The organism is Yoonia sp. 72 (assembly GCF_034652275.1).
Lineage (GTDB): Bacteria > Pseudomonadota > Alphaproteobacteria > Rhodobacterales > Rhodobacteraceae > Yoonia.
Window position 1 is genome coordinate 346,030 of record NZ_JAXIWG010000002.1, and the last position, 228,659, is coordinate 574,688.

Annotated in this window: 217 protein-coding genes and 2 tRNA genes (2 of these 219 only partly in view); 123 read left to right on the forward strand and 96 right to left on the reverse strand. The window is 61.3% G+C overall.

Translation table 11 applies throughout. From position 1 onward, the window contains the following. Both addA and trxA read left to right on the forward strand, forming a co-directional pair. Positions 1–1,590, forward strand: the end of a protein-coding gene (gene addA, locus VCK47_RS10220; RefSeq protein WP_322890989.1) for a double-strand break repair helicase AddA. 1,752 nt of this gene lie to the left of the window's left edge; only the last 1,590 of its 3,342 coding nucleotides appear in the window; its start codon lies off the left edge, out of view; its stop codon occupies positions 1,588–1,590. 59 nt (positions 1,591–1,649) lie between these two features. Next, the gene (gene trxA / locus VCK47_RS10225) at positions 1,650–1,970 is read left to right on the forward strand and encodes a thioredoxin (protein ID WP_322890990.1); all 321 of its coding nucleotides are present in this window, start codon (positions 1,650–1,652) and stop codon (positions 1,968–1,970) included. A 3-nt stretch (positions 1,971–1,973) separates the two neighbouring features. On the opposite strand, the gene VCK47_RS10230 is transcribed toward trxA, so the two are convergent. Next, the gene (locus tag VCK47_RS10230) at positions 1,974–2,891 is read right to left on the reverse strand and encodes a hypothetical protein (protein ID WP_322890991.1); all 918 of its coding nucleotides are present in this window, start codon (positions 2,889–2,891) and stop codon (positions 1,974–1,976) included. A 102-nt stretch (positions 2,892–2,993) separates the two neighbouring features. Between VCK47_RS10230 and hslV the strand changes: the two genes are divergently transcribed. From hslV to VCK47_RS10255, 5 genes are all read left to right on the forward strand, one after another. Next, on the forward strand, positions 2,994–3,548 hold the full coding sequence (gene hslV, locus VCK47_RS10235) for an ATP-dependent protease subunit HslV (protein ID WP_322890992.1): 555 nt from the start codon (positions 2,994–2,996) through the stop codon (positions 3,546–3,548). Next, a complete protein-coding gene (locus tag VCK47_RS10240) occupies positions 3,545–4,612 on the forward strand; it encodes a hypothetical protein (protein WP_322890993.1) in 1,068 nt (355 codons plus the stop codon). The genes hslV and VCK47_RS10240 overlap by 4 nt, the downstream gene beginning before the upstream one ends. An 8-nt stretch (positions 4,613–4,620) precedes the next feature. Further along, positions 4,621–5,919 carry an ATP-dependent protease ATPase subunit HslU gene (hslU, locus tag VCK47_RS10245; protein WP_322890994.1) on the forward strand — a complete coding sequence of 433 codons (1,299 nt, stop codon included), beginning with the start codon at positions 4,621–4,623 and terminating at the stop codon, positions 5,917–5,919. 353 nt (positions 5,920–6,272) lie between these two features. Then, complete coding sequence (locus VCK47_RS10250; RefSeq protein ID WP_322890995.1) at positions 6,273–7,049, forward strand: SDH family Clp fold serine proteinase; 777 nt, start codon at positions 6,273–6,275, stop codon at positions 7,047–7,049. 59 nt (positions 7,050–7,108) lie between these two features. Continuing rightward, positions 7,109–8,344, forward strand: coding sequence for an MFS transporter (locus VCK47_RS10255; RefSeq protein WP_322890996.1), 1,236 nt, complete (start codon positions 7,109–7,111; stop codon positions 8,342–8,344). On the opposite strand, the gene VCK47_RS10260 is transcribed toward VCK47_RS10255, so the two are convergent. Genes VCK47_RS10260 through VCK47_RS10270 form a run of 3 tightly spaced genes read right to left on the reverse strand, consistent with a single transcriptional unit; the run spans position 8,327 to position 10,572 of the window. Next, a complete protein-coding gene (locus VCK47_RS10260) occupies positions 8,327–8,911 on the reverse strand; it encodes a Smr/MutS family protein (RefSeq protein WP_322890997.1) in 585 nt (194 codons plus the stop codon). The genes VCK47_RS10255 and VCK47_RS10260 overlap by 18 nt on opposite strands. After that, positions 8,911–9,870 carry a murein transglycosylase A gene (locus VCK47_RS10265; RefSeq protein WP_322890998.1) on the reverse strand — a complete coding sequence of 320 codons (960 nt, stop codon included), beginning with the start codon at positions 9,868–9,870 and terminating at the stop codon, positions 8,911–8,913. Before VCK47_RS10265 ends, VCK47_RS10260 begins: the two co-directional genes overlap by 1 nt. Before the next feature lie 42 nt (positions 9,871–9,912). After that, positions 9,913–10,572, reverse strand: a complete 660-nt coding sequence (locus VCK47_RS10270) for a Tim44/TimA family putative adaptor protein (protein WP_322890999.1) — start codon at positions 10,570–10,572, stop codon at positions 9,913–9,915. A gap of 111 nt (positions 10,573–10,683) precedes the next feature. On the opposite strand from VCK47_RS10270, the gene VCK47_RS10275 reads away from it, so the two are divergent. Together VCK47_RS10275 and secB are read left to right on the forward strand one after the other, a co-directional pair. Beyond that, positions 10,684–11,163, forward strand: a complete 480-nt coding sequence (locus tag VCK47_RS10275) for an FxsA family protein (RefSeq protein WP_322891000.1) — start codon at positions 10,684–10,686, stop codon at positions 11,161–11,163. 58 nt (positions 11,164–11,221) lie between these two features. Further along, complete coding sequence (secB, locus tag VCK47_RS10280; RefSeq protein WP_322891001.1) at positions 11,222–11,737, forward strand: protein-export chaperone SecB; 516 nt, start codon at positions 11,222–11,224, stop codon at positions 11,735–11,737. Here secB and dnaQ read toward each other — a convergent pair. From dnaQ to VCK47_RS10300, 4 genes are read right to left on the reverse strand one after another with little or no spacing between them, the layout of a single operon-like run. Then, positions 11,734–12,420: a DNA polymerase III subunit epsilon gene (dnaQ, locus tag VCK47_RS10285; RefSeq protein WP_322891002.1), complete on the reverse strand. Its 687-nt coding sequence runs from the start codon at positions 12,418–12,420 to the stop codon at positions 11,734–11,736. The two genes, secB and dnaQ, sit on opposite strands and share 4 nt — an antisense overlap. 3 nt (positions 12,421–12,423) lie before the next feature. Further along, complete coding sequence (gene coaE, locus VCK47_RS10290) at positions 12,424–13,002, reverse strand: dephospho-CoA kinase (protein WP_322891003.1); 579 nt, start codon at positions 13,000–13,002, stop codon at positions 12,424–12,426. Further along, positions 12,999–13,826, reverse strand: a complete 828-nt coding sequence (locus tag VCK47_RS10295; protein ID WP_322891004.1) for a shikimate dehydrogenase — start codon at positions 13,824–13,826, stop codon at positions 12,999–13,001. Before VCK47_RS10295 ends, coaE begins: the two co-directional genes overlap by 4 nt. After that, positions 13,823–14,422, reverse strand: a complete 600-nt coding sequence (locus VCK47_RS10300) for a Maf family protein (RefSeq protein ID WP_322891005.1) — start codon at positions 14,420–14,422, stop codon at positions 13,823–13,825. Before VCK47_RS10300 ends, VCK47_RS10295 begins: the two co-directional genes overlap by 4 nt. Positions 14,423–14,828: 406 nt before the next feature. On the opposite strand from VCK47_RS10300, the gene hemJ reads away from it, so the two are divergent. The 7 genes from hemJ (at position 14,829) to VCK47_RS10335 (ending at position 22,159) form a co-directional block, all read left to right on the forward strand. Next, complete coding sequence (hemJ, locus tag VCK47_RS10305; protein ID WP_322891006.1) at positions 14,829–15,278, forward strand: protoporphyrinogen oxidase HemJ; 450 nt, start codon at positions 14,829–14,831, stop codon at positions 15,276–15,278. Positions 15,279–15,394: 116 nt separating this feature from the next. Continuing rightward, entirely contained in the window at positions 15,395–16,666 is a 1,272-nt protein-coding gene (gene rho, locus VCK47_RS10310) for a transcription termination factor Rho (RefSeq protein WP_322891007.1), read from the forward strand. Between the two features lie 30 nt (positions 16,667–16,696). Next, complete coding sequence (gene mnmE / locus VCK47_RS10315; RefSeq protein ID WP_322891008.1) at positions 16,697–17,977, forward strand: tRNA uridine-5-carboxymethylaminomethyl(34) synthesis GTPase MnmE; 1,281 nt, start codon at positions 16,697–16,699, stop codon at positions 17,975–17,977. 12 nt (positions 17,978–17,989) lie between these two features. Beyond that, complete coding sequence (mnmG, locus tag VCK47_RS10320) at positions 17,990–19,861, forward strand: tRNA uridine-5-carboxymethylaminomethyl(34) synthesis enzyme MnmG (protein WP_322891009.1); 1,872 nt, start codon at positions 17,990–17,992, stop codon at positions 19,859–19,861. A 4-nt stretch (positions 19,862–19,865) separates the two neighbouring features. Further along, positions 19,866–20,480, forward strand: coding sequence for a 16S rRNA (guanine(527)-N(7))-methyltransferase RsmG (gene rsmG, locus VCK47_RS10325; RefSeq protein ID WP_322891010.1), 615 nt, complete (start codon positions 19,866–19,868; stop codon positions 20,478–20,480). Next, entirely contained in the window at positions 20,470–21,267 is a 798-nt protein-coding gene (locus VCK47_RS10330; protein WP_322891011.1) for a ParA family protein, read from the forward strand. The genes rsmG and VCK47_RS10330 overlap by 11 nt, the downstream gene beginning before the upstream one ends. 4 nt (positions 21,268–21,271) lie before the next feature. After that, positions 21,272–22,159, forward strand: coding sequence for a ParB/RepB/Spo0J family partition protein (locus tag VCK47_RS10335; protein WP_322891012.1), 888 nt, complete (start codon positions 21,272–21,274; stop codon positions 22,157–22,159). Here the strand turns inward: VCK47_RS10335 and hemW are convergent. Genes hemW through rph form a run of 3 tightly spaced genes read right to left on the reverse strand, consistent with a single transcriptional unit; the run spans position 22,156 to position 24,612 of the window. Beyond that, positions 22,156–23,304 carry a radical SAM family heme chaperone HemW gene (hemW, locus tag VCK47_RS10340; RefSeq protein WP_322891013.1) on the reverse strand — a complete coding sequence of 383 codons (1,149 nt, stop codon included), beginning with the start codon at positions 23,302–23,304 and terminating at the stop codon, positions 22,156–22,158. The genes VCK47_RS10335 and hemW overlap by 4 nt on opposite strands. Beyond that, on the reverse strand, positions 23,297–23,905 hold the full coding sequence (gene rdgB / locus VCK47_RS10345; protein ID WP_322891014.1) for an RdgB/HAM1 family non-canonical purine NTP pyrophosphatase: 609 nt from the start codon (positions 23,903–23,905) through the stop codon (positions 23,297–23,299). The genes hemW and rdgB overlap by 8 nt, the downstream gene beginning before the upstream one ends. Continuing rightward, positions 23,905–24,612 carry a ribonuclease PH gene (rph, locus tag VCK47_RS10350; RefSeq protein WP_322891015.1) on the reverse strand — a complete coding sequence of 236 codons (708 nt, stop codon included), beginning with the start codon at positions 24,610–24,612 and terminating at the stop codon, positions 23,905–23,907. The genes rdgB and rph overlap by 1 nt, the downstream gene beginning before the upstream one ends. Positions 24,613–24,727: 115 nt before the next feature. Between rph and hrcA the strand changes: the two genes are divergently transcribed. Both hrcA and VCK47_RS10360 read left to right on the forward strand, forming a co-directional pair. Continuing rightward, positions 24,728–25,792: a heat-inducible transcriptional repressor HrcA gene (gene hrcA / locus VCK47_RS10355; protein WP_322891271.1), complete on the forward strand. Its 1,065-nt coding sequence runs from the start codon at positions 24,728–24,730 to the stop codon at positions 25,790–25,792. A 12-nt stretch (positions 25,793–25,804) separates the two neighbouring features. Then, positions 25,805–26,359 carry a nucleotide exchange factor GrpE gene (locus VCK47_RS10360; RefSeq protein ID WP_322891016.1) on the forward strand — a complete coding sequence of 185 codons (555 nt, stop codon included), beginning with the start codon at positions 25,805–25,807 and terminating at the stop codon, positions 26,357–26,359. A 44-nt stretch (positions 26,360–26,403) separates the two neighbouring features. Here VCK47_RS10360 and mutS read toward each other — a convergent pair whose 3' ends face one another. Continuing rightward, positions 26,404–29,019, reverse strand: a complete 2,616-nt coding sequence (gene mutS / locus VCK47_RS10365; protein ID WP_322891017.1) for a DNA mismatch repair protein MutS — start codon at positions 29,017–29,019, stop codon at positions 26,404–26,406. A 121-nt stretch (positions 29,020–29,140) separates the two neighbouring features. Between mutS and VCK47_RS10370 the strand changes: the two genes are divergently transcribed. Genes VCK47_RS10370 through VCK47_RS10385 form a run of 4 tightly spaced genes read left to right on the forward strand, consistent with a single transcriptional unit; the run spans position 29,141 to position 33,866 of the window. Next, positions 29,141–31,396, forward strand: coding sequence for an NADP-dependent malic enzyme (locus VCK47_RS10370; RefSeq protein ID WP_322891018.1), 2,256 nt, complete (start codon positions 29,141–29,143; stop codon positions 31,394–31,396). Then, a complete protein-coding gene (locus VCK47_RS10375) occupies positions 31,396–32,268 on the forward strand; it encodes a ribokinase (RefSeq protein WP_322891019.1) in 873 nt (290 codons plus the stop codon). Before VCK47_RS10370 ends, VCK47_RS10375 begins: the two co-directional genes overlap by 1 nt. A gap of 3 nt (positions 32,269–32,271) precedes the next feature. Then, positions 32,272–33,171 carry a D-amino acid aminotransferase gene (locus tag VCK47_RS10380; protein WP_322891020.1) on the forward strand — a complete coding sequence of 300 codons (900 nt, stop codon included), beginning with the start codon at positions 32,272–32,274 and terminating at the stop codon, positions 33,169–33,171. 8 nt (positions 33,172–33,179) lie between these two features. Next, positions 33,180–33,866 (forward strand): HAD family hydrolase, encoded by a 687-nt coding sequence (locus tag VCK47_RS10385; RefSeq protein WP_322891021.1) that lies wholly within the window; start codon positions 33,180–33,182, stop codon positions 33,864–33,866. Here the strand turns inward: VCK47_RS10385 and VCK47_RS10390 are convergent. From VCK47_RS10390 to VCK47_RS10400, 3 genes are all read right to left on the reverse strand, one after another. Continuing rightward, positions 33,863–34,150 carry an SCP2 sterol-binding domain-containing protein gene (locus VCK47_RS10390; RefSeq protein WP_322891022.1) on the reverse strand — a complete coding sequence of 96 codons (288 nt, stop codon included), beginning with the start codon at positions 34,148–34,150 and terminating at the stop codon, positions 33,863–33,865. The genes VCK47_RS10385 and VCK47_RS10390 overlap by 4 nt on opposite strands. Further along, positions 34,147–35,514 (reverse strand): argininosuccinate synthase, encoded by a 1,368-nt coding sequence (locus VCK47_RS10395; RefSeq protein WP_322891023.1) that lies wholly within the window; start codon positions 35,512–35,514, stop codon positions 34,147–34,149. Before VCK47_RS10395 ends, VCK47_RS10390 begins: the two co-directional genes overlap by 4 nt. A 110-nt stretch (positions 35,515–35,624) precedes the next feature. Continuing rightward, positions 35,625–36,059, reverse strand: a complete 435-nt coding sequence (locus tag VCK47_RS10400; protein WP_322891024.1) for an NUDIX hydrolase — start codon at positions 36,057–36,059, stop codon at positions 35,625–35,627. 76 nt (positions 36,060–36,135) lie between these two features. On the opposite strand from VCK47_RS10400, the gene VCK47_RS10405 reads away from it, so the two are divergent. The 7 genes from VCK47_RS10405 to VCK47_RS10435 all read left to right on the forward strand — a co-directional run bounded on the left by VCK47_RS10405 (position 36,136) and on the right by VCK47_RS10435 (position 44,361). Then, on the forward strand, positions 36,136–37,128 hold the full coding sequence (locus VCK47_RS10405; RefSeq protein ID WP_322891025.1) for an Hsp33 family molecular chaperone HslO: 993 nt from the start codon (positions 36,136–36,138) through the stop codon (positions 37,126–37,128). Then, the gene (locus tag VCK47_RS10410) at positions 37,121–37,705 is read left to right on the forward strand and encodes a CoA pyrophosphatase (protein ID WP_322891026.1); all 585 of its coding nucleotides are present in this window, start codon (positions 37,121–37,123) and stop codon (positions 37,703–37,705) included. Before VCK47_RS10405 ends, VCK47_RS10410 begins: the two co-directional genes overlap by 8 nt. Continuing rightward, positions 37,702–38,844, forward strand: a complete 1,143-nt coding sequence (locus tag VCK47_RS10415) for a CCA tRNA nucleotidyltransferase (RefSeq protein WP_322891027.1) — start codon at positions 37,702–37,704, stop codon at positions 38,842–38,844. The genes VCK47_RS10410 and VCK47_RS10415 overlap by 4 nt, the downstream gene beginning before the upstream one ends. A gap of 56 nt (positions 38,845–38,900) precedes the next feature. Next, the gene (locus tag VCK47_RS10420; protein ID WP_322891028.1) at positions 38,901–40,736 is read left to right on the forward strand and encodes an ABC transporter ATP-binding protein; all 1,836 of its coding nucleotides are present in this window, start codon (positions 38,901–38,903) and stop codon (positions 40,734–40,736) included. Continuing rightward, positions 40,733–42,565, forward strand: coding sequence for an ABC transporter ATP-binding protein (locus tag VCK47_RS10425; RefSeq protein WP_322891029.1), 1,833 nt, complete (start codon positions 40,733–40,735; stop codon positions 42,563–42,565). The genes VCK47_RS10420 and VCK47_RS10425 overlap by 4 nt, the downstream gene beginning before the upstream one ends. Continuing rightward, positions 42,566–43,768: a class I SAM-dependent RNA methyltransferase gene (locus VCK47_RS10430; RefSeq protein WP_322891030.1), complete on the forward strand. Its 1,203-nt coding sequence runs from the start codon at positions 42,566–42,568 to the stop codon at positions 43,766–43,768. It begins immediately after the preceding gene. 110 nt (positions 43,769–43,878) lie between these two features. Beyond that, a complete protein-coding gene (locus VCK47_RS10435) occupies positions 43,879–44,361 on the forward strand; it encodes a L,D-transpeptidase family protein (protein ID WP_322891031.1) in 483 nt (160 codons plus the stop codon). Positions 44,362–44,380: 19 nt separating this feature from the next. On the opposite strand, the gene VCK47_RS10440 is transcribed toward VCK47_RS10435, so the two are convergent. The 5 genes from VCK47_RS10440 to VCK47_RS10460 all read right to left on the reverse strand — a co-directional run bounded on the left by VCK47_RS10440 (position 44,381) and on the right by VCK47_RS10460 (position 48,809). Continuing rightward, the gene (locus VCK47_RS10440; protein ID WP_322891032.1) at positions 44,381–44,920 is read right to left on the reverse strand and encodes a CAP domain-containing protein; all 540 of its coding nucleotides are present in this window, start codon (positions 44,918–44,920) and stop codon (positions 44,381–44,383) included. A gap of 109 nt (positions 44,921–45,029) precedes the next feature. Beyond that, positions 45,030–46,304 (reverse strand): serine/threonine-protein kinase, encoded by a 1,275-nt coding sequence (locus VCK47_RS10445; RefSeq protein ID WP_322891033.1) that lies wholly within the window; start codon positions 46,302–46,304, stop codon positions 45,030–45,032. Positions 46,305–46,543: 239 nt separating this feature from the next. Beyond that, positions 46,544–46,819 carry a DUF6522 family protein gene (locus tag VCK47_RS10450; protein ID WP_322891034.1) on the reverse strand — a complete coding sequence of 92 codons (276 nt, stop codon included), beginning with the start codon at positions 46,817–46,819 and terminating at the stop codon, positions 46,544–46,546. 12 nt (positions 46,820–46,831) lie between these two features. After that, positions 46,832–47,920 carry a ferrochelatase gene (gene hemH, locus VCK47_RS10455; RefSeq protein WP_322891035.1) on the reverse strand — a complete coding sequence of 363 codons (1,089 nt, stop codon included), beginning with the start codon at positions 47,918–47,920 and terminating at the stop codon, positions 46,832–46,834. Between the two features lie 52 nt (positions 47,921–47,972). Then, positions 47,973–48,809 carry an SAM-dependent methyltransferase gene (locus VCK47_RS10460; protein WP_322891036.1) on the reverse strand — a complete coding sequence of 279 codons (837 nt, stop codon included), beginning with the start codon at positions 48,807–48,809 and terminating at the stop codon, positions 47,973–47,975. Positions 48,810–48,819: 10 nt separating this feature from the next. Here VCK47_RS10460 and VCK47_RS10465 point away from each other — a divergent pair, with 10 nt between their 5' ends. Genes VCK47_RS10465 through VCK47_RS10480 form a run of 4 tightly spaced genes read left to right on the forward strand, consistent with a single transcriptional unit; the run spans position 48,820 to position 51,105 of the window. After that, positions 48,820–49,545: a ComF family protein gene (locus VCK47_RS10465; RefSeq protein ID WP_322891037.1), complete on the forward strand. Its 726-nt coding sequence runs from the start codon at positions 48,820–48,822 to the stop codon at positions 49,543–49,545. Positions 49,546–49,577: 32 nt separating this feature from the next. Then, positions 49,578–49,835 (forward strand): glutaredoxin 3, encoded by a 258-nt coding sequence (grxC, locus tag VCK47_RS10470; protein WP_322891038.1) that lies wholly within the window; start codon positions 49,578–49,580, stop codon positions 49,833–49,835. After that, positions 49,832–50,662, forward strand: coding sequence for a carbon-nitrogen hydrolase family protein (locus VCK47_RS10475; RefSeq protein WP_322891039.1), 831 nt, complete (start codon positions 49,832–49,834; stop codon positions 50,660–50,662). The genes grxC and VCK47_RS10475 overlap by 4 nt, the downstream gene beginning before the upstream one ends. Further along, complete coding sequence (locus VCK47_RS10480; protein ID WP_322891040.1) at positions 50,662–51,105, forward strand: MarR family winged helix-turn-helix transcriptional regulator; 444 nt, start codon at positions 50,662–50,664, stop codon at positions 51,103–51,105. The genes VCK47_RS10475 and VCK47_RS10480 overlap by 1 nt, the downstream gene beginning before the upstream one ends. Positions 51,106–51,154: 49 nt before the next feature. On the opposite strand, the gene ubiG is transcribed toward VCK47_RS10480, so the two are convergent. Beyond that, entirely contained in the window at positions 51,155–51,940 is a 786-nt protein-coding gene (gene ubiG, locus VCK47_RS10485; protein WP_322891041.1) for a bifunctional 2-polyprenyl-6-hydroxyphenol methylase/3-demethylubiquinol 3-O-methyltransferase UbiG, read from the reverse strand. Between the two features lie 19 nt (positions 51,941–51,959). On the opposite strand from ubiG, the gene pip reads away from it, so the two are divergent. The 9 genes from pip (at position 51,960) to infB (ending at position 63,953) form a co-directional block, all read left to right on the forward strand. Next, complete coding sequence (pip, locus tag VCK47_RS10490) at positions 51,960–52,955, forward strand: prolyl aminopeptidase (protein WP_322891042.1); 996 nt, start codon at positions 51,960–51,962, stop codon at positions 52,953–52,955. A 58-nt stretch (positions 52,956–53,013) separates the two neighbouring features. Next, positions 53,014–54,006 carry an ABC transporter permease gene (locus tag VCK47_RS10495; RefSeq protein ID WP_322891043.1) on the forward strand — a complete coding sequence of 331 codons (993 nt, stop codon included), beginning with the start codon at positions 53,014–53,016 and terminating at the stop codon, positions 54,004–54,006. Then, on the forward strand, positions 54,003–55,199 hold the full coding sequence (locus VCK47_RS10500; protein ID WP_322891044.1) for an ABC transporter permease: 1,197 nt from the start codon (positions 54,003–54,005) through the stop codon (positions 55,197–55,199). Before VCK47_RS10495 ends, VCK47_RS10500 begins: the two co-directional genes overlap by 4 nt. 1 nt (position 55,200) lies before the next feature. After that, positions 55,201–56,862: an ABC transporter ATP-binding protein gene (locus tag VCK47_RS10505; protein ID WP_322891045.1), complete on the forward strand. Its 1,662-nt coding sequence runs from the start codon at positions 55,201–55,203 to the stop codon at positions 56,860–56,862. Between the two features lie 49 nt (positions 56,863–56,911). After that, positions 56,912–58,453, forward strand: coding sequence for an ABC transporter substrate-binding protein (locus VCK47_RS10510; protein ID WP_322891046.1), 1,542 nt, complete (start codon positions 56,912–56,914; stop codon positions 58,451–58,453). Between the two features lie 180 nt (positions 58,454–58,633). Continuing rightward, a complete protein-coding gene (gene rimP, locus VCK47_RS10515) occupies positions 58,634–59,209 on the forward strand; it encodes a ribosome maturation factor RimP (protein ID WP_322891047.1) in 576 nt (191 codons plus the stop codon). Continuing rightward, a complete protein-coding gene (gene nusA / locus VCK47_RS10520) occupies positions 59,209–60,810 on the forward strand; it encodes a transcription termination factor NusA (RefSeq protein ID WP_322891048.1) in 1,602 nt (533 codons plus the stop codon). Before rimP ends, nusA begins: the two co-directional genes overlap by 1 nt. Before the next feature lie 21 nt (positions 60,811–60,831). Further along, positions 60,832–61,464 carry an RNA-binding protein gene (locus VCK47_RS10525; RefSeq protein ID WP_322891049.1) on the forward strand — a complete coding sequence of 211 codons (633 nt, stop codon included), beginning with the start codon at positions 60,832–60,834 and terminating at the stop codon, positions 61,462–61,464. After that, positions 61,461–63,953, forward strand: a complete 2,493-nt coding sequence (gene infB / locus VCK47_RS10530) for a translation initiation factor IF-2 (RefSeq protein WP_322891050.1) — start codon at positions 61,461–61,463, stop codon at positions 63,951–63,953. Before VCK47_RS10525 ends, infB begins: the two co-directional genes overlap by 4 nt. Positions 63,954–63,998: 45 nt before the next feature. Here infB and mutT read toward each other — a convergent pair whose 3' ends face one another. Genes mutT through VCK47_RS10545 form a run of 3 tightly spaced genes read right to left on the reverse strand, consistent with a single transcriptional unit; the run spans position 63,999 to position 66,457 of the window. Beyond that, the gene (mutT, locus tag VCK47_RS10535) at positions 63,999–64,397 is read right to left on the reverse strand and encodes an 8-oxo-dGTP diphosphatase MutT (RefSeq protein ID WP_322891051.1); all 399 of its coding nucleotides are present in this window, start codon (positions 64,395–64,397) and stop codon (positions 63,999–64,001) included. Continuing rightward, positions 64,394–65,608 (reverse strand): bifunctional glutamate N-acetyltransferase/amino-acid acetyltransferase ArgJ, encoded by a 1,215-nt coding sequence (gene argJ, locus VCK47_RS10540; protein WP_322891052.1) that lies wholly within the window; start codon positions 65,606–65,608, stop codon positions 64,394–64,396. The genes mutT and argJ overlap by 4 nt, the downstream gene beginning before the upstream one ends. Positions 65,609–65,614: 6 nt before the next feature. Then, positions 65,615–66,457 (reverse strand): peptidylprolyl isomerase, encoded by an 843-nt coding sequence (locus VCK47_RS10545; protein WP_322891053.1) that lies wholly within the window; start codon positions 66,455–66,457, stop codon positions 65,615–65,617. A gap of 195 nt (positions 66,458–66,652) precedes the next feature. Here VCK47_RS10545 and secA point away from each other — a divergent pair, with 195 nt between their 5' ends. Both secA and VCK47_RS10555 read left to right on the forward strand, forming a co-directional pair. Continuing rightward, positions 66,653–69,358, forward strand: a complete 2,706-nt coding sequence (gene secA, locus VCK47_RS10550) for a preprotein translocase subunit SecA (RefSeq protein WP_322891054.1) — start codon at positions 66,653–66,655, stop codon at positions 69,356–69,358. A gap of 94 nt (positions 69,359–69,452) precedes the next feature. Then, entirely contained in the window at positions 69,453–70,436 is a 984-nt protein-coding gene (locus VCK47_RS10555) for a hypothetical protein (RefSeq protein ID WP_322891055.1), read from the forward strand. Positions 70,437–70,438: 2 nt separating this feature from the next. On the opposite strand, the gene radC is transcribed toward VCK47_RS10555, so the two are convergent. From radC to dnaK, 3 genes are all read right to left on the reverse strand, one after another. Then, positions 70,439–71,176 carry a RadC family protein gene (gene radC, locus VCK47_RS10560; protein WP_322891056.1) on the reverse strand — a complete coding sequence of 246 codons (738 nt, stop codon included), beginning with the start codon at positions 71,174–71,176 and terminating at the stop codon, positions 70,439–70,441. 34 nt (positions 71,177–71,210) lie between these two features. Continuing rightward, positions 71,211–72,356 (reverse strand): molecular chaperone DnaJ, encoded by a 1,146-nt coding sequence (gene dnaJ / locus VCK47_RS10565; protein ID WP_322891057.1) that lies wholly within the window; start codon positions 72,354–72,356, stop codon positions 71,211–71,213. 72 nt (positions 72,357–72,428) lie between these two features. Beyond that, the gene (gene dnaK / locus VCK47_RS10570; RefSeq protein WP_322891058.1) at positions 72,429–74,333 is read right to left on the reverse strand and encodes a molecular chaperone DnaK; all 1,905 of its coding nucleotides are present in this window, start codon (positions 74,331–74,333) and stop codon (positions 72,429–72,431) included. A gap of 347 nt (positions 74,334–74,680) precedes the next feature. Here dnaK and VCK47_RS10575 point away from each other — a divergent pair, with 347 nt between their 5' ends. Further along, positions 74,681–76,276 (forward strand): phosphate ABC transporter substrate-binding/OmpA family protein, encoded by a 1,596-nt coding sequence (locus VCK47_RS10575; RefSeq protein ID WP_322891059.1) that lies wholly within the window; start codon positions 74,681–74,683, stop codon positions 76,274–76,276. A 31-nt stretch (positions 76,277–76,307) separates the two neighbouring features. Beyond that, a complete protein-coding gene (locus VCK47_RS10580) occupies positions 76,308–77,354 on the forward strand; it encodes a hypothetical protein (protein ID WP_322892280.1) in 1,047 nt (348 codons plus the stop codon). A 45-nt stretch (positions 77,355–77,399) separates the two neighbouring features. Here the strand turns inward: VCK47_RS10580 and VCK47_RS10585 are convergent, their stop codons facing one another. Beyond that, entirely contained in the window at positions 77,400–78,221 is an 822-nt protein-coding gene (locus VCK47_RS10585) for an ABC transporter permease (protein ID WP_322891061.1), read from the reverse strand. Positions 78,222–78,323: 102 nt separating this feature from the next. On the opposite strand from VCK47_RS10585, the gene cysQ reads away from it, so the two are divergent. The 7 genes from cysQ to VCK47_RS10620 all read left to right on the forward strand — a co-directional run bounded on the left by cysQ (position 78,324) and on the right by VCK47_RS10620 (position 86,121). Next, a complete protein-coding gene (gene cysQ / locus VCK47_RS10590) occupies positions 78,324–79,121 on the forward strand; it encodes a 3'(2'),5'-bisphosphate nucleotidase CysQ (RefSeq protein ID WP_322891062.1) in 798 nt (265 codons plus the stop codon). Further along, entirely contained in the window at positions 79,121–79,921 is an 801-nt protein-coding gene (locus tag VCK47_RS10595; protein ID WP_322891063.1) for a manno-octulosonate cytidylyltransferase, read from the forward strand. The genes cysQ and VCK47_RS10595 overlap by 1 nt, the downstream gene beginning before the upstream one ends. A gap of 93 nt (positions 79,922–80,014) precedes the next feature. Continuing rightward, the gene (gene galU, locus VCK47_RS10600; RefSeq protein WP_322891064.1) at positions 80,015–80,908 is read left to right on the forward strand and encodes a UTP--glucose-1-phosphate uridylyltransferase GalU; all 894 of its coding nucleotides are present in this window, start codon (positions 80,015–80,017) and stop codon (positions 80,906–80,908) included. Positions 80,909–80,930: 22 nt separating this feature from the next. Then, positions 80,931–81,950 (forward strand): glycosyltransferase family 2 protein, encoded by a 1,020-nt coding sequence (locus tag VCK47_RS10605; RefSeq protein ID WP_322891065.1) that lies wholly within the window; start codon positions 80,931–80,933, stop codon positions 81,948–81,950. 99 nt (positions 81,951–82,049) lie between these two features. Continuing rightward, positions 82,050–83,000, forward strand: a complete 951-nt coding sequence (locus VCK47_RS10610; RefSeq protein ID WP_322891272.1) for a glycosyltransferase family 2 protein — start codon at positions 82,050–82,052, stop codon at positions 82,998–83,000. After that, positions 82,997–84,700, forward strand: a complete 1,704-nt coding sequence (locus VCK47_RS10615) for a beta-1,6-N-acetylglucosaminyltransferase (RefSeq protein WP_322891066.1) — start codon at positions 82,997–82,999, stop codon at positions 84,698–84,700. Before VCK47_RS10610 ends, VCK47_RS10615 begins: the two co-directional genes overlap by 4 nt. After that, complete coding sequence (locus VCK47_RS10620) at positions 84,697–86,121, forward strand: sulfotransferase family 2 domain-containing protein (protein WP_322891067.1); 1,425 nt, start codon at positions 84,697–84,699, stop codon at positions 86,119–86,121. The genes VCK47_RS10615 and VCK47_RS10620 overlap by 4 nt, the downstream gene beginning before the upstream one ends. On the opposite strand, the gene VCK47_RS10625 is transcribed toward VCK47_RS10620, so the two are convergent. From VCK47_RS10625 to VCK47_RS10665, 9 genes are all read right to left on the reverse strand, one after another. Beyond that, positions 86,118–86,582 (reverse strand): PTS sugar transporter subunit IIA, encoded by a 465-nt coding sequence (locus tag VCK47_RS10625; RefSeq protein ID WP_322891068.1) that lies wholly within the window; start codon positions 86,580–86,582, stop codon positions 86,118–86,120. The genes VCK47_RS10620 and VCK47_RS10625 overlap by 4 nt on opposite strands. A gap of 27 nt (positions 86,583–86,609) precedes the next feature. After that, a complete protein-coding gene (gene hpf / locus VCK47_RS10630) occupies positions 86,610–87,185 on the reverse strand; it encodes a ribosome hibernation-promoting factor, HPF/YfiA family (protein ID WP_322891069.1) in 576 nt (191 codons plus the stop codon). A gap of 238 nt (positions 87,186–87,423) precedes the next feature. Further along, positions 87,424–88,185 (reverse strand): LPS export ABC transporter ATP-binding protein, encoded by a 762-nt coding sequence (lptB, locus tag VCK47_RS10635; RefSeq protein ID WP_322891070.1) that lies wholly within the window; start codon positions 88,183–88,185, stop codon positions 87,424–87,426. After that, positions 88,185–88,670, reverse strand: coding sequence for an LptA/OstA family protein (locus VCK47_RS10640; protein ID WP_322892281.1), 486 nt, complete (start codon positions 88,668–88,670; stop codon positions 88,185–88,187). The genes lptB and VCK47_RS10640 overlap by 1 nt, the downstream gene beginning before the upstream one ends. Positions 88,671–88,698: 28 nt before the next feature. Beyond that, on the reverse strand, positions 88,699–89,298 hold the full coding sequence (locus VCK47_RS10645) for a hypothetical protein (RefSeq protein ID WP_322891072.1): 600 nt from the start codon (positions 89,296–89,298) through the stop codon (positions 88,699–88,701). Between the two features lie 2 nt (positions 89,299–89,300). After that, a complete protein-coding gene (locus tag VCK47_RS10650) occupies positions 89,301–90,269 on the reverse strand; it encodes a KpsF/GutQ family sugar-phosphate isomerase (protein WP_322891073.1) in 969 nt (322 codons plus the stop codon). Further along, a complete protein-coding gene (locus VCK47_RS10655; protein WP_322891074.1) occupies positions 90,269–90,880 on the reverse strand; it encodes a ribonuclease D in 612 nt (203 codons plus the stop codon). Before VCK47_RS10655 ends, VCK47_RS10650 begins: the two co-directional genes overlap by 1 nt. Before the next feature lie 55 nt (positions 90,881–90,935). After that, positions 90,936–92,618, reverse strand: a complete 1,683-nt coding sequence (locus VCK47_RS10660) for a putative bifunctional diguanylate cyclase/phosphodiesterase (RefSeq protein WP_322891075.1) — start codon at positions 92,616–92,618, stop codon at positions 90,936–90,938. Between the two features lie 87 nt (positions 92,619–92,705). After that, positions 92,706–93,296 (reverse strand): HD family hydrolase, encoded by a 591-nt coding sequence (locus VCK47_RS10665; RefSeq protein WP_322891076.1) that lies wholly within the window; start codon positions 93,294–93,296, stop codon positions 92,706–92,708. Between the two features lie 114 nt (positions 93,297–93,410). On the opposite strand from VCK47_RS10665, the gene ahcY reads away from it, so the two are divergent. Then, the gene (ahcY, locus tag VCK47_RS10670) at positions 93,411–94,799 is read left to right on the forward strand and encodes an adenosylhomocysteinase (protein ID WP_322891077.1); all 1,389 of its coding nucleotides are present in this window, start codon (positions 93,411–93,413) and stop codon (positions 94,797–94,799) included. 73 nt (positions 94,800–94,872) lie between these two features. Here the strand turns inward: ahcY and VCK47_RS10675 are convergent, their stop codons facing one another. Then, entirely contained in the window at positions 94,873–95,439 is a 567-nt protein-coding gene (locus VCK47_RS10675) for an outer membrane protein (protein ID WP_322891078.1), read from the reverse strand. Between the two features lie 270 nt (positions 95,440–95,709). Here VCK47_RS10675 and VCK47_RS10680 point away from each other — a divergent pair, with 270 nt between their 5' ends. After that, positions 95,710–96,051 carry a DUF2853 family protein gene (locus VCK47_RS10680; protein ID WP_322891079.1) on the forward strand — a complete coding sequence of 114 codons (342 nt, stop codon included), beginning with the start codon at positions 95,710–95,712 and terminating at the stop codon, positions 96,049–96,051. 166 nt (positions 96,052–96,217) lie between these two features. On the opposite strand, the gene VCK47_RS10685 is transcribed toward VCK47_RS10680, so the two are convergent. Genes VCK47_RS10685 through tsaD form a run of 4 tightly spaced genes read right to left on the reverse strand, consistent with a single transcriptional unit; the run spans position 96,218 to position 98,951 of the window. Then, complete coding sequence (locus VCK47_RS10685) at positions 96,218–96,637, reverse strand: EVE domain-containing protein (RefSeq protein ID WP_322891273.1); 420 nt, start codon at positions 96,635–96,637, stop codon at positions 96,218–96,220. After that, entirely contained in the window at positions 96,637–96,909 is a 273-nt protein-coding gene (locus VCK47_RS10690; protein WP_322891080.1) for a YciI family protein, read from the reverse strand. Before VCK47_RS10690 ends, VCK47_RS10685 begins: the two co-directional genes overlap by 1 nt. Continuing rightward, a complete protein-coding gene (locus tag VCK47_RS10695) occupies positions 96,910–97,872 on the reverse strand; it encodes an NAD(P)H-dependent glycerol-3-phosphate dehydrogenase (RefSeq protein ID WP_322891081.1) in 963 nt (320 codons plus the stop codon). Beyond that, positions 97,869–98,951 (reverse strand): tRNA (adenosine(37)-N6)-threonylcarbamoyltransferase complex transferase subunit TsaD, encoded by a 1,083-nt coding sequence (tsaD, locus tag VCK47_RS10700; protein WP_322891082.1) that lies wholly within the window; start codon positions 98,949–98,951, stop codon positions 97,869–97,871. Before tsaD ends, VCK47_RS10695 begins: the two co-directional genes overlap by 4 nt. Positions 98,952–99,020: 69 nt before the next feature. Between tsaD and VCK47_RS10705 the strand changes: the two genes are divergently transcribed. The 4 genes from VCK47_RS10705 to VCK47_RS10720 all read left to right on the forward strand — a co-directional run bounded on the left by VCK47_RS10705 (position 99,021) and on the right by VCK47_RS10720 (position 102,587). Then, positions 99,021–99,737: a uroporphyrinogen-III synthase gene (locus VCK47_RS10705; RefSeq protein ID WP_322891083.1), complete on the forward strand. Its 717-nt coding sequence runs from the start codon at positions 99,021–99,023 to the stop codon at positions 99,735–99,737. 85 nt (positions 99,738–99,822) lie between these two features. Beyond that, positions 99,823–101,016 carry a hypothetical protein gene (locus VCK47_RS10710; RefSeq protein WP_322891084.1) on the forward strand — a complete coding sequence of 398 codons (1,194 nt, stop codon included), beginning with the start codon at positions 99,823–99,825 and terminating at the stop codon, positions 101,014–101,016. A gap of 11 nt (positions 101,017–101,027) precedes the next feature. Further along, on the forward strand, positions 101,028–102,467 hold the full coding sequence (locus VCK47_RS10715; RefSeq protein WP_322891085.1) for a heme biosynthesis protein HemY: 1,440 nt from the start codon (positions 101,028–101,030) through the stop codon (positions 102,465–102,467). Between the two features lie 44 nt (positions 102,468–102,511). Beyond that, a tRNA-Thr gene (locus VCK47_RS10720) sits at positions 102,512–102,587 on the forward strand. Between the two features lie 54 nt (positions 102,588–102,641). Here VCK47_RS10720 and VCK47_RS10725 read toward each other — a convergent pair. From VCK47_RS10725 to VCK47_RS10750, 6 genes are all read right to left on the reverse strand, one after another. Beyond that, positions 102,642–103,988 carry an O-antigen ligase domain-containing protein gene (locus VCK47_RS10725; protein WP_322891086.1) on the reverse strand — a complete coding sequence of 449 codons (1,347 nt, stop codon included), beginning with the start codon at positions 103,986–103,988 and terminating at the stop codon, positions 102,642–102,644. Further along, positions 103,985–105,421 carry a hypothetical protein gene (locus tag VCK47_RS10730; protein ID WP_322891087.1) on the reverse strand — a complete coding sequence of 479 codons (1,437 nt, stop codon included), beginning with the start codon at positions 105,419–105,421 and terminating at the stop codon, positions 103,985–103,987. The genes VCK47_RS10725 and VCK47_RS10730 overlap by 4 nt, the downstream gene beginning before the upstream one ends. 128 nt (positions 105,422–105,549) lie before the next feature. Further along, entirely contained in the window at positions 105,550–106,557 is a 1,008-nt protein-coding gene (locus VCK47_RS10735) for a glycosyltransferase family 4 protein (RefSeq protein ID WP_322891088.1), read from the reverse strand. 16 nt (positions 106,558–106,573) lie between these two features. Next, the gene (locus VCK47_RS10740) at positions 106,574–107,551 is read right to left on the reverse strand and encodes a glycosyltransferase family A protein (RefSeq protein WP_322891089.1); all 978 of its coding nucleotides are present in this window, start codon (positions 107,549–107,551) and stop codon (positions 106,574–106,576) included. 356 nt (positions 107,552–107,907) lie between these two features. After that, positions 107,908–108,837, reverse strand: a complete 930-nt coding sequence (locus tag VCK47_RS10745) for a glycosyltransferase family 2 protein (protein WP_322891090.1) — start codon at positions 108,835–108,837, stop codon at positions 107,908–107,910. Between the two features lie 3 nt (positions 108,838–108,840). Beyond that, positions 108,841–110,082 carry an oligosaccharide flippase family protein gene (locus tag VCK47_RS10750; protein ID WP_322891091.1) on the reverse strand — a complete coding sequence of 414 codons (1,242 nt, stop codon included), beginning with the start codon at positions 110,080–110,082 and terminating at the stop codon, positions 108,841–108,843. A 224-nt stretch (positions 110,083–110,306) separates the two neighbouring features. On the opposite strand from VCK47_RS10750, the gene VCK47_RS10755 reads away from it, so the two are divergent. Continuing rightward, positions 110,307–111,548 carry a polysaccharide biosynthesis/export family protein gene (locus VCK47_RS10755; RefSeq protein WP_322891092.1) on the forward strand — a complete coding sequence of 414 codons (1,242 nt, stop codon included), beginning with the start codon at positions 110,307–110,309 and terminating at the stop codon, positions 111,546–111,548. A gap of 10 nt (positions 111,549–111,558) precedes the next feature. Here the strand turns inward: VCK47_RS10755 and VCK47_RS10760 are convergent, their stop codons facing one another. The 3 genes from VCK47_RS10760 to VCK47_RS10770 are packed head-to-tail and all read right to left on the reverse strand — an operon-like array spanning position 111,559 to position 114,851. Next, on the reverse strand, positions 111,559–112,560 hold the full coding sequence (locus VCK47_RS10760; RefSeq protein ID WP_322891093.1) for a sulfotransferase: 1,002 nt from the start codon (positions 112,558–112,560) through the stop codon (positions 111,559–111,561). Further along, a complete protein-coding gene (locus VCK47_RS10765) occupies positions 112,541–113,425 on the reverse strand; it encodes a UTP--glucose-1-phosphate uridylyltransferase (protein WP_322891094.1) in 885 nt (294 codons plus the stop codon). Before VCK47_RS10765 ends, VCK47_RS10760 begins: the two co-directional genes overlap by 20 nt. A 28-nt stretch (positions 113,426–113,453) precedes the next feature. Then, on the reverse strand, positions 113,454–114,851 hold the full coding sequence (locus VCK47_RS10770) for a WecB/TagA/CpsF family glycosyltransferase (RefSeq protein ID WP_322891095.1): 1,398 nt from the start codon (positions 114,849–114,851) through the stop codon (positions 113,454–113,456). A 254-nt stretch (positions 114,852–115,105) separates the two neighbouring features. Between VCK47_RS10770 and VCK47_RS10775 the strand changes: the two genes are divergently transcribed. The 7 genes from VCK47_RS10775 to VCK47_RS10805 all read left to right on the forward strand — a co-directional run bounded on the left by VCK47_RS10775 (position 115,106) and on the right by VCK47_RS10805 (position 125,286). Then, positions 115,106–116,290: an FIST signal transduction protein gene (locus VCK47_RS10775; protein ID WP_322891096.1), complete on the forward strand. Its 1,185-nt coding sequence runs from the start codon at positions 115,106–115,108 to the stop codon at positions 116,288–116,290. A 23-nt stretch (positions 116,291–116,313) separates the two neighbouring features. Then, positions 116,314–120,153 (forward strand): PAS domain S-box protein, encoded by a 3,840-nt coding sequence (locus tag VCK47_RS10780; RefSeq protein WP_322891097.1) that lies wholly within the window; start codon positions 116,314–116,316, stop codon positions 120,151–120,153. A gap of 14 nt (positions 120,154–120,167) precedes the next feature. Then, a complete protein-coding gene (locus VCK47_RS10785; protein WP_322891098.1) occupies positions 120,168–120,785 on the forward strand; it encodes a response regulator transcription factor in 618 nt (205 codons plus the stop codon). A 201-nt stretch (positions 120,786–120,986) separates the two neighbouring features. Then, entirely contained in the window at positions 120,987–122,579 is a 1,593-nt protein-coding gene (locus tag VCK47_RS10790) for a flavin monoamine oxidase family protein (protein ID WP_322891099.1), read from the forward strand. A 2-nt stretch (positions 122,580–122,581) separates the two neighbouring features. Beyond that, positions 122,582–123,049 (forward strand): cytochrome c, encoded by a 468-nt coding sequence (locus VCK47_RS10795; RefSeq protein WP_322891100.1) that lies wholly within the window; start codon positions 122,582–122,584, stop codon positions 123,047–123,049. A gap of 23 nt (positions 123,050–123,072) precedes the next feature. After that, positions 123,073–123,549 (forward strand): RidA family protein, encoded by a 477-nt coding sequence (locus VCK47_RS10800; RefSeq protein WP_322892282.1) that lies wholly within the window; start codon positions 123,073–123,075, stop codon positions 123,547–123,549. A gap of 75 nt (positions 123,550–123,624) precedes the next feature. Beyond that, entirely contained in the window at positions 123,625–125,286 is a 1,662-nt protein-coding gene (locus VCK47_RS10805; protein ID WP_322891102.1) for a BCCT family transporter, read from the forward strand. Positions 125,287–125,335: 49 nt separating this feature from the next. Here VCK47_RS10805 and VCK47_RS10810 read toward each other — a convergent pair whose 3' ends face one another. Both VCK47_RS10810 and VCK47_RS10815 read right to left on the reverse strand, forming a co-directional pair. After that, positions 125,336–125,713, reverse strand: coding sequence for a hypothetical protein (locus VCK47_RS10810; RefSeq protein WP_322891103.1), 378 nt, complete (start codon positions 125,711–125,713; stop codon positions 125,336–125,338). A 132-nt stretch (positions 125,714–125,845) separates the two neighbouring features. Then, complete coding sequence (locus VCK47_RS10815) at positions 125,846–127,174, reverse strand: hypothetical protein (RefSeq protein ID WP_322891104.1); 1,329 nt, start codon at positions 127,172–127,174, stop codon at positions 125,846–125,848. Positions 127,175–127,486: 312 nt separating this feature from the next. Here VCK47_RS10815 and VCK47_RS10820 point away from each other — a divergent pair, with 312 nt between their 5' ends. After that, positions 127,487–128,869, forward strand: coding sequence for a GntP family permease (locus VCK47_RS10820; RefSeq protein ID WP_322891105.1), 1,383 nt, complete (start codon positions 127,487–127,489; stop codon positions 128,867–128,869). Between the two features lie 8 nt (positions 128,870–128,877). Here the strand turns inward: VCK47_RS10820 and VCK47_RS10825 are convergent, their stop codons facing one another. From VCK47_RS10825 to VCK47_RS10845, 5 genes are all read right to left on the reverse strand, one after another. Further along, a complete protein-coding gene (locus tag VCK47_RS10825) occupies positions 128,878–129,183 on the reverse strand; it encodes a thiosulfate oxidation carrier complex protein SoxZ (RefSeq protein WP_322891106.1) in 306 nt (101 codons plus the stop codon). Positions 129,184–129,195: 12 nt separating this feature from the next. Next, positions 129,196–129,645 (reverse strand): thiosulfate oxidation carrier protein SoxY, encoded by a 450-nt coding sequence (locus tag VCK47_RS10830; RefSeq protein WP_322891107.1) that lies wholly within the window; start codon positions 129,643–129,645, stop codon positions 129,196–129,198. A gap of 21 nt (positions 129,646–129,666) precedes the next feature. Continuing rightward, entirely contained in the window at positions 129,667–130,950 is a 1,284-nt protein-coding gene (locus VCK47_RS10835; protein ID WP_322891108.1) for an FCSD flavin-binding domain-containing protein, read from the reverse strand. Positions 130,951–130,959: 9 nt separating this feature from the next. Then, positions 130,960–131,238: a c-type cytochrome gene (locus VCK47_RS10840; RefSeq protein WP_322891109.1), complete on the reverse strand. Its 279-nt coding sequence runs from the start codon at positions 131,236–131,238 to the stop codon at positions 130,960–130,962. A 119-nt stretch (positions 131,239–131,357) separates the two neighbouring features. After that, entirely contained in the window at positions 131,358–132,554 is a 1,197-nt protein-coding gene (locus VCK47_RS10845; RefSeq protein WP_322891110.1) for a YeeE/YedE family protein, read from the reverse strand. A gap of 186 nt (positions 132,555–132,740) precedes the next feature. On the opposite strand from VCK47_RS10845, the gene VCK47_RS10850 reads away from it, so the two are divergent. Next, entirely contained in the window at positions 132,741–134,066 is a 1,326-nt protein-coding gene (locus VCK47_RS10850) for a UDP-glucose/GDP-mannose dehydrogenase family protein (protein ID WP_322891111.1), read from the forward strand. A 7-nt stretch (positions 134,067–134,073) separates the two neighbouring features. Here VCK47_RS10850 and VCK47_RS10855 read toward each other — a convergent pair whose 3' ends face one another. From VCK47_RS10855 to VCK47_RS10865, 3 genes are read right to left on the reverse strand one after another with little or no spacing between them, the layout of a single operon-like run. Then, complete coding sequence (locus VCK47_RS10855) at positions 134,074–134,973, reverse strand: dihydrodipicolinate synthase family protein (RefSeq protein ID WP_322891112.1); 900 nt, start codon at positions 134,971–134,973, stop codon at positions 134,074–134,076. A 10-nt stretch (positions 134,974–134,983) separates the two neighbouring features. Further along, a complete protein-coding gene (locus VCK47_RS10860) occupies positions 134,984–136,084 on the reverse strand; it encodes a class I SAM-dependent RNA methyltransferase (RefSeq protein ID WP_322891113.1) in 1,101 nt (366 codons plus the stop codon). A 52-nt stretch (positions 136,085–136,136) separates the two neighbouring features. Beyond that, positions 136,137–137,516 (reverse strand): hypothetical protein, encoded by a 1,380-nt coding sequence (locus tag VCK47_RS10865; RefSeq protein WP_322891114.1) that lies wholly within the window; start codon positions 137,514–137,516, stop codon positions 136,137–136,139. Positions 137,517–137,669: 153 nt separating this feature from the next. Between VCK47_RS10865 and VCK47_RS10870 the strand changes: the two genes are divergently transcribed. Next, positions 137,670–138,179 (forward strand): CAP domain-containing protein, encoded by a 510-nt coding sequence (locus VCK47_RS10870; protein WP_322891115.1) that lies wholly within the window; start codon positions 137,670–137,672, stop codon positions 138,177–138,179. On the opposite strand, the gene VCK47_RS10875 is transcribed toward VCK47_RS10870, so the two are convergent. Continuing rightward, a complete protein-coding gene (locus tag VCK47_RS10875; protein WP_322891116.1) occupies positions 138,176–138,940 on the reverse strand; it encodes a class I SAM-dependent methyltransferase in 765 nt (254 codons plus the stop codon). The two genes, VCK47_RS10870 and VCK47_RS10875, sit on opposite strands and share 4 nt — an antisense overlap. A gap of 61 nt (positions 138,941–139,001) precedes the next feature. Between VCK47_RS10875 and gloB the strand changes: the two genes are divergently transcribed. From gloB to VCK47_RS10890, 3 genes are all read left to right on the forward strand, one after another. Then, positions 139,002–139,778, forward strand: a complete 777-nt coding sequence (gloB, locus tag VCK47_RS10880) for a hydroxyacylglutathione hydrolase (RefSeq protein ID WP_322891117.1) — start codon at positions 139,002–139,004, stop codon at positions 139,776–139,778. 177 nt (positions 139,779–139,955) lie between these two features. Continuing rightward, complete coding sequence (gene clpA / locus VCK47_RS10885) at positions 139,956–142,274, forward strand: ATP-dependent Clp protease ATP-binding subunit ClpA (RefSeq protein WP_322891118.1); 2,319 nt, start codon at positions 139,956–139,958, stop codon at positions 142,272–142,274. A 46-nt stretch (positions 142,275–142,320) separates the two neighbouring features. Beyond that, positions 142,321–142,803 carry a GNAT family N-acetyltransferase gene (locus VCK47_RS10890; RefSeq protein WP_322891119.1) on the forward strand — a complete coding sequence of 161 codons (483 nt, stop codon included), beginning with the start codon at positions 142,321–142,323 and terminating at the stop codon, positions 142,801–142,803. Between the two features lie 140 nt (positions 142,804–142,943). On the opposite strand, the gene VCK47_RS10895 is transcribed toward VCK47_RS10890, so the two are convergent. After that, a tRNA-Leu gene (locus tag VCK47_RS10895) sits at positions 142,944–143,029 on the reverse strand. A 150-nt stretch (positions 143,030–143,179) separates the two neighbouring features. On the opposite strand from VCK47_RS10895, the gene VCK47_RS10900 reads away from it, so the two are divergent. Then, positions 143,180–144,160 carry a complex I NDUFA9 subunit family protein gene (locus VCK47_RS10900; RefSeq protein ID WP_322891120.1) on the forward strand — a complete coding sequence of 327 codons (981 nt, stop codon included), beginning with the start codon at positions 143,180–143,182 and terminating at the stop codon, positions 144,158–144,160. On the opposite strand, the gene VCK47_RS10905 is transcribed toward VCK47_RS10900, so the two are convergent. Then, a complete protein-coding gene (locus tag VCK47_RS10905) occupies positions 144,157–144,960 on the reverse strand; it encodes an undecaprenyl-diphosphate phosphatase (protein WP_322891121.1) in 804 nt (267 codons plus the stop codon). The two genes, VCK47_RS10900 and VCK47_RS10905, sit on opposite strands and share 4 nt — an antisense overlap. Before the next feature lie 216 nt (positions 144,961–145,176). Between VCK47_RS10905 and VCK47_RS10910 the strand changes: the two genes are divergently transcribed. The 8 genes from VCK47_RS10910 to VCK47_RS10945 all read left to right on the forward strand — a co-directional run bounded on the left by VCK47_RS10910 (position 145,177) and on the right by VCK47_RS10945 (position 156,311). Continuing rightward, the gene (locus VCK47_RS10910; protein WP_322891122.1) at positions 145,177–146,604 is read left to right on the forward strand and encodes an NAD(P)-dependent oxidoreductase; all 1,428 of its coding nucleotides are present in this window, start codon (positions 145,177–145,179) and stop codon (positions 146,602–146,604) included. Beyond that, on the forward strand, positions 146,601–147,275 hold the full coding sequence (locus VCK47_RS10915) for a hypothetical protein (RefSeq protein WP_322891123.1): 675 nt from the start codon (positions 146,601–146,603) through the stop codon (positions 147,273–147,275). The genes VCK47_RS10910 and VCK47_RS10915 overlap by 4 nt, the downstream gene beginning before the upstream one ends. Then, the gene (locus VCK47_RS10920) at positions 147,272–147,982 is read left to right on the forward strand and encodes a hypothetical protein (RefSeq protein WP_322891124.1); all 711 of its coding nucleotides are present in this window, start codon (positions 147,272–147,274) and stop codon (positions 147,980–147,982) included. The genes VCK47_RS10915 and VCK47_RS10920 overlap by 4 nt, the downstream gene beginning before the upstream one ends. After that, the gene (gltB, locus tag VCK47_RS10925) at positions 147,969–152,501 is read left to right on the forward strand and encodes a glutamate synthase large subunit (protein ID WP_322891125.1); all 4,533 of its coding nucleotides are present in this window, start codon (positions 147,969–147,971) and stop codon (positions 152,499–152,501) included. Before VCK47_RS10920 ends, gltB begins: the two co-directional genes overlap by 14 nt. Positions 152,502–152,582: 81 nt before the next feature. Continuing rightward, positions 152,583–153,335 (forward strand): monofunctional biosynthetic peptidoglycan transglycosylase, encoded by a 753-nt coding sequence (gene mtgA / locus VCK47_RS10930; protein ID WP_322891126.1) that lies wholly within the window; start codon positions 152,583–152,585, stop codon positions 153,333–153,335. 64 nt (positions 153,336–153,399) lie between these two features. After that, positions 153,400–154,065 (forward strand): glutathione S-transferase family protein, encoded by a 666-nt coding sequence (locus VCK47_RS10935; RefSeq protein ID WP_322891127.1) that lies wholly within the window; start codon positions 153,400–153,402, stop codon positions 154,063–154,065. 60 nt (positions 154,066–154,125) lie between these two features. After that, complete coding sequence (gene queG / locus VCK47_RS10940) at positions 154,126–155,160, forward strand: tRNA epoxyqueuosine(34) reductase QueG (protein WP_322891128.1); 1,035 nt, start codon at positions 154,126–154,128, stop codon at positions 155,158–155,160. Beyond that, the gene (locus tag VCK47_RS10945; RefSeq protein WP_322891129.1) at positions 155,157–156,311 is read left to right on the forward strand and encodes a PQQ-dependent sugar dehydrogenase; all 1,155 of its coding nucleotides are present in this window, start codon (positions 155,157–155,159) and stop codon (positions 156,309–156,311) included. The genes queG and VCK47_RS10945 overlap by 4 nt, the downstream gene beginning before the upstream one ends. Here VCK47_RS10945 and VCK47_RS10950 read toward each other — a convergent pair. Next, positions 156,298–157,329, reverse strand: a complete 1,032-nt coding sequence (locus VCK47_RS10950; protein WP_322891130.1) for a fatty acid desaturase — start codon at positions 157,327–157,329, stop codon at positions 156,298–156,300. The genes VCK47_RS10945 and VCK47_RS10950 overlap by 14 nt on opposite strands. A gap of 115 nt (positions 157,330–157,444) precedes the next feature. On the opposite strand from VCK47_RS10950, the gene VCK47_RS10955 reads away from it, so the two are divergent. Together VCK47_RS10955 and VCK47_RS10960 are read left to right on the forward strand one after the other, a co-directional pair. After that, a complete protein-coding gene (locus VCK47_RS10955) occupies positions 157,445–158,365 on the forward strand; it encodes a DMT family transporter (protein ID WP_322891131.1) in 921 nt (306 codons plus the stop codon). 73 nt (positions 158,366–158,438) lie between these two features. Further along, positions 158,439–158,636, forward strand: coding sequence for a hypothetical protein (locus VCK47_RS10960; protein ID WP_322891132.1), 198 nt, complete (start codon positions 158,439–158,441; stop codon positions 158,634–158,636). 40 nt (positions 158,637–158,676) lie between these two features. Here the strand turns inward: VCK47_RS10960 and VCK47_RS10965 are convergent, their stop codons facing one another. Then, complete coding sequence (locus tag VCK47_RS10965) at positions 158,677–159,546, reverse strand: branched-chain amino acid aminotransferase (protein ID WP_322891133.1); 870 nt, start codon at positions 159,544–159,546, stop codon at positions 158,677–158,679. 144 nt (positions 159,547–159,690) lie between these two features. Between VCK47_RS10965 and VCK47_RS10970 the strand changes: the two genes are divergently transcribed. The 7 genes from VCK47_RS10970 (at position 159,691) to VCK47_RS11000 (ending at position 166,410) form a co-directional block, all read left to right on the forward strand. Continuing rightward, a complete protein-coding gene (locus tag VCK47_RS10970) occupies positions 159,691–160,197 on the forward strand; it encodes a MarR family winged helix-turn-helix transcriptional regulator (protein WP_322891134.1) in 507 nt (168 codons plus the stop codon). Continuing rightward, on the forward strand, positions 160,194–160,895 hold the full coding sequence (locus VCK47_RS10975; RefSeq protein WP_322891135.1) for a response regulator: 702 nt from the start codon (positions 160,194–160,196) through the stop codon (positions 160,893–160,895). The genes VCK47_RS10970 and VCK47_RS10975 overlap by 4 nt, the downstream gene beginning before the upstream one ends. A gap of 81 nt (positions 160,896–160,976) precedes the next feature. Then, on the forward strand, positions 160,977–161,900 hold the full coding sequence (locus tag VCK47_RS10980; protein ID WP_322891136.1) for a histone deacetylase family protein: 924 nt from the start codon (positions 160,977–160,979) through the stop codon (positions 161,898–161,900). Further along, complete coding sequence (locus VCK47_RS10985; protein WP_019955477.1) at positions 161,897–162,130, forward strand: exodeoxyribonuclease VII small subunit; 234 nt, start codon at positions 161,897–161,899, stop codon at positions 162,128–162,130. The genes VCK47_RS10980 and VCK47_RS10985 overlap by 4 nt, the downstream gene beginning before the upstream one ends. Beyond that, positions 162,123–163,007: a farnesyl diphosphate synthase gene (locus tag VCK47_RS10990; RefSeq protein WP_322891137.1), complete on the forward strand. Its 885-nt coding sequence runs from the start codon at positions 162,123–162,125 to the stop codon at positions 163,005–163,007. Before VCK47_RS10985 ends, VCK47_RS10990 begins: the two co-directional genes overlap by 8 nt. 11 nt (positions 163,008–163,018) lie before the next feature. Beyond that, positions 163,019–164,932 (forward strand): 1-deoxy-D-xylulose-5-phosphate synthase, encoded by a 1,914-nt coding sequence (gene dxs, locus VCK47_RS10995; RefSeq protein WP_322891138.1) that lies wholly within the window; start codon positions 163,019–163,021, stop codon positions 164,930–164,932. Positions 164,933–164,997: 65 nt separating this feature from the next. Beyond that, the gene (locus VCK47_RS11000; protein ID WP_322891139.1) at positions 164,998–166,410 is read left to right on the forward strand and encodes a methyl-accepting chemotaxis protein; all 1,413 of its coding nucleotides are present in this window, start codon (positions 164,998–165,000) and stop codon (positions 166,408–166,410) included. Positions 166,411–166,426: 16 nt separating this feature from the next. Here VCK47_RS11000 and VCK47_RS11005 read toward each other — a convergent pair whose 3' ends face one another. Continuing rightward, positions 166,427–166,831: a hypothetical protein gene (locus VCK47_RS11005; protein ID WP_322891140.1), complete on the reverse strand. Its 405-nt coding sequence runs from the start codon at positions 166,829–166,831 to the stop codon at positions 166,427–166,429. A 102-nt stretch (positions 166,832–166,933) separates the two neighbouring features. After that, positions 166,934–167,746, reverse strand: a complete 813-nt coding sequence (locus VCK47_RS11010) for an ion transporter (protein WP_322891141.1) — start codon at positions 167,744–167,746, stop codon at positions 166,934–166,936. A gap of 130 nt (positions 167,747–167,876) precedes the next feature. On the opposite strand from VCK47_RS11010, the gene VCK47_RS11015 reads away from it, so the two are divergent. Next, the gene (locus VCK47_RS11015; RefSeq protein WP_322891142.1) at positions 167,877–168,533 is read left to right on the forward strand and encodes a hypothetical protein; all 657 of its coding nucleotides are present in this window, start codon (positions 167,877–167,879) and stop codon (positions 168,531–168,533) included. Here VCK47_RS11015 and VCK47_RS11020 read toward each other — a convergent pair. Beyond that, positions 168,499–169,359, reverse strand: a complete 861-nt coding sequence (locus tag VCK47_RS11020) for an SDR family oxidoreductase (RefSeq protein ID WP_322891143.1) — start codon at positions 169,357–169,359, stop codon at positions 168,499–168,501. The genes VCK47_RS11015 and VCK47_RS11020 overlap by 35 nt on opposite strands. Positions 169,360–169,556: 197 nt before the next feature. Between VCK47_RS11020 and VCK47_RS11025 the strand changes: the two genes are divergently transcribed. From VCK47_RS11025 to VCK47_RS11045, 5 genes are all read left to right on the forward strand, one after another. Beyond that, on the forward strand, positions 169,557–170,522 hold the full coding sequence (locus tag VCK47_RS11025) for a TAXI family TRAP transporter solute-binding subunit (protein ID WP_322891144.1): 966 nt from the start codon (positions 169,557–169,559) through the stop codon (positions 170,520–170,522). A gap of 97 nt (positions 170,523–170,619) precedes the next feature. Continuing rightward, positions 170,620–173,262, forward strand: a complete 2,643-nt coding sequence (locus VCK47_RS11030) for a TRAP transporter permease (protein WP_322891145.1) — start codon at positions 170,620–170,622, stop codon at positions 173,260–173,262. 10 nt (positions 173,263–173,272) lie between these two features. Beyond that, on the forward strand, positions 173,273–173,698 hold the full coding sequence (locus VCK47_RS11035; protein ID WP_322891146.1) for a universal stress protein: 426 nt from the start codon (positions 173,273–173,275) through the stop codon (positions 173,696–173,698). Between the two features lie 2 nt (positions 173,699–173,700). Then, positions 173,701–175,029, forward strand: coding sequence for an aspartate aminotransferase family protein (locus tag VCK47_RS11040; RefSeq protein WP_322891147.1), 1,329 nt, complete (start codon positions 173,701–173,703; stop codon positions 175,027–175,029). Then, positions 175,026–175,799, forward strand: a complete 774-nt coding sequence (locus VCK47_RS11045) for a 3-keto-5-aminohexanoate cleavage protein (RefSeq protein ID WP_322891148.1) — start codon at positions 175,026–175,028, stop codon at positions 175,797–175,799. The genes VCK47_RS11040 and VCK47_RS11045 overlap by 4 nt, the downstream gene beginning before the upstream one ends. Here the strand turns inward: VCK47_RS11045 and VCK47_RS11050 are convergent. From VCK47_RS11050 to acs, 7 genes are all read right to left on the reverse strand, one after another. Next, the gene (locus VCK47_RS11050; RefSeq protein WP_322891149.1) at positions 175,796–177,205 is read right to left on the reverse strand and encodes an exonuclease domain-containing protein; all 1,410 of its coding nucleotides are present in this window, start codon (positions 177,203–177,205) and stop codon (positions 175,796–175,798) included. The two genes, VCK47_RS11045 and VCK47_RS11050, sit on opposite strands and share 4 nt — an antisense overlap. Further along, positions 177,205–177,729, reverse strand: coding sequence for a hypothetical protein (locus tag VCK47_RS11055; RefSeq protein ID WP_322891150.1), 525 nt, complete (start codon positions 177,727–177,729; stop codon positions 177,205–177,207). Before VCK47_RS11055 ends, VCK47_RS11050 begins: the two co-directional genes overlap by 1 nt. A 26-nt stretch (positions 177,730–177,755) precedes the next feature. After that, positions 177,756–179,591 (reverse strand): DUF294 nucleotidyltransferase-like domain-containing protein, encoded by a 1,836-nt coding sequence (locus tag VCK47_RS11060; RefSeq protein WP_322891151.1) that lies wholly within the window; start codon positions 179,589–179,591, stop codon positions 177,756–177,758. Between the two features lie 89 nt (positions 179,592–179,680). After that, positions 179,681–181,498, reverse strand: coding sequence for a sodium:solute symporter family protein (locus VCK47_RS11065; RefSeq protein ID WP_322891152.1), 1,818 nt, complete (start codon positions 181,496–181,498; stop codon positions 179,681–179,683). Between the two features lie 19 nt (positions 181,499–181,517). Further along, positions 181,518–181,778 (reverse strand): DUF4212 domain-containing protein, encoded by a 261-nt coding sequence (locus VCK47_RS11070; protein ID WP_322891153.1) that lies wholly within the window; start codon positions 181,776–181,778, stop codon positions 181,518–181,520. A gap of 67 nt (positions 181,779–181,845) precedes the next feature. Then, the gene (locus tag VCK47_RS11075; RefSeq protein WP_322891154.1) at positions 181,846–182,532 is read right to left on the reverse strand and encodes an adenylate kinase; all 687 of its coding nucleotides are present in this window, start codon (positions 182,530–182,532) and stop codon (positions 181,846–181,848) included. Then, positions 182,529–184,493 carry an acetate--CoA ligase gene (acs, locus tag VCK47_RS11080; protein WP_322891155.1) on the reverse strand — a complete coding sequence of 655 codons (1,965 nt, stop codon included), beginning with the start codon at positions 184,491–184,493 and terminating at the stop codon, positions 182,529–182,531. Before acs ends, VCK47_RS11075 begins: the two co-directional genes overlap by 4 nt. A gap of 303 nt (positions 184,494–184,796) precedes the next feature. On the opposite strand from acs, the gene araD reads away from it, so the two are divergent. The 4 genes from araD (at position 184,797) to preA (ending at position 190,345) form a co-directional block, all read left to right on the forward strand. Beyond that, positions 184,797–186,554, forward strand: coding sequence for an L-arabinonate dehydratase (gene araD / locus VCK47_RS11085; RefSeq protein WP_322891156.1), 1,758 nt, complete (start codon positions 184,797–184,799; stop codon positions 186,552–186,554). Further along, the gene (locus VCK47_RS11090) at positions 186,554–187,462 is read left to right on the forward strand and encodes a Gfo/Idh/MocA family oxidoreductase (RefSeq protein WP_322891157.1); all 909 of its coding nucleotides are present in this window, start codon (positions 186,554–186,556) and stop codon (positions 187,460–187,462) included. Before araD ends, VCK47_RS11090 begins: the two co-directional genes overlap by 1 nt. 150 nt (positions 187,463–187,612) lie before the next feature. Continuing rightward, positions 187,613–188,941 (forward strand): NAD(P)-dependent oxidoreductase, encoded by a 1,329-nt coding sequence (locus VCK47_RS11095; protein WP_322891158.1) that lies wholly within the window; start codon positions 187,613–187,615, stop codon positions 188,939–188,941. Between the two features lie 99 nt (positions 188,942–189,040). After that, positions 189,041–190,345, forward strand: coding sequence for an NAD-dependent dihydropyrimidine dehydrogenase subunit PreA (gene preA, locus VCK47_RS11100; RefSeq protein ID WP_322891159.1), 1,305 nt, complete (start codon positions 189,041–189,043; stop codon positions 190,343–190,345). A 3-nt stretch (positions 190,346–190,348) separates the two neighbouring features. Here preA and VCK47_RS11105 read toward each other — a convergent pair whose 3' ends face one another. Together VCK47_RS11105 and VCK47_RS11110 are read right to left on the reverse strand one after the other, a co-directional pair. After that, a complete protein-coding gene (locus VCK47_RS11105) occupies positions 190,349–190,894 on the reverse strand; it encodes an N-acetyltransferase (protein WP_322891160.1) in 546 nt (181 codons plus the stop codon). Next, positions 190,891–191,517, reverse strand: coding sequence for a TetR family transcriptional regulator C-terminal domain-containing protein (locus VCK47_RS11110; RefSeq protein WP_322891161.1), 627 nt, complete (start codon positions 191,515–191,517; stop codon positions 190,891–190,893). Before VCK47_RS11110 ends, VCK47_RS11105 begins: the two co-directional genes overlap by 4 nt. A 166-nt stretch (positions 191,518–191,683) precedes the next feature. On the opposite strand from VCK47_RS11110, the gene VCK47_RS11115 reads away from it, so the two are divergent. The 7 genes from VCK47_RS11115 (at position 191,684) to VCK47_RS11145 (ending at position 198,491) form a co-directional block, all read left to right on the forward strand. Further along, complete coding sequence (locus VCK47_RS11115; RefSeq protein ID WP_322891162.1) at positions 191,684–192,934, forward strand: Zn-dependent hydrolase; 1,251 nt, start codon at positions 191,684–191,686, stop codon at positions 192,932–192,934. A gap of 132 nt (positions 192,935–193,066) precedes the next feature. Beyond that, on the forward strand, positions 193,067–193,351 hold the full coding sequence (locus VCK47_RS11120) for a GIY-YIG nuclease family protein (RefSeq protein WP_322891163.1): 285 nt from the start codon (positions 193,067–193,069) through the stop codon (positions 193,349–193,351). 54 nt (positions 193,352–193,405) lie between these two features. Continuing rightward, positions 193,406–194,860 (forward strand): dihydropyrimidinase, encoded by a 1,455-nt coding sequence (gene hydA, locus VCK47_RS11125; RefSeq protein ID WP_322891164.1) that lies wholly within the window; start codon positions 193,406–193,408, stop codon positions 194,858–194,860. Beyond that, a complete protein-coding gene (locus tag VCK47_RS11130; protein ID WP_322891165.1) occupies positions 194,860–195,642 on the forward strand; it encodes an ABC transporter ATP-binding protein in 783 nt (260 codons plus the stop codon). The genes hydA and VCK47_RS11130 overlap by 1 nt, the downstream gene beginning before the upstream one ends. A gap of 51 nt (positions 195,643–195,693) precedes the next feature. Continuing rightward, complete coding sequence (locus VCK47_RS11135; protein ID WP_322891166.1) at positions 195,694–196,614, forward strand: ABC transporter permease; 921 nt, start codon at positions 195,694–195,696, stop codon at positions 196,612–196,614. Continuing rightward, complete coding sequence (locus tag VCK47_RS11140; RefSeq protein WP_322891167.1) at positions 196,611–197,462, forward strand: ABC transporter permease; 852 nt, start codon at positions 196,611–196,613, stop codon at positions 197,460–197,462. The genes VCK47_RS11135 and VCK47_RS11140 overlap by 4 nt, the downstream gene beginning before the upstream one ends. A gap of 42 nt (positions 197,463–197,504) precedes the next feature. Continuing rightward, the gene (locus VCK47_RS11145) at positions 197,505–198,491 is read left to right on the forward strand and encodes an ABC transporter substrate-binding protein (protein ID WP_322891168.1); all 987 of its coding nucleotides are present in this window, start codon (positions 197,505–197,507) and stop codon (positions 198,489–198,491) included. Between the two features lie 127 nt (positions 198,492–198,618). On the opposite strand, the gene VCK47_RS11150 is transcribed toward VCK47_RS11145, so the two are convergent. The 7 genes from VCK47_RS11150 to chlG all read right to left on the reverse strand — a co-directional run bounded on the left by VCK47_RS11150 (position 198,619) and on the right by chlG (position 205,947). Continuing rightward, positions 198,619–200,220, reverse strand: a complete 1,602-nt coding sequence (locus tag VCK47_RS11150; protein ID WP_322891169.1) for a peptidoglycan -binding protein — start codon at positions 200,218–200,220, stop codon at positions 198,619–198,621. Between the two features lie 3 nt (positions 200,221–200,223). Then, positions 200,224–201,306: a biopolymer transporter ExbB gene (locus tag VCK47_RS11155; RefSeq protein WP_322891274.1), complete on the reverse strand. Its 1,083-nt coding sequence runs from the start codon at positions 201,304–201,306 to the stop codon at positions 200,224–200,226. A 155-nt stretch (positions 201,307–201,461) separates the two neighbouring features. Then, positions 201,462–201,986: a gamma-glutamylcyclotransferase gene (locus VCK47_RS11160; RefSeq protein ID WP_322891170.1), complete on the reverse strand. Its 525-nt coding sequence runs from the start codon at positions 201,984–201,986 to the stop codon at positions 201,462–201,464. A 57-nt stretch (positions 201,987–202,043) separates the two neighbouring features. Continuing rightward, positions 202,044–202,577 (reverse strand): isopentenyl-diphosphate Delta-isomerase, encoded by a 534-nt coding sequence (gene idi / locus VCK47_RS11165; protein ID WP_322891171.1) that lies wholly within the window; start codon positions 202,575–202,577, stop codon positions 202,044–202,046. Further along, positions 202,574–203,755, reverse strand: coding sequence for a geranylgeranyl diphosphate reductase (locus VCK47_RS11170; RefSeq protein WP_322891172.1), 1,182 nt, complete (start codon positions 203,753–203,755; stop codon positions 202,574–202,576). Before VCK47_RS11170 ends, idi begins: the two co-directional genes overlap by 4 nt. A 3-nt stretch (positions 203,756–203,758) precedes the next feature. Beyond that, positions 203,759–205,039 (reverse strand): BCD family MFS transporter, encoded by a 1,281-nt coding sequence (locus tag VCK47_RS11175; protein ID WP_322891173.1) that lies wholly within the window; start codon positions 205,037–205,039, stop codon positions 203,759–203,761. Continuing rightward, on the reverse strand, positions 205,036–205,947 hold the full coding sequence (chlG, locus tag VCK47_RS11180) for a chlorophyll synthase ChlG (protein ID WP_322891174.1): 912 nt from the start codon (positions 205,945–205,947) through the stop codon (positions 205,036–205,038). Before chlG ends, VCK47_RS11175 begins: the two co-directional genes overlap by 4 nt. A gap of 244 nt (positions 205,948–206,191) precedes the next feature. Between chlG and VCK47_RS11185 the strand changes: the two genes are divergently transcribed. The 6 genes from VCK47_RS11185 (at position 206,192) to VCK47_RS11210 (ending at position 212,510) form a co-directional block, all read left to right on the forward strand. Next, positions 206,192–206,587 (forward strand): hypothetical protein, encoded by a 396-nt coding sequence (locus tag VCK47_RS11185; protein WP_322891175.1) that lies wholly within the window; start codon positions 206,192–206,194, stop codon positions 206,585–206,587. A gap of 81 nt (positions 206,588–206,668) precedes the next feature. Then, on the forward strand, positions 206,669–207,508 hold the full coding sequence (locus VCK47_RS11190) for an OmpA/MotB family protein (protein WP_322891176.1): 840 nt from the start codon (positions 206,669–206,671) through the stop codon (positions 207,506–207,508). A 93-nt stretch (positions 207,509–207,601) separates the two neighbouring features. After that, positions 207,602–208,930: a flagellar hook-basal body complex protein gene (locus tag VCK47_RS11195; RefSeq protein ID WP_322891177.1), complete on the forward strand. Its 1,329-nt coding sequence runs from the start codon at positions 207,602–207,604 to the stop codon at positions 208,928–208,930. Between the two features lie 18 nt (positions 208,931–208,948). Next, complete coding sequence (gene flgK, locus VCK47_RS11200) at positions 208,949–210,397, forward strand: flagellar hook-associated protein FlgK (RefSeq protein WP_322891178.1); 1,449 nt, start codon at positions 208,949–208,951, stop codon at positions 210,395–210,397. Positions 210,398–210,399: 2 nt separating this feature from the next. Then, the gene (locus tag VCK47_RS11205) at positions 210,400–211,404 is read left to right on the forward strand and encodes a flagellin (protein ID WP_322891179.1); all 1,005 of its coding nucleotides are present in this window, start codon (positions 210,400–210,402) and stop codon (positions 211,402–211,404) included. Beyond that, positions 211,404–212,510 (forward strand): flagellar basal body P-ring protein FlgI, encoded by a 1,107-nt coding sequence (locus VCK47_RS11210; RefSeq protein ID WP_322891180.1) that lies wholly within the window; start codon positions 211,404–211,406, stop codon positions 212,508–212,510. The genes VCK47_RS11205 and VCK47_RS11210 overlap by 1 nt, the downstream gene beginning before the upstream one ends. Positions 212,511–212,785: 275 nt before the next feature. On the opposite strand, the gene fliP is transcribed toward VCK47_RS11210, so the two are convergent. From fliP to fliF, 4 genes are read right to left on the reverse strand one after another with little or no spacing between them, the layout of a single operon-like run. Continuing rightward, entirely contained in the window at positions 212,786–213,511 is a 726-nt protein-coding gene (fliP, locus tag VCK47_RS11215) for a flagellar type III secretion system pore protein FliP (protein ID WP_322891181.1), read from the reverse strand. Position 213,512: 1 nt separating this feature from the next. Beyond that, on the reverse strand, positions 213,513–213,806 hold the full coding sequence (locus VCK47_RS11220) for a FliM/FliN family flagellar motor switch protein (protein WP_322891182.1): 294 nt from the start codon (positions 213,804–213,806) through the stop codon (positions 213,513–213,515). Beyond that, positions 213,799–214,359, reverse strand: coding sequence for a hypothetical protein (locus VCK47_RS11225; RefSeq protein WP_322891183.1), 561 nt, complete (start codon positions 214,357–214,359; stop codon positions 213,799–213,801). The genes VCK47_RS11220 and VCK47_RS11225 overlap by 8 nt, the downstream gene beginning before the upstream one ends. Next, positions 214,359–215,945 carry a flagellar basal-body MS-ring/collar protein FliF gene (gene fliF / locus VCK47_RS11230; RefSeq protein ID WP_322891184.1) on the reverse strand — a complete coding sequence of 529 codons (1,587 nt, stop codon included), beginning with the start codon at positions 215,943–215,945 and terminating at the stop codon, positions 214,359–214,361. The genes VCK47_RS11225 and fliF overlap by 1 nt, the downstream gene beginning before the upstream one ends. A 118-nt stretch (positions 215,946–216,063) precedes the next feature. Between fliF and VCK47_RS11235 the strand changes: the two genes are divergently transcribed. The 9 genes from VCK47_RS11235 to VCK47_RS11275 all read left to right on the forward strand — a co-directional run bounded on the left by VCK47_RS11235 (position 216,064) and on the right by VCK47_RS11275 (position 225,049). After that, on the forward strand, positions 216,064–216,552 hold the full coding sequence (locus VCK47_RS11235) for a flagellar basal body-associated FliL family protein (protein ID WP_322891185.1): 489 nt from the start codon (positions 216,064–216,066) through the stop codon (positions 216,550–216,552). A 12-nt stretch (positions 216,553–216,564) separates the two neighbouring features. Further along, positions 216,565–216,921, forward strand: a complete 357-nt coding sequence (locus VCK47_RS11240) for a hypothetical protein (RefSeq protein ID WP_322891186.1) — start codon at positions 216,565–216,567, stop codon at positions 216,919–216,921. Beyond that, entirely contained in the window at positions 216,918–217,487 is a 570-nt protein-coding gene (locus VCK47_RS11245) for a hypothetical protein (RefSeq protein WP_322891187.1), read from the forward strand. The genes VCK47_RS11240 and VCK47_RS11245 overlap by 4 nt, the downstream gene beginning before the upstream one ends. Before the next feature lie 74 nt (positions 217,488–217,561). Then, on the forward strand, positions 217,562–218,431 hold the full coding sequence (motA, locus tag VCK47_RS11250) for a flagellar motor stator protein MotA (RefSeq protein ID WP_322891188.1): 870 nt from the start codon (positions 217,562–217,564) through the stop codon (positions 218,429–218,431). Further along, positions 218,428–220,617 carry a hypothetical protein gene (locus VCK47_RS11255; RefSeq protein WP_322891189.1) on the forward strand — a complete coding sequence of 730 codons (2,190 nt, stop codon included), beginning with the start codon at positions 218,428–218,430 and terminating at the stop codon, positions 220,615–220,617. The genes motA and VCK47_RS11255 overlap by 4 nt, the downstream gene beginning before the upstream one ends. 157 nt (positions 220,618–220,774) lie before the next feature. Further along, positions 220,775–222,805, forward strand: a complete 2,031-nt coding sequence (gene flhA / locus VCK47_RS11260; RefSeq protein ID WP_416236674.1) for a flagellar biosynthesis protein FlhA — start codon at positions 220,775–220,777, stop codon at positions 222,803–222,805. Continuing rightward, positions 222,802–223,584 (forward strand): flagellar biosynthetic protein FliR, encoded by a 783-nt coding sequence (locus tag VCK47_RS11265; protein ID WP_322891191.1) that lies wholly within the window; start codon positions 222,802–222,804, stop codon positions 223,582–223,584. Before flhA ends, VCK47_RS11265 begins: the two co-directional genes overlap by 4 nt. After that, complete coding sequence (locus tag VCK47_RS11270; RefSeq protein ID WP_322891192.1) at positions 223,581–224,663, forward strand: flagellar type III secretion system protein FlhB; 1,083 nt, start codon at positions 223,581–223,583, stop codon at positions 224,661–224,663. The genes VCK47_RS11265 and VCK47_RS11270 overlap by 4 nt, the downstream gene beginning before the upstream one ends. After that, entirely contained in the window at positions 224,660–225,049 is a 390-nt protein-coding gene (locus tag VCK47_RS11275) for a hypothetical protein (protein ID WP_322891193.1), read from the forward strand. The genes VCK47_RS11270 and VCK47_RS11275 overlap by 4 nt, the downstream gene beginning before the upstream one ends. Here VCK47_RS11275 and VCK47_RS11280 read toward each other — a convergent pair. The 7 genes in view from VCK47_RS11280 to fliE are tightly spaced (at most 12 nt apart) and all read right to left on the reverse strand, a layout consistent with a single transcriptional unit that may run on beyond the window. Beyond that, positions 225,037–225,537, reverse strand: a complete 501-nt coding sequence (locus tag VCK47_RS11280) for a flagellar basal body-associated protein FliL (protein WP_322891194.1) — start codon at positions 225,535–225,537, stop codon at positions 225,037–225,039. The genes VCK47_RS11275 and VCK47_RS11280 overlap by 13 nt on opposite strands. A 9-nt stretch (positions 225,538–225,546) precedes the next feature. Then, complete coding sequence (flgH, locus tag VCK47_RS11285) at positions 225,547–226,287, reverse strand: flagellar basal body L-ring protein FlgH (RefSeq protein WP_322891195.1); 741 nt, start codon at positions 226,285–226,287, stop codon at positions 225,547–225,549. After that, positions 226,284–226,700: a flagellar basal body P-ring formation chaperone FlgA gene (gene flgA, locus VCK47_RS11290; protein WP_322891196.1), complete on the reverse strand. Its 417-nt coding sequence runs from the start codon at positions 226,698–226,700 to the stop codon at positions 226,284–226,286. Before flgA ends, flgH begins: the two co-directional genes overlap by 4 nt. Continuing rightward, positions 226,697–227,482, reverse strand: coding sequence for a flagellar basal-body rod protein FlgG (gene flgG / locus VCK47_RS11295; RefSeq protein ID WP_322891197.1), 786 nt, complete (start codon positions 227,480–227,482; stop codon positions 226,697–226,699). Before flgG ends, flgA begins: the two co-directional genes overlap by 4 nt. Before the next feature lie 12 nt (positions 227,483–227,494). Beyond that, positions 227,495–228,211: a flagellar hook-basal body complex protein gene (locus tag VCK47_RS11300; protein ID WP_322891198.1), complete on the reverse strand. Its 717-nt coding sequence runs from the start codon at positions 228,209–228,211 to the stop codon at positions 227,495–227,497. A gap of 2 nt (positions 228,212–228,213) precedes the next feature. Then, on the reverse strand, positions 228,214–228,483 hold the full coding sequence (locus tag VCK47_RS11305; protein WP_322891199.1) for a flagellar biosynthetic protein FliQ: 270 nt from the start codon (positions 228,481–228,483) through the stop codon (positions 228,214–228,216). Beyond that, positions 228,480–228,659: the 3' portion of a flagellar hook-basal body complex protein FliE gene (fliE, locus tag VCK47_RS11310; RefSeq protein ID WP_322891200.1), read on the reverse strand. The gene runs 102 nt beyond the window's last position; 180 of the gene's 282 nt are visible here — the last part of the coding sequence; its start codon lies off the right edge, out of view; it ends in the stop codon at positions 228,480–228,482. Before fliE ends, VCK47_RS11305 begins: the two co-directional genes overlap by 4 nt.

Below are 228,659 nucleotides of genomic sequence, written 5' to 3' on the forward strand. Positions count from 1 at the left end.
CTGATCCTCGTGCAACGCCGGTCGGACCTGTTCGCCGAGATCATCCGCGCCTGCAAGGCCGCAGGACTGAACGTCGCCGGTGCGGACCGTTTGCGCGTCGGCGCGGAACTGGCGGTCAAGGATCTGGCGGCGCTGTTATCGTTTCTGGCGCTGGCCGAGGATGATCTTTCGCTGGCCGCTGCCTTGCGGTCGCCGCTGTTCGGCTGGTCGGAACAGGACCTGTTCACGCTGGCGCACCATCGCGGTGACAAGGAATTCCTGTGGGAAGCTTTGCGCAAGGCGCCGCATCCCGAAGCGCTGACAGTATTGAACGACCTGCGCGGCAAGGCCGATTTCCTGCGCCCCTACGACCTGATCGCCCGCATCCTGACCCGCCACGACGGGCGGCGTAAACTGCTCGCACGTCTCGGGCCAGAGGCCGAAGACGGGATCGACGCGCTGTTGTCGCAGGCGCTGGCCTATGAACAGACCGGCGTGCCCAGCCTGACGGGGTTCCTGACTTGGATGCAGACCGACGATCTGGAGGTCAAACGCCAGATGGACAGTCAAGGCGACAAGATCAGGGTGATGACGGTCCATGGCGCCAAGGGGCTGGAAGCGCCCATCGTGATCCTGCCCGAAACGATGAAGCGCAAGAACGATTTCAAGGGCGACATCCTGCCCGCCCCCGATTGCGTGATCTGGAAAACGCCAAGTGCGGCAACGCCCGCTGCGGTTGTCGCCCTGCGCGAGGCTGTGCTGGCCAAGCAGGACGAGGAACGCCTGCGCCTGCTGTATGTCGCGATGACCCGGGCGGAAAAATGGCTGATCGTGGGGGCCTCGGGTGATGTCGGCGAGGATATGGACAGCTGGTACAACATTGTCGCCGCTGGGATGAGGCAACAGCAGGCCGAAACCGCGATATCGGGCGATCTGGAGGTGCAGCGCGTCGCTTATCTCGATTGGGACGGGCTGGATCTGGAGGACAAGCCAGCGGTCACAGCACCCGAGGTGATCGTGCCGGCTTTCGGCCCGCTACCCGATATCGCGCGCAGCAAGACGATTTCCCCGTCGGATTTGCCGGGGGCCAAGGTCCTGCCCGGCGATGTGACGGAAGATGATGAAGACGCCAAGGAACGCGGCACCTTGATCCACCTGCTGCTGGAACATCTGCCGCGCACTGCGCCTGCCGACAGGGCGGGTCTGGGTTATGCGCTGGTGCCGACCGACCCCACCCTGACGGACAGCGTGATCCGGCTGCTGGACCAGCCTGCGCTTGGCCATCTGTGGAGCGATGACGCGCTGACCGAGGTGCCGGTAACCGCCGATCTGCCCGCCTTGGGGCGCGTTCACGGCACGATAGACCGGCTGATCCTGACGCCTTCGACCGTGCTGGCGGTGGATTACAAGACCAACCGCATCGTGCCGGACAACCCCGCGCTGACACCGCTGGGCGTGTTGCGCCAGCAGGCGGTCTATGATGCGGCGCTGCGGCAGGTGTTTCCGGACCGGCAAATCACCGTCGCGATCCTGTGGACAGCGACGGCACAACTGATGACCCTGCCTGAAACGCTGCTTCACGAAACGATGACAGGACTTGCCACGGCTTGACCATTGCGGCCCGCGTTCATACCTTCGCCTTCCAATGATTTTCGCCAAGGAGCATCCCAATGGCCACCGTAGCAGTAACAGACGCAACCTTTGACGCCGAGGTGCGCCAGTCCGATATCCCCGTCGTCGTGGATTTCTGGGCGGAATGGTGCGGCCCTTGCAAACAGATCGGCCCCGCTTTGGAAGAACTGTCCGACGAGATGGCTGGCAAGGTGAAAATCGTCAAAGTCAACGTCGACGACAACCCCAACTCGCCTGCGCAGATGGGCGTGCGCGGCATCCCTGCGCTGTTCGTCTTCAAGAACGGTCAGGTCGTCGCGAACAAGGCAGGCGCAGCGCCAAAGGCCGCGATCCAAGGCTGGATCGAAGCCTCGATCTGATCCTCACACAGGCCAGCCATGGCCGCGCAAGACCTGTGCAATCCGGTCTTGCGCCTCTGGCCTGCCGGCATTGATCGCCTCTATTTGCAGGAACCAGTAAAGATAGGCCGCGTAATCGGGCGCATGTGTGGTCACAGCGCTGAACGCTGTCTCTGCGCCGATATCGGCCACATTCAGCGCGATGTGGTGAAAGTCTGACCGTCCGAACAGGATCGCGGGCTTGCCGGCAAAGAACCCCTCAAACGCCACCCCGGAATTCTGCGTGACGATGTAATCGCAGGTCCGCAAGTACCTATCCGGTTCGCCCTTACGGATATAAAGCCGGTCATGTTCCGCAAGCAGCTGTTCCAGCGCGCGTTCCTCGTCGGGCTGGTAGGTTTCGGACGGGTGCAGCGTGGCGATGACGGGGCGGTCAGGATCATGCCGCAAAACAGCGCGGATCATCTCGACCGGGCTGCAGTGCTGGAAAGACCGCTGCGCCGTCAGCCTCCCTTGGAGCGGGACATAGACGAAACCGTCCTTGCGGGTATCGTGGATGGCATCACCGAACAGCCGCTTTTGCCAGAACCTCCGGAAATTCGCCGCTTTGGTTGCATCTACCGCTGTCGGGTCAAAAGCCGCTTGCGCCACTGGCCAGTTCCAGCGTTCGGCCTGCTTTTCAATGTGCCAGAACGGGAAGATATAGGTCTTGCGCATCGTCAGGCTGCGGTCGTTGACGGGCGGGTCCATCAGGAACAGGCCACGCCCCGGCCGCGCCATCGCGCGCAACCGTGCAAGGGCGTCGTCATTGTCGAAGGCGAAGGTCAATCCCGCATTGGTCAGCACCTTGCAGATCAGCGCGATGAAGTTATGCCGTCCGTCTTGTGCCTGCTTGCGCAGCTTGGGATGCAGGTAAAAGGTGACAGTACTGGCGGCGCTCATGCGATGACGCTAGCCTTGGCTTTGGGCAGCGGCAAGGTGGCGGGGTTGTTTGCCCTGCGCGCTGCCGCCATATAACCCGCAAGCGGAATGGAGATGGTGACGATGACACAAGACAACTTTCCCGGCTGGCACGGCACCACGATCATCGGGGTGCGCAAAGGCGGCAAGGTCGTCATCGCTGGCGATGGTCAGGTGTCGCTGGGCCAGACCGTCATCAAAGGCACCGCGCGCAAGGTGCGCCGTCTGTCACCGGGCGGGCAGGATGTGATCTGCGGTTTCGCCGGATCGACCGCCGATGCCTTTACCCTGCTGGAACGGCTGGAGAAAAAGCTCGAGGCGACGCCGGGCCAGTTAGCGCGTGCGAGCGTCGAGCTGGCGAAGGACTGGCGCACCGACAAATACCTGCAAAAGCTCGAAGCGATGCTGATCGTCAGCGACGGCAAGGAAATGCTGGTCATCACCGGCGCGGGCGATGTGCTGGAACCCGAACATGACGTCACCGCCATCGGATCGGGCGGCAATTACGCATTGGCCGCAGGGCGCGCGCTGATGGACAGCGACCTGTCTGCCGAAGAGATCGCGCGCAAGGCAATGGCGATTGCGGCGGATATCTGCGTTTACACCAACGGCAAACTGACGGTGGAGAGCATCGGATGATCGACCGCGACGACCTGAAAGCCGCTGTCAGCAGCGGGCTTTTGTCGGAAAGACAGGCGGCCGGACTGGTCAGCCTTGCCGACAGCCGCCGTGGTGCGCGCGAAGCGCTGAGCGAAGGTGACGAACCGTTCGAGTTGTTCAAAGGCTTCAACGAGATTTTCATCGTGATTGGTCTGCTGATCCTTGCCGCAGGTTGGTGGGGTGTTTTGGCGGTCGTCCTGTCGGACCGCGTCATAAATCTGGTCAGCTTTTCAGGGATGGCTTCGCTGATCGGGGCGGGACTGTTGTGGCTTTTGTCAGAGTATTTCGTCCGCAAACGCCGGATGGTCGCGCCTGCCATTGCCCTGTCGGTCATGTTTGCGGGCAATGCGGCCTTTGGGCTGATCGCGGTTATGTCGCAACCTTTCATGGTCGCGCAGGGCGATTACTCCAGCATTCCGCTGCCGTTGCTTGTCACCACCCTCGCGCTTGCGGTCTATTGGTGGCGGTTCCGCGTGCCATTTGCGATGGCGATGATCGCGGTCGGGCTGTTTGCGGTCGCGATCATCTTTACCGCCAGTCGCGGCGGGCGGATCAACGGGATCAGTGATTTGTTCTTGTTGTCGGCAGGCGGGCCTTTCGCCTTTATCACGCTGGCGCTGGGTCTGCTTGTCTTTGCCGTCGCCATGGCCTTTGACATGAGCGATCCGCACCGTGTGACCCGCAGGTCCGCCAATGGGTTCTGGCTGCACGTCGTGGCTGCCCCCGCGCTGGTGAATACAATCGCGCTGACGCTGCTGGATCAGGACAACGGCGGGTCGAACGTGATCCTGCTGGCCTTCCTGACGCTGTTCGCCATCGTCGCCATTGTCATTGACCGGCGGTCGTTCCTGATCGCTGCCATTGGTTACATCGTCGTGCTGGCGGGCACTGTGCTGGAAGGAGGCGGTGCCGCCTATACTGTTCTGGCGCTCGGGATCGTCCTTGTGGCACTCGGCGCGTTCTGGGAACGCATCCGTGCCCGCATCCTGCGCATCATGCCGGGCTTCGTGCCGCTGCACAAACTTCCGCCCTCTCATATCTAAGGACTGACATGACAGACCTGACCCCCCGCGAGATCGTGTCCGAACTGGACCGCTTCATCATCGGCCAAGCCGAGGCCAAGCGCGCCGTTGCCGTTGCCCTGCGCAACCGTTGGCGGCGCAAGCAGTTGGGCGACGACCTGCGTGACGAGGTGTATCCCAAGAACATCCTGATGATCGGCCCCACCGGTGTCGGCAAAACCGAAATCTCGCGCCGTTTGGCGAAACTCGCGCGCGCGCCCTTTATCAAGGTCGAGGCGACCAAATTCACCGAGGTCGGCTATGTCGGGCGCGACGTGGAACAGATCATCCGCGATCTGGTGGATACCGCTATTCTCGACACCCGTGAACATATGCGCGAGGACGTGCGCACCAAGGCCCGCGAAGCCGCCGAGGAACGTGTCATCACCGCTGTCGCCGGCACCGACGCCCGCGAAGGCACGCGCGAGATGTTCCGCCGCAAGCTGAAGTCAGGTGAGCTGGACAACACCGTGATCGAACTGGAACTTACCGACACATCCAACCCGATGGGTGGCTTCGAAATCCCCGGACAACCGGGCGGCATGATGAATCTGGGCGATCTGTTCGGCAAGGCGATGGGCGGACGCACTGTCAAGAAACGCATGACGGTCGCCGACAGCTATGACGCGCTGGTCGCGGACGAGGCGGACAAACTGCTGGACGATGAAACCGTCACAAAGGCCGCACTGGAAGCGGTGGAACAATCCGGCATCGTGTTTCTGGACGAGATCGACAAGGTCTGCGCGCGGTCCGACGCGCGCGGTGCCGATGTGTCGCGCGAAGGCGTGCAGCGCGACCTGCTGCCGCTGATCGAAGGGACGACCGTTTCGACGAAACACGGGCCGATCAAGACAGACCACATCCTGTTCATTGCATCGGGTGCGTTCCATGTCGCCAAACCGTCCGACCTGTTGCCTGAATTGCAGGGGCGTCTGCCGATCCGCGTGGAACTGCGCGCCCTGACAGAAGGCGACTTTGTCCGCATCCTCACCGAAACCGACAATGCGCTGACCTTGCAATATTCCGCGCTGATGCAGACGGAACAGGTGACTGTCACCTTCACCGAGGACGGGATCAAGGCATTGGCCAAGATCGCCGCCGATGTGAACGAAGCGGTGGAAAACATCGGCGCCCGCAGGCTGTATACCGTGATGGAACGGGTGTTCGAGGATCTGTCCTTCAACGCACCCGACCGTGGCGGCGACGAAATCGCCGTCGATGCCGATTTCGTCGAAAAGCATCTGGGGGAATTGTCCCGCTCGGTGGATGTCAGCCGCTACGTGCTGTGACCTGCGGTTGGTGCTTGTTAGGTTGACTCAAGTGTGTGATTATGACTCATCGTGTAGGAGTGATTCGATGTCAGATCTAATCAACAGGCTAAACCAGTCTGGTTTGCTAAGGCGCAATGAGGGTGTTGCATTGCGCGCTGAAAATGTGAGCTTCCACGAAGTCAATTTTTCGATGTATGGTCAGTTCACGCCAATCACAGTTAGATCGAGTTCAATTACCAAAGATGCCTACATGGAACGAGATAGATCGGGAAATTCAAAGCAAAGAGCTTAGCGGAGAAGATATAGTCGAAGTCTGTGACAAGCTTCGGTCCAGCTATCTTAGCAAGCTATCGGACTATGTTGGGCGACCCGTGATCGCCTACTACTCCGGTTACCTGCAGCAACCCCCACATCCATCTTCATCTATTGATGATTTCGACATGAATGGCTTTATGGCTGTAATCCATAACTTGGATCGCAGCCGCGGCCTTGATCTTCTTATCCAGACTCCCGGTGGAAGTATCGAAGCAACCCGAGCACTTGTAGAATACCTGTACAGCATGTTCGGCAAAGATATTCGTGTCATTGTTCCGCACTGTGCATTCTCGGCGGGCACGATGATTGCTTGCGCTAGCAAGACTATCATCATGGGGAAGCATTCAAGCTTAGGCCCTACTGACCCACAAGTTCGCGGCGTACCTGCGATGGGTGTTATTGAAGAGATAAAGACAGCTTTAGATGAAGTTAGGGCGGATCCCTTGCGTCAAATCGTTTGGCAGGAAGTTTTCAGACAGTTTCCTCCAGCTTTCATCTCAAATTGTGAAAGAGCAATCGAGGGAACCAAGCAAATGGTAATGACTTGGCTCGCTGAGAATATGTTCGCCGGTGAAGAAGATTCTAACGCAAAGGCTGCAGCGACTATAGCTCACTTGATGAGCTTCAAAGAAACCACCGAGCATGGTCACCATTTTCTACGGAGAAAATGCTCAGACATTGGACTAAACATTGTTGGACTTGAAGATGACCAAAAGCTGCAGGAGTTGGTTTTGTCGGTTCATCATTCTTATGTGGCATCATTCGCTCGTGTGAAGACAATCAAGTTTATCGAGAATTCGTCAGGCGCGAGTTGGAATGTTTCCGCAGACTAACTTATGATTTTGTTTGGTGTATACTTTTAACTTCCGCTTAACCGGATCATGACTAGGGCATGACCGGTTTGCGCAGCTATCTGACCTTTATCCGCGACAACGCCCCCTTCCTTGCGACGGGTGCGCTCTTGTCGTTTCTGTCGAGCTTCGGACAGACTTTTTTCATCTCGATCTTCGGCGGGGAAATCAGGGCAGAGTTCGGCCTGACCAACGGCGAATGGGGCCTGATCTACATGGTCGGCACCGGCGCGTCGGCGGCGCTGATGGTGTTTGCGGGGGGTCTTGCCGACCGGTTTCGCGTGCGCACGCTGGGAATCGTCGTGGTGTGGATGCTGGCGCTGGCCTGTCTGGCGATGGCGTTCAACCCGGCGGCGATGCTGCTGCCTTTTGTCATTTTCGCACTGCGGTTTACGGGCCAAGGCATGACCAGCCATGTCGCTGTTGTGGCAATGGCGCGCTGGTTCATCGCCACGCGCGGCCGCGCGCTGGCGATCGCCACTTTCGGTTTCATGCTGGGCGAGGCGGCTTTGCCGTTGACGATGGTCTGGCTGAAATCCTTTATCGACTGGCGGATGCTGTTCGTCGGCAGCGCCCTGTTCTGCGTGCTGGCAAGTGCGGTTCTGTTCCGCCTGCTGCGTCTGGAACGCACGCCGCAATCCGTGGCGGAAAGCAACCAGTCCACCGGCATGAACGCCCGCTATTGGACAAGGGCAGAGGCGCTGCGCCACCCGATGTTCTGGGTCATGGCACCGGCGGTCATGTCATTTTCGGGGTTCGGGACAGCCTTCTGGTTCCATCAGGCGCATTTTGCGGAAATCAAAGGCTGGTCGCATCTGTCGCTGGTCGCGGTCTTTCCGCTGGGCACAGCGGCGCTGCTGGTCTCCACCATCATCTATGGCTGGGCGGTGGACAGGTTCGGCGCGGTGCGGCTGTTGCCGGTCTACCTTTTGCCGCTGGTCGTGGCGTTTGTGCTGCACTGGTACGCGCCGTCACTGTGGTGGACGGCGATTGCAATCATCCTGATGGGGCTGGCGGGCGGTGGGCAGGCGACGATCCTGAACGCATGCTGGGCCGAGCTTTACGGCACGCGGCATATCGGGGCGATCAAATCGGTGGCGACGGCGCTGATGGTGCTTGGCTCCGCCATCGGGCCGGGGTTCAGTGGCTGGCTGATCGACATCGGCGTGGGGTTCGAGGTGCAGCAACTGGGCTATGCCGCGCTGTTCGGTTTTGCCTCGCTCATCATGGTCGTGCCGGTCAGACAGGCGCGGATCGCGCTAGCGGCGGCGGCGTAGATAGACGTAATAGGCCCCATGCCCGCCGTGTTTCAGATGCGCGGGTGTGACTTGCAGGATCGCCTGCGCCAAAGGCGGCATGGCCATCCATTGCGGCACCTGATGTCGCAGCACGCCGTTGCGCGTGGGGATCGGGCCGCCATCGTCGCGGTGCTTGCCTTTGCCGGTAATCACCAGCACCAGCCTGCGCCCCATCGCCTGCGACCCGAGGATGAAGGCCAAGAGTTCAGGATGCGCCTCGGCCATCGTCATGCCGTGCAGGTCGATCCGCGCCTCCGGCACCAGCTTGCCGCGTTTCATCTTGCCGAAGGATTTGCTGTCCATGTTGACCGGCGCATTGGCCAGACGGTGCGTGATGCCGGGCAGCAGGTCGTTGGGCCGGTGTGCATCCGCTTTCTGACCGACGCGAAAATCGGGCAAAGGGTCACGCGGCATCACGGGTTTCTTGCGCACGGGGGGCAGTGGGGCGGGGTCGGGTTTCGTCTCGGGGGACATCGGCTTGGTCGTGCCTTTGACGCGATCCCACAGTGCGCGTTCCTCAGGCGATAGATGGCGGGGCCTGCGCATCAGATGACCCCCGCGACCATGCGGTCCGCAACCGCGATGGGCAGCAGCACGACCATGCGGCCGCCATGTTTCACGCCACCGGCCAAGGCACCTGCTGTATCACCCGTCCCGAAAAAGATATCCGCGCGCTGCGCGCCCTTGATCGCCGATCCAGTGTCCTGCGCGACCATCAGCCGCGTCATCGGGTCGGGTGCGTCCTTTTCGATCCAGACAGGCGCGCCCAAAGGAACCTGGTCTGGATCGACCGCAATCGTGCGCCCTGCGGTCACGGGGCGCTTCATCGCACCGATAGGGCCATCATCAGCAGCAAGATGGGTCAGTTCACGAAAGAAAACATAGCTCTCGTTGATCCATAGCAGGTCGCGGCCCGCAGCGGGGTTCTGTCTGACCCAAGTCTGGATAAACGCTGCGGACACTTTGTGTGCCGATACAACACCCCGCGCGACCAGTTCCTTGCCGACGGAGGTATAGGGCAGCCCGTTCTTGGCCGCGAAGCCCAAGCGAAGGACTGACCCGTCCGGCAGCCTGATACGCCCCGACCCTTGGACCTGCAGGAAAAACGCATCGACCGGATCGGCAAGCCATGCGATCTCGTGGCCTTTGGCAAGGTCATGTTCCGCGATCTGGCGGCGGGTCGCCCCTTTGGGCAGGTCAGGCGGCAGCGCGTGAACAGGATAGCGGAACCTCTCATCAGGCACGCGCGCGCCTGCAATTTCAGGCTCGTAATAGCCGGTGAAGAGCATGGGCTGACCATCGGTGATCATGAGGGGGCGGAAATACAGCTCGAAAAACCCGCGCGGGTCGGTGCTGGTCGGGGCCAGATGGCAGACAGCCTGCCACCAAGGGTCGGTGATCCTGTCGGCCGTCTTGCAGAAAACATCAAGGGCGGCGCGATGATCATCGGCCGCCCATCCGTTCAAGTCGTCGAAACTACAGATGTGATATGTCGCCTTGGCCATTCTGCCGCCTGTTTTGCCATTAGGCCGCCAAAAGCTGTCAGATCACTCGCCCGTGGCGACCAGTTTCCAGTTCGGATCGCCTGCATCCATCTTGCGGGCAAAGGTCCATGTGTCCTTGAGCCGCTTGATTTCCTTTTCGCTGCCTTCGACGACCTCGCCTTCGGCATTGCGCACGACTGATGTCATCTCGCTTTTGAAGCGGACGGATACTTCGCCTTCTTTCGTCGTCTCGTCAAATTCCGCATGGGCCAGCGTCATGTCGCTGATCCCGATGAAATTGGCGGTGACGGTCAGACCTTGGCGCTGGCGGTCATCAACGACGCTGGCGAAAGCCTCGTACACGTCTTGGGAAATGAAGGGGACGATGCTGTCCAGATCACTGTTTTCGAACGCCATCAGGATCATTTCATAGGCACCGCGCGCTCCGCCCAGAAATTCGCTGACGTTGAAATCGGGATCCACGCGCTTCATCGCGGCCAGCGCCTTGGCCGCGGCAGAGCCTTCTTCGACGTGATCGGTGATATCAAGATCCGGCCCGCCTTCGATAACGTCGAAATCCGGTTTGCGGCGGGTGGTGGTTTCCTGCCGGGTCACGGCGGGTTTTTCGAACCCTTCGCGCGTGCCAAGAACGCCGCGCAAGCGCAGGATCAGGAAAACAGCGATGCCCGCAAGCACCAAAAGCTGAATAATCGGAGAGTTCATCAGGACCTCGTGTCAGAGCAAAGCATGGAAACATGCCTCTTGGCTTCTTATGTAGGTCACAGGTGCGGTCAAGTCCACCGTACCACCAACAAGTTGTGAAAGGCCCGCACTATGTGGCTGTTATTTGCATTCATCGCCGTCCCCATGATCGAGATCGCCTTGTTCATTCAGGTTGGCGGAGCCATCGGCATCTGGTGGACCCTGTTGATCGTCTTGGCGACCGCGCTCGCCGGGTCATATCTGGTGCGCCACCAAGGGCTGCGCGAGCTGGGTAACCTGCAACGGTCGTTTTCCGACCTCAAGGACCCGACCGAACCGCTGGCCTATGGCGCGATGATCCTGTTTGCCGGGGCATTGCTGCTGACACCGGGCTTTTTCACCGATGCTGTCGGCCTGTCGCTGCTGGTCCCCGCTGTCCGGCGCGCGGCGTTCCACTGGATCAAGGCGCGCGTCCGTTTCGCCAAATTCGAGGCACATCAGCACCCACACGAACCACGCCGCCCCGCCGATACCGTCATCGACGGCGAATTCGAGGAAATCCCCCCCGAGAAACGCCCGACACATGCACCATCAAAATGGACCCGGCATTGAGCCTGCGGGCATGGGCTGCTAGGAACAGGCAACCCAATCGCAATCAAAGCAGGTTTTCATGACTGATACACCCGACAACGCCGCCCCAGCAGCGCCAGCCGCAGCCGCCGCACCCCAGCAACAGCAGATCACCAGCCGTGTTCTGGCGCAGTATATCCGCGACATGTCGTTCGAAAACATCCTTGCCCAAAAGGGCGTGAAGGGTGACGCGCAGCCGGAGATTCAGGTGCAGGTCAATCTGGACGCCCGCAAGCGCACGGCGGACCACCAGTTCGAGGTGATCACGAAGCTGAACATCACCAGCAAGACCAAATCGGCAGGCGAGCCGCTGTTCGTGCTGGAAATCGAATATGCCGGCGTGTTTCACGTCGAAGGCGTACCCGAAGAACAGATGCACCCCTATCTGTTGATCGAATGCCCGCGCATCACCTTCCCGTTCCTGCGCCGCATCGTCAGCGACGTGACACGCGACGGCGGTTTCCCCGCGCTGAACCTTGAAACGATTGATTTCTTGGCACTTTACCGCGCTGAACTGGCCCGCCGTGCCGAGGCCGACAAGAAAATCGTCAACTAGGCGCGTTTCCACAACGCCGCGTCGCCCATCGCCTCGACAAAGGCTTGATGGGCGGCGGTTTCTTCAGCTGTGATCCGCGAGGGCAACGGCGCGGGGCGCGGCCCGGCGCGCCATGCGGTGCCATCCTGGTGGGTGCTGCCAGTGCTGCCTTGGGCCAGCGCAAAATCAGGCTGACGACCGCCGATGAGCTCCAGATAGACCTCTGCCAGAATTTCACTGTCGAGCAGCGCGCCGTGCAGGGTGCGCGACGAGTTGTCGATCCCGAACCGGCGGCACAGCGCGTCGAGCGAGGCCGGAGAGCCCGGAAACTTGCGCCGCGCGATCATCAGCGTGTCAACCGCACGGTCCATCGGCAGAACAGGTTTGTGCAGCCAGCCAAGCTCGGCGTTGAGGAATTTCATATCGAAAGTGGCATTGTGGATGACCAGCTTTGCATCGCCGATAAAGCCGAGAAAATCGTCCGCGATATCCTTGAACAGCGGTTTGTCGGCCAGAAAGTCATCACCCAAGCCGTGCACGGCAAAGGCTTCGGCGGGCATAGTCCGCTGGGGGTTGATATATTGGTGATAGGTGCGGCCCGTAGGCACGTGGCGGATCAGTTCGACTGCACCGATTTCGACGATCCGGTCGCCTTCGCCGGGTTCAAAGCCGGTGGTTTCGGTGTCCAGAACGATTTCGCGCATGTCTTATCCCGTCAGTTTGCCGATCAGTTCTTGCACGGCAGCGCGGGTGCCGTCCAGCGTCAGCGTCTCGATCACATGGTCGGCGCGGGCGCGTTTTTCAGCATCGGGCATCTGGCGTTGCAGGATCTGGTCAAGGTGCTGCGGCGTCATGCCGGGGCGGGCAAGGACACGGTCACGCTGCACCTGAGGCGGGGCGGTAACGACCAGAACGGAGGTCAGCCAATCGTCAGCACCTGTTTCAAAGAGAAGCGGAATATCGAAGACCAGCAATGGCGCTGTGTTGACAGCGATAAACGCCTGCCGGTCGGCCGCGACAAGCGGATGCACGATCTGTTCTATCTTGCCCAAGGCGGTCGGATCGGCGGCGATGATGTCTTTCAGTTTGTCGCGTGACACAGCGCCATCAACGATGGAGTCTGGATAGACGTCACGGAAAACAGGGACAGCCGCGCCACCTTGCGCGTAGAGGCGATGCACCACGGCGTCGGCATCCCAGACCGGCACGCCCGCATCACGGAACATCTGGGCGGTCGTCGATTTGCCCATCCCGATGGACCCGGTCAGGCCCAGATAATGCGTCATGACAGTACGGCGCGCCGCAGGTCGTCGTCGACCTCTGGCCGTTTGCCGAACCAGCGTTCGAAACCGGGCACACCCTGATGCAGCAGCATGCCCAGACCGTCGACGGTCACGCAGCCTTTTTCGGCGGCAGCATCAAGGAACTTGGTGCGCAGCGGCGTGTAGACGATGTCGGTCACGACGGTGCCGGACCGCAGGCCATCAAGCGGGACACGGAATTCCTGCCCGCCGGTCATACCCAGCGAGGTCGTGTTCACCACGGTCGCGGCATCGGGCAGCACAGTCCCCGCCTGCACCCAGTCGATGATACGGATACGGGCGCCGAAATCGGCGCGCAGCGCCTCGGCCTTTGGGCGGGTGCGGTTGGTCAGGATGATTTCGGGGGCGCCCGCCTCGATCAAGGAGACGATCACGGCGCGTGCTGCACCGCCTGCGCCAAAAACGACGGCGGGGCCTGTCCTTGCATCCCAGCCCGGCGCACCTTGCCGCAGGTTTTCCAGAAAACCGTAACCGTCTGTGTTATCGGCAAAAATCCTGCCGTCGTCCTTGAACGTCAGCGTGTTTGCGGCACCGATCAACGTGGCACGGTCTGTCAGTTGATCGGCGATTTGCAGAACGGCAACCTTGTGCGGGAGCGTCACGTTCACACCAACATAGCCTTGGGAAGGCAGCGACCGGAGCGTGCGCTCTAACGCGTCTTCGGTGACATGCAGGGCGTCATAGCTGCCGTTGATGCCATAGCGTTGCAGCCAATGCCCGTGCAGCTTGGGCGAGAGGGAATGGCTGACCGGATTGCCGATCACGCCGGCGCGGGGAAAATCTGTCATGATGGCAATGTTCCGCGAAGCGTCAGATATGACAAGAGTTCAAGCAGCGGCAGGCCAAGAACATTGAAATAATCTCCTTCGATGCGTGTAAAAAGTCGCACGCCTTCTTCCTCGAGCTTGTAGGCGCCAACCGCGTGGCGGATGCTGTCCCAGTTCCGGTCAACATAGGCGGCAAGATAATCGTCGGATGCGTCACGCATATGAAGGCGGACAACGCCGACGTGCCGCCAGAGCGGCTTGCCTTCACCATAGATGACCGCAGCCGAAAGCAGCTGGTGTTTGCGCCCGCGTAAGGCGCGTAGTTGGTCAAGCGCGGCGGCGGGTGTTTCCGGTTTGGCGACTATGTCCTGATCAAGCGCAAGGATCTGGTCGCAGCCGATCACCAGCGCGCCGGGATGTTTGGCGGCAACCCGCTGCGCCTTGAGTTCGGCAAGCGTGTCGGCGATGTCGCGGGGCGATGCGTTTTCGGATTGCAGCGATGCGCGCACGGCGTCTTCGTCGATGCGCGCCAAGTGGATATCGAACGCGACACCCGCATTGCGGAGCAGCTGTGCCCGAATGGTGGAGCCAGACGCGAGGATGATCTTGTCTTGCATGTGGATAACCTGAGGGAAAAAACCGTGGCAACTGACCGGGAAAAGAACCCCAAGATGGGTGTTACCGCCGGACTGTGTAGAAACCTAGACTTGTTGGAGGTCGCCGCCAGCTTTTTCCACCGTGGAAAAGGATAAGTCGGGGGTGTGGAAGAATCGTGGGCCGTGGGTGTGTCAAGGCAGGTAATAAGGGTGAGTAGTGATTCTTTATGTCTCTTAAAGACCTGATATTAAATAATTTTAATGGTGTCCTAGTCTGCCATTGATCGTCAGCGGCCAAGACACCGCCTGTTGATAACTCTGCGGATGAAAAAAGAAACCACAGGAAAAAGGTGCTCTAAAATCAACATCATCTTTTCTTTCTATATATATTTATTAATGATGCCTGACCTTCACATGCGAGTAGCCAATGCCTGATCTAGTCTTTGCCCTGTATCCCTGGATCAAGTCTTTGCACATCATGGCGGTCATCGCGTGGATGGCGGGCTTGTTCTATCTGCCGCGGCTCTTTGTGTATCATGCGGAACGGGCGGCTGTCGGATCGGAGCTTGATCAGACGTTCCAGGTGATGGAAGAAAAACTGCTGCGGCTGATCATGAACCCTGCGATGATTGTGGCGTGGCTTGCCGGTCTTGTGCTGCTGGCGATGGGCATGTTCGATTGGAGTGCGGCCTGGTCGTGGATCAAGATCGGCGCGGTTCTTGCGATGACGGGTGCCCATGGCTGGATGGCCAAGCGGCGTAAAGACTTCGTGGCCGGCCAGAACACGCGGACAGGGCGGACATACAGACTGTTCAACGAGGTGCCGACCGTGCTGATGGTGGTGATCGTGATCGCGGTGATCGTGCGTCCATTCTGAAGGCACATTGACTCTGCAGGCATCCGCGGTTAACTGCCGGGGGTGATCCGTCCGGGTCATTGATTTCCCCTTCCGTCTATAAATCGCTGGCGACACTGCTGGCACTGGATTGTCCCATGCAACAAGACCGTTTGAACCTTGCCGATCTGAAGGCGCAAAGCCCCAAGGATCTTTTGTCTATGGCAGAAGAGCTGGAGATCGAAAACGCATCGACGATGCGCAAGGGCGACATGATGTTCGCCATCCTCAAGGAACGTGCGGATGACGAATGGGTCATCGGCGGCGATGGCGTGCTGGAAGTGTTGCAGGACGGGTTCGGATTTCTGCGCTCGCCCGAGGCAAACTATCTGCCGGGACCGGATGATATTTACGTCTCGCCCGACATGATCCGGCAGTATTCGCTGCGCACCGGTGACACGGTCGAAGGCGTGATGAAGGAACCCAACGACAACGAGCGGTATTTCGCGCTGACCTCGGTGGAGCGGATCAACTTCGAGGACCCAGAAAAGGCGCGTCACAAGGTGGCTTTCGACAACCTGACGCCGCTTTATCCCGATGAGCGGCTGAAGATGGAAATCGACGATCCAACCGTCAAGGACAGGTCGGCGCGGATCATCGACCTTGTCGCGCCGATCGGGAAGGGCCAGCGGTCGCTGATCGTGGCGCCGCCGCGGACGGGTAAGACGGTGCTGTTGCAGAACATCGCCAATTCGATCGAAAAGAACCATCCCGAATGTTACCTGATCGTTTTGTTGATCGATGAACGGCCTGAAGAGGTGACCGACATGCAGCGGTCGGTGAAGGGCGAGGTTGTGTCATCGACGTTCGACGAGCCCGCCACGCGACACGTGGCCGTGGCCGAGATGGTCATTGAGAAGGCCAAGCGCCTGGTCGAGCATAAGCGTGACGTGGTCATCCTGCTGGATTCGATCACGCGTCTGGGGCGGGCTTTCAACACGACTGTGCCGTCGTCGGGAAAGGTGCTGACCGGCGGTGTCGATGCGAATGCGTTGCAGCGGCCCAAGCGGTTCTTTGGTGCGGCGCGGAACATCGAGGAAGGTGGGTCGCTGACCATCATCGCGACGGCGCTGATCGATACCGGCAGCCGGATGGACGAGGTGATTTTCGAAGAATTCAAAGGCACCGGTAACAGCGAGATTGTGCTGGATCGCAAGGTCGCCGACAAGCGCGTGTTCCCGGCTATGGATATTCTCAAATCTGGCACGCGGAAAGAGGAACTGCTGGTCGAAAAGTCCGATCTGGCGAAAACCTATGTTCTGCGCCGCATCCTGAACCCGATGGGCACCACCGATGCCATTGAATTCCTGATCGGGAAATTGAAGCAGACCAAGACAAATTCGGACTTCTTCGATTCGATGAACACATAACTTATTGTTTTAGAACAATGAGTTAGAGATATGGATACAATCTTTGCACTAGCGACCGCCCGGGGACGGGCGGGTGTCGCGATCGTTCGTATTTCGGGACCTGCGGCGGCTGTTTCGGCTGGACTGCTGATGCGGCATGTGCCTCTTGGGCGCGGTGTGCGGGCCTTGCGTGACAGAGCCGGGGAACTGATCGACGAGGCGCTGGTGCTGCGTTTTGACGCGGACAAAAGCTTTACCGGCGAAGAGGTGATCGAGCTGCATCTGCATGGTAGTCCGGCAGTCGTTGCAGCCGTTTTGCGGATACTTGGCGATGACCCTGCGCTGCGTCCTGCCGAAGCGGGCGAATTCACGCGCCGCGCGCTGGCAAATGGACGCCTGGACCTTGCGCAGGTCGAAGGTCTTGCCGACCTGATCGATGCCGAGACAGAAAGTCAGCGCAAACAGGCTGTGCGGGTATTCTCCGGTGCATTGGGTGAAATTGCCGACAGCTGGCGCAAAAGATTGATTCGTGCCGCAGCTCTGCTTGAGGCGACGATCGACTTCGTCGACGAGGATGTGCCGGTCGATGTGGTGCCGGAAGTCCGTGATTTGCTTGAGCATGTCAGCGCAGAGATGGCGCGTGAAGCAGCAGGTGTGCGGATGGCCGAGCGGCTGCGAGACGGTTTTGAGGTTGCGATCATTGGTGCGCCGAATGTCGGTAAGTCGACGTTGTTGAACAGATTGGCCCAGCGGGACGTTGCGATTACGTCAGATATCGCAGGGACCACGCGCGATGTGATCGAAGTCCGGTTGGATCTTGACGGGATTCCTGTCACTTTGCTGGATACTGCAGGGCTGCGGGAAACCGATGACGTCGTGGAAGGTCTTGGTGTGGCGCGGGCGCGGGCGCGGGCGCAACAAGCTGACCTTCGGATACATATGGTGTTAGAAGGCGCGGTACCGCCACATGACCTTGAGGGTGGTGATATCTATGTGTCGGCGAAGGCTGATACCGGCGAACGGTCCGGTCTTGCCGTGTCAGGGCTGACGGGTCAGGGCGTCGATGATCTGATCGCACTGGTTGGCGAAGAATTGGGTAAGCGTGTCGCTTCTGTTGGATTGGCGATGCGAGAACGGCATCGGGTAGCGTTGTTAAGGGCAGTGTCGTCACTGGATGACGCGCGTGCCGGCCTTGATGCGGGCCATGGCATGCTGGACCTGATCGCTGAGGATCTGCGGACGGCAATTCGCGCGGTGGATAGCCTTGTTGGCCGCGTTGATGTAGAACAGGTGCTGGACGAGATTTTTTCCAGCTTTTGCATCGGCAAGTGAGGAGTGTTTCACGTGAAACATCATGACTACGACGTCATCGTCATTGGTGGTGGTCACGCTGGCAGCGAGGCTGCGCATGCCGCTGCGCGTATGGGCGCGCGCACCGCGCTGGTAACGTTGACACGTCGGTCTATCGGGGTGATGTCGTGCAATCCTGCGATTGGCGGGCTAGGCAAGGGCCATCTGGTCCGTGAGATCGATGCGCTGGACGGTGTGATGGGCCATGTGGCTGACCGCGCGGGGATTCAGTTCCGCCTGCTTAATCGCAAAAAGGGGCCTGCGGTACAGGGACCACGTGCGCAGACAGATCGCGCTATCTATCGTGATACGATGCAGTCAGTTCTGGCCGCGCAACCGAACCTGACGATCATCGAAGGTGAAGCGACGGATCTGGTTATGGATGGCGCCCGTGTCGCGGGTGTCCACTTGCGCGATGGACAGGTGCTGACAGCACATGGTGTGATCCTGACAACCGGCACTTTTCTGCGCGGCGTGATCCACATCGGTGATGTTTCTCGGCCCGGTGGACGTATGGGCGATGACCCTTCTGTCCGTATGGCAGAGCGACTAGACAGTTTCGGTCTGCCGATGGGTCGTCTGAAAACGGGCACACCACCGCGGTTGGATGGACGTACAATCCGCTGGGATGCCTTGGAGACACAGCCCTCTGATGACGACCCTGTCATGTTTTCCTTCCTCTCGACCTCTGTCTTTGCACAGCAGGTCAATTGCGGAATCACCCATACAAACGAGAAAACACACGAGATTATCCGTGGTAACCTCGGGCGATCTGCTATGTACGGTGGCCATATCGACGGGGTAGGGCCACGGTATTGCCCTTCGATCGAGGACAAAGTTGTGCGCTTTGCCGATAAGACGTCGCACCAGATTTTCCTTGAACCGGAGGGACTTAACGACCACACGATCTATCCCAACGGGATCTCTACCTCGTTGCCCGAGGATGTGCAGCACGACTATGTGCGGTCGATTCACGGGTTGGAGGATGCTGTGATCCTGCAACCGGGTTATGCAATCGAATATGACTACGTTGATCCGCGCGCCCTGCGTCCGACGCTGGAACTGCGTGATGTGCCGGGGCTTTATCTGGCGGGGCAGATCAATGGCACCACCGGGTACGAAGAAGCAGCAGCGCAAGGTCTGGTTGCCGGGCTGAATGCAGCGGCTGCCGCGCATGACAAAGACGATGTGGTATTCAGCCGCCGTGAATCCTACATCGGAGTCATGATTGATGACCTGATAACACGCGGCGTGTCGGAACCCTACCGCATGTTCACCTCACGAGCAGAGTTCAGGCTGTCCCTGCGCGCGGACAATGCTGACCAGAGGCTGACGGGGCGTGGCCGCGCAATCGGCTGTATTGGCGATTCGCGGTGGGCGGTTTTCAACGCAAAGATGGACCAGATCACCAAGGCGAAAGACCAGCTGTCGCAGATCAGTCTTTCGGCGCGCGATATCGCAGCAACTGGAGTGCAGTTGAATGCTGATGGGCCCCGCAAAACCGCGTTAGAAGCGCTTGCGTTGGCTGATTTCGGTTTTGCGCATCTCACGGCGCTTGTGCCTGAAACCACTGATATTGCACAGGATATTCAGGATCAGGTGAAAAAGGATGCTCTTTATGCGCATTACATTTTGCGGCAGGAGAAGGATGTCTCTGCGCTTGAGCGCGACGAGGCGCAGTTGATCCCTGATGACATCGACTATGCTGATGTGCAGGGCCTTTCGACCGAACTGGTGACAAAGCTGCAAAAGACCCGCCCGGTCTCAATCGCGCAGGCAGGGCGGATCGAGGGGATGACGCCAGCTGCCTTGATGCTGCTGATTGGCGCAATCAAACGCCGTGCGCTGGCCGCGACCGGAAGCTGACAGCATGGTTGATGTCGGCGGAGTTGATGTTTCACGTGAAACAATGGGTGACTTACAGGCTTTTGCTGCCCTCGTTCTGAAGTGGACGCCCAAGATCAATCTGATCAGTGCCAGTTCAGAGGAATCGATCTGGGATCGCCATGTCGTTGATTCTGTTCAAATCTACCGTCACGCGCCGGCTGATCTGCGGCTCTGGCTTGATATCGGCAGTGGTGGCGGTTTTCCTGGGATCGTTGCGGCGATTCTGGGCAAGGCCAAACACCCTGATGCCCGTTTCGTGCTGATCGAAAGCGACCAGCGCAAGGCTGCGTTTCTGCGCACCGCGATAAGAGACCTGGATCTTGCGGCCAGCGTCCTTGCCGATAGGATCGAAAGTCTCCCGCCAACGGGTGCTGATGTGGTTTCAGCACGCGCATTGGGATCCTTGGCGCTGATGTTGCCGCTCATTTCACATCACATGCGCCCCGAGGGCACAGCTATTCTGCACAAGGGCAGGCAGGCCGCGAATGAAATCGCCGATGCGCGCCGTGAATGGCGCTTTGACCTTGAAGAAGCCCCCAGTATGACTGATCCTGATGGGCGACTCCTCTTGATCCAAAGGATACACCGTGCCGCTTGATACCGTTAAAGTTGGCCCAAAAATCATCGCAATCGCCAATCAAAAGGGCGGGGTGGGCAAGACAACCACGACAATCAATCTTGGTGCCGCCCTTGCAGAGCTGAAAAAGCGTGTACTGTTGATCGACTTGGACCCGCAAGGCAACGCATCGACCGGACTTGGCGTGGCCGCTGATCAGCGCGAGATTACAACTTACGACGTTTTGTCGGGCGATTCGACCGTGCTAGAGGCGACACAGACCACGAATGTGCCCGGGCTGATGATCGTTCCTGCAACCACCGATCTCAGTTCCGCCGATATAGAGCTTCTAGACAACAAGAAACGTAGCTTTCTGCTGCGGGATGTTCTGCAAAACGTCACTGGGTACGACTATATCTTGATAGATTGTCCGCCTTCTCTCAATATATTGACTGTCAATGCGATGGTCGCCGCGCAATCAATTCTCGTCCCACTACAAAGTGAGTTTTTCGCGCTCGAGGGTCTGTCGCAACTGATCCTGACCGTCCGTGATGTGCGGCAATCGGCAAATCCCGACTTGCGGATCGAGGGGATCGTGCTGACGATGTACGACAGCCGGAACAACCTGTCACTTCAGGTCGAACAGGACGCCCGCGAAAACATGGGTGACATGGTGTTCAAGACTGTCATTCCCCGCAATGTGCGGCTCAGCGAAGCACCCTCTTTTGCTATGCCTGTCCTGGCCTATGACAGCGCCTCGAAAGGGAGCGTCGCCTATCGCGCACTTGCCCGCGAAATCATCAAGAAATCAAGAAAACCGAAGGTTTAGGATCATGGCACGCAGCATCAAAAACCCGCGCGGTCTGGGCAGGGGCCTTTCGGCCCTGATGTCGGATGTGGGCCAGTCCGAACAGTCGCAGCCAGCCACGAAAAAACCCGATATGATCGTGCCTGTGGAACGTGTCCACCCCAATCCTGACCAGCCGCGCCGCACCTTTGCCGAAGATGCGTTGCAGGAATTGGCGGCGTCTATTGCCGAAAAGGGGATCATCCAACCCTTGATCGTACGTGTATCCCCGCAAGACCCGGCCGCCTTCGAGATCGTCGCCGGTGAACGCCGTTGGCGTGCCGCGCAAATGGCGAAACTGCACGAAGTTCCGGTTCTTGTGCGCGATTATACAGATACCGAGGTTCTCGAAGTCGCGATCATCGAAAACATTCAGCGCGCCGACCTCAACGCTGTGGACGAGGCCGCCAGTTACCGCCAGCTCATGGACAAATTTGGTCACACACAGGACCAGATGGCGACTGCGCTTGGCAAAAGCCGGAGCCATATTGCCAACCTGCTCAGGCTGTTATCGCTGCCAGACGAAGTTCAGGGCTATCTTGTCTCCGGTGCCCTGACAGCCGGTCACGCCCGCACATTGGTCGGTCATCCGCAGGCTGTCACCCTTGCGCGCGAATACATCCAGCGGAAACTTTCGGTGCGAGAGGCGGAGACTTTGGCCAAGAAAGGCCCCGCGATCAAACGCCGCTCTGTGCCCGGTGCGCCGGTGCCAAAGGACCCTGACACGATCCAGATCGAAAACGAATTGTCCGCAACCCTGCATATGAAGGTCACGATCGACCACAAAGCAGGGGAAGAAGGCGGCAAGATCTCGATCAGTTACAAGTCGCTGGATCAACTCGACGACCTCTTGCGCGCCTTGGCCGGAAACTAATCTTCCAGCAAGACCCGCAAAACAGCGTTCAGTACAGGCCGGCCGGCTGCCGTCACGCGCAGCCGGTCCTCTGCGATCTCGACCATCCCCATATCAGTTAAATCATTGATTTTGATTGATAAAGATTCCATGTCCAGCCGTTCGAGCAACACCCCTTCGGTCAGCCGCATCCCCATCAAAAGCCGTTCCGTCGCTTGCGCTGCATCGTCCAGCACGCTGCGGCCCAGATCGCCGTTACCCGTCTTGCGGACCTGCGACAGCCAGCCCAGCGGTGCTAACCCCGCCTCTGTCGCATAGCGGCGCCCGCCCAGCGTCAGCCGCCCATGCGCGCCGGGACCGATCCCGGCGTAATCGCCATAACGCCAGTAAATCTGGTTGTGGATGCTTTCACACCCCGGCCGCGCGTGGTTCGACACCTCATAACCAGCGAATCCCTGCGCCGCACAAACCTCTTGCGTCAGGGCATACATATCCGCCGCCGCGTCATCATCCGGCAGCCCCCGCAGCTTTCCCGCGGCATAACGATCACCAAAGGCCGTCCCGTCCTCGATCGTCAGCTGGTAGAGCGACAGGTGATCCACGGCCAGGCTCAAGGCCTCGCGCAATTCCGCCTCCCACGCCGCCACGGTCTGTCCTTGCCGCGCATAGATCAGATCGAAACTCACGCGGTCGAACACGCCCCTTGCGATCTCGAAGGCCCGCAGCGCTTCGTCCCGCCCGTGCAACCGCCCCAGCGCCTTGAGGTCAGGATCGTTCAGCGCCTGAATACCCATCGACACGCGGTTGACGCCTGCCTCACGATAGCCCGCAAACCGCTCCGCCTCGACCGATGTCGGGTTTGCTTCCAGCGTGATCTCGATGTCGTTGGCCATCGGCCATGTTGCGCGCACCCGCGTCAGCACCGCATCGACAACCGCTGGGTCCATCATACTGGGTGTGCCGCCTCCAAAGAACACAGACCGCAGGACACGCCCTTCGGTCTCTTCCCCTAACCGGCTGATTTCACTCAGATATGCCGCTTCCCACGCTTTGTGGTCGATCTGCGCCACGACATGGGAATTGAAATCGCAATATGGGCACTTAGCCTGACAGAACGGCCAATGGATATAAAGGCCAAAGCCCCCGTGTTCCCAATCCTCAGCCAAAGCAACCTGCGATCAGCTTGCGGAACGCATCAGCGCGGTGGCTGATCTTGTTCTTTTCCCAGCGGTCCATTTCCCCGAAAGTCTGGGTATACCCTTCGGGCTGGAAAATCGGGTCATAGCCATGCCCCTGATCGCCGCGCATCGGCCAGACGATCTGCCCCGGCATGACACCTTCGAACACTTCGTCATGGCCATCTGGCCAAGCCAGCACCAAAGTGCAGCGGAACTGTGCCAGACGCGGGTAGGGCGCGCCTGCCGCCTCCAGTTCGGCCCAGGACCGTTCCATGGCCATCACGAAATCTCGCCCCTGCGGCGTTTCGGCCCAATCCGCCGTATAGACGCCCGGCGCGCCGCCCAATCCGTCAATCGTGATCCCGCTGTCATCCGCTAGGGCGGGCAGGCCGGTCGCCTGTGCTGCTGCATGCGCCTTGATCCGCGCATTGCCAACAAATGTCGTCTCGGTCTCTTCCGGTTCCGGCAGGCCGTGATCCGCGTTCGAAGTGATCTTCACGCCAAAAGGTGCCAGCAGATCGGCGATCTCTTCCAGCTTGCCCTTGTTATGGGTCGCCACCAGCAGATGATCGCCCGCAAACCTGCGCATCAGCGCACCGCAGCCAGTTGCAAGGCGGTCAGTTCCGCCACGCCTTTTTCCGCCAACCCCAGCAACCCGTCCATCTGCGCACGGCTGAAGGTCGCGCCTTCCGCTGACATCTGCACCTCGACCAGACGCCCGCCGGTCATGACGAAATTGCCGTCGACGCCTGCTTCGCTGTCCTCGGGATAGTCCAGATCCAGCACTTCCTGCCCCGCATAGATCCCGCAGGAAATCGCAGCCACCGGATCGACCAGCGGATCGCTGATGATCTGGCCTGTTTTCATCAGTTTCAGCACCGCCAGTTTCAGCGCCACCCAGCCACCGGTGATCGACGCACAGCGCGTGCCACCATCCGCCTGAATCACATCGCAATCCACGATGATCTGCCGCTCACCCAGCGCCACACGGTCCACGCCTGCGCGCAGCGACCGCCCGATCAGCCGCTGAATCTCTTGCGTGCGGCCAGACTGGCCTTCTTTCGCCTCGCGCCGCATCCGCGTGTTCGTGGCGCGCGGCAGCATGCCATATTCCGCCGTCACCCAGCCAAGTCCTGTATTCTTCAGAAACGGCGGCACACGTTCGTCGATAGAGGCGGTACACAGCACATGGGTATTGCCGCATTTGATCAGGCAAGACCCTTCGGCATGCATCGTGACATTGGTCTCGATCGTGACGTTGCGCATTTCGTTGATCTGACGGCCAGATGGACGCATGGGGAAACTCCTGTTGCTTGCCTTGCGGGCATAGTATGCCCACATCTGAAATCCAACCCCGATTGACGGACAGCGCAACTTGGCCTTAACTGCCTGCGCCCTGAAAGAGGACAATGTGCCGGACCAGACCCCGAACATCGCCCAGATGAACGAACGCTCGCGCGAAGTCTTTCGCCGCGTCGTCGAAGGCTATCTTGAAAGCGGCGCGCCCGTGGGATCGCGCAGCCTGACGCGCACCCTGTCCGAAAAGGTCAGCGCCGCGACAATCCGCAACGTGATGCAAGACCTTGAATACCTTGGGCTTCTAGGCAGCCCGCATATCAGTGCCGGCCGTGTACCGACACAGCTCGGCTTGCGCATGTTCGTCGATGGTCTGTTGGAAATCGGCGAACTTGACGGCAAGGACCGCCAAGCCATCGACCAGACGATGCAATCCGCAGACAGCGATGTCGCCACCATGCTGGATCAGGTCGGGCAGGCGCTGTCCGGTGTGACACATGGTGCCAGTCTCGTGCTGACCCCGAAACACGAGGCCGCGATCAAGCACATCGAATTTGTCTCGCTCAACAAGGACCGCGCACTGGTCGTACTGGTCTTTGCCGATGGCCATGTCGAAAACCGGATTTTCACGCCACCCCCCGGCCAGACCCCGTCATCGATGCGTGAGGCTGCGAATTTCCTGAACGCCATCGCCGAAGGGCATACCCTGTCCGAACTCGGCCAAGTCATCGCCCGCGAAATCAAGACGCGCCGCCGCGAGATCGACAGTCTGGCCGCCGAGCTGGTGCAAAGCGGCCTTGCGCTGTGGGAAAACGAAGGCGAGCCGACCGAACGCTTGATCGTGCGCGGACGCGGCAACCTTTTGTCGGAAAAGGAAAACGAAGGTGATCTGGACCGCATCCGCAGCCTGTTTGATGATCTGGAACGCAAACGCGACATCGCGCAGTTTCTGGATCTGGCGCAGGATGGCGACGGCGTGCGGATTTTTATCGGGTCAGAGAACAAATTGTTCTCTTTGACGGGTTCATCTCTGGTCGTTTCCCCTTATATGAACGCCGACCGCAAGATCATTGGCGCCGTGGGCGTCATTGGCCCGACCCGACTGAACTATGGCCGGATCGTGCCGATCGTGAATTACACTGCACAGCTGGTGGGCAAGATGATTGCCGACCGCTCCTGAAGGAAGACAGACATGGCCGATAAAGACGCCGCACTCCAAAGCCTTGATGAAATGGCCGCCGAAGGCGATGCAATGGATCAGGCCGCCGAAGCGAGCCTGGAAGAACTGGACGCCCTGCGCGCCGAGCGTGACGAATTCCGTGACAAGTTCATGCGCGCTTTGGCCGATGCCGAAAACACCCGCAAACGCGCCGACCGCGACCGCCGCGAGGCTGAAAACTACGGCAGCGCCCGTTTTGCCCGCGACATGCTGCCGATCTACGACAACCTGCGCCGTGCCCTGCAATCCGCCGACGAGGCAGAGCAGGACATCAACAAAGCCCTTCTGGAAGGCGTCGAACTGACGATGCGCGAACTGATTTCCGTGTTCAAGAAACACGGGATCGATCCGATCGTACCGCAGGTAGGTGACCGTTTCGATCCGCAACTGCATCAGGCCATGTTCGAGGCCCCGCTGCCCCGCACAAAGGCCGGCGACATCATTCAGGTCGCCGCCGAAGGCTTCATGCTGCACGACCGTCTGCTGCGCCCCGCGCAGGTTGGCGTGTCATCGACACCGGCGTCCTAAGTCGGTCTAAACCCCGACCTACCGCCATGGGATAGGCCGGGGTTTTACCCCGGCTCCACCATTCCGCGCAGCTCATAAATCAGCGCCAACGCCTCTTTTGGTGTCAGCTCATCCGGCAGAACGGTTTTCAACCGCGCCTCTACCTCGGATGCTTGGTGTTTCACGGGCGGCGGCGTTGGCATTGCCGCAAACAATGGCAGATCGTCCACAAATGCCTTGCGCCCGCCTTCGCGCTCGCCTTTTTCCAGCGCCTCCAGCACCACCTTGGCGCGGTCCACCACGACCTGCGGCAGCCCCGCCAGACGTGCCACCTGCACGCCATAGCTGCGATCAGCCGTGCCGCGTTTCACCTCGTGCAGGAAGATCACGTCGCCGTCCCATTCCTTGACCGTCACGGTGGCGTTTTCCACGCCGTCTAGTTTGGCCGACAGCGCCGACATCTCGTGGTAATGCGTGGCGAACAGCGCGCGGCAGCGGTTCACGTCGTGCAGATGTTCCAGCGTTGCCCAGGCAATCGACAACCCGTCATAGGTCGCCGTGCCGCGCCCGATTTCGTCCAAAATCACCAGCGCCCGGTCATCCGCTTGGTTCAGGATCGCCGCCGTTTCGACCATTTCCACCATAAAGGTCGACCGCCCGCGCGCCAGATCATCGGATGCGCCCACACGGCTGAAAATCTGGCTCACGATGCCAATTTGTGCCGCCGTCGCAGGCACAAACCCACCCATTTGCGCCAAAATTGCCAGCAAGGCATTCTGCCGCAGAAAGGTCGATTTACCCGCCATGTTGGGCCCCGTCAGCAACCAGATCGGCGCCGCGCTCAGCGCGCAATCATTGGCGACAAAGGGTGCGCCTTGCTTTTGCAGGGCCATCTCCACGACCGGATGCCGCCCGCCTGTAATCTCGAATGCGCGGCTGTCGTCCAGTTTCGGCCGCACCCAGTTTTCGGTCCGCGCCAGATGCGCAAGGGCGCTTGCCAGATCAACCTCGGCCAAGGCGCGCGCCAGCGCACCCAATGGTCCGGCCTGCGCGAGAATGGCGTCTTTCAGGCTGGAATAGAGCCGCTTTTCAATCTCGAGCGCATGTCCGCCCGCGTTCAGGATGCGGGTTTCAATCTCGGATAGGTCCACCGTCGTGAAACGCACTTGGTTGGCGGTTGTCTGGCGATGGATGAAGGTATCGCTCAACGGCGGAGCGAACATTTTCTCGGCATGGGTCGCGGTGGTTTCGATGAAATAGCCCAGCACGTTGTTGTGCTTGATCTTCAACGAGGTGATCCCCGTCTTTGCGATGAAATCAGCCTGCATGCCTGCGATCACGGACCGGCCTTCGTCGCGCAGCTTGCGTGCCTCGTCGAGTTCGGCGTCATAGCCTGCCGCGATGAACCCGCCATCGCGGGCCAGCAGCGGCGGTTCAGCGACCAAGGCCGCATCCAGCAAGGCCAGCAGATCGTCATGCCCCGCCAGATCGCGCGCCACATCGGCCAGCAGCGGCGGCATGTCAGGATGCACCGGCAACCGCGCCGCCTGCGCAATCGTGTTGCGGATCGCGGTCATGTCGCGCGGCCCGCCACGGTCCAGCGCCAGCCGCGACAGCGCGCGGTCCAGATCATGCGTGCCGCGCAAGCCGTCGCGGATATCATCGCACAGCCGCGATTGATCTGCCATAAACGCGACAGCATCCTGCCGCGCGGTGATGACACCCAGATCGCAGCTGGGCGATGCCAGCCGCCGCTCCAGCAATCGCGCGCCACCCGCCGTCACCGTCCGGTCGATACAGGCCAGCAACGATCCCTGCCGTCCACCTGCCAGCGCATGGGTCAGTTCCAGCGACCGCCGTGTCGCCGCGTCGATCTGCATCGCGGATTTCTGGGTTTCGCGCACGGGTGGGCGCAGCAGGGGCAGGTTGCCGCGCTGGGTGATTTCCAGATATTCCGCGACGGCGGACATGGCGGCAATCTCGGCCCGCTCGAACGCGCCGAAAGCGTCGAGCGAGCCCACCTTGAACAGCGCGCAGAGCCGCTTTTCCCCCGCCGTGCTATCGAATGCTGCCGCGCCCAAGGTCGTCAGCGTGGCACCGGATTCAGACACTAACGCAGCCCAATCGCCCTGCGCACTGTCGACAACGATCACTTCGCGCGGGGTCAGGCGCGCCAGTTCCGGCCCCAGTTTAGCCCCCGCACACGGCATCACATGAAACGCCCCTGTCGAGATATCGACCCAGGCCAGCGCACCTTGGTCGCGCACCACATGAAGCGCCGCCAGATAATTGTGCCGCCGCGCATCCAGCAGGGAGTCTTCTGTCAGCGTGCCGGGGGTGACCAACCGCACCACCTCACGCCGGACCACCGACTTATGGCCGCGTTTCTTCGCCTCGGCGGGGCTTTCCATCTGTTCGCAGACGGCCACGCGAAACCCCTTGCGGATCAGGGTCAGGAAATACCCTTCGGCGGCATGATGCGGCACACCGCACATCGGAATGTCGTCGTCGTCATGCTTGCCGCGTTTGGTCAGCGCGATATCCAGCGCCTCGGCGGCGGCGACGGCATCGTCGAAAAACATCTCGTAGAAATCGCCCATGCGATAGAACAGCAGGGCATCGGGATGCTGCGCCTTGATCTCCAGATATTGGGCCATCATGGGTGTGGCTGTGGTGTTCATCTTGCCCCCGCAAACATTGGTCGCACACTATCCAGCGGACCCTTGTGGCGAAACCCCGAAATGTATCCGTTGCGGGCGTCCGGCGGAACCCGCTATGAATGGCGGGCAGAGGGGGAACCACATGGCCAAGAACAAACTGACCCGCGAGGATGCGCTGCAATTCCACATGCAGCCGACACCGGGCAAATGGGAGATTCAGGCGACTGTCCCCATGACCACGCAGCGCGACCTGTCGCTGGCCTATTCCCCCGGCGTGGCGATCCCGTGCGAGGAAATCCACGCCAACCCTGCCACGGCCTATGATTATACCAACAAGGGCAATCTGGTCGCCGTAATCTCGAACGGCACGGCTGTGCTGGGCCTTGGCAATCTGGGTGCGCTGGCGTCCAAGCCGGTGATGGAAGGCAAATCCGTCCTGTTCAAACGTTTTGCCGATGTGAATTCCATCGATATCGAACTCGATACCGAAGACCCCGATGCGTTTTGCAACGCCGTGCGCCTGATGGGCCCCACCTTTGGCGGGATCAATCTGGAGGACATCAAGGCACCCGAATGTTTCATCATCGAACAGCGGCTGAAGGAAGAAATGGACATTCCGGTGTTCCACGACGACCAGCACGGGACTGCGGTGATCTGTGCCGCTGGCCTACTAAACGCGCTGCATCTGTCGGGCAAAAAGATTGAGGATGTCAAAATCGTCCTGAACGGCGCGGGGGCGGCGGGGATCGCCTGTCTGGAACTGCTCAAATCCATGGGCGCGCGGCATGACAACTGCATCATGGCCGACACCAAGGGCGTGATCTACCAAGGCCGTACCGAAGGCATGAACCAGTGGAAATCGGCGCATGCCGTGGTCACGGACGCCCGCAGCCTTGCCGATGCGATGCAGGGCGCCGATGTGTTCCTTGGCGTCAGCGCCAAAGGTGCCGTGACGCAGGACATGGTCGCCAGCATGGCCCCGAACCCTGTGATTTTCGCCATGGCGAATCCCGATCCCGAGATTACACCAGAAGAGGCGCACGCCGTCCGCCCTGACGCCATCGTCGCCACGGGCCGCAGTGATTACCCCAATCAGGTCAACAACGTGCTGGGCTTTCCGTATCTGTTCCGTGGCGCGCTGGATATCCACGCCCGCGCGATCAACGACGAGATGAAGATCGCCTGCGCCGAAGCCCTTGCCGCACTCGCACGAGAGGATGTGCCGGACGAGGTTGCCATGGCCTATGGCAAGAAACTGTCCTTTGGCCGCGACTACATCATTCCCACGCCGTTTGACCCTCGCCTGATCCACCGCATCCCGACCGCTGTCGCCCGTGCTGGCATGAAAACAGGCGTCGCGCGGCGGCCGATCGTCGATATGGACGCTTACGAGGCATCGCTGAAATCCCGCATGGACCCGACTGCGTCGATCCTGCGGAACCTGAACGCCCGTGCGCGTGCGGCGCAATCCACCGTGGTTTTTGCCGAAGGCGATGACCCTCGCGTGTTGCGTGCGGCGGTCCTGTACCAGCGGTCGGGCCTTGGCCGCGCGCTGGTCGTCGGGCGCGCCGATGATGTGCTGGCCAAGTTGACCGCCGAAGGGCTGGCCGACGCCGTGGACGAGATCGAGATCGTCAATGCCGCCAACACCCCGCATCTGGAAACCTACAAGGCGTTTTTGTACCAGCGCCTGCAGCGTAAGGGCTTTGACGCCCATGACGTCCACCGCCTTGCCGCGCGTGATCGGCATGTGTTCGCCGCACTGATGCTGGCGCATGGCCATGCTGACGGCATGGTCACCGGCGTGACCCGCAAATCGGCCCATGTTCTGGAGGTCATCAACCACGTCTTTGACGCCCAGCCGCATGACGGTGCGGTGGGCGTGACGGCGGTGCTGAACAAAGGCCGGATCGTGCTGATTACCGATACTTTGGTCCATGAATGGCCCGATGAAAACGATCTGGCCGATATCGCCGAACGTGGCGCATCCGTGGCGCGCGCACTGGGCTTGGAGCCGCGTGTGGCGTTTCTTTCGTTTTCGACCTTCGGCTATCCGGTGTCGGAACGCGCGGAAAAGATGCACAAGGCGCCCAAAGTGCTGGACTCCCGCCGTGTCGATTTCGAATACGAGGGCGAAATGACCGTCGATGTCGCGCTGAACCCCAAAGCGCAGGAAAACTATCCGTTTTCGCGCCTGACAGGGCCTGCGAATGTGCTGGTCGTGCCTGCACGCCATTCCGCGTCTATTTCCGTGAAACTGATGCAGGAAATGGCAGGGGCTACTGTGATTGGCCCGATCCTGTCGGGCGTCGGCAAATCGGTGCAGATCTGTTCGACCGTATCCACGGTGAACGACATTCTGAACATGGCGGTGATCGCCGCTTGCGGAATTGACTGATGGCCATCTGGAATCTTGGGTCGATCAATGCGGATTTTGTCTATGCCGTGCCGCGCATCCCGACGCCGGGTGAAACGCTGAGCACAACAGGCCGCCAGATGTTTCTGGGCGGGAAGGGGGCGAATATGTCGGTCGCCGCCGCCCGTGCCGCCGCGCGTGTGCATCACATCGGGGCGGTGGGGCAGGACGGGCTTTGGGCGGTCGAACGCTTGCTGGAGTACGGCGTCGATACCCGCAATATCGCCGTGTTAAACACTGAAACCGCGCAGGCGATCATCATGGTCGATCCGCATGGCGAAAATGCGATCCTGCTGCATCCGGGGGCGAATGCCGAAATTCCGCAGACGATCCTGCAGACCGCGATGGCCGAGGCGCAGACAGGCGACTGGCTGGTGATCCAGAACGAAACGAACCTGCAACGCACCGCCGCCAGCCTTGGCCGCAAGATGGGGCTGCGCGTCGCCTATGCCGCCGCCCCGTTCGATGCGGACAGGGTGATGGCGGTGCTGCCCTATCTCGATTTCCTGATCCTGAATGCGGTCGAGGCGGACCAGCTGCGCCAAGCTACCGGCAAAACTCCCGCCGATCTAGGCGTGGCCGATGTGATCGTGACCTTGGGCGCGGATGGCGCGGATTGGTACAGTGCAAACGGCCAGCAGCATTTCCCCGCGATCAAGGTCGATCCTGTCGATACCACCGGCGCGGGCGATACCTTTACCGGCTATGTTCTGGCGGGGCTCGACCGTGGCATGCCGATGGCGCAAGCGATCGGGCTGGCCACGCGCGCAGGTGCGCTGATGGTCATGCGTCACGGCACCGCCGATGTGATCCCCGACCTGTCCGAAGTGCAGGACTTTCACCCGCAAGGATAAACCATGTCCGACGTCACCACCCATCAGGCCGAAGAAGACGCGCGTAACGACGCGATCGTGATCTATGTCGATGGCCGCATTGTCCCCAAGGCGCAGGCCGTCGTCAGCGTCTATGACAGCGGCTTCATGCTCGGCGATGGCGTCTGGGAAGGGCTGCGGCTTTATGACGGCAAATGGGCCTTTCTGGACGACCATATCGACCGCCTGTTCGAGGCCGCGAAAGCGATTGATCTGGATATCGGGCTGGACCGGAAAGGCGTTATTTCCGCTTTGTTAGACACGCAAAAGGCCAATGCCATGACCACTGACGCCCATGCGCGCCTGATGGTCACGCGTGGCGTGAAAACGCGGCCTTTCCAGCATCCGAACCTGTCGCAGCAGGGGCCGACCTTTGTCATCATCATGGAACACTCAAAGCCCAAGATCCCGCGCCCCATCACTCTGGCCACCGTCCCGCACATGCGCGGGTTGCCGATGACGCAGGACCCGAAACTGAACAGCCATTCCAAGCTGAACTGCATCCTCGCCTGTATCGCCGCGCAAAAGGCCGGCGCAGACGAGGCGCTGATGCTTGACGTGCATGGGTTCGTGAACACAACGAACGCCTGCAATTTCTTTATCGTGAAAAAGGGCGCGGTCTGGACCAGCACCGGCGACTATTGCATGAACGGCATCACCCGCCAAAAGGTCATCGACCTGTGCCGCGCCAACAATATCCCTGTTTTTGAACGCAATTTCAGCCTTGTCGACACCTATAGCGCCGATGAGGCGTTCCTGACCGGCACCTTTGGCGCGCAAACGCCTGTCAGCACCATCGACGGGCGTGTGATCGGCACGGGCGCGCTTGGCCCTGTCACGACCCGCCTGCGCGCGCTTTACAAAGATCTGGTCGCCGCATCATGAGGATCGCCATGTGGTCCGGCCCGCGGAACCTGTCCACCGCGATGATGTATGCCTTTGGCAACCGCGCCGATTGCGCGATCTGGGATGAGCCGTTCTATGCACCTTATCTGGCAGCGACAGGGGCCGACCATCCGATGAAGGTCGAAATCATCGCAGCGCATGAAACAGATCCTGATGCGGTGGCGCGGCGGTGTTTAGACACTATTCCGGCTCAAAAGCCGCATTTCTACATGAAACACATGCCGCATCACATGATCGCAGGCTTTCCTTTGGACTGGGCGGCGCAATGTATGAACGTGCATCTAATCCGCCATCCCGCGCGGGTCATCGCGAGCTACGGTGCCAAGATGGATCATATGTCCTTGGACGCCATCGGCTATCCCCAGCAGGCAGCACTGTTCGACCGTCTGGGCGGCGTTGTGATCGACAGCGCCGATATCCGCGCCGATCCCGAAGCGATGCTGCACAAGCTTTGCGCCGCGATTAACCTGGATTTTGACCCTGGCATGCTGCACTGGCCCGCAGGCCCAAGGGCCGAGGACGGGATATGGGCCAGCCATTGGTATAACGCCGTGCACCAAAGCACTGGTTTTGCCGGGGCAGAGGAGGATTTGCCGGAACTGGCAGGCGAGGCAGCGCAGCTGTGCCGCGATGCCATGCCGTTTTACGAAAAACTGGCCGCTGTAAAGCTTTAGCCCTTCAGCAATTCACCCAGTTTCAGCGCGATGCGGGCGTCGCCGGATACTTTCAGCTTGCCCGTCACCACCCCTGTCATCGGGTTCAGCTTGCCTTTGACGAGCTTGGCCAGATTGTCCAGCGTGATGCGGATCGTGCAATCGGCGGGGCGGCCGGTGTTCGATGTCGTGTTGTTTTCCAACACGACAACCCCGTCAGACCCACAATCGAATTTCAACGATCCCTGCAACGGCGCGTGATCGACGCCCCGTTGCAGCAGGGCCGTGATTTCCGCCAGCGTCATTTCAGGCGGCGTGCGCGCGAGGCCAGCAGTTTCAGCCGCAGTGCATTCAACTGGATGAAGCCTTGCGCGTCTTTCTGGTCATAGGCACCGGCGTCATCTTCAAACGTCACATGCGCCTCGGAATAGAGCGACCGGTCGGACCAGCGCGCCACGGTGCTGGCAGAGCCTTTGTAAAGTTTCACCCGCACTGTGCCGGAGACATGTTCCTGGCTCTTGTCGATCAGCGCCTGCAACATCTCGCGTTCGGGGCTGAACCAGAAACCGTTATAGATCAGTTCAGCATAGCGCGGCATGATGCTGTCTTTCAGGTGGCCCGCACCTGAATCCAGCGTGATCTGTTCGATCCCGCGATGCGCCTCGAGCAGGATGGTCCCACCCGGCGTTTCATAGATGCCGCGGGATTTCATGCCGACAAAGCGGTTTTCCACCAGATCAAGGCGACCGACGCCATGTTTGCCGCCCAGTTCATTGAGCTTGGTCAGGATCGTGGCGGGCGACATCGCCTCGCCATTGATCGCCACGGCATCGCCACGCTCGAACGTGATTTCCACCATTTCGGGTGTGTCGGGCGCATCTTCCGGCGCGACGGTGCGCTGATAGACGTAATCGGGCGCTTCCTCACCGGGGTTTTCCAGCACTTTGCCTTCGGAGGAGGTGTGCAGCAGGTTGGCGTCCACGCTGAACGGCGCATCGCCGCGTTTGTCCTTGGCGACGGGAATCTGGTTGGCTTCGGCAAATTCCAGCAGTTTCGTACGGCTGGTCAGATCCCATTCGCGCCAAGGGGCGATCACCTTGATATCGGGGTTCAGCGCATAGGCGGCGAGTTCGAACCGCACCTGATCGTTGCCTTTGCCCGTCGCACCATGGGCGACGGCATCGGCACCTTCGATGGCGGCGATTTCGACCAGACGTTTGGAGATCAGCGGCCGCGCGATGGATGTGCCCAGCAGATAGAGACCTTCATACAGCGCATTGGCGCGGAACATCGGGAACACGAAATCACGCACGAATTCTTCGCGCAGGTCTTCGATATAGATGGATTTGGCACCCATCATTTCGGCCTTGGCGCGGGCTGGTTCCAGTTCTTCGCCCTGACCCAGATCGGCGGTGAAGGTCACGACCTCGCAGCCGTATTCGGTCTGCAGCCATTTCAGGATGATCGAGGTATCAAGGCCACCGGAATAGGCCAGAACAACTTTTTTCGGAGCGGTCATGCGGGATGCCTTTGCGTCAAAATCTCTTGTTTTGCGCGATAGCGGGTTTTGCGGGAAGGGGCAAGGATGTGCCCGATCCTCCTGCGTCTGCGACGCAGAAGGGCCTCCGGCGGGGATATTTGGGCTCGGAAGAAATGCATCCCTTTGCATTTGAATAAAAGTTGCGCAATTTTCGGGCTACTTCCTCCATCTTCCGAGAAGAAAATATCCCCGCCGGAGGCTCCAAGTTATCCCGCGCCACGGTGTCTTGGGCAGCGTGCCTAGGCGTGTTGCGCCACAAATGCGGCATCGCCGTCGTTGTATAGCTCTGCCAGCGCTTCTGCAGGGGTCATCCAGATCGCCATATGCCCCGGTTCGCGCGGGGGGCCGTGGGGGCGGACGGGCTGGGCCAGATAGATATGGCACAGCTTTTCGGCCCAAAGGTCGTATTCGGGCATGAAGGTGAACCGCCGGAACGTGCCCAGCTTGCGCGCGGCAGCGATGCGGTATCCGGTTTCCTCGAACACCTCGCGGTGGAGCGCGCGCAATGGGCTTTCGCCGGGGTCGATGCCGCCGCCAGGCAGTTGCACCTCGAAATGCGGGTCGCCCTGATAGGTCAGCAACAGCTTGCCGCCGCGCGGTAGGATCGCATAGGCCCCCGCGCGTGTCGTGTAGCGCTGACCGCTTTTCGGGACCGTGCCATACCGTCTGATCATAGCTTGCCTCTTGGACGCCGGGTTGCCCCGCCTATATAGGCGCGGTATGCCAATTCCTGACATGTAAGGAAAGCCCATGAGCCTCAGCGCCAAAATCGCTTGGGACGATACCGTCCTGCCGTTCCAACTTGACGCATCCGATATCCGCGGTCGGGTCGCGCGCCTTGATGGCGTGCTGGAACAGGTCTTGAAGCAGCACGACTATCCCCCCGTGATCGAAGCGCTGGTCGCGGAAATGGCGTTGCTGACCGCGCTGATCGGGCAGACGATGAAATTGCGCTGGAAACTGTCCCTGCAGGTGCGCGGGTCGGGTGCCGCGCGGTTGATCGCCACCGATTACTATGGCCCGACCGATGACGGCCAGCCCGCGCGTATCCGCGCCTATGCGTCCTATGACGCCGACAGGCTGGACCATGACGCCGACCCGTTCAGCCATGTCGGCAACGGCTATTTCGCGATCCTGATCGATCAGGGTAAAGGCACGGCACCTTATCAGGGGATCACGCCCTTGGCGGGCGGGTCGCTGTCGGCCTGTGCGCAGACCTATTTCGCGCAGTCCGAACAGATCCCGACCCGTTTTGCGCTGACCTATGGCCGCAGCCAGACCCCAGGCGAGGCTGCGCATTGGCGTGCCGGTGGCGTGATGCTGCAGCACATGCCCAAGGCCTCGCCATTTGCCACGGGCGAGGGTGGGTCGGGCGAGCAGGGGCTGCTTGCCGCGGCCGATCTTTTGTCCGACGACGAAGGTGAAAACTGGACCCGCGCCAATGTGCTGCTGGATACGGTCGATGATCTGGAACTGATCGGGCCAAGCGTCACGCCAACCGACCTGCTGGTCCGCCTGTTCCACGAAGAAGGGCCGCGTGTCTATGACGCGCAGCCCATCACATTCGGCTGCACCTGTTCGGAAGACCGCGTGCGGCAAAGCCTGTCGATCTATTCGGCCAAGGACATCGCCACGATGACTACGGACGAAGGCACGGTGACAGCCGACTGCCAATTCTGCGGGGCGCATTATGTGTTCGCGCCGGAAACCCTTGGCTTTGAAGCCAAGGATGCCAGTGCCTGATCTGCATCAGCGCCTTTTGGATGCGCTGTCCCGCGAGGGGCGCGCATCCAGTGATTTCGACCTCAATCAGGATATCGCGCTGCCGCAGGTGCAACTGACCCCTGCGGCGGTGCTGTTTGCCGTGCGGGCCGAGACGGAAACTGTGATCCTGACCAAACGGTCCGCGCGGTTGAAACACCATCCTGGCCAGATCGCCTTTGCCGGGGGCAAGCAGGATGCGGGCGATGTGTCCTTGACCGCCGCCGCCCTGCGCGAAGCGCATGAAGAAATCGGCCTGTTGTCCGATCAGGTCGATGTGCTGGGTGTGCTGCCGCCGCACCAGACGGTTACCGGCTATCTGATCACGCCTGTTCTGGCTGTGGTTCGCGGCGCTTTTGACGCCAAGCCGGAGGCGAACGAGGTCAGCGAAGTGTTCGAGGTCCCCTTGGCTCATCTGATGAACCCAGCGCATTACCGCACCGAAGGCCGCCATTGGCAGGGGCGCAAGCGGCTGTATTACACGGTGCCATATGGCCCCTATTATGTCTGGGGTGCCACCGCACGTATTTTGCGTGCTTTCGCGGACCGCGTGTCATGACACGTGTCAACGGCGCATGGTTGACCGATCCTGCCGCGCAACAGGTGTGCCGCGTGTTGACGGATGCCGAATATCAGGCGTGGTTCGTCGGCGGTTGCGTACGCAACGCACTGCTGGGCGTGTCTGTCGCCGATCTCGACCTGACCACGGATGCACGGCCTGATGTTGTCACGCAGCTTGCCACGGCCGCAGGGCTGAAGGTGATCCCGACGGGGATCGACCATGGAACAGTCACTGTTGTTGCCCAAAACACCCCTTTCGAGGTCACGACCTTTCGCCGCGATGTGGCGACGGACGGCAGGCGCGCTGTCGTCGCTTTTGCCGATACGATGGTCGAAGATGCCCGCCGCCGTGATTTCACGATGAATGCGCTTTATGCGGGACCCGATGGGGTGGTTGTCGATCCTTTGGGTGGCTTGCCCGACCTTTTCGCCCGCCACGTCCGGTTCATCGAGGATGCCGATCAGCGGATCAGGGAAGATTACCTGCGCATCCTGCGGTTTTTCCGGTTCCATGCGTGGTACGGGGCCGATGGCCTTGATCCCGAAGCGCTGGCCGCCTGTGCCGCCAATATCGACGGGCTGGCCAGCCTGTCGCGCGAAAGGGTCACGGCAGAGATGTTCAAGCTGCTCTCCGCCCCCGATCCAGCTCCGGCTGTTGCCTCGATGGCGGCGGCGGGCGTTCTGGCGCAGATCCTGCCGGGCGCGGATGCAGCACCGCTTGCCGTTCTGGTCCATATCGAAGGCGTGGCAGGCCTGCCACCGTCGGCCATTCGCCGATTGGGTGCGCTGGGCGGTGATCCTGCGGGCGCGCTGAAGTTGTCCAAGAGGGATGCGCTGGCGCTTGAACATATGCGATCCGATCTGCCCTTGCCAGAGCTTGCCTATCGTCACGGGGCCGAGGCTGCGATCAACAAGGCAGCGATCACGGCGGCGGTGCTAGGGCAAGAACTAGACACTAACATAGTCAAAAATGCGCAATTCGCGGCCAGCCGGACCTTTCCCCTGCAAGCCGCTGACCTGATGCCCGACCTGAACGGGCCAGCCTTAGGCCAAGCGATGAAAAAGGCCGAGGCGGTCTGGATCGCCTCGGACTTTACCATGACAAAGGCAGATTTGCTCCTAGAGTTGCGCGGATAGTTTTCCTTTCGCCCAAACATCTGTATCAGGGACGCCTACATCCCAAGGCAGACATCATGTTCCGGTTTTTCGAAGAACTGGTCGATCCCTATACCCCGTATCAGGAGACCGACACGCCGCCCAAGCGGCTCTATGCGTTCCTACGGGCCTATGCAGAACCGTTCCGCGCGGTCTTCTGGGTGACGGGGGCGCTGTCGGTCATTGTCGCTGCGGTGGAAATCTGGCTGATTTCCTATCTGGGGCGGCTGATCGATATCCTGCAAAGCGGCACCCCGTCCGAGGTTTGGACGCGACATGGCACCGAACTGATCCTTGTGGCGCTGTTCATCCTGACACTGCGGCCTGCGGTGCATGTGTTGCAGGTGATGTTGCTGAACAACACGATCCTGCCGAATTTCGGCACCTTGGTCCGCTGGCGGGCGCATCGGCATGTGCTGCGCCAGTCAGTCGGCTGGTTCGAGGATGATTTCGCAGGCCGCATCGCCAACCGGATCATGCAAACCCCGCCCGCCGCGGGCGAGGTCGTGTTCCAGCTGTTCGACGCAATCACTTTTGCCATCGCCTATATCATTGGGGCGATCATCCTTTTGGGTGATGCCGATATGCGGCTGATCCTGCCTTTGTTGGTCTGGCTGATCCCCTATCTGTTCCTGCTGCGTTGGGTCGTGCGCCGGATCGGTCCCGCATCCGAGGCATCGTCGAACGCGCGCAGCGTGGTGACGGGGCGCGTCGTCGATAGCTATACCAATATCCATTCGGTCAAGATGTTCGCGCATCACGACAGCGAAATCGCCTATGCCAAGGACGCGATCGAAAACGCGCGCCGCACATTCCAGCATGAAATGCGGCTTTATACGCTGATGGATGTGGTGCTGATGCTGCTGAACGGTCTGTTGATCGTGGGCGTTGTCGGCTGGGCAATCTGGCTGTGGGGCGGGGGCTTGGCAACGCTGGGTGTGGTTGCGGTGGCGACATCGCTGACCCTGCGGCTCAATGCGATGTCGGGCTGGATCATGTGGGCGATCAGCAACTTTTTCCGCGAACTTGGCGTCGTGTCCGAAGGGATGCAGACGATTGCGCAGCCGATCACATTGCTGGACCACTCGCGCGACGACCTGCGCGTGACGGCGGGGGCGGTGACGATCAACGATCTGTCGCATCATTACGGGCGCGATAAGGGCGGGCTGGACCGGATCACTTTGCACATCAATCCGGGCGAAAAGGTCGGGCTGGTCGGCCAGTCGGGCGCGGGCAAATCTACCTTGGTCAAACTGCTGTTGCGGTTCTACGACATCGAACAAGGCAGCATCGCCATCGACGGGCAGGACATTGCCAAGGTCACCCAAGATAGCCTGCGCCGCGCCATTGGGATGGTGCAGCAGGATTCATCCTTGCTGCATCGGTCGGTGCGCGAAAACATCCTTTACGGCAACCCCGACGCCACCGAGGACCAGATGATCGCCGCTGCAAAACAGGCTGAGGCGCATGATTTCATCCTGCGTCTGGAGGATAGCGAAGGGAACCAAGGTTACGCCGCGCGCGTTGGCGAACGTGGCGTGAAACTGTCGGGCGGCCAGCGACAGCGGATCGCGCTTGCCCGTGTCATGCTAAAGGATGCCCCCATTTTGCTGTTGGACGAAGCGACCAGCGCGCTAGATAGCGAGGTAGAGGCCGCCATTCAGCAAACGCTTTACGGCATGATGGCCGGCAAGACGGTGATCGCGATTGCGCACCGCCTTTCGACAATCGCGCAGATGGACAGGATTATCGTCATGGACCAAGGCCGCATCATCGAGGATGGGACGCATGACGCGCTGCTGGCGCAGGGCGGGCAATATGCGCGGTTCTGGGCACGGCAATCGGGCGGGTTTCTGGGGCAGGATGCATCGTGAAACCTGAACGCTGGATCGACCCGTTCGAGCGCGCAGAAGGCCCGCCGCCGCAGACGCTGATGGCGTTTTTGCGCTGGTGTCTGGGTGGCGCGATGCCTGTGATCGGGCTTGGCGCTTTTGTGTCGGCGCTGGCGGGTCTCTTGGAGGTCGCGACTGCGCTGATGCTAGGCTGGGTCATCGACGCCGCCATCGAGAGCGAGGCGCAATCCTATTTCAGCACGAACCTGTGGTTACTGGTCGGTGTCGGTGCGTTTTTCGTGATCCTGCGGCCAGTGATCCTTGGCCTGTCGGGGATGTTCCAAGGCGTCGTTTTGGGGCCATCGCTGAACAACCTCGTGCTGTCACGCCTGCACCGCCATTCGCTCGGCCAGTCGGTCACGTTCTTTGACAATGATTTCGCGGGCCGCATCGCACAGAAACAGATGCAGGGCGCGCGGGCGACGACGGATTTTGTGGTCGATATGATCCAGACCGTTGCCTATGCGCTGGCCTCGCTTGTCGGGTCGGTCGTGCTGCTGCTGACGATTGATTACCGCACCGCAGGTGTGCTGGCGCTGTGGGTGCTGGGTTACATCTGGCTGATTACTTTCTACATGCCGCGCATCCGCACGCGGTCGCAGGCGCGTGCCGCGAAACGCGCGATGGTGACAGGGCAGGTCGTCGATACGATCACCAATATCAAGACGGTCAAGCTGTTTGCGCATGACGCATTCGAGGATCGCGCCGCCACCGATGCGATGGAAACCTATTGGGGGTCCGCCGTGCGTTTCGGCTGGCTGTCCACATCATTCCGGTTCTGGCTGATGGGGCTGGGCGGGCTGCTGCCCGTGCTGCTGGTGGGTACAACGCTCTATTTCTGGTCGGTCGGTGCCGCGACAGCGGGTGATATTGCCGCTGCCGGGGCCATTTCGCTGCGGCTGGCGCAGATGACCGGCTGGGTCAGTTTCACGCTGATGGGCATCTACGCCAATGTGGGCGAGATCGAGGATGCCATGCAAACCCTGTCGCCCGCGCACCAGCTGACCGATGCGCCAAACGCGGTCGAGCTGAAGCCCAAGGGCGGTGCGATCGAATTGCGCGATGTGACCTTCAGCTATGGCGGCGGGCCGGGGGGCCTTGACCATGTCAGCCTGTCCATCGCCTCGGGTGAAAAGCTGGGGATCGTGGGCGCGTCGGGGGCGGGGAAATCCACGCTCGTCGCGCTCCTGCTGCGGCTTTACGATACCGAGGACGGGCAAGTCCTGATCGACGGCCATGATATCCGCGACGTGACGCAGGAAAGCCTGCGCCGCCAGATCGCCATGGTCACGCAGGAAACGGCGATGTTCAACCGCTCCGCCCGCGACAATATCCGCTATGGCAAACCCGACGCCACGCAGGAAGAGGTCGAGGCGGCCGCGATCAAGGCCGAGGCGCATGGATTCATCCAAAGCCTGCGCGATTTCAAAGGGCGCAAGGGCTACGATTCCCATCTGGGCGAACGGGGGGTGAAACTGTCCGGCGGCCAGCGCCAGCGCATCGCCATTGCCCGCGCCATCCTGAAAGACGCGCCGATCCTTGTGCTGGACGAAGCGACCAGCGCGCTCGATTCCGAGGTCGAGGCGGCCATTCAGGACTCTCTCGACATCATCATGAACGGCAAGACGGTCATCGCTATCGCGCACCGGCTGTCCACATTGGCGGCGATGGACCGGATCGTCGTGCTTGACGGCGGGCGCATTGTGGAACAAGGCACCCATGACGACTTGTTGGCCAAGGCGGGGCTCTATGCCCGCTACTGGAACCGGCAGTCGGGTGGTTTCATCAATGTGCAGGATGCTGCGGAATAAATGCTGACAATCGAAAGCCTGACCCATCTGGGGCTTGGCCGCGCCTCTGACGGGCGGTCGCTGATCCCGCGCGTGTTGCCGGACGAAGAAATCGACGTGGCCCAGGACGGGACCGTGCGGATCGTCACGCCGTCGGTGGACCGCGTTGCACCGCCATGCCGCCATTTCAAAAGCTGCGGTGGCTGTGCCATGCAACATGCCAGCGACGAATTCGTGGCAGGCTGGAAACAGGACATTGTCGCGCGTGCGCTGGCGGCCCACGGCCTGCACCCAGATTTCCGCCCCATCGCCACATCGCCGGCCCAGTCGCGGCGCCGTGCCAAATTTGCAGGGCGGCGCACTAAAAAGGGCGCGCTGGTCGGGTTTCACGGCAAGGCATCGCATACGCTGATCGACGTGCCGGACTGTCAGCTGGTCACGCCAGCCTTGCTTGCGACCATGCCCGCCTTGCAGGAACTGACGCTGCTGGCCGCATCCCGCAAGGGCGAGGTTGATCTGACCGTCACCGAAACGGCGCTGGGCGCGGATGTGCTGGTCGGCACCGACAAGGACCTGACGCCCGACCTGCGCGTGACCTTGGCGGCGCTGGCCAATGCGCATGGGCTGTCGCGGCTGGTGTGGAACGATGAACCCGTTGTCACGATCAACCCGCCCGATCAGGATTTCGGCGGCACCAAGGTGACACCGCCCCCCGGTGCGTTCTTGCAAGCGACCAAAGCGGGCGAGACGGCCTTGCTGGCCGCTGTGGACGAGATCACGCAAGGTGCATCGCGCATCGTCGATCTGTTCGCAGGCTGCGGGACCTTTACCCTGCCGCTGGCCGCGCGGGCCGAGGTGCACGCGGTGGAATCCGAATCCGCCATGCTGACAGCACTTGACCGTGGCTGGCGTGCAGGCCGCAACCTGCGCAAGGTCACGACCGAGACGCGCGACCTGTTCCGCCGCCCGCTGGAACCCGACGAATTCGCGAAATATGACGCCGTCGTCATCGACCCGCCCCGCGCGGGTGCCGAGGCGCAGATCGAGGCGCTGGCAAGGTCCGATATCAAGACCATCGCGATGGTGTCGTGCAATCCGGTCACCTTTGCGCGCGACGCAAAGGTCCTGATCGACGCTGGTTTCGCAATGCCTTGGGTGCAGGTCGTGGACCAGTTCCGCTGGTCGCCGCATGTGGAAATGGTATCACCCTTCACACGAAAATGAACGCTGCGACAGAAAAGCTGCTAGGTAGAGGGAAATGTTTACCCTAAGCATGAAAACAGGCGGCGCAGACCGCGGTTTTTTCGGGCAGTGACATGATTTCAAGACGTACAATGATGATGGGCGCCGCAGCAGGCGTCGCTGGGTGTTCTTCTTCGACAGCACCAGAGGTTCCGGCATATTTCGGGCCGGAAGTGACGCGGATTCAGGTATTCAAAGAGCAGCGCACGATGCAGCTGCTGCACAATAGCAGCCTTTTGCGGCAATACCGGATTGATCTGGGCTTTGATCCCAAGGATCACAAGCAGCAGGAAGGCGACGGGCGCACGCCAGAGGGTGCCTATCTGATCGACCGCCAGAACCCCAACAGCCGCTTCCATCTTTCGATCGGGATTTCCTATCCGAATGCGGACGATGTGGCGCGCGCCCGCGCGATGGGCGTCAAACCGGGCGGTGACATCTTCATTCACGGCACCCCGTCGCAGTGGGTCGGCGTGCCGGACTGGACATGGGGCTGTATCGCTGTGACCAATACAGAAATGGAAGAAGTCTATTCCATGGTACGACTGGGCACCAAGATCTTCATTTACGCGTGACGGGCGTGTCCTGACGAGGTCAGGACAAACCGCCGGCAAAACCGGGCGCTGTGCCCATGTTCAGCGTCCACCACAACTTGCCAGCCGATTCCTGAAACCAGGAAAAGCCCATCAAGCGTGCGTTGGGGTCCATGATCACGGATCGGGTGCGTTCGTCACCCATCCACGCCGTCAGGGTCGCCAATTCTGATTCGTAGGATTCCGAGATATTCTCGCCCAGGAACCTGCCTCGGAAACCTGCGCGCTGTGCCCGCAAGACCGGACTGGACCCGTCAGCACCGAACAGCCAAGGCCGGTTCTGGATCGACATATCGCGCGCATGGGTCGCTGCCGCCGCATTCAGTTGCGGATCAAGCGCGACAGGCGCGAGGTTCGCGGCCTGACGCAGCGAATTGACACTGTCCAGCATGCGGAATTTGACCGCCGCCTCTTCGCCGGGGGCGATGATATAGGCTGTCGGCAACGGCAGACCGTCGGGGCCCAACGGAAGGTTTGGTCTACCGGCGCAAGCGGATAGACCTGCTGCGGCGAGGCCGAAAATCATTGCGCGTCTGTACATCTGGATTCTCTTGCTAACAGTTCAGCGTCGTTTAGCGGGATTGCCGCATAAGTTCAAACCCACATCGCCGTGACTTGAACAAGTTTGCATGCGACGAATCTGCCCATCATCAGCGGCGTGGACCCGAGATCAGCTGCACAAGCCGCCCGAAGATGGATGTCGGAATACCCCGAGGTGGCGCGCTCGCGGCTTTTTGGCGCGCAGCTTCTTGGGCCAGTTCCTGCTGCCTGATCCGCTGACGCGACGCACCTTCGCGCGCGGCAGAAGTTTCGGCATTGAACTCGTTGACCCATTCGGGTGCCCTGCGCGGTTCCGACACGGGTTGTGACACCACGGAACGCGGTTCGCGCGGTTCGGAATTCAGCACATAATTGTTGGTTTCATTCACCAGCTTTGTCAGCGTCTTGCCCAGCTCTTTGGGCGGTTTGATCTTGCGGGCGACCTTGGTGGCGCGCAGGGGGGCGATCATATCGGCCCATGCGCGTGCGGACTGGATCCTGTCCTTGGGCAGAATTTTCATGGCTTTGTCGATGGCGGCCAGAAATTCCGGTTCATAGGCGTCGAAACGGCCGGCAAGCGGCTTGCACGGGTCGGGATTCCGGCTTGCGAATTCCTGCATGCGGGTCTGGCTGTTCGGCGGGGCCTCGCCGCTGATGACGTGATAGAACGTGGCGGCCAGCGCATAAAGGTCGCTGGACGGCGATTGCTTGCCCCCCGCGAAATAGAATTCCTGTGGCGAATACCCGTCCTTGACGATCAGCACCGTGGACAATGCGCGCGTCTCCCGGCTGGCCTCTTCGCGGGCGGCGCCGAAATCGATCAGAACGGGGCTGCCCCATTTGTCGAGCAGGATGTTGTCCGGTGAAATGTCACGATGCAGCAGGTCCTGCGCATGGACCAGATCGACCGCGTCCAACACCTTGATCAGGATATCCTTGACCTGATCCGGCGACAGGTCCTCGCGTTCGTTCTTGATGACATACAGCAGATCGCGCCCGTCGATCAGGTCCAGCACCATATAGGCCGTATCGTTATCCTCGAAGATGCGGTGCACGCCGACAATGTTGGGATGGCGCATCTTGGCGATGCTGCGTGCCTCGCGCATGAACATTTCAACGATCGCGCGATACTTTTCGAAATGGGTATGTGACCGGACCATGACCCGTTTGCCTTCGCGGCGGCAAAACACCTCCGGAAAGCATTCCTTGATCACGACTTTCCGTTCCAGGTAATTGTCCTGGGCCAGATATGTGATGCCAAACCCACCGTTGCTGAGCGGTCTCAGGATCGTAAATTGATCCCCGAGGAGTGTCGTACCCCGGACAAGAGCCTCCGTCCGTTCCGGCTTAGCTGCATCACTGCCTAAAGGCTTCGCTGCATCCATAATTCACCAAACATCGCGCCAAAAAAGACGCGCCTTCACACACACTACACACACTACATACCGCTATATTATGGTGTCTTTTGGGCATCTGACGGCACAGTTTATGTCAGGAGACCGCCAGAACTGCGTCAACCAGAGCGATTAAACACGGTTTTGACATATAAACGAAGGAATGACCATGCGTCCTGATCGTGCATAGAAAATTTCAAGGAACAGTGTTGCAACGAAATAACGTTACGTCACGAATCGCCTTTGGCAGGTGCTTGCCGCCGCACGGGCGCGCGGCTTGTCGTCAGCACGTTGCCATCCGTATCGCACACCAGACGGACCCTTTGCCCGTCATACCAGAAGGTCAGTCTGATTCTGCCCTCGTCCTCGCCCACGCCGGTTTCGGACTGGCTGGTGATTGCGCCCGCTCGCATCTTTGCGGGCACCTCGGCAGGTGGAATGCCCAGCAAGGGGCCAAGGTCCGCAGCGTCGACGGTCAAGCCGTGTTCGGTCCTGCGTACCTTCACCTTGCGTCCTTTTCAGTCCAGCCAGCCTTTGAGGTTCTTGTCGATCACACCGCACAGCGCGTCGATATGCGCGGCATCGTCGTTGAGGCAGGGGATATAGGTGAAATGCTCGCCACCCGCCTCTTCAAAGCTTTCCTTGATCTCTTCGTTGATCTCTTCCAGCGTTTCGATGCAATCGGCGGAAAACGCAGGCGCGCAGACGGCGATATGCTTGATCCCGTCATCTTCTGCCAGACGTGCGACTTCCTTCACCGTGTAGGGTTTCAACCATTCTTCAGGGCCAAAGCGCGACTGGAACGTCGTCTTGATCTGGGTATTGTCCCAGCCCAGCCGTTCTTTCAGCAGGCGCGTCGTTTTCTGGCACTGGCAATGATAGGGATCGCCTTCGCGCAGATAGCGTTCCGGCACACCGTGGTAGGAACAGATCAGCATCTCGGGCTTGTGTTCGGCCGCAGCATAGGCCTTTTCGATGGATTGCGCCAAAGCCTCGATATAGGCCGGTTCCTCGAAATAGGGTTCGACCACCCGCGCGATGGGCTGCCATTTTTCATCCATCAGCGCCCGAAAGAACTGGTCGTTCGCGGTCGCCGATGTCGCACCCGCGTAATGCGGATAAAGCGGGAAGAACAGGATCTTGGTGCAGCCGGCCTCGACCATCTCGCGGACTTTGGACTTGGTGGACGGGTTGCCGTAACGCATGCAGAAATCGACGCGCACATCGTCGCCGTACCGCTCGACCATCTGCTTCTTGATCGCCGCCGTCTGCGCCTTGGTGATCGTCATCAAGGGGCTTTCGTTGGCCTCTTCGTTCCAGATGGATTTATAGGCAGCGCCCGATGAAAACGGCCGCTTGGTCAGGATCACCAGCTGCAACAGCGGCTGCCAGAGCCATGCGGAATAATCGATCACCCGCTTGTCGGACAGAAATTCGTTCAGATACCGCCGCATCGACCAGTAATCCGTCGCATCAGGTGTGCCGAGGTTCGCGACAAGAATACCGACCCGCGCGGGTTTGATCGCGGGATGGTCCTTGCCTGCGTGGACAGGACAGGTCGCAGGGCGTTCCGTGTCAGCGGATGTGTGTGCGTCGAACATGGTCATGACCCTTTGGTTATCGTCATTTGAACGGCAGTTAAATGGTATACGCGCCAAATCAATCCTTGGACCTTTCCAGCGGCATTTCTTTCGCGCCCAAGGCATCGGCAAGCCTGTTTTTTGCGCTGCCGGGGCGCAGAGGTTGCGGTTGGGTATCGGCGGGGGCCCAGCCTGTCAGCATGATGATCTCGAACGTGGCATCCACGCGGTTGTCGGCATTGCGGTAATGCTGCGCATAGATGCTGGAGGCCTGCGTCAGCACCTTGCGCCGCGTCATCGACCGTAAACGCTGTGTCAGCGCATTTGTTTCACCCATCTTGCGCAGGTCGTGCATCAGGTGGAACATGTTGGCATAGCTGACGGTGGTCTTGGCCCCGTCCGCCACCGGCAGCGCCAGCCCCGCGCGTTGCAATAACGCCCCCAGATCACGGATTTCGCCCATCGGGGCGACGCGCGGCGACAAACCGCCCGTAACCGCTGCCTCTGCCTCGGCCAAAGACGTGCGCAATTCATGCAGCGTCTGCCCGCCAAGACAGGCCGCCAGCAACAACCCGTCCGGTTGCAAGGCATGGCGGCACTGCACCAACTGCCCGACCGGATCGTTCGCCCAATGCAGCCCCATCACATGCAGCACCAGATCATGCGCACCGGGCGTCAGCGCCAGCGTGTCATCGTCTGGCACGATCACGGCCTGCGGATAGCGCGCACGCCAGAAATCGGGGAAGCCGGTGACGATCGCCATCGACGTAAACGACCTGTTAACCTCGATCAGTCTTTCCTGCAGTTCATCGGCAATCACGTCATGCAGGAACAGATGATCCTGCAGCGCGCGGGCGCGATGCCGCTGCAAGGCGGTCCGGTCAACAAGAGGGGGCGGCATGGTCATGTCGCCCATGTAGGGTGCAATGATGCGGATGCAAAGCGTGATCAGGGCGATCTATCCGGCGCAATGCGTCGCATGCGAAACAATGACCGAGGCTGAAAACGGCCTGTGCGGTCCCTGCTGGCGCGACACCCAGTTCATCGATGGCACGATCTGCGACACTTGCGGGACCCCCTTGCCCGGCGACAGCGACGGCCAGCGCCTGCAATGCGACGATTGCATGGTGATCGCGCGCCCGTGGGAAAGGGGGCGCGCGGTGCTGATCTACAAGGGCATCGGGCGCAGGCTTGTGCTGGGGCTCAAACACGGCGACCGTACCGATCTGGCACAGCCGATGGGGTTGTGGATGGCACGGGCTGCACAGGCGCTGATCCATCCCGACACGGTCGCCGTGCCTGTGCCCCTGCATTGGACGCGTCTGCTGCGGCGGCGCTATAATCAGGCGGGGCTGCTGGCGCAGGTCATCGCCCGCGACTTGCAACGCCCCGTCTGTGTCGATGCGCTGCTTCGCCCGCGCAAGACCGCCCCCTTGGAAGGGCACAGCCGCGACGCGCGCTTTGCTGCGCTCACGGGACAGATCACTGCCAACCCCCGGCAAAAGGCGCAGATCGCGGGCAAACCCGTGCTGCTGGTCGATGACGTGATGACCTCCGGCGCGACGCTGGCCGCCTGCTCTGATGCGCTTTTGCAAGGCGGTGCAACACGGGTTTCGACGATAACACTGGCACGCGTCGTCAAGGATGCCTAAATCACGCATGACACAGCCAAAGGAGCGCTGTCATGCACAACGTCGAAATCTACACCAAACCCACCTGCGGCTACTGTCACATGGCCAAGCGGGTGCTGACCGCAAAAGGCGTCAGCTTTACCGAAGTGAACATCACCGCCCAGCCGGAAAAGCGCGCCGAGATGATCGAGCGCGCCAAAGGTGGCAGCACCGTGCCGCAAATCTTCATCGGCGGCAAACACGTGGGCGGCTGCGATGACCTGATGGCGCTGGACCGGCAAGGCAAGCTCGACGCCCTGCTGTCTGCATGAAGGCGGGGCTGGTCCAGCTTTGCGCGGGCGATGACCCCGTCGCCAACCTTGCCGCGACGCGCGACCTGATCGCGCAGGCGGCGGCACAGGGTGCAGGGTTCGTGCTGACGCCCGAAGTCACGAATTGCGTCTCGCAAGACAGGGCGCACCAGCGCGCGGTTCTGCAATCCGAAAGTGACGACATCACGCTGGCCGGATTGCGCGAAACAGCGCGCGATCTGGGCATCTGGCTGTCGATCGGGTCGCTTGCGCTCAAGACCGACGGTGACGACGGGCGTTTTGCCAACCGGTCCTTCCTGATCGGCCCTGACGGGGGGATCGCAGCGCGCTATGACAAGATCCACATGTTCGACGTGGATGTGTCGGCCACCGAAACCTTCCGCGAATCGGCAGGGTTCCGCCCCGGAGACAGGGCCGTCGTCGCGCAAACACCTTTCGCGCGGATCGGCCTGACGATCTGCTACGACATCCGTTTCGCCTATCTGCACCGCGCGCTGGCACAGGCGGGCGCGGATATCCTGCTTGTCCCCGCCGCCTTTTCGCCCGTCACAGGGGCCGCGCATTGGGAACCTCTGCTGCGTGCGCGGGCCATTGAAACAGGGTGCTATGTGCTGGCCGCTGCCCAGACGGGCACACATCCGATCAAGCACGGCAAGCCGCGCCAGACGCATGGCCACAGCATGGCGATTGCGCCATGGGGCGAGGTTCTGGTGGATATGGGCACAGAGACAGGCACAGCCATTGTTGATCTTGACCTAGCGGAAGTGGCAAAGTCACGGCAGCGCATTCCGGCGCTGACCCATGATCGCCCTTTCGAAGGTCCCTGATGCCCGACAATGCCACCAGCCTTGCCGTTTCCCTGTTCAGCGAAATCCTCGCCGTGGACCAGCTTGCGCGTGCGTCCGTGGCCAAGGTGCTGCCCAAGGGTATGGAATTGTCGCATTTTTCTGTGCTGAACCATCTCGCCCATGCGGGGGCCGAACGCTCGCCCGCGCAACTGGCCAAGACGTTCCACCTGACGCGGGGTGCGATGACGAACACGCTGCACAAACTGGAATGGGCAGGCTGGGTGCATATCCGCCCCGACTGGGACGATGCGCGCCGCAAGATGGTGTCGATCAGCCCTTCCGGCCTGTCCGCCCGCGACGCGGCCATCGCCGCCATCGCCCCTGTCATCGCCGAAGCGGTGACAAAGGTGGGCGAGGAAAAAGTCCGCATCGCCCTGCCGGTGCTGCGCGAAATGCGGCTCAAACTCGGCCAGATCGACTAGGCCCCTCATCTTCCGAGCCTAAATATCCCCGCCGGAGGCCTGAAAGTCCTTATTCTTTCGTCGCGGCCGTCACATAGTTCACCGACAGGTCACGATCACTGATCGCCCATGTGAACCGCAGCGGGTTGAACACGAACCCCTTGCGGTCGACCGGAGTCAGCCCGGCCTTTTCCAGTAACGCGAACAATTCGTCGGGTGTGATGAACTTCGCCCATTCATGCGTGCCCTTGGGCAGCCAGCGCATCACCCATTCCGCCCCGACAATCGCCATGGCGAATGATTTTGGGTTGCGGTTGATGGTCGAGCAGATGTGCAAACCGCCCGGTTTCAGCAATTGCTGGCAGGCCGTCAGATAGCCCAAGGGGTCGGCCACATGTTCCACGACCTCCATGTTCAGCACGATGTCGAATTGTTCGCCTGCCTCTGCCAGCGCCTCGGCGGTGGTGTGGCGATAGTCGATCTCCAGCCCCGATTGCGCAGCATGGACCTGCGCGACGGGGATATTCCGCTCGGCCGCATCGGCCCCCACGACCGCAGCCCCCAGCCGTGCCATGGGTTCGCAAAGCAAACCCCCGCCGCAACCGATATCCAGCAACCGCAGCCCCGCAAAAGGCGCAGGCCCCTGCAGGTCGCGGCCGAATTCTGCGGCAATCTGGCGCGTGATGTAATCAAGCCGGACAGGGTTCATCATGTGCAACGGCTTGAACTTGCCGTTCAGGTCCCACCATTCGGCGGCCATCGCCTCGAACTTGGCGATCTCGGACGGGTCGACGGTGTTGGTTGCGGACATTTTCTTGGCTCCGGTGCTTACGGCGGTCATGGTTTCTTGTTTCATTCCGCGATATAGGGTGCCTATGGACAAAGTCGTAGGACAAAAGCGCCAAGGTGCCCACCTTTATCCCCCCGTTGATCCCTTTGATCAGCGGATTCTGGATGTGGGCGACGGGCACCGGCTTTATGTCGAACAATGCGGCAATCCCGCAGGTATCCCCGTCGTTGTTCTTCACGGCGGCCCGGGTGGCGGATGCAGCCCCGCGATGCGCCGCTATTTCGATCCGGCTGTTTTCCGTGTCGTGCTGTTCGACCAGCGTGGCTGCGGCAAATCGCGGCCCCATGCCAGTGTGACGGCGAATACGACATGGCATCTGGTCGCGGATATCGAACAGATCCGGCAGACCTTGGGCATCGACCGTTGGATCGTGTTTGGCGGGTCATGGGGGGCGACGTTGGCGCTGATCTATGCGCAGGCGCATCCTGACAGGGTCGCGGCGCTGACCCTGCGGGGTGTCTTCCTGATGACGCAGCCCGAACTCGACTGGTTCTACGGCGGTGGTGCAGGAAAATTCTGGCCCGATCTCTGGGCGCGGTTCGCTGGCATGATCCCCGCCGATGAACACGGCAACCTGATCGCCGCTTATCACCGGCGGCTGTTTTCCGGCGATCTGCCGCTGGAAACCCGCTATGCCCGCGCCTGGGCGTCATGGGAAAACGCGCTGGCCGCAATGGACAGTGACGGGCTGACAGGCGAAAGCCCAGCCGACTATGCCCGCGCTTTTGCGCGGCTGGAGAACCATTATTTCCACAATGCGGGGTTCCTGTCGGCGGATCAGCAGATCCTGCATCCCGCCCAAATGGCGCGGATCGCGGGCATCCCCGGCATCATCGTGCAAGGGCGTTACGACATGATCTGCCCCCCAGTGTCGGCGTATAAACTGGCGCAGGCCTGGCCCAAGGCGCGACTGGCGATGATTGGGCGCGCGGGCCATGCGCTGTCCGAACCGGGCATTAGTGCCGAACTTGTGCGCAGCATGGACAGCTTTGGTGCGCAGCGGGCGATGCTCGGGCTTTAACCTTTACAGACGCAGATCAGCCGTTACAGTCGCCTGTAATGAACAGGGAACTTCTGGCTTGGGCAACGTCCTGACGATTATTCTGCAGCGGCTGGCACTTGGCTTTCTGACGCTGCTTGTTGTGTCGGTTGTGATTTTCGTCGCGGTAAACCTTTTGCCAGGCGATTTCGCGCAATCCATTCTGGGGCAAGGGGCAACGCCGGAATCCGTTGCCGCCATCCGCCGCGATCTGGGTCTCGATCAACCGATGGTCACGCGGTATTTCAGCTGGCTTGGCGGTGCCTTGCAGGGTGATTTCGGGTCCAGTTTCGCACAGGCCAGCTTTGCCAATTTCACCGGGTCCGATTCCGGTGCTGGCAGCGTCGCGCAACAGATCGGCCCGCGTTTCGCCAATACGATGTTTCTGGCCGCTGTCAGCGCCGCAATCGCCGTGCCATTTGCGATTGTGCTGGGCGTGCTGGCAGCACTTTACCGCAATTCCATCTTTGACCGTGCGACCAACATTTTCACGCTGTCGTCCATCTCCAGCCCCGAGTTTTTCCTCGCCTATGTGCTGATCCTCTTTTTGGCCGTGCTGAACCCGATCCTGCCTGCGGTGTCCAATATCTTTGCGGATATGTCGTTCAGCGATCGGCTGGAAAAGACGCTGCTGCCCGCGCTGACGCTGACGCTGGTGGTGACCGCGCATATGATGCGGATGACGCGGGCCGCGATCATCAACCTGCTGTCGTCCCCCTATATCGAGATGGCGCGTTTGAAAGGCATGTCGCCCTTGCGTGTGATCGTGCGCCACGCGCTGCCCAATGCGCTGGCGCCGATCATCAACGTCGTGGCGATCAACCTTGCTTATCTGATCACCGGCGTCGTCGTGGTCGAAGTGGTCTTCGTCTATCCCGGCATCGGCCAGTTGTTCGTGGACAGCGTCAAATTCCGTGACATTCCCGTCGTGCAGGCCTGCTGCCTGATCTTTGCGGCCGCCTATATTCTGCTGAACCTTACGGCGGATATCATGTCGATCCTGTCCAACCCGCGGCTGAGGCATCCCAAATGATCTGGTTCGCTGCTGCATTGCTGGGTTTTGCGGCCTTGGCCTGGGGGTTCCGGTTCGCGGGGCAAGCGGCGACAGGGCGTGCCCCCTATTTTCGCGACATGACCTTTGGGGTGGCTTACGGCTATATCCTTGCGGTCGCCGCGCTGGTCTGGCTGGTTTGGGCCTATACCCAAGGGCGCAGCGCCGATCTGGCGGTCGCCAACAAGTTCTTTTTCCTGCGCATCGCGGTCGAAGGCTTTATCATCTTCTCCATCGCTGCATGGCTGTTCCGCCTGCTTGGGCGCAGCGTCGGGACAAAACAGACCAAACGCCTGTTCCGGTCCATGCCGCTGACTGCCGCATTCGGGATCATGATGATCCTGATCTATGTGTTCGTTGCTATTTTCGCATCTTTCCTTGCCCCTTACGGACAGGCCGAGATCATTCGCGGCGTGCCGGCCAATATCATGCCGGGGGGTGACATCGCGCTGGGCGGCAACCCCGATTTCCCGCTGGGCACCGACCAGATCGGCCGCGATATCCTGAGCCGGTTGATCTATGGCGCGCAGAATACGGTGGGCATCGCCTTTGTCACTACGGTGATCGCGTTCCTGCTGGGCGGCAGTATGGGCTTTCTGGCGGCGACGCTAGGCGGCTGGCTCGACCAGTTGCTATCGCGGATCGTCGATGTGCTGATGGCAATTCCGTCGCTGATCTTCGCGCTGTTGTTGATGACCATCGCCAGCGTCTGGGCGCCGCGCCTTGGCATCCCGCAGACCTATTTCATGATCCTGATCATCGCGGTGATCGACAGCACGCGCGTTTACCGGCTGGCGCGTGCTGTCGGGCAGAATATCGTGGTGATGGATTATATTGAGGCGGCCAAGCTGCGCGGCGAAGGTCTGGGATATCTGATGTTCAAGGAAATCCTGCCCAATGCGACCTCGCCCTTGCTGGCCGAATTCGGGCTGCGGTTCTGTTTCGTGTTCCTGACCATCGCGTCGCTGTCGTTCCTTGGGGTGGGGATCCAGCCGCCTTTGGCTGACTGGGGGACGATGGTGCGCGATCTGGGCGGCTTCGTGAACTTCGCGCAATTCGCGCCGATGGTGGCAACCCCGCCGCTGCTGGCCGCAGGCGCGATTGCGCTTCTGGCTGTGGCGGTGAATTTCGTCGTGGATTGGATGCTGCACCGTTCCTCGGGGCTGAAGGACTGACATGACGCAAGCCTCCGACACCACGCCACTGGTCAAGATCCGCGATATCCGGATCGACGGCCGCACTGATGAAACCTGGATCCCGATCATCAAGGGCGTGAACCTGACGCTGCAACGCGGGCAGGTGCTGGGGCTGATCGGGGAATCAGGGGCAGGCAAATCCACGCTGGGGCTGGCCGCGATGGGCTATACCCGCGACGGTGTGCGGATCAGCGGCGGCAGCGTGGAATTCGACGGGATTGACCTGCTGACAGCTTCGGCCGCGGTCAAGCGTGACTTGCTGGGCAAGCGTATCGCCTATGTCGCGCAATCGGCAGCGGCCAGTTTCAACCCCGCCCACCGTCTGATCGACCAGCATGTCGAAGGGCCGGTGCAGCATGGCATCGCCGGACGCAAGGACAGCGCCGAGGATGGCATCGCGCTTTACCGCAAGCTGCGCCTGCCTAATCCTGAGGAAATCGGCTTTCGCTATCCGCATCAGGTGTCGGGCGGGCAGTTGCAGCGCGCGATGACCGCGATGGCGATGTCCTGCCGCCCTGACCTGATCATCTTTGACGAACCGACCACCGCGCTGGACGTGACCACCCAGATCGAGGTGCTGTCGGCGATCCGTGATATCGTGGCGCAATACAATACTGCCGCGATCTATATCACCCATGATCTGGCAGTCGTCGCGCAGATGGCGGACCGGATCAAGGTGCTGCTGCGCGGAGAAGAGGTTGAGACCGCAGATACCCGCACCATGCTTAACGCGCCGACGCAGGAGTATACCAAATCACTTTGGGCGGTGCGCAGCTTTGAACGCCCTGCGAAACCCGCCGTGCAGACGGGGGCCGTGCCCCTTGTCAGCATGCAAAAGGTCGATGCCGCTTATGGCAAGGTGCCGGTGCTGCATGATGTGAGTTTCGATATCCACGCAGGCCGCACCGTCGCCGTCGTCGGCGAAAGCGGGTCGGGCAAATCGACCGCCGCGCGCTGCATCACGGGGCTTTTGCCGCCGAGTTCGGGGCAGATCCTGTTTGATGGCAAGGTCCTGCCTGCCCATTACCGCAAGCGCAGCAAGGATCAGCTGCGGCAAGTGCAGATGATCTACCAGATGGCCGATACCGCGCTGAACCCGCGCATGTCGATCGGGCAGATCATCGCGCGGCCTGTGCAATTTTACCTTGGCCTGACGGGCAAGGCCAAGCGCCAGCGCGTCGATGCCTTGCTGGAACAGATCGAACTGGACCCCGCAGAATACTACAACCGCTTGCCGTCCGAATTGTCGGGCGGGCAGAAACAGCGCATCGGGATCGCGCGCGCCTTGGCCGCCGAGCCGCGTTTCATCATCTGCGACGAAGTCACGTCTGCGCTGGATCAACTTGTCGCGGAAGGCATCCTGCGGCTTTTGGCTAGGTTGCAGGACGAGTTGTCCCTGTCCTATATGTTCATTACGCATGATCTGGCGACGGTGCGGGCCATCGCGGACGAAGTCGTCGTGATGAAGGACGGGCGTGTTGTGGAACAAGGGCCCAAGGCCGAAATGTTCAGCCCGCCGCACCACGCCTACACCGACCTTTTGTTGTCGTCGGTGCCCGAAATGGACCCTGACTGGCTGAGCAATCTGCTGGCTGAACGGGGTGTTGATAATATCGGCGATGCAGCCGTTAATAAACTTTGATCGAATCGTGGTCCAAAGGGCCGTCACGGCATAACAGGGAGAAGACGATATGAGTGGAATTAGCAGACGCGGATTGCTGAAAACGGGTGTCGCCGCAGGCGTGCTCGGGTTGTCGGGGATGCCGCTGCGAGCGCAAAGCCGGGGTGGCAAGTTCACCGCAGGCCTCAGCGGCGCGAACACATCCGACAGTTGGGACGGCCGGACACATTCCGACGTTTTCATGATTTCCGCAGCCCTTGGCGGTGTATTCGACGCGCTGACCGAAGTCGCGGCAGACGGATCGCTGCAGGGCGAGCTGGCGACAAGCTGGGAAGCCAGCCCGGACGCCAAGGTGTGGACATTCAACCTGCGCCAGGGCGTCACCTTCCACAACGGCAAGCCTTTCGGTGCGGATGACGTGATCGAATCGCTGCAACTGCATGTGGCTGAAGGGTCGAAATCCGCCGCCCAGCCGCTGGTCGCCGCGATCACCGAGATGCGCAAGATCACCGACCATCAGGTCCAGTTCACGCTGGAAGCAGGCAATGCCGACTTCCCCTATCTGCTGTCGGATTACCACCTGCTGATGTATCCCGCAGGCCAGATCGAAGAAGCCATCGCTCAAGGCATCGGCACGGGTCTGTACGAAGTCGTGTCTTTCGATCCCGGTGTCCGCTTTGTCGGGCGGCGCTATGCCAATCACTACAAGGGTGACAGCGCCGGTTTCTTCGACGAGGTCGAACTGATCGCGATCAACGACAACACCGCGCGGATGAACGCGCTTTTGACCGGCCAGATTGACGCCGTGAACCGGATCGATTTCCGTCTGGAACCCCTGCTGCGCGCCAACCCCAATGTCCGCATTCAGGAAGTGACCGGCAACCAGCATTACACTTTCCCGATGCTGACCCAGACCGCACCTTTCAACGATGTGAACGTGCGCCGCGCGCTGAAATACGGTGTGGACCGTCAGGACATGGTCGACAAGATCCTGCTGGGTCACGGCAAAGTCGGCAACGACAGCCCGATCGGCCCCGCAAACCAGTATTACCATGCCGAGATGGAACAGCTGGAATACGATCCCGACCGCGCCAAGTTCCACCTCCAGCAGGCGGGCCTCGACAGTCTGAACATCGACCTGTCGGCATCGAACGCCGCCTTTGAAGGTGCGGTTGATGCGGCCCAGTTGTATCAGGCCTCTGCCGCCCCTGCGGGGATCAACATCAACGTGATTCAGGAACCTGCAGACGGCTATTGGTCGAACGTCTGGCTGGTCAAGCCGTTTTCGGCGTCTTACTGGACAGGCCGGTCGACCGAAGACTGGATGTTCTCGTCCGCCTACGAGGCCGGCGTGCCGTGGAACGACAGCCAGTGGGACAACGCACGGTTCCAGGAACTGCTGTATTCCGCGCGCGCCGAACTCGACACCGACAAGCGGCGCGAGCAGTATTACGAAATGCAGCAGATCCTGCGTGATGATGGCGGCGTGATCATCCCGATGTTCGCCAACTTCGTGCAGGCGATCAGCAGCCGTGTCGTGACGCCTGACGTGGTGGGCAACACCGCGCAGATGGACAACAACCGCATGCTGGAACGCTGGTCGCTGGCGTAAACCGCCCGCAGCGCATTGAACGCCCCGCCCTGATCGGCGGGGCGTTTTGCATTGCGCTTGCAGTTCCGCGCAACACGGCCTATATCAGCCTCAATAGCGGCGTCTTGGCTTCCACCCCCAAGGCTCCACCGGGAAACATCAACGGGCCGCGCGCCCGTTTTTTTATGCTTGGGACAACCCATGAATGACCTGATCGCCAAGGCGGCCATCGACCGCCGGATCGCAGAGATCATCACCCCCGTCGTCGAGGACATGGGGTTCGAGGTCGTGCGCGTACGGCTGATGACCGGCAAGGAAAGCACCCTGCAAATCATGGTGCAGCGCCCCGATGGCACCATCGAGGTGGACGAATGTGCGCAGATTTCGACCGCCATCAGCGCCGTGCTGGATGTCGAGGACCCGATCGTCGATGTCTACACGCTGGAGGTTTCCAGCCCCGGCATCGACCGCCCGCTGACCCGGCTCAAGGATTTCGAGCAATGGCAGGGCTTTGAAGCCAAGGTCGAGACCGAGGAACTGATCGACGGTCGCCGCCGGTTCAAGGGTGAACTGGCAGGCACCGATGGTGACGAGGTGCTGATCACTATTGAAGAAGGCACGATCGGCCTGAAATTCGAATGGCTGTCAGATGCCAAACTGGTCCTGACAGATGACCTGATCCGCGACGTGCTGCGTGGGCGCAAGGATGCGGGCCAGATCGACGAAGCCCAATTTGACGAAATTGAAACCATCATCGATGGCGAGGAGAACACCTGATGGCCTATACGTCCGCAAACCAGCTCGAGCTTCTGCAAACCGCAGAGGCCGTGGCCCGCGAAAAGAACATCGAACCCGGTCTGGTGGTCGAGGCGATGGAAGAATCGCTCGCCCGTGCGGCCAAGTCGCGTTACGGCGCGGAAATGGACATTCGCGTCAAGATCGACCGCAAGACCGGTCGCGCGACGTTCACCCGCGTGCGGACCGTCGTCGCCGATGACGAGGTCGAGAATTATCAGGCTCAATTCACCGTCGCACAGGCGAAGGATTACATGACCGACCCCCAGATCGGTCAGGAATACAGCGAAGAAGTGCCCCCAGTCGAATTGGGCCGGATCGCCGCGCAATCGGCCAAGCAGGTGATCCTGCAAAAGGTCCGCGAAGCCGAGCGTGACAAGCAATACGAAGAATTCAAGGACCGCGCCGGCACGATCATCAACGCGCTGGTCAAGCGCGAGGAATACGGCAACGTCATCGTCGACGTGGGTTCGGGCGAGGCCGTGCTGCGCCGCAACGAAAAGATCGGCCGCGAGGCGTACCGCCCCAACGACCGTATCCGTTGCTACATCAAGGAAGTCCGCCGCGAACAGCGCGGGCCGCAGATTTTCCTGTCGCGCACAGCGCCTGAATTCATGGCCGAGCTGTTCAAGATGGAAGTGCCCGAAATCTACGAAGGCGTCATCGAGATCAAGGCCGTCGCCCGCGACCCCGGTTCGCGCGCCAAGATCGCGGTCATCAGCTATGACAGCTCGATTGACCCCGTGGGCGCTTGCGTCGGTATGCGTGGCAGCCGTGTGCAGGCCGTTGTGAACGAATTGCAGGGCGAAAAGATCGACATCATTCCTTGGAACGAGGACATGCCGACCTTCCTTGTGAACGCGCTTCAGCCTGCCGAGGTGACCAAGGTCGTTCTCGACGAAGAAGCGGGCAAAATCGAAGTCGTGGTGCCTGATGAACAGCTGTCGCTGGCCATCGGTCGTCGCGGCCAGAACGTGCGTCTGGCCAGCATGCTGACCGGTCTCGACATCGACATCCTGACCGAGGAAGAAGAATCCAAGCGCCGTCAGGCCGAATTCGAAACCCGCACCAAGCTGTTCATGGACACGCTGGATCTGGACGAATTCTTTGCCCAGTTGCTGGTCGCCGAAGGCTTTACCAACCTCGAAGAGGTCGCCTATGTCGAACAGGACGAACTGTTGGTGATCGAAGGCGTCGACGAAGGCACCGCAGGCGAATTGCAGGCCCGTGCCCGCGACTACCTCGAGGCGCAGGCGAAAAAGGCGATGGATGCCGCGATTGCAACAGGCGTCGAACAAAGCCTGATTGATTTCGAAGGCCTGACACCCCAGATGCTGGAAGCGCTGGGCAAGGATGGCGTCAAGACGCTCGAAGATTTCGCCACCTGCGCGGATTGGGAACTGGCCGGTGGCTGGACGACCGTCAACGGCGAACGCGTCAAGGACGAAGGCGTGCTGGAACCGTTCGATGTGTCGCTGGAAGAAGCGCAGACCATGGTCATGACCGCACGCGTCATGCTGGGCTGGGTCGATCCGGACGAATTGAACAAAGACACCGACGAAACCGAGGAAGAGGAGGCCTGATCAGGCCTTCGGAGTAAATGAATGACGCGTGGCGGGCATAAAGATGAAAACGACGATGCGGAACGTAAATGCATCGTCACCGGAGAGGTCCAGCCAAAAGCCGGGCTGATCCGGTTCGTCATCGGACCGGACAATCAGGTCGTGCCGGATATTCTGGGCAAGCTGCCCGGACGGGGCATGTATGTCACCGCCGACCGCGCCATTCTGGAACAGGCCCGCAAAGGCCAGTTTTCACGCTCGGCCAAGCAGCCGGTCACGGTGCCGGACGGTCTGGTGGACGAGGTGGAACGCCAGATCGCGCGCCGCACCGTCGACCTGATCGCCTTGACGCGCAAGGCCGGCCGTGCTGTTTGCGGCTTTGAAAAGGTCAAGGGCTGGCTGGCGGGCGGCGAACGTGTCCGCGTGCTGGTGCAGGCCTCTGACGGATCAGAGCGCGGCAAGACCAAACTCTGGACGCCCGAAGGGGCCAGATACTTCGGTTGCCTCACGTCAGCCGAATTGGGTTTGGCTTTCGGGCGTCAAAGTGTGATACATGGCGCGCTTGCGACTGGTGGACTCAGCGATCGTGTTGTAGAGGAAGCCTCAAAGCTACGCGGATTACGCGAAGGGAACGGCGGCGATGGGGCCTCCGGGAAGGATAAAGAAGCTAGATGAGCGATAACGACGGAAAAAAGCCACTCGGCCTTGGTGGGTCACGTCCAAGTAACGTGAAGCAAAGTTTTAGCCATGGGCGGACCAAAAACGTCGTGGTGGAAACCAAACGCAAACGCGTTGTGGTGCCAAAACCCGGTGCGGCCAAGCCCGCCGGCTCGACAGGCGTGCCGATGGGCGGCGACCCGTCCAAGCGGCCTGCAGGCATCTCTGATGTCGAACTCGAACGCCGTATGAAGGCGCTCGCCATGGCGCGTGCGCGCGAAAGCGAAGAAGCCGCCAAGCGCGAAGCCGAAGAAAAAGAACGCGCCGCCGAGCGCGAGGCGCGCCGCGCCGAAATGGAAGCCAAAGAGGCCGAGGACCGCGAACGCGAAGAACGCGCCAAAGCCAAGGCCGAAGAAGAAAAGCGCAAGGCCGAACGCGCCGCCGCGAAGGTCAAGGCAGATACCGCACCTGCGGGTGCCGATGCCAGCGCCCTGCCCGGTGAAAATGCCGTTGATCGTCCGTCCGCCGCCGGTCCCCGCAAGGTCGACCGCGAACGCGAAGCCCGTGAAAAGGCCGCCAAGGTCAAGCCCGGCCGCGAAGACGATGGTCGGCGCGCAGGTAAACTGACTCTGAACGACGCGCTGACCGGCCGCGAAGGTGGCCGCCAGCGGTCGATGGCCGCCATGAAACGCAAGCAGGACCGCGCTCGCGCCAAGGCGATGGGTGGGTCTGCCGAACGTGAAAAGGTCTTCCGGGATGTGGCGCTGCCGCCCGCGATCACCGTGTCGGAACTGGCCAACCGGATGGCGGAACGTGTCGCCGACGTGGTCAAGGCTTTGATGCAGAACGGTATCATGGCGACGCAGAACCAGTCGATCGACGCCGATACCGCCGAACTGATCATCGAAGAATTCGGCCACACCGTTGTCCGCGTGTCGGATGCCGACGTGGAAGACGTGATCAAACAGGTTCTTGATGATCCAAAAGACCTGATTTCGCGGCCTCCGATCGTCACGATCATGGGCCACGTCGACCACGGCAAGACGTCGCTGCTTGATGCGATCCGCAACGCCAAGGTTGTCGCGGGCGAAGCTGGCGGGATCACCCAGCATATCGGTGCCTATCAGGTGAAAACCGATTCTGGCTCGATGCTGACTTTCCTCGACACGCCGGGCCACGCGGCCTTTACCTCGATGCGGTCGCGCGGGGCACAGGTGACGGATATCGTCGTGCTGGTGGTTGCCGCCGATGACGCCGTGATGCCGCAGACGGTCGAGGCGATCAACCACGCGAAAGCGGCCAAGGTGCCGATGATCGTGGCGATCAACAAGATCGACAAGCCATCCGCCAACCCAGACAAGGTCCGCACAGACCTTTTGATGCACGAAGTCGTCGTCGAAAAGATGTCCGGTGATGTGCAGGATGTCGAAGTGTCGGCGCTGACGGGCAAAGGTCTGGACAATCTGCTGGAAGCCATCGCGCTGCAGGCGGAAATCCTTGAACTGAAAGCCAACCCTGATCGCGCCGCCGTTGGTGCCGTGATCGAGGCGCAGCTTGATATCGGCCGCGGCCCCGTCGCCACGGTTCTGATCCAGAACGGCACCTTGCGGCAGGGTGATATCTTTGTCGTGGGCGAACAGTACGGCAAGGTCCGCGCGCTGATCAACGACAAGGGCGAACGTGTGGCCGAAGCTGGCCCCGCCGTTCCTGTCGAGGTGCTGGGTCTGAACGGCACGCCAGAAGCGGGCGATGTGCTGAACGTTGTCGCGACAGAAGCACAGGCGCGCGAAATCGCAGAATACCGTGAAAAGGCGTCCAAGGAAAAGCGTGCTGCTGCCGGTGCTGCCACCACGCTGGAACAGCTGATGGCGAATGCCAAGGCCAACCAGAACGTCAGCGAATTGCCCATTGTGGTGAAGGCCGACGTGCAAGGTTCTGCCGAAGCGATCGTTCAGGCGATGGAAAAGATCGGCAACGACGAAGTCCGCGTGCGCGTGCTGCATTCGGGTGTCGGTGCGATCACCGAAACCGATATCGGCCTTGCCGAGGCTTCGGGCGCGCCGGTGTTCGGCTTTAACGTCCGTGCAAACGCGACAGCGCGCAATTCCGCCAACCAGAAGGGCGTGGAGATCCGCTATTACTCGGTGATCTACGATCTTGTGGATGACGTGAAGAAAGCCGCATCCGGTCTGCTGTCTGCTGAAATCCGCGAAAAGTTCATCGGCTATGCGACCATCAAGGATGTGTTCAAAGTGTCCAACGTCGGCAAGGTCGCGGGCTGTCTGGTCACCGAAGGTGTGGCGCGCCGCTCTGCCGGTGTGCGCCTGCTGCGCGACGATGTCGTGATCCACGAAGGCACGCTCAAGACCCTCAAACGCTTCAAGGACGAAGTGGCCGAGGTTCAGTCTGGTCAGGAATGCGGCATGGCGTTTGAAAACTACGATGATGTCCGCCCCGGCGACGTGATCGAGATTTTCGAGCGGGAATCGGTCGAACGGAACCTGTAAAGGCTTCTGTCATGAAGAAAAAGGCGGCCCCTTGGGCCGCCTTTTTTATAACCAGTCCCGCAGGATCGGGATCAGCGGAATGTCCGCCGCGGGCATCGGATAATCACGCAATTCATTCACCCGCACCCATTTCAGCGCCTGCCCTTCGCGCGATTGCGGCGTGCCTTCCCATTTGCGGCAGGCAAAAAGCGGCATGAGCAGGTGGAAATCGGGATAGGCGTGGCTGGCGAATGTCAGCGGTGCAAGGCAGGACGCCCATGTGCCGATGCCCAGTTCCTCGTGCAACTCGCGGATCAGCGCGGCCTCGGGGGTTTCGCTTTGCTCGACTTTGCCACCCGGAAACTCCCACAGACCGGCCATCGCCTTGCCTTCGGGACGCTGTGCTAGCAGCACCCGCCCGTCCGCGTCAATCAGCGCGACCGCCGAAACAAGAACTAGTTTCACGACCGGTAATCGGCGTTGATGTCGATGTAACCATGCGTCAGATCGCAGGTCCAGACCGTGCTGTGCCCCGATCCAAGCCCCAGATCGACACCGATAACCAGTTCGGCATTCTTCATATAGGCACTGGTGGCATCTTCGGAATAATCCGGTGCGCGCCAGCCGTTTTCGGCGACGGTGATATCCCCGAACCGGATCGACAGGCGGTCACGGTCCGCCTGCGCGCCGGATTTGCCCACGGCCATGACGATCCGACCCCAGTTGGCATCCTGCCCCGCAATCGCCGTCTTGACGAGCGGGCTGTTGGCGATTGCCATCGCCACCTTGCGGGCATCCGCATCATCGGCGGCACCCGTCACGGCAACGGTTACAAACTTGGTCGCCCCTTCGCCGTCGCGCACCACCTGATGCGCAAGGTCCAGCATCACGCCATGCAGCGCGGCTGCAAAATCGGCATTACCGGTGACATCCACGCCAGAGGCACCCGTCGCAACCGCAACAAGGCTGTCGGATGTCGATGTGTCGCTATCCACGGTGATGCAGTTGAACGTCTGGTCATTGTGCCGCGAGACGAGCGTTTGCAGCGCCTCCTGTCCGATCAGCGCATCGGTAAAGATATAAACCAGCATCGTCGCCATATCGGGCGCGATCATGCCGGACCCCTTGGCGATCCCTGCGATCTGCACGGTCTTGCCGCCGACCGTGACGCTGGCACTGGCCCCTTTGGGGAAAGTGTCGGTCGTCATGATCGCGCGGGCGGCGTCCTTGATTGCGGCTTCGGTCTGGCCTGCGTGCAGGTCCTCCAGTTTGGCGATGATGCGGTCATGCGGCAGGGGTTCGCCGATGACGCCTGTCGAGGCGGTGAACACGCGCCCGACCGGCACGCCGGTCAAGTCGGCTACGGCCTGCGTCAGTGCTGCAACGCTCGCCACACCGTTCTTGCCGGTAAAGGCGTTGGAATTGCCCGAATTGACAAGGATCGCGGCGGCACCGGACGGATCACCGCCCAGTTTCGCCTGACAATCCAGCACAGGCGCGGACCGTGTGGCAGATCGGGTGAAGACCCCCGCCACCGCAGACCCCGGCGCTGCGATGGCCAGCATCACATCGGTCCGGTTCTTGTATTTGACCCCCGCCGCAGCACTGGCAAAAGTCACACCCGCGATCACGGGCAGGTCGGGAAATTGCGCAGGCGCAAGCGGCGAGGTTTTCATGTCAGATCAATCCAGCAATTCGACCTGATTGATCACGCTTGGATCGAAAGCGCCTTCTTCGGGGCGTTCCACGGTGGTCGCGGCGGACAGTTCATCCAGATAGGCCATCACGGCAGCTTCCTGCAGTTCGGCGGTCAATTGCGGCGCGACCTGTTCGAGGGTCGGTGTCGGGCGGGCGCGCTGATCGACAAGAGTGACGATATGCCAGCCGAACTGGGTTTCGAACGGGTCGGATACGCCGCCCACTTCGAGCGCCATGACAGCGGTTTCGAATTCTTGCACCATCGCGCCTTCGCCGAACCAGCCCAGATCGCCGCCACTGGCGCTGGTCACATCGGTCGAAACGGCGGCTGCAACTTCGGCGAATGGTTCGCCTGCATCAAGCTGCGCCTTAGCGGCGTTGGCTTCTTCTTCGGTTTCGACCAGCAGGTGTGCTGCGCGGAATTCCGGGATTTCAGGCGCATTGGCAAAGCGTTCCTGGTAGGCTTCTTCAAGCAATTCCGGCGTGATTGCGGTTTCGGCGATATCGGTGATCACTTGCGCGGCCAGCAAGGACCGGCGTTCATTTTCGATCGTGTAACGCACACTTGGGGGTGTCTCTTCCAGCACATCGGCCAGAAGCTGCTGCTGCACCAGTTGGTCAACCAGCCCGGTGAACAGGATCTCGTCGGGAAACTGCGCATATTGTGGCGGCAACATGGACCGAGCGATGATCAGCTCGCCCACGGTGATTTCGGTGTCGCCGACTTTGGCGACGACAGTATCGGCGGTTACGTCCTGCGCGAATGCACCAGTCGTCACGGACAGCGAAACCGCCGCGGCCCCCAAAAATGTAACATGTTTCAGCATTAAACGATCCCTTGATAGGCCGCGCAACCGCCCGGCGTTGACACTCTATATCCGGCCCCTTACATCCCTTGAAAGCCTCGAGGAGGCCGGAAGTAGTGCGAATTTGGCCCCTTTGTATGTGGCTGGCGGCCTGCCTACAAGCAACCTCCTCTCAAATAGATGTCAGACAGGCGCGTCAGCGCCGGCGGAGAGAATATGCTCGGTATCGGATCGATTGCCAAAAAGGTGTTTGGCTCTGCCAATGATCGCAAAGTCAAATCCGCCCGGCCGCTTGTCGCGCAGATCAATGCGTTGGAGCCGCAGTTTCAGGCGCTGAGCGATGATGCACTGAAGGCCAAGACCCAGGAATTCCGCGACCGTGCGCTGAAAGGCGAAAGCCTTGACGCGCTGTTGCCCGAAGCCTTTGCCAACTGCCGCGAGGCTGCGCGGCGTGCGCTGGGTCTGCGGGCTTTTGACACGCAGTTGCTGGGCGGCATTTTCCTGCATCAGGGCAATATCGCCGAAATGAAGACCGGCGAAGGCAAGACGCTTGTGGCGACCTTTCCCGCCTATCTGAACGCGCTGACCGGCAAGGGCGTGCATATCGTTACCGTGAACGATTACCTTGCCCGTCGCGACGCCGAATGGATGAGCAAGGTTTACGGCGCGCTCGGCATGACCACCGGCGTTGTCGTGCCCGAACAGGGCGAGGCTGACAAAAAGGCCGCCTATGCCTGTGACGTGACCTATGCGACGAACAACGAACTGGGGTTCGATTACCTGCGCGACAACATGAAGTCCGAACTGGACCAGATGTACCAGCGCTACCACAATTTCGCGATCGTGGACGAGGTGGACAGTATCCTGATCGACGAGGCACGCACGCCGCTGATCATTTCCGGCCCCGCGCAGGACCGCAGCGAGATGTATGCGGCGATCAACAAAGTGATCCCCGATATCCTGCCCGAGCATTACACGCTGGATGAAAAGGCCCGTCAGGCGACTTTCACCGAGGAAGGCAACGATTTCCTCGAAGAAAAACTGGCCGCTCTTGGTTTGCTGCCCGAAGGTCAGACACTTTACGACCCCGAAAGCGCCACGCTGGTCCATCATGTCAGCCAAGCCTTGCGCGCGCATGTCCTGTTCACCAAGGAAAAGGACTATATCGTCCGCGACGATCAGGTCGTGCTGATCGACGAATTCACCGGCCGCATGATGATTGGCCGTCGCCTGTCGGATGGTTTGCATCAGGCAATCGAGGCTAAGGAAGGCGTGACGATCAAGCCTGAAAACGTGACACTCGCCTCGGTGACATTCCAGAATTATTTCCGCCTTTACGACAAGCTGGGCGGCATGACAGGCACCGCCGCGACCGAAGCCGACGAATTCCGCGAAATCTATAACCTTGGCGTGGTCGAGGTGCCGACGAACCGCCCTGTCGCGCGGGTTGATGAACACGATCAGGTTTACCGCACCGCCAAGGAAAAATTCGACGGCGTTGTCAGCGAGATCAAGGAAGCCCATGCCAAGGGCCAGCCGATCCTTGTGGGCACCACTTCTATCGAAAAATCCGAGTTTCTGGCTGGGCTGCTGCGCGCCGAAGGTATCACCTTCAACGTGCTGAACGCCCGCCAGCATGAACAAGAGGCGCAGATCGTCGCCGATGCCGGCAAGCTGAATGCAGTGACTATCGCCACCAACATGGCCGGTCGCGGCACCGACATCCAGCTAGGCGGCAACGTGGAAATGCGCGTTCTGCAGGCCATGGCTGCCGATCCAGAGGTCGACCCCGAAGCGCTGCGCGCCCGGATCGAAGCTGAAGTCGCGGATGAAAAGGAAAAGGTCAAAGCGGCGGGCGGATTGTTTGTGCTGGCTACCGAACGGCACGAAAGCCGCCGGATCGACAACCAGCTGCGCGGCCGGTCGGGTCGTCAGGGTGACCCGGGGCGGTCGACGTTCTTTTTGTCTCTCGAAGACGATCTGATGCGCATTTTCGGGTCCGAGCGGCTGGAAAAGGTTCTGTCCGGTCTGGGCATGAAAGAAGGCGAAGCCATCGTCCACCCTTGGGTCAACAAATCGCTGGAACGCGCGCAGGCCAAGGTCGAGGCGCGCAACTTTGACATCCGCAAGCAGTTGTTGAAATTCGACGATGTGATGAACGAGCAGCGCAAGGTCGTGTTTTCCCAGCGCCGCGAGATCATGGAAAGCGCGGATCTCGCCGATGTCGTCAAGGATATGCGCGATCAGGTGATCGACGATCTGGTCACGATCTATATGCCGCCGAAATCCTATGCCGATCAATGGGATGCCGAAGGTCTGAAGGCCGATATTGCGGCGCATCTTGGACTTGATCTGCCCGTCGTTGACTGGGCGGCCGAAGAAGGCGTTGACGACGATGTCATGCGCGAACGTCTGGAAGAAGCCGCCGACAAATACATGGGCGAAAAGGCTGATGCCTTTGGCGCCGAGACGATGCGCAATGTCGAAAAGCAGATCCTGCTGAAAACCATCGACGAAAAATGGCGCGAACATCTGCTGACGCTGGAACATCTGCGGTCTGTCGTGGGGATGCGCGGCTATGCCCAGCGTGATCCGCTGAACGAATACAAGACTGAAGGTTTCCAGCTTTTTGAAAAGCTGCTGGACAGTCTGCGCACCGATGTCACCAAGAAACTGTCGCAGATCCGCCCGATGTCGAAAGAGGAACAGGAACGTCTGATCGCGCAATTCCGTGAACAGCAGGCTGCCGCTGCTGCCGCCGTTGCAGCTGCCAGCGCACCGACACTGGCCCCGACAGAGGCTGCAGCGCGCGACGGATTCGATGAAAACGATCCGGCAACATGGGGCAATCCGGGGCGCAACGACCTTTGCCCCTGCGGGTCTGGCAAGAAGTTCAAGCATTGCCATGGGCGCTTTGCCTGAGGATTGACACAAACTTGACGCCTTAGCGTCGTGTTTGAGACCTTCTCAGACCACGGTCCGGGCGTATGGTATCCCTTGAAAAGCAGGGGTGTCCATGTTTGGAATCATGACGTTCAGGTCTGCGGCAGTTGTTCTCGCCTTGGCGATTGGCGCGGGATATGTCGTGCAAAGTGACTTGATCGGCACATCAGCCGGGCCAACGGCGCCGCTTCCTGCAAGCATTTCTGCCCAGCCCAGATCGCTGTCGCTGGTATTGAACACCCAAGGCACGCCTGCTTTCGGCTTTCCCGATGATACATTCCGGCCAGCGCGGCATGACCTGACCACGATGTCGACCGTCCCCGTCCCCGCCGTCTATGTCGAGGCTGCCGTCCCCCGCCTTGGCACGATCATGGCGACGCCTGATTCGGCCTGCCCTGTCGCGCTGTCTGCGCGGCGTGCGGCGGATGCGATGGTGACCTTGACCGCGACCCTGCCATGCGCCCCTGACACCGATGTGCTTATCGCGCATGACCTGATCCGCTTTTCGGCACGGACTGATTCCGAAGGCCTGCTTGAAACGCTGGTGCCTGCTTTGTCGGTTGAGGCTGAGTTCGTGTTGTTCACTGCCAACGTCGAACAGGCGCGGGTCACGATCCCTGTGCCGGCCCTGCGCAATTACGACCGTGCCGTCCTGCAATGGCGGGGTGCCGGGAACCTGCAATTGCATTCCTTTGCCGCCGGTGCAGAGGTTGGCGATCCCGGCCATGTCTGGTCGGCGTCGGTTCAGGATACGATCGGATCGCGCGGCACCGTGCAGCGGCTTGGCACGGGCAGCGCCGATCCGTCCTATAGCGCAGAAGTCTTTACCTACCCTCAAGGCGGTTGGCAGGGTGCAACGGACATGGCGCTCAAGATAGGGGTTGTGCTGACGGCTGAAAACTGTGGCCGCGCGATGCCCGTCACGACGTTCCAGATCAACCGGGGTGATCTGGTGATGCGCCGCGACATGTCATTGCGCTTGCCGGGCTGCGATGGGGCTGGGTCGGTCGTTCTGCTGGACGACCGCTTTACCCCGCCGATGCCTGCCTTGCGCTGAGATCAGAACAGTCCCTGGGCGCGAAAGCTGATTTCGCAGGATTTGCCGATGATCAGGTGGTCATGCACCGTGATCCCAAGCGTTTTCGCCGCATCGCTGATCTGGCGGGTCATCGTGATATCGGCCTGCGATGGCGTGGGGTCACCGGACGGATGGTTATGCACAAGGATCATCGACGCCGCGTTCAGTTCCAAGGCGCGCTTCACCACCTCGCGCGGGTAGACGGGCACATGGTCCAGCGTGCCCTTGGCCTGTTCTTCATCCGCGATCAGGACGTTTTTGGTGTCCAAAAACAGGATGCGGAATTGTTCGGTATCGCGATGCGCCATGACCGTGTGGCAATAAGTCAGCAAAGCATCCCAGCTTGAGACGACATGCCGCTGCATTACGCGTGCGCGTGCCAGCCTGTGCGCTGCTGCTTCGACGATCTTCAGCTCCAGCGCGACGGCGGGTCCGGCACCCTGCACCTGCCCGATCTGCGTGACACTGGCTGACAGCACCCTGTTGAAATCGCCGAAATGGTCGATCAGCGCCCGCGCGAGCGGTTTGACATCCTGCCGCGGGATCGCGCGGAACAGCACGAGTTCCAGCAATTCGTAATCGGGGATCGCCGCCGGTCCGCCCGACAGGAACCTGTCGCGCAGCCGTTGTCGGTGGTCGCGTATGTAGGACGGCAGTTTGCCCGCAGGCGGGATGTCGGTTTCAGGGAAAAGACTGCGGGATTCGGCAAGATGGGTCATGCCACATCCTGCCGGATCGCTGGTTACCGGACCGTTAACTCTTCATCGAATCCCAGAAGGATTTGACGCTGTCAAAGAAGCTCGACCCTTGCGGGTTGTTCTCCTCGCTCAGCTTGTCGAATTCCTTGAGGATTTCACGCTGGCGCGCCGTCAGTTTCACGGGCGTTTCCACGGCAAGTTCGATCATCATGTCGCCGCTGGCACCGCCACGCAGAGCGGGCATCCCCTTGCCGCGCAGACGCATCTGGCGGCCCGATTGCGACCCTTCCGGCACCTTCACGCGGCTGCGGCCACCGTCGATCGTCGGCACCTCGATCTCGCCGCCAAGGGCTGCGGTCGCGATGGACACGGGCACGCGGCAATAGAGGTTCAACCCCTCGCGTTCGAACAGCGGGTGACTGTTCACTTCGATGAAGATGTAAAGATCGCCTGCTGGCCCGCCGCGCACGCCGGCCTCGCCTTCGCCGCTCAGGCGGATGCGCGTGCCGGTTTCGACGCCTGCGGGGATGTTGACCGACAGCGCCTTTTCCTTTTCAACACGGCCTGCACCGTGGCAGACCTTGCACTTGTCCTTGATGATCTGGCCCATGCCGCTGCAGGTTGGGCAGGTGCGTTCGACGGTGAAAAAGCCCTGCTGCGCGCGGACCTTGCCCATGCCGTTGCAGGTCGGACAGACCTGCGGTTCTGACCCGCCTTCGGCACCGGTGCCCGAGCAGGACCCGCAGGACACGGCTGTCGTGACGTTGATGGTCTTTTGCAGACCGGCATAGGCATCCTCAAGGTTGATGCGCAGGTTATACCGCAGATCGCTGCCGCGCTGCGCGCCGCTGCGCCGCCCGCCACCGCGCCCGCCCATGAAATCACCGAACAGGTCGTCGAACACGTCGGAAAAGGCGCTGGCAAAGTCGCCCTGCCCGCCGCCGCGCGGCCCACCTGCGCTGGACCCCATGCCATTCTCGAAAGCGGCATGGCCATAGCGGTCATAGGCCGCTTTCTTGTTGGCGTCCTTCAGGACCTCATAGGCTTCGTTCGCTTCCTTGAACTGCGCCTCGGCCTTGGGATTGTCGGCGTTGCGGTCGGGGTGCAGTTCCTTGGCCTTCTGGCGATAGGCCTTTTTGATGGCGTCGGCGTCAGCGCCCTTGGCGATACCCAGCACATCGTAATAGTCGCGTTTTGCCATGATCAGTTTCCCCTTTGGGAACAGAAAAAGACCGGCCCGGTGTGGGGCCGGTCCATTTCCTGCACCGCCGAATTAATTGCGGCGCTTGTCGTCATCCAGGTCTTCGAAATCCGCGTCCAGGATGTCGTCATCCGCGCCGCGGCGTTCAGGCTCTGCCTCGCCCGATTCTTCCTGGCTGGCCTTGTAGATGGCTTCGCCAAGTTTCATCGCGGCTTCGGTCACGTTCTGCACGCCAGACTTGATCTTGCCGGCGTTGTCGCCTTCCAGATCGTCCTTGAGTGCGGCAATCGCCAGCTCGATGGCTTCGATCGTGGTTGGGTCGACTTTGTCGGCATGTTCTTCCATCGATTTCTCGGTCGAGTGGATCAGGCTTTCGGCCTGGTTTTTCGCTTCGACCAGTTCGCGGCGGGCCTTGTCGGCCTCTGCGTTGGCTTCGGCGTCCTTGACCATGGCTTCGATGTCTTCATCCGACAGACCGCCAGAGGCCTGGATCGTGATCTTCTGTTCCTTGCCGGTGCCTTTGTCCTTGGCGCCGACTTCCACGATGCCGTTGGCGTCGATGTCGAAGGTCACCTCGATCTGGGGCATGCCGCGCGGGGCTGGCGGGATGTTTTCAAGGTTGAACTGGCCCAACATCTTGTTGTCGGCGGCCATTTCGCGTTCACCCTGGAACACCCGCAAGGTCACGGCATTCTGGTTGTCTTCGGCGGTCGAGAAGACCTGCGACTTTTTCGTCGGGATCGTGGTGTTGCGGTCGATCAGACGGGTGAACACGCCACCCAGCGTCTCGATCCCCAGCGACAGCGGCGTCACGTCGAGCAGGACCACATCCTTGACGTCGCCTTGCAGCACACCGGCCTGAATTGCAGCGCCCATGGCTACGACTTCGTCAGGGTTCACACCCTGATGGGGTTCCTTGCCAAAGAACTTGGAGACTTCTTCCTTGACCTTGGGCATACGGGTCATCCCGCCGACCAGCACGACCTCGTCGATGTCGGATGTGGACAGGCCCGCATCCTTGATCGCGGCCTGACATGGCTTCAGCGACGCCTTGATCAAATCACCAACAAGGCTTTCCAGCTTGGCGCGGGTCAGTTTCATGACCATGTGCAGCGGCTGGCCGTTCGAGCCCATCGAGATGAAGGGCTGGTTGATTTCGGTGCTGGAGGACGAGGACAGTTCGATCTTGGCCTTCTCAGCGGCTTCCTTCAGGCGCTGCAGGGCCATCTTGTCCTTGGTCAGATCGACGGCGTTCTCTTTTTTGAACTCGTCGGCAAGGTAGTTGACGATCCGCATGTCGAAATCTTCACCGCCAAGGAACGTGTCGCCGTTGGTGGATTTCACTTCGAACAGGCCGTCGTCGATTTCCAGAATGGTCACGTCAAAAGTACCGCCGCCAAGGTCATAGACCGCGATGGTTTTGCTTTCTTTCTTGTCCAGACCGTAGGCCAGCGCCGCAGCGGTCGGTTCGTTGATGATGCGCAGCACTTCCAGACCGGCGATCTTGCCTGCGTCCTTGGTGGCCTGACGCTGAGCGTCGTTGAAATAGGCGGGCACGGTGATGACGGCTTGCGTCACTTCTTCGCCAAGATAGCTTTCGGCGGTTTCTTTCATCTTGCCGAGGATGAACGCGGAAATCTGGCTGGGCGAATATTTCTCGCCACGCGCCTGAACCCAAGCGTCGCCATTGCCACCGTCGACAACGGTGAACGGCATGTTCTTTTTGTCCTTCGCAAGATCGGCATCGTCAAAGCGGCGCCCGATCAGGCGCTTGACGGCAAAAATCGTGTTTTCGGGGTTGGTCACTGCCTGACGCTTGGCGGGCTGACCGACAAGGCGTTCGTCATCAGTGAACGCGACGATCGACGGCGTTGTGCGCGCGCCTTCGGCGTTTTCGATCACACGGGGCTTTGACCCGTCCATGATCGCGATACAGGAGTTGGTCGTCCCAAGGTCGATACCAATCACTTTAGCCATTTTTTCAAATCCCTCTACTTTAGGCGGTTTGAGCAGCGCGAACCCGTTTCGGCACCCGCGCCAGTTTCATGCGTCTCACAGCGTCGCACGCTGACCCGACGTTGGCGTGTATATAGGTGTGCCATATGGGGGCTGCAACAGCCACAGACGGGGCAAAAGCGTAAAAACCGCACTTTGCACGGCTGTATCCGCAGATCAGGCAGCGCTGATACGACGTCAGAAAGGTGGCTGTCGTGCATCATCTGGAAACAAACGGGCCGATGCCGCAGAATCGACCGAATTCTGGCTCATTTGGGGCGTTTTTCAGGTCCCAATCGGGGACAATGTCTGAACAGGAGTACCATAATATGACAAAGCAATCTCCATTCCGCTGGCCGGCGACGCTTGCGCTTGGCACGGGGGTTTGCCTTTCGCTTGCGACAGCGCTTGCTGCGCAGGACGTGACGCTTAACAGCCTTGATGGCGAACTGACGCTGCGAGGAGAGCTTTTGTCCTATGACGGCTCGGTCTATGTGCTGGGTACCGTTTTTGGATCGCTTGAGGTGAACGCCTTTCTTGTGACCTGCGAAGGCGAGGCCTGCCCCGAAATCGATACGACCGCCGAAGCCTTTGCCATTGCCGGGTCGTCCGGTCTGGTCAACGGCGTGTTCAGCGATCTGATCACGGCGTTCAGCGCCGAAGTGGGTGGCGCGGCGAATGTGACCGAACAATCCGGTGACACGACTGTCATTAGCCTGCTGGACGAAGCCCAAAGAGAGGCCGCAACTATCACGCTGGCCGCTGTCGGATCGACGCAAGGCATCGCGGACGTGATCGCCGACAACGCGGCGCTGGCCATATCGACGCGTGCGGTATCCCAAGCAGAGGCGCAGGCTTTTGCGAATGCTGGTAAGGGTGATCCGACATCCGAAGGACAGCAGACCATTTTCGCGTTGGACGCTCTTGTGGCGATCACCTCGCTGTCCAACCCCGTCCGCGCCATTTCCGAGGCTGACCTTGCCCGCATCTTTGCCGGCGAAGTCACGAACTGGGCCGATGTGGGTGGCCCATCCGCCCAGATCAACGTCTATGGGCGCGCTGCCGACAGCGGCACCTCTGTTGTGTTCAACGAACTGGTGATGGAACCTGCAGGTCTGCGTGTCTCAGACACGATCCTGCGGACAGAAACCGATGCGGCGCTGGCCCAGGCGGTTGCATCCGACCCGCTCGGGATCGGCGTGACCAGCCTTGCCGATGCCGGTGATGCCAAGATCCTTGCGGTGCGCGGTGTCTGCGGCATTCAGGTGCAGGCGACCCCGTTTACGATCAAGACCGAAGAATATCCGCTGAGCCGCCGCCTTTATGCCTATACCGACAATGAAACGGCGCCTGCGCAATTGACCCGTCTGATGCAATTCCTCGAAACACCGGCGGCACAGGCCGTGGTCAGCGATGCAGGCTATGTCGATCTGGGCATCTCCTTCCAGTCCAACAACGAACAGGGCCTGCGGTATCTTGCGTCGATCCTGACCGATGATGTCGAAGTCACCTTGCCACAGCTGCGCGAAATGACCCAGTCGCTGACCGCCGCTGACCGGTCGTCGATCACCTTCCGCTTTGCGCTGGGGTCGTCACGGCTTGATGCCCGCGCGCAGGACGATATCGTGCGCCTTGCAAACCTGATTGCCACCAGCGACATCAGCAACAAAGAGCTTTTGCTGATCGGCTATACCGATTCCATCGGCGATGGCGCGGCCAACCTGGCGCTGAGCCAGCAGCGTGCCGAGGAAGTGCGTCAGGCGCTGCTTGCTGTTGCACCTTCGCTTGGGTCGGATGATCTGCCGGTGCGCGCGCTTGGTTTCGGGGAAATCTCTCCGCTCAGCTGCAATGAAACCGACAATGGCCGCCGCATCAACCGCCGTGTCGAAGTCTGGTTGCGTGATGTCGTCACTGAATCCCGCTGAACCCGGCCAGACAACGTACAGGAGCTTGATGATGAATAAGAACTTGATCGCGGCCGGGGCTATCTGGGTTGCAATAATGAATCCCGCAGCCGCACAGCAGGGCGAATTCTCGGATGCCGTGAATTTGTGGCTGTCCGGCGATGATGCCAACGGCCTGCCTGCGCTGGCCACCGATGCCCGCAACGGCGACACCGCCGCACAGCTGATCCTAGGACAGGTTGACCGGGATACGATCCCCGGTGGCTATTCCGACTTTCTGCTGGGCCTGACCCGCGAAGAGCGCGCGCAACTGCTGCGCTTCGTCAACAGCGACGGATCGACCGTCAACTGGCTGCTGACGCTGCAAGGCACCGAGAATGCGGCGCTGGGCGACGCGTTGTTCTGGTACGAGGCGAACCTCGACCCGATCGATTCGGCGTCCGACCTGCAAGCGGTGGATGAAATATCCAAGGCTGAATGGATCCTGTGGCGCACGCTGAACAACGGTTTCTTCAACCTGATTCAGGCGCTGCCCACGGACAACCCCGAACTGGCGCAAGTCGGGTTCATGACGTGGATCACCGGCTACTTTGCCAGCGAAAACCGCACCGTCAGCCTCAGCAGCTTTCTGGCTGATGAAAGCCCCGAAAAGGTGCCCGGCCTTCTTGCGCTGAAACGGCTGGAACGGGTGTTGGGGCTTCAAGGCAACTTTTCCGTTGGTCTGAACGAATTGATCGAGGTCATTCGCGGCCGCGGCAACAGGCTGCCGGTGACGGCCGATCTTGTGACGTTGGATGCCAGCCTGACCCGGTTGGGCGAGGTCGATCCGCGGGTCGGCGTTGTCAATCGCATGTGTGATATCTGTCCCGATTCAGCCGCAGATTATCAGTGCAAGATCCAGACCTTCGAGATCATCGGCGGGTATGAAACCTTGCTGGCCGTGCGATCCCCTGCCGAAGCCGCCGTGTCGTCCGATGCCTATCTTGCATCCGATCGCGCCGTGACCTCGCTGGTCAATCTGGTCCGTGGGCGTGCTCCGTCCGACCTGACACGGGTGCGGTCGACCTGCCTGCAATCGTTGATCACCGACGGGCAATGATCCTACTTACGACATGCCCCGCCTCAGGGGCATGTCGACCACCCGCTAGCGCGCGGCATACCAGCTGATCGAGACTTTCTTGCGGGTATAGAATTCGCCCATCAGTCCGATCATGATCAGCGCCAGCGATACATAAATCGGATAGCTGACCGAGGTGACATGCGGGTTGTAGTGCAGGAACACATGACCCCGCGACTGGTCGATGATGTGGAACAACGGATTCCAGTCGAACAAGGCGACCGTGACCGCAGGCAGGGTATTCACGACGAACATCTTGCCTGACGCGATCATGTTCATGCGGATATAAAGCGTCCGCAAGAGACCCGCAAAATCGGGAATCCACGGGTTTAGCGCCAGAAACACCATGCCCACCGCGATCCCGAAGAACCACGCCAGCAGCACCATGCCCAGCGCGCCGATCGGATCATGGATCGTGATGGGTGTAATGACGATATGATAGAACGAGAGGATCACTGTCATCGCGAAAATCTGCTGGTATAGCGTCGATACCGCCGCCGACGCGATCGAGATTAGCGTGTTCATCGGCGCATGCAGCATCATCGGACCCAGCGGATTACCGCCGCCTGCGACGGCGGCGACGGTCTTGATATGGGTCATGTAAAGAAAGATGCCTGACATGATGAATAGCAGAAAATCGCCACGGATCGGTGCCGTGCGCACCCCCAGCAGTGTGAACATCAAAAGGAAAACGCCAACCATTACAAGGCTTTGCAAGGTCGTCAGTACAAGACCGACAACTGCATTGCGGTGTCCTGACCGCAGGTTGCGCACGATAGAATGATACGTCACCTCTGCCATGGCAAAGATGGTGCGGGTGTTCGATCTTGTATCGGGGGCGCGAAACATGCGGGACTTTCACAAAGGATCATAGAACTGTCGCACGACAGCCCATTGCCTAACCCCGAACCATAAGGCAGTGATATTGCCAATTCAACAAGAGGCCAGACCATGGACTATGAACTGCTGACCACCGTGATGCGCCGAGCCGCGCTGGAGGCGGGCGATGCGATCATGCAGGTCTATGCCGCCGAAGATTTCGACGTGCGCGCCAAAAGCGATGACAGCCCTGTCACCGCCGCTGACGAGGCCGCCGATGCGATCATCAGCGCCGCCTTGCGCGCGGCCTTTCCGGGTGTCGCACTGGTCACCGAGGAACAGGCCACGACCCACGCCGAGCAGGCGAGCACGTTCTTCATTGTCGATCCGTTGGATGGCACCAAGGAATTCGTCCAGCGCCGCGGCGATTTCACGGTCAATATCGCCTATGTCGTGGATGGCGTGCCTTTGCATGGCATCGTCTATGCCCCCGCGCGTGACCGGCTGTTCTATACCGACGCCTCTGGCCGGTCGGTCGAGGAGACGGGACCCTTTGCCAAGGATACCGTGGGTGCTTTGCGCCCAATATCAGTGTCTAAACCGGACAATTCGGCCCTGATGGTGGTCGCGTCGAAATCGCACCGCGATCAGGCGACGGATGATTACATCGCCAAATATCAGGTCCGCGACATGACCAGCGCGGGATCGTCGCTGAAATTCTGCCTTGTCGCCACGGGCGAGGCCGATCTTTACCCCCGCCTTGGCCGCACGATGGAATGGGACACGGCGGCGGGTCATGCCGTGCTGTCGGGTGCCGGCGGATTTGTCGTGCGTTTTGACGACCATCAGCCGTTAACCTACGGGAAACCGGGTTTTGATAACCCGTTCTTCATCGCCGCAGCCCCCGGCGTGAAACTGGAAACTGCCTGATGCCCGTCCTGATCGTCATTCCTGCGCGCTATGCCTCGACCCGTTACCCCGGCAAACCGCTGGTCGCGCTGACTGGTGCGACCGGTGTCGCCAAGACGCTGATCCGCCGGTCATGGGATGCGGCGATGGCGGTGGATGGTATCGACCGCGTGGTCGTTGCCACCGACGATGACCGGATCGCCGACGCCGCCCGCGATTTCGGGGCCGAAGTGGTGATGACCGCTGCAACCTGCGCAAATGGCACCGAACGCTGCGCCGAAGCGGTGGAAACCTTGGGCGGCGGCTATGACATCATCGTCAACCTGCAAGGCGACGCGCCGCTGACGCCTGCTTGGTTCATCAGCGATCTGGTCGCAGGCCTGCGCGCGAACCCGCAGGCCGATGTGGCAACACCCGTCCTGCGCACCGAAGGGCAGATGCTGACCGCCCTGCTGCAGGACCGCCGCGAAGGGCGGGTCGGCGGCACCACCGCCGTGTTCGGGGCGGATCACAACGCGCTCTATTTCTCGAAAGAGGTGATCCCCTACACCGGTCGCAGCTATGCGCCTGCCGATCCGACGCCGGTATTTCACCATGTGGGCGTTTACGCCTATCGGCCGGATGCGTTGCGCGCCTATGCCCGCTGGCCGCAAGGGCCGCTGGAACAGCTGGAAGGGTTGGAACAGTTGCGTTTTCTGGAACGCGGCGTGCCGATGCTTTGCGTCGAGGTGGCGGCGCAAGGGCGCGAATTCTGGGAACTCAACAACCCTGAAGATGTTGTGCGTATAGAAACAATGCTGCGCAATATGGGCCAACCCTAACGGGTCTGGCACCCCATTGTTGCAATTTCGACTTATTATAGCCCTGAAAATAGGGTACCGCCGCCATGTTGGCGGATCAACAAAGGCATCAAGATGAAACGTAAAGTCACCAAAGCCATTTTCCCCGTCGCAGGGCTTGGCACAAGGTTCCTGCCCGCGACCAAGTCGGTGCCGAAGGAAATCATGACTTTGGTGGATCAGCCGCTGATCCAGTATGCCATCGACGAGGCACGCGCCGCCGGGATCGAGGATTTCATTTTCGTGACCTCGCGGGGGAAATCCGCGCTCGAGGATTATTTCGACCATGCGCCGGACCTTGAAAACGCCCTGCGTGACGGCGGTAAGAACGAGCTGCTGCAAATTCTGCGCAACACCTACATGGAAAGCGGTGCTATCGCCTATATCCGCCAGCACAAACCGCTGGGGCTGGGCCATGCGGTGTCCTGCGCCAGCAAGCTCATCGGCGATGAACCTTTCGCCGTGATCCTGCCCGATGACGTGATCGCCGCCGAAAAACCGTGCCTCCAACAGATGGTCGAGGCCTATCAGGAAACTGGCGGGTCGATGGTGGCGACGATGGAAGTGCCGCCCGCGAAGACATCGTCCTATGGTGTGCTGGATATCGCCGGCGAGAACGGCCAGATCGTGCAGGTCAAGGGTATGGTCGAAAAACCGGCCCAAGGGACTGCGCCGTCCAACCTTGCGGTGATCGGGCGCTACATCCTGACGCCCGATGTGATGCAAAGCCTTGATAACGTCGATCGCGGTGCCGGAGGCGAGATCCAGCTGACCGATGCGATCGCAAAGGAAATCAGCGCAGGCCGTAATGTATTCGGCTACCGCTTCGACGGGCAGCGTTTCGACTGCGGGTCCAAAGCGGGATTTTTACAGGCAACCGTTGCTTTTGCGCTGGCACGCAGCGACCTGCGCGACGAATTGTCGGCCTTCCTTGCGGATATGAAGTTCAGCCGCAACGCCGCCGAATAACGCGCGGCACAGGGTCACCGGCATGCCGCTTGGCGATTTGTGGATGGCATACCGGATGCGCTGGAAACGGCGGCGGTTCTTGTTCCGCATCTGGCGCAAGCGGCGACAGATCGCGCCGGTGCAGGACAGAACGGCGGCAATCAGGCCCGACACGATCCTGTGCTTTGCGACCGTGCGCAACGAAATGGCGCGGCTGCCGCATTTCCTGCAGCACTACCGCAAACTCGGGGTCGGACATTTCCTGATCGTCGACAACCACAGCGATGATGGCACCGCCGCCTATCTGGCGGCGCAGCCCGACGTGTCGCTTTGGTCGTCGCAGCACAGCTACCGGCTGGCGCGGTTCGGGATGGACTGGCTGGGTTGGCTGCAATGGCAATATGGCCACCGGCACTGGTGCCTGACGGTCGATGCCGATGAACTGCTGACGTTCCCCCATGCCGACAGCCGTGATCTGGGCGATCTGACCCGTCATCTGGATGCGCGCAGGATCACGTCATTTGGCGCGACCATGCTGGAGATGTATCCAAAGGGGCCCATTGCGGATGCGGTATATGATCCGGCGGCAGACCCGTTGGAAACCTTGGTATGGTTCGACGCCGACAATTACCGAGAGAAAATCCACCCCGTCTATCAAAACCTCTGGATACAGGGCGGCGTGCGTGACCGCGTATTTTTTGCGGCACGGCCTGAACGCGCACCCACGCTCAGCAAGGTGCCGCTGGTGCGCTGGCACTGGCGGCATGTCTATGTCAGCTCGACCCACCAGATGCTGCCGCGCCGGTTAAACCATGTTTTCGACCGCGTGCATGACAGGCGGGTGACGGGCGTGTTGCTGCACACAAAGTTCCTGCCAGACATCATGCCCAAGTCCCAAGAGGAACTGACCCGCCGCCAGCATTTCCAGAACAGCGATCTTTATACGACCTATCACCAGCATTTGGCACAGGGACCGGACCTGTGGTGCCCGCAATCCACCCGCTATGACGGATGGGCGCAGTTGACGGCGCTGGGCCTCATGTCCAAAGGTGACTGGGATTGATATGACCCTGTTTGACACGCAGACAAAGGCATCACCCGTTTGGGATTTCTGACATCATACCGGCTGCGTCTCTATCGTAAGCAATGCAAGCTGCGCGCGATGCTGAAATCGCGCGAGCTGAGGTCGGTCCGGAACCGCACCGCCACGATCCGCGATGGCGACGTCCTGTTGTTCTGTACCTTCCGCAACGAAGACCAGCGCCTACCCTATTTCCTGCAATATTACCGCGATCTGGGGGTCGATCATTTCCTGATGGTCGACAACAACAGCGACGACGGCGGGCAGGATTTCATCGCCGCCCAACCAGATGTGTCCTTGTGGCACACCAAGGCGGGCTATGGCAGGTCGCGGCACGGTGTCGACTGGCTGACCTATCTGCAGGGGCGCTATGCCCATGATCACTGGGCCTTGACGGTCGATGTGGATGAATTCTTTGTCTATCCGTTCTGCGACAGCCGCCCGATCCGCGCGCTGGCCGACTGGCTCGATGCGTCAGAGGTGCGGTCCTTCGGGGCGCTGCTGCTGGATATGTATCCCAAGGGCCCGGTCAGCGCGCAGCCCTACCGGCGCGGCGACGATCCGTTCAGGATCGCCTGCTGGTTCGATGCCGGCAATTACGTCATGTCCCGCAACCCCATGCTGCGCAACCTGTGGATTCAGGGCGGCCCACGCGCGCGGATGTTTTTCGCAGACAAGCCGCGGCAGGCACCGGCGCTGAACAAGATCCCTTTTGTGAAATGGCAGCGCGCCTATGCCTATGTCAGCTCTACGCATATGATGCTGCCGCGCGGTCTGAACCTTGTCTATGATCAGAGCGGCGGCGAAAAGACATCCGGTGTGCTGCTGCACGCCAAATTCATCGACACATTCAGCGCCCGCGCGTCGGAAGAGGCGGCCCGTGCGGAACACTACGCGAGCGGTCGCGAATACAAATCCTACGAGGCGCATCACGGCGCCGACCCCGATTTCTGGTGCGAATGGAGCGAGCGTTACGTCAACTGGCGCCAGCTTGAAGGTTTGGGGCTGATGTCCAAGGGGAACTGGGCATGACGCTGGGTGTGGTCATGCTGGTGCATACGGCGTTTGACCGTGCTGAACAGATGATCCGGCATTGGGCGGATGCCGGGTGCCCGGTGGTCGTTCATGTCGACAGGAACGTGGCGCAGGCGGCATATGATGCTTTTGTCGGGGCGGTCGGTGATCTGGCGGATGTCAGTTTCAGCCGCCGGTATCGGGGTGAATGGGGCATGTGGGGGCTGATTGCGGCGTCAAAGGCCGCGTCACGGCAATTGCTGGACCGCTATCCTGAAATACGGCACGTCTATCTGGCGTCGGGCGCCTGCCTGCCGCTACGTCCGATCGCTGAATTGCAGGCTTATCTTGATGCCCGCCCCGACACTGATTTCATCGAAAGCGTCACGACCAGCGATGTGAAGTGGACGATCGGGGGATTGGACCGCGAAAGGTTCACGCTGCGGTTCCCGTTTTCATGGAAGCGGCAGCGCCGCCTCTTCGACGGATATGTCCGGCTGCAACAGGTGCTGCGGTTGCGGCGCAAGGTGCCCGAAGGGCTGACCCCGCATTTGGGGTCGCAATGGTGGTGCCTGACGCGCCAGACCCTGACGGCGATCCTTGGCGATCCGCGCCGTGCGGAATTCGACAGCTATTTCCGGCAGGTCTGGATTCCGGACGAGTCTTATTACCAGACCCTTGTGCGGCGGCATGCACGTCGCCTTGAAAGCCGGTCGTTGACGCTTGCCAAATTCGATTATCAAGGCAAACCGCATATCTTCTACGATGATCACGCAGAGCTTCTCGCACGGTCGGGATGTTTTGTTGCGCGCAAGATATGGCCGCAAGCTGACGGGCTTTACCAGAGATTTCCACGTCGGCCAAACCTGGCTGAAAGCGCAGAGGAACCTCGCACCGGGACGGTTGACCGGATCTTCGCACAGGCCGTTGACAGGCGTACTATCGGACGGCGCGGCCTTTACATGCAAGGCCGGTTTCCGTTCATGGAACGTGAAAACGGCTTTACCGCAGCCCCCTATACGGTCCTGCAGGGCTTTGATGACATCATTCCCGATCTCGCCGGTTGGCTGACGGCGCAAACCGGTGTCGTTGCGCATGGCCATCTGTTCGCCACCGACAAGGCACATTTTGCGGGTGGCGGAGCGACCTATCGCGGCGGGCTGTCGGGTCATGCCCGCCTGCGCGATTACAATGCCAAGATGTTCCTGACCAACCTGATCTGGAACGGGCGCGACCAGCATCAATGCTTTCAGTTCGGACCGACCGACAATCAGGCGATCAAATGGATGCTGACCAAGGATACCCAAGCCAGCGTCTGGGTTGTGACTGGCGCCTGGGCCTTGTCGCTGTTCCGGACAGGCAAAGCGGCGACCGATGTCCGGTCCCAAGCTGCGCGTTTGCAGCAGGTTGAAAACCGCTTTCTCAAGGCGCTGGGGTCGCCCGACGCACGGTCGCGTCGGCATATCATGACGCTGGCGGAATTTCTCGAATCTCCAGTCGATGTGCTGCAAGGCATCATGGACGACATGGTCGGCCACCGCGCCCGGACCCTCAAGGTATTGCCAGCGATGGTCGATCTGGATGGTTTTCCCGCGTTCCTTCAGGAGCTGAAAAATCAGGGGATGCACCCGTATCTGACGGGCGAGTTCGCCCCCGCCCAAAAGGTGCAATCCTCAAGGCGGCAGCCGCGCAAACCCTATCTGATCGGCAAGAAATGATGCGTTTTGACTACTTTATCATTCTGGCAGACATGCGGACGGGGTCGAATTTCCTTGAATCCAACCTGAATGCGCTGGACGGCGTGTCTTGTTTCGGTGAGGCGTTCAACCCCGGCTTTGTCGGCTATCCCAAGCAGGGGGACCTGTTCGGCATTTCGCTGGACCAGCGCGAAGCCGACCCCCTTGTGCTGATCGATGCGATCAAGGCGGCGGATGGTCTGTGCGGTTTCCGGTTCTTCCACAACCACGACCTGCGGGTCCTGGATCTGTGCCTTGCCGATCCCCGCTGTGCCAAGGTTGTGCTGACGCGCAATCCGCTGGATACCTATGTCAGTCTGAAGATTGCGCAGGCCACCGGACAGTGGAAGCTGACCAACGCGACCCACGCCAAGACACAGCCCATCACCTTTGACGCCGATGAATTCACAAGCCACCTGCGCGCGATGCAGGACTTCCAGCTGACTTTGCTGCACCGGCTCCAGACGACGGGGCAGACGGCGTTCTTTATCGGCTATGATGATTTGCAGGATATCGACGTTCTGAACGGGCTGGCCGCGTTTCTGGGGGCGCCAGCGCGATTGACCGCCCTTGATCGCAAGCTGAAAAAACAAAATCCTGCCCCCTTCGCCCAGACAGTCAGCAATGCATCCGAGATGGACAAGGCATTGCGCGGCATGGACCCTTTCGACCTTGGTCGCACCCCGAATTTCGAACCACGCAAAGGCCCTGCGATCCCGACTTACGTTGCAGCGGCACGCACCGGACTGATCCACATGCCCTTACGGTCAGGGCCGGAAGACGCGGTGGCGGATTGGCTTGCCGCGCTGGATAACGCACCGCCCCTCACGGATTTTTCGCAAAAAACGCTGCGGCAGTGGCAGAACGATCATGGCCTGTTCCGGCGGTTCACCGTGCTGCGCCACCCGGTCGCGCGCGCGCATGTGGCGTTCTGTGACCGCATCCTGACCACCGGGCCGGGGCATTTCCCCCGTTTGCGCGCCACGTTGCGCAAGGTTCACAAACTGCCGATTCCCGCCGTAGCCCTCGACCTTGATCATCCGGGTGCGTATGACGCAGAGGCGCACCGCACCGGTTTTCTGGCGTTTCTGGATTTCTTGCGCCACAATCTGGCGGGCCAGACAAGTATCCGGGTTGACGCGGCTTGGGCCAGTCAGGTGACGCTGTTGCAGGGGATGGCCCAGTTTGCGCTGCCTGACATGATATTGCGCGAGGAGGATTTGCCGCATGACCTGCCGCAGCTTGCGGCGCGGGTCGGCAGACCGGACGCACCTTTGCCGCAGATCAGCGCACATCGGCACGCAGCGTGGCTGGCCGCAGTCTATGATCCGGTGATAGAGGCCGCCACGCGTGCCGCCTATGCGCGCGATTACGAAAGTTTCGGGTTCACCGACTGGCGCTAGGCGGCTTGGGTCGATTCCACCGAGGTCAAGATCGTGAACAATGTCACCGGATCGCTGTTGGCCCGCAGCTTGGCGCACAGGGATGCATCGCGAAAGGTGCGCGACACCAGTGCCAGTGCCTTCAAGTGGTCGACACCGGCATTTTCCGGTGCGATCAGGGCGAAGACCAGATCGACTGGCTGACGGTCTACAGCGTCAAAGTTCAGCGGTTTTTCCAACCGCAGAAAGATTCCCTTTACCTCGTCCACACCGGCAAGCCGCGCATGCGGCAGGGCGACGCCATGTCCGACACCGGTGGGGCCAAGGTTTTCGCGTTCGATCATCGCGTCGATAACGGCGGATGGTTTCAACCCGTAACAGGTTTCCGCCATCTCGCCGATGTCGTGAAAAAGCCGCTTCTTGCTGGTGCAGGATGCAATCGTCTTGACGGCGTTCGACTGCAAGATCTGACTAAGTTGCATAATGCGTCTTTCTTGTTCTGCGCAGGATCAACCGGCAGCGCGCGGGTCGATCCATCCGATGTTGCCATCGTCTCTTCTGTAAACGACGTTTACGCCGCTATGTTTCTCGTTTCTGAAAACCAGGACTGGCGCGTTTGCGATTTCCATCTGCATCACCGCCTCGCCCACGGACAAAGACGGGATCTTGGTCTCCATCTCGGCGATGATCATCGCGTTGACGGTGTCGTTGCTGCCTTCTTCGGACTCGTCACTTGGTGCGAGGATATAGGACCCTGCATCCGAAAGTTCAACCGGGGTCGAACGACCGGCATGATGATCTTTCAGGCGGCGTTTATAGCGGCGCAGCTGCTTGTCCATCTTCTCGCCGCAGCTGTCGAAAGCGGCATAGATTTCAGTGGCTTTGCCGGTCGCCTGCGCGGTCAGACCGGTGGACAGGTGCACCACCGCCTCGCAGACGTTTTCATGACCCGACTTGGAAAAGACGACATAGGCTTCGGTGGGCCGACCAGCGTATTTGCTCAGAATGGCGTCCAGTTCCGTGCGGACATGGGTTTGCAGGGCCTCGCCGATGTCGATCTGTTTTCCGCTGATTTGGTACCGCATGATGTCTCCTAGGGTCTGGGGCTTGCAGGCGCGCAGGCGGTCGTCGCCAAAGCGCCGCAAGCGGATCGCGCTGTGTCAGAAGGTGATGTTAACCGTTTGCGCGCAAAAAGTTTTTTCCAGCAGGCTGACTGCTGTGTCAGCACGTCTGCGGGGAATGAACAAAGGCCAGTCATCCCCTATATTTGGCGGCAAAACCGGACGGCTTGTCAATGATCCTGTCAGCGACCGGCCAAAAGAATCAATTCACGCGGAAGTTGTTTCCCAGATAGACGCGCCGGACGTTTTCGTCCTGCACCACGTCTTGTGTCGTCCCGCTCATCAACACCTTGCCATCATGCAAGATATAGGCGCGGTCCACGATCTGCAGCGTTTCCTGCACATTGTGGTCGGTGATCAGCACGCCGATGCCGCGGTTCTTGAGATCGGCAACAAGATGCCGGATTTCGGCAACTGCGATTGGGTCAACCCCCGCGAAAGGTTCGTCCAGCAGAACATATTTCGGCCCTGCCGCAAGGCAGCGCGCGATTTCGACCCGCCGCCGTTCGCCACCCGATAGTGCCATGGCCGAGGCGCGCCGCAAATGTTCGATCGAGAATTCCGACAGCAGCGTTTCAAGCCGTTCGCGGCGCTGGTGCCGGTCTTTCACCGCGATTTCGAGGATCGACATGATATTGTCCTCGACCGACATGCCGCGAAAAATCGACATTTCCTGCGGCAGATACCCGATGCCAAGCTGCGCGCGCCGGTACATTGGCAGGGTCGTGACATCGCGCCCGTCGATGATGACCTTGCCACCCTCGGGCGTCACAAGGCCCGCAATCGCATAAAAACAGGTTGTCTTGCCCGAACCGTTCGGCCCCAGCAGTGCGACAACCTCGCCCCGGCCCAAGCTGATCGACACGTCGCGGATTACCGGACGTTTGCGATAGCTTTTGCGCAGGCTGATGATCTGTAGCCCGACATCGCCCGCTTGCACGGTCAGGTTGGGCGGCGGCGCCATCAGTTGCCGCCCTGTTGCAGCACGGTCCGCACGCGCCCCTGAATCGTCGCCGTGCCATCGGTCACGTTGACGACCATGCTTTCGGCCGAAATCACGGTTTCGCCTTGGCTGACCAACACGTCGCCGGTCAGTGTCAGCAGGCCGGTGGTGATATCGTAATCAGCGGTGTCGGCTTCGGCTGCGTCCTGCGCGTTTGCAAGCAGCACATCGCCAGTGGCGACCAACCGCGCAATTTCATTGGTATCGCTGCCATAGACCACTTCGACCCGTGCCGCCGACATCCGCAATTCGCCCTGAATGATCAGAACCTCGCCTTCGAATACCGCGATGCCGGTGTCCTGATCGACCGACAACGTCTGCGATGTCACCTCGATCGCGGCATCGGGATCAACGACCATATTGCCCAGATCGATCCGGGTCTGGGCGCCGGCGGCCCCCGTGACAAACATCAAAAGGGTCGTGCAGAGGACGGAAAAACGAAACACTTGGCGTATATCCTTTGCTACGGGTGCCCTACCCTTGGGGGGTGTATATCAGCCGGACCCCGTCGGTAAACAGCATCTGATGTCGAGTATTGGTGCTGTCGTACCGGAATGTCACCTGTCCTGCAGTCAGATTTCCCATGGGTGCGCGGATTTCCAACAATCCGTCCGACACGGCCGTGCCCGTATCCAGCGTGACGGTCAGGCCGCCTGTCTCCATCGTGTAGCCAGTCGAAGTCTGAAGCCGCACAAGGCCGGAAAACCGTGCGGTCCGCGCGCGCCCGTCGATTTCCCCTACGACACCTGTCACATCAAGCGTGCTGCCGCCGGGGTTATTCATCCGCATGCGCAGGTCATCGACGCCGGCAGTGTCGGGCTGGTCCGGCACAGGACGCGCGCTGCGCGCAGTGATCACGACGACCGCACCCGCATCGGTGACGCCCGAGAATTCGGGCGCCGACACCTGCTGCTCGCGCGCGAGTTCCACCACCCGTGCAAGGGAAATATCGGTCCCGTCACTGGGGCCGCGGGCAAACAGGAACAATGTCGACAACAGCGCAAGCCCGCTGAGCGGCAACAGGATTTTGGCCCAGCCGACCCATTGCGAATACAGATTGTCGCCACTGCCCATGGTCAGATGATACCAGCGCGCAGGCAGTCATGGATATGCAAAATCCCCGCGACCTGCCCCGGATTGGCGGGATCCAGCGCAAACAGGCAGGTGATCTTGCGGGTATTCATGATGTTGACGGCCTCTTCGGCAAGGGCATGAGGCGATACAGTTGTAGGGTTGACTGTCATCACTTCGCCCGCGGTGTGATCCAGCAATCCGCGCATGTGGCGGCGCAGGTCGCCGTCCGTGACGATCCCGACCAGCGTGCCGTCATCGCCCAGCACGCCCGCAACGCCGAACCCTTTCTGGGTAATCACCAGCAGGACATCGGACATTGGCGTGTTCACGCGCACCAGCGGGATCGCGTCATCGCGGTGCATCAGGTCCGCGACCTTGGACAGTTGCGCGCCCAGCTTGCCGCCCGGATGGAAGTCGCGGAAGTTTTCGGGCGTAAAGGCGCGGTGTTCCATCAACGCGATGGCCAGCGCATCGCCCAGCGCCAGTGTCATCGTTGTTGAAATCGTCGGTACGATCCCGCGACCGCAGGCCTCGCCCAGTTGCGGCAGCACGATCCCGACATCGGCTTGCTGGATCAGCGTGCTTTCGGCGCGGCTGGCGACACCGATCATCGGGATACCAAAACGGCGGGTATAGGCCACAAGATCAGCCAGTTCGGGGGTTTCACCCGAATTCGACAATACCAGCACGACATCGCCACGCGTCATCATGCCCAGATCGCCATGGCTCGCCTCGGCGGGGTGGACGAAATGGGCGGGGGTGCCGGTGCTGGCAAAGGTTGCCGCGATCTTGCGTGCGATATGCCCCGATTTGCCCATGCCGGACACGATCACGCGGCCCTTGGCGTTCAGCAAAAGGGTGACGGCATCGCCAAAGCTGTGGTCGAGTGTGGATGACAGCGCGCGCAGCGCGTCCGCCTCTTGCAGGATGACCCGGCGTGCGGTGGACAGAAAGGGGACTGGATCGGCCATCAATGTGTAAAGATATCGGTTTCGGGCCAGCCGTTCAGATCGAGTGCCGCGCGCGTCGGCAAGAAGTCGAAACAAGCCTGCGCGATGGCTGTCCGGTCCTCGCGTTGCAACAGGACATCGAAAGCAGCCTTGAGCTGGTGCAGATACAGCACGTCAGAGGCGGCATAATCCAGCTGCGCTGGCGTCAGTTTCGGTGCGCCCCAGTCGCTTTGCTGTTGATGCTTGGAAATGTCGATGCCCAGCATATCCTGCAACAGAACCTTCAGCCCGTGCCGGTCGGTATAGGTGCGCACCAGCTTGGACGCGATCTTGGTGCAATAGACGGGGGCGGTGACGACACCGAAGGCGTTCAGCAGCGCCGCGATGTCGAACCGGCCAAAGTGGAACAGCTTGAGCACGTCAGGGTTGGTCAGCATGGCGCACAGGTTCGGCGCGCCGGTCTGCCCCTTGCTGACCTGCACAAGGTGGCAATCGCCGTCACCGCCTGACATCTGGATCAGGCACAGCCGGTCACGATGCGGGTTCAGTCCCATCGTTTCGCAATCGATCGCAACAACCGGCCCCAGGTCCAGCCCGTCGGGCAGATCGTTGTGATAAAGAAAGTTGGCCATCTGTGTTCCAATCAACGGGTTTCGCCGTTCCAGATACGCAGAATGCCCGCAATGCTCAAGCTTCGTTGACCAAAGCCAGCCTATGATCGGCAATCGTGATGGGGCTATCTGCATGCAGGCAAAGCCAAAGCTCGAAGTCTTTCGGCGGCATCGGTCTTGCGAAACCGTAGCCTTGGCCAACCGCGCAGCCACGGTCAAGCAGGTGCTGTGCCTGTCCGGTCTCTTCGATCCCTTCGGCGATGACATGCAGGCCCAGTTCCGCCGTCAATGCCAGAATCGCGCGCACGACGCTGTCGGCCCCTTGGTCCGGCAACGGGGCGATCAGCGATTTGTCCAGCTTGATCCCAGAAAGCGGCAATTGCGTCAGACGGCAAAGTGACGCGTAGCCTGTACCGAAATCGTCCAGTTCCAGCGCGATCCCGCATTCGGAAAGGCTATCGATATTGATGGCGGCCATGTCGCCTGCACCGTCGATCAACGTGTTTTCCAGCACCTCGACGATCACCTGATCGGGGCGCAGACCGGAATTGCGCAACCCCAGCAAGAAGCGTTCGATCAGGAAGGGGTCGGCGATCGTTTCAGGGGCCGCGTTCAGCGACAGGACCGGATGCCAGATGCCCTCTGTCTGCCATTTCATGGCCTGCGCCATCGCCGCCTGCCAGATCGCATGATCCATCTCGATGGTCATACCCGCCCTTTCTACCGCCGACAGAAACCTGTCTGGCGTCAACAATCCACGCGTCGGATGCCGCCACCTTGCCAGCACCTCGACCCCGTGCAGCGCCCCGTCGATCAGGCGGATCTGCGGTTGAAACCAGGGTTCCAGTTCGCCATTTCGAATGGCATCGGGCACTTCCATCTGCAGCCGCTGGAGCTGGCCTGCCGTTGCGCGCAGTGCGGGTGTGAATTGTCGGGCGCGGTTCCCGCCTTCGTTTTTGGCGACCTGAAGCGCCATTGCCGCATCGGCAAGCACATCCAAGGGATCGGCCCGGTCTTTTTCCATCACCAGAAATCCGATACTGGCCCGGATTTTCAGGCGTCTGCCGCACACCTCGAACGGATCGGCAAGAGCGGCCATCACGCGACGCAGCATCGGCGCGGGCGGTTCGTTGGTCATCATAGCGAATTCATCGCCGCCGATCCGGGCGACGATCTGGTCATCATCCACGCAGCCGCGCAGTGCCTTGCCGACCGCGATCAGCAAGGCATCGCCGCTTTCGTGTCCGGCAGAGTCGTTGATCGACTTGAACCCGTCCAACCCGATGAACAGGAATGTCTGATCCGCCGCCGTTCCGTGTGCGAAACTTTCTGCCATGAATGCGATCAGGCGGCCGCGGTTGGGCAATCCGGTCAGAACATCGTGGTTTGTCAGATGCAACAATTGCACATTCGCCTGTTCAAGTTCGCGTTTTGAATCCAGCAGGCATGCGGTCTGGTCCTGCAACATGCGGATATGGGCCTGCACGGCCAGATGCGCGGGATAGAAAATGAATGTCGCTTCTGCCAGCAAGACCAGCATCGCTGCGCCAAGGATCAGCCATTGCATCTGGCGCAGATGGGTCATTTCCTCGGCTGTGGCGGCGACGGCACTGCGCGCGAAAATCTGCTGGTTGACGATCGACATGATCACGAGCAGGCCCAGAATGATTATCAGCGCCAGAACATAGTGCAGCCAAAGCCGGTCGGGGCTGACGCGCGTCAGGCGTGCCTTAAGGTGGTTCGAAACGTGCTGAAACATGATCATCCGACGAATCCCGCGGGTTTGGTCGGGTCAATCTGATCGAATTTGATTAAGCTAGCGTTTAGCGGAAATGCGATCGGGTGATCACAGCGCCTTCATCAGATCGTGGCAGCGGTTGGTATAGTCGTCGCGCACTTCCATTGGCGGTCGCAGGCGGATTGCAAAGGCTGTCAGCAAACCCGCATCCTGTTTGCCAAAGAATCTGTCCGCCTCGGCGCGGGAAAAACCGGCGATCTGCACCGCCTCCAGCCATGCGGACAGTTTGTCGGCCTTCTTGATCTGGCGCTTTATCTGGACCGGTAGTTGCGCGGGCAGCCCGAACCGCAGGTGGATCGCGGCCGTCAGGCGTTCGTCCAATGCGCCGTAGCCGGGGCCAACGGCTGCCTTGACCGGGCTGATCATGTCGCCGATCACATATTCGGGCGCGTCATGCAGCAGGGCGGCCAGATGCCAGCGCGGATCGGCTTTGGGGTTCTGCTGGATGAAGATATCGGTCACCAGCAGCGAATGTTCGGCCACAGTATAGGCGAAATCACCCTTCGTCTGCCCGTTCCAGCGCGCGACAAACGCAAGCCCATGGGCGATATCGCCGATTTCGATATCCATCGGCGTGGGGTCCAGCAGGTCAAGCCTGCGCCCCGACAACATCCGTTGCCATGCTCTTGGTTGCTTCATCGCCGTTGCGCCTTAATTGAATATTGAGCGTTCTGCATAATACGCGACTTCGGATTGTGGCAACCCGGTCGCGATGCTATGGGACCGCCAACCATTTTATATGAGAGAGATCGCATGTCGCTGGATTACATCGTCAAGGATATCGCGCTGGCCGCCTATGGCCGCAAGGAACTGGATATCGCCGAAACCGAAATGCCGGGCCTGATGGCACTGCGCGAAGAATATGGCGCGGCGAAACCGCTGTCCGGTGCACGCATCGTCGGATCGCTCCACATGACGATCCAGACCGCCGTGCTGATCGAAACTCTGACCGCCCTTGGCGCCGATGTGCGCTGGGCGTCGTGCAACATCTTTTCCACGCAGGACCATGCCGCTGCTGCGATTGCCGCCGGTGGCACGCCCGTGTTTGCGATCAAGGGCCAGACGCTGGAAGAGCATTGGGACTATCTCGATAAATCCTTCCAGTTCCCCGAAGGCGCGAACATGATCCTTGATGATGGCGGCGATGCGACGCTTTACGTCCTGCTTGGCGCGCGCGCCGAAGCGGGCGAGGAAATCATCCCCGTTCCCCAGTCCGAGGAAGAAGAGGTCATCAAGGCCCAGATCAAGAAGCGTATGGCGCAAAGCCCCGGCTGGTTCACCAAAACCCGCGACGCGATCAAGGGCGTGTCCGAGGAAACAACGACCGGCGTGCATCGCCTGTATGATTTGCACAAGAAAGGGCAGCTGCCCTTCCCTGCGATCAACGTGAACGACAGCGTGACCAAGTCGAAGTTCGACAACAAATACGGCTGCAAGGAATCGCTGGTCGACGGTATCCGCCGCGCCACCGACACGATGATGGCTGGCAAGGTTGCTGTCGTTTGCGGCTACGGCGATGTGGGCAAAGGCTCTGCCGCATCGCTGCAAGGGGCCGGTGCCCGCGTCAAGGTGACCGAGGTCGATCCGATCTGCGCGCTGCAAGCCGCGATGGACGGGTTCGAGGTCGTGCTGCTGGAGGATGTGGTCGACAGCGCCGACATCTTTATCACCACCACCGGCAACCGTGACGTGATCCGGATCGAGCATATGCGCGAGATGAAGGATATGGCGATTGTGGGTAATATCGGCCATTTCGACAACGAAATTCAGGTCGCCGCGTTGAAAAACCACAAGTGGACGAACATCAAAGAACAGGTCGACATGATCGAGATGCCGTCCGGCAACCGCTTGATCCTGTTGTCCGAAGGGCGTCTGCTGAACCTTGGCAACGCGACCGGCCATCCGTCGTTTGTGATGTCGGCGTCGTTCACCAATCAGGTGCTGGCGCAGATCGAACTGTGGACCAAGGGCGAAGACTACCAGCCCGGCGTCTATATCCTGCCCAAGGCGCTGGACGAAAAGGTCGCGCGCCTACACCTCAAGCGGATCGGCGTGAAGCTGACCGAACTGCGCAAGGATCAGGCGGATTACATCGGCGTCACCGTCGAAGGGCCGTTCAAGCCGGAACATTACCGCTACTGAGCGCGGTCACTAAAAAGCCGCCGCTCCATCCGGGGCGGCGGCTTTCTGCTGTCTGGGTCAAAGATACCAGCGGTCAGAATGTATAGCCGACCCGCAGACGCAGTGTCGTGACCTCGACGTTCAGCGCGTCATCATCGAATTCGTGGTAAAGAACTTCGGCACCGGCCAGCAGATTGTCACCAAATTTCATATCATAGCCTGCCCCGATCAGATAGCCGACACCGTCCTCGACCGCGAAATTGCTGACAGGGCCCAGCCCGTCGGGCAGGACGGAATTGGTCGAGGCCCCGACGACACCCGCGACGCCGTAAACCAGACCGTTGCCGACAGGCGCACCGATCCGCGCCTTGAGCCGTGCTGTCGATTCCACCAGCACCAAGTCAGAGACATTGTAGTTCGTCGCGTCAAAATCGAATTCCGCACCATAGACGATGCCGCCGACCTGATAGTTGTAGCCCGCAAACAGACCCGTCGAACTGCCATCGCCGGGCAGCTTGAGGTCATCCAATGGTTTGACTGTGGCCTCGATATCCGACCCACCAAAGCTGATCCCGCCATAAGCGCCGGTCCAATCCTGCGCCATGCTGGCAGCGGGGGTCAGGGCGATCGCAGCGACGGCCAGTATTTTATTCACTGTCATGTTCAATCCTCGTGTTGCACCTGGCGCGACCTGCGCCAACGAGGCAGACACGCGGGCACAACCGGCCGAGTTTCGCACGCTCGCGTTTTCGTGATGGCCGCCTTGCGGGCCGTTTGGGGGTCATCGGTCGCGCTGGACGGGGGGATCGCGGAATGTTTCTCTTCCAGCGCCTTTTTTCTTTACCGATTGCGTCAAGCCACCTTAACGTGCCTCCAGCGTGGCGTGGGGCCAACGCATTTTAACAAGTGAACACACACGGGGGACAATCTCATGGGTAAAAGAGACGATCTGATTGCGAAATACGCGGACGACCTCAAGAACAAATGCGGCATGACGCCTGACATGGCCTTGCTGACCAAGGTGACCATCGGCTGCGGTCCTGCGATCTATAATGCGGATGCATCCACTGTTGCCGCGTCGCAACCCGCAGAGATTGAAACCGTGAAAAACAATTTCCTGATCAAGAAGCTGGGTCTGAAGGACAGCCCCGAGCTTGACACCGCGATCAGTGCCGTCCTGACCACCTATGGCCAGTCGGAACGCAACAAGTATCGCGCTGTGGTCTATTATATGCTGACCAAGCATTTCGGCAAAGAAGCCGTCTACGCTTAAAATTCGAGTTAAAATGTTAGCGCATTGCTTTTGGTAATGCCGCCGGATCGTGTTACCTTCAGGTCAGGCTAGTATGGCCGGACCTGAAATTCGATTGCGTGTGGTGGCCAGGGAGCACGCGGGGTGAAAGAGGGTTCGGCGTGTGCCGGACCCTCTTTTTCATGGCTCAGGGTTGGGTTTCGCCCATCTCGCAGATGATTTGCCACTGCTCTGGGGTCACGGGCTGCACCGACAGGCGCGAATTGTTTACCAGCACCATGTCCGACAGTCGCGGGTTTTGCTTGATCTGGTCCAGCGTGACAGGCTTGGTGAACGGCCGCACCGCCCGGATATCGACGCAATCCCACCGCACATCATCGCTCGTGCTGTCGGGGTGGCTTTCGGCGCAGACCTCGACGATGCCGACTATCTCCAATCCGCTGCGTGAATGGTAAAAAAACCCCAGATCCCCGATTTTCATCGCACGCATATTGTTGCGCGCCTGATAGTTGCGCACGCCGCCCCATTCCTCGCCCGCGGCCCCTTTGGCTGTCTGATGGTCCCAGCCCCAGACATCGGGTTCGGATTTGAACAGCCAATAGGCCATCATCCGATGACCTTTTTCCATGCGCTCAGCGTGACATCCCCGAACAGGCCCGCCTTGGCATAGGGGTCATTGGCGGCCCAATCCTGCGCTGCGGCAAGGTCGGGCAATTCCAGAACGATCAGTGACCCGCACATCTGCCCGTCCGCATCCAGAAGTGGCCCCGCCATCTCGACAACGCCGGTTTCGGCGACATAGGCCAGATGCGCCTCGCGGTTGTCCATCCGGGTTTGCAGGGCACCGGGTTTGTCTTTGGCAAGCAGGGCGAAACGCATCTATTCTTCTTTCAAGGGGCGCGACAGCAGGGCGTGCAGCGCGGTTTTCACATCGGTCCGACCTGTCGTCAGGTCAGCGACAACCGTGCATATCGGCAGGTCGATGTCCAGATCAAGCGCCAGCTGGCGCAGCGCGCGGGCGGTGGCGGCACCTTCGACGGTGGTGCCGGCGTCGAAATCCCGCCCAGCCCCCAGCGCCATCCCGTAGCGGTAATTGCGCGACTGGTCGGACGTGCAGGTCAGCACCAGATCACCAAGGCCGGATAGTCCGGCAAGCGTGTCACTTTGTCCGCCAAGCTGGATGACCAGCCGCTGCATTTCCGCAAACCCGCGCGTGATGAGGGCGGCACGCGCGCTGTCGCCCAACCCTGCGCCAATCGTGACGCCTGCCGCAATGGCCATCACGTTCTTCAACGCGCCACCCAACTCCGCGCCGGTCACGTCGGTCGTGCGGTACAGCCGCAGGGTCGGGGTGGATAGCAGATGCTGCAGTGCGGCACCCGTGACGTCATCCGCACAGGCGATCGTCAGCGCCGTAGGCAAGCCGCGCGCGATATCGGCGGCAAAGCTGGGTCCGGTCAGGATCGCGGCCTGCGCATCAGGCACCAGATCGCGGATCGTGCTGGCGGGTCCGGTCATGCGGCCAAGGTCGATGCCCTTGCAGCAGGCGACCAGTGCTTTGCCTGACAGCTGCGCGCCATGCGCTTGCAAAAACGGGGTCAGCGCTTGCGCAGGGATCGCCAAAAGCAGGGTGTCACAGGCAAAAAGAGGCTCTAACGCTGCGGAAATCGTGATATTGTCCGGCAGCGTGACGCCCGGCAACCGCGCATTTTCGCGGCCACTTTGCATGAGCGTCACCGCCGCCGCGTCCCGTGCCCAAAGCTGCACATCGCGCCCGTCGCGTGCCAGCGCCACGCCCAACGCCGTGCCAAAGGCCCCACCGCCTGCAATCCCGATGGTCATGCCTTGGCCCCTTTCTTGCCGGACCCCAGCATCGGGGCGGCTGTTTTGTCCAAAGGCCAGCGCGGGCGGGCCGACAGGGTCAGATCATCGCGCTGCCCGAGGGCCAGCAGTTCTGCCCCCGCATAGGCGATCATGGCGGCATTGTCGGTGCACAGCGCCAAGGGCGGTGCGACGAAATCAGTGTCTAATCCAGCGCAAAGCTGCATCAACCGGCCTCTGATCGTCTGGTTTGCAGCGACCCCGCCCGCGATGGCAAAGCAAGGGTGCGCAGGGTTCATCGCCAGATAGACCGCCAGCGCACGGCGCGTTTTTTCGACCAGCACATCGGCGATGGCCGCTTGGAAAGACGCGCTCAGATCCGCCTGATCCTGTCGCGTCAGCCCGCCCTTGGCGGCGACCACCCCGTCGCGCGCGCGCAGCATCGCGGTTTTGAGGCCGGAAAACGACATGTCGCAACCCGGCTGGTTCAGCAAGGGGCGCGGCAGGTCGAACGCGCGCGGATCTCCATCCGCTCCGGCGGTTTCAACCGCAGGTCCTCCGGGCTGTGACAGGCCAAGGATACGCGCGGTCTTATCGAAGGCTTCGCCCGGCGCGTCGTCGATGGTGCCGCCCAGACGGTGGTAGTCATCCGGTCCCGCGACGATCAGGAACTGGCAATGCCCGCCCGACACCAGCAGCATCAGATAGGGATAGGCGACGCGGTCCGTCAGGCGCGGCGTCAGGGCATGCCCAGCCAGATGGTTCACGCCGATCAGTGGCAGGCCAGTTGCCGCCGCCAGCCCTTTGGCGCACATGACGCCGGACAGCACCCCGCCGATCAGGCCGGGGCCAGCCGTGACGGCGATGGCGTCCAGATCGGCAAGGCGCAGGCCCGCGACGGCCAAAGCCTCCTCGACGCAATGATCCAGCTTTTCGGCATGGGCGCGGGCCGCGACCTCGGGGACGACACCGCCGAAATCGGCGTGCAGCGCGGTCTGGCCGTAAACCACGGAGGACAGCACGTCATGCCCGCGCACCACGGCGGCGGCTGTATCGTCGCAGCTGCTTTCGATGCCAAGAACGGTCAGCGCGCGTGCCATGCATTGATCCTGTTGCGTGTTTGCCCGACGCAGGTAACACTGCACCCGACTGCAAACAATGGGATCCCGATGACACCTGTGCTGATCCTGACCCGTCCGGCCCCGCAGGCCGAGGCGTTCGCTGCCGAGATCGCGGCGCGATGGGCGGGGGCGCTGCGGATCATCTTGTCACCGCTCTTGCAGATTGTGCCCGTGCCCGTCACTGCCGATCTGACACAGGTCAAGGGTGTTATCTTTACCTCTGCCCATGGTGTCGCAGCTTCGCGCATGGCGGATTTGCCGCGCGGTCTGCCGGCATGGTGCGTGGGTGAAAAGACCGCGCAACTCGCCGCCGAGGCTGGTTTTGACGCCATCGCAGGGCCGGGCGACGCCGCGCGCCTTGCGGACAAGATCATCGGACGCCGCCCGCAGGGTCCGCTTGTACATCTGCATGGCGTGCATACGCGCGGTGGCATTTGTGAACGGCTGACAGGTGCGGGGATCGCTTGCAGCGACGTGATCGCATATGACCAGATCGCCCAATCGCTGACCGATGATGCCTTTGATGCGTTGCAGGGGGATACTCCGGTGATCCTACCCTTGTTTTCCCCGCGCACGGCCACAATTCTGGAAGGGCAAAGTCCGTTTTCGGCACCGGTGCATCTGATCGTGATCAGCACGGCCGTGCAAAGTGCCGCAGCCGCGATCGGTGTCCGCAGTCTGAGCGTTGCAGCCACGCCCGATGCCGATGCGATGATCGCGGCGACGCTCAAGCGGCTCAGCGTGGTGGCTGAACCGGCGTCTTAGGGGCCCTTGCTTGAGGAAGGGTGATAGGTCAGCTAGTCTGCCTGCAACCGCCACGCGTGTGTCAGGGAATGGAAAAGGGCATTTAATGGTCAAACAACCTGCCAAAAGGCCCAGAGCCACCGCCAAAGCGACAAATCCAGCGGCAGGCAAGCCATCGGCAAACGAATCGCAGCCTGCCGCAGCACCAGTGGCCGACCTGATCCCCCCGGAAGTGCATGTGCCAGACGCGCCAACAGCCGCGCCCGAAACGCCGCAAGCAACAGTGCAGACACCCCCACCGGACGTGCCGCCTGCGCCGGAGCCTGCCGCCACCGTGCGATCAGGGAGCGGATTTGCGCCGATGCTTGTGGGCGGGCTGGTCGCAGGTGCTATCGGGTTTGCCGTGGCGACGTTGACAACCCCGTCAGGACAGATGGATGTTCAGGATATGCTGGCTGCGCAAGATGCCAGCATCGCCGCGATCCAGCAACAGGTGAACGGCCAGCAAAGCGTTGATCTGGCGCCTCTCGAATCCGGTCTGGCCGATCTCGCCTTGCAGGTCACGGGCCTGCAGGATGATCTTGCCGCAACGACCGAAGCACTCGAAGGGCGCATTGCAGCACTTGAGAACAGGCCGGTCGGCAGTACCACGGGCGAAGCCTCCGCCGGTGCCACGGCGGAATTCGAGGCTGATGTCGCAGCGCTGCGTGCAGAGCTGACCGAACTGACCAATATGGCAAGGACAGAGCTGGACACAGCCCGCGCCGAAGCCGCCGCAATCGAGGAAAACGCCGCCGCTGCTGCCCGTGCGGCTGCCGGACGTGCCGCCCTTGCGCGGCTGCAAACAGGTATCGAAAGCGGCGCACCTTTGGGCGCTGCACTTGCCGATCTGGAAGATGTGCTGGGCGCACCTGCGCCTGATGCTTTGCTGGCCGTGCAGGACGGTGTGCCGACCCTTGCCGCCTTGCAGGACAGCTTTCCGGCCTATGCCCGCGCTGCCCTGACGACCGCGCGCGCCGAAGGTGTCGCAGGCGAGGATGCGTCCGGTGTCGGCGCATTCCTGCGCAACCAGTTTCAGGTCCGGTCGGTCAATCCGCGCGAGGGCGACGATGTCGATGCGATGCTGTCGCGCGCGCAGGCCGCTTTGCGGGGCGGCCTGCTGGCCGAAACACTGGCCGAAATCGCGCAACTGCCCGAAGTGGCGCGCGCGGAATTGTCCGACTGGCTTGCCCTTGCCGAGGCGCGCGCCGATGCTGTTGCGGCGATCGACACGCTCTCCGCATCCCTCAGTGAGAATTGAAAGCGACATATATGCTCTGGTCATTGATAAAAATCACCGCTTTCATCCTGACGGTCACCGCGCTGACCTATGGTGCCACGATGCTTTACGATGTCGACGGCGGCGCGACGATTGCCGTTGCGGGGATCGAATTCACGCTCAGCACGCTGGACATGGTGTTCTTGCTGGTCGGGCTTGTCGTACTGGTCTGGCTGGGCCTGCGGTTGCTGGCGTTTCTGGCGGCCAGCTATCATTTCCTGAATGGCGACGAGACCGCGATTTCACGCTATTTCGACCGCAACCGCGAACGCAAAGGATACGAGGCGCTGGCCGAAGGCATGATGGCGCTTGCCTCGGGAGAGGGGCATCTGGCGATGACCAAGGCGGCGCGCGCGGAAAAATATCTGCACCAGCCGCAACTGACGAACCTTTTGACCGCACAGGCCGCCGAAATGACGGGCGACCGGCGCAAGGCGGAAGAAACCTACAAGAAACTGTTGGCCGATGACCGCACCCGTTTCGTCGGTGTGCGTGGCATCATGAAGCAGAAACTGGCCGAGGGCGACACCGACCTTGCCCTCAAGCTTGCGCAAAAGGCCTTTACGCTGAAACCCAAACACGCGGAAACGCAGGACATTCTGCTGCGGCTGCAGGCCGACAAGGCCGACTGGAAAGGCGCACGGCAGACGCTTGGCGCCAAGCTCAAGTCCGGCACCCTGCCGCGCGACGTGCATAAACGGCGCGACGCCGTGCTGGCCCTGTCCGAGGCGCGTGACATTCTGCACGACGGCAACTCCATCGAAGCCCGCGAGGCCGCGATCGAGGCGAACCGCCTGTCGCCCGACCTGATCCCTGCCGCTGTCATGGCCGCACGCGGCTATATCGCGCAAGGCAACGCCCGTTATGCGTCGCGTGTGCTGGTCAAGACATGGACCGCGCAGCCGCATCCCGACCTTGCGACCGCCTTTGCCGAAATCGTGCCGGACGAGACGCCAGCGGCGCGGCTCAAACGGTTCGCCGCGCTTACGAATGCTGCGCCCGACCACCCCGAAACCAAGATGCTGATGGCCGAGCTGCACATTGCCGCCGAGGATTTTCCGGCTGCGCGCCGCGATATCGCTGATCTGGTCGAATCTGATCCGACCGCCCGCAGCCTTGCGCTGATGGCTGCGATCGAACGCGGTGTCGGCGCGGACGATTTCGTCGTGCGCGGCTGGCTGACCCGTGCCTTGACCGCGCCGCGCGGCCCGCAATGGATTTGCGACAACTGTCAGCACATCCATCCGCAATGGGGGCCTGTCTGCGGCAATTGCAGCGCCTTCGACACCTTGTCGTGGAAACGTCCACCCCCTGGCGAAGTCTCGATGCCCGCGGGAACCGAGATGCTGCCGCTGATCGTCGGGACACAGCCCGAACTGGAAGAGGTCTTGCCCGACGACGCCGAGACAGTGCCGGACGACGGCGCAAAATAGCGCTTTTCGACGCCGGATCGGGATGCTATGTCCCGCCGCGGTAGGCCGCTGTAGCTCAGCTGGTAGAGCACGTCATTCGTAATGATGGGGTCGGGGGTTCGAGTCCCTTCAGCGGCACCACTTTCCTGTCCAAAACTATCCGATGCTGTCCGGTCCTGCTTTGGATGCACAGTATCACATTTTTGCGTTGTCGCATGCGCAGACGGCTTCTGGTGCTACCGCAGGCTCTGCAGCCATTTCGCGCAGGTGTATTCCCAGAAGCACAAGGGCAGGCCAGAGCAGATAGACCTGAATCTCGATATTCTCGCCGAAACTCAGCAACAGCATCGTCAGGATGATCCCTAGCGGTAACCGCCCGCGCGGATGCAAGACTGTATCGACAGCGACACGAATGGCATGGACGGCAAAAGGCACAAGATAGGCGAGGAAGCCGACCATCCCCTTGACAAACAACAGCCCCCACCACGTGTGATGGCTGCCGATGGGCATAAACTCCACCAGATGCGGGCCGGGCTGGACCGTGCCGTGCCCCCACCAATAGGCGTCCTCTTCCCAGCGTTCGGCAGCGATCCTTTGCAGGGTTTCGCGCACCCGCGTGCTGTCGGCGCGTGCCGCACGGAAACCGGCAATGCCACCTGCGATCCCGTCCATCAGGGCGGTCCCGAACACGGCCAAAGATGCGACCAGACCGGCCGCGACTTTCCACGCCCAGCCTTGCAGCATCAATGAAAGCAGGCGAGGCCCCAATGTGCAGGCGACCAGCCCGACCAGACCCATGCGCGATTTCGTCAGCACGATCATGGCAACGCCCGCCGTGACGGCGACGGCCTTCCAGCCGCGGTGATCCTCTTCAAGGCCGAAAAGCACCATGATCACGCCCAGCAGCGCCGCAAAGGGCGACCACGGGGCAAAGAACTGCCAGCGCGGCGTCCAGCTCGACGGGTCGTAGGTGAAGATATAGACCCCGAAATAGGCGGGGCCCGGCCCGCCAACCACGCGCAAAGGCGACACGAACAATTGTTGTGGCAGCCCTGCAAGATATCCAAGGATCAGCAGCGGTGTGATGATCAGCGTCCAGAGCGCAAGGATGGATTGCGCACGCACCAGCATCCTGCGCCGGATCGGCAGGACTGCGCCTGCCAGCAGGAACAACACGATCAGCGCCCAGCCCTTGGCCCAGCCGATGCTGGATTTGATGATCGCCCCTGTCGAAAAGCCCCATTGCAGATGCCCGACCCAAAGAGCCACCAGCATTACGCCCATGCCCGCTGCCCACAGCCAGACCAGCCCCGGTACCGCCCCTGTCGCCCGCAGGTCTGCCCGGATCGCGGGGCCAAGGTAGAGCGAAAGCAGCGCAAGCCCGCCCAAGAGCCAGCCCAGCACCGGACCCACCACGTAAAGCGCGCCGATGGCATAGAAAGGCCATGTCCAGACCAGCGGATACCAGACCAAAGCCTCGGCCGCGTTGATGGGCCGGATCGCGGGGCTGGCCACGGCCGTCATCGGCAGGGTCGCGGTCATCGCGCCTGATCCGGCTTGGCCAGCAGCTTGTCGATCAGCGGGCGGCGCATCCAGCCCATCATCAGCCCGATCATCAGAAAGAGCGTCGCAGCCCCCCCCGCCCCGATCGCCACCTTGCGCCGCGGCGAGGACGGATCGACAGGCAGCGACGGGTCTTCCAGCACCTGCACCAACGGGTAGGACACATAGATATCCGTCCGTGTTGTGTCCGACCGCGCCATGGCGGATGCAAAGACAGCCTCGGCCACGGCGTAATCGCGTTGCAAGGCTTCCAGCTCGGCGGCGGCGTCAATCAGACCGGCGACACGCGCCTGCGCCTGCGTCACGCGGGCCGCCATTTCTGCCACCTCGACGGCAAGGGATGCACGGTCAGTGTCGGTTTCCACCAGCCGTGCCAGCAAACCCGCCCTTGCGCCGACCGATGACAGGTCAAGCTGGGTGATCTGGTCCGCCGTCAGCCCCGTCAGCGCCGCCGCACGGCTGCGGGCATGGTGCAAGGTGGCGTCCAGCGCAGCACGCGCTTCGGTCACGCGCGGGTGGTTGGGGCCGAACTGGCCGGCCATCCGCGCCTCTTCCGCCGCTTGGCCGGACATTTCGGCCACGATGGCCGCGAATTCGCTGTCGGCATGCAGGCGCAAGGCCGCTGCCGCCAGCAAAGGCGTGGTGTCCAGCGCGCGTTCCAGTGCCGCGACCGCTTCGCTGCGTTCGCTCAGCCGTGTCCGCGCGAGGCCCAGCTCTTGCGCCAAGGCTTCGGTGCTGGCGACCAGCGTGTCATATTGGTTGATCGACATCAGACCGCTGCGGCGTTGCAGTTCGGATATCCGTGCGCGCGTCTGGCCCACCGTATCGCGGTAATCGTCGATGGCGACTTGCCCTGTGATATTGCGCATGTCGATTTCATCATGGCGCAGGGCATCCACCTCGGCGCTGAAGGCGGCAAGCAACGCGCGCGCGCGCGCGCGCGCATCTTCGGGGGAATTGCCCACCATCTCGATCCGGATCAGGCCGGTCTGGTCCACCAGCCGGATGCGTGGCTGGCCGAAATCGCGCGCCTCCATCGCGACCGAGGCGGCGGCTGTATCAAGGATGCGACCTGCCCCCAGCAGACGTTGATAGGTCACTGTCGGGCTGATCGACGTATTGGCGAAAGGCGAGGCCGAGGACGAACTTGCCTGTCCGATCCGGTCCAGATTGAGGCTGGCCCCCGCACCCGCACCCGGCAGGATCAGCGATGCCTCCGAGGTATAGCGCAGCGGCGATTTCGCCAGATAGCCGGTGATTGGCACCCAGATTGCGCCAACGCCCAACAGCAGCATGGCCAGATAGCGCGGCATGCGGCCAAGGTCGTTGATCGCCCCGCCCCGAAATATCCGCGCAAAGCTGATCCTGCGGCGTGGCATGGCTGGCGGTGTGAAGTCGGCGGTCAAGGTCATCGGTTTGGTCTTTCTGGGACGTTCACCGCTGATTAACCTTTTTACAAAGCCACGATGAGCCGCGCTATCGCATAGGCCTTTGCGCCGACGGATGCGCGGCTACCCATCGGGATAGCCGCCGCGCGCTGTTAAGCCGCGCGCTGTTTGCTGCGTGTGGCCGTCATTGCCGCGATCACGCGCACCCATGCCCGAACGCTGGCATCTGGGGTTTGCGTGGCGCAGAGCCGCGCTTGCGCGACACCCGACAGCAGCCCCGCACCCAGCCCGTCCAGTGCAGCTGTCCACGCTGCTACCGTGTTGTCCACGCGCGTTGCGCCATCGCGCAGGTGATCGGCCAACCCGTCAACACCCGACACCAGCAGCCCGCGCCCTGCGGCCCGCGCTTCCAATGCGACAAGCCCGTAGGCCTCCCAGCGGGACGGCATGGCGACCACGTCGATCGTGCCCATCGCCGCCACCGGATCATCGGTGTGATCATGGAACGTGATCAGCGCATCATCGCCCGCCAACAGGCGCAGCGCTGCCCCTTCGGCACCGGTGCCATAAATGCGCAGTTGCAGATCGGGGCGGGTGCTGGCGCGGAAGGCCGCGATCAGCAGATCAAAGCCTTTTTGGGCATCGAGCCTGCCAATCGCGCCGATCACCTTTGGAACATGGCTGATCGCGGGCAATCGCAGGAACGGCATCACATCAACGGCAGACCTCAGCAGTTCCAGCCGCGCGCGATCGACAAGGCCCCGTTCGGCCAGCCAGTCGCGCTGCGCAGCGCTGACCGCCGCGATCCGGTCGAACAACGCGTAAGCGGTCCGCAACAGTGTGAAAAACCGCAGCTTTGAAGGCACTTTATGCGCGACAAAGCTGGCGGTGTAGCTGTGTTCGACATGCAGCAGCGGCGTTTGCGCGTTCAGGGCGCGCAACTGCATCAGGAACGGCAGGCCCCGCCAGCTGATCGCCAGATGCGACACGATCAGGTCCGCCTGCAGCGCAGGGGCCGACAGGCTGCCGCGCCGCACCTGCCGGATCTCGTGGCGCATGCCGCATTGCAGATCAGGATGCGCGCGGATGTGCTCAAGCACGCGCATCACCCCACCGGGGGTGGCATCGTCGATCAGGTGCAGAATGATAAGGTCGGCCATGTTTTTCCCCTTCGGATCAGGCTTTGCGCAACAAGAGCGATTGGGCGCGGTTCACCAGCGCGGGGCCGCACACCCGCAGCACGGCCGCTGCGCCAAGCGTTACGACTGTCTTGGCGGGTTCTTCCAGCAAGGGACGCCACGACGCTTGCAGCGACCGGCGCGCCAACTGCCACGCGGCACGGCCATCTCGTGCGCTGATCGCGCGGCGGCTGAGGTACCGCAGCTGATACGCGCGCGCCGCTGGTGCGTGGGCGGCAAAGAAATCAGGATACAGCGGTGCCAGCTTCGCCACCATCCGTTCCCATGTGGCGAACTGTGCATCGGTATTGGCCGACAATCCTGCCGCGTTCACCCGGTAAAGCGTCAGCGCACCGGCCACGCCTTCGATCATCCAGTCGGTGCCCAGCGCCAGCCGCAGCCAGCATTCGACATCCTCGGACTGGCGGAACGTCTCGTCAAACCACCAGTCGCGCGTCTTTTCCTGCGCGGGTCGCCATGCGATGGACTCGAGTGCTGCACGCCGCATCACGGCCGCCGATCCGTTGCCGACAGGGTTGCGCTTGAACACGTGCTGCGCGCTGATCCCGCCCAGGCGCGGGCGCTGATACATCCCCAACGGGTCCGAGTTGGCGTCGATCAGCGCGGACCCCGCATAGGACAGCCCGACCAGTGGATTGGCGTCCAGATGGGCGAGATGCGCCGCCAGTTTGTCGGGCATCCACAGATCGTCCGCATCGCAAAACCCGATATAAACCCCGCGCGCATGGGCGATCCCGCTGTTGCGCGCACCGGCCAGCCCGCGATTGATCTGGCGGACCAGCCGCAACCGGGGATCATCATGCGCGCGCGCGATCTTGGCCGTGTCATCCGTGGACCCGTCATCGACGACGACGATCTCGAAATCGGGAAAGGTCTGCGCGCTGAGCGAGGCAAGCGTCTCGGCAAGGGTGCGCGCAGAGTTATACGCGGGGACAACGATCGAAACCTTCGGCATGGGCATATCCTGACTGTAACTGTATCGCTGATATGGCAACCGGATGCTGCGGTCATGCGCACGGCGGGATAATGCAAAACCCTTTGGATGCAGGGTTTTATCCCGAAGGATAGGACCAAGACGACAGGAAGGTCACAAGAAAAAACCCCCCATGCCACGATGGCAAGGAGGGTCGGATACTCGTTAAGTCTGTGACCAAGACTTTTGGTCGGCTTGAACACATAACCCTGTTTTGGAGGGCTATCAGGACACGACATCATCCCTGTTCTTGCGACCCGTATCTACCTTTGGCGCCAAGCGTTGTCATTTGTACAATCGGATTAGGAATGTATCCATCGGGATAGGTCCGCTCAATGCTAGCGACCGAAAAGCCGTTGCCGCATCCGGTGGCCCAGCACAGGTGCCGCCAATGCGCCAAGCAGGGTCAGCCCGCCTCGGCGGATGTCCGAAAAGAAACCGGTGGGGCTGGCAACCAGACCTCTGAGCGCAAAGCGCAGTGGCAACATGCGCCCCGCATCCAGCCGCAAGGCGCGGCGCGACAGATAGCGCAGATAGACCGCATCGGCGCGGCGGTTCACGGTGACTCCAAACCGCCGCGCTGTCGCGATCGCGGCGGCGCGACCGGCGCACATGGCCTCGAAATTCGCCGAAAGCCCGAAGATATTGTTGCGGTACCAGACCAGCGTTGTGTCATGCCCTGTGATCCGCATCCCCGAGCCGACAAGCCGGATCAGCCATTCCAGGTCTTCGTTATGCACCAGTGTTTCGTCGAACCCGCCCGAGGCGACGAAACGGTCCTTTCGGATGCACAGGTTCGACATGGTGCAGACGGGGTTTTCGCCCAGCAGGGTGGCAATCGTCAGCGCATCACGCGGGACGGTGGAAAAGACCTGCGCATCGGCAGGCTCATCGCGGAAAAACGCGATGCGGGCGAAGACCGCGTCAACACCGGGATCGGCAAAGCAGTCCGCCATCTGCGCCAGTTTCTGCGGCGCCCAAAGATCGTCGGCATCACAGAAGGCGATGATCTGGCCTCGTGCCTGCGTCACCGCATGATTGCGTGCGGCGCTGGGTCCTTTGCGCGGGTTGCGCAGCAGCCGCAGGCGTGGGTCGGCGGCCGCGGCCTTGGCGATCATTTCGCAGGTCGCATCGGTCGACCCGTCATCCACCAAAAGAGCCTCCCAATCGCCAAAGGTCTGCGCCTGCAGGCTGGCTAGCGTCTGCGGCAGGGTGCGGGTGGCGTTGAAGCAGGGGATCACTACTGAAAATAGGGGATGCGTGGGCATGGGTCAGACTTTCAAGAGCTTTGGCCGGAACACGGCGATCAGGACAGGGGCGGCAAAGGCGGTCTGTGTCAGGCTGGCAACAACCAGATACCCCCAGGCGATGACTTCGATGCCGTGCGGGGCCAAAAGCGCCGTGGTGCCGATCAGCGCGGTGGTCATGACAAGCGTGGCGGTGAATTCCGCACCGGCCCGATTCTGCGTGCGCAACCATTGCGCGGTGGCCGACCAAAGCACGGCAGGGATCGCCGCCAGACACAGGATCGACACCACGGGGCTGATATGCGCCCAATCTGCACCCAGCAAAATCGGCACATACCACGGCGCCAGCAAGGCCTGCAGCACGACGACCGGCGCAATCAGGCCCAAGGCCAACATGACTGCATTGCGCAGCGCCGTTTCGCGGTCTGCCGCGCGGGCGAGATGTGGAAACAGGACAACCGAGAACGCGACCGAGAATGAATTGGCCAGCCCCAGCCCCGCATTGAAGGCCAGAAAGTAGATGCCCAGAACCTCTGGCCCTGCCAATGCGCCGATGACCAGCTTGTCGGCATGCAGCCGCAGCGCCTTGACGATTTCGACGCCCAGAACCGCAAGGCCAAATCCGGTGAAATAGCGTAGTGCCATACCCCCCGCATCCGGCACCCGCTGCCAAGGATGCAAGCGGCGCATCGCGATCAGCCAGATCGGCGCGGCCAGCAACCGCGGTATCACCAGCGCAAGTGGTCCGGGAAACAGCAGCACCAGAACGACTGTAAAGAAATTCGCCCCCACCACCTGACTGCCTGCGATGGCGGCGGTCTTGCGCATCCTTCCCGCGCGCATTGCCAGTGCCGCCTGCACCAGCCCGCTGGGCATGAACAGATATTCCAGCGCTAGAATAGCCAAGAGCGCAAAGAACAGCCAATCCCCCCAGATCAGGGCAGCTGCCACCCCGATCAGCAATTGCAGCGTGAATAGTCCCAGCGCCCAGCCCCAGAAAATGCGGTGGGCGGTGTTGCAGGTGGCCGCAAGGCTGGTGTCAGAGGCGGCGATGATCCGTTGACCGACCCCGTTTTCCGTCAGTGATTTCAGGATGTCTGCCGCCGCCAGCGCCGCCGCCGCCAGCCCGATGGCCGCCGCGTCCATACTGCGCGCCACCGCGATCACCACCAGAAGCCGCGACGCTTTCGCCGCTACCTGGGAGGTACCATAGGCCAGCAGGTTTCCCGCAAACGGGCCGCTGGATCGGATCAGTCTGCTCAGCATCGGGCGCGCTCCGGTCAGGGTGTTGCTGTGTGTATAACGGTGCGTCGGCCTGACCGCCCCCGCGCGATGGCGCAGACTGCCAGCATATGCGGATAGCGCGCCTATCCTTCGGGCTAGAGTGCGCGGGCGGATGGTGTCTTTCGTGGACAAGGCGGCTTGGCGTGCTTAGAAACAACCAGACAGGGAACGGCTTACGACCGGCCAGCAGGGATTTCTGAAAAGACATGCGTAGAAGTGGACGGTCCTTTTGTCTTTCGGTGGGTCTGACGCTGGCAGCCTGCGGGACAGCGGGCACGCCCGACAATCCCGAACCCGTGCGCGAAGGGCTGGCCTTTCAGGCCGAATACCGCGATTTGCCCGCCGAGACCGAAGACACGCGCCAGAACAGGTCCACCGTGATGAACCTGCAGCGGTGCCTGCCTGCGATGGGTGATGAACGTCTGGGTAAGCAGGGCGTGTCTGCGCTGGCGGGTGCATCCGGCGGGTCCGCCCCTTCCGCGCTGTTTTCGGAACGGCTGTCGCGCGGGGACCTGCTGGATATCCGCGTGGCCGACGACGCGACCTTCACCGACGCCTATGTGATTTCGCGCGACGGGATGCTGCGCCTGCCGTTCCTTGCGCCGATCGCAGCACAAGGGCGCACGGTGGAACAGATCGAGGATGCCATTGCCGGCGCGCTTGTCGATGGGGCGTTCTACACCCAGCCTCCACGGCTGTCTGTGCGGCTGCGCGATTTTGCTCCCGTGCGGATCGCCGTATCAGGCGCCGTGTTCGAGCCGCGCCCTGTCGATATCGGCGGCACGCGCGGCGACGAGATAGATCAGGCGCGCCAATCCGCGCTGGGCGCTGCGGGTGAAAACCGCAACCTTTCGGTCGCCCTGCGCGCGGCAGGCGGGGTGCGTCCCGATGCCGACCTGTCGGCAGTGGAACTGCAACGGGACGGGCGCAGCTATTGGCTGGATATGCGCGGCGCGATCACGGGCCAGTCGTTTGACGATGTGACGCTGCTGACAGAGGATGCGGTGATCGTCCATTCGCGCAACTGCTTTCAAAGCGATCTGATGGTGCCAAGCCCGATCAGCCCCCCCGGCATTTCGCTGTTCCTGTCAAACCTGACACAGCCCGCCACGGGCAATGCGCCGTCGGCCATCGGGCGCGACGCGCGCGAAGTACCTTATGGCACGCGGTTTATGCAGGCGGTGGTGGCGGCGAATTGCGTGGGCGGGGCGCGGCTGACATCGGCGGCACGCTCTGCCGCGCTGTTTTCGCGTAATCCGATGACGCAGGATTCCGTCGTGATCGAACGCCGCATCGAAGAGATGCGCACCCGTGCCGACCGCGACCAGTACGACCCATGGCTGCTGCCCGGCGATGCGCTTGCCTGTTATGACAGCAGCATCACCAATCTGGGCGAAGCCGCGCGTGTCGTCGGTGTCGTCGGTGCCGCAGCCTTGATTGCGAACTGATCGCGCTGTCTCAGGTCGCGCGTGTCCAGTGATCAAGCGACAAACCGGTCTGTTCACTGATGCCTGCGCGTTCCGTATCGTACCGCCGCGCAAGCCTTTGCCGGGTGGCCTCTTCGAGCACAGGCAACGGTTTGCCCGCCCCTTCCAGCCAAGTGCGTAGGCGTTTACGAAACCCCTGCGGGATCAGTCTTTTGACCAGCCGCTGCACCCGTCCGGGGTGGCGCAGGGCCCGCGTCATGGCGGGTCTGTCGGACACGCTGGCCAGACCAGCGGTCACGTTTAGCCTTGGGTTGTTCACCAGCGGTGTCGGCGCGATACCCAGATGCAGGCAGATCTTTCGCCAGCAATCATCGGGTGCCGCGTCCAGTTGGGAAAATTCCAGAAACAGGATCTGTTGTCGTGGAAATGCATTCAGATAGCGGGCGATCTGGTCGGCGTAATGGCTGTGGGTTGCATAGCAATGCCCCCAGCTCCAGCCTTCGGCGCGGCGGGTGGGCTCGAGATCAAGAGCCGCATCAAAGCTGGTGGCGGGTTCCAGACCGTCACGCACATGGTGCAGGTATTGTGAAAAGGCGCGTTCGACTGGATCGCGCAGGATAATGATGATCCGTGCATCGGGCCGTGCCCGTGCGATCTGTGCTGCGACACTCTGGTCCACCAGATAGACCGGCGACACATCCCCTGTCAGCCGTCCGTCCGCCGAAGCGTAAAGTGCCGCATAGTCGTTCGGGTCCGTCGTGATCCGGTTGAAATAGTCGGGGTCAAAGGGCCCGTTCAGCGGAACCGCCGAGGTGCCCGCATAAGCGAAATAGCTGGGTTCCTTGATATGCGGCACAAAGACCTCTTGGTGGCCTTGCAGCCAGCGGAACACAGCCGTTGTCCCCGCCTTCGGTGCGCCGACGACGAAGAAGTCGGGCACATACTTCGGGCGGGTCCGCAAGATTCGCAGGTCCGCATCGACCAGGGCGTGAAACTGGTGGTCGCGCACCTTTTCAGCTCCAGCCAGCCGCACGGCGCGGTCCGGCGAGTGCCGCAAGCACATCGGCATAAAGATCTGGTCGGTCCATAGCATAGGTCACGGTCGCCTCGACGTACCCGGCGATGGATCCGCAATCGAACCGCTGCCCGTCGAAATGGTAGCCGTTGAGAGGGGTCGTCTCCAGATCGGCGGCGATCGCGTCGGTAAGCTGGATTTCTCCACCTGCACCGGGCAGGACAGATTCGAGACGCGTCATAACCGAGGGTTGCAGGATATAGCGTCCGACAACAGCCTGCGTGGATGGCGCATCCGCCGGGGCGGGTTTTTCTACCATGCCGCGCGCACGCACGGTCCGTCCGAAACGGTGTTCGATATCAAGCACACCGTAGGATGAAGTCGCTTCGCGCGGGACTTCTATGGTGGCAACCATATTGCCTCCGATTTCCGCATGGGCCGCGACCATCTGTTTGAGGCAAGGCACATCGGCGCGGATCACATCGTCTGGCAGCAATACCGCAAAGGGTTCGTCACCCACCAGCCGTGCTGCCAGCCGGACCGCATGTCCCAGCCCCAGCGGCTGGGCTTGCCTGATAAAGCAATGCTGGCCATCTGGCATGTTGGATGCGCGCAAAATAGCCAGCAGACCGCTTTTGCCGCCCTCTTGCAGCTTGGCCTCCAACCCTGCGTTCTGATCGAAATAGCCTTCCAGTGCGCCCTTGCCGGGGGAGGTGACGAAGATGAATTCCTCGATCCCGGCGGCACGCGCCTCGTCCACCGCATATTGAATCAGCGGGCGGTCGATCAGGGGCAGCATTTCCTTGGGAACTGTTTTTGTTGCAGGCAGGAAGCGTGTACCAAGACCTGCCACCGGAAAGACGGCTTTGCGAATATGGGTCATTTCAATCATCCTTTGAGTTAAATGAAAGTCAGTAGGCGCCACGGCCGGAAACCACGGCGCGGAATGTCATCGCGATCAGGACAAGGTCCAGCAGCAGCGACCGCGAACGGGCATAGGCAAGGTCCATGTCGATCATCCGGTCAAAGCCGATCTCGGCACGTCCGGACACCTGCCAGATCCCCGTGAGGCCCGGTTTGACCGCCAGACGGCCCAGCGCACGCGCGGGATAGGCTGCAACCTCTTGCGGCAAGGCAGGGCGGGGGCCGACGATCGCCATGTCGCCACGCAACACATTGAGGATCTGTGGCAATTCGTCGATGGAAAAGCGGCGCAGCACGCGCCCGACACGGGTGATGCGCGGGTCATGCCGCGCCTTAAAGCAAATGCCTTCGCGGTCGGACTGGGCGAGCAGCTCGGCGCGGCGCGCCTCTGCATCCATATACATCGAGCGGAACTTGAAGATCGTGAACGGTGTGCCGTCCTTGCCGATCCGGGTTTGCCGGAACAGGACAGGACCACGGCTTTCGATCCGCAGCGCCAGCGCAACCGCTGCGAAAAGCGGGGCCAGCGCCAGCACTGCACCGCCCGCCAGCGCGAGATCCAGCACGCGCTTGCCTGCGGCATCGGGCTGGCGTGGGGCGCGGTTGCGCAGGGCATCGCGGGTTTCGCGCGCCATGAACACCGCATTGCCTACCAGATAGCGGCGCGCCATCCGGCGCGGTTCCATTGCCAGCCGCCAGACCCATTCCATCTTGGCACGCCGCACGATCAGCGGCGACCGCGCCACACGGTTGGCCAGAAAATCGAACAAGGCGCCCACACCCATGGTTACGCGGGCCTGCAGGCGGCTTGCATTGCGCGCGAGCCAGACATCCTGCAACGGCACACCCATCGCGACCAGCACGATGTCCGCACCGCTGGCGTTGATGGCGGCGATGGCAGCGTCGGTATCGGCGGCACCCTCAAATCCGTCGCGGACACCGGCAATGCGCAGGCCGGGGATGTCGCGGACAAGGCGCGCGGCCGCATCGACGGCAACACCGGACCGGCCGCCGAACAGGAATACCGACAGGCCAAGCTGCTGCGCTTTGGCCAGCAGGAATGGCGTGAAATCGGTGCCGTTCAGATTGGCCGCCAATGGGGTGCGGTTCATTCGTGCCGCCAGCGCTACGCCGATCCCGTCTGGCAGGACGTGATCCGCTGTCAGCAAAGCCGCGCGGTAATGCGGGTCGTGCTGCATCAGATTGATGCAATGGGCGTTCACGAAACCGACACGCTTTGGCGCGGGGTCGCTCAACAACGCGTCAGCGACCTGATCGGCCTCTGCACTGACGACCGACAGCCCGAACAAGCCGACCTTGGGCAACGCCGCTGGCATGGGAATGGCGTGGATCGCATCGAACGCCTTTGGGTGGATCATCTGCATGGGGTGTCTCCGGGTTGGGTCTGCGGCTATGCAAACACCATCGGGACATTGGCCCTCGCGCTCAACGAAGCGACGGGACAGTTCCTTCGCCCTGTGGGATAGCCTCCCTAGTCAAGGGGGCGGCGCTGGCGCAAATCGGCACGCGATCCTATCTCTCGGGAGGCTGATCCTACCCGTATGGATAGGTCCGCTATCCGGTCCCGCGATGCCAACATCCCCTCTGGTGTGATAGATTTCCCGCAAAAGGAGAACGCATGATAATCAACACAGCCATGAGCACGGCCGAAGACGCCGCACAGGCGGTTGCGGAACTGGGCGAGGCGCTGGGGCTTGACCATGCGGGCATGCCTGATTTCGTGGCCCTGCATTTCAGCCTTGGCTGGTCGCCTGCGGACGTGCATGCCGCCGCAATCAAATCGCTTGGCGGTGCCGCGCTGCACGGAGGGTCGTCTTGCAGGGGTGTCATGACGCACCACGGGATCGCCATGCAGGACGGGCGTGGCATGGGAGCTTTTGCGATCTGGGACAAGGACGGCGCTTATGGCACGGCGATGGCCGATCTGACAGATGACCCCCGTGCAGCGGCCCATGACGCGACCGAAGCGGCGTTGGCCCGTGCAGACCGCCAAGGCGAAGCACCCGATCTGGTCTGGCTGACCACAGCACCCGGCACCGAAGAACAGGTTCTGGCCGGCATCAAGGATATTCTGGGCGAAGAGGTGATGATCGTCGGCGGATCATCCGCCGATAACGATGTTTCCGGCAAATGGGCCCAGTTCAGCCACGAAGCTATCGGCACCAACGCTGTTGTCGTTTCGGTCCTGTTTCCGTCGCGCCCCGTCAGTTGTGCTTATCAAAGCGGCTATGCGCCGACAAAGACAAGTGGCACCGTCACCCGCGTCGATGGGCGGCGGCTGGGTGAAATCGACGGGCAGCCTGCGGCCGCAGTCTATGCGGATTGGACCAAGCAGGCCGTGCCCGCGGCCACGACCGAAGACATGTCTATTCTGGCTGCCAGCACGTTCTTTCCGCTCGGGCGGATCAGCGGCACACTGGCCGATGTGCCGTTCCATCTGCTGGTGCATCCCGCGACATCCCATCCCGACGGTGCGATCAGCCTGTTTGCCGATATCCACCTTGGCGAGACCCTGTGGTTGATGAACGGGTCGGCTGATAGCCTTGTGGCGCGCGCGGCGCGCACGGCTGAATCCAGTCGCGATGCTCTTGTGGCGCCCGAGGTGAGGGGGGCGCTTGTCATATACTGCGGCGGTTGTATGCTTGCGGTCCAGGATCGCATGGACGAAGTGGCGCAGGGCGTGGCTTCGGCCTTGGGCGGTGCGCCGTTTCTGGGAGTGTTCACTTTCGGCGAACAGGGCGCACCCCTTGGTGCCGAAACACGCCATGGAAATCTCATGATCTCCTGCTCCAGCTTCGGCTGAACGGCAAAATGGACAGGGCGGAGATGTCTGAACACGAAGACCTGCGCGCTGCCCTGATCGAGCTGGACAAGCTCCGGCTGCGCGAACGCGCTGCATCGCATGAAAACGCGACCTTGTTGCGTGTTCTGGACGCTATGACCAGCGCCTCCAGTGGTGAAGAAGCTGCCAGCCGGTTGGTCGATATCTGCGCCGAGGCCCTCAAAGCGGATGCCGTCGCGCTGGTCGCGATCAATGGCGTCAGCGGACTGTCGGTCATCATGTCCAGCACCCAGGATCTGCGCGGCGTCAAATTGGAAGGCGGGGCTGATCTGCTGCACCGTCCGCGCCGCATGGTCAACCTGCACAAGGGTGGCAGCAGCGCGTCGATCAAGCAAGCCCTGCGGCGGTATCAGGCTTTGCTGGCCATGCCCGTGCCGGTCGAGGGCGAAAGCGCGATGGCCCTGCTTGCGATGGCGCGGGCAGAGGCGCATTTCAGCGGGGCCGATCTTCATCTGTTGGGCCGCATAGCCTCTTTGGCGGGGCAGGCGTTGGCTTCCCAACGGCTTGCGCGGCGCAACACCATGCTTGCGGCGCTGATCGACGGGTCGGCGCAATCTGCGCCATCCCCGCAGACGTTCCTTGATACCTCGCTCGAGGCTGTCAGCAGGGCGTTTGACCGACTGACACAGGCCCAAGGTGCGGTCGTGGCCATCAACAACGATCTGTTGCGTGCGAAAACCGACCAGATTGACGCCGCCATCCACGCGGCCTTGGCGCGCACCGGTGCTTTGGCACGGGCCGACCGGGTCTATGTGTTCCGTCTGGTGGCCGAAGACCGGATGGACAACACCCATGAATGGGTGTCCGACGGGATCGAGCCGATGATCGCGCATCTGCAGGACATGCCGGTTGACCTGATGGCGCCTTGGGTGCCGTCTTTCAGTCAGGACCAAGAGGTCTATATCCCCGACGTCACAGCCTTGCCCGATGACGACCCGATCAAGGATGTGCTGGCAGATCAGGGAATCAGATCACTGCTTGCTGTTCCGATGCTGCGCGACGGCGAGATTATGGGCTTTCTTGGCTATGATGCCGTGAAGGAGAACCGCACCTTTCTGCCGGGCGAGATTTTCCTGCTGCGCTCGGTTGGCAATACGATCAATGCGATGCTGGAACGCAGTCGCGCCGACCAGCGTGCCGAAGCGGCCACCCACGCGCTGCTCAGCGAACGCAACCGCGTGCAGGCGACGCTGGACGCCATGCCCGATCTGGTGCTGGAACTGGACAGCAAGGGTGTCTTTACCGGCTACCACGTTAGCCACAACGCACAACTGGAAGCGATCGCGCAGGCCATGATTGGCAAGGGTCCCGATGCCGCATTGCCGCGCCAAGCCGCTGATGGTGTCTGGCGCATCATGTGCGAGGTGGACGCCAAGGGCCGCACCGATCGCCATGAATTCGCCTATGACCTGCCTGATGGGCGGCGGTGGTTGCAGATTTCGGCGGCTGCGCGGCAGGGGGGGGCAGCCGACGGCGGCTATGTGTTCGTGATCCGCGACATCACCGATGCGCGCGCGCAACGCCGCGAAATCGAACGGCTGAGCGAGGTTGCACGCCGCACGACCAACCTTGTCATCGTCAGTGATCCGCAGGGCCGTGTCCAATGGGTCAACGCTGCCTTTGAACAGCGCAGCGGCTGGTCGCTGGCCGAGATTCAGGGCCAGACCCCCGGCAGTTTCCTGCAATCGGACAAATCCGACAAGCGCACGATCCGCCGGATCGGGGCAGCGCTGCGCAAGCGCACGCCGGTCAGCGCGCAGATTCTCAACGTGTCGCGCTTGGGCGAGGAATACTGGGTCAGCCTCGACATCCAGCCGCTGTGGGATGCCAAAGGGCGCCATCAGGGATTCATGGCGGTGCAAAGCGACATTACCGAACGCCGGTTGCAGGCCGAGCAGCTTCAGGCGACCACCGCCCTTGCGATCAAGGCGCGCCAGCGGCTGGTCAGCGCGGTCGAGGCCTTGCAGGACGGTTTTGCGATCTATGACGCGGACGGGTGCCTTTTGCTGTGCAATCAGCCTTATCGCGATTTCTTTCCACGGTCAGGCCCGCTGATCCGCGAAGGTATGACCTATCGGGAAATCCTGAACCTGCGTCTGGAGCATCGCGAATACAGGGCCGCCATCGGGCGCGAGGAAGAATGGCTGGCGCAGAGGCTTGACCATCACCGCAACCCCTTTTCCGAAATCGAACAGGAACTGTCTGATGGGCGCTGGGTGCGGTCCTTTGAAAAGGCGACCCCCGATGGCGGGCGCGTTGCGCTGCGGGTCGATATCACCGCCCTGAAAGAAGCCGAAAGGCGCGCGTTGAACGAACGCGCTGCTGCGATGGATGCGTCCCAAGACGGAATCGCGCTGACGGATGCGCAGGGATATTTCATCTACATGAACCCCGCGCATCGGGTGATGTTCGGGATATCCGCGCAGGAAGACGTGCGCAAACTGTCGTGGGAATCGCTTTACGAACCGCGCGAGGTGGATCTGCTGCGGACGGAGGTCCTGCCTGTGCTGCAACGCCAGCGTAGCTGGCAGGGCGAATTGTCAGGGCGTCATCGCGACGGCACCAAGATCGAACAGGAGGTTTCGCTGTCAGTACAGGATGACGGCGGGATCGTCTGTATCACGCGCGATATCGCCGAACGCCGCCGCAGCGAGGCAGAGCGCGCGCGCCTGCGCGAGGAATTGCAGCTGGCGCAGCGTCGCGAGGTCATCGGCCAGCTAGCCGCGGGGCTTGCGCATGATTTCAACAATATCCTTGCGGTGATATCGGGGTCCGCCGCGTTGATCGAAACACGCCTTATGGGGCAGGGCGCCGACACGCAGGATGCAAGCCGCATCGTGCAGGCGGCAAACAGGGCCGCAGGACTGGTGACGCGCCTGCGCGATGTCGGCAAGCACGCATCGGAACGCCAACAGCTTGATCTGCGCAAATGTCTGGCCGAAGCGGCGGATCTTTTGCGCACGGGCCTGTCGAACATGCATAAACTGGCCGTGCTAGCGCCCGAGACACCGCAACTGTCCATCGCCGATCCGACCGATATCCTGCAAGTCTTGCTGAATCTTGGCATCAACGCCCGTGATGCGCTGGACGACAGCCCGAACGAAATCGCGATGAGCGTTGCCCCCGCAGACCTGTCGATGATGGACAGGCCACCTGACATCGGGGTGCTGCATGACGGCTCTGCCTATATCATGCTGCGCGTTCAGGATACCGGGCCCGGGATCGACCCGCAGACGCGCGCGCGCATCTTCGAGCCTTATTTCACATCCAAAGGTCAACAAGGTACCGGCCTTGGGCTTGCCATCGTCGCGGGTATCGTGCGGGGCAACGATGCCGCGCTCTGGTTCGACACGACCTCGGGGATCGGCACACGGGTCACGGTGTTCTGGCCTGTCGACGGACCGCAGGCGCGGCACAAGGAAGATACCGCGCAAGACGGTGACATGATCCGCCTTGATGGCGTGCAGGCCCTGATCGTCGATGACGAAGAAGAAATCTGCGCCGTTCTCAGCGCCACGCTGGAAGCGGCGGGGGCAGAGGTGGCCTCTGCGACCGATCCGCGTGACGCGCTCGACGCGATCAGCGGCGATCCAGATTATTGGACGGTCCTGATCACCGACCACGATATGCCGCACATGACCGGCAGCCAGTTGGCGCAGGCGGCGCGCAAGGTGGCGCCGCATCTGCCGGTGCTGCTTGTCTCGGCGCTGCCTGATGCGGCAGGTGACCATCGCGGATTGTTCGATGCGGTTCTGCAAAAGCCCGTAGACCCAAGACTGCTTGTAAGGATGATCGCAAAAGCGGTAAGGTCAAAGGGAAGTTGACGAGGTGACCGCGCATGCGTCTTTTGATTGCAGACGACCACGACCTACTACGCGACACGCTGGTTTCGTTCATCGCCGCAGAAGACGGGCTAGAGGCTGTCGCGGCCTGTGACCTCGATGACGCGCTGGAATGTATCGCGAAACAGGGCCCGTTCGATCTGGTGCTGCTCGATTACGCGATGCCCGGCATGAACGGACTGGACGGGTTGCGTCGGGTGATGGCGCTGGGGCAGGATCAGCGCGTGGCGTTGATGTCGGGGCTGGCACCACGCGAGATTGCCGAAGAAGCGCTTGCCATCGGTGCCGCCGGATTTCTGCCAAAGACCCTGTCTGCCAAACGCCTTGTGAATGCCGTAAGGTTCATGGCGATGGGCGAACAATACGCGCCTGTCGATTTTATGACCGCTGAAACGGATGCCCCCGAAAAGCATCCTCTGGCCGAAAAGCTGTCAAAGCGCGAATTGCAGATGTTGCAGGGGCTTTGCGAAGGCAAGTCCAACAAGGAAATCGCGCGCGATGTGGATTTGTCCGAACCCACGATCAAGCTGCATATGAAAACGCTTTACCGCAAGCTTGATGCGCATAACCGCACGCAAGCCGCCCTGATCGCCAAAGAAGCCGGGCTGTTCTGACAGGCGTCGCTGCGCAAGTCCGGTCCATATCCTCGTCAGACATGGGTTCACCTGATACAGCGTCTATTGTCGCGACAGGTTTATTTTTTTATCGCATTATCAAATATTTGCATGCCTTCCATAAAGTTTCTCGGAACAATTCCGATCACGTCGAATTGACCTTTCGTAAGTGCGGCAAAACCGCATCGGGAAGGTGGGACCATGACAATGACACGAAGAGAGCTGCTGGGCGCCGTCGGGATGACCGCCGGATCGGCAGCAATGTATTACGCCATGGCAAGCTTAGGCCATGCGCAGGAATCCACCTATCAGGGCCGCATCTCGCTGACGGGAGAACCGACCAACGGTCGCCGCGTGCTGGTGCTGGGGGCTGGCCTTGCAGGCATGACCGCCGCGCTGGAATTGCGCGATGCCGGTTACGACGTGCAGGTGCTGGAATATCGCGAAAAGGCCGGGGGCCGGTGCTGGACCCTGCGCAGCGGCGATACCTATACCGACATCGACGGTGTGATCCAGAATGTCGATTTCGAGGACGGGAATTACATCAACCCCGGCCCGTGGCGCATTCCCTACAACCACCATGCCGTGCTGGATTACTGCAAGCGGCTGGGCGTCAAGCTCGAACCTTTCATCCAGAAGAACCACAATGCCTATCTGCACCGGTCGGATGCGTTTGGCGGAGAACCGCAGCGGTTCCGGCATGTTGCCACCGACTACCGTGGTCATGTCGCTGAATTGCTGGCCAAGGCCACCAATCAAGGGATGCTGGACGCCGAAGTCACCGAGGCTGACCGCGAAACATTGATCAATTCGCTGCGCACCTTCGGCCATCTGAACGACGACAACGCCTATGTCGAAAGTGACCGCACCAGCCAATATCGTGGCTATGCGCGCGAGGCAGGCGGCGGCCGGGATGGCGCGCCTGTTCCTTCCGAGCCGATGGATTTCGAGACGCTGCTGCAATCCGAGTTGTGGCGCTGGCTGAGCGAGGCTGAAACCACTAGCCACCAGAACGCCATTTTCCAGCCTGTCGGCGGGATGGACATGATCGCGCAGGCCTTTGCGCGTGAAGTGGACGATCTGGTCACGTACAACGCCCGCGTCATCTCGATGATCCAGAACGGCGATACTGTGACCGTCCAGTATGAGGACCGCGAAAACGGCGGTGATCCTGTGGAAATGACCGCCGATTGGTGCGTCTGCACGATCCCGTTCTCGATCCTTGGCCAGATGGACCATAACCTGCCATCCGCCAAGGCGCAGGTCGTCGATACGATGTATTACGAAGGTGCGATCAAATTCGGGCTCGAATTCAACCGTCGCTTCTGGGAAGAAGACGACAGCATCTATGGCGGCATCACCTATACCGATCTGCCGATTTCGCTGATCAGCTATCCGTCGAACGATTACTTCTCGGACGGTAAGGGCGTGCTGCTGGGCGGCTATGTCTGGGGTGCGAATGCCTATCAGTTCAACGCGATGCAGCCGGATGAGGCCGTGCGCTGGGCTGTCGAATACGGGTCGCGCATCCACCCGCAATACCCGGAAGAATTTTCCAGCGGCGTCTGCGTCAGCTGGCACAAGGTGCCGTGGACCTTGGGTTGCTATGGCATCTGGCAGGACAAGGAACGTGATTACGCCGGTGTGGTCGAGATGGGCCCCGACGACCGGATCGTGCTGGCGGGCGAACACCTGTCCTATCTGCCCGCATGGATGGAAGGCGCAATCCTGTCCTCGCTTGACGCTATCGCCCAATTGCACGCCCGCGCGACTGTCAGCGGAGCAGGAGAATGACTATGATCAGCAAAACAACAATATGGGTGGCAAGCGGGGTCATCGGTCTGGCCAGCCTTGGTGCCGTCGCACAAGAGACGGCTCAGGGCGAAGACGGCATGTCCGGTTTTCGCACCTTCGAACCGGTCGAGGGTGAGCTTTTGAACTTTGCAGGTTCCGGCGATCTTGCCCAGACAGGCGGCGAGGCGGTCTACGGTGCTGTCTGCGCCGGCTGCCACATGCCGGATGGCGAAGGTGCGCAAGGGGCGGGTATCTATCCGTCGCTGGCGGAAAACGACCTTCTCGCGGCGCCGTCCTATCCGATCTATCTGATCCTCGAAGGTCAGGGTGCCATGCCTCCTTTGGGCGGGATCATGGACGACCAACAGGTCGCGGATGTGGTCAACTATATCCGGTCCAGTTTCGGCAATGATTTTATCGACGAATGGGGTGAGGCTACGGCCGAGGATGTTGCGGAGACACGCCAATGATGCGCGGAGTAGCAACATGCGGAATGGTTGCGGGGCTTTTTGTGCTTGCCTTGGGCGCGCAGGCGCAAGAGGTCGTGCGCCACGCCATCCCCGGGTCCAGCTTTCCCATCGCGCGGGCGGTTGAAATCCCGCCTGACGCTACGGTCGTCTATATCAGCGGTGCCGTGCCATCGGTGATCGACGAGACGGCAGAACAAGGATCAGCCGACGCCTATGGCGATACAGAGGCGCAGACCGTGTCGGTGCTGCAATCGATCGAAGGCACGCTGGCCGATCTGGGCCTGACGATGGGCGATGTGTTCAAGATGCAGGTCTATCTTGTCGCGCCGGACGGCGCTGACGGCATGGATTTCGCGGGTTTCATGGACGGCTATACCCAGTTCTTCGGCACAGAAGATCAGCCGAACCTGCCAGCGCGGTCGGTGTTCGAGGTTGCGGGGCTCGTTAGCCCGGCATGGCTGGTCGAGATCGAAGTCACCGCCGTCAGGCCGCCTGAATAGCGCACTACTGGCGTGCTCCAGTTCCGGCTGCATGGCCCGTCCATGCAGCCACACCGTGATTAAAGAGGTCATTCATTGAAAAATCTTGCTGACAGGCTCGGCCTGCGGGTCGACCCCACAATCTTTTTCTTCTCTGCAGGGCTGAGCCTTGTGTTCGTAATCGCCCTGACCGCCGCGCCTGTCACCATTGGCAATGCATTCGCCGAAGGACGGTCTTGGATCGTCACCAACCTTGGCTGGTTCTTCATCCTTGGGGTGAATGTCTGGCTGGGGTTCCTGATCTATGCCGCGATGTCGCGCCACGGGCATATCCGGCTGGGGCCAAAGGATTCGCGGCCCGAATACTCGAACATGTCATGGTTCACGATGCTGTTCGCGGGCGGGATCGGCACGGTGCTGATGTTCTGGGGCGTGGCAGAACCGATCAGCCATTACAGCAACCCGCCCCTGCCGGGCGTCGATCCGTTCACCATCGAGGCGGCGCAGGATGCGGTTTCAATCTCGCTTTATCACCTTGCCTTGCATACATGGACGATCTTTGCGCTGCCGGGGTTGGCCTTTGCCTATTTCATCAACCGCTATGACCTGCCCGTGCGGGTCAGTTCGGTGTTCTACCCGCTGCTGCGCGACCGCATTTATGGCCCCGTCGGCAAGGCCATCGACATCGCCGCGATCATCGGGACGTTGTTCGGTGTGGCGGTATCGCTGGGGCTCGGGTCGTCGCAGGTGGCGGCAGGGCTTTCGGAATTGTTCGGCTGGTCCAACGACACCGGCCTGCGGCTGGCGATCCTTGGATCGCTGACGATTGTCGCCACCATTTCGATTGTCGCGGGTCTGGATAAAGGCGTGCGGGTGCTGTCCAACATCAACATCGGCATGGCGATCGGGTTGATGATCTTTGTGCTGATCACCGGATCGACCCTGTTCCTGCTGCGCGGCATTGTGGAAACATTCGGGCTTTACCTGTCGAACCTGCCGCGTCTGGCGTTCTGGAACGACATGCTGCACGGCAGCGATATGGGCACCGGCGACTGGGGCTGGCAGGGCGACTGGACCGTGTTCTACTGGGCATGGACCGTGACATGGTCACCGTTCATCGGGTTGTTCGTCGCGCGGATTTCGCGGGGACGGACGATCCGCGAATTCGTGTTCGGTGTGCTGCTGGCCCCGTCGCTGTTCACGATCATCTGGTTCGCGATCTTCGGCTGGCAGGCCATAGCGCTTGACGGTCTGGGCCAAGCGCAACGCCTTGCGATGGGCGCAGAGGCGGGCATGATCAGTCAGGCGGTCGCGGACTCGGTGCCGCTGGCGATGTTCGCCTTTTTCGGGGAATTGCCTTGGGCCACGTTCATGCAAGGGCTTGCCGTGCTGGTCGTTGCGATCTTTTTCGCCACATCGTCGGATTCCGCGTCATTGGTCGTGGACATGCTGTGTTCGGGAACACAAACGCCCGGCCCAGTGCGCCAGCGCGTGTTCTGGGGCGTGGCAGAAGGTGCCATCGCCGCGACGCTGATCCTGCTTGCGGGCGAGGCGGGGCTGGTCGCGCTGCAACAGGTGATCACGGTCGTCGGCTTGCCGATCTTCGTGCTGGTCTGCATGATGATCCCGGCGCTGATTAAAGGCTTTGCCGCCGAGGATATCGCCCATATCAGCATCGGCAAGCGACCCGAGCTGAGCGAGTTCGAAACCGACGCTGATGGTGCCCAACGACCGTCACCGGCGCGGCACGGACCCTGACAGGCGAATGACGGCGACAGCAAGGCGCGTGTCGCCGTCAATACGCGCGTCAGGATTCGTCGAGCACCTCGACCTCGGCGTCACCTTCGATATCAATGACGTTTCCGTCTTCCTCGATGCTTGCCGGTGCGGGATCGTCCAGCGCACCGGTTCCGGCTGCGGGTGGTGCTGCCGCATCACTGGTCGGCGCTGGGGCAATTGCCGGGTCCGACGTGATAACCTCGGCATCGCCCTGTTCTGTCACGGCCGGGGTGGCAACATCGTCTTGTCGTGCCGTATTGTCGCCAAGATAGCCGCCGAGGAACAAGACAAGCAGCAGCACGATGACGATTGCGGCGATCGCGCCGTAGATCCATGTGTTGCCGCTTTGCGTTCCTGTCGCATCAGTGCGGTGGGTGCCCGGATCGGGCCTGCGGGGATTGGCCATGGTGGAGTTCCTTCAATTTGCAAATAGGGATTGATGGCAGCGTTCACCGGATTGCTAGCCAAGCCATCCGGTCGGACTGCTGCAAGGGCCGCGCCGGACGGACCGGCGCGGCACAGTGGTCAAGACCTTGTGTTAATCGACTTCGGGGTACGACATCAGACGCACTTCGCTGGCGTTGATGTAGGTCCGCAGATCGCCCCCTTGGGCGTCATGCAGGATCGTCAAATCAGACAGCGGCACGCGAACCTCGCGCTGCTCTGCGCCCGTAAAGGCACCGACATCGACGATCACAGATTGCGCATCACCCTCGGCCACGGTCAGCGTGCCGATCTCGGACACTTCGTTGCCTTGCACGCCAAAGACGGGCGCACCGTCAAGTTCGGTGGCCGAAACTTCCGAAACGTCGATCATCTCATAGCCCTCGCGGCGGACGTTGGGACCGCCAGTCATAGCCTGCTGGTTGCTCTGATCGTTCTGCAGTGCAGGATCCTGTTGCTCCGTGGCGGCTGCGTCCTGTTGCTGGCCACCAGCGGTGCTGTCTTCAAACCGCACAACGGGTTCGCCGGACTGACTCCAGTTCACCTGCGGTTCGCCCGACGACCTGATTTCGATCTGCGGCTCACCCTGTTCAAAGCGGATGTTGGGCTCTGCCCGCGATATGCTCACGTTGGGCTGCTGCTGTCCGCTGTCCTGATAGACGACCTGCGCTTCGGACCGTGTCATCGACACTTCGGGTTCGGCTGTTGCGACGGTTCCGTCAGCGGCCTCGCGCCGGGAAATCGCGATCCCGGGCGAGTTTTCGGGGTCTTCGGCCTGATAAATATCAAGCTCGACCGTAGGTTCCGGCACATTCACCGTCACGCGCGGTTGGCCCTGACGTACCTCGACCTGAGGGCGGGTGTTGGCCACATCCACCGATGGATCGGGCATGGTGATGATGAATTCGGGCGCGGGCTGTTCGATGGTGATCGTTGGCTGCGGCATGTCCAGCGTGATGCGTGGCGCGTCCTGCAGGACCACGATATCGAACGCCTCTTGCGTCACATTCACATCGGGTGTGCTTTCACCGACGATGACCTCTGTGGCCTGTTCTTCGATCTGAACACTCGCGGGACCCTGATCAATGATCGCGCGCCCTTCGATCACGACCTCGTCCGACAACCGGACGCGGGCCTGCTCAGTCTCGGACACCTCGCCTTCGAGGCCCATTGCGGCGTTGACCTCTGTCAGAAGCACACGGCATTGTCCGGCATCGTTACCTTCGACGACCTGCACATACTGGTCTTGCGAGATACCTGATTGCTCGAAATCAATTTGCTCGGCCACCTGTTGCAGTTGCAGGCAAGCGCCGTTCTGATCCTGCGCGAAGGACTGGACGGGGATGATCGCGGATGTGGCGAAGGCGCTGCATAACAATGCACCGCGCACCGATTTCAGGGGAAAAAAGCCTGTGATAGGCATGATTGTTTCCTTTCGTTCGTTGCTGCATGTTCCCGTTGAACAGAGGCTGACGGTGAATGTTCCAAATGAATCCGCCTGTGCATGGGTGGCAGTGCCCAACGCGCCCTGTCGTGTCCGGCTGCTTTCAGTTCCGGTTTCACCCGCAGGCGCACAGCGCGGATTGTGGCATTGGCCGGTATGCGCTACTTTTTCTGCAATGCAGCAACAGGGTTGGGGAACGGCACCAGTGACACGCAAAACGGTTGATCGCGCGTCTCGGGGCGGTACGTCACATTGCTCGCGGCCCGCCCACGCTTGGGCGTATGAATTCGAATGACAGGCATCGTTGTGATCATAGCCGCGCTCGCGGCGCTGATCTTTCTGGCCTATCGCGGCCTCAGCCTGCTGTTGCTGGCCCCTGCCATGGCCTTGCTGGCTGTGGCCTTTGCCGAAGGCGGGCCGGTGCTGGCCAGCTATACGCAGGTGTTCATGCAGGCGATGGGCGGCTTCGTGATCCAGTATTTCCCGCTGTTCCTGCTCGGCGCCGTTTTTGGCAAGCTGATGGAGGCATCTGGGTCAGCCCGCGTGTTGGCGGAGGGGATCATCGGCAGGCTGGGCCGCGACCGCGCGATCATGGCCGTCGTGCTGTCCTGCGCGGCGATGACCTATGGCGGCGTGTCGCTGTTTGTTGTGGCGTTCGCGGTCTGGCCGATTGCAGCCGTGCTGTTCCGCGAGGCGGACCTGCCCAAGGTGCTGATCCCTGCGACGATCGCGCTGGGCGCGTTCACCTTCACGATGACCGCCTTGCCCGGCACGCCCGCGATCCAGAACGCGATTCCGATGCCCTATTTCGGCACGACGCCGTTTGCGGCACCGGGTCTGGGCACGATCGCGGCGGTCATCATGTTCGGTTTGGGGATGGCATGGCTGCGCTTTCGCGCGCGTGCGTTGGGGCCGGGATATCGGGCTGCGGCGGATGATCTGACCTCGCCTGTCGCAAAGGGGCATGACCCAGCGTTCCTTGTCGCGGCACTGCCGCTTTTGCTGGTGCTGGTTCTGAACCTTGGCTTTACGACTCTCGTCATCCCGCGCATGGACACAAGCTATCTGTCACTGGCCGCATTTGGGGGAACCGACGTTGATGCCCTGCGCGGCATCTGGTCGATCATTGCAGCGTTGACGGTGTCGGTGGTCGCACTGGTGGCGCTGAACTGGCGGCAGTTGGCGGCCAATCTGGGGCGGACGCTGGATCAGGGGGCAAAGGATTCACTGGCACCTATTTTCAACACGGCAAGTCTTGTTGGGTTCGGTGCGGTGATCGCGTCGCTGTCGGCCTTCGGGGTGATCCGCGACTGGGCGGTCACGGTCGGCGGTGACAATGTGCTGGTTTCGCTGGCGGCGGGGACGGGGCTATTGGCGGGGATCACGGGGTCGGCGTCTGGCGGCATGTCCATCGCGCTGGCGACGCTGGGCGAAACCTATCTGCAGATGGGGACGGCCGCAGGCGTTGCGCCTGACCTGCTGCACCGTGTCACGACGGTGGCCACAGGCGGGCTCGACGCCTTGCCGCACAACGGTGCTGTCATCACGCTGCTGGCGATCTGCGGGTTGACCCACCGCGAAGCCTATCTGGATATCGCGGTGGTCGCCGTGGTGGTCCCGCTGGTGGCACTGGTCGTTCTGGTCACGCTAGGCACAATGTTCGGCAGCTTCTGACGTTCAGGTCAGGACACCGAAACGCTTTCGTCTGCGCGGTATTCGGTGCCGTCCTCGTGTGTCCACACAAAGCTGAAATCGCCGGGTGCTGCGGCACGCACATAGAAGGTGAACGTCGGATTGGCGGCGCTGCCATTGCCGAAGTCATAGGAAAACACGGTTTCACCGTTCATTGTGGCGGTGAAGCTCGCCAGCATGTCGCGCGGATCAGCAGACGACACAGCTGTGATCATCGGATGGTCGATCAGCGTGCGGATCTCAATCTCCTCGCCTTCACTGGCGGAACGAGGCAGGCGGATACGGGGTGTGGCCATGATCTTTCTCCCTTAGGTCGCGCAGCCGCCGACGGATACGATAATGCTGGCGGTCTGCTCGAACACGCGCCCGTCGGACAATTCGGCAAGCACAAGGATCTCTTGTTCTTCAGCGACGCGGATACGCGTCATCGCTTCGGCGCGGGACATCTGCGGCGTCAGATGAAAGGTCCCTATTTGCGGCGCGGGGTTGCGGGTGGCGATGATATGGATCGCGGTCACATGATCCTCCGCTGTCATCGGGCTGTCGAGTTTCACCGTCAAAGGCACTTGCGCGCCGTTTTCCGCGACAGCCGGCAAATCAAGCGTGATGGTGCCGTCCGACACCTCGCGTCCGGCCAGAAGCTGCTCTCGCCAGCCTTGCCAGTCGTTGTGGTTATCGGCCCGCAGCGGCACCCCGCTGACAAGAACGAGCGCGACCGAAGCCGCGCCCTTGATGAATGTCCGCCGTTCAAACGTCATGCAGCGTCCTTTCTTCTGGCATCAGGAGAACATATCCCGTGTGATGCTTTCATACCATGCATCGGCGTAGCCCGCCTCGAGCCGGCGGTTTTCTGCCAGTTCCGACAACGGACCGCGGGGCGAGATGCCGCCCGAATCCGGCGTTTCCACAAAGCCTTCGTCGGTCGTGCGGAAGATGCCGACCACCGAAAAGCTGTAGTCTTCCCCGCCATGGCTATAGCAGGTGTTGAAATAGACCGGATCGGTTGGGGCCTCGCTTCCGGTGATATCCGCCAAAGCGGCTGCCACGGCGATCTTGGATGTCGAATTGGCAACATAGCCCGATTTTGGCATTGGCGAGGCGATATTCGCATCCCCGATCACATGCACGTCAGGCGCGGCTGTCGATTCGAAGGTGCGCGCATCGACAGGCACCCAGCCTGTTTCATTCGCAAGCCCCGTGTCGCGCACGATGGATGCCGCGTATTGCGGCGGAATGACGTTGCCCACATCGACGCGGTGTTCTTCGCCGAAATCGCTGATGAACAGTTTGTTTTCCACGTCGACCCGCACGATCTGCCCGTCCTCGTTCAACGGGATCCATTCGATCATGTCGCCGTAAAGCTCGCCCCAGGCATCCTGGAACAAACCCTGTTTGGAAAAACCTTCCTTGGCGTCGAAGGCAAGAATCTTGGCCGTCGGGTTGTTCTGCTTGAGGTAATGCGCGACCATCGAGATCCGCTCGTAAGGCCCGGGAGGGCAGCGGAACGGGTTGCCGGGAATCGCCATGCCGAACACGCCGCCTTCGGGCATCGCTTCAAGCTGCTGGCGCAGCAGGCTGATCTGCGATCCGTCGCCGCCCATCCACGCATGCGGGAACACCTGCGATGCGGCCTCGTCATAGCCTTCGATCGCGTCCCAGCGGAACCCGATGCCGGGCGACACGATCAGCTTGTCGTAGTCCAGCACGGTGCCGGATTCCAGCGCGACGGTCTTGGCCACAGGGTCGATATCTGCGGCACGGTCCTGCACGACGTTGACGCCGCGCGCGCGCAGACCGTCATAGGAATGGGTGATCTGCGGCAGGGTGCGTTTGCCGCCAAGGATCAGGTTGCCATAGGGGCAGGTGACAAAGGTGGGCCAAGGTTCGACCAGCGTCACCTCGACCTGCGGGTAATTGATGCGGGCGAAACGCGCGGCCGACGCACCACCGAACCCACCCCCGACGATGACAAGGCGGCCTGTGGTCTGGGCGCGGACAAGCGCCGGCGCGGCAAGCGTTGCGCCGATCAGGGCGCCAAAGCTGCGACGTGTGAATGTGGTCATGGCAGGCTCCTATTCGATCGATGCAAAGTAATCGGCGAGAATCGCGACTTCTTCGGGGGAATAGCCGGGCGCGATGCGGTTCATAATCGTCGCGGGCCGTTCGTTGTTGCGGAATTCTTCCCATACGGTGATGAACGCGTCGCGGTCATAACCTGCGATCCGTGCAATGGACCCCGCACCTTCGCCCGCCTGACCGTGACAGCCTGCACAGCTTTGCGCCAGTTGCGGCGCGCCTTCCTGCGCAAGAGCGCCGCTGGACAGCAGCCCCGCACCTAGCAGGAATGTCATTGTTTTCATCAATTTCATAAGCGTGCTCCACCGATTTGCAGGTCAATGCGATTATTGTTAATGGCTGCGGCGTTTCATTGCAATTTTCTTAACCGCGCATGAACGAGAAACTTCCGCGATCATACAACCTTGGTTTGCAGTGCAAAGAACGGGCGCAGCCATAGTCCGACGATGTTTCCGGGAATTGCCGCCGCGATCCAGACCCAGCCATGCACGCTGCCCGATGCGACACCGGAAAAGAACGCGCTGATGTTGCAGCCGAACGCCATGCGCGCGCCATAGCCCAAAAGCAGACCGCCGATCACCGCGGCAAGCAAGGGGCGCAGACCGATCCGCCAGTCTGGTGCGAACCGCCCGGCTAGTCCGGCCGCCAGAAACGCGCCCAGCACCAGACCGACGTTCATCAGATGCGTGGCATCCTGCACCAGTGGCCTGTGCAAAAGATCGATCCGTGTCGGGTCTTCCCAATAGATCCAGAACACGGGGTCGGCCCAACCGACATTTTCCGCGAACCGCGATCCCCAGGTGGCAAAGGCCTGCGTAATGCCCCAAGGCCGCCCCGCGATCAGCAATGTCGCGAAATTCAACACCGCAAGCGCCAGTGCCGCCCATGCCAGCGGCCACGGCCCCGACAGAAAACCCGCGTCCGGCCTGCGAAACAGTGGCGCGACCTGCCCTGTGCGTCGCCTTTCACGCAGTGCCAGAAGCCATGCGATCAAGGCCAGCACCGCAAGGTTCAGCGCCAGCGCGGGCCAAAGGCCCAAGGTTTCCGGCAGGGAAATCGGCGGCAGGGCGGGCAGTGTCTCCCAGCGTTCGACATCCCATGCGCCCAGCGTCATGCCCGCAACGAAGAACACCAGCGTGATGACAGACCGCGCATCGCCGCCGCCTGTGGTATAAAGCGTCCCTGACGCACAGCCGCCGCCCAGTTGCATCCCGATACCAAACAGGAACGCGCCGATCACGACCTCCCATCCTGCCGGAAAGACGAAACCACGGACCGGCTGGCCAAAGACGCTGCCTGCCGCAAGTGCAGGAAAGAACAACAGCACCGCGACCGCGAGCATCAGCATCTGCGCCCGCACAGCGCCGCTATGGCCTGTCTGGATGCAAGCGCGGTAAGCTCCGGTGAACCCGAAGGCCGCATGATACAGCGCAAAGCCGAGGCCCCCGCCCACCAGCCAAAGCGCCGCCAACCGCCCCGATCCGTTCAGGGCGACATAAATCGCACCGGCCAGCAAACCGGCAAGGGCCAGCACCATGACCGGACGTTGCGTGCCATTTGAAACCGAGAGTGTTGTGGCGCGGTCCTGCATCGTGGTTGGTTTCCTGTACAATGACGCGGCGTTGATACTGGCTCGGGCCACCTGCGGCAACTGACAAGCCCGTCAGCGCTGAGGCATAAAACCCTTTTGCGCGCCTTTGGCTGGACCCGCGCGCTGCGCCGCAATAAGGAAAGACCACAAAACCGGTCACAGACCGTCAGGAAAGGTACGCTTGCGATGAAGATAGCCATGATCGGTACCGGATATGTCGGGCTGGTGTCGGGGGTCTGCCTTGCGGATTTCGGCCACGAGATCGTCTGCATCGACAAGGACGAAGGCAAGCTTGCCTTGCTGCGCGACGGCAAAACCCCGATCTTTGAACCGGGTCTGGATACCTTGCTCGCGCGCAACATGGCGGCGGGTCGGCTGTCCTTTACCAGTGATCTGCGCGCTGCGATCGACGGCGTGCAGGCCGTGTTTATCGCCGTGGGCACGCCCAGCAGGCGCGGCGACGGTCATGCCGACCTCAGCTATGTTTTTGCTGCCGTGCAGGAACTGGCGTCGGTGTTGACTGGTCATGTGGTGATCGTCACCAAATCGACCGTGCCTGTCGGCACCAGCCGCAAGGTGGCGGAACTGGTCAAGGCGGTGAACGCGGATCTGGATGTCGATGTGGTGTCGAACCCCGAATTCCTGCGCGAAGGTGCCGCGATCGACGATTTCATGCGTCCCGACCGCATCGTCGTCGGTGTGCAGACCGACCGCGCCGCCGCTGTCATGCAGGCGATCTATCGCCCGCTGACCGACCGTGGCTTTCCGATGCTGGTCGCCGATCTGGAAACCGCCGAGATGGTCAAATACGCAGCCAATGCGTTTCTGGCGACCAAGGTGACATTCATCAATGAAATGGCGCTGCTGTGCGAAAGAACAGGCGCCGATGTCAAAGCGGTCGCCAACGGCATGGGCTTTGACCAGCGCATCGGGCCGAAGTTTCTGCAGGCCGGTCCCGGCTATGGCGGATCGTGTTTTCCCAAGGATACCCGCGCATTGGCACGGATCGGGCAGGATTATGCCGCCCCATTGCAGATCGTCGAAACCGTCATCAAGGTCAATGAAGAGGTCAAGCGCGTCATGATCGACAAGATCATCGACCTTTGCGACGGCCACGTCCGCAAAAAGTCGATTGCCGTGCTGGGTCTGACCTTCAAGCCCGGCACCGATGATATGCGCGATGCACCTTCGCTGACAATCGTGCCCGCGCTGGTCGGGCAGGGGGCGGATGTGCGCGTCGTGGACCCGCAGGGTTTCCGCGAGGCGGAAGAGCTTTTGCCCGGTGTCACTTGGCATGACGATGCCTATTCCGCCGTGCAAGGCGCTGATCTGGTGGTGATCCTGACTGAATGGGATGACTTCCGCACGCTCGACCTTGCCCGTCTGGCAGGCAGCATGGCCGAACCGCGCATGGCCGACCTACGCAATGTTTATGATTGCGATGATGCGATTGCGGCGGGGTTTACCTATTACACAGGTGTTGGCCGCAAGAGCGTGATGCCCCCGGCCTGACCCGCTGTCAGGCGGGCTGGACGCCCAGCGCGGCCAGTGCGGCGCGCAGGTCCGGCATCGCGCTGTCCGGCATCGGCAGGATCGGGCGTGGCGGCAGGGCCTGCGTCAGCCCCAGCAGATGCGCGATGGCATAGGCCACCCGCAGCCCGCCATGCGCCCGGAACAGCGCCCAAAGCGGGGCGAAATTGGCGTTCAGTTCTGCCGTCAGCGCCGCGTCGCCGGCCAGCGCCGCCTGCGTCAGTCGCAAGGCCGGTTCCGGCAAAATGCCACCCACAACGCTATACCACGTCTGCGCGCCCGCCAGCAGCGCCTCGGCACAGCCCCAGTCACCGCTGTAGCCGATGACGAATCCGTCGGGCAGGTGGGGTTTCAGCGCCGCGAAATCATCAGCGACGGTGCTTTGCGCAGGCAGCGGCATCTTTACGGCGGTGATCGTCGGAATGGCGGCCAGCCGCACCAGCAGGTCGGTCGAGAAATTGAAATGCGTCGTGCTGGGGTTGTTGTAGATGCTCAGCGGCAGGTCCGTCGCCCCCGCGACCGCCAGATAATGCTGATAGACCTCTTCCTGCGTCAGCGGCGTGTAGGACACTGGCGCCATCAGCAGACCGTCCGCACCCGCCTTGGCCGCATCCTGCGCCAGCGCCACGGCAGCATCGGTGCGCAAGGCACCCACGCTGACGATCAGGGGCACATCGCCCGCGAGTGTTTCAGCGGCAATCGTGACCGCGTCCCGCCGCGCGCTGCGGTCCAGATAGGCATAGGTGCCGGTGCTGCCCAAAAGACCGACCGAATCCACACGTGCCGCCTTCAGCCGCAGCAACACACGCGCAAGGTCATCCGCGATGATCTGCCCATCGGGCGTCGCGGGTGTGATCGGAAAGGCGGACAGGCCAGCGAACAGGGACATGGTGCGATCCTTACAGTTTTCCGGTCTGGAACAGCCAGACCTTCAGCCCGCCATGCGGAACGGGCGCGCCTTTGGATTTGAACGGCAGTCCGGTCGCATTGGCAAGGGCTGCGTCACTGGTCACGATGCCGACGCGCCAGCCTTGGAACTGCGCCTTTAGCGTCTGCCCAAGTGCCGCATAAAGCCCGAACAGCAGTTTCGGATTACCGATCCGGTCGCCATAAGGCGGGTTGCAGATCACCAGACCGGGCGGGCCGTCGGGCCGCGTCAGCGCATCGACGGGCAGTGTGTCGAATGTGGTCAGGCCCGCCACACCCGCGCGGTCGGCGTTTTCACGGCTCATGCGGATCGCACCTGCATCGCGGTCGCTGCCGTAAAAGCGCAGGTCGGTCGGTGTCGGGCTGTGCTGGCGCATCGCGTCCCATGCGGCGGGATCGAAACTGGCAAGCTGTTCAAACGCAAAGCTGCGGCTGCGTCCGGGGTAGAGCCCTGCCGCGATTTCCGCGGCCTCGATGACGAAAGTGCCAGACCCGCACATCGGGTCGAGCACAGGTTCCGTCCCCTGATAGCCACAGTCGCGCAGGAACAAGGACGCCAGCGTTTCGCGCATGGGCGCTTTGCCCACGCCTTGCTTGTGCCCGCGCTTGTGCAGGCTTTCGCCGGATGTATCCACGCTGATCGTCACGCGGTTGTCGTCGATCCGCAGTTTCAGGACCAGCTCCGCCTCGGCGCTGATCTGATAGCCGTTCGCCTTCAGCGCGGTTTCGATCCGCTGGGTGGCGGCACCGGCGTGATAGATCTTGGACTTGCGGTTGGTCGTGACCTCGACCCTGACCGGCAGATCGGGGCGCAGCACCTCGGCCCAGGGGAATTTATGCGCGCGCTTGTCCAGCTGTGCCAGATGGAACGCCATGAAACTGCCGATCCGCACCAGTACGCGCGTCGCCCCCCGCAGTACCAGATTGGCGCGCCAGACATCGGGCCAGCCGCCGGTCATGGTCACACCGCCTTGGGTCAGGTCTCCGGCAAAGCCCGCTGCCTGCGCCTCGGCCAGAAGGGCTGCCTCGAATCCGGGGGTTGCGGTCAGAAAGATCTCGAATGTTTGTGTCATGCCGCCTGCATAGGGGTTTGCCTTGGGCTTGCAAATGGGCAAGCGGCAGGCCCTAGAAAGTCGACTGGATGCCGATGCCGATTTCGACCACCGATGTGGTGTATTCATCGGCGGTGGACAGCGTGCGTGTCGCTTTGGCCGTCAGTGTTGGCGCAAAGCCGAAAGTGGTGAAACGGTCCAGCACCGCCGTCCCCGTCACACTGGCGAAACGGTCGCGCCGCCCGTCCAGCGTTGTCGGGAAAGTGTCGTAGTGACGATACCCGATCTCCACCCCTGTCGACAGGCGCGTCCCCAGCACGGGCTGTTCAAAGGCATAGCCCACCCCCGCGCGGTATTCGTCATAGATATTCTCGAACCCGCCGTCCCTGTGCCGCGCGGCCAGCGTCAGTTGCATCTGGTCGCGATTGGCAAGGCGCAGGTCATAGGTGGCGGACAGGTCGTGGACCACCGCATCGACGACCGAGGCACTGACCGCGTGTTGCCATTGCGTCGATCCGGTCAAGATGAACCGACGGTCAGGGCCATAGGGGATGCCCTGTTGCAACATCAGGACATGGTAATTCACCAGATGCACCCCGCCTTCCCAATAGCCGCCGACATCCAGCGTCGCGCTGACCGGCCCTAGGGGGCTCAGGTCGCCGCGCGTGTGGGTCAGGCCCGCCTCGGCGCGAAAAGACCGGAAATCATGGCCGGTCAGACCCTGCACCCTCGGGATGGGCGAAGCGTCGAGCAAGGCGCGCGCATCGCGCGACAGGCTGTAGGTCGCACCCGAGAAAAGCAGCCCCGCGGTTGTCGTCTGCACCGCGTCTTGCGACAGGCGATACCCCAGACGGACACTGCCCGCATAGGCGATGCCGGACAGGGCGCGCTGGTCCTCGGGCAGTTGCAGTTGCAGGTCGATCCCTTCAAAGGTCAGGATGCCATCCACCGATCCGTTGTTGATATTGCTCGACGGCGCGATCGACGCGGTTGTGCGGATCGACAGCGGATTGGCCTGCGCCGCGCTTCTGTAGTCGCGGGCGACGGTATCGGCCTCGTCCGGCGTTTGCGCATGGTTGGATGCGCGCCGCAGCCAGATTTCGGCCCGCGCGAATTGCCCTTGCTGGAAATGCGCCGCAGCGGTCAGCCGTGCGGCCTGCAACTTTGTCGCCGCGTCAGGGGCGGTGCGATAGGCAAGCTGGCCCGCCGCGGCGGCACCTGCCATGTCGCCCAAATCGGACTGCGCGAGGGCGAGCAGCATCAGCCCCGCGAAACTGTCGGGCGCTGCGGTCAGTATCTCTTGCGCCAAGGCCGCTGCCGTCGCGGGGTCGCCCGCATCCAGCGCTTGTTCGGCGGCGTCCTGTGTCAGGCGCGGGTCAGCCTTTGCCATTGCCGGAGCGGCCAGCAGCGCGCAGGCCAAAGCCACGTCGCCGATCTTGGGATATCTGCGCATATCATTGCCCGCTGTCAGGTTGACGCGATGCTTAGCCGAACCGCCCGTCAAGGCAACGCAGGATTTTTGCCTTGGCGAAATTTCCGGGCTTCCCATTATCCGGTTCTGCGGTGTAGCAATTGGCGTCCGGCGGTGAATACGGGAAACCTCGCGATGCGCATTTTGATGTCTGTTCTTGCAGTGGGATTGCTGGCTGGCTGCATGGGGTCGGGCGGAACGGGCATGGATGTGGTGCCCAGCACATCGACAAGTGTCGAACGGTCGCTTGCTGCTATTGACGCAAATTCATCCGGCAGTTTCGACCAGATGTTGAACGGTGTGCGCGCGGTGAACGGCGCAGAACCGCTGAGTTTTGACAACCGGCTTGCGCGTGCGGCACAGGTCCATGCGAACGATATGCTGCGCAATGACTTTTTCAGCCATACGGGCAGCGACAATTCCGAAGTCGGTGACCGGGTGACCGAGCAGGGTTATACATGGAGCCGCGTCGGCGAGAATATCGCCAGAGGACACCAGAGCGAGGCTGCTGTGATGAGGGGCTGGACGAATTCGCCCGGTCACCACCGCAACAATATCAACCCAAATTATCAAGATTTCGGCCTAGGCAAAGCAGGCAGCGGCAGCAGCCTTCATTGGGTCCTCGTGCTCGCGACGCCTGGCTAACCCATTTCCCGCGCCGACTCCGGCTTCGGCACGGGTTTTGTGATGCCTTCCAGTGCTTTCAGCGGGCGGCGCACGGCCTCTTTCAGGCCCGGCCGTGTCGGTGCGGCAGATTGTTTGCTGACTTCGACCATCAACACACCCCCCGCCGCGATCACCGGAATCTTGTGGCCGACCCGTTCGAACATGCCCGCCGATTTGCGCCAGAACCGGTTGCGAGACGGCGGCTGGAACAATGTGGACAGCGTCCGTTCCGTGACGAACCGGTGTTTGCGCAGTTGCGCATCAAGCTGGGTCAGCGAATAGGGGCGGCCATAGCCGAAGGGCGTCTTGTCCGTCCGCGACCAAAGGCCCGCGCGGTTCGGCACCACGACCACCGCGCGCCCGCCCGGACCCAGCACGCGCCACATCTCGTCCAGCAGGGCGGTGGGGTTTTCAGACGTTTCCAGCCCGTGCATGACCACCAGCTTGTCGATATGCCCCGTTTCGATCGGCCAGAGCGTGTCTTCGCACAAAACGCTGACATTGCGGCCTTCAGGCGGCCAGGGCATCACGCCTTGCGGACCCGGCATCAAGCCGATCACGCGGCGCGCGTCCTTCAGATAGGGGCGCAGCAAGGGCACGGCAAAGCCGAAACCGGCGACGACCTGCCCTTTCGCCTCGGGCCAGAGCGTGACAAGTTCGTCGCGGATCACCTGTTGGGCCGCGCGTCCCAGCGCGCTGCGATAATAGAAGTTTCGCAGGTCCAGCACATCAAGGTGCATTGCGGTTCAGACCTCCTTGGACGACACTTTGCAAACCATATCAAGGAAAGGACAGTTTGCCATGACAAACACCGCATCCCCCGTCGAACTGGTCACGGTGCCCTGCTTGCGCGACAATTATGCCTTTCTGCTGCACAATGCCGCAACAGGACAAACCGCCCTGATCGACGCGCCAGAGGCATCGCCGATCAAAGCCGCCCTTGCACAGCGGGGCTGGCAGTTGACCGATATCCTGCTGACGCATCATCACGACGATCACGTCGGCGGATTGGAGAGCCTGCGTGGCGATGCAAGGGTGATTGGCGCGAGCGCCGACGCCCACCGCCTGCCGCCGCTTGATCTTGCCGTGGCCGAAGGCGACATGCTGCACATCTGCGGCCAGACCACCCATGTGATCGACGTCTCGGGGCATACGGTCGGGCATATCGCGTTTCACATGCCGGACGCGGCCCTTGTTTTTACCGGCGACAGCCTGATGGCGCTGGGCTGCGGGCGGCTGTTCGAAGGCACGCCGGCGCAGATGTGGCAAAGCCTGCTGAAATTGCGGGCGCTGCCGCAGGAAACCACGGTCTGTTCGGGGCATGAATACACGGAATCGAACGCGCGCTTTGCCGCGTCCCTTGACCCCGACAATGCAGACCTTACTTTACGGATCAGGGCGATTGAAACGGCGCGTGCGGCAGATCGGCCCACCGTGCCATCCGGACTTGACGAAGAACGGCGCACCAACCCGTTTTTGCGTGCCGATGATGAGGGCCTCAAGGCGCATCTGGGTATGCAGGACCAGCCCGACGTAGCGGTGTTTGCGCATATCCGTGCAAGCAAAGACAAGTTTTAACCACAAACACGCTCACAGGTTGCCAAAAACCGGGCGCTGTTGCGACCTTCACGTCAAATGTGAAGCAAAGAACCAAAAAAGTCCTTGAAGGTTGGAAAATAAAACCAAACTTTAAGAGGTAGAGGCCAAGGTGGGATCAGCGCATGCTGGCCGACCCCGATGTGAAGGAGCACAGACGTGCCATCATTTTCAACAACACTCGAGCAGTCGATTCACGGCGCACTGGCGCTGGCCAACGAACGCAAGCACGAACTGGCCACACTGGAACACCTGTTGCTGGCCCTGATCGATGAACCGGACGCCGCGCGCGTCATGCGCGCCTGTTCGGTCGATCTGGATGACCTGCGCAAAGATCTGGAAGAATTCATCGACGACGATCTGTCCACGCTGGTCACCGATGTCGAAGGGTCCGAGGCTGTGCCGACTGCCGCTTTCCAGCGCGTGATCCAGCGCGCGGCGATCCATGTGCAATCCTCCGGCCGGTCCGAAGTGACCGGCGCGAACGTGCTGGTTGCGATCTTTGCCGAACGCGAAAGCAACGCCGCCTATTTCCTGCAGGAACAGGACATGACCCGTTACGACGCGGTCAATTTCATCGCGCATGGCGTGGCGAAAGACCCAGCCTTTGGCGAAACGCGGCCCGTGACGGGCGCGGCGGAGGAAACCGAACAGACCACCGGTGCCGACCCTGAAAAGGAAAGCGCGCTGGCGAAATACTGCGTCGATCTGAACGCCAAGTCGAAAAAGGGCGATGTCGATCCCCTGATCGGCCGCGCGCACGAGGTGGAACGCTGCATTCAGGTCCTGTGCCGCCGCCGCAAGAACAACCCGCTTCTGGTGGGTGATCCGGGCGTGGGCAAGACCGCCATCGCAGAAGGTCTGGCCTACAAGATCGTCAACAAGGACGTGCCAGAGGTTCTGGCCGGTGCCACGATCTATTCGCTCGACATGGGCGCTCTGCTGGCGGGCACGCGGTACCGCGGCGATTTCGAAGAACGGCTGAAAGCCGTGATGACCGAGATGGAAAACCACAAGGACGCCGTCCTGTTCATCGACGAAATCCACACGGTGATCGGGGCCGGTGCCACATCGGGTGGTGCGATGGATGCGTCCAACCTGCTGAAACCTGCGCTGCAGGGCGGCAAGCTGCGCTGCATGGGGTCGACCACCTACAAGGAATTCCGCCAGCATTTCGAAAAGGACCGCGCGCTGTCGCGCCGGTTCCAGAAGATCGACGTGAACGAACCGTCGGTGCCGGATTCCATCAAGATCCTGATGGGGCTGAAGCCCTATTTCGAAGAACACCACCACATCAAATACACCGCCGAGGCGATCAAGACCGCGGTGGAACTGTCGGCGCGCTATATCAATGACCGCAAATTGCCCGACAAGGCGATCGACGTCATCGACGAAGCCGGTGCCGCCCAGCATCTGGTCGCTGAAAGCAAGCGCCGCAAGACCATCGGGACCAAGGAGATCGAGGCTGTCGTGGCGAAAATCGCCCGCATCCCGCCGAAAAACGTATCCAAGGACGATGCAGAGGTGCTGAAGGATCTCGAAAAGACCCTCAAGCGCGTGGTGTTCGGTCAGGACAAGGCGATCGAGGCTTTGTCATCCGCGATCAAACTGGCACGCGCCGGTCTGCGCGAACCCGAAAAGCCCATTGGGAACTACCTGTTCGCGGGTCCGACCGGTGTGGGCAAGACCGAAGTGGCAAAGCAGCTGGCGGATACGCTGGGTGTGGAGCTGCTGCGGTTCGACATGTCCGAATATATGGAAAAGCATGCGGTTTCGCGGCTGATCGGTGCGCCTCCGGGTTATGTGGGGTTCGATCAGGGCGGTATGCTGACCGATGGTGTCGACCAGAACCCGCATTGCGTGTTGCTGCTTGATGAAATGGAAAAGGCGCATCCGGATGTCTATAACATCCTGCTGCAAGTCATGGACCACGGCAAGCTGACCGACCACAATGGCCGGACGACCGATTTCCGCAATGTGATTCTGATCATGACGTCGAACGCGGGTGCCGCGGAAATGTCCAAGAACGCCCTTGGGTTCGGCCGTGAAACGCGGACCGGCGAAGACACCGCCGCGATCGAACGGATTTTCACACCGGAATTCCGCAACCGTCTGGACGCGATCATCAGCTTTGGTGCCCTGCCGAAAGAGGTGATCATGCAGGTCGTCGAAAAGTTTGTCCTCCAGCTTGAGGCACAGCTGATCGACCGGAACGTGCATATCGAACTGTCCCAAGCCGCCGCCGAATGGCTGGCCGACAAGGGGTATGATGCGAACATGGGCGCGCGTCCTTTGGGCCGTGTGATTCAGGAACACATCAAGAAACCTCTGGCCGAGGAATTGCTGTTCGGAACACTGGTCAAGGGTGGAATCGTCAAGGTTGGCGTCAAGAACGGCGAACTGGACCTGACGTTCGAGGCCCCACAGCAAGGCCGCATCACTGGCAGCAACAAGCCACCGTTGCTGACGGCTGAATGAAACGGATGCAAGCCCCGCTGGCGACGGCGGGGCTTGACTGACTTCCATGCTGATCCGCGATCTTGATCCCGTCGCTGACCTGAGCAGGGTGCACGATTTCTACCAATCGGCACCCGATTATTGGCTGATGGCGGACCGCGCCGCGCCTGACCTCGCGAAAGCGCGTGCTTTTTTTACAGATACACCACCGGGCTGTGATCCGCGTCAATCGCAGCGGTTGGGGCTGTTTCAGGCAGACAGGCTGTCAGGTGTCGCGGAACTGTCCTTTGGCTTTCCAAAGGCGGGGGACGCTTATCTTGGACTTTTGATGCTGGGTCCGTGGGCGCGCAATGCCGGTGTCGGTGCGGCCTTTCTCGCCCATATCGAAGCGATTGCCTGCGCCGCAGGCCATGACGAAATCTACCTTGCAGTGCTGGATATGAATGTTGCGGGGCGACGTTTCTGGCATCGCGAAGGGTTTCGCCCGACCGGCGTCGTGGGCCGCGATGCGCATGGCCAGGGACTGACGCGGCTGTCCAAACAGTTATGAGACAAGCAATCCGGCCTTGGGCGGACCGGCTATTCCGCACAAAATTTTCGCCAAGAGCGACCATGACGGATTGTCACCCCGGCAATGCAATTCACGCTCCAAGGCGGTTTGCAACGGCTGTGAAATTTTAGGGTGGATTTTGGTGCCCAGGAGAGGACTCGAACCTCCACATCGTTGCCAATACTAGCACCTGAAGCTAGCGCGTCTACCATTCCGCCACCTGGGCAGGTGTGCTTTGGGGGCAATAAGGCCGCGGCGCGGGCGTGTCAACGGCTTTTCAGACGGAATCCGCAGGATCTTTTGCCGTGCCGGATTGCGCCTTGTCTGGCAAGGGGCGGGGCGGTAAACGAAAGCGAACCTGAACAAAGGCTGCGTTATGTCCAAGCTTGTCACCATCTTCGGCGGATCCGGTTTTGTGGGGCGGTATATCGCCCGTCGCATGGCGCAGAATGGCTGGCGAGTGCGCGTCGCGGTCCGCAATACCAACGAGGCGATGTTCGTGCGGACCTATGGTGTTGTCGGTCAGGTTGAACCTGTGTTCTGCAACATCCGTGACGATGCCAGCGTCGCGGCCGTGACCAACGGGGCGGATGCCGTCGTCAACTGCGTGGGCGTTCTGGCCGAACTGCGTAAGAACACCTTTGCCGCCGTGCAGGCCGAGGGTGCCACGCGAATCGCGCGTATCGCAGCCGAGATGGGCGTGGCGCGCATGGTGCAACTGTCCGCCATCGGGGCCAGCGACACATCGGCCAGTGACTATGCCCGCACCAAGGCCGCCGGCGAACAGGGCGTGCTGAACCATATGCCCGGTGCGGTGATCCTGCGCCCCTCGATTGTTTTCGGGGCCGAGGATGAATTCTTCAACCGTTTCGCGGGCATGACCCGCCTTGGGCCTGTTCTGCCCGTGATCGGTGCCGACACACGGTTCCAGCCGGTCTATGTCGATGATGTGGCCGCCGCCGCCGTCAAGGGCGTGCTGGGCGAGGTGCCGGGCGGCATTTATGAACTGGGCGGGCCGGATGTCGCGACCTTCCGCGAATTGATGCAGCAGATGCTGGGTGTGGTGCGCCGCCGCCGTCTGATCGTGAATATCCCGTTCTGGGCCGCGCGGATCATGGCGGGCGGGTTCAACATTGTCCGCATCCTGTCGCTGGGTCTGGTGACGCCGCCTGTGACCCGCGATCAGGTCGCCAATCTTGCTGTCGATAACGTCGTCAGCGATGGGGCCAAGGGTTTTGCTGATCTGGGGATCACGCCCACCGCGATGATGGCCGTGCTGCCCGACTATCTGTGGCGCTTCCGCCCGTCGGGTCAGTATGACGCGATCAAGGAATCGGCCAAGAACCTGCGTTCTTAACTGTAGGCGATCACCAGCAGCACGATCCCGAGGGCGATCCGGTAAATCACGTAGGGCGTATAGCTGACGCTACGCAGCAGCCGCATCATGATTGCAAGGGCCGCCCAAGCGGCCAAGCCCGACATGACAGCCACGATGGCAATGTCGCGCAGGTCTGCCGCCGTGGCAGTGCCTGCGACATCAAGGCTCAGCAGTGCACCAGAGGCGATGATCGTCGGGATCGACATCAGCATCGACAGCCGTGCCGCATCGGGGCGGGCATAGCCCAGCATCCGCGCCGCCGTGATCGTGATGCCTGACCGCGAGGTGCCGGGGATCAGCGCCACCGCCTGCCACAAGCCCATGATCGCTGCGTCCTTCAACGTCCAGCGTTCCGCGGTTTTGACCGTCTCGCCTTTTTGGTCGGCGATATAGAGCACGATGCCGAACAAAAGCATCGCCCACCCGATCACCGCGATCCCGCGCATCGCGTCGGCCAGTCCGGAGACTTTCAGGATGAACCCTGCGATGATCACGGGGATCGTTGCGATCAGCAGGCAGAGCGCCAGAAACGCGCCTTGGGTGTCGATCTTGCCGCGCAGCAGGCGCAGCGTGCCTGCCAGCGCCAGTCGCACATCGGACCAGAAGTACAGAATGACGGCCGTCAGCGTCCCCAGATGGGCTGCCACGTCGATGATTAGCCCCTGATCGGCCAAGCCTGTCAGGTTTGGCAGCAGAATCAGATGGCCGGACGACGAGACGGGCAAAAACTCGGTCGCGCCCTGGATCAAAGCGACCAGCAGAAGGTGAAATGTCGTCATGGAAGCCGCCTTGGTGATTCGCTTGCCGCACCCTATCCGCAGGGAAATCTGAGGGAAGAGAAGAGTTAGGTAACAAATGCGACCTAATTTGATGATGAAAATGTGAATCAGTACCCCATCGGGACGAAAATTCTTTAATATAGGTCAGTAGTGCTGCCTTTTCATTTCCGTGACCTCGCTCTAGAACCATGTTTGCGCTTGATTGGGAGGACGGCAATGGCTGGCCAGAAGATGTTGAAATTCACGACCGTTGACCGGGATATGCCCGAAAAGCGGCCACCTGACCTGCGCAAGCAGGATTTCAACGAAATCTATGCCGAATACGCGCGCGACAAGGCGGCCGAACAGGCCAGCCGCTGTTCCCAATGCGGCGTGCCCTATTGCCAGACGCATTGCCCGCTGCACAACAACATCCCCGACTGGCTGCGCCTGACCGCCGAAGGGCGGTTGCAGGAAGCCTATGAGATTTCGCAGGCCACCAACACCTTTCCCGAGATTTGCGGCCGCATCTGCCCGCAGGACCGCCTGTGCGAAGGCAATTGCGTGATCGAACAATCCGGCCACGGCACGGTCACGATCGGGTCGGTGGAAAAATACATCACAGATATGGCTTTTGAAAACGGCTGGGTTCAGCCGATCCGCCCCTATGCCGAACGCGCCGAAAGCGTGGGCATCATCGGCGCTGGCCCCGGTGGTTTGGCCGCGGCGGATATGCTGCGCCGTCAGGGTGTGCAGGTCACGGTCTATGACCGCTATGACCGCGGCGGCGGGTTGATGACCTATGGCATCCCGGGTTTCAAACTGGAAAAAGACATTGTCATGCAGCGCATGGCGCAGCTGGAAGATGGCGGCGTGCAATTCGTGCTGAACTGCAACGTGGGCGAAGACCTGTCGTTCGACGCGATCCGTGGCAAGCATGACGCCGTGCTGATCGCCACCGGCGTCTACAAGACCCGTGACCTGCCTGATTCCAGCGCCGAAGGCATCGTGAACGCTATCGACTATCTGACGGCCAGCAACCGCAAATCCTTTGGCGACGAGGTGCCGGAATATGACAGCGGCGCGCTGAACGCTGCGGGCAAGCGCGTTGTCGTCATCGGCGGCGGCGACACCGCGATGGACTGCGTGCGCACGGCGATCCGTCAGGGTGCCGAAAGCGTCAAATGCCTCTATCGCCGCGACCGCGCCAACATGCCCGGATCGCAGCGCGAAGTCGCCAATGCCGAAGAAGAAGGCGTCGAATTCGTCTGGCTGTCCGCACCTTTGGGGTTCGAAGGCGATGCCGTGTCCGGCGTGAAGGTGCAGAAAATGCGCCTAGGCGCGCCTGATGCGACAGGCCGCCAGATGCCCGAAGTGATCGCTGGTGCCGATTACCTTGAAGAGGCTGATCTGGTGATCAAGGCGCTAGGCTTCGAGCCCGAGGATATTCCAACCCTGTGGGGCGTGCCCGAACTGGCCGTGACCCGCTGGGGCACGATCAAGGCCGATTTCAATACCGGCAAGACATCGCTGGAAGGTGTCTATGCCGCCGGTGACATCGTACGCGGTGCGTCGCTTGTCGTCTGGGCGATCCGTGACGGGCGCGATGCGGCGACAGCGATCCTTGACTATCTGGGCCAATCCGCATCGGTCGCTGCCGAATGACGATGAAACCGCTTCTGACCCTGATCGCCCTGACGATCGCGACCCCTGTCGCGGCGCAGCAGACCTTTGCGGCGCCGCAAGGCTGCACCGGCAAGCTGACCGTGCAGCACCGCAACTGCGTCATGGTCAACGTCTGGACCTGCGAGGCGGATGCGGCGGGCGATCAATGGCTGGCCCTGATCGGACAGAACGGCGTGTTCAGCGTGCAGCGTGTCGATGATCAGTTCCAGTGGATGGAAAGCTACAGGATCACGGGCAACGAACGGTTGCAGGTGCCAGCGCCTGACCCTGCGTCTCTGGATGAGCTGTTCGCGACCCAGCTTGATACATGGGATTTCACGCTGGACACCGACGCCGGCACTGAACGCCATGTGGGGTTCGATATGCTGACAGGTGAAACTGTGGTGATCGACGGGGAAACCCTGCTGGCCACCGAGTTTCAAGGCCGCACAATCGATGGCGACGGCAACGAGATTTACGCAGGCTCCGGCCGCCAGTTCGTCAGCGAAACGCATCGTCTGTTCTTTGTGGGCGAAGCTTGGGACGACGCCTCACCCGATCAGGTGACCGATGCGTCGCCGGTGGAATTCATCTATCCGGGCGAGCCGGGGTTTTTCAGCGACCAGCCGAAGTTCGAATGCAACGTGATCGAATCCGGATTCCAGCCATGAGAGCCGCCTTCGCCCTTATCCTGCTTGCCGGCCCGGCCTTTGCACAAGACGGCCCAGCGACCTTTTCGCTGCCTGCAGGTTGTACGGCCTTTGTGACCGTCCAGAACAAAAGCTGCGAGGTCGAACACCATTTCACCTGTACGGGGGACGCCGCAGGCATGAAACGCCGCGTGTCACTGGATGAACAGGGCATGACCTATGCCGGCCAGATCGACATACAGGCGCAGTGGATCGCCAGTTTCCATGCGCTGGCGGGCATTACCGAGATGCTGGAACCCGATCCTGTGGACCCTGCATCCTTGGACGAATTGTTCGCGACCAATCTGGATACGTGGGACTTTCGCACCCTGTCCGCCGAGGTGGGCGAGACCCGCTATGTCGGTCAGGACAGCCTGACGGGCCGGCAGGTGACGATCGACGGTGTGACGCTGGAAGAAACCGCCTATCAGATCACCGCCTATGACGGGTCGGGCACCGAAATCTGGTCCGCACAGGGCAATGAATTCGTCAGCCGCGACTGGCGCATGTTCCTGTCCGGCACCAGCACGATCACCACGCCTGACGAAACCTTTCCGATGGACGGCACGCCTGTCGAATTCATCTTTCCGGGCGATCCTGGATTCCTGAGCACCCGACCGAAATACGATTGCGGCCTCGCCATTTCATCTGCCGATACTTTCAAGGAGAACGCGCATGACAACCTATGATGCAAACTGGGTCGCGGCAGAAGAAGCCAAGCGCAAGTGGATGTCGGAAAACGGTTTGTACCGTGATGACGATGAACATGCGTCCTGCGGCGTCGGCCTTGTCGTGGCTATTGACGGCACGCCCTCGCGTGATGTCGTGGAAAAGGGCATCAATGCGCTCAAGGCCATCTGGCACCGTGGCGCTGTCGATGCCGACGGCAAGACAGGTGATGGCGCGGGTATCCATCTGCAGATTCCCGTGCCGTTCTTTTACGATCAGGTCCGCCGCACCGGACATGAACCAGACGATGACAAGATGATCGCCGTGGGTCAGGTGTTCCTGCCCCGCACCGATTTCGGCGCGCAGGAACGCTGCCGGACCATCGTGGAATCCGAAGTGCTGCGGATGGGTCACTATATCTATGGCTGGCGCCATGTGCCGGTGAACACCGAAGTGCTGGGCGACAAGGCCAATGCCACACGGCCAGAGATCGAACAGATCCTGATCCGCTGCGAAAAGGACATGACCGAGGAAGAATTCGAGCGCGAGCTGTACATCATCCGCCGCCGGATCGAAAAAGCCGCCGCCGCAGCGCAAATCCCCGGTGTTTATCTGTGTTCGTTGTCCTGCCGGTCGGTGATCTACAAAGGCATGATGCTGGCTGAACAGGTCGCGGAATTCTATCCCGACCTGATGGACGTGCGGTTTGAATCCGCCTTCGCGATCTATCACCAGCGCTATTCGACCAACACGTTCCCGCAATGGTCGCTGGCCCAGCCGTTCCGCATGCTGGCCCATAACGGCGAGATCAACACGCTCAAGGGCAACATCAACTGGATGAAAAGCCATGAAATCCGCATGGCATCCGGTGCTTTTGGCGACAAGGCCGAGGATATCAAACCGATCATCCCGTCGGGTGCGTCGGATTCCGCTGCATTAGACTCTGTTTTCGAGGTGCTGGTCCGCGCAGGCCGCAACGCGCCGATGGCGAAAACCATGCTGGTGCCAGAGGCGTGGTCGCAGCAGGCCGTGGAAATGCCACAGGCGTGGCAGGATATGTACGGCTATTGCAACGCCGTGATGGAACCTTGGGATGGTCCTGCGGCGCTGGCCATGACCGACGGACGTTGGGTCTGTGGGGGTCTGGACCGCAACGGGTTGCGTCCGCTGCGCTATGTCGTGACAGGGGATGGCCTGCTGGTGGCAGGGTCCGAAATGGGCATGGTTCCCGTGGACGAAGCTACCGTCGTTGAAAAAGGCGCGCTCGGCCCCGGACAGATGATCGCCGTGGATATGCTTGAAGGGCGACTGTACCGCGACCGCGAGCTTAAGGACAAGCTGGCCGCCGCCCAGCCGTTCGGCGATTGGGTGGAAAAGGTCGTGGACCTGAACAACCTGATGCGCGACGTACCGGAAAAGGCGCTGTTCGACGGTGCAGAGCTGCGCAAGCGGCAGGTCGCGGCAGGCTATTCCATCGAAGAGCTGGAACAAGTCCTTGCGCCCATGGCCGAGGATGGCAAGGAAATGATCGCCTCGATGGGCGATGACACGCCGTCCGCCGTGCTGTCGACGACCTATCGCCCGCTGTCGCATTTCTTCCGCCAGAATTTCAGCCAGGTCACGAACCCGCCCATCGACTCCTTGCGCGAAAGCCGCGTGATGAGCCTGAAAACGCGGTTCGGCAACCTTAAGAACGTGCTGGACGAGGATTCGTCGCAGACCGAAATTCTGGTGCTGGACAGCCCGTTCATCGCCAATGCCGAATTCGACGAAATGGTCCGCCAGTTCGGTGACAGCGTCGCCTTTATCGACTGCACGTTCGAACCCGGACGCGGTGCGCTGAACGCGGGCCTGCAGCGCATCCGCGCCGAGGCAGAAGATGCCGTGCGTTCCGGTGCCGGCCATCTGGTGCTGACCGACCAGCATCAATCGGCGGACCGTGTGCCGATGCCGATGATCCTTGCCACATCCGCCGTGCATTCGGGGCTGACGGCCAAGGGGCTGCGCACCTTCTGTTCGGTCAACGTACGGTCGGCGGAATGTATCGACCCGCATTATTTCGCGGTGCTGATCGGCTGCGGTGCGACAACGGTCAACGCCTATCTGGCGCAGGATTCCATCGCCGACCGTCTGCGGCGCGGGCTGATCGACGGTACGCTGACCGATGCCGTGCGCCGCTATCGCGCGGCCATCGATGCGGGCCTGCTGAAGATCATGTCCAAGATGGGCATCTCGGTCCTGTCGTCCTATCGCGGTGGTCTGAACTTCGAGGCTGTGGGCCTGTCCCGCGCCATGGTCGCCGAATACTTCCCCGGCATGCACAGCCGCATTTCCGGCATCGGCACGACGGGTATTCAGGCCAAGGTCGAGGAAGTCCACGCCAAGGGCTGGAAAGGCGGCAGCGACGTGTTGCCCATCGGCGGCTTCTACAAGGCGCGCCGTTCCGGTGAAAAGCACGCTTGGGAAGCGCAGACCATGCATATGCTGCAGGCTGCCTGCAACAACGCGTCCTATGCGCTTTGGCAGCAGTATTCCAAGTCGATGCAGGCCAACCCGCCGATCCATCTGCGCGATCTCTTGGCGATCAAGCCTTTGGGCGCGCCGGTCCCGATTGAAGAGGTCGAAAGCATCACCGCGATCCGCAAACGGTTCGTGACGCCCGGCATGTCGCTCGGCGCGCTGTCGCCCGAGGCGCACAAGACGCTGAACGTCGCGATGAACCGCATCGGTGCGAAGTCCGACAGCGGCGAAGGCGGCGAAGACCCCGCGCATTTCGTGCCGGAACCCAATGGCGACAACCCCTCCGCCAAGATCAAGCAGGTGGCGTCAGGCCGTTTCGGCGTGACGGCGGAATATCTCAACGCCTGCGAAGAGCTGGAAATCAAGGTCGCCCAAGGTGCCAAGCCCGGTGAAGGCGGCCAGTTGCCCGGCATGAAAGTGACCGAGCTAATCGCGCGCCTGCGCCATTCGACCAAGGGTGTGACGCTGATTTCGCCGCCGCCGCACCACGATATCTATTCGATCGAGGATCTGGCGCAGCTGATCTATGACCTGAAACAGATCAACCCCCGCGCCAAGGTGACGGTGAAACTTGTTGCATCGTCCGGCGTCGGCACGATTGCGGCGGGCGTGGCCAAGGCCAAGGCCGATGTGATCCTGATTTCGGGTCACAACGGTGGCACGGGCGCATCGCCCGGCACCTCGATCAAATATGCGGGTCTGCCGTGGGAAATGGGCCTGACCGAGGCGCATCAGGTGCTGGCGATGAACAACCTGCGTGACCGCATCACTTTGCGCACCGATGGCGGTTTGCGCACGGGGCGCGATATCGTCATGGCGGCCATGCTGGGGGCCGAAGAATACGGCATCGGCACCGCCGCCCTGATCGCGATGGGCTGTATCATGGTGCGCCAGTGCCAGTCGAACACCTGCCCTGTCGGTGTCTGCACGCAAGACGACGCGCTGCGCGCCAAGTTCACGGGCAATGCCGAAAAGGTGGTGAACCTGATCACCTTCTATGCGACCGAAGTGCGCGAAATCCTCGCCAGCATCGGCGCACGCAGCCTTGATGACGTGATCGGGCGCGCGGATCTTCTGACGCAGGTCAGCCGTGGGTCGGCGCATCTGGATGATCTGGATCTTAACCCGCTGCTGATCACCGTCGATGGCGCGCACAAGATCCGGTACGACCGGCACCGTCCGCGCACGGCCGTCAACGATACGCTGGATGCGCAGATCGTGCAGGATGCCGCGCGCTTCCTCAACGATGGCGAAAAGATGCAGCTGGATTATGCGGTGCAGAATACATTGCGCAGCATTGGCACCCGCACCAGCAGCCATATCGTGCAGAAATTCGGGATGCGCAACGCACTACAACCCGACCATCTGACGGTGAAACTGCGTGGCTCGGCGGGGCAATCGCTCGGTGCCTTTGCGGCACCGGGGCTGAAGCTCGAAGTATCGGGCGATGCCAACGACTACGTCGGCAAGGGTCTATCAGGTGGCACTATCGTCGTGCGTCCGCCGATGATCAGCCCGCTGGTCGCCAGCGAAAACACGATCATCGGCAACACCGTGCTTTACGGGGCGACAGCGGGCTATCTGTTCGCGGCGGGGCGTGCGGGCGAACGGTTCGCCGTGCGCAACTCCGGCGCGCATGTGGTGATCGAAGGTTGCGGCAGCAACGGCTGCGAATACATGACCGGTGGTGTTGCCGTGATCCTTGGCAGCATCGGTGCCAACTTTGGCGCGGGCATGACCGGCGGGATGGCGTATCTGTATGATCCCAAAGGAACATCCGCCGCGCTGATCAATATGGAATCGCTGGTGACCTGTGCGGTGACGGTCGATCACTGGCATGACCAGTTGAAAGGCCTGATCGAACGCCACGCCAAGGAAACCGGCAGCCGCAAGGCCGCCGATATCTTGCAGCATTGGGATCTGGAGAAAGGGAACTTTCTGCAGGTTTGCCCCAAGGAAATGCTGATCCACCTGAAGCACCCGCTGATGATCGAGGAAACTGCGATACCGGCGGAGTAATTGCAACGCCCCGCGCTGAATTCAGCCGCGGGGCAACTGCTTTGCTTGACCGCCCCCGTGGCGCTGTGGCTATAGAGGGCGATGGCAGAGACCTCCAAACCCACCAAACGGCGCGCGCGCAAGCCTGCGGCCGACAAGGCGGCGAAGAAACCCAGCCTTGTGCGCCGGGCCTTGCGGCCTGTGCGGCGTGTGCTGGTCTGGGGTATCGCGGGGATTGCGGGTTTCGTTCTGGTCTGGACCCTGCTTTACGCGCTGATCAACCCGCCGACCAACGCCTATATGTTCTCGGAAAGCCGCAGGCTGGGCGGGGTGCAGCAGGACTGGGTGCCGATGGACCGGATTGCACCTGTGATGGCGCGGTCGGCCGTGGCGGCCGAGGATGCGAATTTCTGCCTGCATTGGGGCCTTGACGTGAACGCGATCCGCGATGCGATGGAACGCGGGCGGGGCGGGGCCTCGACCATCAGCCAGCAGGTCGTCAAAAACGTGTTTTTGTGGCATGGCCGGTCATGGGCGCGCAAGTCGATCGAGGCGGTCTGGACCCCCGTGACCGAAGTGTTCTGGAGCAAGCGGCGCATCCTTGAAATTTATCTGAACGTCGCCGAATTCGACGCGGGCGTTTTCGGCGTGCAGGCTGCCGCACGGCATTATTTCGGCGTCGATGCCGCCGACCTGACCCCGACACAGGCCGCACGTCTGGCTGCGATCCTGCCTGCGCCAAAGGAAAGGTCTGCGTCCAACCCCGGCAGTTTCACCCGCAACCGTGCGGCGCAGATCATGCAAGGGGCGCAAACCATCGCGGCGGATGGCCGCGCGGATTGCTTCGAGGAATGACGCAACCATTGAACACCCGCGTCTCTTGCGGCATGCAGACACGATCACCCAAACCAGGTTTGCCATGAACACGCTGTACCATTACCCGCTGTCGCCCTTTTCGCGCAAAGTCCGGCTTTGCCTGGCCGAGAAGAAGATCGAGGTCGGTCTGGTCGAGGAGCGTTATTGGGAACAAAGCCCCGAATTCCTGCGCCGTAACCCTGCCGCCAAGGTGCCGGTGCTCAAGATGAACGGGCGCCTGATGTCCGAAAGCACGGCGATCTGCGAATATCTGGAAGAGATGCAGCCGACCCCGCCGCTGATGCCGCGCGACGCGGAAGGTCGCTACGAGGTGCGCCGTCTGACCGGCTGGTTCGATGACAAATTCTATCATGAAGTCACGTCAAAGCTGATCGGCGAACGTGTCTATCGCAAGGTAATGGGGCGCGGCTATCCCGACAGTGCCAACGTCAAGGCCGGTGCGCGCGCGATCAAGTATCATCTGGACTACATGGCGCATCTGTTGGAACACCGCCGCTGGCTGGCGGGTAACGAGATGACACTGGCCGATTTCGCGGGGGCGGCGCATCTGTCCTGTCTGGATTACACCAGCGACGTGGACTGGAACCGGCACGAGGTGGTCAAGGACTGGTATGCCAAGATCAAGTCGCGGCCAGCGTTCCGGTCCTTGCTGGCCGATGAGGTGCCGGGCTTTCAGCCGGCGGCGCATTATGCCGATCTGGATTTTTAAGAAGGGGCTCTGCCCCCGCGCCTGCGGCGCTCCCCCGGGATATTTGGGCTCGGAAGAGGGATGAAGGATCGCTTGACAGCCTTTGCGCGTGACGCGGGTTTCGCCAAGGCGGGTGTCTGTCGTCCCGATGCGGTGCCCCAGATGGCCGAACGGCTGGCGGCTTTTGTGGATGATGGCCGCCATGGCCAGATGGAATGGATGGCCGAGCGGATGCACTGGCGCGGCGATCCCACGGCGCTTTGGCCCGCGGCGCGGTCGGTCATCATGCTGGCCGAGGTCTATACCCCCGATCACGACCCGCTGGCGGTGCTTGATGAACGCGACCGCGCCGCGATTAGCGTTTATGCGCAGGGGCGCGATTATCATGATGTCGTCAAAAAGCGGCTCAAGGTTGTCGGCCGCTGGCTGATCGATCAGGTGCCGGGGGCCGAGATCAAGGTGTTCGTCGATACCGCCCCCGTGATGGAAAAGCCGCTGGCGCAGGCGGCGGGCTTGGGCTGGCAGGGCAAACATACCAACCTTCTGGGCCGGGATCTGGGCAACTGGTTTTTTCTGGGCGCGATCTTTACCACCGTCGATCTGGAACCCGATGCGCCCGAGGTCAGCCATTGCGGGTCCTGCACCGCCTGTCTGGATATCTGTCCGACGCAGGCGTTTCCCGCACCTTACCAACTGGATGCGCGGCGCTGCATTTCCTACCTGACGATCGAGCACAAGGGGCCGGTGGACCCCAACCTGCGCGCCCTGATGGGTAACCGGATTTACGGCTGCGACGATTGTCTGGCGATCTGTCCGTGGAACAAGTTTGCCGCCTCTGGCCGTGATGCACGGCTTGCCGCGCGCGATGATCTGGTGGCACCGCCGCTTGCAGAGTTGGCGCAGCTGGATGATGCCGCCTTTCGCGCCCGTTTCGCCGGATCGCCGATCAAGCGGATCGGGCGGGACCGGTTCGTGCGCAACGTCGCCTATGCGATGGGCAATTCGGGTGATCCGGCGATGGTGGCGTCCCTGTCACATCTGGTTGATGACGCGGATGCCACCGTGGCCGAGGCGGCGCGCTGGGCTATCCTGCGGCTAAAGGGAGATTTGCCATGATCCGAGTGTTCGCCTTGATGTTGGTGCCGTCGCTTGCCGCAGCGCAGGTGGATCAGGGGCCACCCAATGCCGATTTTGCGCCCGCCTTTGCCAACCAGACCCGCGCACCGGCCTTGCCTGCGACTACCGTGACGGTCGAAACCTTTGCTGTCGGGCTGGAACATCCCTGGGGCATCTCACCTTTGGGCAACGGGCAGTTGCTGGTCACCGAACGGCCCGGCCGCCTGCGTGTCGTCAATCTGGATGGCGAGGTATCCGCCCCCCTGCGTGGCCTGCCCGAGATCAGCGCGGAACGGCAGGGTGGCCTGCTGGATGTCGCGGTCAGCCCGAATTTCGTGAATGATCGCACGATTTTCTGGACCTATTCGAAGCCCGTGCAGGGCGGCACGGTCACCGCCGCCGCGCGCGGGCAATTGGCGGATGACGGCAGCCTGAGCGACGTGCGCGATATCTTCATCCAGAACCCGCCGTCGCGCACGCCGATGCATTACGGCAGCCGGATCATTCCAACCGCCGATGGCGTCGTCTGGATCACGACGGGAGAGCGGTCCTCGGTGGGTGAACGTGAACTGGCGCAGGATAATTCCACTACCTATGGCAAGGTGATCCGTGTCGATTGGGACGGGCAGCCGTTGCCGGACAATCCTTTTGTCGGGCAGGACGGGCTGGATACGATCTGGTCTTACGGTCACCGCAACCCGCAAGGGGCGGCGATGGGTCCGGGCGGGCTGTGGACGGTGGAACATGGTCCAGCGGGCGGCGACGAGCTGAACCAGCCGCAGGCGGGCCGCAACTATGGCTGGCCTGTAATCTCCTATGGCGTGAACTATAACCGCTCGGCGGTGGGGGCGGGGACATCCGCAATGGAGGGGATGGAACAGCCTGTCTATTACTGGGACCCCGTGATCGCGCCGGGGGGTATGGCCTTTTATGACGGGCCTTATGCGGACTGGCAGGGCGATCTGCTGATCGGGTCTCTGAACCCCGGCGGTCTGACGCGGCTGAGGATCGAGGATGGCCGTGTCGTGGGCGAGGAATGGCTGCTGGATGGAGTAGGCCGCATCCGTGACGTCCACGTTATGGACGACGGCTCTGTCCTGCTTCTGGTCGATCAGGCGCGCGGGGGTATCCTGCGGGTCACACCGCAGTAGCGGCACGCCGTGCTGCGGCAAAAGACACCAGCCGCCGCGATTTTTCATCCCACAGATCAAGGCTCGCGCATTTGAGGCTTTGCAACAGGGTCATGCGGCTGCAGTCCACAAGGTCCTGATGGTCGCGCAGCACCTCGGTCAGGCGGTAGAACGGGATGCGGCTGTACAGGTGATGCACATGGTGGATGCCGATATTGGCGGTGAACCAGCGCAGGATCGGTGGCAGGTCGTAATGTGAACTGCCGTGCAGGGCGGCGTCGTGCAGTTTCCAGTCTTCGGCATTGTCCCAATGCGTCGTCTCGAACTGGTGCTGGACGTAGAACAGCCAGACCCCGATGGATGCCGCGATCAGTGTGGTGGGCAGGAATACCAGAAACAGCGCCGCGAAACCGCCGACATATCCGATCACTGTCAAAAGAACTGCGACGGCAAGATTGGTGCCCATGGCGCTGACCCAGTATTTGCTTTCGCGCTGCATCCGGCCATGTGGCATACGGTTTTGCAGAAAAAAGATATAGGTCGGCCCAAGGCCGAACATCACCAGCGGATGCCGGTAGGCGCGGTACAGGAACCGCCCGAACGGTGTGCGCTGGTGGTATTCCTCGACCGTGAGGGTCATCACGTCGCCGATGCCGCGCTGGTCGAGATCGCCCGCATGGCTGTGGTGGATCGAATGGGTGCGCCGCCAGACGTCATAGGGCGTCAGGGTGACAACGCCCAAGACGCGCCCGATCCAGTCGCTGACGTTGCGGTTGCCAAAGAAAGACCCGTGCCCGCAATCATGCTGGATGCAGAACAGCCGCAGCAGGAACAACCCGTTCAGCACCGAGATCAAAAAAGCACCGAGATAGCTGAATTGCGAGACCCAGACGGCAAGCACCCACAACAGGATGAACGGGATCAGGCTGACGCCAAGTTCAAAGCTGCTGCGCCAGTTGCTGGGTTCGCGGTACTGCGCAAGCACCTGAACCCAGTCGCGCGGGGTCATGTTGGTCGTCTGGTCTGTCGGTCTGCTCATGCTGTTCTACTTTTTCCGTTTTGCAAGCGGTATCCTAGCGGAGGCGATTAGCAAGCGAAAAGGGCTTCATTGTGTCAATGCGCCGCCATAGTGTCATGGCGAAAAGGGGAACGCCATGCAGCCTATCAAGGGAATCGTCTTCAAGGTTGTGTCGGTCTGCCTGTTCATGGCGATGGCGGGGCTGATCAAGGCCGCGTCCGAAACCGTGCCGCCCGGACAGGCGGTTTTCTTCCGGTCGTTCTTTGCCTTGCCCATCATCTTTGGCTGGCTCGCCCTGCGCGGGGAATTGCGGCACGGCTGGAAAACCACCAATCCGATGGGGCATTTCTGGCGCGGCTTGGTCGGTACATCGGCGATGGGGTTGGGGTTTGCCGGCCTCGGCCTGTTGCCTTTGCCCGAGGTCACGGCAATCGGCTATGCTGCGCCGCTGTTGGTGGTCATCTTCGCTGCGATGTTCCTGAACGAGGATGTGCGCGCCTTCCGTTTGTCCGCCGTGGCGCTGGGCATGGTCGGCGTGCTGGTCGTGCTGTCGCCGCGCCTGTCGGTGGGGGCATCGTTGAACTCGACCGAAACCCTCGGCGCGGTTGTTGTGCTGATGGGGGCGGTACTGACCGCCTTGGCGCAGGTTTTCGTGCGCAAACTTGTGGCGACAGAGACGACGGCTGCCATTGTGCTGTGGTTCACCGTTACGTCGTCCTTGCTGGCGCTCTTGACGATTCCCTGGGGCTGGGTGGTCCCGACATGGACCATTGCCGCGTTGTTGGTGATGGCGGGACTTCTGGGCGGGATCGGGCAGATTTTCCTGACATCCAGCTACCGCTTTGCCGATGCCTCGCTGGTCGCGCCGTTTGATTACACGTCGATGATCCTTGCGCTGGCCATCGGCTATTTCATCTTTGACGAGGTGCCGACAGGGACCATGCTGATCGGTGCGGGGATCGTGATCTTTGCGGGTGTGCTGATCATCTGGCGCGAACGCAAGCTGGGCTTGCAGCGCGCGCAACAACGCAAGGCGACCGGCAACACGGGAAGTTGAAGCAGGCCAGAAAGGTCGGGAACAATGCGCCCTTTTGTGCTATTGTCGGAGTCCACAACGGAAGGAGGATTCCATGAAACATCCACTGGATCGCATGAAAACCGGATCGGACACCGGGCTAGAGCGGGCGATTGGCATGAAGAAGGACGCCTTGCCGCGCAAGACGACGCTTGATCTGCAAAAGCGGCCGCGCACCCACCAACCGGGGCGGCGCGCGGGCGAATTCGTGCGGATCGCCCGTCAGGAAGAAACACCCGTCTGGCAACGCTAGACGTGAAAAAGGGCGCCTGTTGGCGCCCTTGCTTTTTTGACTATGCGCGGACCAGCTTTTCGTAATCCGCCGCAATATCGCGGGTCAGCGAGCCAACCTCGAAATTGTAGTCGCCGATCTGGCCGACGGGCGTGACCTCGGCCGCGGTGCCGGTCAGCCAGCATTGCTGGAAGCCTTCCAGCTCGTCCGGCATGATAATGCGTTCATGCACGGTGATGCCTTTGTCGCGCAGCATGCCGATGACGGTCTGGCGGGTGATCCCGTTCAGGAACGCATCGGCCGCAGGTGTATGCACTTCGCCATCCTTGACGAAGAACAGGTTGGCACCTGTCGCCTCGGCCACATAGCCGCGATAGTCGAACATCATGGCGTCGGAACAGCCTTTGGCCTCGGCTGCGTGTTTGGACATGGTCGCGATCATGTAAAGACCCGCCGCCTTGGCCTGACTCGGTGCGGTTTCAGGGCTCGGGCGTTTCCATTTTGCGATATCGAGCTTTGCGCCACGTGTTTTCGCATCGCCATAGTAATTGCCCCATTCCCAGACAGCGACCGCCAGATGCACAGGGTTCCGCGCAGCAGCAACGCCCATATCCTCGCCCGAGCCGCGCCATGCGATGGGGCGGACATAGGCGTCTTTCAGGCCGTTGGCATCAAGAGCGGCCTGTTTGGCGGCCTCGATTTCATCCACGGAATAGGGGATCTGGAAATCGATCAGCTGACCCGATTTGATCAGCCGTTCGGAATGTTCGCGGGATTTGAAGATCTTGCCGCCATAGCAGCGTTCCCCTTCGAAAACTGAAGAGGCATAGTGCATCGCATGGGTCAGGATATGCACATTGGCATCGCGCCATTCCACAAGTTTGCCGTCCAGCCAGATCTTGCCGTCGCGATCGTCGTATGCACCCGCCATGCGTTCCTCCACACTTTGCAATAATGTCGCAACAAGGTCCGTTTCGGATATAATGTTGCGCAATTCCGACAAATCGCTAACAGTTGATTCTTGGAATGTCAATAAAGCTGACGTATTGTCGGCTTCGTAACGAGGGAGGACAGGATGCCGGAAGGTGCAAGACCCCAGATGGGGCAAAACCTGCTGTTCCTGACGGACGAACAGTTGCGCAAGGGGATCGAGGCGATGTTCTTTGCCTATCGCGGGTTCACCGCCGACCCCGACCGGATCCTTGCGCAGAAATCCTATGGCCGCGCCCATCACCGCGCGCTGCATTTCATCCACCGCAGCCCCGGCACCACGGTCAACAATCTGTTGTCGATCCTTGGTGTTACAAAACAATCGCTCAATCGTGTGTTGCGCAGTCTGATCGAGGACGGTCTGGTGATCAGCACTGTCGGTAACAAGGACAAACGTGAACGCCATCTGCATCTCACAGCCGCCGGTGCGGCGCTGGAACGCGCTTTGTCCGACGCCCAAAGGGACCGGATGCGTGCGGCCTATCGCGCGGCAGGGCCTGCCGCTGTGGTCGGTTTCCGGCAGGTGCTCGAGGCGATGATGGACCCAGAAGCGCGCCAGCATTACGAGGCGATGAAGGACAAACCTGAATGAGTGCTGACGACGCCCACCTGTTGATTGTCGATGACGACGCCCGTATTCGCAGCCTGTTGCAGAAATTCCTGATGCGCGCGGGTTTTCTGGTGACGACCGCACGCGACGCCGCCCATGCCCGCCGCGTGCTGGCGGGGTTGGAATTCGACCTGATCGTGCTGGATGTGATGATGTCGGGCGAGGACGGGATCGCACTTTGCCGCGACCTGCGCCGGACGATCACGACGCCGATCATGCTGCTGACGGCCAAAGGCGAAACCGTGGACCGCATCACCGGGCTGGAGGCCGGGGCGGATGATTATCTGGTCAAGCCGTTCGAGCCGAAGGAACTGCTGTTGCGTATCAACGCGATCTTGCGCCGTGTTCCCGCCGCCGAGCCCGTCATGATTCTGCCCAAGGTGCTGCATATGGGGCCTGTGCGATACGATATCGAACGCGGCGAAATGTGGCATGGCGAAAGCCTTGTCCGCCTGACCGCGACCGAAAGTCAACTGATGCGCATCTTTTCGGGCCGTCCGGGAGAGCCGGTCACCCGCACAAAGCTGGTCGAGGAATTGAGCCGTTCTGGCGGCCAGACGCAGGAACGCGCCGTCGATGTCCAGATCACCCGTCTGCGCCGCAAGATCGAGACCGACCCCAAACAGCCGCGGTTCCTGCAAACGGTCCGCGGCGAAGGCTATATGCTGGCACCGGAGTAAAACTTTCTGGCCTCCGGCGGGAGTATTTTTGGAAAAAAGAAGGTGGTTGAGGTTTCGCGCGGAATTGGGTTCTGTGGGTGAATGACAACTGCGCTGATCTTTCATGATGATTGCTATGGCCATGTGACGCCCCCCGGCCACCCTGAACAGGTGGCGCGGCTCGATGCTGTACTGGGGGCGCTTGCGGGCATGGATCTTTTGCGCGTCAAGGCGCCATTGGCGGCAGAGGACGATCTGCTGCGCGCCCATCCGCAGGCGCATATCGCCGCCTTGCGCGCGGCAGCCCCTGACACGGGGTGGCGTGCGCTCGATGCCGATACGCATATGTCGCCCGGGACGTTGGCGGCGGCTTACCGCGCGGCGGGGGCAGTCGTGCGCGCGGTCGATTTGGTCATGGCGGGCGAGGCCGCCAATGCCTTTGCCGCCGTGCGCCCGCCCGGTCACCATGCCGAGCGCGAGACGGCGATGGGGTTCTGTTTTTTCGGCAATGTCGCCATCGGGGCGAAACATGCGCTGGACCATCACGGGCTGGCCCGCGTCGCCATCGTCGATTTCGACGTGCATCACGGCAATGGCACGCAGGATCTGGTCGAGGATGATCCGCGCATCCTGTTCTGTTCCACCCACCAATCGCCGCTTTATCCTGGCACGGGGGCGGCGCATGAAACCGGTGTTGGCAATGTGCTGAACGTGCCTTTGCGCGGCGGTACGGGGTCCAAGGCGTTTCGCGATGTGATGGAGCGTGTCGTGCTGCCCCGCGTCGATGCCTTTGCGCCCGAGTTGATCCTGATTTCGGCAGGGTTTGATGCCCACCGCGATGATCCGCTGGCCGGGCTGGAGTTGACCGAGGCGGATTTCGCTTGGGTCACCGCGCGGCTGTGCGATCTTGCGGAGAGGCATTGCCACGGCAGGGTGGTGTCGGCGCTGGAAGGCGGGTATGACCTGCCGGCGCTGGGCGCATCCGCTGCCGCCCATGTCAGGATTTTGGAGGAAAGAGGCCGATGACCGACGTTGACCAGATGAGTTTCGAAGACGCGATCAAGGAGCTGGAAACCGTCGTGGGCCAGCTGGAGCGCGGTGATGTGGCACTTGACCAGTCCATCGCGCTTTATGAACGCGGTGCGGCGCTGAAGGCCCGCTGCGAGGCCAAGCTGAAGGAAGCCGAGGAAAAGGTCGCCCGCATCACCTTGGGCGAGACTGGCCAGCCCACCGGCACAGCGCCGCTTGATGGCTGACCTGCTTGCCCGGCGACCGCTGCCTGACGCCCTGGCGCAGGCCGCAAGGATCGCGACCCAGACGATAGAGGCAGAGCTTTCGGGTCTTGCCGGACCTGTGCCGGAGGCGATGATCTATGCAGCAAAGGGCGGCAAGGCCTTGCGCGCCTTTCTTGCGCTCGAGACCGCCCGTCTGCATGGTGTCCCGCCGCAGGTGGCGGCCCATGCGGCGGCGGCGATCGAATGCATCCACGCCTATTCGCTGATCCATGACGATCTGCCCTGCATGGATGACGACGACCTGCGGCGCGGCCAGCCCACGGTGCACAAACGCTGGGACGAGGCGACCGCTGTGCTGGCGGGGGATGCTTTGCAGGCGCTGGCGTTTGACCTCTTGGGCAGGCTCGATTGCACGAATGTCGCGAAAGTCGATTTGGTGCTGACCCTGGCGCAGGCGGCCGGTGTGCGCGGCATGGTGGGTGGGCAGGCGGCGGATATCGCGGCGGAAACGGCGGCTGTGCCGCTGACGCTGGACCAGATCATTGCTTTGCAGGCGGGCAAGACCGGCGCATTGATCTCATGGGCCGCCCTTGTCGGACCGCGTATGGCGCAGGCCGATCAGGCCGCCTTGGGCATTTATGGCGATTGTCTGGGCCTTGCGTTCCAGATCGCCGATGATGTGCTGGACGTGACCGGTGACGCTGCCCTTGTCGGCAAGGCCGTGGGCAAGGATGCGGCGGCGGGCAAGGCGACATTCGTGTCGCTTCTGGGGCTGGATGGGGCGAAACGCCGCGCAGAGGATCTGGTCACGCAGGCCTGCGATGCGCTATCTGGCTATGGCGATGATGCCGAAACATTGAAGGACGCCGCGCGTTTTGTGACCGCGCGCACGCATTAGGAAGGGTCGCCATGTCGGACCAACCCAACACCCCGCTTTTGGACCGTGTCCAGACCCCCGCCGATATGAAATCGCTGTCGGATGCGCAGTTGCGCAAGCTGGCCGATGAATTGCGCGCCGAGACGATTGCCGCCGTGTCCGTGACAGGCGGGCATCTGGGGGCGGGGCTTGGCGTGGTGGAGATGACGGTGGCGCTGCATGCCGTGTTCGATGCGCCCAAGGACAAGATCATCTGGGATGTGTCGCACCAATCCTATCCCCACAAGATTCTGACAGGCCGGCGCGACCGTATCCGCACGATCCGCACCGAAGGCGGATTGTCGGGATTCACCAAACGGTCCGAAAGCCCCTATGACCCGTTCGGTGCCGCGCATTCCAGCACCTCGATTTCGGCGGCGCTGGGCTTTGCCGTGGCGCGGGATCTGGGCGGTGATCCGGGCGATGCGATTGCCATCATCGGGGATGGCGCGATTTCGGCCGGCATGGCCTATGAGGCGATGAACAACGCGGGCCATCTGGGCAAGCGGCTGATCGTCATTCTGAACGACAATGAAATGTCCATCGCCCCGCCTGTGGGGGCCATGTCATCCTATCTGTCGCAGCTTTACGCCGGTGCCCCGTTTCAGGAGTTCAAGGCCGCCGCCAAAGGTGCTGTGTCGCTGCTGCCCGAGCCTTTCCGCGAAGGGGCCAAGCGCGCCAAGGATGTGCTCAAACATATGACCGTGGGCGGGACGTTGTTCGAACAGTTGGGCTTTTCCTATCTCGGCCCCATCGACGGGCATGACATGGACCAGCTCTTGTCCGTTTTGCGCACCGTCAAAGCGCGGGCCGATGGCCCGATCCTGATCCATGCGATCACGAAAAAGGGCAAGGGCTACGCCCCCGCCGAGCGCGCCAGCGACAAAGGCCACGCCACCGCCAAATTCGACATGATCACGGGTAAGCAGGCGAAAGCGCCCAGCAATGCCCCCAGCTATACATCCGTCTTTGCCGACAGCCTGCTGAAACATGCGGCCAGCGATCCGCGCATCTGTGCCGTGACCGCTGCCATGCCCGATGGCACGGGTCTGTCGAAATTCATGGAACGCTATGCCAGCCGCTGTTTTGACGTGGGTATCGCCGAACAGCATGCCGTGACCTTCAGCGCTGGCCTTGCAGCGGGCGGGATGCGCCCGTTCTGCGCGATCTATTCGACCTTTCTGCAGCGCGGTTACGATCAGGTTGTCCACGATGTCGCGATCCAGCGTCTGCCGGTGCGTTTCGCCATCGACCGTGCGGGGCTGGTGGGCGCGGATGGTGCAACCCATGCGGGGTCGTTCGATGTCGCATTTCTGGCCAATCTGCCCGGTTTCGTCGTGATGGCCGCCGCAGACGAGGCAGAGCTTGTCCGCATGGTCGCCACCGCCGCCGCGCATGATGAGGGGCCTATCGCCTTTCGCTTTCCGCGCGGTGAAGGTGAGGGCGTCGAGATCCCCGAAAACGCAGCCCCCTTGGAGATCGGCAAAGGCCGCATGATCCGCGAAGGCGCGCAGGTCGCCATCCTGTCTTTCGGCACGCGCCTGTCCGAAGTGATGAAGGCCTGCGAGGCACTGGAAGCCAAAGGCATCAAGCCGACTGTCGCCGATGCGCGTTTCGCCAAACCGCTGGACCGAGACCTGATCCTGCAACTGGCCGCGGATCATGACGCGCTGATTACTGTCGAAGAAGGTGCGGTTGGCGGTTTCGGGTCCCATGTCGCGCAATTGCTAGCGGATGAAGGCGTGTTTGACCACGGCCTGCGGTTCCGGTCGATGGTGCTGCCCGACACGTTCATCGATCAGGCCAGCCCCAAGGCGATGTATGATGTGGCGGGGATGAATGCCGCGCATATCGAGGCCAAGGTGCTGGATGTGCTGGGTGTGGTGCGTCTGGGAAAGCGCGCTTGATACCGTCTTAACAGATCGTTTGGGGTTTCGGTCTAGGGTGCGGCACACCCGGACAGGAATTGACCATGAAAGATCTGCAGCAGGAAATCCCTGAACAAGACAAATCCGACGCGCTGATGGCAGATCTTGCGCGTCGGCTGGGTGATCTGTCGATTGATGTCGCCAGTGTGACGGGGGATGTCGATGACACGTCCCGTCAGGTCGCCGACCAGTCACGTACCGGAATCGAACTTGCGCACCGGGTCGATCATATCTCGGGCAGGGCGCAGTCTGTTCTGGCCTCGGCCGAGGCGGCGCAGGATATTTCCGGTAAAGCCGAAGAAAACGCGCAGGAAAGCGGCAGCAAATTGCAGTCAATGGTGGCCGATGTGGCGGCCTTGATCGACACGGTCACCCATATCGCGGACCAGTTCGGACGCTTGCAGCACGCCTTGACCAGCGTGGCCCGTGTGTCGGGCGAAATCGGCGAAATTTCGCGGCAAACGAATCTCTTGTCCTTGAACGCCGCCATCGAAGCGGCACGCGCTGGCACACATGGGCGCGGTTTCATGGTGCTTGCGCGCGAGGTAAAGGACCTGTCGCAGACCACACGCGACGCGACCGAGGAAATCGCGGGCACCATCGGCGTGCTTGATCGTGAACTGACCGGCCTGCGCGGTGAAACCGCGCGCGCGCTGGACCGGGCTGGTGTGATCCGCACGCAGATCGACGATGTCGGCGCGCTTGTCGAAAACATGCCGCGCGTCATGGGGTCGGTGATCGCCGCACAGCGCGATATCGTTGGTGCCTCGACCAGCATCGCGACCGAGATCGTGCAGATGAAATCGGGGATTGACGCATTGTCCGGCGGGATCGCGGCATCCGACAAAAGCCTTGAAAGCGCGCGGCAGAAGATGCTTGCGCTGACCAACAGCTCTGAAACGCTGACCGCCCTGACGGCGCGCATCGGTCTGGAAACCATCGATACGCCGTATATTCAGGCGGCGCAGGATCTGGCGCAGCAGATCAGCGCCCGGTTCGAACAAGGCGTCCAGAGCGGAGAGGTGTCATTGGCAGATCTTTTTGACCGCGATTACCGCCCGGTGCCCGGCAGCAACCCCGCGCAGGTCATCGCGCGCTGTGTGAGGTTCACAGACAGGGTGTTGCCTGCGTTTCAGGAACCGATGCTGGACTATTCGGATCGGGTCGTATTCTGCGCAGCCGTCAACACCGATGGCTATCTGCCTACGCACAACATCAAGTTCAGCCAGCCTCAACGCCCCGGCGATCCGGCATGGAACACCGCCCATTGCCGCAACCGCCGCATTTTTGACGATCGGGTCGGTCTGGCCGCTGGCCGCAGCACGCGCCCGTTTCTGTTGCAGGCGTACCGCCGCGACATGGGTAACGGCACCTTCGCGATGATGAAGGATGTATCCGCGCCGATCATGGTCAACGGTCGTCATTGGGGAGGGGTCAGGTTGGCCTATCTCGTATGATCAGCATGGGTCCCCTTCACGCCGAGCCTGTCCGGCCAGCGCGGCGGTTCTGCCAGTCCAGACCGGCGAGACCGAGAAATCCTAGGGTGATTGCAGTGGCAAGGACCAAAGGGACCATGAACAGCAGGACAATATGATCGTAGACGGGAAACCCGCTGGTGAAATATCCGAAATTCGCCACAACGGGCAGCATGGCTGCGATCCCTTTGAGCGCGTTCCAGCGGTTGTCGACACGCGAATGTCGGAGTCCCGCGGCTTTTTTGAAAGCATAAATCGGCAGAAGGGACAGAATGATCAGGAACACGGGATAGGGGTGTGACAGCGCGCTTGGGTCGTACCAAAGCGACAAAGGCAAAAGCAACAGATAGACGACCGCGATCATCGACAGAATGAACGCAAAAGTCGCGACCAGATTGGCCAATAGAAACCTTATGCGTCTTTTAATCTTGGCGTCTCCGATGGCAATTGGGCAACAAAGATCGCCTGAAGAGGCCTTCGCCGATCAGACATGCCCGTTTCTCGGTCAGTCTTTGACCGGTGCTGACGCAGCATCACTGTCCTTGCGGCCAACCTCGTCCAGTCGCTTTTCAATCGCGGCGAGCTTGCTCAGCACCTCGTCGCGATAGGCATCGGTTGCCGCATTGCCTTCTTCGGCATGGGCGTCCTGCATGGAATTGACGATCAGACCGACCAGCAGGTTCACCACCGCGAAGGTCGTCATCATGATGAAGGGAATGAAAAAGGCCCAAGCATAAGGATAAACCTCCATCACGGGCCGGACGATGCCCATCGACCAGCTTTCCAGCGTCATGATCTGGAACAGCGAATAGCCGGATGCGCCCAAGGTGCCGAACCATTCGGGAAAGCTCTCGCCGAACAGTTTTGTCGCCATCACCGACCCGATGTAGAAAACCAGCCCCATCAGCAGGAACACCGACCCCATGCCTGGCAGGGCGGTGACGAATCCCTCGACCACGCGACGCAGCGACGGCACCACGGAAATGACGCGCAACACGCGCAGGATGCGCAGGGCGCGCAACACCGACAGCCCGCCATTGCCCGGCACCAGCGAGATGCCGACGATGATGAAGTCAAAGATGTTCCAGCCACCCCGAAAGAACCGCGGCCCATAGGCGAATAGCTTTGCCGCCAGCTCGGCGACAAAAATCGCAAGGCAGATCTGGTCAAGCAGCAGGATCAGCCCGCCCGCCTGCGCCATGACCGTGTCGGATGTCTCCAGCCCGAGGATGATCGCATTGAAGACGATCACGGCAAAGATGAACTGCGCCACGATGGGCCGGTCGAGAAAGGCGGAGGTTCTGGTACGCAACGTCATCTGTTTGTCCCTGCTCAAATCTCGCCCGGATATGCGTGTTCCGGCTTAGGACAACAAGGGGTGTCAGCGGGCATCGCGCCTTGCCACGGCGGATTTTTGTTGGAAGGTTGAGGGACGGACACAGGACGGCATGACCATGACAATTGTTTCGATCTATCGCTGGCTCGTTTTCCTGCTTGCCGCGGGCTATTGCATCCGGACGTTGGTTTTTGGCGGCTATGACGCCTTTGGCGGGCCGTTCCGGTTTCTGACGATCTGGGCGCTGTTCATGTCTTTTTTCGCGGCCAGTCGGATGATGGCCCTGATGGAAGGGCGCAGCTACAACCGTTGGGACGGTTTTGTCTGCATGACCGCCGTGATCAATACGATGGTGGTGATGCTTTACTGGCGGCTTTACTTTGCGGACCCGACGTCCGTCACCCCTGACGGGCAGTTGGCGGCATGGCATCTGGAAATCTACCTGCATCTGGTGGGGCCGTTGCTGCAGGTGATCGACACGATCTTCGTCCATCGCAGCTATCGCAGGTTGGGACCGGCGCTCGTGTGGCTGGTGGGTGTGATTGTGGCCTATGTCGGTTGGGCAGAATTTCTGGTGGGGCCGATGAACGACACCCCTATCGGCAGCGTGACATCCGGCCTGCCTTATCCGTTCCTGAACAATCTGGAATTGTCGGAACGGATGGTGTTCTACACTACCAATCTGGCGACGGGGCTGGTGCTGTTGTTCGTCTATGCCGGGATTGCACTGATCGTCAGACGTCGTCTTCCTGCGCCAGCAATGCCCTAAGGCCTGCGCGGTAATCGGGATAGATCAGCCGCACGCCCAACTCGTCCTTGATCCGGTCATTCCGCACCTTCTTGCTTTCGGCATAAAAACTGCGCGCCATCGGCGTCATCTCGGCGGTGGCGAAATCTTCGGCCGGGGGCAGCGGCAGGCCCAGCAGTTCGGCGGCATAGCCGATCACATCCTCGGGCGGGGCGGGATCGTCGTCACAGACGTTATAGATGCCGCCCGGATTGGGCCGCGCGATGGAGGCCGCCAGCACCTGCGCGATATCGGCGACATGGGTGCGGCTGAACACCTGCCCCGGTTTGATGATCCGCCGCGCGCTGCCGTCGCGCACCTTGGCGAAAGGGCCGCGCCCCGGCCCATAGATCCCCGCCAGCCGGAAGATATGCAGCGGCAGACCGGGGATCGCAGCCCAAGCTGCCTCGGCCTGCACCCGCGCGATGCCGCGTTTCGTGGCGGGTGTCAGAGGCGTGGTTTCGTCGACCCATTCGCCGTCGTGGTCGCCGTAAACACCCGTAGTCGACAGGTAACCGACCCATGCGAATTGCCCCGCGCGTGATGCAATCTCGTCGTGCAGCGTGGCCAGCACGGGGTCGCCATGCTCGTCGGGGGCGGCTGAGATCAGCAGATGCGTGGCGGCATCAAGCGCTGGGCGCATGTCCGCACCGGGCCAGATGCGCGGCTCGACCCCCCTCTGATGCAGGCGGGCGGCCTTGTCCTCGGACCGGGTGGTGCCGATGATCCGCCAGTCCTGTTTCAGCAATATCTGCGCCAGCGCATCCGCGCTGAACCCATGTCCGAATGATAAAAGCGTCTGTGTCATAAGGCTTGGTGCCGCAGCGCGTGACCGGGCGCAAGACCCCAAAGCGGGGGTGGCCGAGTGACTCCAATTAGTTAACGATTTGACAAAATCTCGATATCTGTTCCAATACCCGCGATCCGGCATGGTGCTTGAACATGCTGATGCCGGAAAAATGGGCTGTCATGGGACAGCTTTCAGATCGAAAAAAGGAGAAGGTTATGAACAAGAACTGGATGGCCGCGGGCGCCGCAGCCGTTGCGATGACGGGTGGCGCGGCCCACGCACAGGATACTTTCATTTCCATCGGGACAGGTGGCGTGACCGGCGTGTATTACCCCGCAGGTGGCGCGATTTGCCGTCTTGTGAACCGTGACCGGTCCGAACATGGCATCCGCTGTGGTGTGGAATCCACGGGTGGGTCGATCTTCAACATCAACGCGATCCGCGAAGGCGCGCTGGAATTTGGCGTGGCGCAGTCCGACTGGCAGTTCCATGCCTTCAACGGTACATCGCAATTTGAAGAAACTGGCGCATTCGAAGACCTGCGCGCGGTATTCTCGCTGCACCCCGAACCTTTCACTGTGGTCGCCCGCGCCGATGCCGGCATCACCAATTTCGAGGACCTGCAAGGCAAGCGCGTGAACATCGGCAACCCCGGTTCCGGTCAGCGCGGCACGATGGATGTCGTGATGAACGCCTTGGGCTGGACCCTTGACGATTTCGCCGTCGCCTCTGAATTGCCACCGGCAGAACAGGCTGCCGCCCTGTGCGACAACAACATCGACGCGATGATCTATACCGTGGGCCACCCGTCCGGCGCCATTCAAGAGGCCACAACCGCCTGCGACACCGTGCTGGTCAACGTCACCGGCGAGGCGATCGATGCGCTGATCGCGGAAAATCCCTATTACCGCGTCGCCACGATCCCCGGCGGCATGTACCGCGGGACCGATGCCGACGTGACGACCTTTGGTGTGGGGGCGACATTCGTTACCTCTGCCACGGTGCCTGACGATGTCGTCTATGAAGTGACCGAAGCGATCTTTGGAAGCCTCGACCAGTTCCGCGAATTGCACCCCGCGCTTGCGGGTCTGGATGCCGCAGAGATGGTGAATGACGGCAATTCCGCCCCGATCCACGAAGGCGCTGCGCGGTACTTCCGCGAAGCCGGCCTGATGGAGTGACCCACGACGATGCCCGCCTGCCGGTTGTCGGCAGGCGGGCATTGCGCCGATGCGTCCGCGTGGCGCTTTGCCAACCAGACATAACAAGGGGTGCGGTATGAGCGACGAGAAGCGGGCGTCCGACCGGCGCGGATTCACCGACGAAGAATTGCAGGATCTGGTTGCATCCACCGACAGCGGTGCGCGCAACCCGCACAATCGCGCGGTGGCGCTGCTGATTGCAGGGCTCGCATTGTTCTGGGCGCTGTTTCAGGTCTGGATCGCGGAACCGCAATTCTGGTTCGGGCAACTGCCTTTTGTCAAAATCCTCGGGTCCGACCAGACCCGCCCGATGCATCTGGCGCTGGCTTTGGCGCTGGCGTTTCTGGCCTATCCTGCCGCCAAGACATCGCCGCGCGACCACATTCCCTTATATGACTGGGCTTTGGCGATCCTTGGGGCGGGTGCCGCGCTTTATGTGTTCTGGTTCTCGCGTGAACTGGCTGGCACGGCGCGGTCGGGTTTGCCGACAGATGCACAAATCTGGATCGGCGCCATCGGCATTCTTGTCCTGCTTGAGGCCAGTCGCCGGTCGCTTGGCCCAGCCCTGACCATCGTCGCGGCGATCTTTCTGGCCTACAGCTATTTCGGCCAAGGCTGGCTGATCCCCGACCTGATCGCCCACAACGGGCGGAGCTTTACATCGATCATCAACACGCAGTGGCTGTCCACCGAAGGCGTCTTTGGCATCCCCTTGGGCGTGTCGACGTCCTTTGTGTTTCTGTTCGTGCTGTTCGGATCGCTTTTGGACAAAGCGGGCGCGGGCAATTATTTCATTAAGATGGCCTTTGCAGGGCTGGGGCACCTGCGCGGCGGGCCAGCCAAGGCCGCTGTCGTCGGCTCTGCCGCGACGGGCCTGATCTCGGGTTCGTCCATCGCCAATGTGGTCACCACCGGCACATTCACCATTCCGCTGATGAAGCGCGTGGGCTTTTCCAGCGAAAAGGCAGGTGCGGTCGAGGTTGCATCCTCGGTCAACGGCCAGATCATGCCGCCAGTGATGGGGGCGGCCGCGTTCCTGATGGTTGAATTCATCGGGATTTCCTATCTGGAGGTGATCAAGCACGCCTTCATTCCCGCGATTATCAGCTATATCGCGCTGGTTTACATCGTGCATCTGGAAGCCTTGAAAAACGACATGCCTGCCCTTGGCGAAGGCGGCAGCCTGCTCGCCATGCTGTTGCGGGTGTTTATCGGTTTCGCGGTGGCCGGAGCGGTGTTCTATGGCGTGATCTGGGCTGTGGGCGTGTTGCGGGCTGTCGCTCCGGGGATTGCGCCTTTCGTGATTTTCGCGGCGGTGGCTGGGCTTTATCTTGCGGCGCTGCGTGTCGCGTCGAAAAGACCAGAGCTGGAAATCGACGATCCCAACGCCAAACAGATCAAGCTGCCCGTCATGGCAGAGGTCGTGCCCACGGGGTTGCATTACATCCTGCCGATCATCGTGCTGGTCTGGTTCCTGATGGTCGAACGGCAATCGCCCGCGAAATCGGCGTTCTATGCGGTGCTGGTGATGCTGGTGATCCTGCTCACGCAAAAGCCGATCAAGGCGCTGATGCGCGGGCAAACCGATCTTGGCGCGCAGTTCCGCGCCGGTTTCGATGACCTGATCGAAGGGCTGATCGCGGGATCGCGCAACATGATCGGCATCGCTGTCGCAACGGGTGCCGCCGGTATCATCGTGGCGACCGTGACGCGCACGCCGATCGGCACCGAATTGGCTGGTCTGGTCGAGATGCTGTCGGGCGGTAACCTGTTCATCATGTTGCTACTGGTGGGGGTATTCTCATTGGTGCTGGGCCTCGGCCTGCCGACGACGGCCAATTACATCGTCGTGTCGTCGCTGATGGCGGGGGTCGTGGTCAGCCTTGGGGCGGATCAGGGTTTGATCATCCCGCTGATCGCGGCGCATCTCTTCGTGTTCTATTTCGGGATCATGGCCGATGTGACGCCGCCCGTGGGTCTGGCCAGTTTCGCTGCTGCCGCCGTGTCGGGGGGCGATCCGATCAAGACGGGTTTCACCGCGTTCTTCTATAGCCTGCGCACCGTCGCCTTGCCGTTCCTGTTTGTCTATAATCCGGCGCTGATCCTGTTCGGAGTCGATCTGGGGACTTGGGCGGGCATTCTGGTCGCTGTGCAAATCTTCATCGTGGCGACGTTTGCCATGTTGCTGTTTGCTGCCGCGACCCAAGGCTATTTCCTTGCGCCCTCGCGCCTGTGGGAATCGGGGGCCTTGCTGGTTGTGGCCTTCACCCTGTTCGTGCCGAATTTCTGGCTGGACCGTGTGCAGCCCCGCTTTGCCGAACTGCCCGGCACCAGTTTCGAGACAGTGCTGCAGGAAACCGAACAGGGCGATTTCTTTCGCATCGTCCTGCAAGGGCCTGATTTCAACACAGGTGATCTGCGGCAAACGACGATTCGCTTCGACATCGACGACACGCCGCCTGAGCAAAGGCTGAATGCGACGGGCTTTTTCCTGATGCCGATCGGCGAGCAGATGATGATGGACGAACCGATGCCGGGCAGCCCCTATGCAGCTTCTTTGCGCAGCTTTGATTTCTACGGTCTGGATCAGGTCGAAATCCTGCGCGTCGAAACCCCGCGTGACCGGATGCCGCAAGAAATCTTCTACTTGCCTGCCTTCCTGTTGCTGGGCCTTGTTATTCTCTTCCAGCGCCGCCGCCAGACGAAACCCGCATTCTGAGGATGAACCGATGACCAAATCCGTCCTGATGCCCATCGACCTGACCGACAATGAAAGCTGGCCCGCCGCCCTGCGAGAGGCGCTTTTGATGGTCGGCAATGACGGCATCCTGCATGTCATCAGCGTCCTGCCCGATTTCGGGCTGGCGCAGGTCAGCGGTTACTTCAAGAAAAACTACGAGAAAGAGGCGATCAAGGCCTTTGGCGCGGCCCTGACCGACTGGATCAACGACAATGTGCCGGACAGCGTCGAAGTGCATCCGCACATCCTGCACGGCACGATCTATGATGAAATCCTGCGGGCTGCGAACAAGCTGGCGGTCGATGTTATCGTGATGGGCTCGCACCGGCCGGCGTTTCGCGATTACTTGCTGGGGCCGAACGCTGCGCGCGTGGTCCGGCATGCCAATTGTTCGGTCTATGTCGTGAGGAGCTGACCTTGTCCCACCACGTTTTCGGTCGCGCCACCAAAGGCCAGCTTGCGCAGGCAGTCGCGGGGGACGGTTGCTATATCATCGACGCGGACGGTAAACGCTATCTGGACGGATCGGGGGGCGCGGCCGTGTCCTGCCTAGGCCATTCGGACGCGGATGTGCGCGCGGCGTTGCATGACCAGTTGGACAAGATCGCCTTTGCCCATACCGGATTTTTCACAACAGATGTCGCCGAGGACCTTGCCGACCTGCTGATCGCCGACGCGCCCGAAGGGTTGGACCGCGTCTACCTCGTTTCCGGCGGGTCAGAGGCGGTGGAAGCGGCGATCAAGCTTGCCCGCCAGTATTTCATGGAAACCGGCCAGCCGCAGCGCCACCGTGTCATCGCACGGCGGCAAAGCTATCACGGCAATACGCTGGGCGCTCTGGCGGCGGGTGGCAATGCATGGCGGCGCGCGCAGTTCGCGCCTTTGCTGGCGGACACCAGCCATATCGCGCCGTGTTATGAATACCGCGACCGGCAGGACGGGGAAACGCCCGAGGCTTACGGTCTGCGTGTCGCGGATGAGCTTGAGGCGGAAATCCAGCGTCTTGGCCCTGAAACGGTGATGGCCTTTGTTGCCGAGCCTGTTGTGGGTGCCACGATGGGTGCTGTGCCTGCCGTGCCGGGGTATCTGAAGCGTATCCGCGAGATCTGCGACCGCCATGGCGTGCTGCTTATTCTGGACGAGGTGATGTGCGGCATGGGCCGGACCGGTCATCTTTACGCCTGTGCCGAGGATGGCGTCGCGCCTGACATGATTACCGTGGCCAAGGGCTTGGGTGCCGGTTACCAGCCCATCGGCGCGCTGATCTGCACGGGCAAGATATACGATGCCATCGCCACCGGGTCGGGGTTTTTCCAGCATGGCCATACCTATATGGGTCACGCCATGGCCGCCGCCGGTGCCGGTGCCGTGCTGCGTGCGATCCGTGACCGTGGGTTGCTGCCACGTGTGCAGGAAGCGGGCGAGACGCTGGATGCCGCCTTGCGCGCGCGGTTCGGCCAGCATCCGCATATCGGCGATATCCGCGGGCGCGGGCTGTTTCGCGGGCTGGAACTGGTCGCGGACCGTGAAACCAAGGCGGTGTTCGACCCCGCCCGCAAACTGCACGCCAAGATCAAGGCAGCGGCGATGGAGGCGGGGCTGATCTGCTATCCGATGGGTGGCACGATTGACGGACAGCGGGGCGATCACATCCTGCTCGCCCCGCCATTCATCATCAGCGACGACCAGATCGGCGAATTGACCGACAAGCTGGGGCAGGCCATCGACAGCGCACTGGCCGCATGACGCGCCTGTTGCCTTTGCCGCAGATCATGGTTGCGCCCAACGGCGCGCGCCGTGGCAAGGCGGATCATGCGGCCCTGCCTGTCACGATTGCCGAAACCGTGGATACAGCCCGCGCCTGCCATGCGGCCGGGGCTTGCGCCCTGCACGCCCATGTGCGCGACGCGGATGGGGCGCATGTGCTGGATGCAGGGCTTTACGCCGAACTGATCGCGGAAATGGCGCAGGCCGTGCCGGATATGCCTGTGCAGATCACGACCGAGGCAGCAGGCATCTTTTCCCCCGCCGATCAGCGCGCCTTGCTGCGCCGGATCACGCCGGAAGGTGTGTCGATTGCACTGGTCGAAATGCTGGCCGATGGCGACCGCGCCGCTGCACGGCGGTGCTATCTTGCTCTGGCCGAGGCGGGTGTCGCGGTGCAGCACATCCTCTATGATCCCGCGCAGGTGCGGCAGTTGGCGGTTGAAATCGCTGGCGGCACGATCCCGCCCGAAAATCTGAGCGTTTTGTATGTTCTGGGCCGCTATACGCCGGGCCAGGTCAGCAGGCCGGAGGATCTGACACCTTTCCTGTTAGCGGCTAAGGATGCGGCGCTGGTGCCCGACTGGGCGATTTGCGCCTTTGGACAAGGGGAAACCGCTTGTCTGATCGCCGCGCAGGCGCTTGGCGGCAAGCTCAGGGTCGGGTTCGAGAACAACCTGCACATGGCTGACGGGCGTATCGCCGATGACAATGCCATGCGCGTTGCCGAACTGGTCGGGGCGATCCGCTAGCTGTTCATGTCCGGCAACAGGCGCTTGTGCTTGCGGATTTCGTTGACGACCGCACCAAAGGTGGTCAGGCCGCGCGCTTCCAGCATCGGGACCATCCGGAGGAATATGTCGCGTGTTGCGATGGCATCACCGATCGCGGTGTGCCGGTGCTCGTCCAGCAATTCGATCCCCAGCCGTGTGGCCAGTTCGTCCAGCGTATGCCCTTCGGTGATCCCGAACAGCACGGCGGACAATAGGACTGTGTCCAGCACCGGATGATCGAATTTCACCCCAATCTTGGGCGCGTAACGGTGAAAGAACGACAGATCAAAAGGCGCGTTGTGCGCGACCAGTACAGCGTCGCGCGCAAAGCTGTGAAACCTGCGCCCCGCCTGCACCATGTCGGGTGCATCTTTCACCATGGAGTCGGTGATGCGGTGCACGGCGGTCGAGGTCGCGGGGATAGGGCGGCCGGGATTGACGAGGATATCGAGCACCTCGCCCGGGGCCTGTTGGCCATTTACGACACGCAGCGCGCCGATCTGGACGACCTCGTCCTTGTTGGGCAGAAAGCCCGTGGTTTCGGTATCAAAGACCACATAGGTCAGATCGCGCAGCGGCACATCCTGAATATCGCGGGTCTCGGTCCGGGTGGTCATCGCGAAATCGAACACGACGGGGCGTGCGGGGCTTGCCTCGCGCGGGACCGGAAAGCTGAGCATGTAGCCTTGGTCGCGCCCGAGGTTGTGCAAGCTGACATCCAGCAGGCGTGCGCCGTCGGCAGTGGCAATTTGCTGGTCCAGCGTCGCGCGTCCGCTGCGGGCAAGGTTTGTGAGGGCGGCGCGCAGGTAGGTTTCGTCAAAATAGTCGAAGATCTTTTGCCCCAGTCCCAGATGGTGCTGGTCGTCCAGCATCAGCGCGGCATGGCCATCGTAAAGCGCGATCCGGTGGTCGGGGCTGACCATCAAAACGGCCGCAGGGATCGCCGACAGGATTTGTGTAAGATGTTCGCGTTCGGTGGCAAGCTTGCTGGTATAACGCGCCAGATTGGCATCCGCCTCGGCGCGCGCAGAGGCAAGGCGTGCAGACAGTGCCGCCGCGCCTTGCGCCACATCCCCCAGATGCCGCGCCATTGCAGCGTCGATGCCACGGTCCATCGCTGTCGCGGCATGGGTCTGCATCGCTGCTGCCAGCCGTTCCATCGGGCGTGCGACCATATCATCGACGATGAACCATGCCAGCGCGCAGATACCAAGGATCGTGAAACCCGCCAACAACCCCGCGCTGATCAGCACCGATCTGGGGTCGGTATGGTCAAGCCGCGCTTCGGCCATCATCAGCGCACCCGCCACCGCCCCGATGCAGCAAGCTGCGAGCAGGGCGAACAGGGCGAGCGTACGCTGGCGTGGGCGAAGCCGGTCGAACATCATGCCGCTCCTTCGCAGATCAGCGCTGTTGCCGGATCGTCAAGCCCGGTCTGGTCCCAGCGGGACACGCGGACCGTGCCGTCATCATTGAAAACGGCGTTGTCTTCCAGCAGGGCGGTCCGCCCTTGCGCGCAGTCAAACAGCGCGGTGCGGAACTGCACCGGTTGCCAGCGTTCGAAAAACACAACATCGGTCAGCCGCATGTCGGGGACATTCGCATTGCGCTGGACTCCGGCAACATTCACCGCGGCAAAGCGGTTCACATAGGGCACCAGATAGGTCCATGGGCTGAACGGCGCGGAAAAATCCACAGTCGAGATCACTTCGTAGCCGTCGGGCAGCAGCGTGAGCGTGCGCGGATACCAGCGGTATTCGTTGCTCAGGCTCATTGCGATCATGCCGGCACCGGCAAAGGCGGGGATGATCCAGCGCGGCAGACGCCGCCCTGTCAGGCGGTTGAGGATCAGCGCAACGCCTGCCGCGGCAAAGCCCGCAACGACGATGGTGATGATATCGACATACATTCTTGGGTCCTTTGGTTGTTGGTGCGTCAGCCGATGACGCCACGCCCTTGTGTAATGGCCGATTGCATCGTGCGCACCACGACAAAGGCATCACGCAGATGGCTGCGTTCGAATTCGGACAGCACGTTGGGCTGCATGAAGTTATCAGGCTTGGCGCCAGCGCGGATCAGGGTCGCCTGATGATCCAGACGGGTCTGCGCGATCAGGTCATAGGCGTCCAGCAGATCGCGCCCGCCCGCCTGACTGATCTGTCCCGACCCATGCGCGCTGGCGATCCGCGCGCGGGTGTTGACGCTGTCAAGCTGCCCGCGCAGCGCATAGATCCGCCCCAGATCGACCACAGGGATCACCCCGTTCATCTTCATGTCGATATGGTTCTTGTGTTCGCCGCTGCGCACTGTCGCAAAGCCGCGCAGCAACCCCAGCGGCGGAGTGTGTTTCAGCGAATTGGACACCATATGCGCAACAAAGATCGAATTGCGTGCGGCCAGTTCCATTGTCTCTTGGTGCAAATCCTCGAACAGGGACTTCGTGCCGCCGATCGGGCGCAGATCGAACATCACAGACGCCAGCATCTGAGCCTCGGTGCTGGGACTGTCGATCCAGCGGCGGAAATAGCTGCGCCAGACGCGCATGGGCTGGCACCAGCGCGGATTGGTCGCCATCATGTCGCCAGGGCAATAGAAATAACCCGCCTGATCCAACCCGTCGCTGACGAATTTGGCGAGTTCTGCGAAATAGGGCATGTCGGCATCGGTCACGCGGTCGTCCAGCATCAGGCAATTGTCCTGATCGGAAATGCCGGTCTGTTCCTGACGGCCCTGCGACCCGCAAGCAAGCCAAAGATAGGGCACCGGCGGCGGGCCAAGCTTTTCCTCGGCCTGAGCCAGCAGGCGGCGGGTCACCGCATCGGCGATATCGGTGATCAGGCGGGTGACGGTTTCGTGCCGGTTGCCCGCGCCCACCAGTTGCACCAGCAATTGCGGGATGCGCGCGGTGACGGCGGCCATGCCTTCGGGCGTTGTGGCGCGCACGACATCGCGCACCAGCGACGCAGAGTTCGTGGCCTGAAACCGCGTCAGGTTTGTCTGCGTGACGATCCCCACCAGCTTGCCCTGATCGACGACCGGCACATGCCCGAACCGCCGTTCCATCATCATATGCAACACATCAGAGCCGATGGCCGATGGCGGCAGGGTGTCGGGATCGGCGGTCATGATGCGGCTGACCGGCAGCGCTGTATCCAGCCCTTCGGCCACGACACGGTTGTTGATATCATGCAGCGTGACGATGCCCGCCAGCCGGTTGTCCTGCATGACCGGCAGGCAGGAAATGCGGTGCTGGCGCATCAGTTTCGCGGCCTGCGTGATTGTGTCAGCCGTGCCGCAGGTGACCGGATTGCTGGCCATCAACTGGTCAACGCGGGTTTCGGTCAGCGTGGCGGGGCGGGTGGCATCCGCGGCTTCGCGGGTGCGGCCTCGGGTGAAAAAGCGGTGCGCGCCTGCATTGGCGGCGATCAGGTCGTGAAAGGCATCGGCGGGCAGCAACAGCAGTTCCCCGTCGCTGAGCGCGCGGGCGTTGGTGCCGGTCTTGCCGTCGCGCATCAGCCCGCGTTCGCCAAAGGAATTGCGGCTTCCAAGATGCGAGACGATCTCTCCCGCTTCGGTCGTGATCTCGACCTCGCCGTCAAGGATGACATAAAGCCCCTCGCAGGGGGAGCCGAAGGCATAGATCACCGCGTTCTGCGTCATCGGCACGCGGACGAATTGCGTCAAAACACGCTGGAAATCGGCATCCGGCAAACTGTCATAGGGGTGGATCGACAAAAGAAACCGGCGCAGATCAAGCATGGATCGGGGCATCTGATGTATCCTCGTCCGGCCATTCGCGGGCCCGCGGACGTGTGAAAAGTGAAAGCGGGCAGTCCTTGCGAACTGCCCGCCCTGTGGTCTTAGTGACCGGTTGCCGCACCGGCGCCTTTAGGCACGCGGATCGATTCAACCAGTTCCTGAATCTCGCGTGGTGGTGCTTTTGTCACCGCCGACACAAGATAGGCAGACCCGAAGTTCAGGATCGCGCCGATCGTCCCGAAGGACAATGGAGAGATACCGAACAGCCAGTTGGCCTGAACGTTTTCAAACGTCGCCGTGCCGGGGATGAAGAACCAGCCCAGGTACAGGAAGATGTAGACCGACGTCGAGATCAGACCCACCAGCATGCCGACGATTGCGCCTTCCTTGTTCACACGCTTGGAGAAGATCCCCATCATGAGCACAGGGAAGATCGTCGCCGCAGCCAGACCGAAGGCCAGCGCCACCACCTGAGCCGCAAAGCCCGGAGGGTTCAGACCCAGCCAGGTCGCCAGCACGATCGCAAAGCCCATCGAAATCCGCGCGGCCAGCAGTTCGCCTTTTTCGCTGATATTCGGGTTGATCGCGCCTTTGATCACGTCATGCGACACCGCGGACGAGATCGCCAGCAACAGACCTGCTGCCGTTGACAAAGCCGCCGCCAGACCGCCTGCCGCCACCAGTGCGATCACCCAGCCCGGAAGCTTTGCGATCTCTGGGTTTGCCAGAACCATCATGTCGTTGTCGATGCGTGTCAGTTCGTTGCCGGCCCAGCCACGTTCGGCTGCGATGGCCTGCATGCCTGGGTTGTTTTCGTTGTAGTACTGGATCAGGCCGTCGTTGTTCTTGTCTTCAAAGGCCAGTAGCCCGGTGTTGACCCAGGTGTTGATCCAGGACAGTTCCGGATTGGTGTTGATCTCTTCGACCGAGATCGCGTCGCCATCCAGCGCATTGCCTTCCACGGCGTTCGGCCAGAATGTTGTCGTCAGGTTCAAACGCGCCATCGACCCCACGGCAGGTGCCACGGTGTAAAGCAGTGCGATGAAAACCAGCGCCCAACCAGCCGACCAACGTGCGTCGGCCACCTTTGGCACGGTGAAGAAGCGGATGATGACGTGTGGCAGACCGGCGGTGCCGATCATCAGCGACATCGTGAACAACACCATGTTCAGTGTCGATGTCGTATGCGACGTATATTGCGTGAACCCAAGCTCGACCACGACCTGATCAAGTTTGGCAAGGAACGCTATATCGCCTCCCGTTGGTGCATAGGACCCCAGCAGGCCCAGTGGCGGCAGGAAGTTGCCTGTGATCTGCAAGGAGATGAAGATCGCGGGGATCGTGTAAGCTACGATCAGAACGCAATACTGCGCCACCTGCGTATAGGTGATGCCCTTCATCCCGCCGAACACCGCATAGGCGAAAACGATCGCCGCACCGATGTAAAGGCCGGTATCCGTCGACACTTCGAGGAAGCGCGCGAAGGTCACGCCCACACCGCGCATCTGGCCGATCACGTAAGTCACCGAGATGACGATCAGACAGACCACGGCGACAAGCCGCGCACCTTTGGAATAGAACCGGTCACCGACGAATTCGGGCACGGTGAATTTGCCGAACTTGCGCAGGTAAGGTGCAAGCAACAGCGCCAGAAGCACATAGCCGCCGGTCCAGCCCATCAGGAACGATGACTGGGTGTAGCCGCCTGCAGGAGCAAGCGCGATGATCCCTGCCATCGAAATGAACGACGCCGCCGACATCCAGTCTGCCGCCGTCGCCATGCCGTTCATGACGGGGGGAACACCCTGTCCGGCTGCATAGAATTCCGAGGTCGTGCCCGCACGGGCCCAGACCGCGATGCCGATGTAAAGCGCGAAAGTCGCGCCGACCACCAGCAGGTTGAGTGTATACTGATCCATTTGTCCCTGTCCCTCGATCTTATTCCTCGACGCCGTGTTCAGCGTCGAGTTTGTTCATCCGCCAGGCGTAGAAGAAAATCAGCACCAGGAATGTCAGGATCGAGCCTTGCTGCGCAAACCAGAACCCCAGATCGGCGCCGCCGACCGAGATACCCATCAGCGCTGGCCGAAAGATGATGCCGAAGCCGAAAGAGACTATTGCCCAGATGGCAAGACTAATCAGAATGATCCGCACATTCGCGGCCCAGTAGGCGTTGTTGTTTTTTGGTTCCTCTGCCATTTCGGCATCCTCCCTTGTTACACTTCGTCGAAGGCGCGGGCGTGTCCCGGCCTTCTTCCCCTCCCTGTTACGCGACCGCCTGTTTGACGATCGCGCCCAGCTCTTCGGCGATCTGCCCGATCTCGCCCATGGCGTCGATCCGTTGCAGCGTGCCTTGTTTCTCGTAATAAGTAATCAGTGGCGCGGTTTGCGCGTGATAGGCCGACAGCCGTTCCTGCATGGCGACGGCATTGTCATCGGCGCGGCGGACCATGTTGGTGCTGCCGCATTTGTCGCAGGTCCCCGCAATTGCCGGCTGCTTGTAGCTGTCGTGATAGCCTTCGCCACAACCGCCACAGGTATAGCGCCCTGCCACGCGGGCGACCATTTCGGCGTCATCCACCTCGAGCGAGACAACCGCATTGATCCGCTGGCCGGTTTCGGCCAGCAGCGTATCAAGCGCCTCTGCCTGCACGGTGGTGCGCGGGAAACCGTCAAGGATCACGCCCTGCGCCGTATCGGGGGCACCCAGCCTATCCTTGAGAATGGCCAGCACGATTTCATCGCTGACCAGACCGCCCGCCGTCATCACCGCCTTGGCGGCAAGTCCGGCATCGGTGCCAGCAGCCACCGCCGCGCGCAACAGATCGCCGGTGGACAGTTGCACCAGTCCGAACCGGTCCTGCAACATCCGTGCCTGCGTGCCCTTGCCCGCACCCGGAGGCCCCAGAAGGATCAGGACAGCGGGGCGTGTCATGGTCTCGGCGCCGCTCATGCCTTGTTCATCCGGTGTTCGATCAGGTGATCGACCACGGAAGGATCAGCCAACGTCGAGATATCGCCCAATGTCGTATGGTCGTTTTCGGCGATCTTGCGCAGGATGCGGCGCATGATCTTGCCCGAGCGTGTTTTCGGCAGGCCGGGTGCCCATTGGATCAGGTCGGGGCTGGCGATCGGCCCGATTTCGGACCGGACCCATTTCACAAGATCCTTGCGCAGATCCTCGGTCGGTTCGATCCCGTTCATCAGCGTGACATAGGCATAGATGCCTTGCCCCTTGATCGGATGCGGATAGCCCACAACAGCGGCCTCGGCGACATCGACATGCGCGACCAGCGCGCTTTCGACCTCGGCCGTGCCCATGCGGTGACCGGATACGTTGATCACGTCATCAACGCGGCCGGTGATCCAGTAATAGCCATCCTCGTCGCGGCGGCAGCCATCACCGGTGAAATAGTAGTTCTTGTAGTCCGAGAAATAGGTTTTCTCGAACCGGTCATGGTCGCCGTAAACCGTGCGCATCTGGCCCGGCCAGCTGTCCTTGATGCACAAGACACCTTCGGCGGCGGTTGTCGTGATTTCCTCGCCGGTCTGCGGGTCAAGGATCACGGGCTGCACGCCAAAGAACGGCAGCGTGGCCGATCCGGGCTTGGTCGCGATGGCACCGGGCAGCGGCGTCAGCAGATGGCCGCCGGTTTCGGTCTGCCACCATGTATCGACAATGGGGCATTTGCCCTTGCCGATGACGTCGTTGTACCAGTTCCACGCTTCGGGGTTGATCGGCTCGCCCACGGTGCCCAGCACTTTGATGCTGGACAGGTCGTATTTTTCCACCGGTCCGTTGCCATGCGCCATCAGCGCACGCAGCGCTGTAGGCGCGGTGTAGAACTGGTTGACCTTGTGTTTCTGGCAGACTTCCCAGAACCGGCCCGCATCGGGATAGGTCGGCACGCCTTCGAACATGATCGTGGTCGCGCCATTGGCCAGCGGTCCATAGACGATATAGCTGTGGCCGGTCACCCAGCCCACATCGGCGGTACACCAGAAGATGTCGCCGTCATGGTAATCGAACGTGTATTGATGCGTCATCGCGGCATAGGCCAGATAGCCGCCAGATGTGTGCACCACACCCTTGGGCTGGCCGGTAGAGCCGGATGTGTAAAGAATGAACAGCGGGTCCTCGGCGTCCATCTCGACGGGGGCGCAGTAATCGTCGGCCTCCATCGTCATTTCGTTATAGTCGTAGTCGCGGCCCTCGGCCCAGGTGGTCTGCCCGCCGGTGCGGCGGACCACCAGACATTTCACGCTGTCCTTGCAATGCAGCAGGGCGGCATCGGTGTTGGATTTCAGCGGCGTGGACCGCCCGCCGCGCGGCGCATGATCGGCAGTGATCACGACCTTGGCGTCGCACCCGTTGATCCGCGCACCCAAAGCATCAGGCGAGAAGCCCGCGAAAACGATGGAATGGACCGCGCCAATCCGCGCACAGGCCAGCATGGCATAGGCAGCCTCGGGGATCATCGGCAGATAGATCACCACACGGTCGCCGCGGCGCACGCCCATGGTTTCCAGAATATTGGCCATCCGGCAGGTGCGGCGGTGCAATTCCTTATAAGTGATGTGCTGGGCGGCATCCTTTGGATCATCAGGTTCCCAGATGATCGCGGTCTGGTCGCCACGTGTTTCCAGATGGCGGTCGATGCAGTTGGCGCTGACGTTTAGCGTGCCGTCCTCGAACCATTTGATGTCGATCTTGCCCGGTGCAAAGCTGGTGCTTTTGACCTTTGTGAAGGGCTTGATCCAGTCGATTCTTTTGCCATGTTCGGCCCAGAAACTTTCAGGGTCCCTGATCGATGCATCATACATCGCCTGATACTGATCTGCTGTGACATGCGCCTTAGCGGCAAAGGCCGCAGAAGGCGCAAACCGACCGTCGGCGTGAGCTGTACTTGACATGGATCCTCCGTTCGTCATCCCGGCTTTTCAGCCGATGGCGCGCGCCACATCCGTGAACGTGCAACCATCTCCTCCAACATCAGGTTACCAGATTGCCAGAAGTTTCAAATAAGATAAGAAAATTGAACTCTTCTGTTGTCAACGATTTTACAGATCAGGTGATTTCTTGTAAATTCAACGCAGGATTGTGTAAATCCGCTGCGGTGGGGCGCGGCACTTTGTCAGCCTCGCAACGCGGCTGCCGCTTGGATTTCCCCAGCGCCCGCGATAATGGTAGCGCGAACATTCCTAGAGGACCTCATCATGACATTCACACCCGCCCCATGGCCACGCAAACTGCGGTCGCAGGAATGGTTCGGAGGGTCGTCGAAAGATGCGATCTATCATCGGTCGTGGATGAAAAATCAGGGCCTGCCCGCCGACCTGCTGGATGGCCGTCCCGTGATCGGCATCTGCAACACATGGTCCGAACTGACCCCCTGCAACGCGCATCTGCGCGATCTGGCCGAGCGGGTAAAATTCGGCGTCTATGAAGCGGGCGGGTTTCCGGTGGAATTTCCTGTCTTCAGCCCGTCGGAAAGCACCTTGCGCCCGACGGCAATGATGTATCGCAACCTTTGCGCCATGGATGTGGAAGAGGCGCTGCGCGGCAAATGTATCGACGGCGTCGTGCTGCTGGCGGGCTGCGACAAGACCACGCCCGCGCTGCTGATGGGCGCTGCCTCTGTCGACCTGCCCGCGATCGTCGTGTCTGGCGGGCCGATGTTGAACGGCCATTTCCGCGGCGAAAGGGTCGGGTCCGGCACACATCTGTGGAAATTTTCCGAAGCGGTGCGCGCAGGTGAAATGACCGCCGAGGAATTCGTGGAGGCCGAGGCATCCATGTCCCGCTCGCCGGGGTCCTGCAACACCATGGGCACAGCCAGCACGATGGCATCTATGGCCGAGGCGTTGGGTATGGCCCTGTCCGGCAATGCCGCGATTCCCGCTGTGGACAGCCGCCGCCGCGTGATGGCGCATTTGACGGGTCGGCGCATCGTGCAGATGGTCAAGGACGATCTGAAACCGTCCGACATCATGACCAAGGCCGCGTTCGAAAATGCGATCCGCACCAATGCCGCGATTGGTGGGTCAACCAATGCAGTGATCCATATCCTTGCCATGGCAGGGCGCACGAAGGACGTGACCCTGACGCTGGACGATTGGGACAGGTTGGGCCGCGACGTGCCGACGATCGTGAACCTGATGCCATCGGGCAAATACCTGATGGAGGAATTCTTCTATGCGGGCGGCCTGCCCGTCGTCATCAAACGTCTGGGCGAGGCGGGGCTGCTGAACAAGGACGCGCTGACCGTCTCGGGCGGGACCATCTGGGACGAGGTCAAGGATGTGCGCAACTGGAACGAGGATGTGATCCTGCCTGTCGAAAAGGCGCTGACGGCCTCGGGCGGCATCGCTGTGCTGCGCGGCAACTTGGCCCCCGGTGGCGCGGTGCTGAAACCCTCTGCGGCGACCGCAACCCTGATGCAGCATCGCGGGCGTGCCGTGGTGTTCGAGGATATCGACGACTACAAGGCCCGCATCAACGACGAGGATCTCGATATCGACGAAACCTGTGTGATGGTCCTGAAAAACTGCGGCCCGCGCGGCTATCCCGGCATGGCCGAGGTCGGTAATATGGGCCTGCCGCCCAAAATCCTGAAAAAAGGGATCACCGATATGGTGCGCATCTCGGATGCGCGCATGTCCGGCACGGCATTCGGCACCGTGGTGCTGCACACCTCGCCCGAGGCAGCGATGGGCGGCCCACTGGCTGTTGTGCAGAACGGCGATATGATTGAACTCGATGTCGCCGGTCGTCGCCTGCATCTGGATATCACGGATGCCGAATTGCAGGCGCGTCTGGCCGCTTGGTCGGCGGAAAAATCGGGGGCCAACCCGCGTCCGGCCAGTGGTTACGCGATGCTCTATCATGACCGCGTGATGGGGGCTGATACGGGGGCCGATTTCGATTTCCTCGTCGGCCATCGCGGCAACGCTGTGGGCAAGGAAGCGCATTGATGCGCGCCATCTGCCTTGTGGGCATCGGCAAGATCGCCGTTGACCAGCACGTGCCCGCCATCGCCGCCAGCCCCGATTGGGTGCTTGCGGCGACGGTCAGCCGCGCGGGGTCGGTGGACGGCGTGCCCGCCTTTACCGATTTTGCGCAGATGCTGTCGGAACGGCCTGACATCGACACCGTCTCGCTCTGCCTGCCGCCGGTCCCGCGCTATGATTACGCCGCCGCCGCCATCGCCGCAGGCCGCCATGTGATGCTGGAAAAACCCCCCGGCGCCACCTTGGCCGAGGTGCAGGCACTGGCTGCCATGGCGCAGGATGCGGGTGTGACGCTCTATACCACATGGCACAGCCGGATGGCCAAAGGTGTCGCCCCCGCCAAGGCGTGGCTTGCGGACAAGACCATCACCGCCGCCCATATCACCTGGAAAGAAGACGTGCGCCGCTGGCATCCGGGGCAGGACTGGGTGTTCGCACCGGGCGGCATGGGCGTGTTCGATCCGGGCAGCAATGCGCTGTCGATCATGACAGAGATCCTGCCGCAGCCCGTGCACCTGCGCCAGGCCGATCTTTATTTCCCCGCCAACCGCGACACGCCGATTGCCGCCGAACTGACATGGACAGGCAATGTCACCGGCAGCTTCGACTGGCGGCAAACCGGCCCGCAAAGCTGGGATATCGTGGTGCAGACCGACAAAGGCACGCTGGCCTTGCACGACGGCGGTGCGCGGCTTGTGATTGATGGGAAAGACGTCGAATCTGGCGCCGACCGTGAATATCCCGCCCTTTATGACCGGATGGCGGAACTGGTGAAAACAGCGGCGTCAGAGGTCGATATCACCCCGATGATCCATGTCGCGGATGCGCTGACATTGGGCAAACGGCATGTGGTCGACGCTTTCGATTTCTGACCAAACCCCTGCATCTTCAGAGTAAAAATATCCCCGCCGGAGGCCGCCCCGGAGGGGCGTCTGCGTGTTCACAAACTGCCAAAAATTTACCATTTGATAAAAAATAAAACTGTGGCAGGCTGCTGGTGACACGCCAGACAGGATCCAGCCATGTCCAACCCGATGACCCCCGGAATTGCAGCGGCCCGCTTGCCCGCTGAAACGCTTGCCCAGAACTTCGCCGACCTGCACGCTCCCCTTGACCGGCACGAAGCCCGCGTCGCGGCGGACCGGTGCTATTTCTGCTATGACGCGCCCTGCGTCACGGCCTGCCCGACCTCGATCGACATCCCGCTGTTCATCCGCCAGATCAGCACCGGCACGCCCGAGGCTGCGGCAAAAACGATCTTTGACCAGAACATCCTCGGCGGCATGTGCGCCCGCGTCTGCCCGACGGAGGATCTGTGCGAACAGGCCTGCGTGCGCGAAGCCGCCGAAGGCAAGCCGGTCGAGATCGGGCGGTTGCAGCGCTATGCCACCGATACGCTGATGGCCAAGCAGAGCCACCCTTATGACCGCGCGGCACCCACCGGCAAGACGGTTGCTGTCGTCGGCGCTGGCCCTGCGGGTCTGGCCTGCGCGCACCGTCTGGCGATGCATGGCCATGATGTGACGATCTTCGATGCGCAAACCAAACCCGGTGGGCTCAACGAATTCGGCATCGCCGCCTATAAATCCACCGATGATTTCGCCGCCCGCGAGGTGGATTGGCTGATGGGCATCGGCGGCATCACCCTGCAAACCGGCAAGGCGCTGGGCCGCGATCTGTCGCTCGACGCGCTGGCGGAAGATTTCGACGCCGTGTTCCTTGCTGTCGGACTTGGTGGCGTCAATGCGCTGCGCACCGCAGGCGAGGACAAGGACGGCGTCTACAACGCCGTCGATTTCATCGCCGAACTGCGACAGGCGAGCGACCTGACCAGCCTGCCCGTTGGTCGCGATGTCGTGGTCATCGGCGGTGGCATGACGGCGGTGGATGCCGCAGTGCAATCCAGATTGCTGGGCGCGCAGAACGTGACCATCGCCTATCGGCGCGGACGCGAGGCGATGAGTGCCAGCCGCTATGAACAGGACCTTGCCGCGTCCCACGGCGTGCGGCTCTTGTTCAACGTCCAGCCCGTCGCGATCCACGGCAATGGTGCAGTGCGCGAGGTCGAACTGGAGTACACCGCCGACACCGGCGCGGGGCTGCAAGGCACCGGTGAAACCATCCGCCTGCCCGTCGACCAGCTATTCAAAGCCATCGGCCAGACGCTGGTCACCGATGCGGGGTTGGAACTTGACGGGCGCAAGATCGCGGTGACTGGGGCCGGACGCACCAGCCGCGCCGGTGTCTGGGCCGGTGGTGATTGCGCCAGCGGTGGCGACGATCTGACCGTGACCGCCGTGGCCGAAGGGCGCGATGCGGCGATGGATATCCACGCGGCTTTGACCGCTTGAACGCAACGGCGTCCCGGGCCCGACCCGGGACCTTTCACATCACCGCTCGCGAGGTCCCGGGTCAAGCCCGGGACGGGGCGGACAGCAAAGGACAAAGCCATGGCTGATCTGACGACGAATTTTCTGGGCATCAAAAGCCCCAACCCGTTCTGGCTGGCCTCTGCCCCGCCTACGGACAAGGAATACAACGTCCGCCGCGCCTTCGAGGCCGGCTGGGGCGGTGTTGTGTGGAAAACGCTTGGCTCCGAAGGGCCACCCGTCGTCAACGTCAACGGCCCGCGCTATGGCGCGATCTATGGCGCTGACCGGCGCCTGTTGGGGCTGAACAACATCGAACTGATCACCGACCGCCCCTTGCAGACCAACCTTGACGAGATAACCCGCGTCAAGGCCGACTATCCTGACCGCGCGATGATCGTCTCGATCATGGTGCCCTGTGAAGAACAGGCGTGGAAAGACATCCTGCCGCGCGTGGCCGAAACCGGTGCCGACGGGATCGAGCTGAACTTCGGCTGCCCGCATGGCATGTCCGAACGCGGCATGGGGGCTGCGGTCGGGCAGGTGCCCGAATATATCGAAATGGTCACGCGCTGGTGCAAGCAGTATTACGACAAGCCCGTGATCGTGAAACTGACGCCCAATATCACCGATATCCGCAAACCTGCGGCTGCTGCGATGCGCGGCGGGGCCGATGCGGTCAGCCTGATCAACACGATCAATTCGATCACCTCTGTGAACCTCGACACCATGTCGCCCGAACCCTCGATTGATGGCAAAGGATCGCATGGCGGCTATTGCGGTCCGGCGGTAAAACCGATCGCGCTGTCGATGGTGTCCGAAATCGCGCGCCATCCCGACACGCGCGGCCTGCCCATCAGTGGCATCGGCGGCGTGACCACGTGGCGCGACGCGGCGGAATACATAAGCCTTGGCTGCGGCAATGTGCAGGTCTGCACCGCCGTGATGACCTATGGTTTCAAGGTCGTGCAGGAAATGATCAGCGGTCTGTCGGACTGGATGGATGAAAAAGGCTATACCTCGGTTGAACAGGTCGTTGGCCGCGCGGTGCCGAACGTCACCGACTGGCAGTATCTGAACCTGAACTATGTCGCGAAGGCCAAGATCAATCAGGACGATTGCATCAAATGCGGCCGCTGCTATGCCGCCTGCGAGGATACCAGCCATCAGGCGATTGCGATGTCCGCAGACCGCACCTTCACCGTGATTGATGAGGAATGCGTCGCCTGCAACCTCTGCGTCGATGTCTGCCCCGTCGAGAATTGCATTACGATGGAAGCGATGGAACCGGGTCAAGTCGATCCGCGTACCGGCAAGGTCGTGCAGAAGGAGTACGCCAACTGGACGACGCATCCCAACAATCCGGGCGCTGTGGCGGCGGAGTAACTCTTACCAATAGCCTGGATCGTTCAGCGCTGGCACACAAGACACCGGCCCCGCCAGTTTCGGCAACGGGGCCGGTGTCAGCGATTGCGCGACCCAGCCATGCGGGAATTGCAGCGCAAAAGGCGCTGCAAGATCGTCCGGCGCGACGGCCACGAATCCTGTGCGTCCGTAAAAGGCCGGATCGCCGTAGGTTACGGCGACCGCAGCGCCTACGGCGCGCAGTTGGGCAAGGCCGTGCAGGATCAACTGCTGGCCGATCCCCTGTTTCTGCCGCGCCGCGGCAACCGCCATCGGCGACAAGATGAATACATCGCAGGGATCGTCAGCGTAGCTCAGCCGCGAAAAGATTGAGGCAGCAATCATGTCTGGCCCGTCCCATGCGCAAAAAGCATGCAGGTCTTTGGGTGGGGTTGTGGCCAGTAGGCGCGCGGCCAGCCCGCCGACCATCGCGCCTTCCTCGGCGCCTTCGGAGGCGGCAAAGGTTGTGGCGACCAATGCAGATAGAGTGGGGTGATGCGCGCTGCCGGGCTTTGAGAACCGGAGTGTCATTCGGCTTTTCCGTCCGCTTGCGTTGGCGTCAACAACTTGTCATAAAGCTGATCGAGAAATACCGCCGCGCCGTCATATGGGGCGCGGTCGCCCAGCACCGCGCGCACCTGTACGTCGAAATCGGCGTAATGCTGGGTCAGCGCCCAGATCGAAAAGATCAGATGATAGGGGTCGACAGGCGCGATCTTGCCTGCGTCGGCCCAGCCTTGGATGATAACGGCCTTTTCATCGACAAGATGCTTCAGATCGTTGCGCAGGATGCCCTCGATCCATGGCGCGCCTTGCAGGATTTCGTTGGCGAACAGGCGGCTTTCGCGTGGGAAGTCCTTGCTCAATGCCAGTTTGCGCCGGACATAGGCGCTGATTTCCTGCACGGGATCACCTGACGCATCAAGCGCCTTCAACGGATCAAGCCAGTTCTCCAGCAGACGTTCAAGCAGGGCGGTATGGATCGCCTCTTTCGACGGAAAGTAGTAGAGCAGGTTGGGTTTCGACAGCCCAGCCGCCTCGGCGATCTGGTCCAGCGTGGTGCCGCGAAAGCCGTATTGCGAAAACACGTCCAGCCCCGCCGACAGGATTGCTGCCCGATTGCGTTTCTGGATTCGGGTCGGCGCTTTGGTCATGATCGTGTTCTGCCTAATTTAGAGGCTGGACGGCCCGCCCGCTGTCTGCTTCGCTCGCATAACCAGCATTTGCCGAAACATCACGCGGAAAACTTGACTGGTTGCCAACCTCTGTTAGCGTTCTTTTGACCGTTTGGTCAAACCAAGAAAAAGACTGGAGAGCCCGATGCCATCCCCCGCAGAGAACCTCAAGATCAATGGCGCGCGTCTGTGGGACAGCCTGATGGAGATGGCCAAGATCGGCCCCGGTGTGGCGGGTGGCAACAACCGCCAGACCCTGACCGATGAAGACAGCGAAGGCCGCCACCTGTTCCAGAAATGGTGCGAGGCGGCGGGCTGCACCATGGGCGTGGACGAGATCGGCAATATGTTCGCCCGTCGCGAAGGCACCGACCCCGACGCGCTGCCGGTCTATGTCGGATCGCATCTGGATACCCAGCCGACGGGCGGCAAATATGACGGGGTGCTGGGGGTTCTGGGCGGGCTGGAGGTGATCCGCACGCTGAACGATCTGGATATCAAGACCAAACACCCCATCGTCGTGACCAACTGGACGAACGAGGAAGGCACGCGGTACGCCCCCGCGATGCTGGCCTCGGGCGTATTTGCGGGCAAACATGCGCTGGATTGGGCGCTGGACCGCGTGGACGCCAAAGGCAAACGGTTCGGGGACGAGCTGGAACGCATCGGCTGGAAAGGCACGGAAAAAGTGGGCGACCGCAAGATGCACGCCTTCTTTGAACTGCATATCGAACAGGGTCCGATATTGGAGGCCGAAGGCAAGCAGATCGGCGTTGTCACGCATGGGCAGGGCCTGCGCTGGGTGCAATGCACGGTGACCGGCAAGGAAAGCCATACCGGATCGACGCCCATGCATATGCGCAAGAACGCAGGGCGCGGTCTGGCGCTGATTACCGAACTCGTCCACGAGATCGCGATGAAGCACCAGCCCAATGCGGTGGGGGCGATCGGGCATATTGACGTCTATCCCAACAGCCGCAACATCATTCCGGGCAAGGTGGTGTTTACCGTCGATCTGCGCACGCATCTGCTGGACAAGCTGAACGCGATGGTCGCCGAACTGATGGACCGCGCGCCGCAGCTTTGCGCCGATATCGGCGTGACGTTCGAGGCAGAGATCGTGGGCCAGTTCGACCCGCCCGCCTTTGATGAAACCTGTGTCGCCGCCGTGCGCAATGCGGCGGAACGGTTGGGCTATAGCCACATGGATATCGTCTCGGGCGCGGGGCATGATGCCTGCTGGATCAATGATCTGTATCCGACCGCGATGATTATGTGTCCCTGCGTCGATGGGTTGAGCCATAACGAGGCCGAAGAAATCTCGCCCGAATGGGCGGCTGCGGGCGCGGATGTGCTGTTTCACGCGGTGGTCGAAACGGCGGAGATTGTGGCGTGAGCGTGGTTGCATACCTCTCCGCCCCGGACGTGATCCGGGGCCTCGTCCCCCGGTTAGCGGGAGGCCCCGGATCAGGTCCGGGGCGTGATGCGCATTTACCTCTTATTCATCATGAGCGGCCAAAGTCGGGCCATGACCCACTTCGTCTACATCATGGCCTCCCGCCCGAATGGTGCGATCTACATCGGTCGCACGCGAGACCTGCAGTCCCGCGTGCAACACCACCGCGACGGACGATCCGCGCATACGGCGAAATACAAGATCAAGACGCTGGTCTGGTTCGAAACGCACGACGACTTCGACACCAGCCTGCGCCGCGAACGCGCGATCAAGCGGTGGCGGCGCGCATGGAAAAACCAACTGATCCACACGGCCAATCCGCATTGGCAGGACATCACCATCCATATCCCTGTCTGATCCGGGCACAGGTCCCGACTTTGGGCCGGGACGGGTGAAGACAGGGAGAGACCAATGACCACAGTCATCAAGAACGGCACCATCGTCACGGCGGATTTGACCTATAAGGCGGATGTCCTGATCGACGGGGGCAAGATCATCGAGATCGGGCAGAACCTGCAAGGCGACGAACAGCTCGACGCCACGGGCTGCTATGTCATGCCGGGCGGGATCGACCCGCATACGCATCTGGAAATGCCCTTCATGGGCACCTATTCGGCGGATGATTTCGAATCCGGCACGCGCGCCGCGCTGTCCGGCGGCACCACGATGGTCGTGGATTTCGCGCTGCCGGCCCCCGGTCAGGGCCTGCATGACGCCTTGCAGATGTGGGACAACAAGTCGGGCCGCGCGTCTTGCGACTATTCCTTCCACATGGCGGTGACATGGTGGGGCGAGCAGGTTTTCAACGAGATGGAAAGCGTCGTCCGCGACCGTGGCATCAACACCTTCAAGCATTTCATGGCCTATAAAGGCGCCTTGATGGTGAATGACGACGAAATGTATGCGTCCTTCGCCCGTCTCGCCTCGCTTGGGGCCATCGCGATGGTTCATGCCGAAAACGGCGATGTGGTCGCGGAACTCTCCGCCAAGTTGCTGGCCGAGGGCAACACCGGGCCAGAGGCGCATGCCTATTCCCGCCCTCCGCAGGTCGAGGGCGAGGCGGCGAACCGCGCCATCATGATCGCCGACATGACCGGCGTGCCGCTTTATATCGTCCACGTCTCTTGCGAAGAAGCGCACGAGGCCATCCGGCGTGCGCGGATGCAGGGCAAACGCGTCTGGGGTGAACCGTTGATCCAGCATCTGACCTTGGACGAAAGCGAATATTTCAATCAGGACTGGGACCATGCCGCGCGCCGCGTCATGTCGCCGCCGTTCCGCAACAAGATGCATCAGGACAGCCTCTGGGCCGGTCTGCAATCCGGCAGTTTGTCGGTGGTGGCGACGGATCATTGCGCCTTTACCACGGCGCAGAAACGCTATGGCGTGGGTGATTTCACCAAGATCCCGAACGGGACGGGCGGGCTGGAGGACCGGATGCCGATGCTCTGGACGCATGGCGTGCGGACAGGGCGGCTGACGCTGAACGAATTTGTCGCCGTGACATCCACCAATATCGCCAAGATCCTGAACTGCTATCCGCGCAAAGGTGCGGTGCTGGTGGGTGCGGATGCCGATCTGGTGGTCTGGGACCCTGAAAAGTCCAAGACGATCATGGCGAAGTCCCAGCAATCCGCTATCGACTACAACGTCTTTGAGGGCAAAGAGGTGACGGGTCTGCCGCGCTTTACCCTGACACGCGGCCATGTCGCGGTGCATGACGGCGAGATCCGCACGCGCGAAGGGCATGGGCAATTCATCAAGCGCGCGCCTAACACGCCGACAAACACCGCCCTGTCGAAATGGAAAGAACTGACGGCCCCCCGCCCTGTCGAGCGGACGGGCATTCCCGCGACGGGGGTTTGATGACTGCCGATACCGTAATCAGCGCGCAGGGGCTGAACCTGACGTTCCAGACTAATGACGGTCCGGTGCATGCGCTCAAGGATGTCGATCTGGACATCCGCAAGGGCGAATTCGTCAGCTTTATCGGCCCGTCGGGCTGTGGCAAGACGACGTTCCTGCGCTGCATCGCGGGGCTGGAGGCGCCGACAGGCGGCACCCTGACCGTCAACGGCATGACGCCGGATCAGGCGCGGCGTGCGCGGGCCTATGGCTATGTGTTTCAGGCGGCGGGGCTGTATCCGTGGCGTACTATCGGCGGCAATGTGAAACTGCCGCTGGAGATCATGGGGTTTTCCAAGGCCGAACAGGCCGAGCGGGTCGCGCGTGTGCTGGCGCTGGTCGACCTTGCGGGGTTCGAGAAGAAGTTTCCTTGGCAGCTGTCCGGCGGGATGCAGCAACGCGCCAGCATCGCCCGCGCGCTGGCGTTCGATGCCGATATTCTGCTGATGGACGAACCTTTTGGCGCGCTGGATGAAATCGTGCGCGACCATCTGAACGAACAGTTGCTGGCGCTGTGGGCGCGCACGGAAAAGACCATCGGTTTCGTCACCCATTCGATCCCCGAGGCGGTCTATCTGTCCACCAAGATCGTCGTCATGTCGCCGCGCCCGGGCCGGATCACCGATGTGATCGACAGCCCGCTGCCCAAGGAACGGCCGCTGGATATTCGCGACAGCAAGGAGTTTATCGACATTGCGCACCGTGTGCGTGAAGGACTGCGGGCGGGGCACGTTGATGACTAGGCGCTGCCTCCGGCGGGGATATTTGGGCTCGGAAGAAACGGGGGGCTGGGGATGAAATCGGTTTTGCCGATCCTCACTATCGTGGGTGCGATCCTGTTGATCTGGGTCGTTGCGGTGATCCCGATGAACATGCATCTCACCGCCGATCAGGCACAGCGCGACGGGTTGGTCGTCGCACCCGCCACACCCGCCGAACGGCAGGCCTTTTCGGGCTTGGGGCTGAGTTTCGCGAACCCCGATCTGATCCCGTTGACCTATAATCTGGACCGTCCGCGCCTGCCCTCGCCGCATCAGGTGGCGGGCGAGATGTGGGACACGATTGCCCTGCGCAACGTGACCTCGCGCCAGTCGCTGGTCTATCATGGCTGGGTGACGCTGTCGGCAACGCTGGTGGGTTTTGTGATCGGGACCACGCTGGGTATCCTGCTGGCCATCGGAATCGTGCATAACCGCGCCATGGATATGAGCGTCATGCCTTGGGCGATTGCCAGCCAGACCATTCCCATTTTGGCGCTGGCACCGATGATTATCGTGATGATGGGCCAGTTCGGGATTCAGGGCCTGCTGCCCAAGGCGGTGATCAGTGCTTATCTGAGTTTCTTTCCTGTCGTCGTCGGCATGGTCAAAGGTCTGCGCAGCCCTGATGCGATGCAGATGGACTTGCTGCGCACATATTATGCCAGTTCTTCGCAGGGGTTCTGGAAATTGCGGTTGCCGGCCTCGGTGCCGTATCTGTTCGCGTCGTTCAAGATCGGGATTTCGGCGGCGCTGGTGGGCGCGATCGTGGCGGAGTTGCCGACAGGCGCGCGGGCCGGTTTCGGGGCGCGGATGCTGGTGGGCGATCAATATGGCAACCCGCTGGTGACATGGGCAGCGCTGTTTGCGGCGGCGATCACGGCGGCGGCACTCGTCGCGATCTTTACCGCGATGGAAAAGCTGACTTTGCGCCGGATGGGGATGGCCGCAGCATGACGGGACCGGCGCTGATCTCTGTTCTGGCGGTCTGGGCGGTGGGCTGGTTCATCAACGCGCGGCTGGCCGCCAGCCGTGTGGCGGACACGCGCCTTGTGCGCTTGTTGGTGCCGGTGATCTTCGGGCTGACCTTGCTGTTGATCTGGGAATTGCTGGTGCGCATGACGGGGGTCAGCCCCATCGTCCTGCCGCCACCCAGCATGATCGCGGACCGCTTTGCCAATTCGCTGCCGATCCTTTGGGCGGACTTCCAGCAGACGATCATCAAGGGCGCGATGACCGGCTATGTCATCGGGATGATCTGCGCCTTTGCGGTGGCGATTCTGGCCGATAGGTCGGATTTCCTGACACGTGGCATCCTGCCCGTGGGCGGGTTCATGGCGGCGCTGCCCATCGTCGGGATCGCGCCGATCTTTGTACGCTGGCTGGGCAGCGACTGGCAGTCCAAGGCGGCGGTTGTGGCCGTGATGGTGTTTTTCCCGATCCTTGTGAATATCGTGGCAGGGCTGCGCGATACATCCGCCATGCAGCGCGACCTGATGCGCACCTATGGCGCGGGCTATTGGCAGACGCTGTTCAAGCTGCGCCTGCCCGCGGCGATGCCGTTCATCTTCAACGGATTGAAAATAGCGACGACTTTGGCGCTGATCGGGGCGATTGTTGCTGAATTTTTCGGCTCTCCCACGGTCGGCATGGGCTTTCGGATATCCACATCCGTGGGACGGCTTGCGCTGGATATGGTCTGGGCCGAAATTGTCGTCGCAGCAATTGCTGGCAGCGCGCTTTATGGTGCTGTCGTATGGGTCGAGGGGCGGGTGACCTTCTGGCACCCATCGCAACGCAAATAACAAGCCCCGGCAAGAGGGCATCACACTGACTTGGAGGTCAAAATGAAGAAAACGATGATCGCGGCAGCCCTTGCTGCCGGTCTGGGCGGCGCGGCCCAGGCGCAAGACAATGACGTGACGCTGCAGTTGCAGTGGGTCACGCAATCCCAGTTCGCGGGCTATTACGTCGCCCTCGATCAGGGCTATTACGAGGAAGAAGGGCTGAACGTCACCATCCTGCCCGGTGGTCCCGATATCGCGCCGCCGCAAGTGCTGGCCGGTGGCGGTGCCGATGCGATGCTGAACTGGATGCCATCCGCCTTGGCCGCGCGTGAACGCGGTCTGCCGGTGGTCAATATCGCGCAGCCTTTCAAGACTTCGGGGCTGATGCTGACCTGCTGGAAGGACACAGGCATTGAATCGGTCGAGGATTTCCGTGGCCGCACCATCGGCGTGTGGTTCTTCGGCAATGAATATCCGTTCCTGAGCTGGATGGCGCAGGCCGGTATCCCGACCGATGGCGGCCCTGACGGCGTGACCGTGCTACGGCAAGGCTTCAACGTCGATCCGCTCTTGCAGCGCGAGGCGGACTGCATTTCTACCATGACCTATAACGAATACGGTCAGGTGCTGGATGCAGGCGTCGATCCGGCGGAACTGGTGACCTTCATGTATGAAGATCAGGGCGTTGCAACGTTGGAAGACGGGATCTGGGTGCTGGAACAGAACCTCGAAGATCCTGCCTTCGTGGACAAGATGGTCCGTTTCGTGCGCGCCTCCATGCGCGGCTGGAAATGGGCCGAGGAAAACCCCGAAGCGGCAGGTGCCATCATCATCGAATACGATGAAACTGGCGCCCAGTCCGAGGCCGCACAGGTCCGCATGATGCAGGAAGTCGCCAAGCTGACCGCCGGATCGAACGGCGCGCTGGACCCTGCGGATTACGAACGCACCGTGGCAACATTGCTGGGCGGCGGGTCCGACCCGGTGATCTCGGCAGAACCCGAGGGCGCATGGACGCATCTGATCACGGATCAGGCGCTGCAGTGATCTGAGGGCTTAGTTTCGAATGGAACGGGCGCTGGTGTAATGCCAGCGCCCGTTTTTTCTCCCGTAGGTCGGGGTTCTCCCCGACCATTTTCCGCTACTCTCCCACAACGGCGGGGTGAACTCCGCCCTACCTCTCCGTCAGCTTCAACTCGATCCGGCGGTTCTGGGCGCGGGCGTCGGCCGTGTCGTCGGGGTTCAGCGGCTGGTATTCTCCAAAGCCGTTGGCGGCCAGACGGCGGGGGTCGATGCCAAGGTCTTGCGCCATGAACCGCACCACCGACAACGCGCGGGCCTGACTGAGTTCCCAGTTGTCGGCAAAACGTCCGCCCGGGGTGATCGGGATGTCGTCGGTGTGTCCGTCGACGCGGATGATCCAGTCGATCCCGTCGGGGATGTCGTCAGCGAAGTCCCGCAGGATACCCGCGATATTCGCGATCTCGGCACGGCCTTGCGGCGACAGATCGGCCTGACCCACGTCGAACAACACTTCGGACGAGAACACAAAGCGGTCGCCTTCGATCCTGATCCGGTCCTGCCCTTCCAGCAGTTGGCGAAGCTGGCCAAAGAAATCGGACCGATACCGTTCAAGGTTTTCGGTCTCTGCCAGCAAGCGGGCTGTTTCTGCCTCGAGCCTGATGCGTTCCGCCTCTTCGAGTGCAAGGCGACGTCGTTCTTCGGACACGACCCGCGCAAGGGCAGTATTGAGCTGCGCACCCAGCGTTTCGATCTGCACCTGTGCTTCGCGATCGGCGTCCTCGGCAAGGTTCAGCAGGGATTGCAGATTGCCGACCTGATTGCGCAACGCAAGGATCTGTTCGTTCAGCACGGCGACCTGTCGTTGACTGGCCTCTGACTGCGCCTCTTCTTCTGACAGTGCGGCATTTGCGGTGGCCAGCAGGGCGGCCTGCCGTTCGGCTTCGGTCAGGGCCTCGGCGCGTGCCGCGTCAAGTTCGGCCTGAGCGGCACGGGCGGCGGCGAGCAGGGTCAGCGTCTCTTCGGCCTCTTGCCGCTGGCGTTCAAGGTTCAGGGTCATCGCGGTCAGTTCGGCATCGGCGTTTTCAAGCCGTTCGCGTAGGGCGGCAGCAGCAGCGGCATCGGCAAGGCGTTCCGCCTCGAGCGCGCTGATCTGGGCTGTGTTTTCGTCGCGCGCGGTTTCCAGATCGGCAATCAGCGCTTCCAACGCTTCGCGGCGGGCGGCGGCAAGGCGCGCGGCCTCGGCACCGGCGTCGATCTCGGTGCGTGCTTGCGCCAACGCCAGGTTCAGCGCCTCTTGTTCGGACAAAAGCTGGTCCTGCGTGGCCTCAAGGCTGGAAATCGTATCGCGGTTTTGCCGCTGGTCGGCAAGCAGCCCCGCGACCTGCGCCTCGAACCCTGTGATCTGGTTTTGCGCCTGTGCCAGCGCCTGATCCTGTGCCTCGCGTTCGGCGATCAGGCTGGCGATTTGGTTGGCTTGCCGCGCGGCCTGTGCGTTGGCCGCGTCCAGATCGGCGGACAGCGTGGCGGTGCGTTCGCGTTCCAGCCCAAGTGTGGCGGCCAGGGCCGCCATTTCCCCCGACAGCACATCAAGTTCGGATTCCTGCCCCGTGATCGTTTCGCGCAGGGTAAACTGGATCACCATGAAGATGCTCAGCACGAACATCAGCACCAGAAGGATGCCCGTCATCGCATCCACGAACCCCGGCCATATCGCGTTTTGAAAACGGTTGGATGATCTGCGGCTCAACGCCATGGATCAGCCCCGGTCCCGTATCGCGCCGGCAAGGGCGGCCAGATCCTGCCGCAGCGCGCCGATGCTTTCCTGCCGACCGGCCGCGAGTTCTTCGAGGATGCGCAATAGCTGCACATCAATCGACCGCAGCCGCATCCGGCTTTCGGCGTCGATCCCGTCCATCCCGCTGTCGTCCAGTTTCTGGATCAAGGCGGCCTGTCCGTCCGCGACGCGCGCCAACTGGGCCGAGGTGTCGTTCATCGTCGTGGCCTGCGTCAGCGTCGCAATGGCCTCGGCCAGCGACTGGAACCGGCTGTCGGCGGCTGTGCGGTCAGCCTCGGTCTGCGCCAGAAGCAGCTGGATCGTATCCATCAACTCGCCCATCTGCTCGGCCATGGCCGAGGATGCGCCTCCGCCGGTGCCAGCGCCCTCGTCGCCATCAATGCCGACGCGGGTGATGGTGGACATCCATTCTTCGAGTTCGCGGTAAAATCTGTTTTGCCCGTGCCCTGCGAAAAGTTCGAGCAGGCCGACGACCAGCGACCCCGCCAGACCCAGCAAAGAGCTGGAAAAGGCCGTGCCCATCCCGCCCAACTGGTTTTCAAGCCCGGCCTGAAGGCGGCCAAAGATATCGGCACCGGATTCGCCGTCGCCCGGATTCAGCGACCGGATCGTTTCGACCAGCGCAGGCACGGTGGTGGCAAGGCCATAAAACGTCCCCAGAAGCCCGAGGAAGATCAGCACGTTCCCGATATAGCGCGTGATCTCGCGGTCTTCGTCGATGCGCTGTGCCACGGAATCGAGGATCGACCGGCCAGAGCTTGACGAAATCTGCGTCCGTGCGCCGCGGGACCGCAGCAATGTCGCCAAGGGCGCCAGTAGGGACGGGGCGGCGGTGAAGTTATGGCCGCCTGTTTCGCGTGCGAAATGTTCGATCCAGCGGACCGAATTCATCAGCAGGAAGACCTGATTGAAGCAGGACAGAACCCCCAGCACGAAAACGCCAAGGATCACCCCGTTCAGATAGGGGTTCGACAGGTAGATCGCGGTGATCTGTTCAAGCCCGAGGTAGATTCCCGCGCCCAGCAGCCCGATCACGGTCAACATGAACAAAAGCTGGCGGATCGGCTGGGAAAACTGCGGCGCTGCCTTGGCTACCCGTTTGTCTGACACGCAGGTTCATCCTTATCTGGTGGTCGTTCACTGCACCCATAGCAGCATATGGCGGTATAGGGACCAACCCAAACAAAATCGCGGCAATCTTATGTTGCCGTCAAGGCACGAACCCGTGCGGCCAGCCATGTCATGTCGGCATCCTTGATCCCCATCTCGGTCAGATGGGCGGCGGTGTTGTAAAGATATTCGGTATTCGGCCCACGCCCGCCCACCGCATGGGCGATCATTTGCGCCTGCCGTTCCAGATCGAACTGGCAATACTGGACATGGTTGCGGTCCACGACATAGGCGAGTGCTGCAACTTCATCGCCATCGTCGCAGATCAGCGGCACTTCTGCTTCGACATAGGCCGACGACACAAGCTCGCGTTCGCGCAGCATGGTCAGCACGGTGGCTTCGTCATCGGGGGCCACCTCGAATGCGACACCCGTGCATTGTCCGCCGGGCTGATGGTCCAGCGCCAGCACAAGTCCCGGATGGTCAGGCGTGCCGCGATGGTGGATCGACAGCATGCAGAAACTGCGGTGGTAATCGGGCAGGCGCGCCTTGACGCGGCGCACAGGCGCAAAGCCGGGGTTCCAGAGCAGCGACCCGTATCCGAAAACCCACATGCGACCGTCCTTTCCTGTCACGCCCATAAACACGGTTTGGGCGCTGACGGAAAGGGGTCAGACCGCGCGCATCAGATCACCAAAGATCGCATCCTGATAGTCGCGCAGGTAAATCTGCAGCCAAGGGGTGTAATGTTCGGGGTGGCGGGTCACATCCGCCGACAGGTCGTAGAAATCCACCCAACGGGTCGCCATCACCTCGGACGGGTTCGGGGTGACGTGCAGGTTGTCGGGGGCGTCGGCCACATAAACCTCGACCAGCTCGTGTTCGATCAGGCCACCGCCCACATCGGCGCGGTATTCGATCTGGTCGCGATGCGCGGGATAAAGGCCGGTGATCCCCAACTCCTCGTCCAGACGGCGCAATGCGCAATCGGCGGGGTCTTCGTCCCATTCGGGATGGGTGCAGCAGGTATTCGCCCAGAGCCCCGGCGTGTGGTATTTTTCCAGCGCACGCTGCTGGATCAGCACGCGCCCGCGGTTCATCACGAAAACGCTGACTGCCTTGTGTTTCAGCCCGCGCTGATGCGCTGCCAGCTTTTCGACAGGTTGCAGTTTGCCGTTCACCCAGGCCGGGATCATGATCGTCACGTCCGCAGCGGCGACACCAGTCGCGTCAGATGCGCAAGGTTCTTGATACCGATTTTCAAATGCGCCATGGGGCGTGCCTTTACCAGTTTCTTGTTCATATAAGCCTCGAACGTCAGCTTTTGCACGTCGACATCATGACACAGGGACACAAAGCGTTCGCGCCGTTCATCGCTGCGGTAATAGGCGTTCTGCATGGCACCCAGAACGCGGAACACCTGCTTGTGTTCCCGCATGAACAATTTGCGCGCCAGTTGCAGGTCCTTGACCCTGCCAGAGGCAAGACATGCCGCAGCCGCAGTCGCCGCCACGCGCCCGCCGACCATGGCGTAATAGATCCCTTCGCCCGAGGATGGCGCGACCACACCCGCCGCATCGCCCGCCAGCACGACATCGCGCCCGTTGTCCCAGCAATCGAGCGGTTTGAGAGGGATCGGCGCACCTTCACGGCGGATCGTCTTGCAATCGGTCAGGCCGGATGCCGCGCGCAGATCGGCGGTGGCCTGTTTGACATCGACGGATTTCAGCATCGACCCCATGCCGACACTGGCCTGCGCGCCATGCGGGAACACCCAGCCGTAAAAATCGGGCGAGATGCGACCGTCATAGACCACATCGCAGCGCATCGGATCATAGGTCGCGTTGGCGGCGGGGGCCTCGATGATCTCGTGATAGGCGATGACATAGGGGATCTTGTCGCCATCCTTGATTTCCGCGCGCGCGACGTTGGACCGCGCGCCATCGGCGCCGATAACCAGTTTCGTCGTCAGCCGCATGTCGTTGCCGCTGATCTTGTCGCGATAGACGACATGGGTGCCGTCACTGTCCCGTACGATTTTGGTAAAGGTGCCGGCGTAGCGGTGCGCGCCTGCGGCCTTGGCCCGTTTGCGCAGGAATTCGTCGAAATGTTCGCGGTCGACCATGCCGACATAGCCGTTCTCGATCGGGATATCGACCTGCCGTCCGGTGGGCGAGATCATGCGCGCAGTGTTCACCTTGGCGACGATCTGGTCGTCGGGGATGAAGAAATCCGCGATCAGGCGGGGCGGCACAGCGCCACCGCAGGGTTTGATCCGGCCTTCGCGGTCGATGAACGCGACCTTGTGGCCTGACCGGGCGAGATCCTCGGCAGCAGTGGCCCCGGAAGGCCCCGCACCTACGACGACGACATCATATTGCATTGGCTATTCTCCCGGAACGAGGGTTGCGGACGGCATTTTGCGATCCATGATTTTGGCGGCGACAAGGGCCGCAGCGATGAAAAGGCTGGCTTCGAAAAGGAACACGGCACCAAAGGCCTGCGTATCGGTCAGGGACAGGCGCAGGACATCGGCCATGGCCGCGCCCAGCAGCCCGCCGAAACCGGCAGCGATGGCTTGCGCCGCGCCCCACAGTCCCATCCGCGTGCCTTCGCGCCGCTCACGGCCTTGTCCGGCCAGCGCCATCATCGACCCGATGGCGGCGACAGCGAACATGCCGTTGAAGAAACCCAAGGTGACGACAGCAGGCAGGATCGGCGCGCCCGGCCCCACAGGTCCCAGCAGCGTGATGATGGCCAGCGCACCCGCCGACCCCAGACAGCCCGCGACGACCCAGTTGCGCAAGGCCCCGATTTTCAGCCCTGTCGCCATGATGCCCACGGTCAGCATGCCGATGAACACCCCGCCATTCTGCGCACCCGAGAGCGACGTGGTCTGCCCCGGTGTCAGGCCAAAGACCAGACCGGCATAGGGTTCAAGGATCAGCTCCTGCATGAAATAGGCGGTCATCGCCAGAAACACGAACAGCGTGAAATTGCGCGCCTTCGGTTCGGCCCAGACCTCTGCCAGCCCTTCGCGGAAGGGGGTGGGGTCAGGTTCGCGGGTGACTTTCAAGCCCCGCTCGACCCCCCAGACGGCCAGACAGGTCACGGCGATGGCAATCAGGACGACGGCAGCCAAGATCTCGATCAGGCGCAGCGGGGTGTAGGGGTCAATCAGTTTGCCGACGATTCCCGCTGTCATGGCGATCCCGAAGATCATCATCAGCCAGGTGATCGTCGCCGCCGCTGCGCGCCGGTGCGGGGCGGTGGTGGTGGCGAGCAGGGCCAGCAGTGACGTGCCCGACGCGCCGACGCCCACGCCGATCAGCGCATAGGCGGCGATGGATAGGATCATGCCCCACAGAAACGAGGCTTCCAGCACCATCAACCCGACCGTCGCAGCCAAGGCACCAATGCCCAGCGCCACCATCCCGCCGATGATCCAGCGTGTGCGCTGCCCGCCTGCATCGGAGGCATGGCCCCACTTGGGCCGCGACATCTGCACACCATAATGTAGCGCCACCAGCAGGCCGGGGATCACCGCAGGCAGGGCGAGTTCAACGACCATCAGCCTGTTCAGTGTCGAGGTCATCAGCACGACAATCGCGCCCAGCGCCATCTGCACCAGACCCAACCGGAAAATCTGCGCCCATGTCAGCGTCATGCCATCGACCCCAGTGCTGTCGCGGCGATCATCATGCCGCTGATGTAGAACAGGATGCCCATGCCCTGATACCATTGCGCCTTGCCCAAAGGATCGCGCAGCAGCACCCGCATCGCGGCCAGTTGCACGGCCAGCATCGCGACGATGCCCAGCGCATGGAAGGCAAAGCCCCAATAGGCCAGCAACCCGATCACCGCGACCTGCGGCACCGCCATCACCCAGCAGGCGACGCGGGCGGCGCAGTCTGGCCCCAGCGTGACGGGCAAGGATCGCAGGCCCATCGCGCGGTCGCCTTCGACCGCCTTGAAATCGTTCAGCGTCATGATCCCATGCGCGCCCAACCCGTAAAGGACGGCGATCACGATGACGGAAACACTCGGCGCACCTGATGTCAGGATCGCGGCGCCCGTGATCCACGGAAGCGTCTCATAGGCCAGCCCGCAGAGCGCCGGCCCCCAAAGGCCCGATTTCTTGGCGCGTACCGGTTCCGCCGAATAGGCCCATGCCGCGACCACCGCGAGGATCGTCGCGCCAAACACCCAAGGCCCCAAGCTATAGCCAACGGCCAGCCCTAGCGCTGTCATTGCCAGTGCGATCCACAGGCCCCAGCGCCCCGGTATCCGGCCAGACGGAATAGGGCGATCCGGTTCGTTGATCGCATCGACATGCCGGTCACACCAGTCGTTCGCGGCCTGACTCATGCCGCAGACGATAGGTCCAGCCAGCAGGACACCCAACAGGACCAGCGTCCAGTTGCCCGTAAAACCGACGCCAGACGACACCACCCCGCAAAGCAACGCCCACATCGGCGGGAACCATGTCACAGGTTTGATCAGCCGCAACATCGCCTTTGGCTCGGGCCAGCGGCGCAGCGGGTGATTTACCTCGAGATCGGACATAATGCTCATACTGTCAGTTTAGAGTGACATAATGCGACAGAGCAAGTGTAAACTAAAGCTGACAGTGCGCCAATCGGTCGCGTCAAGAGGGGCGCGGCGGTTGCCACAAAACCGCAAACCGATCAAGTCCCCCGTGCCGACCACCGTACGGTGGGTATTTTGACAAGAATTACGGTTTACGATCTTGTCGCATTGCAGCGCCTGCATCCGCGCTGACGGCCTTTCCAACGCGACCCCAAGTGGAACAGTTCCGATGACAGATATCCTTGTCCCGGCCGATCCGGCCGATCTGATCGACCGGATCGTCGGCTTGCAGCTGCGTATCGACACAACGGATGATCCGGTGCTGCAAACCGAACTCCGCCGCAAACATGCGCTGTTGTTACGTCTTGCAGACAGGATCATGCCGCCGGATGACAGGTTGCAGGATCTGGTCCATCAACTGGGTGACGCCCGCCGGGATCTGAGGACATTGGTCATTGATTTGCAGGCCTGCGATTCCCGCAAGGATTATGGCGTCGGCTTTGTGGCTTTGTCACAAGCCATGCTTGCGGCCATCATTTCTGCTGAAGAGGCGCGCGCGGGGATCAACCTTTGCTTTGCACGGCTTGGCGAGGGGCCAGTCGGCGATATGCTGCACGAACCGTGAAGATTTTACGCGTATTGCAACGTTAAGCCTGCTTTCACATTTGCGCGGTTAGACCTCGGGCCAGGTGGCAGAGGTGGCAAGATGGCTAAAGGGGCGAATACGCCGACGATCATCAAACGCAAAAAGGTGATCGCCGGTGGCGGGCATCATGGCGGCGCTTGGAAAGTCGCCTACGCGGACTTTGTGACCGCTATGATGGCGTTTTTCATGCTGATGTGGTTGTTGAACGCGACGACTGAACAGCAACGCAAAGGCATCGCCGACTACTTCGCCCCGACGATTCCGATTAACAGAATATCCGGCGGTGGCAGTGGTGCTTTCGGCGGTGACAGTGTGTTTACCGACGAAACGCTGTCGCAAAGCGGTACCGGCGCGGCGCAACCGACGCTTGGGGCCATGCCCGTCCGCACCGAGGACGAGGCGGCGCAGGATGCGGCCGATGCCGCGCAAGTCGCGGCCCTTCAACAGATAGAGGCAATTCTGATGGGGCAGGGTGGCGAAAGCCTGATCTCGGAACTGGCGTTGCGGCATGTTGTGACCCGTCTTACGGACCAAGGTTTGGTCATCGAGATCTTCGATCTGCCGGACACGCAGCTTTTTACCGACAACACCAGCGATCCGAACCCCGTGATGATGGAGATTGCCGCGCTCCTTGCCCGCCTTTTCGCAAGCGTCAGCAATCCTGTCACCGTGACGGCCCATCTTAGCGCACGGCCGGTTCCATTGCGTGATGATGGCGTCTGGGGCCTGTCGCAGGATCGCGCGACGGCTATGCGTGTGATGTTACAGGATGGTGGGCTTAACCCGTTGCGGATCGTACGGCAGATTGCCGCCGGCGACCGGCAGCCCGCCGTTGCTGACACCACTGCGGCCCGCAACAACAGGCTCGAAGTGATCCTGCTGCGATCAGATATCCGATAGAATATGGTTTGGATTTTAGCCGTTAGGGCGATGTTAAGACGCGGCCCGTATCCCGATAGAAGTGATTGACCCAAGCGTCGGAAAGGCCCCTGAATGAGCATATCCTCCTCCATGAACGCGAGCGTTTCGGGGCTCGCTGCAAACGCGTCCCGGCTTGCGACGATTTCCGACAATATCGCCAATTCATCGACCTTTGGCTATAAACGGGCGGTCACTGATTTTGAATCGATGGTCATTGAAAGCGGGCGGGGAACATATTCGGCAGGTGGCGTGCGCACCAGCGTGACGCGCCTGATCGACGAACGCGGTGCTTTGGTCACGACCTCCAATCCGACCGACCTTGCCGTGCGGGGGCGGGGCCTGTTGCCCGTGACGACCGCCACAGCCGTTGCTGTTGGCAACGGGGAAAACCCGCTTTTGCTGACGACAACGGGGTCGTTCCGCCCCGACGCCCAAGGCTTTCTTGTCAGTCCGGGCGGGCTTGTCCTGCTTGGTGTGCCTGCACTCGCCGATGGAACGATCCCGAACTATCCGCGCGATTCGATCGATGGTCTTGTCCCTGTGCAGATTAACGCAAACCAGTTCGCTGGCGAAGCCACCACCCGGATTAGCGTTGCCGTCAATCTGCCCGCGACCTCTACGCGAGAGGGTGCGCCGGGCGATTCCGAGACGTTATCGGTCGAATACTTCGATAACTTGGGCGCGTCCTCGAACCTGACATTCAACTTCACGCCGACCGTTCCGGCGAACGGTGCATCGAACACCTGGACGATGCAGATCCGCGACAGTGAAAGCGATGTAGATGCCGATGGAATCCCTGATTTGGTCGGCGAATACACACTGGTCTTTGACGCGTCCCGCGGCGGCGGGGGCACATTGGCAAGCGTTTCAAACACCGCTGCCGCCCTTGGCGGGCCATACGACCCCGCGACAGGCAGCCTTACGATTGCCGTCAATGGCGGCCCGATGGAGATTGTGATCGGCGAATTGGGCAGTTCGATCGGCTTGACGCAGTTGTCGGATGCATTCGCGCCGGTGTCGATTTCAAAGAACGGCACTCCGGTGGGAAGCCTGACCTCGATCGAAGTTGACCGCAACGGGTTTGTCCGTGCCTCTTTCGATATCGGGATCAACCGTATCTTGTATCAGATTCCGCTGGTCGATGTTCCCAATGTCAACGGTTTGGAAACGCTTGATCAGCAGAGTTTTCGTGTGACGCCGACCAGCGGAACATTCTTCCTTTGGGACGCAGGCGACGGGCCCACTGGCGACATCGTCAGCTACGCCAGAGAAGAATCAGCCACCGACGTCGCCGGCGAACTGACAGACCTGATCCAGACGCAGCGAGCGTATTCTTCAAACGCGAAGGTGATTCAGACCGTGGACGAAATGCTTCAGGAAACGACGAACATCAAACGCTAATCGTAGGAAGCGATCCCCATGAGCATTTCCAGCGCCCTCAATAATGCCGTGACTGGCCTGACCGCATCCTCAAGATTGGCAGAGGTGGTGTCATCCAACCTCTCCAATGCCCTGACCGAAGGATATGGACGCCGCGACGTGACCCTCTCGGCCGCACAGGTCGGCGGCAAAGGAGGAGGTGTGCGCATCGAAGGGATCACGCGGTTTTCTGATCCGGGCCTGCTTGCCGACCGGCGGCTGGCCGACGCAGCCCTAACGGCAGCGCAGCGCAGCGCGAACGCCCTCGTGCGCCTCGAGACAAGCTTTGGTGGCGTTGATGGCAGCACGGGACTTGCCGCGCGTTACGCAGCTTTCGAGCAGGCCCTGATCAGTGCTAGCAGTGACCCAGCATCGCCCACGCGGCTCACCGCTGCCGTGTCCCGCCTGTCGGACGTCGCAATGACCCTGCAGGCCCAGACTCGCAGCACCCAATCCTTGCGCCAAGAAGCCGATGCCGCAATCAAGAACGACATCGAAAGGCTGAACCGTGGCTTGCAGCAGGTCGCAGATCTGAACAAAGACGTCTTAAGGATCAAGGCTGCAGGCAATGATCCGTCCGGGCTACTTGATGCGCGCCAGCAGATTATTGATGACATTGCGACGATTTTACCTGTGCGCGAAGTGATGCGCGACAACGGTACTGTGGGGCTGATGACGACAAATGGAACGACACTCCTTGATGGGCGGCCGGTTCAGTTTGGGTTCGAACCGACGCCGACGATCACCGCCGACATGACCTTGGCCTCTGGTGCGCTTTCGGGTGTGACTTTGGACAATCAGCCGCTTGATCCGCTGACAGGGATAGGGCGGCTTGGCGGCGGGTCGCTTGGTGCGGCCTTCATCACAAGGGATGTAACATTGGTCGAAACCCAGCAGGGCCTTGACCATATTGCGGCGGATCTGATCTCGCGGTTTCAGGATCCGAATCTTGACCCCACAATTGTTGCGGGTTTGCCCGGCATCCTGACCGATGAAGCAGGCCCTCTTGATCTAGCAGATCTCGTCGGGTTGGCTGGACGCATTGCTGTCGCCGCGTCGATCGATCCTGCCAGAGGTGGCGACCCGAGCCTTTTGCGCGACGGCTTGTATGCTACGCTACCGGGGCCCAGCGGCGATAGCGCACAACTAGATAGATGGCTTAGCGCACTCGTGTCGCCCCGGTCCGACGTTCCGGGCGCAAGTGTGCGATCTGTCGCCGGTCGGATCGCTGATTTTGCTGCCGATATCGGGACGCGGCGGTTGACCGCAGAAGAGGCCGTCAGTTTCTCGGCTGCGAGATGGGACAATCTGCGCGTGGCGGAACTGGCGAACGGTGTCGATACAGACTTTGAATTGCAGGTACTTTTACGGGTCGAACAAGCATATGCCGCGAACGCGAGAGTAATCGAGACTGTCAACCTCATGATGCAACGCCTGATGGAGATCTGAAGATGTCGGTAACCCGTGTCGGTGATATGGCGCAACAGTTCCTGTCTCAGCGTGCTGGCGGGGCGATCAAATCTGATCTGCTTCGCTTGTCCAACAGCCTGTCTTCGGGGCGCGTCGACGACATTCCGCGCCATTTGAATGGCGAGACGGCGCGGTTTACCGGCATTACGCACAAGCTCGCACAGATCGAGGGTTTTCGGCTAGTAGGGCGTGAAACAGGCCAGATGCTGGATGGTATCCAGACAGTGTTGGGGCGGGTAGATTCTGCACGGTCGCAACTGGCGGGCCAGATCCTGCTGGTCAGTGACAGCAGCACTGCCGCACAGGTCGACGACGCTGCGCGCCTTGCGCGGGGTGCATTCGACACAATGGTTAGCGCCTTAAACACCCGGCTGGCAGATCGTGCCATTCTCAGCGGTCGTGATGTGCAGACGACGCCGCTTCTGGCCGCCGACGCGATGATGGCCGATCTTCAGGCGGCTATTGGCGCCGACCGGACGTTTGCAGGGATTGAAGCAGCGGTGACGTCTTGGTTTGACGACCCGCTCGGTGGATTTGCTGTCGCTGGTTATCAAGGCGACACTGGCGCCACGTTGCAGCGCCAGGTTTCGCAGGATCAGCGGATCAATATATCCGCGCGTGCGGACGACCCCGCGATCAGGGCCACGCTCAAGGCTGTCGCCCTCGCGGCGGTGACCAGTGACTTGCCGGGTTTGGGTGACATGGCGAAAATGCGCCTCGTTCAGGCATCTGGGGGGCTCTTGTTCGGAGCTGCGTCGCAAATCGTTGCCATGCAGTCGCGGGTTGGATCGGCACAAGCGGTTCTTGCCGAAACGCAGGCCGAATTGGCGGCGCAAGAGACGGGACTGCAGATGGCTGTCAACGACCTGATCTTGGCCGATCCGTTCGATACAGCCACGCGGCTTCAAAGCGTGCAACTTCAGCTGGAGACGCACTATAGCGTCGTTGGCCGCTTGTCGCAGCTCAGCCTGTTGAGGTTCATTTGATGCGTCAGTTAACTTTCGGTATCGCGATCTTTGCGCTGATAGTGCCGCAAGGACTGTCTGCCTCTCCGATCCGCATCAAGGATCTTGTCGAATTCGACGGGGTCCGATCCAACGATTTGGTGGGCTATGGGCTTGTGGTTGGGCTGAACGGCACTGGCGACGGGCTCCGCAACTCTCCGTTTACAGAGGAAATTCTCAGCAATACGCTGGAACGGCTTGGCGTGAATGTCTCTGGTGAACAGTTTCGGCCAAGGAATGTCGCGGCCGTGCTGGTGACCGCCAGTCTTCCGCCATTTGCGCGCGCGGGCAGCCCCATGGATGTGACGGTCTCGGCAATCGGCGATGCGAATAGCCTGCTGGGTGGCACATTGATCATGACGCCACTGAATGCCGCAGATGGTGACATCTACGCTGTCGCGCAGGGAACCATCATTGCCGGCGGTGCTTCTGCGACAGGCGACGGGGCGGCTGTGATCACCGGTGTCCCGACTTCAGGTGTGATCCCATCTGGCGGCACAATCGAAAAAGAGGTTGCTTTCGACTTCACTGGTTTGACGCGTTTGCGCCTTGCGCTTCGGACACCCGATTTCACAACCGCGGGCCGCATCGAGCAAGCAATCAACCATCATTTCGGCGGTCATGTCGCACTGATGCAGGACGCCGGTACTGTAGAGTTGAATATCGCCGCAACACGGATGTCGTCCCCTGCCCATGTTCTGGGCAGGATCGAGAATATCCTTGTCGAACCTGAACGGCGCGCCCGCGTCGTCGTTGATCAGCGGTCAGGAACCATCGTCATGGGCGAAGACGTCAGGATCAGCCGCGTCGCTGTCAGCCAAGGCAATCTGACGCTGCGCATACAGGAAGCGCCGCTGGTCGTGCAGCCCAATCCTTTTGCCGCAGGGGAGACCGTTGTTGTCCCACGCACCGGGGTCGATCTGCAGCAGGAACCGGGAATCGGGCTTGCAGAGGTTCCGGGCGGTACATCGCTAAGCGAGGTCGTCGCAGGCCTGAACGCACTTGGCGTTGCCCCTCGGGACATGATCGACATCCTGAAAAGCATCAAGGCAAGCGGCGCTTTGCATGCCGAGTTTATTGTTCGCTAGCCACGCAACAAGAACGGGTTCCGGTATCCTGATCAGCTCTGGTCTTGGTATCAATCTGTACCTGAAAGGCCTCCCAGCGATGTGTTGCGGTATGTTTGACGAAATTGGCCTGCATTACAAAAAGGACAGGTGCGGCAGAGCATCATCGTCCAAGCAATCGGGGGCACACCCAAGCCAGTTAAACGCTCAAGTGGCAGTCGATTGATGCTGACGCATGTTCTTATTTGCGCGCGATGTGCCGCGAATGCGTCGCAGCCGTTCCACCCTTACATTGTTTAGCCGTAACTGCGCACAAGGCTGGATGCGATAAGGCCCCACCCGTCTGCGACGACAAAAAAAGCAAGTTTGAATGGCAATGATACAATCGCGGGTGGCACCATCATCATGCCCATCGACATCAGGACTGCCGCAACGACCAAATCGATGATCAGAAAGGGAATGAAGATCAGGAACCCGACCTGAAAGGCACGTTCCATTTCGCTAAGCAGAAATGAGGGAATCAGGATTGATAACGGAGCGTCGATCGGTGCCAAGTTAGGGTCGATATCAGGCCGCAAGGCGGCTAACGTGGCGAAGGTGTCAGCCTCGATCCGGGCGGCCATGAACCGCTCCAACGGGTCCATGGTCCGGAAAAAAGCTTCGTCCACGGGCATGTTATCGTTCATGAGCGGTGCGATGCCGCCTGTCCACGCCTCGACGAAAACGGGTTCCATGACGAAATAGGTCAGAAACAATGCAAGGCTGATAATCAGCATATTCGGTGGCGATTGCTGCAGTCCGATCGCTTGGCGCAAGATAGCGAAGACGGTCACGATAAAGGGAAAGCAAGTCACCATGATCGCGATACCGGGCACAAGGCTTAGCACGGTGATCAGGATGAGCAGCTGCACAGACCGCGTCGCAAGCGACCCGTCATCTCCCAGCGTGATCGCGAAATCCTGCGCGGTGGCCGGTGTGATTGCTGCCAGAACCAATGCGGCGGCCAGACCAAAAACCCGCATGCTAGGCCAGGTTACCAGTGTCGTTCGCCACTTCTGTCAGGCGGACGGCCAATTGACCAGGTTCGCCGCCATCAAGCTCCTGTAGCTCGCCGCGGGCGATCAGCCTGTCCCCGATGTAGAGTTCGACAGGGTCGTCGATCCGCTTGTCGAGGGCGAGCACGGCATTTTCGGCAAGACACAGCAGATCCTTGACCAACGGGCGTGCCTTGCCCACGGAAACCGAAATCTCGATCGGAATGCGGTTGAGCGGGTGATCGTCCGCCGTGATCCGATGGGCCGCGTGTATGTCATCCATTTGCGCTACTCCTGTGATTATCATGATTTATCAGGCCGAGAATCTGTCTGATGTCCGAAAGGCACCGGTCCATGTCGAGATGGGTGTCAACGCCAGCTTGCCCGACCCAAGCGGCATGGGGCGACAGGGTTGGATCGGCGACGATCGTGACGCGGGCAGCGATATCCGCCGTGGCTTGGGCGACAGGGTGCTGCTGGGATGGGTGGACATGGACGACGATCGTCTCGCCTTGATTTGCTGTCTGGTGGTCCACGACAAGGTCCGCGATCTGCCGCGCGATGCCTAGGTCGACACATGAGGGCAGGACAGTTTCAACCAGCGCTTCGATCAGGCCCGTCAGTGATTCCATCACATCCTGCTGCGCCTCGCGATAGGTGAAGGCCATATCCGACAGTGTTTGCACAAGGTCGCTTCTCAACCTGTCCGCTGCCACATTGGCCGCATCAGTGGCGGCAGCAAAACCGGCCTCATAACCGTCTTGATACGCTTCGTTCAGCCCGGGATCAGCCACTGGGGGCATGTCGAAGGACTCAAGGCTGACCACGCCGCCCATCAGTTACGTCCTGCTGGCGCAGGGTCTTCGATCCAGTCTTGCAGGATCTGGATCGTCTCTGGCTGGCGTTCCGCGATCATACGGCGCAGCCGGGTGACCGGGTCATCGCTGATATCCGGCATATCGAAACCGCTGGTCATGAAATCCGCCATTGCGTCGTCGTTCACGGCCATTGCCATCGCCATGGGGGGGGCCGGTTCACTGGTGCCTTCGATCAGGTCCATCTCTCGGGGTGGTGGCAGCAACCGTGATGGCGCAAGGATCGGCCGCACCACAAAAAGCCCGAGGATCAGTGCGACGACCGCAAGCACGCCGATCTGTATCAGCTGCATCATGTCAAGCGGCAGGCCCGCTACTCCGGCCTGGGCCAGTGTCCCCTCGGGCACAATCGGATCGAACCGCATGGATTTCAGCGTGATCACGTCCCCGCGCGCGGTATCGAGCCCGACGGCAGAGGCGACAAGTTCTTGCAATGACGCTAATTCTTCGGCGCTGCGTGCTTCTGTCGTGACAGTGCCATCGGCGCCTGTCGCAGTGACATCGTTGATCAGCACTGCCACTGTCAGCCGACGGATCGCCCCTGGTTGGCGCAGCAACTGACGCTGGGTTTCCGACACCTCGTAATTGGTCAGTGTCCGGCTTTCGCTGTTTTCGTTGCTCGACGCGCCATTGCCGCCTGCGGCGTCCCCGTCCGGCAGGTTCGAGGCAACCGTCACCCCGCTGTTGCGGCTGTCGGTGGACACCCCGTTGCTTTCGGTGATGTCGGTGCTGATGGCGATCCGGCTGTCGGGGTCGACAAGGCGTTCAGTGATCGATTCGGTTTCGGTGACCGTGTCGATCGCCACCTCGACCACGGCGTTGCCAATGCCGACGCGTGCCGCAAGCAGTCGTTCCGCCCGGAGCCGCAGGGCGGCGGCACGGTCTTCGCCCGCTGGTATGCTGTCCTGCCCGTCGCCGTCCGACAAAAGCCCGCCATTATCGTCGATGATGGCGACCCTTTCAGGTGCGAGCCCCGGGACTGCGGCGCCGACCAGAAACTGCAGGGCACGGATATGCGACGCCGAGAGCGTGCCACCACCAGTCGTGACAGTGACCGCTGCAGTAGCGGTCTGTTCGCGGTCGAAAGGCCGGTTTGAAGGCGTGGAGATATGCACCCGCGCAGCGCGGATATTCGGGTTGGCAAGGATCGTGCGCGCCAGTTCGCCTTCCTTGGCGCGCCAGTATGCCGCGTCGAACATCTGCGACGTGGTGCTGAACCCCGACAACTGATCAAGGATTTCATAGCCTTGGCTGCCGGTCGCTGGCAGGCCTTCCCCGGCAAGGCCCATGCGCAGGTTGTCCCGCATCGCGGTGGGCACATAGATGTTGGTGCCACGCACCTCGTAGGCCACGCCGCGCTGGTCCAGTGCCGCGATCACATCGCCTGCCGCGCGTGCCTCCAGCCCACCGTAAAGCAGCCCCATGTCGCGTGTGCCGGCCCCGCGAGCAAGAAAGAGAACGACAACGAACACTGCCACTGTTGCCGCGATCACAAGGATGCGCCGTGGATTGTCGAGGGCCGACCAGACCGAGCCGAGACTTTGCAAAGCGGTTCTCCAACATCAAGGGCATTCTGCCGATGCCCCTGTTTGGACGATGAGCCTTAACAATCGGTTAGGGCTTCTTGGGCTATGACGTTTTTTGTAAAGCCTGAAAGGAACACCCATGACTGCCGCTGCTGACCCCGATAGCGACCGCCCCCGCAAAGCTGGTAAAAAGCCGTTACTCATAGGGGTTGCGCTGGCCGTTCTGGGCGGCGGCGGTGGTTTCTTCGCTGTGCAATCGGGCTTGCTGGCAGGCAATGGCGATATGGCACAATCGTCGAATCAACCTGTTGCGACATCTATGGCGCTGACGGTCGGCTTTGTTGCGCTTGATCCGCTCGTGATCTCGTTGCCTGCGACCAACGGCCGGGATCACCTGCGTTTTTCCGCCCAGCTCGAGGTCCCGCTTGCCCATGTCGCCGAGGTCGAGGCGATCAAGCCGCGAATCGTTGATGTGTTGAACGGTTATCTGCGCGCGGTCGATCTGGCCGAACTTGAAAACCCCGCAGCGTTGGGGCGCATGCGCAGCCAGATGCTGCGCCGCGTACAGGTTGTCGCCGGGGATGGGCGGATCAGCGATCTGCTGATCATGGAATTCGTACTGAGCTGAGGGAGCACGCGAATGGACTTGATTTCAGACATTTTGTTGGTGTCCGGAGCGTTCGGGGCCGGTTTCTATTGTCTGGTGCTCGCGCGCAGACTGCGCCGGTTTACCGACCTTGAAAAGGGCGTTGGCGGTGCGGTGGCTGTCTTGTCCGCGCAGGTGGACGACCTGACCAAGACCCTCAATCGCGCGCAGGTCACGGCGAAAGGGTCGGTTGATACGCTGGCCGACGTCAGCACGCGCGCGGAAGCTGCGGCGCAACGGCTCGAACTGCTGGTCGCATCCATGCATGACCTGCCAGAACCCGCGCGGCAGACACCGGTACAGAACCCTGTATTTGCGCGGCGTGAACCTGTGGTACGAGGGCCGCAATGACTGCATCCGTGTTGCGCCGTCGTCATCGCGGAACCCTGCACATCATCGCGGGGCTATTGCTGCTCTCAGCCGTCTTCCGCGCCGGTCCTTACATTGGACCTGCTTTCGCACAAGAGCCTGCAACGTCTGATTCCGTCCTGTCGGAAGACACGCTGCCGATGATACCTGCCGAAATGCTGGCTGCATTTCAGGCGCGCGAGGCGCGGCTTGCCGAGCGCGAGGGGCAGCTGCGGGACCGTTTGCAAGCATTGCGGGTCGCCGAGATCGAGATCGCCGAAAAACTCGAGGCGATGCGCCGTGCAGAAGAATCGTTGAACGCCACGATTGCGCAGGCTGAAACGGCCTCTTCGACGGATCTTGAATTGCTGCGGTCGGTATACGAGAACATGAAACCCAAGGATGCCGCGGCGCTTTTCGTTGAAATGCCGCCTCCGTTTGCAGCGGGGTTTCTGGGCATGATGCGGCCCGAGGCTTCGGCGTTGATCATGGCCGAATTGCCCCCGGAGGTTGCCTATTCCTTCAGCGTCGTCTTGGCAGGGCGGAACGCGAACGTGCCGACCGACTGAATGGTCAGGGAACATTAAGACTTGGGTTGTAGACCCGATGTCGGGACTGCAGTCATCGAAGAGGCACGGACATCATGATTGGTATGATCGGCATTGTCGTTGTTTTTACAACGGTATTCGGGGGCTACCTGCTCGCCGGTGGCAAGATGGGCATCATTCTCAAGGCGCTCCCCTATGAAATGTTGATGATTCTTGGGGCCGCTGTCGGCGCGTTTGCGATTGCGAACGACAAGTCCACGGTGATGGCGACGATCAGGGATATGGGCAAGGTTTTTAAAGGCCCCAAGTGGCAGGCGGACGATTACCGCGATCTGCTGTGTCTGCTGTTCGAGCTGATCCGTGTTGCGCGTACAAACCCCGTCGCCCTGGAAAGCCATATCGAGGCGCCAGAGACGTCCACGATCTTCGGAAAGTACCCCAAAATCCTTGGCGACCGCGAGGCGATTGCATTGATCTGCGACACCTTGCGGTCGGCATCGATGAATTATGACGATCCGCATCAGGTTGAGGAGATCCTTGAAAAGCGGATCGAGGCGACACTGCACCACAAGATGCATTCCTCGCATGCCTTGCAGACGGTCGCGGACGGCTTGCCCGCATTGGGGATCGTTGCAGCTGTGCTTGGTGTGATCAAGACGATGGCCTCGATCGACCAACCCCCCGAAGTTTTGGGGAAACTGATCGGCGGCGCCCTTGTCGGCACATTTCTGGGTGTCTTTCTTGCCTATGGCTTTGTCGGCCCTTTTTCCAACAAGGTCAAAGCAGTGGTCGAGGATGATGCGCATTTCCACCAGCTGATCCGCGAGGTCCTTGTTGCCAATCTTTATGCCCATGCGCCCAATATCTGTGTCGAGGTTGGACGACAGAATATGCCCAGCCATTATCGGCCCAGCTTTGCCGACATGGAAAATGCGCTCAAAGCGACCAAGCAGGATGCAGCATGAGACTGGTTCTTTGCACACTGCTGCTGGCCTGGCTTCCGCTTGGTCTTGTTGCGCAGCCTGTGGGTGTACAGACTGGAGAACACGCAACCTTTTCGCGCGTGGTGGTCCGACTGCCTGCGGGGGCTGACTGGGTTTTTGGTCGCGATCCGGGCGGCTATGTCTTGCGGCTGCCGGTAACGGACGGGTACGATCTGCGGCGCTTTTACGATCTGATCCCGAACACGCGGATCACGGCCGTGTCGCAGGATGCCGCCGCAGGCGAGCTGCGACTTGCCGTATCCTGCGCGTGCAATGCAAACGTATTTCTGACTTCACCCCGGTTTCTTGTCATCGATGTTGCTGACGGTCCGGCAGACCCTGCCTCGCCTTTTGAGCAATTCATCGACCCAGACATCGCGTCGATACAGCCTCCTGAAACGGGGAGAGGTGTCTTGCCCGTGGTCTTTCCAGATGACCCCGCCACAGGACCTGGCCGGTTTTTCCCTCTTCCGCTTTTCCAAGGCGATTCGCCACGCCAGCCTTTGATGCCTGTGGTGTCGGACGAACTGGCCGCGCTCGAACGGCTGGTCGTCGAAAGCCTTGGCCGCGGTCTGACAACCGGTATGCTGGAGCCTGATATCGCGGGCAGCGGCGGGATCATCGACAGGCCGCCGCAGGTCGCCCCCGATCTGCCTTTGCCTGGTATCTCGGTGTCGAGTGGCGTCGATCCTCTCGCTGTGCCGGGCGCGGCTGTGCCGCCGGTTGCATCCGATGGCACTGCTTGCGTGCCAGAGGCCTTTGTCGATCTTGCCGCATGGGCTGACGACCGGCCGTTTGGCGACCAGATCGCGGCGAAGCGATCAGGGCTGGTGCAGGAGTTTGACCGGTTCGACCCCGAGGTCGTTCTTGGTCTGGCGCGCACCTATGTCCATTTCGGGTTTGGTCGTGAAGCAATCCAGACTCTGGATCTTGACCGCGCGGGATCCGTTGAGCGGACATATCTGCGGCTTGTTGCGCAGATCGTGGATGATGAACCTGTCGCATTTCCTGATCTCGACATGCAGGTAACTTGTCCATCTTCTGTCGCGTTTTGGGCGTTTCTTGCCACGCCGATCGATCGCCTCGCAGAAAACAGCAATCGTGCTGCGATTTTGCGCACGCACAGTAACCTGCCCCCACAAATGCAGCGCCATCTTGGGCCGCGGCTTGCCGAACGCTTTGCTGCAGTCGGTGACGACGATGCGGCGGATCAGGCATTGCGGCTGGCGCGCCGCGACGCACCTGCCGCCATTGCAACACGGCTAGCGGCGGCAACACTCGCGACGCGCCTTGGCGACGATACTGCTGAACTGGATACTCTGACACTGCTCGCTCAAACAGAGCCACGGATCACGGCAGAGGCGATGATCCGGTTCCTGACAGAAGCGGCGCGGCAACAGACCCCGGTACCACCTACCGAGATGATCACGGCCGATGCCTTGCGTTTCGAATATGCGCAGACACCGATCGCCGCAGACATTGCCGCGGCTCAGATTGCTGCCCATTTAGCGGTGGACGCGTTTGCCGATGCGATCAGGCTGTTCGAAGAGACGGAACCCATATTTGATGCGGCTAGGCGTGGCGATTTACAGTTGGACATTGATTTGGCCGCAGTCGCGCGCATGACAGATGCGGGTTTTCTGGTCCATTTTCTGGGCAAACCGTTACCTTTGAGGACAGTCGAGCTGCGTGAGAAAGTCGCGGGGCGTTTGATATCGTTGGGATTTCCAGATCAGGCGTTGCTTGTGCTTGGGCCAGAAATGCCGACCCAACCGGACCTGAACGCAAACTATCTGCGTGCAGCTGCGTTGATTGATCTGAACGAAGCCGATGCCGCCTTGCGCATCTTGCGTGATGATCCCGCGGATCGCGCTGTCGCGTTGCGGGATGCCGCCCGGTCTGTTCGGGCAGGCAATGCCGCTGATGCACTGGATGATTCCCCGCCCGATGTTACCGCCTGGCGGACCGGCAACTGGGCGAACCTTGCGCAATCGGATGATCCGTTGATGCGAGATGCGGGTGTGGCGCTGTTGAATGCAGCGGGCCGTGTCTTCGATCAGGACGCACCGCTGGCAAGCGGGCGTGCCCTGTTGGACGATGCTGGGCAGTCCCGTGTTCTGCTTGATGGCCTGCTGGACAGGTTCATGCCACCAGACGACGACTTCTGATCATTGCTGCTTATGCTTTGGTAACCAATTTCCGGCAATCTGAGTGCCAAGACGGGACTGGTCAACAGTCGGCGCGTCAACCATGGAGAACCCGCAATTGCTTGGTCTGACGCTGCGCGACATCTTTCAGCCAACCATATTGCTGGCACTGGCCTTGATGGCGATCATCGTGATGATGATCTTGCCCATGCCGGCATGGGTTCTTGATATCGGGCTTGCCGCATCCTTCGCGCTGGCGATACTGATCTTCACGGTCACGCTGTTCATCCAGCGTCCATTGGACTTTTCTGCATTTCCCACGATTTTGCTTGCGTCTTTGATGCTGCGTCTGTCGCTGAATGTGTCCTCGACCAAGCTGATCATCGGCGAAGGGCATACGGGCACCGATGCCGCCGGCGAGGTGATCGAAGGTTTTGCCATGTTCGTGATGGGCGGCAATGTGTTGCTGGGGCTGGTCGTCTTCTGCGTGCTGCTGATCGTGAACTTCGTTGTCATCAACAAGGGTGCGACCCGCATGGCTGAGGTCGGCGCGCGATTCGCACTGGATGCCATGCCCGGCAAGCAACTGGCGATCGACAGCGACGTGGCTGCCGGTGCGATCGATCATCAGGAAGCAAAGGCGCGGCGCGAACGTGAACAGGCAGAGACGACGTTCTTCGGCTCGCTCGACGGGGCGTCCAAATTCGTAAAAGGCGATGCGATTGCCGGTCTGCTGATCACGGCACTGAACCTGATCATGGGACTGATCATCGGGATAACTGTTCATGACATGCCGCTGGGGCGGGCCTTTGAAACCTATGCGATCCTGACAGTGGGCGATGGTCTGGTCTCTCAAATTCCGGCCGTTATCATATCTATCGCCTCTGCGCTTTTGCTGGCGCGTGGCGGTGCGACCGGGGCGACGGATATTGCGATCGGCGCGCAGCTTGGGCGCCATCCGGCCGCGCTTGCGACGGTCGCGGTGCTGATGGTGCTGTTCGCGCTGGTGCCGGGCCTGCCGTTTTTACCCTTTATTACGGGTGGGCTGGTCTTGGGCACCTGCGCTTTTGCGTTGGCGGCGGCGGCGCGCCGCACATTGGCCGAGCAGACAGGACAGGCGGTCACGAAGGAACAAGCCCCCCTACGCGAATCCATCGGTGATATGCTGGACCTCGACGATATCCATGTCGAATTCGCGCCGGATCTGGTGGATATGGTCCTTGATCCCGGCACGGGCCTTGACGCCCGGATCGTCAACATGCGCAACCATGTCGCGACGGGCTTTGGCGTCTTGCTGCCAGAGATCAGGCTGACCGACAACGCGGCCCTGCCCCCAGGGTGCTATGTGATCAAGATCCAGGGTGTCGAACAGGTCCGCGATGTGCTGCGACCAGGTCAGATACTTGCCCTGCTCAACGATACTGACGGCCCCGACATTCCCGGTGCCACGGTAAAGGAGCCTGTTTACGGCGCGCCCGCGCGCTGGATCGACCCCAGCCAACAAGAGACCGCAGCACTGAACAACCTGACAACGGTACAACCGACAGAGGTGCTGGCGACGCATCTGCTCGAGATCGTCAAGCGGAACTTCCCGCGGTTGCTGACTTTCAAGGCGTTGCGCAGGCGGCTGGACGAGATGGTCAATCTGAGCGACCGCGCCCGCGGCGATGCCAACCGCAAGATGCTTGATGAACTGATACCCGACAAGGTGCCGGTCGATGTGTTGCTGTCGGTTCTGCGCCTGCTGCTGGAAGAACGTGTGTCGATCCGCAACCTTCCCCTGATCATCGAGGCTGTTGCGGAAGGACGGCAGATGTATCCGTCGGTGGATAGCGTGACAGAACACGTGCGCCAGCGGCTCGGTTTCCAGCTGGTTGCCGCGCTGCGCCGCCCGGATGGAACGATCCCGCTGATCCAACTGGCACCGGAATGGGAAGACACATTTACCAGTTTCGAAATCCGGTCGGACAGAGCGACCGGTGACGTGGCCCTGCCGCCTGAACGGTTCAACGAACTGGCCGATGGTCTGGCCGAAAAGCTGGGGCAGGCGGCCAGTGCTGGGGCCTATGCCGCCGTGGTGACTACCATGCGGCGGCGGCGCTTTCTGCGCACGGTCATGACAGCGAAGGGGATCATGAATCCGGTCCTGTCGTTCGAAGAAATCGGAATCGAGGCGCGCCCCGCGCTGGTCGGGCTTGTCCCGGCATGATCGAGGATCTGTTGCCATTGCTGCCGGTGTCTCAGGCCTATCTTTGGGCTGGTTTCGCCGTTTTCATCCGCATCGGGACGATGATGGCGGTGCTGCCTGCCTTTGGCGACCAGCCGGTGCCTATCCGGCTCCGGCTGCTTCTGGGCATCATGTTCACGCTGATCGTCGCCCCTGCGGTCAGTGCGGATATCGCCGCCGTTCCCATGACTATGCCTGCTGCAGTGATCCTGCTCGCGCCGGAGGTTCTGACAGGCCTTTTCTTTGGGTTGTTCTTGCGGTTCTTCATTCTGGTTTTGCAGATCGCAGGCTCGATTGCCGCGCAAGCGACATCCTTGTCGCAGATCTTTGGCGGCACGGCCGGGGTCGATCCGCAGCCGGCGATCGGGCATATGCTGGTTGTTGCAGGCACGGCGCTGGCGGCCTTGTCCGGCCTGCATGTTCAGGCCGCAGCCTATATGATCCATAGCTATATGCTGGTCCCGTTCGGCGCTGGGCTGGACCCCGGGCTTGTGGCACAGGTCGGGGTCGAGCAGGTTGCGCGCACCTTCAGCCTTGGCTTTTCGTTGGCAGCACCTTTCCTGATCGCGTCACTGATCTATAATGTGATACTTGGCGTGATTAACCGCGCGATGCCACAGCTGATGGTGTCGTTTGTCGGCGCGCCGGCGCTGACCGCCGGTGGCCTTCTGCTGCTTTTGCTCGCTGCGCCTTTGATGCTCAGCGTCTGGATCAACGCGTTCACGGGCTTTATGGCCAACCCGTTTGGACCACCGCAATGAGCGAGAGCGAAGAAGGCGGCGACAAACCGTTCGAGCCGACCCAGAAGAAACTGGATGACGCCCGTGCGAAAGGCGAATTCGCCAAATCCGTCGATCTGACATCTGCCGCGGCATACGGGGGTTTTTTTGTGGTCTGCCTGTCCATCGGGCATGTCACACTGATGGCGCTGGCTGATGCCATGCTTGTCATACTGGACCAAGCGACGGAAATCGCCACGCTGATATTCGACGGGTCGGGCAGCCCGATTGTCGGTGGAATCATCTGGTCGGCAGCCGCACCGATTGTGCCATGGTTTCTGGTGCCAGCCGTGCTGGCCTTGTTGATGGTCATCGCACAGCGGGCGCTGGTCTTTACCCCGTCCAAGATCGCGCCAAAGCTTGATCGCCTTTCGCCCCTGTCGGGGATCAAGAACAAGCTAGGGCGGCAAGGGCTGTTCGAGTTTTTCAAAAGTATGCTCAAGCTGTGCATCTACACGGTGATCATGGCTGTGTTTCTGGTTGCCCAGATCGATGCGATTATCGGGTCCGTTCATCTGCCTTCGGCCCTCGTGATGGCAACTCTTGGTGACATGTTGGTCGTTCTGGTGGGGATCGTTTGTGTCGTGGCGCTGTTTTTGGGCGGCATCGATTACCTTTGGCAGTCGGGCGAACACCTGCGCAAGAACCGGATGAGCCGCAAGGAAATGATGGACGAGATCAAGCAATCCGAAGGCGATCCGATGATGAAACAGCAGCGCCGCATGCGAGGCCAGGAAATCGCGATGAACAAGATGCTTGCGGATGTGCCGAAAGCCGATGTCGTCATCGTGAACCCGACCCATTATGCCGTTGCCCTGCAATGGGACCGGCAGGCCGGGTCTGCGCCGGTCTGCGTGGCAAAGGGTGTCGATGAAGTTGCCGCAAGGATCAGGGAACTGGCGCATGAACATGCCGTCCCCCTACATTCCGACCCCCCGACCGCACGCGCGCTGCATGCTGCTGTGGCCATCGGGCAGGAAATCGCGCCAGATCACTATCAGGCTGTTGCCGCCGCGATCCGGTTTGCCGAAGCGATCCGCAAGAAAGCGCGCAGGCGATGACACGGTCAACGGATCGGGTCGGGGAACTGGCTGTCCTGACGGGTCTTGCGCTGCGGGCGGCACAGGCCGAAATGGCCGAGCTTAAGGCGCGCGAGGCTGATTTACGCCAGAACCTGACTGATCTCTTGGCACAAAAGACCCGTGATCCAAGACCCCAGAATGACCCCGCCTTGATTGCAGGGGCAGACCTGCGCTGGCAGCAATGGGTGGATCAGCGGCGCGCGACGGTCAATGCGGAACTGGCGCAGGTTTTGGCGCAGATCGACAACCGCCAGCGGCGGTTGCGTGGCCTGTTCGGCCGGGATCAGGCCGCCCGCGCCTTGGTTGAAAAGGCGCGCAAGGACGACAGATCGAACAGGCTGCGGTCCATGGATTACGAATCCTGACGAACGATATCCATGATCAGCACATCGGTGACATCATTGCCGATCACCCCCTGCGCGGTCCGGAGCAGGTTGTTCCGTAGCGCCCGCATATTTGTGCCTTCGGTGAAATTGCCTGAGAAACCACCGATGTTTGCGTGATCGAACATGTCCTGCAAGAACCCGTCACGCAGTTTCGGTTCGGCCGCAAAGACATTCTCGATCGCCCCTGGCACGACCTCTAGGTTCAGTGACAGCACGACCAGCGCGGCCACGCGACCGTCTTCGACGACCGGAATGATGAACTGGTTGTTGAGCCGTGCATATTCGCGCGCCGCCCCGATGTCGGGTTCCGGCGTTGCGGCCACGGCGCCCTCTGCTGGCAGGTCGCTACAGGTGCAACTGGCCTGTGCTTCGGCGTCCTCAGCCTCGGGTCGTAGCATCAGGCCGGTACCGACACCCGCGCCGGTGCCGACAAGGGCGAGGATCGCCGGGATAAGGATAGCTTTCATCATGTCTCCTTAAAACGGCAGCCACCGTTCAAGCGCCTGCTGTCCGTATCTGGGTTGCTGCATGTCGGTGATCTGGCCACGGCCGCCATAAGAGATTCGCGCCGATGCGATCTTGTCATAGGTAATTTCGTTCTGGCGGCTGATATCGGCTGGTCGCACAAAACCCGTGACGATCAATTCGCGCAACTCGTAGTTCACGCGGACCTCTTGCTGACCCAAAATCGCCAGTACGCCGTTTGGCAGGACATCTGTTACTGTCACGGCAATGCGCAATGTCAGTTCTTCAGCGCGTCGTACGGTGCCGTTGCCGGTTGCGTTGCTTTGGGAATTGAGATCGACAAGTGACCCGAACGAGGCACCTTCGGGCAAACGCGGCCCAAGCCGTTGCGGGATACCCAGCAACTGCGGCACGCCAGCCCGCTGTGACGCTGACCGCGACCTGTTGGATGAGTTCGAGATGGACGCACTGTCGTCGATCTCGATTACGACTGTCATGATGTCACCGCGCTGCCTTGCCCGGTTGTCCCCCAGCAGCGACCCACGTTCGCCTGTCCACAAAGACGCTTGTGGTGAAGGGCCAAGCTGGGTTGTCGGGACGATCGCGGGCATGCCCGGATTGATCATCGCGTCGCGTTCGGCGTTGAATTGCTGTGGCGAAAAGGGTGGTCGATCCCCGATTGGCGTCGTGCTGCATGCGGCAAGGCCGAAAACCAGCGCAATAACAGCGGGTGTGTGCCGTGGTTTGATCATGGTGATACATATCCGATGCCGTCCAGACCGATCCGCGCCGTGACAGTCGCGCGCGACGACAGGTTCATCACACGGATCAGGTCGCCCGGTCCGCCCCGGCCCAATGCGCGGCCTTCGGTCGAGATCGCCAATCCGTTACGTTCATAGATCAGCATGATGATCTGGTTGCGGTCCACAACCGCCGGAAAGCCGACGTCGCCTTGCCGAATGGGCCGCCCTGCATAGAGCGCGACACGCGTTTCCATACCGATGATGCTGTCCGGGTTAGACACGCTTCCGGGGATGACCTGCGCAGAGGTCACCAGATCTTCGGCGGTGATGATGGATTGGGCGGGGATGGTGCGCGCGGCAAGCAATGTCTCGGCGCTTGCGGGGGTGGCCATCATGGCCATGATTGCCAGATACCTGATCATCGCAGTTGCACCATCGACCCGAGCATCTGGTCTGCGGCTGTGATCACCTTGGAGTTCAGCTCATAGCCACGCTGTGCCTCGATCAGGTCGGTGATTTCGCGCACCGGATCGACAGAGCTGTTTTCCAGATAGCCTTGGCGCAGCACGCCCAGGCCGTCCTCGCCGGGGGTGGCCACGGCCGACGGGCCGGATGCGGGCGTTTCCAGAAACAGATTCGACCCGATCGCCTCCAGGCCCTTGGGGTTGGTGAAACCGGCCAGCGTGAATTGGCCCAGCAGCTGGGGTTCGATCTGGTCGTTGAAGAATCCGTAAACCTCGCCCTCGGCATTGATCGCGACGGACCGCGTGTCGCGGGGGATAGTGATGTCGGGCACCACCGGATAGCCATCCGATGTGACGATCTGGCCGTCGCCGGTCAGTTTCAGGCCGCCATCGCGGGTAAAGGCGGGCCGCCCATCCGGCAGCGTCACCTCAAGATAGCCTTCGCCTTCGATCGCAAGGTCCAGATCGCCGCCCGTGGCAGCCAACGCGCCTTGGCTTAGCATGATCGTCACGGCGCTGGCGCGGACGCCAAGCCCCAATTGCACACCCGTCGGAACAGCGGTCCCGTCAGAGGCATTGATCGTTCCGGGGCGGACCAGTTGCTGGTAATGCAGGTCGGCGAATTCGGCGCGGCGGGCGTTGTAGCCTGTGGTGTTCATATTGGCGAGGTTGTTGGAAATCACCTCGACCCGCATTTGCTGCGCGGTCATTCCGGCGGCGGCAATTTTTAGGGCGCGCATGTCATCTCTCCTTTAGGTTCGGGTCGCTTCGATCACGCTGCGGATGCGGTCGTGTTCGTTTTCCAGAAAGCTTTGGCCCAGCTCATAGGCGCGCTGGACCTCAATCATGCGGCTGATCTGCTGGATCGGGTTGACGTTCGCGCTTTCCAGATAGCCTTGCAGGATGCGGCCGTCGGGTGCGGCATCAATGCCGCCGCGGGAATCGAATAATGTTCCGCTTTCGCGGACCATCTGGTTGGGGTCCGCCGGGGTATAAAGGCCGATCTGCCCGATCGGCGCGCCATCCGCGCTGATCGTGCCATCGGCGCCGATTCCGATCGCACCCACGCCGACCGGTACGAAAACCGGCGCGCCACCTGCATCCAGCACCTGATATCCGTCCGCTGTAACAAGATCGCCCTGGTCGTTGGGGCCAAACACCCCCGACCGCGTCAACCGCTGGCCTTGCGGGGTTTCGATCAGAAAAAACCCTTCGCCTTCGATGGCCAGATCAAAGGTGCCGCCGGTCTGTGCAAGGCTGCCTTGCGTCATCACGGTGTCGCGTACCCGCGCCGTCGCCATCGACAGGGATTCGGCATCAGGCCCAAGCGCCTTGATATGTTCCGAAAACAGGATGCCTTCGGCGCGATAGCCGGTGGTCGAGGCGTTGGCGATATTGTTGGCCAGCACCTGCATTTCCTGCAAAAGCCCCGATTGCCGGGTCAGTGTTGTATAGCTTGCATTGTCCATGCCTAGCCTCCGATGATGATCGGGATAAGGGTGTTCTTGAACAGGCCGACCAGCGCTTCGGACATGAAGGCCATGGTGATCCAGAACACCCCGATAATTGCCGCCAGTTTCGGCACGAAGGTCAGCGTCATTTCCTGAATCGAGGTCAGCGCCTGAAACAGGCCCACGATCAGACCGGCCGCCAGTGCGACCGTCAGGATCGGGATCGAGATCACGAAGGCCACCCAAAGACCTTGTCGCAGCGTGTCATAGAACATGGCCTCGGACATCATACCGGCATCCGCAGGATTTCCTGATAGGCTTCGACCACGCGGTCGCGCACCGTCACGGCGGTCTGCACCGCCAGTTCGGTCTGGGCGAGGGCCTGCACAAGGGCATGCGGGTCCGCACCGCTGGTCATGGACTGCATCGCCGTGGTTTCCCCGGTTCGCAGCGTTGCCATGAAATC

Bases quoted from the DNA above. Each gene is read 5' to 3' on its own strand.
- trxA (WP_322890990.1), top strand. From the start codon at position 1,650: ATGGCCACCGTAGCAGTAACAGACGCAACCTTTGACGCCGAGGTGCGC.
- VCK47_RS10230 (WP_322890991.1), bottom strand. From the start codon at position 2,891: ATGAGCGCCGCCAGTACTGTCACCTTTTACCTGCATCCCAAGCTGCGC.
- hslV (WP_322890992.1), top strand. From the start codon at position 2,994: ATGACACAAGACAACTTTCCCGGCTGGCACGGCACCACGATCATCGGG.
- VCK47_RS10240 (WP_322890993.1), top strand. From the start codon at position 3,545: ATGATCGACCGCGACGACCTGAAAGCCGCTGTCAGCAGCGGGCTTTTG.
- hslU (WP_322890994.1), top strand. From the start codon at position 4,621: ATGACAGACCTGACCCCCCGCGAGATCGTGTCCGAACTGGACCGCTTC.
- VCK47_RS10255 (WP_322890996.1), top strand. From the start codon at position 7,109: ATGACCGGTTTGCGCAGCTATCTGACCTTTATCCGCGACAACGCCCCC.
- VCK47_RS10260 (WP_322890997.1), bottom strand. From the start codon at position 8,911: ATGCGCAGGCCCCGCCATCTATCGCCTGAGGAACGCGCACTGTGGGAT.
- VCK47_RS10265 (WP_322890998.1), bottom strand. From the start codon at position 9,870: ATGGCCAAGGCGACATATCACATCTGTAGTTTCGACGACTTGAACGGA.
- VCK47_RS10270 (WP_322890999.1), bottom strand. From the start codon at position 10,572: ATGAACTCTCCGATTATTCAGCTTTTGGTGCTTGCGGGCATCGCTGTT.
- VCK47_RS10275 (WP_322891000.1), top strand. From the start codon at position 10,684: ATGTGGCTGTTATTTGCATTCATCGCCGTCCCCATGATCGAGATCGCC.
- secB (WP_322891001.1), top strand. From the start codon at position 11,222: ATGACTGATACACCCGACAACGCCGCCCCAGCAGCGCCAGCCGCAGCC.
- dnaQ (WP_322891002.1), bottom strand. From the start codon at position 12,420: ATGCGCGAAATCGTTCTGGACACCGAAACCACCGGCTTTGAACCCGGC.
- coaE (WP_322891003.1), bottom strand. From the start codon at position 13,002: ATGACGCATTATCTGGGCCTGACCGGGTCCATCGGGATGGGCAAATCG.
- VCK47_RS10295 (WP_322891004.1), bottom strand. From the start codon at position 13,826: ATGACAGATTTTCCCCGCGCCGGCGTGATCGGCAATCCGGTCAGCCAT.
- VCK47_RS10300 (WP_322891005.1), bottom strand. From the start codon at position 14,422: ATGCAAGACAAGATCATCCTCGCGTCTGGCTCCACCATTCGGGCACAG.
- hemJ (WP_322891006.1), top strand. From the start codon at position 14,829: ATGCCTGATCTAGTCTTTGCCCTGTATCCCTGGATCAAGTCTTTGCAC.
- rho (WP_322891007.1), top strand. From the start codon at position 15,395: ATGCAACAAGACCGTTTGAACCTTGCCGATCTGAAGGCGCAAAGCCCC.
- mnmE (WP_322891008.1), top strand. From the start codon at position 16,697: ATGGATACAATCTTTGCACTAGCGACCGCCCGGGGACGGGCGGGTGTC.
- rsmG (WP_322891010.1), top strand. From the start codon at position 19,866: ATGGTTGATGTCGGCGGAGTTGATGTTTCACGTGAAACAATGGGTGAC.
- VCK47_RS10335 (WP_322891012.1), top strand. From the start codon at position 21,272: ATGGCACGCAGCATCAAAAACCCGCGCGGTCTGGGCAGGGGCCTTTCG.
- rdgB (WP_322891014.1), bottom strand. From the start codon at position 23,905: ATGCGCAGGTTTGCGGGCGATCATCTGCTGGTGGCGACCCATAACAAG.
- rph (WP_322891015.1), bottom strand. From the start codon at position 24,612: ATGCGTCCATCTGGCCGTCAGATCAACGAAATGCGCAACGTCACGATC.
- VCK47_RS10360 (WP_322891016.1), top strand. From the start codon at position 25,805: ATGGCCGATAAAGACGCCGCACTCCAAAGCCTTGATGAAATGGCCGCC.
- mutS (WP_322891017.1), bottom strand. From the start codon at position 29,019: ATGAACACCACAGCCACACCCATGATGGCCCAATATCTGGAGATCAAG.
- VCK47_RS10370 (WP_322891018.1), top strand. From the start codon at position 29,141: ATGGCCAAGAACAAACTGACCCGCGAGGATGCGCTGCAATTCCACATG.
- VCK47_RS10375 (WP_322891019.1), top strand. From the start codon at position 31,396: ATGGCCATCTGGAATCTTGGGTCGATCAATGCGGATTTTGTCTATGCC.
- VCK47_RS10380 (WP_322891020.1), top strand. From the start codon at position 32,272: ATGTCCGACGTCACCACCCATCAGGCCGAAGAAGACGCGCGTAACGAC.
- VCK47_RS10385 (WP_322891021.1), top strand. From the start codon at position 33,180: ATGTGGTCCGGCCCGCGGAACCTGTCCACCGCGATGATGTATGCCTTT.
- VCK47_RS10390 (WP_322891022.1), bottom strand. From the start codon at position 34,150: ATGACGCTGGCGGAAATCACGGCCCTGCTGCAACGGGGCGTCGATCAC.
- VCK47_RS10395 (WP_322891023.1), bottom strand. From the start codon at position 35,514: ATGCAAAGGGATGCATTTCTTCCGAGCCCAAATATCCCCGCCGGAGGC.
- VCK47_RS10400 (WP_322891024.1), bottom strand. From the start codon at position 36,059: ATGATCAGACGGTATGGCACGGTCCCGAAAAGCGGTCAGCGCTACACG.
- VCK47_RS10405 (WP_322891025.1), top strand. From the start codon at position 36,136: ATGAGCCTCAGCGCCAAAATCGCTTGGGACGATACCGTCCTGCCGTTC.
- VCK47_RS10415 (WP_322891027.1), top strand. From the start codon at position 37,702: ATGACACGTGTCAACGGCGCATGGTTGACCGATCCTGCCGCGCAACAG.
- VCK47_RS10420 (WP_322891028.1), top strand. From the start codon at position 38,901: ATGTTCCGGTTTTTCGAAGAACTGGTCGATCCCTATACCCCGTATCAG.
- VCK47_RS10430 (WP_322891030.1), top strand. From the start codon at position 42,566: ATGCTGACAATCGAAAGCCTGACCCATCTGGGGCTTGGCCGCGCCTCT.
- VCK47_RS10435 (WP_322891031.1), top strand. From the start codon at position 43,879: ATGATGATGGGCGCCGCAGCAGGCGTCGCTGGGTGTTCTTCTTCGACA.
- VCK47_RS10440 (WP_322891032.1), bottom strand. From the start codon at position 44,920: ATGTACAGACGCGCAATGATTTTCGGCCTCGCCGCAGCAGGTCTATCC.
- VCK47_RS10445 (WP_322891033.1), bottom strand. From the start codon at position 46,304: ATGGATGCAGCGAAGCCTTTAGGCAGTGATGCAGCTAAGCCGGAACGG.
- hemH (WP_322891035.1), bottom strand. From the start codon at position 47,920: ATGACCATGTTCGACGCACACACATCCGCTGACACGGAACGCCCTGCG.
- VCK47_RS10460 (WP_322891036.1), bottom strand. From the start codon at position 48,809: ATGGGCGACATGACCATGCCGCCCCCTCTTGTTGACCGGACCGCCTTG.
- VCK47_RS10465 (WP_322891037.1), top strand. From the start codon at position 48,820: ATGATGCGGATGCAAAGCGTGATCAGGGCGATCTATCCGGCGCAATGC.
- grxC (WP_322891038.1), top strand. From the start codon at position 49,578: ATGCACAACGTCGAAATCTACACCAAACCCACCTGCGGCTACTGTCAC.
- VCK47_RS10475 (WP_322891039.1), top strand. From the start codon at position 49,832: ATGAAGGCGGGGCTGGTCCAGCTTTGCGCGGGCGATGACCCCGTCGCC.
- VCK47_RS10480 (WP_322891040.1), top strand. From the start codon at position 50,662: ATGCCCGACAATGCCACCAGCCTTGCCGTTTCCCTGTTCAGCGAAATC.
- ubiG (WP_322891041.1), bottom strand. From the start codon at position 51,940: ATGAAACAAGAAACCATGACCGCCGTAAGCACCGGAGCCAAGAAAATG.
- pip (WP_322891042.1), top strand. From the start codon at position 51,960: ATGGACAAAGTCGTAGGACAAAAGCGCCAAGGTGCCCACCTTTATCCC.
- VCK47_RS10500 (WP_322891044.1), top strand. From the start codon at position 54,003: ATGATCTGGTTCGCTGCTGCATTGCTGGGTTTTGCGGCCTTGGCCTGG.
- VCK47_RS10505 (WP_322891045.1), top strand. From the start codon at position 55,201: ATGACGCAAGCCTCCGACACCACGCCACTGGTCAAGATCCGCGATATC.
- VCK47_RS10510 (WP_322891046.1), top strand. From the start codon at position 56,912: ATGAGTGGAATTAGCAGACGCGGATTGCTGAAAACGGGTGTCGCCGCA.
- rimP (WP_322891047.1), top strand. From the start codon at position 58,634: ATGAATGACCTGATCGCCAAGGCGGCCATCGACCGCCGGATCGCAGAG.
- nusA (WP_322891048.1), top strand. From the start codon at position 59,209: ATGGCCTATACGTCCGCAAACCAGCTCGAGCTTCTGCAAACCGCAGAG.
- VCK47_RS10525 (WP_322891049.1), top strand. From the start codon at position 60,832: ATGACGCGTGGCGGGCATAAAGATGAAAACGACGATGCGGAACGTAAA.
- infB (WP_322891050.1), top strand. From the start codon at position 61,461: ATGAGCGATAACGACGGAAAAAAGCCACTCGGCCTTGGTGGGTCACGT.
- argJ (WP_322891052.1), bottom strand. From the start codon at position 65,608: ATGAAAACCTCGCCGCTTGCGCCTGCGCAATTTCCCGACCTGCCCGTG.
- VCK47_RS10545 (WP_322891053.1), bottom strand. From the start codon at position 66,457: ATGCTGAAACATGTTACATTTTTGGGGGCCGCGGCGGTTTCGCTGTCC.
- secA (WP_322891054.1), top strand. From the start codon at position 66,653: ATGCTCGGTATCGGATCGATTGCCAAAAAGGTGTTTGGCTCTGCCAAT.
- VCK47_RS10555 (WP_322891055.1), top strand. From the start codon at position 69,453: ATGTTTGGAATCATGACGTTCAGGTCTGCGGCAGTTGTTCTCGCCTTG.
- radC (WP_322891056.1), bottom strand. From the start codon at position 71,176: ATGACCCATCTTGCCGAATCCCGCAGTCTTTTCCCTGAAACCGACATC.
- dnaJ (WP_322891057.1), bottom strand. From the start codon at position 72,356: ATGGCAAAACGCGACTATTACGATGTGCTGGGTATCGCCAAGGGCGCT.
- dnaK (WP_322891058.1), bottom strand. From the start codon at position 74,333: ATGGCTAAAGTGATTGGTATCGACCTTGGGACGACCAACTCCTGTATC.
- VCK47_RS10575 (WP_322891059.1), top strand. From the start codon at position 74,681: ATGACAAAGCAATCTCCATTCCGCTGGCCGGCGACGCTTGCGCTTGGC.
- VCK47_RS10580 (WP_322892280.1), top strand. From the start codon at position 76,308: ATGAATAAGAACTTGATCGCGGCCGGGGCTATCTGGGTTGCAATAATG.
- VCK47_RS10585 (WP_322891061.1), bottom strand. From the start codon at position 78,221: ATGTTTCGCGCCCCCGATACAAGATCGAACACCCGCACCATCTTTGCC.
- cysQ (WP_322891062.1), top strand. From the start codon at position 78,324: ATGGACTATGAACTGCTGACCACCGTGATGCGCCGAGCCGCGCTGGAG.
- VCK47_RS10595 (WP_322891063.1), top strand. From the start codon at position 79,121: ATGCCCGTCCTGATCGTCATTCCTGCGCGCTATGCCTCGACCCGTTAC.
- galU (WP_322891064.1), top strand. From the start codon at position 80,015: ATGAAACGTAAAGTCACCAAAGCCATTTTCCCCGTCGCAGGGCTTGGC.
- VCK47_RS10605 (WP_322891065.1), top strand. From the start codon at position 80,931: ATGCCGCTTGGCGATTTGTGGATGGCATACCGGATGCGCTGGAAACGG.
- VCK47_RS10610 (WP_322891272.1), top strand. From the start codon at position 82,050: ATGCTGAAATCGCGCGAGCTGAGGTCGGTCCGGAACCGCACCGCCACG.
- VCK47_RS10615 (WP_322891066.1), top strand. From the start codon at position 82,997: ATGACGCTGGGTGTGGTCATGCTGGTGCATACGGCGTTTGACCGTGCT.
- VCK47_RS10620 (WP_322891067.1), top strand. From the start codon at position 84,697: ATGATGCGTTTTGACTACTTTATCATTCTGGCAGACATGCGGACGGGG.
- VCK47_RS10625 (WP_322891068.1), bottom strand. From the start codon at position 86,582: ATGCAACTTAGTCAGATCTTGCAGTCGAACGCCGTCAAGACGATTGCA.
- hpf (WP_322891069.1), bottom strand. From the start codon at position 87,185: ATGCGGTACCAAATCAGCGGAAAACAGATCGACATCGGCGAGGCCCTG.
- lptB (WP_322891070.1), bottom strand. From the start codon at position 88,185: ATGGCGCCGCCGCCCAACCTGACCGTGCAAGCGGGCGATGTCGGGCTA.
- VCK47_RS10645 (WP_322891072.1), bottom strand. From the start codon at position 89,298: ATGGGCAGTGGCGACAATCTGTATTCGCAATGGGTCGGCTGGGCCAAA.
- VCK47_RS10650 (WP_322891073.1), bottom strand. From the start codon at position 90,269: ATGGCCGATCCAGTCCCCTTTCTGTCCACCGCACGCCGGGTCATCCTG.
- VCK47_RS10655 (WP_322891074.1), bottom strand. From the start codon at position 90,880: ATGGCCAACTTTCTTTATCACAACGATCTGCCCGACGGGCTGGACCTG.
- VCK47_RS10660 (WP_322891075.1), bottom strand. From the start codon at position 92,618: ATGTTTCAGCACGTTTCGAACCACCTTAAGGCACGCCTGACGCGCGTC.
- VCK47_RS10665 (WP_322891076.1), bottom strand. From the start codon at position 93,296: ATGAAGCAACCAAGAGCATGGCAACGGATGTTGTCGGGGCGCAGGCTT.
- ahcY (WP_322891077.1), top strand. From the start codon at position 93,411: ATGTCGCTGGATTACATCGTCAAGGATATCGCGCTGGCCGCCTATGGC.
- VCK47_RS10675 (WP_322891078.1), bottom strand. From the start codon at position 95,439: ATGACAGTGAATAAAATACTGGCCGTCGCTGCGATCGCCCTGACCCCC.
- VCK47_RS10680 (WP_322891079.1), top strand. From the start codon at position 95,710: ATGGGTAAAAGAGACGATCTGATTGCGAAATACGCGGACGACCTCAAG.
- VCK47_RS10685 (WP_322891273.1), bottom strand. From the start codon at position 96,637: ATGGCCTATTGGCTGTTCAAATCCGAACCCGATGTCTGGGGCTGGGAC.
- VCK47_RS10690 (WP_322891080.1), bottom strand. From the start codon at position 96,909: ATGCGTTTCGCCCTGCTTGCCAAAGACAAACCCGGTGCCCTGCAAACC.
- VCK47_RS10695 (WP_322891081.1), bottom strand. From the start codon at position 97,872: ATGACCATCGGGATTGCAGGCGGTGGGGCCTTTGGCACGGCGTTGGGC.
- tsaD (WP_322891082.1), bottom strand. From the start codon at position 98,951: ATGGCACGCGCGCTGACCGTTCTTGGCATCGAAAGCAGCTGCGACGAT.
- VCK47_RS10705 (WP_322891083.1), top strand. From the start codon at position 99,021: ATGACACCTGTGCTGATCCTGACCCGTCCGGCCCCGCAGGCCGAGGCG.
- VCK47_RS10710 (WP_322891084.1), top strand. From the start codon at position 99,823: ATGGTCAAACAACCTGCCAAAAGGCCCAGAGCCACCGCCAAAGCGACA.
- VCK47_RS10715 (WP_322891085.1), top strand. From the start codon at position 101,028: ATGCTCTGGTCATTGATAAAAATCACCGCTTTCATCCTGACGGTCACC.
- VCK47_RS10725 (WP_322891086.1), bottom strand. From the start codon at position 103,988: ATGACCGCGACCCTGCCGATGACGGCCGTGGCCAGCCCCGCGATCCGG.
- VCK47_RS10730 (WP_322891087.1), bottom strand. From the start codon at position 105,421: ATGACCTTGACCGCCGACTTCACACCGCCAGCCATGCCACGCCGCAGG.
- VCK47_RS10735 (WP_322891088.1), bottom strand. From the start codon at position 106,557: ATGGCCGACCTTATCATTCTGCACCTGATCGACGATGCCACCCCCGGT.
- VCK47_RS10740 (WP_322891089.1), bottom strand. From the start codon at position 107,551: ATGCCGAAGGTTTCGATCGTTGTCCCCGCGTATAACTCTGCGCGCACC.
- VCK47_RS10745 (WP_322891090.1), bottom strand. From the start codon at position 108,837: ATGCCCACGCATCCCCTATTTTCAGTAGTGATCCCCTGCTTCAACGCC.
- VCK47_RS10750 (WP_322891091.1), bottom strand. From the start codon at position 110,082: ATGCTGAGCAGACTGATCCGATCCAGCGGCCCGTTTGCGGGAAACCTG.
- VCK47_RS10755 (WP_322891092.1), top strand. From the start codon at position 110,307: ATGCGTAGAAGTGGACGGTCCTTTTGTCTTTCGGTGGGTCTGACGCTG.
- VCK47_RS10765 (WP_322891094.1), bottom strand. From the start codon at position 113,425: ATGACCCATATTCGCAAAGCCGTCTTTCCGGTGGCAGGTCTTGGTACA.
- VCK47_RS10770 (WP_322891095.1), bottom strand. From the start codon at position 114,851: ATGCAGATGATCCACCCAAAGGCGTTCGATGCGATCCACGCCATTCCC.
- VCK47_RS10775 (WP_322891096.1), top strand. From the start codon at position 115,106: ATGATAATCAACACAGCCATGAGCACGGCCGAAGACGCCGCACAGGCG.
- VCK47_RS10780 (WP_322891097.1), top strand. From the start codon at position 116,314: ATGTCTGAACACGAAGACCTGCGCGCTGCCCTGATCGAGCTGGACAAG.
- VCK47_RS10785 (WP_322891098.1), top strand. From the start codon at position 120,168: ATGCGTCTTTTGATTGCAGACGACCACGACCTACTACGCGACACGCTG.
- VCK47_RS10790 (WP_322891099.1), top strand. From the start codon at position 120,987: ATGACAATGACACGAAGAGAGCTGCTGGGCGCCGTCGGGATGACCGCC.
- VCK47_RS10795 (WP_322891100.1), top strand. From the start codon at position 122,582: ATGATCAGCAAAACAACAATATGGGTGGCAAGCGGGGTCATCGGTCTG.
- VCK47_RS10800 (WP_322892282.1), top strand. From the start codon at position 123,073: ATGGTTGCGGGGCTTTTTGTGCTTGCCTTGGGCGCGCAGGCGCAAGAG.
- VCK47_RS10810 (WP_322891103.1), bottom strand. From the start codon at position 125,713: ATGGCCAATCCCCGCAGGCCCGATCCGGGCACCCACCGCACTGATGCG.
- VCK47_RS10815 (WP_322891104.1), bottom strand. From the start codon at position 127,174: ATGCCTATCACAGGCTTTTTTCCCCTGAAATCGGTGCGCGGTGCATTG.
- VCK47_RS10820 (WP_322891105.1), top strand. From the start codon at position 127,487: ATGACAGGCATCGTTGTGATCATAGCCGCGCTCGCGGCGCTGATCTTT.
- VCK47_RS10825 (WP_322891106.1), bottom strand. From the start codon at position 129,183: ATGGCCACACCCCGTATCCGCCTGCCTCGTTCCGCCAGTGAAGGCGAG.
- VCK47_RS10830 (WP_322891107.1), bottom strand. From the start codon at position 129,645: ATGACGTTTGAACGGCGGACATTCATCAAGGGCGCGGCTTCGGTCGCG.
- VCK47_RS10835 (WP_322891108.1), bottom strand. From the start codon at position 130,950: ATGACCACATTCACACGTCGCAGCTTTGGCGCCCTGATCGGCGCAACG.
- VCK47_RS10840 (WP_322891109.1), bottom strand. From the start codon at position 131,238: ATGACATTCCTGCTAGGTGCGGGGCTGCTGTCCAGCGGCGCTCTTGCG.
- VCK47_RS10845 (WP_322891110.1), bottom strand. From the start codon at position 132,554: ATGCAGGACCGCGCCACAACACTCTCGGTTTCAAATGGCACGCAACGT.
- VCK47_RS10850 (WP_322891111.1), top strand. From the start codon at position 132,741: ATGAAGATAGCCATGATCGGTACCGGATATGTCGGGCTGGTGTCGGGG.
- VCK47_RS10855 (WP_322891112.1), bottom strand. From the start codon at position 134,973: ATGTCCCTGTTCGCTGGCCTGTCCGCCTTTCCGATCACACCCGCGACG.
- VCK47_RS10860 (WP_322891113.1), bottom strand. From the start codon at position 136,084: ATGACACAAACATTCGAGATCTTTCTGACCGCAACCCCCGGATTCGAG.
- VCK47_RS10865 (WP_322891114.1), bottom strand. From the start codon at position 137,516: ATGCGCAGATATCCCAAGATCGGCGACGTGGCTTTGGCCTGCGCGCTG.
- VCK47_RS10870 (WP_322891115.1), top strand. From the start codon at position 137,670: ATGCGCATTTTGATGTCTGTTCTTGCAGTGGGATTGCTGGCTGGCTGC.
- VCK47_RS10875 (WP_322891116.1), bottom strand. From the start codon at position 138,940: ATGCACCTTGATGTGCTGGACCTGCGAAACTTCTATTATCGCAGCGCG.
- gloB (WP_322891117.1), top strand. From the start codon at position 139,002: ATGACAAACACCGCATCCCCCGTCGAACTGGTCACGGTGCCCTGCTTG.
- VCK47_RS10890 (WP_322891119.1), top strand. From the start codon at position 142,321: ATGCTGATCCGCGATCTTGATCCCGTCGCTGACCTGAGCAGGGTGCAC.
- VCK47_RS10900 (WP_322891120.1), top strand. From the start codon at position 143,180: ATGTCCAAGCTTGTCACCATCTTCGGCGGATCCGGTTTTGTGGGGCGG.
- VCK47_RS10905 (WP_322891121.1), bottom strand. From the start codon at position 144,960: ATGACGACATTTCACCTTCTGCTGGTCGCTTTGATCCAGGGCGCGACC.
- VCK47_RS10910 (WP_322891122.1), top strand. From the start codon at position 145,177: ATGGCTGGCCAGAAGATGTTGAAATTCACGACCGTTGACCGGGATATG.
- VCK47_RS10915 (WP_322891123.1), top strand. From the start codon at position 146,601: ATGACGATGAAACCGCTTCTGACCCTGATCGCCCTGACGATCGCGACC.
- VCK47_RS10920 (WP_322891124.1), top strand. From the start codon at position 147,272: ATGAGAGCCGCCTTCGCCCTTATCCTGCTTGCCGGCCCGGCCTTTGCA.
- gltB (WP_322891125.1), top strand. From the start codon at position 147,969: ATGACAACCTATGATGCAAACTGGGTCGCGGCAGAAGAAGCCAAGCGC.
- mtgA (WP_322891126.1), top strand. From the start codon at position 152,583: ATGGCAGAGACCTCCAAACCCACCAAACGGCGCGCGCGCAAGCCTGCG.
- VCK47_RS10935 (WP_322891127.1), top strand. From the start codon at position 153,400: ATGAACACGCTGTACCATTACCCGCTGTCGCCCTTTTCGCGCAAAGTC.
- queG (WP_322891128.1), top strand. From the start codon at position 154,126: ATGAAGGATCGCTTGACAGCCTTTGCGCGTGACGCGGGTTTCGCCAAG.
- VCK47_RS10945 (WP_322891129.1), top strand. From the start codon at position 155,157: ATGATCCGAGTGTTCGCCTTGATGTTGGTGCCGTCGCTTGCCGCAGCG.
- VCK47_RS10950 (WP_322891130.1), bottom strand. From the start codon at position 157,329: ATGAGCAGACCGACAGACCAGACGACCAACATGACCCCGCGCGACTGG.
- VCK47_RS10955 (WP_322891131.1), top strand. From the start codon at position 157,445: ATGCAGCCTATCAAGGGAATCGTCTTCAAGGTTGTGTCGGTCTGCCTG.
- VCK47_RS10960 (WP_322891132.1), top strand. From the start codon at position 158,439: ATGAAACATCCACTGGATCGCATGAAAACCGGATCGGACACCGGGCTA.
- VCK47_RS10965 (WP_322891133.1), bottom strand. From the start codon at position 159,546: ATGGCGGGTGCATACGACGATCGCGACGGCAAGATCTGGCTGGACGGC.
- VCK47_RS10970 (WP_322891134.1), top strand. From the start codon at position 159,691: ATGCCGGAAGGTGCAAGACCCCAGATGGGGCAAAACCTGCTGTTCCTG.
- VCK47_RS10975 (WP_322891135.1), top strand. From the start codon at position 160,194: ATGAGTGCTGACGACGCCCACCTGTTGATTGTCGATGACGACGCCCGT.
- VCK47_RS10980 (WP_322891136.1), top strand. From the start codon at position 160,977: ATGACAACTGCGCTGATCTTTCATGATGATTGCTATGGCCATGTGACG.
- VCK47_RS10985 (WP_019955477.1), top strand. From the start codon at position 161,897: ATGACCGACGTTGACCAGATGAGTTTCGAAGACGCGATCAAGGAGCTG.
- VCK47_RS10990 (WP_322891137.1), top strand. From the start codon at position 162,123: ATGGCTGACCTGCTTGCCCGGCGACCGCTGCCTGACGCCCTGGCGCAG.
- dxs (WP_322891138.1), top strand. From the start codon at position 163,019: ATGTCGGACCAACCCAACACCCCGCTTTTGGACCGTGTCCAGACCCCC.
- VCK47_RS11000 (WP_322891139.1), top strand. From the start codon at position 164,998: ATGAAAGATCTGCAGCAGGAAATCCCTGAACAAGACAAATCCGACGCG.
- VCK47_RS11010 (WP_322891141.1), bottom strand. From the start codon at position 167,746: ATGACGTTGCGTACCAGAACCTCCGCCTTTCTCGACCGGCCCATCGTG.
- VCK47_RS11015 (WP_322891142.1), top strand. From the start codon at position 167,877: ATGACCATGACAATTGTTTCGATCTATCGCTGGCTCGTTTTCCTGCTT.
- VCK47_RS11020 (WP_322891143.1), bottom strand. From the start codon at position 169,359: ATGACACAGACGCTTTTATCATTCGGACATGGGTTCAGCGCGGATGCG.
- VCK47_RS11025 (WP_322891144.1), top strand. From the start codon at position 169,557: ATGAACAAGAACTGGATGGCCGCGGGCGCCGCAGCCGTTGCGATGACG.
- VCK47_RS11030 (WP_322891145.1), top strand. From the start codon at position 170,620: ATGAGCGACGAGAAGCGGGCGTCCGACCGGCGCGGATTCACCGACGAA.
- VCK47_RS11035 (WP_322891146.1), top strand. From the start codon at position 173,273: ATGACCAAATCCGTCCTGATGCCCATCGACCTGACCGACAATGAAAGC.
- VCK47_RS11045 (WP_322891148.1), top strand. From the start codon at position 175,026: ATGACGCGCCTGTTGCCTTTGCCGCAGATCATGGTTGCGCCCAACGGC.
- VCK47_RS11050 (WP_322891149.1), bottom strand. From the start codon at position 177,205: ATGTTCGACCGGCTTCGCCCACGCCAGCGTACGCTCGCCCTGTTCGCC.
- VCK47_RS11055 (WP_322891150.1), bottom strand. From the start codon at position 177,729: ATGTATGTCGATATCATCACCATCGTCGTTGCGGGCTTTGCCGCGGCA.
- VCK47_RS11060 (WP_322891151.1), bottom strand. From the start codon at position 179,591: ATGCCCCGATCCATGCTTGATCTGCGCCGGTTTCTTTTGTCGATCCAC.
- VCK47_RS11065 (WP_322891152.1), bottom strand. From the start codon at position 181,498: ATGGATCAGTATACACTCAACCTGCTGGTGGTCGGCGCGACTTTCGCG.
- VCK47_RS11070 (WP_322891153.1), bottom strand. From the start codon at position 181,778: ATGGCAGAGGAACCAAAAAACAACAACGCCTACTGGGCCGCGAATGTG.
- VCK47_RS11075 (WP_322891154.1), bottom strand. From the start codon at position 182,532: ATGAGCGGCGCCGAGACCATGACACGCCCCGCTGTCCTGATCCTTCTG.
- acs (WP_322891155.1), bottom strand. From the start codon at position 184,493: ATGTCAAGTACAGCTCACGCCGACGGTCGGTTTGCGCCTTCTGCGGCC.
- araD (WP_322891156.1), top strand. From the start codon at position 184,797: ATGACATTCACACCCGCCCCATGGCCACGCAAACTGCGGTCGCAGGAA.
- VCK47_RS11090 (WP_322891157.1), top strand. From the start codon at position 186,554: ATGCGCGCCATCTGCCTTGTGGGCATCGGCAAGATCGCCGTTGACCAG.
- VCK47_RS11095 (WP_322891158.1), top strand. From the start codon at position 187,613: ATGTCCAACCCGATGACCCCCGGAATTGCAGCGGCCCGCTTGCCCGCT.
- preA (WP_322891159.1), top strand. From the start codon at position 189,041: ATGGCTGATCTGACGACGAATTTTCTGGGCATCAAAAGCCCCAACCCG.
- VCK47_RS11105 (WP_322891160.1), bottom strand. From the start codon at position 190,894: ATGACACTCCGGTTCTCAAAGCCCGGCAGCGCGCATCACCCCACTCTA.
- VCK47_RS11110 (WP_322891161.1), bottom strand. From the start codon at position 191,517: ATGACCAAAGCGCCGACCCGAATCCAGAAACGCAATCGGGCAGCAATC.
- VCK47_RS11115 (WP_322891162.1), top strand. From the start codon at position 191,684: ATGCCATCCCCCGCAGAGAACCTCAAGATCAATGGCGCGCGTCTGTGG.
- VCK47_RS11120 (WP_322891163.1), top strand. From the start codon at position 193,067: ATGACCCACTTCGTCTACATCATGGCCTCCCGCCCGAATGGTGCGATC.
- hydA (WP_322891164.1), top strand. From the start codon at position 193,406: ATGACCACAGTCATCAAGAACGGCACCATCGTCACGGCGGATTTGACC.
- VCK47_RS11130 (WP_322891165.1), top strand. From the start codon at position 194,860: ATGACTGCCGATACCGTAATCAGCGCGCAGGGGCTGAACCTGACGTTC.
- VCK47_RS11135 (WP_322891166.1), top strand. From the start codon at position 195,694: ATGAAATCGGTTTTGCCGATCCTCACTATCGTGGGTGCGATCCTGTTG.
- VCK47_RS11140 (WP_322891167.1), top strand. From the start codon at position 196,611: ATGACGGGACCGGCGCTGATCTCTGTTCTGGCGGTCTGGGCGGTGGGC.
- VCK47_RS11145 (WP_322891168.1), top strand. From the start codon at position 197,505: ATGAAGAAAACGATGATCGCGGCAGCCCTTGCTGCCGGTCTGGGCGGC.
- VCK47_RS11150 (WP_322891169.1), bottom strand. From the start codon at position 200,220: ATGGCGTTGAGCCGCAGATCATCCAACCGTTTTCAAAACGCGATATGG.
- VCK47_RS11155 (WP_322891274.1), bottom strand. From the start codon at position 201,306: ATGTTGACCGTGATCGGGCTGCTGGGCGCGGGAATCTACCTCGGGCTT.
- VCK47_RS11160 (WP_322891170.1), bottom strand. From the start codon at position 201,986: ATGTGGGTTTTCGGATACGGGTCGCTGCTCTGGAACCCCGGCTTTGCG.
- VCK47_RS11170 (WP_322891172.1), bottom strand. From the start codon at position 203,755: ATGCAATATGATGTCGTCGTCGTAGGTGCGGGGCCTTCCGGGGCCACT.
- VCK47_RS11175 (WP_322891173.1), bottom strand. From the start codon at position 205,039: ATGACGCTGACATGGGCGCAGATTTTCCGGTTGGGTCTGGTGCAGATG.
- chlG (WP_322891174.1), bottom strand. From the start codon at position 205,947: ATGAGCATTATGTCCGATCTCGAGGTAAATCACCCGCTGCGCCGCTGG.
- VCK47_RS11185 (WP_322891175.1), top strand. From the start codon at position 206,192: ATGACAGATATCCTTGTCCCGGCCGATCCGGCCGATCTGATCGACCGG.
- VCK47_RS11190 (WP_322891176.1), top strand. From the start codon at position 206,669: ATGGCTAAAGGGGCGAATACGCCGACGATCATCAAACGCAAAAAGGTG.
- VCK47_RS11195 (WP_322891177.1), top strand. From the start codon at position 207,602: ATGAGCATATCCTCCTCCATGAACGCGAGCGTTTCGGGGCTCGCTGCA.
- flgK (WP_322891178.1), top strand. From the start codon at position 208,949: ATGAGCATTTCCAGCGCCCTCAATAATGCCGTGACTGGCCTGACCGCA.
- VCK47_RS11205 (WP_322891179.1), top strand. From the start codon at position 210,400: ATGTCGGTAACCCGTGTCGGTGATATGGCGCAACAGTTCCTGTCTCAG.
- VCK47_RS11210 (WP_322891180.1), top strand. From the start codon at position 211,404: ATGCGTCAGTTAACTTTCGGTATCGCGATCTTTGCGCTGATAGTGCCG.
- fliP (WP_322891181.1), bottom strand. From the start codon at position 213,511: ATGCGGGTTTTTGGTCTGGCCGCCGCATTGGTTCTGGCAGCAATCACA.
- VCK47_RS11220 (WP_322891182.1), bottom strand. From the start codon at position 213,806: ATGGATGACATACACGCGGCCCATCGGATCACGGCGGACGATCACCCG.
- VCK47_RS11225 (WP_322891183.1), bottom strand. From the start codon at position 214,359: ATGGGCGGCGTGGTCAGCCTTGAGTCCTTCGACATGCCCCCAGTGGCT.
- VCK47_RS11235 (WP_322891185.1), top strand. From the start codon at position 216,064: ATGACTGCCGCTGCTGACCCCGATAGCGACCGCCCCCGCAAAGCTGGT.
- VCK47_RS11240 (WP_322891186.1), top strand. From the start codon at position 216,565: ATGGACTTGATTTCAGACATTTTGTTGGTGTCCGGAGCGTTCGGGGCC.
- VCK47_RS11245 (WP_322891187.1), top strand. From the start codon at position 216,918: ATGACTGCATCCGTGTTGCGCCGTCGTCATCGCGGAACCCTGCACATC.
- motA (WP_322891188.1), top strand. From the start codon at position 217,562: ATGATTGGTATGATCGGCATTGTCGTTGTTTTTACAACGGTATTCGGG.
- VCK47_RS11255 (WP_322891189.1), top strand. From the start codon at position 218,428: ATGAGACTGGTTCTTTGCACACTGCTGCTGGCCTGGCTTCCGCTTGGT.
- flhA (WP_416236674.1), top strand. From the start codon at position 220,775: ATGGCGATCATCGTGATGATGATCTTGCCCATGCCGGCATGGGTTCTT.
- VCK47_RS11265 (WP_322891191.1), top strand. From the start codon at position 222,802: ATGATCGAGGATCTGTTGCCATTGCTGCCGGTGTCTCAGGCCTATCTT.
- VCK47_RS11270 (WP_322891192.1), top strand. From the start codon at position 223,581: ATGAGCGAGAGCGAAGAAGGCGGCGACAAACCGTTCGAGCCGACCCAG.
- VCK47_RS11275 (WP_322891193.1), top strand. From the start codon at position 224,660: ATGACACGGTCAACGGATCGGGTCGGGGAACTGGCTGTCCTGACGGGT.
- VCK47_RS11280 (WP_322891194.1), bottom strand. From the start codon at position 225,537: ATGAAAGCTATCCTTATCCCGGCGATCCTCGCCCTTGTCGGCACCGGC.
- flgH (WP_322891195.1), bottom strand. From the start codon at position 226,287: ATGATCAAACCACGGCACACACCCGCTGTTATTGCGCTGGTTTTCGGC.
- flgA (WP_322891196.1), bottom strand. From the start codon at position 226,700: ATGATCAGGTATCTGGCAATCATGGCCATGATGGCCACCCCCGCAAGC.
- flgG (WP_322891197.1), bottom strand. From the start codon at position 227,482: ATGCGCGCCCTAAAAATTGCCGCCGCCGGAATGACCGCGCAGCAAATG.
- VCK47_RS11300 (WP_322891198.1), bottom strand. From the start codon at position 228,211: ATGGACAATGCAAGCTATACAACACTGACCCGGCAATCGGGGCTTTTG.
- VCK47_RS11305 (WP_322891199.1), bottom strand. From the start codon at position 228,483: ATGATGTCCGAGGCCATGTTCTATGACACGCTGCGACAAGGTCTTTGG.